This window comes from Planococcus sp. CP5-4_YE (assembly GCF_019042655.1).
Classification (GTDB): Bacteria; Bacillota; Bacilli; order Bacillales_A; family Planococcaceae; genus Planococcus.
The window spans coordinates 1-227,154 of record NZ_JAHPZO010000001.1; the positions used below are offsets into that span (position 1 = coordinate 1).

General features: G+C 47.6%; 235 protein-coding genes, 1 other RNA gene, 4 pseudogenes and 3 riboswitches (1 of these 243 only partly in view). Of the genes and pseudogenes, 56 read left to right on the forward strand and 184 right to left on the reverse strand.

Annotated features, from left to right (window positions below):
- Nucleotides 1-21: 21 nt before the first annotated feature.
- Nucleotides 22-150, forward strand: a pseudogene (locus tag KTG14_RS00005) (transposase); the annotation flags it as partial.
- Nucleotides 151-288: 138 nt separating this feature from the next.
- Here KTG14_RS00005 and KTG14_RS00010 read toward each other — a convergent pair.
- Nucleotides 289-945 (reverse strand): potassium channel family protein, encoded by a 657-nt coding sequence (locus tag KTG14_RS00010; protein WP_216968222.1) that lies wholly within the window; start codon nucleotides 943-945, stop codon nucleotides 289-291.
- Between the two features lie 769 nt (nucleotides 946-1,714).
- Nucleotides 1,715-2,566: a mechanosensitive ion channel family protein gene (locus tag KTG14_RS00015; protein WP_216968224.1), complete on the reverse strand. Its 852-nt coding sequence runs from the start codon at nucleotides 2,564-2,566 to the stop codon at nucleotides 1,715-1,717.
- Between the two features lie 254 nt (nucleotides 2,567-2,820).
- Between KTG14_RS00015 and KTG14_RS00020 the strand changes: the two genes are divergently transcribed.
- Entirely contained in the window at nucleotides 2,821-3,714 is an 894-nt protein-coding gene (locus tag KTG14_RS00020) for an SDR family oxidoreductase (RefSeq protein ID WP_216968226.1), read from the forward strand.
- Between the two features lie 78 nt (nucleotides 3,715-3,792).
- Here the strand turns inward: KTG14_RS00020 and KTG14_RS00025 are convergent, their stop codons facing one another.
- From KTG14_RS00025 to KTG14_RS00040, 4 genes are read right to left on the reverse strand one after another with little or no spacing between them, the layout of a single operon-like run.
- Complete coding sequence (locus tag KTG14_RS00025; RefSeq protein WP_216968228.1) at nucleotides 3,793-4,551, reverse strand: (2Fe-2S)-binding protein; 759 nt, start codon at nucleotides 4,549-4,551, stop codon at nucleotides 3,793-3,795.
- A complete protein-coding gene (locus tag KTG14_RS00030) occupies nucleotides 4,529-5,356 on the reverse strand; it encodes an ABC transporter ATP-binding protein (protein ID WP_216968230.1) in 828 nt (275 codons plus the stop codon). Before KTG14_RS00030 ends, KTG14_RS00025 begins: the two co-directional genes overlap by 23 nt.
- A gap of 42 nt (nucleotides 5,357-5,398) precedes the next feature.
- A complete protein-coding gene (locus KTG14_RS00035; protein ID WP_216968232.1) occupies nucleotides 5,399-6,451 on the reverse strand; it encodes a FecCD family ABC transporter permease in 1,053 nt (350 codons plus the stop codon).
- Nucleotides 6,448-7,446, reverse strand: a complete 999-nt coding sequence (locus KTG14_RS00040; RefSeq protein WP_216968234.1) for a FecCD family ABC transporter permease — start codon at nucleotides 7,444-7,446, stop codon at nucleotides 6,448-6,450. Before KTG14_RS00040 ends, KTG14_RS00035 begins: the two co-directional genes overlap by 4 nt.
- A 214-nt stretch (nucleotides 7,447-7,660) precedes the next feature.
- Between KTG14_RS00040 and KTG14_RS00045 the strand changes: the two genes are divergently transcribed.
- Entirely contained in the window at nucleotides 7,661-8,623 is a 963-nt protein-coding gene (locus KTG14_RS00045) for an ABC transporter substrate-binding protein (RefSeq protein ID WP_216968236.1), read from the forward strand.
- Between the two features lie 120 nt (nucleotides 8,624-8,743).
- Here the strand turns inward: KTG14_RS00045 and KTG14_RS00050 are convergent, their stop codons facing one another.
- The 7 genes from KTG14_RS00050 to KTG14_RS00080 all read right to left on the reverse strand — a co-directional run bounded on the left by KTG14_RS00050 (nucleotide 8,744) and on the right by KTG14_RS00080 (nucleotide 14,071).
- The gene (locus KTG14_RS00050; RefSeq protein ID WP_216968238.1) at nucleotides 8,744-9,019 is read right to left on the reverse strand and encodes a hypothetical protein; all 276 of its coding nucleotides are present in this window, start codon (nucleotides 9,017-9,019) and stop codon (nucleotides 8,744-8,746) included.
- Nucleotides 9,020-9,058: 39 nt separating this feature from the next.
- Nucleotides 9,059-9,292 (reverse strand): hypothetical protein, encoded by a 234-nt coding sequence (locus KTG14_RS00055; RefSeq protein ID WP_216968240.1) that lies wholly within the window; start codon nucleotides 9,290-9,292, stop codon nucleotides 9,059-9,061.
- 264 nt (nucleotides 9,293-9,556) lie between these two features.
- Nucleotides 9,557-10,066 (reverse strand): hypothetical protein, encoded by a 510-nt coding sequence (locus KTG14_RS00060; RefSeq protein ID WP_216968242.1) that lies wholly within the window; start codon nucleotides 10,064-10,066, stop codon nucleotides 9,557-9,559.
- Between the two features lie 53 nt (nucleotides 10,067-10,119).
- Nucleotides 10,120-10,419 carry a TIGR04104 family putative zinc finger protein gene (locus tag KTG14_RS00065; protein ID WP_216968244.1) on the reverse strand — a complete coding sequence of 100 codons (300 nt, stop codon included), beginning with the start codon at nucleotides 10,417-10,419 and terminating at the stop codon, nucleotides 10,120-10,122.
- A gap of 198 nt (nucleotides 10,420-10,617) precedes the next feature.
- The gene (locus KTG14_RS00070; RefSeq protein ID WP_216969061.1) at nucleotides 10,618-12,549 is read right to left on the reverse strand and encodes a fructose-1,6-bisphosphatase; all 1,932 of its coding nucleotides are present in this window, start codon (nucleotides 12,547-12,549) and stop codon (nucleotides 10,618-10,620) included.
- Nucleotides 12,550-12,787: 238 nt separating this feature from the next.
- Nucleotides 12,788-13,558 (reverse strand): VLRF1 family aeRF1-type release factor, encoded by a 771-nt coding sequence (locus KTG14_RS00075; protein ID WP_216968246.1) that lies wholly within the window; start codon nucleotides 13,556-13,558, stop codon nucleotides 12,788-12,790.
- Between the two features lie 39 nt (nucleotides 13,559-13,597).
- Nucleotides 13,598-14,071, reverse strand: coding sequence for a hypothetical protein (locus KTG14_RS00080; RefSeq protein WP_216968248.1), 474 nt, complete (start codon nucleotides 14,069-14,071; stop codon nucleotides 13,598-13,600).
- A gap of 610 nt (nucleotides 14,072-14,681) precedes the next feature.
- Between KTG14_RS00080 and KTG14_RS00085 the strand changes: the two genes are divergently transcribed.
- The 6 genes from KTG14_RS00085 (at nucleotide 14,682) to KTG14_RS00110 (ending at nucleotide 20,914) form a co-directional block, all read left to right on the forward strand.
- Nucleotides 14,682-14,882, forward strand: coding sequence for a hypothetical protein (locus KTG14_RS00085; protein WP_216968250.1), 201 nt, complete (start codon nucleotides 14,682-14,684; stop codon nucleotides 14,880-14,882).
- A 300-nt stretch (nucleotides 14,883-15,182) separates the two neighbouring features.
- Nucleotides 15,183-15,274: riboswitch (cyclic di-GMP riboswitch) on the forward strand.
- A gap of 44 nt (nucleotides 15,275-15,318) precedes the next feature.
- Entirely contained in the window at nucleotides 15,319-16,200 is an 882-nt protein-coding gene (locus tag KTG14_RS00090) for an amidase (protein WP_254177900.1), read from the forward strand.
- Between the two features lie 277 nt (nucleotides 16,201-16,477).
- The gene (locus tag KTG14_RS00095; RefSeq protein WP_216968252.1) at nucleotides 16,478-18,094 is read left to right on the forward strand and encodes a GGDEF domain-containing response regulator; all 1,617 of its coding nucleotides are present in this window, start codon (nucleotides 16,478-16,480) and stop codon (nucleotides 18,092-18,094) included.
- The gene (locus tag KTG14_RS00100; RefSeq protein WP_216968254.1) at nucleotides 18,091-19,143 is read left to right on the forward strand and encodes a HEAT repeat domain-containing protein; all 1,053 of its coding nucleotides are present in this window, start codon (nucleotides 18,091-18,093) and stop codon (nucleotides 19,141-19,143) included. The genes KTG14_RS00095 and KTG14_RS00100 overlap by 4 nt, the downstream gene beginning before the upstream one ends.
- Nucleotides 19,143-20,540, forward strand: coding sequence for a glycosyltransferase family 2 protein (locus KTG14_RS00105; protein ID WP_216968256.1), 1,398 nt, complete (start codon nucleotides 19,143-19,145; stop codon nucleotides 20,538-20,540). Before KTG14_RS00100 ends, KTG14_RS00105 begins: the two co-directional genes overlap by 1 nt.
- Before the next feature lie 17 nt (nucleotides 20,541-20,557).
- Nucleotides 20,558-20,914 (forward strand): response regulator transcription factor, encoded by a 357-nt coding sequence (locus tag KTG14_RS00110; RefSeq protein WP_112229757.1) that lies wholly within the window; start codon nucleotides 20,558-20,560, stop codon nucleotides 20,912-20,914.
- 162 nt (nucleotides 20,915-21,076) lie between these two features.
- On the opposite strand, the gene KTG14_RS00115 is transcribed toward KTG14_RS00110, so the two are convergent.
- From KTG14_RS00115 to KTG14_RS00130, 4 genes are all read right to left on the reverse strand, one after another.
- A complete protein-coding gene (locus KTG14_RS00115) occupies nucleotides 21,077-23,692 on the reverse strand; it encodes an ATP-binding protein (RefSeq protein ID WP_254177901.1) in 2,616 nt (871 codons plus the stop codon).
- A 475-nt stretch (nucleotides 23,693-24,167) separates the two neighbouring features.
- The gene (gene cls / locus KTG14_RS00120) at nucleotides 24,168-25,628 is read right to left on the reverse strand and encodes a cardiolipin synthase (RefSeq protein ID WP_308461994.1); all 1,461 of its coding nucleotides are present in this window, start codon (nucleotides 25,626-25,628) and stop codon (nucleotides 24,168-24,170) included.
- A 324-nt stretch (nucleotides 25,629-25,952) separates the two neighbouring features.
- On the reverse strand, nucleotides 25,953-26,828 hold the full coding sequence (locus KTG14_RS00125) for a GAF domain-containing protein (RefSeq protein ID WP_216968260.1): 876 nt from the start codon (nucleotides 26,826-26,828) through the stop codon (nucleotides 25,953-25,955).
- 599 nt (nucleotides 26,829-27,427) lie between these two features.
- Complete coding sequence (locus tag KTG14_RS00130; RefSeq protein WP_216968261.1) at nucleotides 27,428-28,765, reverse strand: hypothetical protein; 1,338 nt, start codon at nucleotides 28,763-28,765, stop codon at nucleotides 27,428-27,430.
- Nucleotides 28,766-29,005: 240 nt separating this feature from the next.
- Between KTG14_RS00130 and KTG14_RS00135 the strand changes: the two genes are divergently transcribed.
- The gene (locus KTG14_RS00135) at nucleotides 29,006-29,836 is read left to right on the forward strand and encodes an SDR family oxidoreductase (RefSeq protein WP_216968263.1); all 831 of its coding nucleotides are present in this window, start codon (nucleotides 29,006-29,008) and stop codon (nucleotides 29,834-29,836) included.
- Between the two features lie 61 nt (nucleotides 29,837-29,897).
- Here the strand turns inward: KTG14_RS00135 and KTG14_RS00140 are convergent, their stop codons facing one another.
- Both KTG14_RS00140 and KTG14_RS00145 read right to left on the reverse strand, forming a co-directional pair.
- Nucleotides 29,898-30,290, reverse strand: a complete 393-nt coding sequence (locus KTG14_RS00140) for a potassium channel family protein (protein ID WP_216968265.1) — start codon at nucleotides 30,288-30,290, stop codon at nucleotides 29,898-29,900.
- Nucleotides 30,291-30,311: 21 nt separating this feature from the next.
- Nucleotides 30,312-30,782 carry a peptide-methionine (S)-S-oxide reductase gene (locus KTG14_RS00145; protein ID WP_216968267.1) on the reverse strand — a complete coding sequence of 157 codons (471 nt, stop codon included), beginning with the start codon at nucleotides 30,780-30,782 and terminating at the stop codon, nucleotides 30,312-30,314.
- A gap of 391 nt (nucleotides 30,783-31,173) precedes the next feature.
- Here KTG14_RS00145 and KTG14_RS00150 point away from each other — a divergent pair, with 391 nt between their 5' ends.
- Entirely contained in the window at nucleotides 31,174-32,832 is a 1,659-nt protein-coding gene (locus KTG14_RS00150) for a M4 family metallopeptidase (RefSeq protein WP_216968269.1), read from the forward strand.
- A 468-nt stretch (nucleotides 32,833-33,300) separates the two neighbouring features.
- Nucleotides 33,301-35,379: a GAF domain-containing sensor histidine kinase gene (locus tag KTG14_RS00155; RefSeq protein WP_216968271.1), complete on the forward strand. Its 2,079-nt coding sequence runs from the start codon at nucleotides 33,301-33,303 to the stop codon at nucleotides 35,377-35,379.
- Between the two features lie 145 nt (nucleotides 35,380-35,524).
- On the opposite strand, the gene KTG14_RS00160 is transcribed toward KTG14_RS00155, so the two are convergent.
- Together KTG14_RS00160 and KTG14_RS17775 are read right to left on the reverse strand one after the other, a co-directional pair.
- A complete protein-coding gene (locus tag KTG14_RS00160; protein ID WP_216968273.1) occupies nucleotides 35,525-36,175 on the reverse strand; it encodes a class D sortase in 651 nt (216 codons plus the stop codon).
- An 81-nt stretch (nucleotides 36,176-36,256) separates the two neighbouring features.
- A complete protein-coding gene (locus KTG14_RS17775) occupies nucleotides 36,257-37,189 on the reverse strand; it encodes a DUF6612 family protein (RefSeq protein ID WP_254177903.1) in 933 nt (310 codons plus the stop codon).
- A gap of 318 nt (nucleotides 37,190-37,507) precedes the next feature.
- Here KTG14_RS17775 and KTG14_RS00170 point away from each other — a divergent pair, with 318 nt between their 5' ends.
- Nucleotides 37,508-38,026 carry a cysteine hydrolase family protein gene (locus KTG14_RS00170; protein ID WP_216968275.1) on the forward strand — a complete coding sequence of 173 codons (519 nt, stop codon included), beginning with the start codon at nucleotides 37,508-37,510 and terminating at the stop codon, nucleotides 38,024-38,026.
- Nucleotides 38,027-38,686: 660 nt separating this feature from the next.
- Here KTG14_RS00170 and KTG14_RS00175 read toward each other — a convergent pair.
- The 4 genes from KTG14_RS00175 to KTG14_RS00190 form a co-directional block, all read right to left on the reverse strand.
- A complete protein-coding gene (locus KTG14_RS00175) occupies nucleotides 38,687-39,076 on the reverse strand; it encodes a DUF5348 domain-containing protein (RefSeq protein WP_308461995.1) in 390 nt (129 codons plus the stop codon).
- Nucleotides 39,077-39,144: 68 nt separating this feature from the next.
- On the reverse strand, nucleotides 39,145-39,450 hold the full coding sequence (locus tag KTG14_RS00180) for an RNA polymerase sigma factor (RefSeq protein ID WP_216968279.1): 306 nt from the start codon (nucleotides 39,448-39,450) through the stop codon (nucleotides 39,145-39,147).
- 520 nt (nucleotides 39,451-39,970) lie between these two features.
- On the reverse strand, nucleotides 39,971-40,759 hold the full coding sequence (locus KTG14_RS00185; protein ID WP_216968281.1) for a GNAT family N-acetyltransferase: 789 nt from the start codon (nucleotides 40,757-40,759) through the stop codon (nucleotides 39,971-39,973).
- Between the two features lie 508 nt (nucleotides 40,760-41,267).
- On the reverse strand, nucleotides 41,268-42,017 hold the full coding sequence (locus KTG14_RS00190; RefSeq protein ID WP_216968283.1) for an SDR family NAD(P)-dependent oxidoreductase: 750 nt from the start codon (nucleotides 42,015-42,017) through the stop codon (nucleotides 41,268-41,270).
- Nucleotides 42,018-42,133: 116 nt separating this feature from the next.
- Between KTG14_RS00190 and KTG14_RS00195 the strand changes: the two genes are divergently transcribed.
- Nucleotides 42,134-42,766, forward strand: a complete 633-nt coding sequence (locus KTG14_RS00195; RefSeq protein WP_216968285.1) for a TetR/AcrR family transcriptional regulator — start codon at nucleotides 42,134-42,136, stop codon at nucleotides 42,764-42,766.
- Between the two features lie 479 nt (nucleotides 42,767-43,245).
- Here the strand turns inward: KTG14_RS00195 and KTG14_RS00200 are convergent, their stop codons facing one another.
- From KTG14_RS00200 to yfcC, 4 genes are all read right to left on the reverse strand, one after another.
- Complete coding sequence (locus tag KTG14_RS00200; protein WP_216968287.1) at nucleotides 43,246-43,662, reverse strand: GNAT family N-acetyltransferase; 417 nt, start codon at nucleotides 43,660-43,662, stop codon at nucleotides 43,246-43,248.
- Nucleotides 43,663-43,721: 59 nt separating this feature from the next.
- Nucleotides 43,722-44,099: a DALR anticodon-binding domain-containing protein gene (locus tag KTG14_RS00205; RefSeq protein WP_216968288.1), complete on the reverse strand. Its 378-nt coding sequence runs from the start codon at nucleotides 44,097-44,099 to the stop codon at nucleotides 43,722-43,724.
- Between the two features lie 668 nt (nucleotides 44,100-44,767).
- The gene (gene iadA, locus KTG14_RS00210; RefSeq protein ID WP_216968290.1) at nucleotides 44,768-45,940 is read right to left on the reverse strand and encodes a beta-aspartyl-peptidase; all 1,173 of its coding nucleotides are present in this window, start codon (nucleotides 45,938-45,940) and stop codon (nucleotides 44,768-44,770) included.
- 49 nt (nucleotides 45,941-45,989) lie between these two features.
- On the reverse strand, nucleotides 45,990-47,504 hold the full coding sequence (yfcC, locus tag KTG14_RS00215) for a putative basic amino acid antiporter YfcC (protein ID WP_216968292.1): 1,515 nt from the start codon (nucleotides 47,502-47,504) through the stop codon (nucleotides 45,990-45,992).
- Nucleotides 47,505-48,672: 1,168 nt separating this feature from the next.
- Here yfcC and KTG14_RS00220 point away from each other — a divergent pair.
- Nucleotides 48,673-49,773 carry a diguanylate cyclase gene (locus tag KTG14_RS00220; protein ID WP_254177904.1) on the forward strand — a complete coding sequence of 367 codons (1,101 nt, stop codon included), beginning with the start codon at nucleotides 48,673-48,675 and terminating at the stop codon, nucleotides 49,771-49,773.
- Nucleotides 49,774-49,933: 160 nt separating this feature from the next.
- On the opposite strand, the gene KTG14_RS00225 is transcribed toward KTG14_RS00220, so the two are convergent.
- Together KTG14_RS00225 and KTG14_RS00230 are read right to left on the reverse strand one after the other, a co-directional pair.
- Entirely contained in the window at nucleotides 49,934-52,255 is a 2,322-nt protein-coding gene (locus KTG14_RS00225) for an MMPL family transporter (protein WP_216968294.1), read from the reverse strand.
- A gap of 25 nt (nucleotides 52,256-52,280) precedes the next feature.
- The gene (locus KTG14_RS00230) at nucleotides 52,281-52,892 is read right to left on the reverse strand and encodes a TetR/AcrR family transcriptional regulator (protein ID WP_216968296.1); all 612 of its coding nucleotides are present in this window, start codon (nucleotides 52,890-52,892) and stop codon (nucleotides 52,281-52,283) included.
- A 139-nt stretch (nucleotides 52,893-53,031) separates the two neighbouring features.
- Between KTG14_RS00230 and KTG14_RS00235 the strand changes: the two genes are divergently transcribed.
- Entirely contained in the window at nucleotides 53,032-53,688 is a 657-nt protein-coding gene (locus tag KTG14_RS00235; RefSeq protein WP_216968298.1) for a Type 1 glutamine amidotransferase-like domain-containing protein, read from the forward strand.
- Between the two features lie 82 nt (nucleotides 53,689-53,770).
- Here KTG14_RS00235 and KTG14_RS00240 read toward each other — a convergent pair whose 3' ends face one another.
- A complete protein-coding gene (locus tag KTG14_RS00240; RefSeq protein ID WP_216968300.1) occupies nucleotides 53,771-54,766 on the reverse strand; it encodes a YhdH/YhfP family quinone oxidoreductase in 996 nt (331 codons plus the stop codon).
- Between the two features lie 166 nt (nucleotides 54,767-54,932).
- On the opposite strand from KTG14_RS00240, the gene KTG14_RS00245 reads away from it, so the two are divergent.
- The 3 genes from KTG14_RS00245 (at nucleotide 54,933) to tyrS (ending at nucleotide 58,665) form a co-directional block, all read left to right on the forward strand.
- Nucleotides 54,933-55,508: a TetR/AcrR family transcriptional regulator gene (locus KTG14_RS00245; RefSeq protein WP_216968301.1), complete on the forward strand. Its 576-nt coding sequence runs from the start codon at nucleotides 54,933-54,935 to the stop codon at nucleotides 55,506-55,508.
- Nucleotides 55,509-55,540: 32 nt separating this feature from the next.
- Nucleotides 55,541-57,007 carry a DHA2 family efflux MFS transporter permease subunit gene (locus tag KTG14_RS00250; protein WP_216968303.1) on the forward strand — a complete coding sequence of 489 codons (1,467 nt, stop codon included), beginning with the start codon at nucleotides 55,541-55,543 and terminating at the stop codon, nucleotides 57,005-57,007.
- Nucleotides 57,008-57,450: 443 nt separating this feature from the next.
- Nucleotides 57,451-58,665: a tyrosine--tRNA ligase gene (tyrS, locus tag KTG14_RS00255; RefSeq protein ID WP_216968305.1), complete on the forward strand. Its 1,215-nt coding sequence runs from the start codon at nucleotides 57,451-57,453 to the stop codon at nucleotides 58,663-58,665.
- 384 nt (nucleotides 58,666-59,049) lie between these two features.
- Here the strand turns inward: tyrS and aldA are convergent, their stop codons facing one another.
- Both aldA and KTG14_RS00265 read right to left on the reverse strand, forming a co-directional pair.
- A complete protein-coding gene (gene aldA / locus KTG14_RS00260) occupies nucleotides 59,050-60,492 on the reverse strand; it encodes an aldehyde dehydrogenase (protein ID WP_216968307.1) in 1,443 nt (480 codons plus the stop codon).
- Nucleotides 60,493-60,590: 98 nt separating this feature from the next.
- Nucleotides 60,591-61,289, reverse strand: coding sequence for a Type 1 glutamine amidotransferase-like domain-containing protein (locus KTG14_RS00265; RefSeq protein ID WP_216968309.1), 699 nt, complete (start codon nucleotides 61,287-61,289; stop codon nucleotides 60,591-60,593).
- A gap of 323 nt (nucleotides 61,290-61,612) precedes the next feature.
- On the opposite strand from KTG14_RS00265, the gene KTG14_RS00270 reads away from it, so the two are divergent.
- The 6 genes from KTG14_RS00270 to KTG14_RS00295 are packed head-to-tail and all read left to right on the forward strand — an operon-like array spanning nucleotide 61,613 to nucleotide 66,202.
- Nucleotides 61,613-62,122 (forward strand): DUF4178 domain-containing protein, encoded by a 510-nt coding sequence (locus KTG14_RS00270; RefSeq protein ID WP_216968311.1) that lies wholly within the window; start codon nucleotides 61,613-61,615, stop codon nucleotides 62,120-62,122.
- Nucleotides 62,123-62,140: 18 nt separating this feature from the next.
- Nucleotides 62,141-62,812 (forward strand): PspA/IM30 family protein, encoded by a 672-nt coding sequence (locus tag KTG14_RS00275; protein ID WP_216968313.1) that lies wholly within the window; start codon nucleotides 62,141-62,143, stop codon nucleotides 62,810-62,812.
- Between the two features lie 57 nt (nucleotides 62,813-62,869).
- Nucleotides 62,870-63,412, forward strand: coding sequence for a DUF4247 domain-containing protein (locus tag KTG14_RS00280; protein ID WP_216968315.1), 543 nt, complete (start codon nucleotides 62,870-62,872; stop codon nucleotides 63,410-63,412).
- A gap of 24 nt (nucleotides 63,413-63,436) precedes the next feature.
- Nucleotides 63,437-63,829, forward strand: a complete 393-nt coding sequence (locus KTG14_RS00285) for a DUF350 domain-containing protein (protein ID WP_216968317.1) — start codon at nucleotides 63,437-63,439, stop codon at nucleotides 63,827-63,829.
- 12 nt (nucleotides 63,830-63,841) lie between these two features.
- A complete protein-coding gene (locus KTG14_RS00290; protein ID WP_216968319.1) occupies nucleotides 63,842-65,398 on the forward strand; it encodes a polyamine aminopropyltransferase in 1,557 nt (518 codons plus the stop codon).
- 27 nt (nucleotides 65,399-65,425) lie between these two features.
- Complete coding sequence (locus tag KTG14_RS00295; protein WP_216968321.1) at nucleotides 65,426-66,202, forward strand: potassium channel family protein; 777 nt, start codon at nucleotides 65,426-65,428, stop codon at nucleotides 66,200-66,202.
- Nucleotides 66,203-66,291: 89 nt separating this feature from the next.
- On the opposite strand, the gene KTG14_RS00300 is transcribed toward KTG14_RS00295, so the two are convergent.
- The 7 genes from KTG14_RS00300 to KTG14_RS00330 all read right to left on the reverse strand — a co-directional run bounded on the left by KTG14_RS00300 (nucleotide 66,292) and on the right by KTG14_RS00330 (nucleotide 69,300).
- Nucleotides 66,292-66,684 (reverse strand): NUDIX hydrolase, encoded by a 393-nt coding sequence (locus KTG14_RS00300; protein WP_216968323.1) that lies wholly within the window; start codon nucleotides 66,682-66,684, stop codon nucleotides 66,292-66,294.
- Nucleotides 66,674-66,916 carry a hypothetical protein gene (locus tag KTG14_RS00305; RefSeq protein ID WP_216968325.1) on the reverse strand — a complete coding sequence of 81 codons (243 nt, stop codon included), beginning with the start codon at nucleotides 66,914-66,916 and terminating at the stop codon, nucleotides 66,674-66,676. Before KTG14_RS00305 ends, KTG14_RS00300 begins: the two co-directional genes overlap by 11 nt.
- A 46-nt stretch (nucleotides 66,917-66,962) precedes the next feature.
- Nucleotides 66,963-67,205: a hypothetical protein gene (locus KTG14_RS00310; RefSeq protein ID WP_216968327.1), complete on the reverse strand. Its 243-nt coding sequence runs from the start codon at nucleotides 67,203-67,205 to the stop codon at nucleotides 66,963-66,965.
- 127 nt (nucleotides 67,206-67,332) lie between these two features.
- Entirely contained in the window at nucleotides 67,333-67,686 is a 354-nt protein-coding gene (locus KTG14_RS00315; protein WP_216968329.1) for a hypothetical protein, read from the reverse strand.
- Between the two features lie 22 nt (nucleotides 67,687-67,708).
- Nucleotides 67,709-67,978 (reverse strand): 30S ribosomal protein S14, encoded by a 270-nt coding sequence (gene rpsN, locus KTG14_RS00320; RefSeq protein WP_216968331.1) that lies wholly within the window; start codon nucleotides 67,976-67,978, stop codon nucleotides 67,709-67,711.
- Nucleotides 67,979-68,017: 39 nt separating this feature from the next.
- Entirely contained in the window at nucleotides 68,018-68,167 is a 150-nt protein-coding gene (rpmG, locus tag KTG14_RS00325; protein ID WP_058382433.1) for a 50S ribosomal protein L33, read from the reverse strand.
- 14 nt (nucleotides 68,168-68,181) lie between these two features.
- Nucleotides 68,182-69,300, reverse strand: coding sequence for a GTP-binding protein (locus KTG14_RS00330; RefSeq protein WP_216968333.1), 1,119 nt, complete (start codon nucleotides 69,298-69,300; stop codon nucleotides 68,182-68,184).
- Nucleotides 69,301-69,581: 281 nt separating this feature from the next.
- Here KTG14_RS00330 and KTG14_RS00335 point away from each other — a divergent pair, with 281 nt between their 5' ends.
- On the forward strand, nucleotides 69,582-70,856 hold the full coding sequence (locus tag KTG14_RS00335) for an FAD-dependent oxidoreductase (protein WP_216968335.1): 1,275 nt from the start codon (nucleotides 69,582-69,584) through the stop codon (nucleotides 70,854-70,856).
- 198 nt (nucleotides 70,857-71,054) lie between these two features.
- Here the strand turns inward: KTG14_RS00335 and KTG14_RS00340 are convergent, their stop codons facing one another.
- On the reverse strand, nucleotides 71,055-72,311 hold the full coding sequence (locus KTG14_RS00340; RefSeq protein ID WP_216968337.1) for a Y-family DNA polymerase: 1,257 nt from the start codon (nucleotides 72,309-72,311) through the stop codon (nucleotides 71,055-71,057).
- Nucleotides 72,312-72,483: 172 nt separating this feature from the next.
- Between KTG14_RS00340 and KTG14_RS00345 the strand changes: the two genes are divergently transcribed.
- Entirely contained in the window at nucleotides 72,484-73,233 is a 750-nt protein-coding gene (locus tag KTG14_RS00345) for an SDR family NAD(P)-dependent oxidoreductase (protein WP_216968339.1), read from the forward strand.
- Between the two features lie 42 nt (nucleotides 73,234-73,275).
- On the opposite strand, the gene KTG14_RS00350 is transcribed toward KTG14_RS00345, so the two are convergent.
- The 6 genes from KTG14_RS00350 to KTG14_RS00375 all read right to left on the reverse strand — a co-directional run bounded on the left by KTG14_RS00350 (nucleotide 73,276) and on the right by KTG14_RS00375 (nucleotide 78,048).
- The gene (locus KTG14_RS00350) at nucleotides 73,276-74,166 is read right to left on the reverse strand and encodes a fumarylacetoacetate hydrolase family protein (protein ID WP_216968340.1); all 891 of its coding nucleotides are present in this window, start codon (nucleotides 74,164-74,166) and stop codon (nucleotides 73,276-73,278) included.
- Between the two features lie 103 nt (nucleotides 74,167-74,269).
- Complete coding sequence (locus KTG14_RS00355; RefSeq protein ID WP_216968342.1) at nucleotides 74,270-74,557, reverse strand: hypothetical protein; 288 nt, start codon at nucleotides 74,555-74,557, stop codon at nucleotides 74,270-74,272.
- A gap of 12 nt (nucleotides 74,558-74,569) precedes the next feature.
- Nucleotides 74,570-75,250 carry a FusB/FusC family EF-G-binding protein gene (locus tag KTG14_RS00360; protein WP_216968344.1) on the reverse strand — a complete coding sequence of 227 codons (681 nt, stop codon included), beginning with the start codon at nucleotides 75,248-75,250 and terminating at the stop codon, nucleotides 74,570-74,572.
- Nucleotides 75,251-75,344: 94 nt separating this feature from the next.
- Nucleotides 75,345-75,884, reverse strand: coding sequence for a chromate transporter (locus KTG14_RS00365; RefSeq protein WP_216968346.1), 540 nt, complete (start codon nucleotides 75,882-75,884; stop codon nucleotides 75,345-75,347).
- A complete protein-coding gene (locus KTG14_RS00370; RefSeq protein WP_216969071.1) occupies nucleotides 75,881-76,411 on the reverse strand; it encodes a chromate transporter in 531 nt (176 codons plus the stop codon). Before KTG14_RS00370 ends, KTG14_RS00365 begins: the two co-directional genes overlap by 4 nt.
- Before the next feature lie 32 nt (nucleotides 76,412-76,443).
- Entirely contained in the window at nucleotides 76,444-78,048 is a 1,605-nt protein-coding gene (locus KTG14_RS00375; RefSeq protein WP_216968348.1) for a gamma-glutamyltransferase family protein, read from the reverse strand.
- A 150-nt stretch (nucleotides 78,049-78,198) separates the two neighbouring features.
- Here KTG14_RS00375 and KTG14_RS00380 point away from each other — a divergent pair, with 150 nt between their 5' ends.
- Nucleotides 78,199-79,128 (forward strand): LysR family transcriptional regulator, encoded by a 930-nt coding sequence (locus KTG14_RS00380; RefSeq protein ID WP_216968350.1) that lies wholly within the window; start codon nucleotides 78,199-78,201, stop codon nucleotides 79,126-79,128.
- An 82-nt stretch (nucleotides 79,129-79,210) separates the two neighbouring features.
- Here the strand turns inward: KTG14_RS00380 and KTG14_RS00385 are convergent, their stop codons facing one another.
- Nucleotides 79,211-80,704: an amidase gene (locus KTG14_RS00385; RefSeq protein WP_216968352.1), complete on the reverse strand. Its 1,494-nt coding sequence runs from the start codon at nucleotides 80,702-80,704 to the stop codon at nucleotides 79,211-79,213.
- Nucleotides 80,705-80,979: 275 nt separating this feature from the next.
- Here KTG14_RS00385 and KTG14_RS00390 point away from each other — a divergent pair, with 275 nt between their 5' ends.
- The 4 genes from KTG14_RS00390 to KTG14_RS00405 all read left to right on the forward strand — a co-directional run bounded on the left by KTG14_RS00390 (nucleotide 80,980) and on the right by KTG14_RS00405 (nucleotide 84,944).
- Nucleotides 80,980-82,044: a Fe(3+) ABC transporter substrate-binding protein gene (locus tag KTG14_RS00390; protein ID WP_216968354.1), complete on the forward strand. Its 1,065-nt coding sequence runs from the start codon at nucleotides 80,980-80,982 to the stop codon at nucleotides 82,042-82,044.
- A 75-nt stretch (nucleotides 82,045-82,119) separates the two neighbouring features.
- Entirely contained in the window at nucleotides 82,120-83,751 is a 1,632-nt protein-coding gene (locus KTG14_RS00395) for an ABC transporter permease (protein ID WP_216968356.1), read from the forward strand.
- Nucleotide 83,752: 1 nt separating this feature from the next.
- Nucleotides 83,753-84,499, forward strand: a complete 747-nt coding sequence (locus KTG14_RS00400) for an ABC transporter ATP-binding protein (RefSeq protein WP_216968357.1) — start codon at nucleotides 83,753-83,755, stop codon at nucleotides 84,497-84,499.
- A 139-nt stretch (nucleotides 84,500-84,638) separates the two neighbouring features.
- Complete coding sequence (locus KTG14_RS00405; protein ID WP_216968359.1) at nucleotides 84,639-84,944, forward strand: inner-membrane translocator; 306 nt, start codon at nucleotides 84,639-84,641, stop codon at nucleotides 84,942-84,944.
- A gap of 101 nt (nucleotides 84,945-85,045) precedes the next feature.
- Here the strand turns inward: KTG14_RS00405 and pabB are convergent, their stop codons facing one another.
- Both pabB and KTG14_RS00415 read right to left on the reverse strand, forming a co-directional pair.
- The gene (gene pabB, locus KTG14_RS00410) at nucleotides 85,046-86,791 is read right to left on the reverse strand and encodes an aminodeoxychorismate synthase component I (protein ID WP_216968361.1); all 1,746 of its coding nucleotides are present in this window, start codon (nucleotides 86,789-86,791) and stop codon (nucleotides 85,046-85,048) included.
- A complete protein-coding gene (locus KTG14_RS00415) occupies nucleotides 86,766-87,389 on the reverse strand; it encodes an anthranilate synthase component II (RefSeq protein WP_216968363.1) in 624 nt (207 codons plus the stop codon). Before KTG14_RS00415 ends, pabB begins: the two co-directional genes overlap by 26 nt.
- Before the next feature lie 208 nt (nucleotides 87,390-87,597).
- Between KTG14_RS00415 and KTG14_RS00420 the strand changes: the two genes are divergently transcribed.
- Nucleotides 87,598-87,747: a hypothetical protein gene (locus KTG14_RS00420; RefSeq protein ID WP_216968365.1), complete on the forward strand. Its 150-nt coding sequence runs from the start codon at nucleotides 87,598-87,600 to the stop codon at nucleotides 87,745-87,747.
- A 364-nt stretch (nucleotides 87,748-88,111) separates the two neighbouring features.
- Here KTG14_RS00420 and KTG14_RS00425 read toward each other — a convergent pair whose 3' ends face one another.
- The 17 genes and pseudogenes from KTG14_RS00425 to KTG14_RS00505 all read right to left on the reverse strand — a co-directional run bounded on the left by KTG14_RS00425 (nucleotide 88,112) and on the right by KTG14_RS00505 (nucleotide 102,554).
- Complete coding sequence (locus KTG14_RS00425) at nucleotides 88,112-88,510, reverse strand: DUF1259 domain-containing protein (RefSeq protein ID WP_216968367.1); 399 nt, start codon at nucleotides 88,508-88,510, stop codon at nucleotides 88,112-88,114.
- 239 nt (nucleotides 88,511-88,749) lie between these two features.
- Nucleotides 88,750-88,932, reverse strand: coding sequence for a hypothetical protein (locus tag KTG14_RS00430; protein WP_216968369.1), 183 nt, complete (start codon nucleotides 88,930-88,932; stop codon nucleotides 88,750-88,752).
- A 73-nt stretch (nucleotides 88,933-89,005) separates the two neighbouring features.
- Nucleotides 89,006-89,485: a flavodoxin domain-containing protein gene (locus KTG14_RS00435; RefSeq protein ID WP_254177905.1), complete on the reverse strand. Its 480-nt coding sequence runs from the start codon at nucleotides 89,483-89,485 to the stop codon at nucleotides 89,006-89,008.
- Nucleotides 89,472-90,518: a ribonucleotide-diphosphate reductase subunit beta gene (locus KTG14_RS00440; protein ID WP_216968371.1), complete on the reverse strand. Its 1,047-nt coding sequence runs from the start codon at nucleotides 90,516-90,518 to the stop codon at nucleotides 89,472-89,474. Before KTG14_RS00440 ends, KTG14_RS00435 begins: the two co-directional genes overlap by 14 nt.
- Before the next feature lie 7 nt (nucleotides 90,519-90,525).
- A pseudogene (locus tag KTG14_RS00445) lies at nucleotides 90,526-91,188 on the reverse strand (ribonucleoside-diphosphate reductase subunit alpha); the annotation flags it as partial.
- 186 nt (nucleotides 91,189-91,374) lie between these two features.
- A complete protein-coding gene (locus KTG14_RS00450; protein WP_216968374.1) occupies nucleotides 91,375-92,112 on the reverse strand; it encodes an NUMOD3 domain-containing DNA-binding protein in 738 nt (245 codons plus the stop codon).
- Between the two features lie 123 nt (nucleotides 92,113-92,235).
- Nucleotides 92,236-93,750, reverse strand: a pseudogene (locus KTG14_RS00455) (ribonucleotide reductase N-terminal alpha domain-containing protein); the annotation flags it as partial.
- Between the two features lies 1 nt (nucleotide 93,751).
- A complete protein-coding gene (locus KTG14_RS00460) occupies nucleotides 93,752-94,240 on the reverse strand; it encodes an acyl-CoA thioesterase (protein ID WP_216968376.1) in 489 nt (162 codons plus the stop codon).
- A gap of 136 nt (nucleotides 94,241-94,376) precedes the next feature.
- A riboswitch (cobalamin riboswitch) is annotated at nucleotides 94,377-94,555 on the reverse strand.
- Between the two features lie 849 nt (nucleotides 94,556-95,404).
- Entirely contained in the window at nucleotides 95,405-95,593 is a 189-nt protein-coding gene (locus KTG14_RS00465; protein ID WP_216968378.1) for a DUF3934 domain-containing protein, read from the reverse strand.
- 72 nt (nucleotides 95,594-95,665) lie between these two features.
- Nucleotides 95,666-96,142 (reverse strand): glutathione peroxidase, encoded by a 477-nt coding sequence (locus tag KTG14_RS00470; RefSeq protein ID WP_216969075.1) that lies wholly within the window; start codon nucleotides 96,140-96,142, stop codon nucleotides 95,666-95,668.
- 26 nt (nucleotides 96,143-96,168) lie between these two features.
- Complete coding sequence (locus KTG14_RS00475; RefSeq protein ID WP_216968380.1) at nucleotides 96,169-96,606, reverse strand: MarR family winged helix-turn-helix transcriptional regulator; 438 nt, start codon at nucleotides 96,604-96,606, stop codon at nucleotides 96,169-96,171.
- 20 nt (nucleotides 96,607-96,626) lie between these two features.
- Complete coding sequence (locus tag KTG14_RS00480) at nucleotides 96,627-97,046, reverse strand: organic hydroperoxide resistance protein (RefSeq protein WP_058382397.1); 420 nt, start codon at nucleotides 97,044-97,046, stop codon at nucleotides 96,627-96,629.
- 487 nt (nucleotides 97,047-97,533) lie between these two features.
- Nucleotides 97,534-98,088, reverse strand: coding sequence for a methyltransferase family protein (locus KTG14_RS00485; RefSeq protein WP_216968382.1), 555 nt, complete (start codon nucleotides 98,086-98,088; stop codon nucleotides 97,534-97,536).
- A gap of 431 nt (nucleotides 98,089-98,519) precedes the next feature.
- Entirely contained in the window at nucleotides 98,520-100,172 is a 1,653-nt protein-coding gene (locus KTG14_RS00490) for a b(o/a)3-type cytochrome-c oxidase subunit 1 (protein ID WP_216968384.1), read from the reverse strand.
- 1 nt (nucleotide 100,173) lies between these two features.
- Complete coding sequence (locus KTG14_RS00495) at nucleotides 100,174-100,641, reverse strand: cytochrome c oxidase subunit II (protein WP_216968386.1); 468 nt, start codon at nucleotides 100,639-100,641, stop codon at nucleotides 100,174-100,176.
- Nucleotides 100,642-100,659: 18 nt separating this feature from the next.
- Nucleotides 100,660-100,782 carry a cytochrome C oxidase subunit II gene (locus KTG14_RS00500; protein WP_216968388.1) on the reverse strand — a complete coding sequence of 41 codons (123 nt, stop codon included), beginning with the start codon at nucleotides 100,780-100,782 and terminating at the stop codon, nucleotides 100,660-100,662.
- Nucleotides 100,783-101,858: 1,076 nt separating this feature from the next.
- Nucleotides 101,859-102,554 carry a Crp/Fnr family transcriptional regulator gene (locus KTG14_RS00505; protein ID WP_254177906.1) on the reverse strand — a complete coding sequence of 232 codons (696 nt, stop codon included), beginning with the start codon at nucleotides 102,552-102,554 and terminating at the stop codon, nucleotides 101,859-101,861.
- Nucleotides 102,555-102,726: 172 nt separating this feature from the next.
- Between KTG14_RS00505 and KTG14_RS00510 the strand changes: the two genes are divergently transcribed.
- The 8 genes from KTG14_RS00510 to KTG14_RS00545 all read left to right on the forward strand — a co-directional run bounded on the left by KTG14_RS00510 (nucleotide 102,727) and on the right by KTG14_RS00545 (nucleotide 107,630).
- On the forward strand, nucleotides 102,727-103,191 hold the full coding sequence (locus KTG14_RS00510) for a universal stress protein (RefSeq protein WP_216968390.1): 465 nt from the start codon (nucleotides 102,727-102,729) through the stop codon (nucleotides 103,189-103,191).
- A 577-nt stretch (nucleotides 103,192-103,768) separates the two neighbouring features.
- Complete coding sequence (locus tag KTG14_RS00515; RefSeq protein WP_216968392.1) at nucleotides 103,769-105,088, forward strand: murein hydrolase activator EnvC family protein; 1,320 nt, start codon at nucleotides 103,769-103,771, stop codon at nucleotides 105,086-105,088.
- A gap of 202 nt (nucleotides 105,089-105,290) precedes the next feature.
- Entirely contained in the window at nucleotides 105,291-105,500 is a 210-nt protein-coding gene (locus tag KTG14_RS00520; protein WP_216968393.1) for a hypothetical protein, read from the forward strand.
- Between the two features lie 39 nt (nucleotides 105,501-105,539).
- Complete coding sequence (locus tag KTG14_RS00525) at nucleotides 105,540-105,839, forward strand: hypothetical protein (protein WP_216968394.1); 300 nt, start codon at nucleotides 105,540-105,542, stop codon at nucleotides 105,837-105,839.
- A gap of 114 nt (nucleotides 105,840-105,953) precedes the next feature.
- Nucleotides 105,954-106,166: a hypothetical protein gene (locus KTG14_RS00530; protein WP_216968396.1), complete on the forward strand. Its 213-nt coding sequence runs from the start codon at nucleotides 105,954-105,956 to the stop codon at nucleotides 106,164-106,166.
- Nucleotides 106,167-106,198: 32 nt separating this feature from the next.
- The gene (locus KTG14_RS00535; RefSeq protein WP_254177907.1) at nucleotides 106,199-106,501 is read left to right on the forward strand and encodes a hypothetical protein; all 303 of its coding nucleotides are present in this window, start codon (nucleotides 106,199-106,201) and stop codon (nucleotides 106,499-106,501) included.
- A gap of 15 nt (nucleotides 106,502-106,516) precedes the next feature.
- Nucleotides 106,517-106,684 (forward strand): hypothetical protein, encoded by a 168-nt coding sequence (locus KTG14_RS00540; protein WP_216968400.1) that lies wholly within the window; start codon nucleotides 106,517-106,519, stop codon nucleotides 106,682-106,684.
- Nucleotides 106,685-106,865: 181 nt separating this feature from the next.
- Nucleotides 106,866-107,630: a hypothetical protein gene (locus KTG14_RS00545; protein WP_216968402.1), complete on the forward strand. Its 765-nt coding sequence runs from the start codon at nucleotides 106,866-106,868 to the stop codon at nucleotides 107,628-107,630.
- A 65-nt stretch (nucleotides 107,631-107,695) separates the two neighbouring features.
- Here the strand turns inward: KTG14_RS00545 and panB are convergent, their stop codons facing one another.
- From panB to KTG14_RS00585, 9 genes and pseudogenes are all read right to left on the reverse strand, one after another.
- Nucleotides 107,696-108,529: a 3-methyl-2-oxobutanoate hydroxymethyltransferase gene (gene panB, locus KTG14_RS00550; RefSeq protein WP_216968404.1), complete on the reverse strand. Its 834-nt coding sequence runs from the start codon at nucleotides 108,527-108,529 to the stop codon at nucleotides 107,696-107,698.
- A 204-nt stretch (nucleotides 108,530-108,733) separates the two neighbouring features.
- Nucleotides 108,734-108,907 (reverse strand): GNAT family N-acetyltransferase, encoded by a 174-nt coding sequence (locus KTG14_RS17780; RefSeq protein WP_254177908.1) that lies wholly within the window; start codon nucleotides 108,905-108,907, stop codon nucleotides 108,734-108,736.
- Nucleotides 108,888-109,205: a hypothetical protein gene (locus tag KTG14_RS17785; protein WP_254177909.1), complete on the reverse strand. Its 318-nt coding sequence runs from the start codon at nucleotides 109,203-109,205 to the stop codon at nucleotides 108,888-108,890. The genes KTG14_RS17780 and KTG14_RS17785 overlap by 20 nt, the downstream gene beginning before the upstream one ends.
- The gene (locus tag KTG14_RS00560; protein WP_216969079.1) at nucleotides 109,202-109,582 is read right to left on the reverse strand and encodes an HIT family protein; all 381 of its coding nucleotides are present in this window, start codon (nucleotides 109,580-109,582) and stop codon (nucleotides 109,202-109,204) included. The genes KTG14_RS17785 and KTG14_RS00560 overlap by 4 nt, the downstream gene beginning before the upstream one ends.
- Nucleotides 109,583-109,729: 147 nt before the next feature.
- Nucleotides 109,730-110,227, reverse strand: a pseudogene (locus KTG14_RS00565) (class I SAM-dependent methyltransferase); the annotation flags it as partial.
- A gap of 15 nt (nucleotides 110,228-110,242) precedes the next feature.
- Entirely contained in the window at nucleotides 110,243-110,806 is a 564-nt protein-coding gene (locus tag KTG14_RS00570; protein WP_216968407.1) for a GNAT family N-acetyltransferase, read from the reverse strand.
- Nucleotides 110,787-111,320 (reverse strand): GNAT family N-acetyltransferase, encoded by a 534-nt coding sequence (locus KTG14_RS00575; protein WP_216968409.1) that lies wholly within the window; start codon nucleotides 111,318-111,320, stop codon nucleotides 110,787-110,789. The genes KTG14_RS00570 and KTG14_RS00575 overlap by 20 nt, the downstream gene beginning before the upstream one ends.
- A gap of 53 nt (nucleotides 111,321-111,373) precedes the next feature.
- Entirely contained in the window at nucleotides 111,374-111,826 is a 453-nt protein-coding gene (locus KTG14_RS00580; protein ID WP_216968411.1) for a hypothetical protein, read from the reverse strand.
- Nucleotides 111,827-111,852: 26 nt separating this feature from the next.
- Nucleotides 111,853-112,347, reverse strand: a complete 495-nt coding sequence (locus tag KTG14_RS00585) for a DUF4181 domain-containing protein (RefSeq protein WP_216968414.1) — start codon at nucleotides 112,345-112,347, stop codon at nucleotides 111,853-111,855.
- A 264-nt stretch (nucleotides 112,348-112,611) separates the two neighbouring features.
- Here KTG14_RS00585 and KTG14_RS00590 point away from each other — a divergent pair, with 264 nt between their 5' ends.
- The gene (locus tag KTG14_RS00590) at nucleotides 112,612-113,841 is read left to right on the forward strand and encodes a dicarboxylate/amino acid:cation symporter (RefSeq protein ID WP_216968416.1); all 1,230 of its coding nucleotides are present in this window, start codon (nucleotides 112,612-112,614) and stop codon (nucleotides 113,839-113,841) included.
- 83 nt (nucleotides 113,842-113,924) lie between these two features.
- Complete coding sequence (locus KTG14_RS00595) at nucleotides 113,925-114,257, forward strand: heme oxygenase (protein WP_216968418.1); 333 nt, start codon at nucleotides 113,925-113,927, stop codon at nucleotides 114,255-114,257.
- Between the two features lie 334 nt (nucleotides 114,258-114,591).
- Here KTG14_RS00595 and KTG14_RS00600 read toward each other — a convergent pair.
- From KTG14_RS00600 to KTG14_RS00620, 5 genes are all read right to left on the reverse strand, one after another.
- A protein-coding gene (locus KTG14_RS00600; protein ID WP_374939895.1) for an IS1182 family transposase occupies nucleotides 114,592-115,955 on the reverse strand; the annotation gives its coding sequence in 2 pieces (ribosomal slippage) (nucleotides 114,592-115,388 and nucleotides 115,388-115,955; 1,365 coding nt in all).
- Nucleotides 115,956-116,210: 255 nt separating this feature from the next.
- Nucleotides 116,211-116,468: a hypothetical protein gene (locus KTG14_RS00605; protein ID WP_216968422.1), complete on the reverse strand. Its 258-nt coding sequence runs from the start codon at nucleotides 116,466-116,468 to the stop codon at nucleotides 116,211-116,213.
- Nucleotides 116,469-116,611: 143 nt separating this feature from the next.
- The gene (locus KTG14_RS00610) at nucleotides 116,612-116,812 is read right to left on the reverse strand and encodes a hypothetical protein (protein WP_254177910.1); all 201 of its coding nucleotides are present in this window, start codon (nucleotides 116,810-116,812) and stop codon (nucleotides 116,612-116,614) included.
- A 17-nt stretch (nucleotides 116,813-116,829) separates the two neighbouring features.
- Entirely contained in the window at nucleotides 116,830-117,549 is a 720-nt protein-coding gene (locus tag KTG14_RS00615) for an SDR family NAD(P)-dependent oxidoreductase (protein WP_254177911.1), read from the reverse strand.
- Between the two features lie 2 nt (nucleotides 117,550-117,551).
- Nucleotides 117,552-119,132 carry an amidohydrolase gene (locus KTG14_RS00620; protein ID WP_216968426.1) on the reverse strand — a complete coding sequence of 527 codons (1,581 nt, stop codon included), beginning with the start codon at nucleotides 119,130-119,132 and terminating at the stop codon, nucleotides 117,552-117,554.
- A gap of 167 nt (nucleotides 119,133-119,299) precedes the next feature.
- Here KTG14_RS00620 and KTG14_RS00625 point away from each other — a divergent pair, with 167 nt between their 5' ends.
- The gene (locus KTG14_RS00625) at nucleotides 119,300-120,613 is read left to right on the forward strand and encodes a hemolysin family protein (RefSeq protein WP_254177912.1); all 1,314 of its coding nucleotides are present in this window, start codon (nucleotides 119,300-119,302) and stop codon (nucleotides 120,611-120,613) included.
- A gap of 379 nt (nucleotides 120,614-120,992) precedes the next feature.
- On the opposite strand, the gene KTG14_RS00630 is transcribed toward KTG14_RS00625, so the two are convergent.
- The 11 genes from KTG14_RS00630 to KTG14_RS00680 form a co-directional block, all read right to left on the reverse strand.
- Nucleotides 120,993-121,925, reverse strand: a complete 933-nt coding sequence (locus tag KTG14_RS00630; protein WP_216968428.1) for a sulfurtransferase — start codon at nucleotides 121,923-121,925, stop codon at nucleotides 120,993-120,995.
- A 1-nt stretch (nucleotide 121,926) separates the two neighbouring features.
- Nucleotides 121,927-125,508, reverse strand: coding sequence for a dynamin family protein (locus KTG14_RS00635; protein ID WP_216968430.1), 3,582 nt, complete (start codon nucleotides 125,506-125,508; stop codon nucleotides 121,927-121,929).
- Between the two features lie 91 nt (nucleotides 125,509-125,599).
- Entirely contained in the window at nucleotides 125,600-126,358 is a 759-nt protein-coding gene (locus KTG14_RS00640; RefSeq protein WP_254177913.1) for an SDR family NAD(P)-dependent oxidoreductase, read from the reverse strand.
- A 40-nt stretch (nucleotides 126,359-126,398) separates the two neighbouring features.
- A complete protein-coding gene (locus KTG14_RS00645; protein ID WP_216968434.1) occupies nucleotides 126,399-127,892 on the reverse strand; it encodes a carboxypeptidase M32 in 1,494 nt (497 codons plus the stop codon).
- 162 nt (nucleotides 127,893-128,054) lie between these two features.
- Nucleotides 128,055-129,962 carry an ATP-dependent DNA helicase gene (locus KTG14_RS00650; protein ID WP_216968435.1) on the reverse strand — a complete coding sequence of 636 codons (1,908 nt, stop codon included), beginning with the start codon at nucleotides 129,960-129,962 and terminating at the stop codon, nucleotides 128,055-128,057.
- Between the two features lie 49 nt (nucleotides 129,963-130,011).
- A complete protein-coding gene (locus KTG14_RS00655) occupies nucleotides 130,012-131,148 on the reverse strand; it encodes a THUMP domain-containing class I SAM-dependent RNA methyltransferase (RefSeq protein WP_216968438.1) in 1,137 nt (378 codons plus the stop codon).
- Between the two features lie 190 nt (nucleotides 131,149-131,338).
- Nucleotides 131,339-131,717, reverse strand: an RNA gene (gene rnpB, locus KTG14_RS00660) — RNase P RNA component class B.
- A gap of 48 nt (nucleotides 131,718-131,765) precedes the next feature.
- Nucleotides 131,766-132,059, reverse strand: coding sequence for a cell division regulator GpsB (gpsB, locus tag KTG14_RS00665; protein ID WP_216968439.1), 294 nt, complete (start codon nucleotides 132,057-132,059; stop codon nucleotides 131,766-131,768).
- 75 nt (nucleotides 132,060-132,134) lie between these two features.
- Nucleotides 132,135-133,391, reverse strand: a complete 1,257-nt coding sequence (locus tag KTG14_RS00670; RefSeq protein ID WP_216968442.1) for a ribonuclease H-like domain-containing protein — start codon at nucleotides 133,389-133,391, stop codon at nucleotides 132,135-132,137.
- 4 nt (nucleotides 133,392-133,395) lie between these two features.
- Nucleotides 133,396-135,666, reverse strand: a complete 2,271-nt coding sequence (locus KTG14_RS00675) for a DEAD/DEAH box helicase (RefSeq protein WP_216968444.1) — start codon at nucleotides 135,664-135,666, stop codon at nucleotides 133,396-133,398.
- Nucleotides 135,663-136,031, reverse strand: coding sequence for a YppE family protein (locus KTG14_RS00680; protein ID WP_216968446.1), 369 nt, complete (start codon nucleotides 136,029-136,031; stop codon nucleotides 135,663-135,665). Before KTG14_RS00680 ends, KTG14_RS00675 begins: the two co-directional genes overlap by 4 nt.
- A 190-nt stretch (nucleotides 136,032-136,221) precedes the next feature.
- On the opposite strand from KTG14_RS00680, the gene recU reads away from it, so the two are divergent.
- The gene (gene recU, locus KTG14_RS00685; protein ID WP_216968448.1) at nucleotides 136,222-136,824 is read left to right on the forward strand and encodes a Holliday junction resolvase RecU; all 603 of its coding nucleotides are present in this window, start codon (nucleotides 136,222-136,224) and stop codon (nucleotides 136,822-136,824) included.
- A 27-nt stretch (nucleotides 136,825-136,851) separates the two neighbouring features.
- Nucleotides 136,852-139,569 carry a penicillin-binding protein 1A gene (locus KTG14_RS00690; protein WP_216968451.1) on the forward strand — a complete coding sequence of 906 codons (2,718 nt, stop codon included), beginning with the start codon at nucleotides 136,852-136,854 and terminating at the stop codon, nucleotides 139,567-139,569.
- Nucleotides 139,570-139,666: 97 nt separating this feature from the next.
- Here the strand turns inward: KTG14_RS00690 and KTG14_RS00695 are convergent, their stop codons facing one another.
- From KTG14_RS00695 to KTG14_RS00770, 16 genes are all read right to left on the reverse strand, one after another.
- The gene (locus KTG14_RS00695) at nucleotides 139,667-139,999 is read right to left on the reverse strand and encodes a YpoC family protein (RefSeq protein WP_216968453.1); all 333 of its coding nucleotides are present in this window, start codon (nucleotides 139,997-139,999) and stop codon (nucleotides 139,667-139,669) included.
- A complete protein-coding gene (gene nth / locus KTG14_RS00700) occupies nucleotides 139,974-140,654 on the reverse strand; it encodes an endonuclease III (protein ID WP_216968454.1) in 681 nt (226 codons plus the stop codon). Before nth ends, KTG14_RS00695 begins: the two co-directional genes overlap by 26 nt.
- An 11-nt stretch (nucleotides 140,655-140,665) precedes the next feature.
- A complete protein-coding gene (locus KTG14_RS00705; protein WP_211654330.1) occupies nucleotides 140,666-141,367 on the reverse strand; it encodes a DnaD domain-containing protein in 702 nt (233 codons plus the stop codon).
- Nucleotides 141,368-141,495: 128 nt separating this feature from the next.
- Nucleotides 141,496-142,791 (reverse strand): asparagine--tRNA ligase, encoded by a 1,296-nt coding sequence (gene asnS / locus KTG14_RS00710; RefSeq protein ID WP_216968456.1) that lies wholly within the window; start codon nucleotides 142,789-142,791, stop codon nucleotides 141,496-141,498.
- A 29-nt stretch (nucleotides 142,792-142,820) separates the two neighbouring features.
- Entirely contained in the window at nucleotides 142,821-144,011 is a 1,191-nt protein-coding gene (locus tag KTG14_RS00715) for a pyridoxal phosphate-dependent aminotransferase (protein ID WP_374939890.1), read from the reverse strand.
- 14 nt (nucleotides 144,012-144,025) lie between these two features.
- On the reverse strand, nucleotides 144,026-144,499 hold the full coding sequence (locus KTG14_RS00720) for a cell wall elongation regulator TseB-like domain-containing protein (RefSeq protein ID WP_216968457.1): 474 nt from the start codon (nucleotides 144,497-144,499) through the stop codon (nucleotides 144,026-144,028).
- Between the two features lie 8 nt (nucleotides 144,500-144,507).
- On the reverse strand, nucleotides 144,508-144,678 hold the full coding sequence (locus tag KTG14_RS00725; protein ID WP_211654333.1) for a YpmA family protein: 171 nt from the start codon (nucleotides 144,676-144,678) through the stop codon (nucleotides 144,508-144,510).
- A 43-nt stretch (nucleotides 144,679-144,721) separates the two neighbouring features.
- Nucleotides 144,722-147,484 (reverse strand): ATP-dependent DNA helicase DinG, encoded by a 2,763-nt coding sequence (gene dinG, locus KTG14_RS00730; RefSeq protein ID WP_216968459.1) that lies wholly within the window; start codon nucleotides 147,482-147,484, stop codon nucleotides 144,722-144,724.
- Nucleotides 147,485-147,624: 140 nt separating this feature from the next.
- Nucleotides 147,625-148,008, reverse strand: a complete 384-nt coding sequence (gene panD / locus KTG14_RS00735) for an aspartate 1-decarboxylase (RefSeq protein WP_216968460.1) — start codon at nucleotides 148,006-148,008, stop codon at nucleotides 147,625-147,627.
- Between the two features lie 3 nt (nucleotides 148,009-148,011).
- A complete protein-coding gene (gene panC / locus KTG14_RS00740; protein WP_216968462.1) occupies nucleotides 148,012-148,848 on the reverse strand; it encodes a pantoate--beta-alanine ligase in 837 nt (278 codons plus the stop codon).
- 221 nt (nucleotides 148,849-149,069) lie between these two features.
- On the reverse strand, nucleotides 149,070-150,050 hold the full coding sequence (locus tag KTG14_RS00745; RefSeq protein ID WP_216968464.1) for a biotin--[acetyl-CoA-carboxylase] ligase: 981 nt from the start codon (nucleotides 150,048-150,050) through the stop codon (nucleotides 149,070-149,072).
- Nucleotides 150,028-151,161, reverse strand: coding sequence for a CCA tRNA nucleotidyltransferase (locus KTG14_RS00750; protein ID WP_216968466.1), 1,134 nt, complete (start codon nucleotides 151,159-151,161; stop codon nucleotides 150,028-150,030). The genes KTG14_RS00745 and KTG14_RS00750 overlap by 23 nt, the downstream gene beginning before the upstream one ends.
- Nucleotides 151,158-152,291, reverse strand: a complete 1,134-nt coding sequence (gene bshA, locus KTG14_RS00755; protein WP_216969087.1) for an N-acetyl-alpha-D-glucosaminyl L-malate synthase BshA — start codon at nucleotides 152,289-152,291, stop codon at nucleotides 151,158-151,160. Before bshA ends, KTG14_RS00750 begins: the two co-directional genes overlap by 4 nt.
- 21 nt (nucleotides 152,292-152,312) lie before the next feature.
- On the reverse strand, nucleotides 152,313-152,717 hold the full coding sequence (mgsA, locus tag KTG14_RS00760) for a methylglyoxal synthase (protein WP_216968468.1): 405 nt from the start codon (nucleotides 152,715-152,717) through the stop codon (nucleotides 152,313-152,315).
- An 18-nt stretch (nucleotides 152,718-152,735) separates the two neighbouring features.
- Nucleotides 152,736-153,536 carry a 4-hydroxy-tetrahydrodipicolinate reductase gene (dapB, locus tag KTG14_RS00765; RefSeq protein WP_216968470.1) on the reverse strand — a complete coding sequence of 267 codons (801 nt, stop codon included), beginning with the start codon at nucleotides 153,534-153,536 and terminating at the stop codon, nucleotides 152,736-152,738.
- Nucleotides 153,536-153,877 (reverse strand): nucleotide pyrophosphohydrolase, encoded by a 342-nt coding sequence (locus tag KTG14_RS00770; protein ID WP_216968472.1) that lies wholly within the window; start codon nucleotides 153,875-153,877, stop codon nucleotides 153,536-153,538. The genes dapB and KTG14_RS00770 overlap by 1 nt, the downstream gene beginning before the upstream one ends.
- Nucleotides 153,878-153,979: 102 nt before the next feature.
- On the opposite strand from KTG14_RS00770, the gene KTG14_RS00775 reads away from it, so the two are divergent.
- Complete coding sequence (locus KTG14_RS00775) at nucleotides 153,980-154,843, forward strand: YitT family protein (RefSeq protein WP_216968474.1); 864 nt, start codon at nucleotides 153,980-153,982, stop codon at nucleotides 154,841-154,843.
- A 64-nt stretch (nucleotides 154,844-154,907) separates the two neighbouring features.
- Here the strand turns inward: KTG14_RS00775 and KTG14_RS00780 are convergent, their stop codons facing one another.
- From KTG14_RS00780 to KTG14_RS00955, 36 genes are all read right to left on the reverse strand, one after another.
- A complete protein-coding gene (locus tag KTG14_RS00780) occupies nucleotides 154,908-155,591 on the reverse strand; it encodes a zinc metallopeptidase (protein ID WP_216969089.1) in 684 nt (227 codons plus the stop codon).
- 63 nt (nucleotides 155,592-155,654) lie between these two features.
- The gene (lhaT, locus tag KTG14_RS00785; protein ID WP_216968475.1) at nucleotides 155,655-156,263 is read right to left on the reverse strand and encodes a lipoprotein heptaprenylglyceryl N-acetyltransferase LhaT; all 609 of its coding nucleotides are present in this window, start codon (nucleotides 156,261-156,263) and stop codon (nucleotides 155,655-155,657) included.
- A gap of 60 nt (nucleotides 156,264-156,323) precedes the next feature.
- Nucleotides 156,324-157,106, reverse strand: a complete 783-nt coding sequence (locus KTG14_RS00790; RefSeq protein WP_216968477.1) for a menaquinol-cytochrome c reductase cytochrome b/c subunit — start codon at nucleotides 157,104-157,106, stop codon at nucleotides 156,324-156,326.
- A gap of 36 nt (nucleotides 157,107-157,142) precedes the next feature.
- Nucleotides 157,143-157,817: a menaquinol-cytochrome c reductase cytochrome b subunit gene (gene qcrB / locus KTG14_RS00795; RefSeq protein WP_211654343.1), complete on the reverse strand. Its 675-nt coding sequence runs from the start codon at nucleotides 157,815-157,817 to the stop codon at nucleotides 157,143-157,145.
- Nucleotides 157,818-157,838: 21 nt separating this feature from the next.
- The gene (locus tag KTG14_RS00800; protein WP_216968480.1) at nucleotides 157,839-158,342 is read right to left on the reverse strand and encodes a QcrA and Rieske domain-containing protein; all 504 of its coding nucleotides are present in this window, start codon (nucleotides 158,340-158,342) and stop codon (nucleotides 157,839-157,841) included.
- Between the two features lie 140 nt (nucleotides 158,343-158,482).
- Nucleotides 158,483-158,935 carry a DUF2487 family protein gene (locus KTG14_RS00805; RefSeq protein WP_216968482.1) on the reverse strand — a complete coding sequence of 151 codons (453 nt, stop codon included), beginning with the start codon at nucleotides 158,933-158,935 and terminating at the stop codon, nucleotides 158,483-158,485.
- A 4-nt stretch (nucleotides 158,936-158,939) separates the two neighbouring features.
- Nucleotides 158,940-159,503, reverse strand: coding sequence for a ReoY family proteolytic degradation factor (locus tag KTG14_RS00810; RefSeq protein WP_216968484.1), 564 nt, complete (start codon nucleotides 159,501-159,503; stop codon nucleotides 158,940-158,942).
- Between the two features lie 14 nt (nucleotides 159,504-159,517).
- The gene (locus KTG14_RS00815; protein ID WP_216968486.1) at nucleotides 159,518-160,771 is read right to left on the reverse strand and encodes a tetratricopeptide repeat protein; all 1,254 of its coding nucleotides are present in this window, start codon (nucleotides 160,769-160,771) and stop codon (nucleotides 159,518-159,520) included.
- A gap of 84 nt (nucleotides 160,772-160,855) precedes the next feature.
- Complete coding sequence (gene aroA / locus KTG14_RS00820) at nucleotides 160,856-162,139, reverse strand: 3-phosphoshikimate 1-carboxyvinyltransferase (RefSeq protein WP_216968488.1); 1,284 nt, start codon at nucleotides 162,137-162,139, stop codon at nucleotides 160,856-160,858.
- A 14-nt stretch (nucleotides 162,140-162,153) separates the two neighbouring features.
- Nucleotides 162,154-163,242, reverse strand: a complete 1,089-nt coding sequence (locus KTG14_RS00825) for a prephenate dehydrogenase (protein ID WP_216968490.1) — start codon at nucleotides 163,240-163,242, stop codon at nucleotides 162,154-162,156.
- Complete coding sequence (gene aroH / locus KTG14_RS00830; RefSeq protein WP_211654349.1) at nucleotides 163,239-163,622, reverse strand: chorismate mutase; 384 nt, start codon at nucleotides 163,620-163,622, stop codon at nucleotides 163,239-163,241. The genes KTG14_RS00825 and aroH overlap by 4 nt, the downstream gene beginning before the upstream one ends.
- Nucleotides 163,622-164,695 carry a 3-dehydroquinate synthase gene (gene aroB, locus KTG14_RS00835; RefSeq protein WP_216968491.1) on the reverse strand — a complete coding sequence of 358 codons (1,074 nt, stop codon included), beginning with the start codon at nucleotides 164,693-164,695 and terminating at the stop codon, nucleotides 163,622-163,624. Before aroB ends, aroH begins: the two co-directional genes overlap by 1 nt.
- 3 nt (nucleotides 164,696-164,698) lie before the next feature.
- A complete protein-coding gene (gene aroC, locus KTG14_RS00840; protein ID WP_216968493.1) occupies nucleotides 164,699-165,871 on the reverse strand; it encodes a chorismate synthase in 1,173 nt (390 codons plus the stop codon).
- A 235-nt stretch (nucleotides 165,872-166,106) separates the two neighbouring features.
- Nucleotides 166,107-166,553, reverse strand: a complete 447-nt coding sequence (gene ndk / locus KTG14_RS00845) for a nucleoside-diphosphate kinase (protein ID WP_058380561.1) — start codon at nucleotides 166,551-166,553, stop codon at nucleotides 166,107-166,109.
- An 86-nt stretch (nucleotides 166,554-166,639) separates the two neighbouring features.
- On the reverse strand, nucleotides 166,640-167,614 hold the full coding sequence (gene hepT / locus KTG14_RS00850; RefSeq protein WP_216968495.1) for a heptaprenyl diphosphate synthase component II: 975 nt from the start codon (nucleotides 167,612-167,614) through the stop codon (nucleotides 166,640-166,642).
- Between the two features lie 22 nt (nucleotides 167,615-167,636).
- Nucleotides 167,637-168,335 carry a demethylmenaquinone methyltransferase gene (locus tag KTG14_RS00855; protein ID WP_216969092.1) on the reverse strand — a complete coding sequence of 233 codons (699 nt, stop codon included), beginning with the start codon at nucleotides 168,333-168,335 and terminating at the stop codon, nucleotides 167,637-167,639.
- A 5-nt stretch (nucleotides 168,336-168,340) separates the two neighbouring features.
- Nucleotides 168,341-169,117, reverse strand: coding sequence for a heptaprenyl diphosphate synthase component 1 (locus KTG14_RS00860; protein ID WP_216968496.1), 777 nt, complete (start codon nucleotides 169,115-169,117; stop codon nucleotides 168,341-168,343).
- A gap of 75 nt (nucleotides 169,118-169,192) precedes the next feature.
- Complete coding sequence (gene mtrB / locus KTG14_RS00865) at nucleotides 169,193-169,414, reverse strand: trp RNA-binding attenuation protein MtrB (protein WP_211654355.1); 222 nt, start codon at nucleotides 169,412-169,414, stop codon at nucleotides 169,193-169,195.
- Between the two features lie 25 nt (nucleotides 169,415-169,439).
- Nucleotides 169,440-170,015 carry a GTP cyclohydrolase I FolE gene (gene folE / locus KTG14_RS00870; RefSeq protein WP_216969094.1) on the reverse strand — a complete coding sequence of 192 codons (576 nt, stop codon included), beginning with the start codon at nucleotides 170,013-170,015 and terminating at the stop codon, nucleotides 169,440-169,442.
- A 237-nt stretch (nucleotides 170,016-170,252) separates the two neighbouring features.
- Complete coding sequence (locus tag KTG14_RS00875; protein WP_052651392.1) at nucleotides 170,253-170,525, reverse strand: HU family DNA-binding protein; 273 nt, start codon at nucleotides 170,523-170,525, stop codon at nucleotides 170,253-170,255.
- A 164-nt stretch (nucleotides 170,526-170,689) separates the two neighbouring features.
- Entirely contained in the window at nucleotides 170,690-171,409 is a 720-nt protein-coding gene (locus KTG14_RS00880; RefSeq protein ID WP_216968499.1) for a hypothetical protein, read from the reverse strand.
- Between the two features lie 13 nt (nucleotides 171,410-171,422).
- A complete protein-coding gene (locus KTG14_RS00885; protein WP_211654357.1) occupies nucleotides 171,423-171,626 on the reverse strand; it encodes a DUF2768 domain-containing protein in 204 nt (67 codons plus the stop codon).
- An 88-nt stretch (nucleotides 171,627-171,714) separates the two neighbouring features.
- On the reverse strand, nucleotides 171,715-172,734 hold the full coding sequence (locus KTG14_RS00890; RefSeq protein ID WP_216968501.1) for an NAD(P)H-dependent glycerol-3-phosphate dehydrogenase: 1,020 nt from the start codon (nucleotides 172,732-172,734) through the stop codon (nucleotides 171,715-171,717).
- A gap of 133 nt (nucleotides 172,735-172,867) precedes the next feature.
- Nucleotides 172,868-174,178, reverse strand: coding sequence for a ribosome biogenesis GTPase Der (gene der, locus KTG14_RS00895; protein ID WP_216968503.1), 1,311 nt, complete (start codon nucleotides 174,176-174,178; stop codon nucleotides 172,868-172,870).
- Nucleotides 174,179-174,279: 101 nt separating this feature from the next.
- Complete coding sequence (fni, locus tag KTG14_RS00900) at nucleotides 174,280-175,326, reverse strand: type 2 isopentenyl-diphosphate Delta-isomerase (RefSeq protein ID WP_216968505.1); 1,047 nt, start codon at nucleotides 175,324-175,326, stop codon at nucleotides 174,280-174,282.
- On the reverse strand, nucleotides 175,327-176,472 hold the full coding sequence (rpsA, locus tag KTG14_RS00905; protein ID WP_058380553.1) for a 30S ribosomal protein S1: 1,146 nt from the start codon (nucleotides 176,470-176,472) through the stop codon (nucleotides 175,327-175,329).
- A gap of 68 nt (nucleotides 176,473-176,540) precedes the next feature.
- On the reverse strand, nucleotides 176,541-177,131 hold the full coding sequence (locus KTG14_RS00910; protein WP_216968507.1) for a lysophospholipid acyltransferase family protein: 591 nt from the start codon (nucleotides 177,129-177,131) through the stop codon (nucleotides 176,541-176,543).
- Entirely contained in the window at nucleotides 177,128-177,808 is a 681-nt protein-coding gene (gene cmk, locus KTG14_RS00915) for a (d)CMP kinase (RefSeq protein WP_216968508.1), read from the reverse strand. The genes KTG14_RS00910 and cmk overlap by 4 nt, the downstream gene beginning before the upstream one ends.
- A gap of 143 nt (nucleotides 177,809-177,951) precedes the next feature.
- Entirely contained in the window at nucleotides 177,952-178,626 is a 675-nt protein-coding gene (gene prsW, locus KTG14_RS00920; protein ID WP_216968509.1) for a glutamic-type intramembrane protease PrsW, read from the reverse strand.
- A gap of 34 nt (nucleotides 178,627-178,660) precedes the next feature.
- The gene (locus tag KTG14_RS00925; protein WP_216968513.1) at nucleotides 178,661-179,632 is read right to left on the reverse strand and encodes an asparaginase; all 972 of its coding nucleotides are present in this window, start codon (nucleotides 179,630-179,632) and stop codon (nucleotides 178,661-178,663) included.
- A gap of 21 nt (nucleotides 179,633-179,653) precedes the next feature.
- On the reverse strand, nucleotides 179,654-180,634 hold the full coding sequence (locus KTG14_RS00930; RefSeq protein ID WP_216968515.1) for a YpdA family putative bacillithiol disulfide reductase: 981 nt from the start codon (nucleotides 180,632-180,634) through the stop codon (nucleotides 179,654-179,656).
- 34 nt (nucleotides 180,635-180,668) lie between these two features.
- The gene (locus tag KTG14_RS00935) at nucleotides 180,669-181,454 is read right to left on the reverse strand and encodes a metallophosphoesterase (RefSeq protein WP_216968516.1); all 786 of its coding nucleotides are present in this window, start codon (nucleotides 181,452-181,454) and stop codon (nucleotides 180,669-180,671) included.
- Nucleotides 181,455-181,523: 69 nt separating this feature from the next.
- On the reverse strand, nucleotides 181,524-182,153 hold the full coding sequence (locus tag KTG14_RS00940) for a CBS domain-containing protein (RefSeq protein ID WP_216968519.1): 630 nt from the start codon (nucleotides 182,151-182,153) through the stop codon (nucleotides 181,524-181,526).
- A 61-nt stretch (nucleotides 182,154-182,214) separates the two neighbouring features.
- The gene (locus tag KTG14_RS00945; RefSeq protein ID WP_216968522.1) at nucleotides 182,215-182,991 is read right to left on the reverse strand and encodes a LysM peptidoglycan-binding domain-containing protein; all 777 of its coding nucleotides are present in this window, start codon (nucleotides 182,989-182,991) and stop codon (nucleotides 182,215-182,217) included.
- Between the two features lie 81 nt (nucleotides 182,992-183,072).
- Nucleotides 183,073-184,500 (reverse strand): RecQ family ATP-dependent DNA helicase, encoded by a 1,428-nt coding sequence (locus KTG14_RS00950; protein ID WP_216968524.1) that lies wholly within the window; start codon nucleotides 184,498-184,500, stop codon nucleotides 183,073-183,075.
- Nucleotides 184,497-185,522: a YpbB family protein gene (locus KTG14_RS00955; RefSeq protein WP_216968526.1), complete on the reverse strand. Its 1,026-nt coding sequence runs from the start codon at nucleotides 185,520-185,522 to the stop codon at nucleotides 184,497-184,499. The genes KTG14_RS00950 and KTG14_RS00955 overlap by 4 nt, the downstream gene beginning before the upstream one ends.
- A 106-nt stretch (nucleotides 185,523-185,628) precedes the next feature.
- Here KTG14_RS00955 and KTG14_RS00960 point away from each other — a divergent pair, with 106 nt between their 5' ends.
- The gene (locus KTG14_RS00960) at nucleotides 185,629-185,880 is read left to right on the forward strand and encodes a ferredoxin (RefSeq protein ID WP_068869317.1); all 252 of its coding nucleotides are present in this window, start codon (nucleotides 185,629-185,631) and stop codon (nucleotides 185,878-185,880) included.
- Between the two features lie 57 nt (nucleotides 185,881-185,937).
- On the opposite strand, the gene KTG14_RS00965 is transcribed toward KTG14_RS00960, so the two are convergent.
- The 11 genes from KTG14_RS00965 to KTG14_RS01015 all read right to left on the reverse strand — a co-directional run bounded on the left by KTG14_RS00965 (nucleotide 185,938) and on the right by KTG14_RS01015 (nucleotide 196,924).
- Nucleotides 185,938-186,519, reverse strand: a complete 582-nt coding sequence (locus tag KTG14_RS00965; RefSeq protein WP_216968528.1) for an ECF transporter S component — start codon at nucleotides 186,517-186,519, stop codon at nucleotides 185,938-185,940.
- 145 nt (nucleotides 186,520-186,664) lie between these two features.
- Nucleotides 186,665-186,800: riboswitch (FMN riboswitch) on the reverse strand.
- Between the two features lie 77 nt (nucleotides 186,801-186,877).
- Nucleotides 186,878-188,047, reverse strand: a complete 1,170-nt coding sequence (locus KTG14_RS00970; protein ID WP_216968530.1) for a hypothetical protein — start codon at nucleotides 188,045-188,047, stop codon at nucleotides 186,878-186,880.
- Nucleotides 188,037-188,570 (reverse strand): RNA polymerase sigma factor SigX, encoded by a 534-nt coding sequence (sigX, locus tag KTG14_RS00975; RefSeq protein ID WP_374939886.1) that lies wholly within the window; start codon nucleotides 188,568-188,570, stop codon nucleotides 188,037-188,039. Before sigX ends, KTG14_RS00970 begins: the two co-directional genes overlap by 11 nt.
- Before the next feature lie 46 nt (nucleotides 188,571-188,616).
- Nucleotides 188,617-190,395, reverse strand: a complete 1,779-nt coding sequence (locus KTG14_RS00980; RefSeq protein ID WP_216968535.1) for an ATP-binding protein — start codon at nucleotides 190,393-190,395, stop codon at nucleotides 188,617-188,619.
- Nucleotides 190,388-191,104 (reverse strand): response regulator transcription factor, encoded by a 717-nt coding sequence (locus tag KTG14_RS00985; RefSeq protein WP_068485838.1) that lies wholly within the window; start codon nucleotides 191,102-191,104, stop codon nucleotides 190,388-190,390. Before KTG14_RS00985 ends, KTG14_RS00980 begins: the two co-directional genes overlap by 8 nt.
- A 103-nt stretch (nucleotides 191,105-191,207) precedes the next feature.
- On the reverse strand, nucleotides 191,208-192,392 hold the full coding sequence (ccsB, locus tag KTG14_RS00990; RefSeq protein WP_216968537.1) for a c-type cytochrome biogenesis protein CcsB: 1,185 nt from the start codon (nucleotides 192,390-192,392) through the stop codon (nucleotides 191,208-191,210).
- A complete protein-coding gene (locus tag KTG14_RS00995; protein WP_216968539.1) occupies nucleotides 192,389-194,041 on the reverse strand; it encodes a cytochrome c biogenesis ResB family protein in 1,653 nt (550 codons plus the stop codon). Before KTG14_RS00995 ends, ccsB begins: the two co-directional genes overlap by 4 nt.
- Nucleotides 194,042-194,054: 13 nt before the next feature.
- Nucleotides 194,055-194,606: a thiol-disulfide oxidoreductase ResA gene (gene resA / locus KTG14_RS01000; RefSeq protein ID WP_216968541.1), complete on the reverse strand. Its 552-nt coding sequence runs from the start codon at nucleotides 194,604-194,606 to the stop codon at nucleotides 194,055-194,057.
- An 89-nt stretch (nucleotides 194,607-194,695) separates the two neighbouring features.
- Nucleotides 194,696-195,427: a pseudouridine synthase gene (locus KTG14_RS01005; protein WP_211654380.1), complete on the reverse strand. Its 732-nt coding sequence runs from the start codon at nucleotides 195,425-195,427 to the stop codon at nucleotides 194,696-194,698.
- A gap of 164 nt (nucleotides 195,428-195,591) precedes the next feature.
- Nucleotides 195,592-196,182 carry an SMC-Scp complex subunit ScpB gene (gene scpB, locus KTG14_RS01010; RefSeq protein WP_216968543.1) on the reverse strand — a complete coding sequence of 197 codons (591 nt, stop codon included), beginning with the start codon at nucleotides 196,180-196,182 and terminating at the stop codon, nucleotides 195,592-195,594.
- On the reverse strand, nucleotides 196,154-196,924 hold the full coding sequence (locus tag KTG14_RS01015) for a segregation/condensation protein A (protein WP_216968545.1): 771 nt from the start codon (nucleotides 196,922-196,924) through the stop codon (nucleotides 196,154-196,156). Before KTG14_RS01015 ends, scpB begins: the two co-directional genes overlap by 29 nt.
- Before the next feature lie 62 nt (nucleotides 196,925-196,986).
- Between KTG14_RS01015 and KTG14_RS01020 the strand changes: the two genes are divergently transcribed.
- Nucleotides 196,987-197,487: a DUF309 domain-containing protein gene (locus tag KTG14_RS01020; protein ID WP_216968548.1), complete on the forward strand. Its 501-nt coding sequence runs from the start codon at nucleotides 196,987-196,989 to the stop codon at nucleotides 197,485-197,487.
- Between the two features lie 3 nt (nucleotides 197,488-197,490).
- Here KTG14_RS01020 and KTG14_RS01025 read toward each other — a convergent pair whose 3' ends face one another.
- The 7 genes from KTG14_RS01025 to KTG14_RS01055 all read right to left on the reverse strand — a co-directional run bounded on the left by KTG14_RS01025 (nucleotide 197,491) and on the right by KTG14_RS01055 (nucleotide 204,092).
- Entirely contained in the window at nucleotides 197,491-197,850 is a 360-nt protein-coding gene (locus KTG14_RS01025) for a GNAT family N-acetyltransferase (protein ID WP_058380529.1), read from the reverse strand.
- Between the two features lie 181 nt (nucleotides 197,851-198,031).
- Nucleotides 198,032-199,354, reverse strand: a complete 1,323-nt coding sequence (lysA, locus tag KTG14_RS01030) for a diaminopimelate decarboxylase (RefSeq protein ID WP_216968550.1) — start codon at nucleotides 199,352-199,354, stop codon at nucleotides 198,032-198,034.
- A gap of 67 nt (nucleotides 199,355-199,421) precedes the next feature.
- On the reverse strand, nucleotides 199,422-200,726 hold the full coding sequence (locus KTG14_RS01035) for a pyrimidine-nucleoside phosphorylase (RefSeq protein WP_216968571.1): 1,305 nt from the start codon (nucleotides 200,724-200,726) through the stop codon (nucleotides 199,422-199,424).
- Nucleotides 200,727-200,743: 17 nt separating this feature from the next.
- Entirely contained in the window at nucleotides 200,744-201,928 is a 1,185-nt protein-coding gene (gene deoB, locus KTG14_RS01040; RefSeq protein WP_216968573.1) for a phosphopentomutase, read from the reverse strand.
- Nucleotides 201,929-201,996: 68 nt separating this feature from the next.
- Nucleotides 201,997-202,899 carry a site-specific tyrosine recombinase XerD gene (xerD, locus tag KTG14_RS01045; protein WP_216968575.1) on the reverse strand — a complete coding sequence of 301 codons (903 nt, stop codon included), beginning with the start codon at nucleotides 202,897-202,899 and terminating at the stop codon, nucleotides 201,997-201,999.
- A 69-nt stretch (nucleotides 202,900-202,968) separates the two neighbouring features.
- A complete protein-coding gene (gene fur, locus KTG14_RS01050; RefSeq protein ID WP_101805095.1) occupies nucleotides 202,969-203,436 on the reverse strand; it encodes a ferric iron uptake transcriptional regulator in 468 nt (155 codons plus the stop codon).
- 104 nt (nucleotides 203,437-203,540) lie between these two features.
- Complete coding sequence (locus KTG14_RS01055; RefSeq protein ID WP_216968577.1) at nucleotides 203,541-204,092, reverse strand: NUDIX hydrolase; 552 nt, start codon at nucleotides 204,090-204,092, stop codon at nucleotides 203,541-203,543.
- 80 nt (nucleotides 204,093-204,172) lie between these two features.
- On the opposite strand from KTG14_RS01055, the gene KTG14_RS01060 reads away from it, so the two are divergent.
- Nucleotides 204,173-205,075, forward strand: coding sequence for an aldo/keto reductase (locus tag KTG14_RS01060; protein ID WP_216968579.1), 903 nt, complete (start codon nucleotides 204,173-204,175; stop codon nucleotides 205,073-205,075).
- A gap of 348 nt (nucleotides 205,076-205,423) precedes the next feature.
- On the forward strand, nucleotides 205,424-205,843 hold the full coding sequence (locus tag KTG14_RS01065; protein WP_216968581.1) for a hypothetical protein: 420 nt from the start codon (nucleotides 205,424-205,426) through the stop codon (nucleotides 205,841-205,843).
- Nucleotides 205,844-205,909: 66 nt separating this feature from the next.
- Here KTG14_RS01065 and KTG14_RS01070 read toward each other — a convergent pair whose 3' ends face one another.
- Nucleotides 205,910-207,397, reverse strand: coding sequence for a flotillin family protein (locus KTG14_RS01070; protein WP_216968583.1), 1,488 nt, complete (start codon nucleotides 207,395-207,397; stop codon nucleotides 205,910-205,912).
- A 109-nt stretch (nucleotides 207,398-207,506) separates the two neighbouring features.
- Nucleotides 207,507-207,677, reverse strand: a complete 171-nt coding sequence (locus KTG14_RS01075; protein WP_216968585.1) for a hypothetical protein — start codon at nucleotides 207,675-207,677, stop codon at nucleotides 207,507-207,509.
- A gap of 241 nt (nucleotides 207,678-207,918) precedes the next feature.
- Between KTG14_RS01075 and KTG14_RS01080 the strand changes: the two genes are divergently transcribed.
- Complete coding sequence (locus KTG14_RS01080) at nucleotides 207,919-208,062, forward strand: hypothetical protein (RefSeq protein WP_216968587.1); 144 nt, start codon at nucleotides 207,919-207,921, stop codon at nucleotides 208,060-208,062.
- Between the two features lie 42 nt (nucleotides 208,063-208,104).
- Here the strand turns inward: KTG14_RS01080 and KTG14_RS01085 are convergent, their stop codons facing one another.
- Together KTG14_RS01085 and KTG14_RS01090 are read right to left on the reverse strand one after the other, a co-directional pair.
- Entirely contained in the window at nucleotides 208,105-208,314 is a 210-nt protein-coding gene (locus KTG14_RS01085; protein ID WP_216968589.1) for a YqkE family protein, read from the reverse strand.
- 12 nt (nucleotides 208,315-208,326) lie between these two features.
- Nucleotides 208,327-209,511, reverse strand: coding sequence for an acetyl-CoA C-acetyltransferase (locus KTG14_RS01090; RefSeq protein WP_216968591.1), 1,185 nt, complete (start codon nucleotides 209,509-209,511; stop codon nucleotides 208,327-208,329).
- A gap of 74 nt (nucleotides 209,512-209,585) precedes the next feature.
- Between KTG14_RS01090 and KTG14_RS01095 the strand changes: the two genes are divergently transcribed.
- Nucleotides 209,586-210,485, forward strand: a complete 900-nt coding sequence (locus tag KTG14_RS01095; protein ID WP_216968592.1) for a hydroxymethylglutaryl-CoA lyase — start codon at nucleotides 209,586-209,588, stop codon at nucleotides 210,483-210,485.
- A gap of 12 nt (nucleotides 210,486-210,497) precedes the next feature.
- Entirely contained in the window at nucleotides 210,498-211,457 is a 960-nt protein-coding gene (locus KTG14_RS01100) for an alpha/beta hydrolase (protein ID WP_216968600.1), read from the forward strand.
- 87 nt (nucleotides 211,458-211,544) lie between these two features.
- Here KTG14_RS01100 and KTG14_RS01105 read toward each other — a convergent pair whose 3' ends face one another.
- The 6 genes from KTG14_RS01105 to yneA all read right to left on the reverse strand — a co-directional run bounded on the left by KTG14_RS01105 (nucleotide 211,545) and on the right by yneA (nucleotide 216,586).
- Complete coding sequence (locus KTG14_RS01105) at nucleotides 211,545-211,778, reverse strand: YneF family protein (RefSeq protein ID WP_058380516.1); 234 nt, start codon at nucleotides 211,776-211,778, stop codon at nucleotides 211,545-211,547.
- Nucleotides 211,779-211,924: 146 nt separating this feature from the next.
- Nucleotides 211,925-213,082 (reverse strand): PstS family phosphate ABC transporter substrate-binding protein, encoded by a 1,158-nt coding sequence (locus KTG14_RS01110; protein WP_216968602.1) that lies wholly within the window; start codon nucleotides 213,080-213,082, stop codon nucleotides 211,925-211,927.
- A 158-nt stretch (nucleotides 213,083-213,240) separates the two neighbouring features.
- Nucleotides 213,241-215,241 (reverse strand): transketolase, encoded by a 2,001-nt coding sequence (tkt, locus tag KTG14_RS01115; protein WP_216968604.1) that lies wholly within the window; start codon nucleotides 215,239-215,241, stop codon nucleotides 213,241-213,243.
- Nucleotides 215,242-215,326: 85 nt separating this feature from the next.
- On the reverse strand, nucleotides 215,327-215,560 hold the full coding sequence (locus KTG14_RS01120; protein WP_216968612.1) for a DUF896 domain-containing protein: 234 nt from the start codon (nucleotides 215,558-215,560) through the stop codon (nucleotides 215,327-215,329).
- A 58-nt stretch (nucleotides 215,561-215,618) separates the two neighbouring features.
- Nucleotides 215,619-216,272, reverse strand: coding sequence for a YneB family resolvase-like protein (locus KTG14_RS01125; protein ID WP_101190489.1), 654 nt, complete (start codon nucleotides 216,270-216,272; stop codon nucleotides 215,619-215,621).
- Nucleotides 216,269-216,586 (reverse strand): cell division suppressor protein YneA, encoded by a 318-nt coding sequence (yneA, locus tag KTG14_RS01130; protein ID WP_211654400.1) that lies wholly within the window; start codon nucleotides 216,584-216,586, stop codon nucleotides 216,269-216,271. The genes KTG14_RS01125 and yneA overlap by 4 nt, the downstream gene beginning before the upstream one ends.
- Nucleotides 216,587-216,753: 167 nt before the next feature.
- Here yneA and lexA point away from each other — a divergent pair, with 167 nt between their 5' ends.
- Entirely contained in the window at nucleotides 216,754-217,374 is a 621-nt protein-coding gene (gene lexA, locus KTG14_RS01135; protein WP_058380510.1) for a transcriptional repressor LexA, read from the forward strand.
- Between the two features lie 163 nt (nucleotides 217,375-217,537).
- On the opposite strand, the gene KTG14_RS01140 is transcribed toward lexA, so the two are convergent.
- The 5 genes from KTG14_RS01140 to KTG14_RS01160 all read right to left on the reverse strand — a co-directional run bounded on the left by KTG14_RS01140 (nucleotide 217,538) and on the right by KTG14_RS01160 (nucleotide 221,954).
- A complete protein-coding gene (locus KTG14_RS01140) occupies nucleotides 217,538-217,732 on the reverse strand; it encodes a hypothetical protein (protein WP_216968613.1) in 195 nt (64 codons plus the stop codon).
- 60 nt (nucleotides 217,733-217,792) lie between these two features.
- The gene (locus KTG14_RS01145) at nucleotides 217,793-218,323 is read right to left on the reverse strand and encodes a hypothetical protein (RefSeq protein WP_216968616.1); all 531 of its coding nucleotides are present in this window, start codon (nucleotides 218,321-218,323) and stop codon (nucleotides 217,793-217,795) included.
- Nucleotides 218,324-218,846: 523 nt separating this feature from the next.
- Complete coding sequence (gene glnA / locus KTG14_RS01150) at nucleotides 218,847-220,181, reverse strand: type I glutamate--ammonia ligase (RefSeq protein ID WP_216968618.1); 1,335 nt, start codon at nucleotides 220,179-220,181, stop codon at nucleotides 218,847-218,849.
- Nucleotides 220,182-220,219: 38 nt separating this feature from the next.
- Nucleotides 220,220-220,606 (reverse strand): MerR family transcriptional regulator, encoded by a 387-nt coding sequence (locus KTG14_RS01155; RefSeq protein WP_211654403.1) that lies wholly within the window; start codon nucleotides 220,604-220,606, stop codon nucleotides 220,220-220,222.
- Nucleotides 220,607-220,721: 115 nt separating this feature from the next.
- The gene (locus tag KTG14_RS01160) at nucleotides 220,722-221,954 is read right to left on the reverse strand and encodes a methionine gamma-lyase family protein (protein ID WP_216968620.1); all 1,233 of its coding nucleotides are present in this window, start codon (nucleotides 221,952-221,954) and stop codon (nucleotides 220,722-220,724) included.
- A 109-nt stretch (nucleotides 221,955-222,063) separates the two neighbouring features.
- On the opposite strand from KTG14_RS01160, the gene KTG14_RS01165 reads away from it, so the two are divergent.
- The gene (locus KTG14_RS01165; protein WP_216968622.1) at nucleotides 222,064-222,669 is read left to right on the forward strand and encodes a trimeric intracellular cation channel family protein; all 606 of its coding nucleotides are present in this window, start codon (nucleotides 222,064-222,066) and stop codon (nucleotides 222,667-222,669) included.
- Nucleotides 222,670-222,704: 35 nt separating this feature from the next.
- On the opposite strand, the gene KTG14_RS01170 is transcribed toward KTG14_RS01165, so the two are convergent.
- From KTG14_RS01170 to mutS, 6 genes are all read right to left on the reverse strand, one after another.
- The gene (locus tag KTG14_RS01170) at nucleotides 222,705-223,007 is read right to left on the reverse strand and encodes a rhodanese-like domain-containing protein (protein WP_216968624.1); all 303 of its coding nucleotides are present in this window, start codon (nucleotides 223,005-223,007) and stop codon (nucleotides 222,705-222,707) included.
- Between the two features lie 36 nt (nucleotides 223,008-223,043).
- Nucleotides 223,044-223,268: an RNA chaperone Hfq gene (gene hfq, locus KTG14_RS01175; protein WP_058380502.1), complete on the reverse strand. Its 225-nt coding sequence runs from the start codon at nucleotides 223,266-223,268 to the stop codon at nucleotides 223,044-223,046.
- 18 nt (nucleotides 223,269-223,286) lie between these two features.
- Nucleotides 223,287-224,231: a tRNA (adenosine(37)-N6)-dimethylallyltransferase MiaA gene (gene miaA / locus KTG14_RS01180; RefSeq protein ID WP_216968626.1), complete on the reverse strand. Its 945-nt coding sequence runs from the start codon at nucleotides 224,229-224,231 to the stop codon at nucleotides 223,287-223,289.
- Entirely contained in the window at nucleotides 224,224-225,144 is a 921-nt protein-coding gene (locus KTG14_RS01185) for an alpha/beta fold hydrolase (RefSeq protein ID WP_216968628.1), read from the reverse strand. The genes miaA and KTG14_RS01185 overlap by 8 nt, the downstream gene beginning before the upstream one ends.
- A gap of 79 nt (nucleotides 225,145-225,223) precedes the next feature.
- A complete protein-coding gene (gene mutL / locus KTG14_RS01190) occupies nucleotides 225,224-227,068 on the reverse strand; it encodes a DNA mismatch repair endonuclease MutL (protein WP_216968630.1) in 1,845 nt (614 codons plus the stop codon).
- Nucleotides 227,069-227,072: 4 nt separating this feature from the next.
- Nucleotides 227,073-227,154 carry the 3' portion of a DNA mismatch repair protein MutS gene (mutS, locus tag KTG14_RS01195; RefSeq protein ID WP_216968632.1) on the reverse strand. The gene runs 2,444 nt beyond the window's last position, so 82 of the gene's 2,526 nt are visible here — the last part of the coding sequence; the start codon falls outside the window, past its right edge; the stop codon is at nucleotides 227,073-227,075.

Genomic DNA, 227,154 nt, shown 5'->3' on the forward strand with positions numbered 1-227,154 from the left:
TCCTGAAAGTAGCCAGCCGTAGAAAGTGTGTTCGGTCATATCAAGGGCAATCGGTCGTTCCGCCGATTTCTCCTCCGGGGCTTAGAAAAAGTGCATACAGAGTTCGGGATTGTGGCATTGGCCCACAACCTCCTGAAAGTAGCCAGCATGCGCCGGCTACTTTCAGTGTCTTCACCAACAAATGAAAAACAGACGGAGAAAAAGAATTTCTTTTTCTCCGTCTGTTTTATTTTAGGGGCTTATGGGACAGCCCCTTTTTCCGGGACTTGCCCAAATCCAATATCTATACTAAACTCCCTTTTCCTCAAACCGCTTCAAATCATTGCGATGTCCCATTGCAACCAGCACATCGTCCAATTTCACTTGATCATCAGGCATCGGCGCCACGTTCACTTCGTCGCCACGCTTGATAGCGAGAATCGTACATTGGTATCGCGCCCGGATATCCAGCTCCAACAAACTTTGGTCCATGAGTTTTTCCGAAGCTACCAATTCGATAATGCTATAGTCTTCCGATAAATCGATATAATCCACGACCTTTTCCGAATCCATATGATGGGCGATGCGGATGCCCATCTCTTTTTCCGGCTGGATGACCCGGTCAGCCCCTACTTTCTCAAGGATCATCTGGTGCTGCAGGTCTTTCGCTTTGACCCATACGAGCGGAACGCCGATTTCCTTGAGCATCAATGTGCACAACACGCTCGTCTGCATATTCTCGCCGATTGCCACGACCGCGTGTTCAAAATTCCGCACGCCAAGTTCCCTCAAGCTCGCTTCATCTGTTGCATTCGCCACGGCGGCATGGGAAGAAAAATTTCTCATCATGTCGACACGCTCCGGCGATGAATCGATTGCCATGACATCATGTCCAAGATTGAACAGCTCTTTGCAGATGCTGCTGCCGAACCTCCCAAGGCCGATTACAATAAATTGTTTTTTCAAGTTATTTCCTCATTTCTATAATCCATAAAAATTATATTCAAGCTGATGGTGCTGCTCAATGTCGATTTCAGCTCTTTAAAGCCTCTAAATCGTTATGTTCAATTGACTAAAATCTACATCTGTTGAGTAATATTGTCAATATTAACAATAGGAAGTTATCTCGTTCAGATCCAAAATAAACCTGCAAGAAAAGACACCATTTTCCCTACTCAAAATAATAGGAATGGTGTCTTCTATCGACGGTTAATATATTATCTACTTAAAAGTGTCAGGCAATATAATCATACTGACTTTTCATATAAATTTGGATTTCAATGGCTATTCAGCTGCACGACTTTTCGCTCTGTGATTGGCATCGTTGTTGTCGTTGCATACGTGCTATTTTGCCATTCAAACATTCAATCAAATAAAACATCAGTCGTTTGTTCCCACTAAACTGTTGCGGATATTTCCATAACTGCTGGAAAACTTCTGTAAGGACAAGCTCACATTCCCCTTGGGTGTTGAATTTCCGGTAACAGACTTTCCAAAGTAACAAATAGTATTCATCATATATCAATTCCAAGGCGGCTTTGTCTCTAAACTTCAGTCTTTCCAACAATTGTCCATCCGTAGTCATTTAGCACCTCTCTCTTCTTATTCAAAATACCCATAAAAAGAGAAATAAAACCCTATATTCATTATAATATTAGGATAATTAATTGTGCTTCAATAACAAAAAGGATCGGCACCATTCAACAGTGCCGATCCTTTGCTCTCCATTATTCGTTTATGGCTGGACAGGATTCTCCAAACCTTTGTGAATCGTGACTTGATGTGGAAAAGGAATTTCGATATTGTGAGCATCCAGTGCTTCCTTGATGGATTTGCGCAGCTCGCGTTCCACTCCCCATTGCTCTCCGCTTTTCGCTTTGGCAATAATACGCAACGTGACATCCGATGCGCCGAACGCCTGGACGCCGATGACATCTGGTCCTTCGACGATGGCGGTGTTGTCTTTCTTCACTTTTTCGCAGACCGTTTTTAGTACAGCCATTGCTTCGTCTATGTTTTCGTCATACGACACGCCAATATCTACGAGTGCACGCATATTTCCGCGCGAATGATTGCTGACAGTCGTAATATCGCGGTTTGGGATGAAATTCAAGGTGCCATCGAAACTGCGGATTTGCGTCGTCCGCAACCCGACAGATTCGACTACGCCGTCAATGGCGCCGACCGTTACATAATCGTTGACGTCAATTTGTTTCTCCAGCAATAGGAAGAAGCCGGTGACCACGTCGCTGACAAGCCCTTGAGCCCCGAAACCGATTGCGAGGCCGACGATCCCCGCGCCCGCGATGAGGCTGGCGACCGAAAGCCCGAAGATACTAAACAAAGTCGCGACCAAAACAAAAACCAAAGCATACGAGAACACATTTTCTGCCAGTGCCTGGAGTGTCAAAGCACGGCCATTCGTAATGTCCCCTTTCTTTGTCAACCGATCAAACGAACGGTTGATCAACTTTCTCCCGATTGCCCGGACAATCGCAAACGCAATCAAAATCCCTACAACTTGAGCGGCGATAATTCCCGCCTCAACTAATAGATTTCCCCAGTCAATATCAATGAAATCAAACAAACAATCATTCCTTTCACGTTCTTGCGCAACTTTATTTAAAACTTGAGTTGTGCAGCATCTATGTATTTGCCTGTTTCTTTATAACATATATGAGGGTCTCATTTCATTTCTCCACCCCGAAGTTACTCTGTTTTCATAGTCACTTTTTATTTTTCCACATTGGAACGCTTACATTTCCACAAGAGGTTTCACTCTAGTTTCAGGTGGTAGATAAAGGTAGAAACTAACTATTCCCAAACTGAGGAGAGATAAAAATGGCGAATATCCAAAATCCTAGAACGCAATATACAACGGAAGATTTTCCGAAACAATATCAGGAAGCCCCTGGAGTCCAAAACCAAATGACTCCTGTGCCGGATTGCGGCGAGAAGACGTATAAAGGCTCTGGCAAGCTTGAGGGCCGCAAAGCTTTAGTAACCGGCGGTGATTCCGGAATCGGGCGTGCTGCAGCTATCGCTTACGCAAGAGAAGGCGCAGACGTGGCGATCAACTATTTGCCGGCGGAGCAATCCGATGCGGATGAAGTGAAACAATTGATCGAAGCAGAAGGGCGTAAAGCTGTGTTGATTCCCGGCGACTTGAGCAACGAAGCGTTCAACAAGGAAATGGTTGAAAAAGCGAACACTGAACTTGGCGGGTTGGACATTTTGGCATTGGTTGCCGGCAAGCAGCAAGCTGTCAAAGACATTGCCGACCTGGCGACAGAACAGCTTGAAAAAACATTCCAAGTCAACGTTTATTCCATGTACTGGACAGTGAAAGCGGCGCTTCCATACCTTCCAGAAGGCGCGTCGATCGTCACGACGAGCTCAGTTGAAGGCTTTGACCCGAGCCCGATGCTGTTGGATTATTCAGCAACGAAATTTGCAATCATCGGCTTCACGAAATCCTTGTCCAAACAACTGGCGGACAAAGGCATCCGTGTCAACTCCGTCGCACCAGGCCCAATCTGGACAGCGCTACAAATTTCCGGCGGACAGCCTCAGGAAAACATTCCGGAATTCGGTAAAGGTACACCGGAGACGCCAATCGGCCGCGCAGGCCAACCGGCAGAACTTGCTTCTGTTTACGTATTCCTGGCTTCCATCGAATCCAGCTATGTTACGGGACAAATCTACAGCATCACAGGCGGCATGACAACCGCTTAAATTTCTATCATCTATAGCATCCAAAAAAGCTTACGCCATCGATTGTTCTCGGTAGCGTAAGCTTTTCTATGCCAATATTTATGGACGGAATTTCTTCGGGCACGTTTTGCAGTACGCTTTTCCGCCGCCAGTTTCATAGGCAAAGCAGCATGTCTGCCGGGGCCGTACTGCCTCCCCACTTTCAGGATCGATCTTTTTGGGATGATGGAACTTCTGAAGTTGATTCACTTTTTCATGGAACACTCCAGCCGGCAAATCCTGAAGAAGAAATTCAAAATCGCTCTGTGCCTGCAGGCGGACATTTTCATCCTCCTCCAGCATTAGCCGATTTTCATAGAGCCAATAAACATAGATGGACGTGTTCTCCCATAAGATGCTTTTCGGGACGGGCGTGTGCCTTGAGATTATATGGATTATTTTTGATAACTCCTGAAACAACTTCTCTACAAACGCTTCAAATTCAATGAGCCGCGACTCATCCGATAGCTTAACGGCAGAAAGGTCTCCCCAAAATAAATGGGGGATCCAAAGGTTTTCTTGCCGCCGGTCCACGAGATAAGCTTTTGAAAAGTCCAGGTTCAGCAATTTATTGTACGCCGCCGCCGTGTAGAGAGACGGGACAATCATCAAATAACCCAAACGTTTTATGAGCTGGGATGCGGCTGCAATCCTGCTCTCGGTTTCCAGCTCTTGTTGAAGCCGAGTCAAATAACTTTGAAGGAATATAGGATCTTTGAGTTGACTCAGCAGAATCTTCTCTTCGTTCTCCACTCTTTCCAGCAGCCGGAAATGCTCACTTAAATAAGCGCTCTCCTCAGCTGCTAATCGGCACAACATTTTCCGCTCCGCCTTTTAAGTGTTTTCCTTTGCTGAATGGGATGCATAAGGGCGTGCCGCAAATCGGATCGCATGTCACTTGGCATTGCAGCCCGAAGACCGAGCGCATCAAATCCGGTGTGATGATATCGTTCGGCGCTCCTTGCTTGAACACTTTCTTGTCATGAATGGCTACGATGTGATCCGCATAACGGCAGGCAAGATTCAAATCGTGAAGAACCATGACGATCGTACGGTTTTGAGTTTGGTTCAATTCATATAACAAATCGAGGATATCGATCTGATGGGTCAAATCGAGGTAAGTGGTTGGCTCATCCAGCAGGATAATGTCCGTTTCCTGAGCCAGTGTCATGGCAATCCACGCCCGCTGCCGCTGACCGCCCGACAAGGAATCCACTTTACGTTCTGCGAATTCCACCAGTCCCGTTGCTTCAAGTGCTGTGAACACGGCTTCTTCGTCTTTCTCCGACCATTGCTTGATCCAGCTTTGATGCGGATAGCGGCCTTGCTTAACCAGCTGTAATACAGTAAGCCCTTCCGGTGCGATAGAGGTCTGCGGCAAAATAGCCAATTGCTTAGCGATTTTTTTGGTCGACATGTTGGAAATCTGTTGGCCATCTAAAATCACCGCACCTTCTTTCGGCTTCAATAAACGCGCGAGCGAACGCAAAAGCGTCGACTTGCCGCAGCCATTGCTACCGATCAGCACCGTGATTTCCCCTTTCGGGATGGACAAATCCAATTCACTGATGATGTCGGTTTCCCCGTATCCGAGCGTCAACCCTCTGGTAGATAATGCATCCATTACATCTTCCTCCTTTTTCAGCTAGCTAAATGTTCTTTCACGTTATCGATTCCGATTCTGATACAGCAGATAAATGAAATACGGCGCCCCGATAGCAGAAGTGAAGACGCCGGCAGGTATCTCCAATGGAGCAAATGCGGTACGGGCAATCAAATCCGCGATAAGGACAATCAGCCCCCCAATAAGAGCCGAAGCAGGCAACAAAGCGCCGAAAGCTGAACCGACCAATTTTCTGGCAATATGCGGCGCCATTAGCCCGACAAACCCAATACCTCCAGCGAAGGCTACAGCACCACCGGCGAGCGCACTGCTAAGAAACAGCAAGGCGAGACGATCCCGTTGAACCAGACTTCCGGCATTGACAGTCAGTTCATCTCCGAGTTCCTGAATATTCAAGCGCCTTGCATAAAAGAACAGAATCGCAGTCAACAGGAAAATCCATGGAATGATGGTCAGCACTTCCGTCCAATTGGTACCGTTGACACTTCCAGTGATCCATATATTTGCTCTCGAGGCTGTAAAGATAGGCCCGAGAATCATCATCATTGTCGTCAGTGCTTGTGCTGCAGCTGACAGCCCGATACCAATCAACACCAAACGGATCGGTGCCACTTGCCCGTATTTTTGGGACAATAAGTATACAAGGAAGCCCATGCCTACAGCTCCGGCGAATGATGCGAGCGGAAGCCAATGGATACTGACCGAAAGCGTATTGCTGCGGTCGCTATAGAAGGCTAAAAATGCCACCGTTGTAAACGAAGCTCCGGCTGTGATTCCGATAATGTCCGGTGAAGCCAATGGATTGCGGATAATTCCCTGCAAAATTGCTCCTGACATCGCCAGCCCCGCTCCAGCGAAAACCGCAAGCAGAATTCTCGGCATCCTGAACGATTGAACGACCAAGTTGTGCATGTCCGTGCCCACTCCGAAAATCGCCTTTACCACGTCTAATGGATAAATGACCAATTGGCCGATCCCTAAACTCAATACGATGGAGCCAAGCATTAAACTTGTGAGCACAATCAAAATAAAGAGGGATTTTTTTTCGATTAAAAATGACGCTTTCCCTAGACGAAAGCTTCGGTAATTCTTCATTCGCTTATCCCCCTCCTTGCGATATAGACAAAGAAAGGAGCACCCACGATGACAGTCATCACTCCGACCGGTACTTCAGAAGGCATCAGGATATACCTTGCCCCGATATCAGCTGCCAGAAGAAGGACCGCTCCGAGCACTGCGCTATATGGGATCACCCACCGGTAATCGATGCCGACTAACCATCTCGCAAAATGGGGAATGATGATTCCCACAAAACCGATTGGCCCAGCTACTGCTACCGAACCGCCCGCCAATAAGACGACGATTAATGCGCCCATCATTTTAACGAGCATGGTTTTTTGCCCTAAGCCCTTCGCGAGATCTTCTCCCATCGCGAGAACATTCATTTGCCGGCCAATCAGCAGTGACGAGAGCAGGCCGGCTATCAAATAAGGCAATACAGCAACCAGGATGTCCAAATCCCGTCCTTGGATGGAACCTGCGAGCCAAAACAGCACTTGATCCAATGCCTGCTCATTCAAGGTCAGCATCCCTTGCGTCATAGACGAAAACATTGCAGCGATCGCCGCTCCGGCCAAAGTGATTTTGATGGGGGTCATTCCTTCACTTCCCATCGATCCGAAAACGTATACGACTACAGCCGCCACGGCCGCTCCCAAAAAAGCCAGCCAAGTAAACGCTGTTAACGAAGACAAGCCCATAAAGCTGAGGCCGAATACGACAAAAAAACTGGCACCCGCGTTGATCCCCAAAATTCCTGGCGAAGCGAGTGGATTATTGGTGAGCCCTTGCATGATCGTACCAGAGATGGCAAGGCTAGCTCCGACTGCAGCTGCAATGAATGCCCGTGGTATTCTCGTGTCCTGAATGATGATATGTTCATTTGAACCGTCGAAACGATAGATGGCATCCATCAGCATTCCGGTCGTCACTTTTGTCAGTCCCAAAATGATGCTGAGCCAAATAAGGATGAGGACGATGATAATTCCTATTATCAATCCAATGGTTCTTGTCCGATTATTAGTGATCATAACTATTTAACCTTCTCCCAAATTCCCCAAAAGCTATATATTTGCCGACTTTTAAAAATTTATTTTAATAATTTCTTCCTCTAAGAGTATAAATGTGATTGATAATCATTGTCAATTAATCTTGGAAAACACCTTGACAGCTTTCGCTTCACCTTTTAAGATAAAAAAGGAAATGAAAATCGTTATCAATTAGAACTTAGTAGGAGGAACATAGATGTCTAAGAAATTTTATTCAACTACCATTTTATTGATGGCACTGGTTTTATTGCTCGCAGCTTGCGGAAGTGAAGAACCGGAAACACAAACTGAAAATAACGGTGACACTGCCAATGCCGAAAGCTACACCGTAGAACATGCCATGGGCAGCACTGAAATCACAAGCGAGCCCGAACGCATTGTGGTACTGACAAACCACGGAACGGAAGCCTTGTTGTCAATGGGAGTAACACCGGTTGGAGCCGTCCAGTCATGGACAGGAGACCCTTGGTACGAGCATATCTCTGAAGATATGGAAGGCGTCGAAGTGGTCGGAACAGAAAGCGAACTCAACCTCGAAGCGATTGCCGCTTTGGAACCTGACCTGATTATCGGAAACAAAATGCGCCAGGAAGAACAATATCAAGCATTGAACGCAATCGCTCCTACTGTGTTCGAAGAGACATTGCGCGGCGACTGGAAGATCAACTTTGAATTGATCGCTGAAACTATCAATAAAGAAGAACAAGGCCAAGAAGTACTGGATGACTATAATACACGCGTCGCTGAACTGAGCGAAAATTTGGGTGATAAACTTGATACCGAAGTGTCGATGGTGCGCTTTATGCCGGATGATGTCCGTATCTACCATAAAGACTCTTTCTCAGGAATCATTCTCCAAGAAATCGGCTTGGCGCGTCCCGAATCCCAAGATGTAGATGATTTCGCTGCCATGGGCGTGACGAAAGAACGCATTGAAGAGATGGACGGAGACGTTATTTTCTACTTCACTTACATGAACGATCAAGAAGAAGGCCAGCAAGCTGAAGATGCATGGGTGGAAGACCCAATCTGGAACAACTTGGAAGCAGTCCAAGCAGGAAACGCATACGAAGTCAGCGATACAATCTGGAATACAGCTGGCGGCGTCAAAGCAGCAAATCTCATGCTCGATGATTTGGAAGAAAAATTGCTTCAATAACAGGAAGCCCCTTCACTTTGCTGAAGGGGCTTTTTTTCTTTCCTATATAATGATTTGTTAGGACAGGACATAGATTCCGCTTGCCCGATTCCACTCATCACTCATAGTTTGAGTAGCGACTTAAAGAATATTTTTCAGCCACGTCATTAGGCGCAAAATCTCGAATGGCTCGGCCCAAGTGATAACAAAAAGGATGACGAAGAAAATAGAGAGCGACCAAACCTTCAGTTGGCCCGGCTCTTTTTTAAACGCAGCAATGAACACGGCGGCCGCGCTTGCAAATAACAGCAGCAAACCAGCGAGCGCAAGCGGCTCGGAATACCCGGACATCACCCGGTTGAGCATGAGCAGCAAGCTCCCCAAAATGATGAGTCCAATTGAATATTTACTGAACATCCCTTCTCCTCCTTGTTCAAGAAAGCCCGCTGTTAATCATCACGGCGCAAAGCCGTAGTAGAACAGGATATGTGCATAAAAACCGACGAATGCGACTAGCAAGGTCATCAGAACAAATAAAACCATCATGATAATTTTGGAAACTTTGCCTACGTCCAGCCGCCAAATTCCTTTATAGACCTGCACCCATAGCGCAACGACGAATGGAACAACCATTAATGGATAGAAAATAGCGAGGCCATTTCCAAAGATATCGAAATAATCCCGGTTCACACTGTCGCTGGTCCTGAAATAACGGCTCATTCCAAAAAAGAACGCCAGAAACGATAGTTGAACCACGACACCATAGATGAATAGTGGAATCCTGAATTTCCCTAAGTTTCGCAACATCCACAAGACAAAGCAGTAAATGATGGCGACTATAATGGCTATGTAAAAACTGAATGGATAGAAAATAAGCGCGCCCCCTTTTTTGATTATTATTGATTCAGCAAAAACCTTCTGTGTAAAAGCTTGCCGGAATAAGACTTGATTCGATTAATTGCCTTCTGTACTGAATTTCTTGTAGCCGTCCCAATCGTAAATGGCTTCATGCTCCTCCCCGTTCACTGTGTAATTGATCTTGGCAGCGCGATCGGGATCCTCAAATACTTCGCCGAGGCTCAATTCGAGAACGATGCGGCCTGTTCCGTCGACTTCGTATCCATTTATATCTTCAACCGCCCCAATCTCATGTCCTTCTTCGTAAACTCCGACTTGCTTCAGCGGATCGGCTCCATGCGCCTCATAGGCAATGCCGTCCTCCTCAAATGAAACCGGTTCGCCCTGTTCTTTCACTAAGTCAAAAGAATTAATGATAGCAGGCGTTTCCCCTGTCCATTCTATTTCATGAATCATGGAATACGTGGTATCCGCTTCAATAGAATCTACGTATATATTGTCCAATAGAAATTCTCCGCTTTCTTCCTGGGCGTCTTGTTCCGAATCGCTGCAGGCAGTCAATGAAAGAATTAGTACTGAGGCGAATAAGGCTGTGGATTTTCCCATGGCACTCATCTCCTTAATTTAAAGGTTTAAATGGCTAATCCAAAAAACGTAAGCTACCAAAGCGGCTCTTCTTCATCAGTCAATTCGACTAAAACTGGATAACTAGCAATAATCACAAAGAAACTGACAGCCAATAGAATTAATATAGTACTTAACGAAAGATCAAATAAAATCCCGAAAAGCATAACCAGTGGCGTTAGAAAATTTAAAAGGCCGGCTCTTTTTTTCGACCGCGTAGTAAGAAATTGCTTTTTTCCACAGTACGGGCAAATCATTCCCGTATCCAATGTAAACATCTTTTTGACCGTCTGCTTCCAGCCCCATTGTTGATGGCAATTTTGACAAATCGGCATGGACTCCCTCCAGTCAGCTTTTTGTTGAATTTATACTCTTTAAGACCTTGTCCTTATTAGACTAACAGAGATAACCAAAAATTCCCACAATACAAATTCCAATTAACTGGATTTCACTTTTACAGTTAATTACTCTTCCCAATTTATCTTCACTAAAAAAGAGCAAGAACTGATATTCAGTTCTTGCTCTTAAAGCTCTTAATTCATATAACGATGCTTTCTCAACCTGTTCAAATTGGAGATTTCCTGCAGGAGATCTTCCCCAATATTCGTCTCCCGTACCTTTTTGCGCTCGAGTTCTTCGTCGACCAATCGTTTGATCGACAAGACGTCGGTCCCATTTTGCAAGACTTCTTCCTTGGAATTGAAGCGCTGGTGAGCGACAAGTTGCATGCCATAGGAATTATACAACAGCGTATAACCGGCAATTCCGGTCGTCGATTGATAGGCTTTCGAAAACCCGCCGTCGATGACGATCATTTTGCCGTTCGCTTTGATCGGGTCTTCGCCGTCCCGTTCCTTGACCGGCGTATGGCCGTTGATGATGCGGCCGTGGTCGGGATTTAAATCGAATTCCGCGAGCATTTTGCGGCACATGTCTTCATCTTCACGCAAATGGTAATATGGGTTTTTCCTTTCTTTATGGGTTTCTTTGTCTTTGATGAAATAGCGTTCGAACGTTGTCATTTCGCGTTTGCCAAACAGCGAGGAATTCTCGCCTGTCCATTGGTACCACACCATGTCAGTCGCGAAATCGTCGCATTCTTCCGGATGCGCGAAGGCATAGCGGGTATATTCTTCGAACACATCGAGCAGTTCCCGTCCGGCGTAGCTTTCGCCTTCGATATTCATTTTTTTCATGTCGCCGTTCTCCTCGAGTGGGATACAGCCGTGGATCAGCAAATTGCCATTATATTGAAGATACAGTTTGCCCTTTTTCATGAGGAAATTCATATGGCGCGACAGTTTCTCGGAATGTTGGATGGAAAATAGCAATTTGTCGATTACTTGTTGCTCTTCTTCGAGCAAGCGGTCGGGATGTTGCGGGTCGATTGTGGCAAAGCAGGTGTTCTCAAGCGGATAGGTTTTGCCGTGGATCGTCGCTTCGTTCTTGTCATAATCGACTTTCTCCAAGAGCAAGCGGTCTTCCATGGCGAAGCAGGAGCGCCGTTTGATGATCGGGCTTTCCAATTTAAACTGGATAATCGAGATCGCCTGGTGGATTTTCGTGATTTGCGATTGTTCCTGCTCCGTTAATTGTTCGCCTGAAATGCGTTTCGGATGGAAGGCCGGATTGTCTTCGTAATATTTCTCCGCCAAATTCAACAATGGGCGCAAATTGATGCCATAGACATCCTCGATGATGTCCAGGTTATTATAGCGCGCACAAATGCGGATGATATTTGCAAGACATACTTTGGAGCCGGAATAGGCGCCGATCCACAAAACATCGTGGTTGCCCCATTGGATATCGACGGAATGGTAGTCGATGAGCGTATCCATGATCTTATGCGGATCCGGTCCCCGGTCGTAAATATCACCGACGACGTGCAAATGGTCGACTGTCAGGCGCTGCATCGTATAGGCTAGGCTGACAATCAGCTTGTCCACTTGCCCCAAGGCAATGATCTGCTCGAGCATTTTCGCGTAGTAATCTTTCTTGTTGGTGAATTCATCCGTCTTGTATAAGAGTTCTTCGATGATGTAGACGAATTGCTTCGGCAAAGCTTTGCGCAATTTGGAGCGCGTGTATTTAGACGATGCGTAAGACACCAGCTTGAGCAGCCGCTCAATCGTTTCGATATACCAGTCCTTCAGCTCTTGCTTGCTGCTGAAATGGCTCTTGATCAGGCTCAATTTTTCTTCCGGATAATAGACGAGCGTCGCGAATTCATTGAGCTCTTCTTCTCCCATCTCCCCCTCGAACAAATCCCTGATTTTCACTTTGACGTTGCCGGAGCCGTTGCGCAACACGTGCTGGAATGCCTGGTATTCGCCGTGGAGGTCACTGACGAAATGCTCTGTCCCTTTCGGCAAATTCAAGATGGCTTCCAGGTTGATGATCTCTGTCGCCACTTTTTCTTCGCTATCGTATTTTTCTGCTAGTAGATCCAAGTATTTTGAACTGATCATACGGCACCCTCCTTCAAGTAATCTGTCTTAATCGAATTCAATGGAAAGCAAATTCCCGTAAAGCGGACTTATCAAACAGGCTTACGGAAGGAATTTCTCTATATTTCCAGTCTATAGCAGTTTTAGCGAAGGCTCTAGTATTAATTGAAGGACAGCAGAAAATTGGAAGACAAGAAAAAAGCTGCGCTTTGCACATTTCGAGTGCAAGGCGCAGCTTTTAGATAGTCATCCCTTCTTATTCGAATGCGGCTTGAAGCACTTTTTGGTGTTCTGCCCCTCCTAAATTCTTATTTACTACCCGGTCCGCTTTCATGTCCAATTCATCTTCGAGCAAATTGACCGGCCGTTGATGCCCGATTAACACCAGTTCGGACCAGTCGTATTCTTTGCGCAATTTTGCGAGTTCGGCGGAAAGCTCCCGGTAAAATCTGCGGATCTGTTTTTCTTTTCGGCTGTCGAATTGGTCGACTTGGCTGCTCGATGAAGCCTGGCCTTTAGCGCTTCTTCCCTGGTGTCTACGCCAGTCATCAGTATCCAAATCCAATTCGAATACCCAGCTATCGTCAATTTCTCCCAAGCTGGAATTGTGTACCGTAACGGTTTCCGTTTGCGCAACGACGATGCCGGTCTGCGGAAATTTGCGGTCCAGAGCTTCCAGTTGGGAGGTGCTGGCAGAGTCGCCGTAAACAAATTCGTTGTCGACATCCAATTGCAGGAAATGCACTTCAAAAAGCCCGTCGCTGCCTTCCGCAAAAACGATGAGGCTGCGCAGCATACGCGGTTCGCTATGTTTCAGCTCCTGTTCGACTTTACCCTTTAGCTCTTGAAAGGCCTTGTGTTTTTCAGCATTCCCTTCGACTTGCTGTTCAAGTTGCTTGAATCCGTTTTTCAGATGGGTTTTCCATTGGCTTCGCTCTTCCGGCTTGGTGCTTAAATAAATCGACAAGACGCCAGCTTCGGAATTTTCAAGGTTTTTCAGCTGGTTGATTTCTGTAGATAGCCCCACTTGAATCCCTCCTTCATGATGTCCCGAACTTCGCCTGGATTACAGTTCTTCATCGGTTCTCGTCACTTTGCCGCCCAGTTCGTCCACCAATCCATCCAGCACGGATTCTTCGTATTCTTTTCCGATGGCAATGATGCCCGTTGTCCCAAGTTCAATATTGCCAATGGTCTTTTTAAACAATTCTTCAGTGGATTTCATTCTTTTTAATTCCTTGCTGGTTCCGATCATGCCGCCCGTCAACGTTCCGAAAAGCACGCCAAAGGGGCCGCCCAAAATTCCAACAGCCATCCCGATCAATGCGCCTTTGGTGGCTTTGTTCGATCTGGATAAATCGGCCGCATCTTTAAAAGCGAACGACCCGTTTTCTTCCCGCTCGATCACGACAATCTGCTGCAGCTCGAGTTGGCCTTCCACATGATATTGCTTGAGCTGGCTGAATAATTGATACGCCTTCAAATTGTCTTCAAATGACAAGGTGATAATGTGATAATGCTCGGACTTCTTTCTGGCCATCGATATCTCCTCCATCTTTTATTTTTCTGCGGCAGCAGTGGCTCAATTAGTAGATAAATGACGCCAATATTCCAGTAAGAAATACAGAAGTGATCGTTACGGTCAAGAAGCACACTTGTCCTTCCTGTTCATGGTGCCGCTATTCAATTTTTTAGGAAAACGGGTGGCCATGTTGGGGGGGCTGCTTATTGACTGGGGACAGCGCTAAAATTTCACGTACGGTTTATACATGCAAAAATACGTCCATGTACTATAGGGCCGTATTTTTTATTTTGGGCTATGATGGCTATAGAAAGTTTGGCTAGAGAATTATGTATTTATTTTGATGCACTAAGCTATGGTCTATAGGAATTGAAGTGAAGCGAAGGGTGGTCGTTGAGGGGACATATATTTATAGAAAAAGATTTTTTTGCAGATTCGGCTAAAATACAACTGAATGTAAAAAAATTGAACAAAAACGAATCCAATTATTCGTATCAACTTATGCAAAACAGGATTTATCTAATAAAATAGAACTAGAAAAAATAATATATCTTTAGTTACCCGATTTTTCAGAAAGATAATCTGATTTTTGTCTGTAAAGAATTTTTTATGATGGAAAGGAATTGTTATGACACAACCTCTTATCAGCTTGCTCATTCTTGGTTTTATTGTGATGACCCATATTATGGTTTGGAAATGGGCCGCCTATCTTCAAGAAAAATATGCCGACGATGCCAGTAAAAGGCGCATTGCTGCGGGCATCCTTTTTATGTCTATTGCTGCATTGTTCGGTTTAACCGCTTTCTTTTTAATGCAATCTTCTATTTAAACTCACCAACTCCAGAAAGGATATGATATAACACAGCTTTTCATTTCACGCAGGTTTTTTAGGGTTTATTATTATCCCCCCTTCTAGTCAGCTACTGGGCTCGACATTTTCACGAGCAATACGGAAACGACCCGCAGCAAACACGAAAAGGCATTTTGATGATTACGATCCCCCTCATAGCCATTTTCCTGATAGCGGCTTTGTTTTTGTTTCAAACTTCTCAATAAACGTCACGTAGAAGCTTTAATAGGTATATAGTTACTATTTTAATGCAACATACTGGAATTATAATAAGGAAAAAACTGAAAAAGGCAAACTTACCTGAAAAGGAAGGACGCAAAGCCATGAGCCTACCCGCTACTTTTGCAGCGCACGGTCGTCAGGTTGCCAGGCATCCATTCTGTGGGCCTTGGCTAACAGAATGGAGGAACAGAATATGTTGAAGAAAGCGGCGATTTTGATGTTCGCAATGTCTCTTATGCTGGCGTTCAGCCATGCAGAAAACGCACAGGCAAGTGGCGATGCGCCTGATACCCGTGCCACTTGGCTATGGAATCCATGGATGTTCGCGGAAGATGAAGGAGCAGTGCTCGCTTTTCTCGAAAATAAAAACGTCAATAAAGTCTATGTCCAGATCGACCGCGACATTCCCAAAAATACGTACCGTAGCTTTATCACGCAAGCGCATGCACACGGCATAGCCGTATTTGCATTAGACGGAGCACCGGCTTGGGTTGCGCCAAAAGGCTATACGAACCAGAACATGTTGATGAACTGGCTAGGCAATTACCAAAGCGGATCGTCGGAGCAGGCAAGTTTTGATGGTATCCATTTGGACGTGGAGCCTTATCTATATAGCGGCTGGAATTCGAATCGCGCTGCTACAGTGAAGTCCTATCAATCGCTTCTGCAAAGGGCCGTCGTGAGTTCGTCTCAACTGAACTTGCCGCTTGAAGCCGACATGCCTTTTTGGTTCGACGAGATTCCTTACAAAAACACCTTCGGCAGCGGATTGTTGGCTGAATGGGTCATTGCGAACACTGATGGAGTGACCTTGATGGCTTACCGGGATTCAGCCCCGATGATCATTGAGATTGTCAAAAACGAAATCGCCATGGCCGAAAAATATGGAAAAAATGTAGTAGTGGGAGTGGAAACAGGCGTTACTGATGAAGGCAGCATCATCACCTTTGCCGAAGAAGGCGAAGCGTTTATGAATGTTCAGCTTGCTGAAGTGGCCGCTCATTATTCCGGACACTCTGCCTACGAAGGAAACGCCATTCATCATGTTGGCAGCTGGATGACTCTCAAGCCTTGAAAAGAACGGACACTTCTCCTGATCTTTGGAAGTGTCTTTTTATTTTTTTTAGTCTTGGCACTCCATTTTTCAGAGAAACGCGGAAATTTCACTGCAAAGTCACGTTTCAAAGGATAAAGCACTTACGTGGAAGCTGATTGATGTTATTCTATAAGTGGAAAATATTATCTAATTAACTATTCAAATTACACATAACAGAAGACACTTTTCAAGATTAAAAATACGCATATCGTCCCGCATCAAATTTGGGACATTCTTTGAAGGATGGTGAAAGAACTTGGCCCAAACAGATTATAAAGCTTTACTTGCCAATCGAATGGAACGAGACTTTTCAAAATGGGCTGCTCAGGGCGAAATTCAAGAACGTGAAGTCTATCGGTTTTTGCACACAATGAAAGGCACTGCAGGAACAATCGGATTAATGGGACTATCCGATTTCTGTACAAGCCAGTTAGATTCGTTTTCAGAAAACAGCACTGTCTTGCTTCCAGTGAATTCACTGGAAGGCTTCATGTCCTCATTCAGAAGATATTTCACAGATGAAGAGCTTGAACCGGAAAAAGAATCGATGCCTGAAGCTGCTAAAAATTACAGGACTAACGTTGACGAAGCACTCGTGCTAATTATCGATGCGGATGCAGAAGCAGCTGCACACCTCAAGGAGAAATTAGAACTCAAAGGTATTACTGTCGTGATTGCCCTTGATGCGCAAAAGGGCACGGAGTTGTTCTATACCTTGCACCCGCAAATGGTCCTGCTGGAAACAAAGCTCCCGGACATAGACGGCTTTGCACTAGGCGAAAGAATAGTTGAAGCCGGCAGAAACCGATACCTCACTGTGGCTCTCATGAGTGAAGATGATGATGTTGCCAACCACATCCGTGCGATGGAAATCGGGGCTACAGACTTTCTCTCCAAACCCTTAACAATCCCCTACCTGATTCCTTATATGAAAAATCGCCTGCGAAACCAGGAAATCATTCTGCAAGGCACGCGGTTCGACGATCTGACTGGAGCGGGCAATCGCAAAGGGTTTGAGGAAGTGTTGCAGCAAATGATTAATTTAGCAGAAAGAACCGGTAAAACTTTTACTCTCGTGCTGCTCGATTTGGATTACTTTAAGAAAATCAATGACAATTATGGCCATCCTGCCGGCGATAAAGTACTGCGCATGTTCAGTCAACTCGTGCTGAAACTGAAGCGCAATGCGGATCAGTTTTTTCGCTACGGTGGAGAGGAATTCGCTCTGATTCTCCCTGAAACAAAAGCAAAAGAAGCTATCCTGTTAATTGAACGCCTGCGTACAGCACTTGCCGAAACTGTTTTCGAGATCGATGGCCACCAACCTTTTTCCGTAACATTCTCCGCTGGAATCAGCGAGTACCGGATGAAACAACAAAGTTTGGTGAACAAGGCAGACCAAGCGCTCTATCAAGCCAAACGAAATGGGCGCGACCAGACAAATGTGTACGAATCGGAGCAATATGAATTGAAACGCAAACTGAACGTCCTCATCGTGGACGATGACTCACTCGTGCGTAAATTGGTATCCAAACAGTTTTCTAACTGGAAATCGGAGGATTTCGATATCCAGATCGAAGAACATTCAGACGGTCTTGCACTCGTCGATTCCGATTGGTACCGTCCGGATGAAAATTACATGATTTTGCTGGACGGCGTCATGCCAAAGATGGACGGGCTGGAAGTGCTGAGCCACGTGCGCTCGCAATATCCTCATGATAATATCGTCGTATCCATGCTCACTTCCCGCAACAACGAATCCGATATCGTATTGGCCTTAAAGAGCGGAGCCGATGATTACATCGTCAAACCGTTTTATGCACAGGAAGTCGTGGCCCGCGTCCAGCGGCTCACGAAGAGGATGTTCCAGTGAACTTGTCGCATTTCTGGATCCTCATCGTCTCCCTGTTCCTTGGCCAATTGCTTCTCTTATTGATTTTGGCTTGGCGCAAGCAGCAATCGAATAAACGAGAAACAGCCATCAACGGCCAATACAATGCCTTAACTGATTCATTCAGCTCTCATATGATGGACCCCTCAGACGAACGGTTCATCACGGAACTGAAAGCCTCCCCTTATCAATTGGTCGTGCTTGAACGCTTATTGAATCATTACGTATCCGTCACCAAGGCGGGTGCTGATTCGCCTGCTGTCTCACGCCTGTCGGAAGAGTTCCTTTCCAAGCGCTATATGAAATTGCTGAAGCGTGGAAACTGGGCAATGCGAATGAATACTTTATATTTCATTGAAGATTTCCGGATGGCGTCGCTGATTCCACAGCTAAAGGAAAAATTAGCGAAAAGTTCCCGTCTCGACCAAGAAACGCAGCAATTGATCCGCACGCTCGCTTCTTTAAACGAGACGGTGGCCATTGACGCGCTTGCAAAATACCCCGACGCCCCGGCCCGCTTGTATATCGATGTTTTCAAACGGCTGGACGAACTGACGAAACTAGATGAATTGGATGCCGCTTTAAAGGATGAAGTTAACAACCAGATGCTGAAACATTCTGCCGTTTCCTATATTGGCCTGGCCGGCATGACACTGTTTCTTCCACGCGTTGAAGAAGAATTGCAACACCCAGATATGGAAATGCGCATCCAGGCATTGAAAGCGATACTTCATCTGCAGTACATGAATTCTCCAAGCGCCCTTGCACCGTTTTTCCAGTCAACCGCTTGGCCGGAGCGCATGTTCGCCGCCCAGATTGCTGGCAAGCTGCAATTGTCGCGTTATAAAGAAACGCTCAGTGAACTGCTAGGTGATCCGGTGTGGTGGGTCCGCTACTCTTCAGCCGAAGCCTTAACACAGTTTTCTGAAGGGGATATCGTGCTGACCCATCTCGCAGAAAGCCACCCCGACCGCTATGCGCGCGACATGGCGAATCAATGGAAAACCTCCCTTTTAGGAAGTGAACAATAATGCAGGAAACAGCGCTGATTTTATCCTATATCGTCATCGCCTATATGCTTTTTTCAAGCCTGAGCTATCTCGGGCTCTTTGCGCTTGCCTATGGGAAAGTAAAAAAAGAAAACAAGCTCGATAAACGCGAGTCCACAGAGGATTTCTTAAGAAACCAATCCACGTACCCGGTGTCGATACTGGTGCCGGCCTACAACGAAGAAGTTGGCGTTGTCAGCACAGTGCGCTCGCTATTGGCACTGGAATATCCTGAAAAAGAAATTATCGTTATTGATGACGGATCGAAAGACAGCACATCAATGCGCATGATCGAAGAATTCAAAATGAAAAAAATCCCTTTCGCTGTCCGCATGCACATCGAAACTGCAGAAATCGAAGCCATTTACCAATCTTCGATCTTTCCTTATATCCGCCTTATCAAAAAAGCAAACGGCGGCAAGGCGGACGCATTGAATGCCGGAGTCAACCTCTCTTCTTTTCCGTACTTCTGTGCGATTGATGGAGATTCCATCTTGGAAAACGACGGCCTATTAAAATGCATGAAACCTATTATCGAATCAGACGGCCAAATCATCGTCACCGGTGGATCTGTCCGGATCGCCAATGGCTCGACCATTTCAAGGAGCAAAGTGGAATTGATTGGCCTGCCGAAAAGCCCGATCGTCATCATGCAGATCGTCGAGTATTTCCGTGCCTTCTTGATCGGCCGGCTTGCTTTGAGCCATTTGAATATTTTACTGATTGTTTCTGGAGCGTTCGGCGTCTTCAATAAGGAACGCGTGATCCAAGCGGGCGGATACAATAAGAACACGGTCGGCGAAGATATGGAATTGGTCGTCCGGCTGCACCGTTTGCTGCGGGAAGAAAAATCCAAACAACGCATCGAATACATCCCCGATCCCGTCTGCTGGACGGAAGCCCCTGAATCACTAGAAGTGCTCAGGTCCCAGCGGATCCGCTGGCAGCGTGGGCTGCTTGAAACTTTATGGAATCACAGAAAAATGATGCTCAATCCGAAATACGGCTCGATCGGTTTGTTTTCCATGCCTTATTTCTTATTTGTCGAACTGCTCGGCGCCGTATTCGAATTCATTGGCTATTTCATCATTTTCGGCGGCTTTTTCTTCTCATTGGTCGATCCGCAAGTCGCCGGTGTTATGTTCTTGGTGACGGTGTTCTACGGGTCGCTCATTTCAGCACTCGCCGTATTGTTGGAAGAATTGACGCTGCACAAATACCCGAAAGTCTCCCATTTGATGCGCCTGTATTTCTGGGCGCTGACTGAGGCCTTTTGGTACCGCCCGCTTATGGTGTTGTGGCGAGTCAAAGGAATTTTCGCCACTTTCCAAAAGAAAGCACATTGGGGCGATATGAAACGCAAAGGAATTTCGACTTAATTGCAAGGAGGATATTTATGAAAAAAATATTGGTCGCAGATGATGAAGACATTTTGCGCATTCTGATCGCGGATACATTAGAAGACGATTTCCTGATCGAAGAAGCCGAAGACGGCAAAGAAGCCCTGGAAAAAATCCGGGCCAATGACTACGATTTGGTCGTGCTGGATTATATGATGCCTTACCTGACCGGCATGGAAGTGCTTGAAGAAGTCAGAAAAGACCAGAACGACACGAAAGTGCTAATGCTGACCGCGAAAGCACAGGACGCAGACCGTGAGAAAGCCATCTTGAATGGGGCGGATTATTTTATGTCTAAGCCGTTCAGCCCGATGGAATTGTTGGCGCTTGTGGAAGATATTTTGGTGTCCTGATAAGCTGTGTTCTCCGAAGCTTGGATAGCCCACTGCTTCATTGAGATGAGAAGAGCTTTCGCACCCTATGTCTACGTAAAATTTAAAAATAGTTAACACTACAAAAAACGACCACCCCCTATCTTGGGAACTGGTCGTTTTTTTCATTTCGTTTACTATTTATCAACTCTCCGGCTCGTCGTCTAATCCGTATGTGGCGTAGAAGATGACACCATTTTGCTCTTGGCCGTTTTGGAGGTTCTTCATCACTTTCGACAAATTCACCGGCGCATACGGTTTGGTCAGGTAATGGTTGATCTTGCTGATTTTACTGGCATCAGCCGATGGATCTAGTGCGGAAGAAATAACGATCGGAATGTTCTGTGTAACCGGGTCCACCTTCATCATATCGACCAAATCCCAGCCGCTCAATTCCTCACCGAGCATGATGTCTACGACAGCGCCGACCAAAGGCGTGCGTTTCGCTTCTTTGAAGGCTTCCCCTGGCGAAGTGTGGTAGATCACTTTAAAGCCATTGAGTTTCAGCTCTTCTGACAATAGCAGGGCAAGGCTCATATCGTCTTCCACAATCATCACAGGCGGATTCTCTTCTACGCCTTCCTGTGCAGTATATTCCTGGATTCCAGATATGAGCGACAACTCAAAGTGGATGGTCGTGCCTTTTCCTTCCTCTGACTCAATCCAAATCTTGCCGTCGTGCTTGGCGATGATTTCCTGGCAAATCGCAAGGCCCAGTCCGGTTCCGCCAATTTTCCGTCGCGAACTATTGTCGATGCGCTGGAATTTAGAGAACAGCTTAGGAATATCTTCAGTTGGAATCCCGATTCCTTCGTCTTGGATAGAGACACGAAGGTTATTGAAATTGTTTTTCATGCAGATCGTCACATTGCCGCCTTCAGGAGAAAACTTGATGGCATTGCCGATCAAATTCATCAATACTTGCGTCAGGCGCTCACGATCGCCTTCCACTTTAACGTCTGAAGCATCATCGATTAAGACAATGGAATGGGTCGATTGCGTTCTGAATTTCTCTGCCGCTTCGATGACCAGCTCATTCATCGACAGCTTATCCATCCGGTACACCTGGTCTCCTGATTCCATGCGCTGCAAATCCAAGAAATCGTTGATCAAATTGGTCAGGCGCATCGCTTCTTTATAAATCGTCTTCAAATAACGCACTTGCTTGTCCGGTTTCAATTCCTTATTGAGCAGCAGCTCTGTAAAGCCAAGTACGCTCGAAAGCGGCGTCCGCAACTCATGGCTGACGGTACTGACCAATTCGGATTTCATCTTGTCGACTTCATGCTCTCTCGTGATATCGCGGTGCACAAAGATTGTCCCTGTGCGCTCCCCATCGACGATGACCGGGGTGCTATAGACATCGATCACTCGTTCATAAGGAGCTTTGACGGTATATTGGAAGGTCTTTGCTTCACTCTCTTTATTGCGGATGCACATGTTGAGGAAGTCAATCATCGCCTCTGAAGTGGTCGTTTGTTCGGCCATCTTGTGGACCCATACCTCTTGTGGAATGACCGCATCCAGCGGCGCATTCCCGCAACTCAGCATCGTGCACATCGTTTCATTGCGCTGCACCATGCTGCCATTTTTCGCAATGAACTGAATGCCTTCATTGATATTATTGACGATGCGTTCATTCAATGTTCGTTCATGGATCGCCGCATCATACAATTGGATCCGGTCGATTGCCAAATGGATGCGTTTCAGCAATCCATCAATATCGGCTTCTTCTTCTTCTGAAAAAGCTCTTCCGACACGCGACAAGCCGATTAGCGCAATGCCTTCGTTTTGTTCATTTTTCACAGAAGCGTACAAATCATGGACATAGACAGGACCATCCACAAAGCCTTTTTGCTCCAGCGCTTCCCTTGTGACTGTAAAGGATGCATCTTCTTGCAGGCGGGCTGTTAAATAAGGAATTTGCTGTTCTTGGAATTGCTCAAACATATCCTTCGTGAACCCTTTTAACGCATATTCACCAGAGCCCGGCAGCCATAAAACACCTGTATCGATGTCGTAAGTGTCGGTGAAGTACTTGAGTGTAGCATTGATCAATTTCTGTTTATCCAAAGTGAATGACAGGATATGGTTCAAGTCGTTGAAGCGGATTAACCGATCCTTCGTTTGTCCGGTTTCCTCCAAGGCCACTTGCAGTTCTGCCTGCTTTTCCTGCAGTTGGTCTTTGTTTAAAAGCAAGGCTTGGTTTTGGGAAGTCAGGTCTTCCTGGTTTTTGCGGATGGTGTTCATCATTCTATGGAAGGTCATGGACAATAAGCCAATTTCATCCGCTCGTTCCAACGGCTTGTAAGAAATCTGCTTGCCTTTTCCGAATCCTTCGATGGATTCACGCATTCCTTCCAAAGGCTTTACGATATCGTTCATCGCTCTATAAATAATCAGGGCTGTAATAATAAATAGCAGGATAAACAACGAAATCAACGCGAACGAAAAATTCTCCGACTGCCTGATCATGTCTTCGTTCAATTGCTCCAATTCTGCTTCGGATGTGGTTTTGTATTCATCGGCGAAAGCGACAAATTCATTCACAGCAGCATTGGTGCCTGCATTAGAAAGATTCCTCAACGCTTGATAATCGTCATTTTCCACCGCTTCAATCGCATCTGGAAATACTTGGCCTTCAAATGTCGCGATAAATGTAGACAAATCCGCAATTTCTTTTTGTTCTTCATTATTAATCGACAAACTTTCCAATCTTTCAATTGCACTCTTCAAAATCTCCAGCTCTACATATGCCAACCTTAGCTCTTCCTGATTTTGAAAAGCATAATATCCTCTAGTGCGGAAAAAAAGCTGATTTAAGGCTTCGGAAAGCCCTTGCAAGGTTTCCTGCTTCTGGGCAAGCTGATCGTATTCTTCCAGTTTATCCTCTTGCAGCTTGTTCATATAAAAATAAATGCCGGCAATCAAAAAGGAACAAATAAGTAAAGAAGATAATGTTATTCGAAGATATTTATGCCTGATGCCTTTTTCCGATGATTTATACATGATGCCGCGCCCCCAGCTCTTCGTTGTTTTTATACAGGAAAAAAATTTCAAAATTTATCCTTCAATGTAAAATTACTTCTCTTGTCATAGTATACGATTTCTCGTGTTTATAGAATCTTTTTTTTACGCTGTTCTTCTTCTATAAATGACACCAATACAATTAAAAAAGCTTGAGGCAATGAAAGCCTCAAGCTTTTGTGTCTTTCCGGGAAAATGATCACGGACTTTAAAGGATCGGTGATACCAGTTTCGCAATATCCTGTTTGGCTTTATCCATCCAGTGCTGTTTCTTGAAGTCTGCTTCTATTAATTCGACAGAGAGCTTGCGGTCCTGTCGGAAGATATCCGCCAATTCCAGTGCAGAATCGGCATCGTAGACAAAAGCATTCAATTCGAAATTCAAGGCAAAGCTGCGGACGTCCATATTAGCCGACCCCACCGAATAAGCCTGTCCATCGATTACCAGCATTTTGGCATGCAGGAAGCCGTTCTGATAGCTAAAAACTTTGACGCCGTCTTCGAGCAGCTCGCGGGCAAAAGATAATGTCGCCGAATGGACGAAAAGGTGATCTGCCAAATGCGGGATCATTAGCTGCACATCAACCCCGCCAAGCGCCGCAGTCCTTAGTGCATCCATGATGGATTTATCAGGAATGAAATAGGGTGTCTGCAAGTAAATCGATTCTCGTGCATGATGGATCAGCTTCAAGTAGCCATTCTTGATGTCTTCATGCGTTTCCAAAGGCCCGCTTGCCACCATTTGCATCGGAATGCCAGGCGAGTGGTCCATTTTGGGAAAATAGGTTTCTGCATACTTCATCGGGTATTTTTCAGCTGCCTGGTTCCAATCAATGAAAAAGCGGTTCTGCAAGGAATGCACCGCCTGGCCTTCAATACGCAGATGCGTATCGCGCCAATAGCCGAATTCTTTTTTCTGGCCGATGTATTCATCGCCGACATTAAATCCCCCGGTATAGCCGACCTGCCCGTCGATCACAACCAATTTCCGGTGGTTTCGGTGATTAAGCCGAGGATTGATGCTCGTCAGCATGGCCGGCAAAAACGCAGCCGACTTGCCCCCTGCTTGATGGAACGCATCGAAGAAATGCTTCGGCAGGCTGCTTGATCCCAAATCATCATAGAGGAACAACACCTTGACGCCTTGCTGTGCTTTTTCAGTCAGCAGCGACAGGAGGCTGTTTCCGAGATCATCATTGTTGAGGATAAAATACTGGAGATGGATATGCTTCGAGGCAGCACGGATATCGTCAAACAAGGCATCGAATTTCCGCTTGCCATCATTAAAGATTTGAATATCCGAAGCTGTCGACAAAGGCGCGTCGGTCCGCGCAGCATTCATTTGAACAATGTCCATCCATTTCCCTTTGAGTGCAACTGGCGGCTGGAAGCTTCTTGACTTCATTTCCGCGAGCTGGCGATCCTGCAGATCCGTGAAGTCACGGTTCTCATAAGCAACCGGCCGATTCAGCCGGTTGCGCCTCAACGGTTTTCCGAACAGTAAATACAGCACAAAGCCCAGAATTGGGATAAAGAACAGGATTAAGATCCATGCCCATGCTGAAGAAGCCGTTTTCCGCTCGAAAAATAAAATGAAAAATGCCAACACAATATTTACAATTATAAAAAGGTTACTGATAGCACTGAACCACTCGAATGAAATCTTAATCCCTCCTTACTCTATGGCTTGATTACGCAGTTTGTATTTGAAGAGCCACTTAGCAGCATTTGTGAAACATCTGGCGATAAAGACATTCCAAAAGCTGTGTTTGGATTGAACCGCTCGAAAACCCTCCTTTTACTTTTAACTTTGACACCATTTTCTTGTGCTAACACTTTACCCTTTATGACAGCGGTCAACACATTGAACCGGCTTTCGATTTACGGTTACTATGTATAGCTTCCTTCTGCTTACACTCTGATAAAGCAACAAAACAGCCCCAGCTAAGGATGCTTAGAAGCACCTCCAGCCAGGGCCAGGATTTCTATGAATTTATTTCCGACGGGAGTCAGCGAATTCATTTTTCTTTGTTAATTCAAAACCAAGCTGCTCGATAGCAATCTTCAAAGTCGCTTCCATCTTTTCCCCTTTCAAGGAATGGGCGAAATGCGGTACTTGCATCGCCATCGTCGGCAAAATGCCCGTAATAATCGGACAAATTCCCATGATTTTCAGTGCTTTAATCAAATCCAACAAAGGCTCTTCGATACGCGGATCGATTTGTGTAATTCCTGAAAAATCCAAAATGAGAAAATCGATGCCTTCGCTTGCTTTCATCACTACGTCATCAATCAATTGATAAGCGCGTTCGAGCGTAATGTGGCCGATGATCGGCAGGATCGAAATCTCATCCGACAAAGGCACGAGCGGCGATGATAAGGTCTGAATTTCTTTTTGGGCTTTGTCGAGCTCCAGGATATAGCTCAGCAAAGAAGACATCATCTCAAACATCTCTTGCTGTTCCTCCGTGAAAGAAACCGGGTGTTTGTCCAAGCCGCAAATGGTGCCGTAGACTTCGCCGTTTTCATAATAGATCGGGATGCCGATAAATGCTCCGTTGCCGAATTGGGAGGCGATGGGCAAGGTGCCGGCATTTTCATCCTTTGATATATCTTCGATCAATAGCGGTTCTTTTCCATAATTGATCGCTAAGCTGCAGAAAGTCTGGTCAAGCGGCGACTGGCTGTCTTCGACTACCAATTGTTCCTTTCTATTGAACGCTTTTTTGATGGTATTGGTCTTTCCGTCGTTTTCAGCAATGAAAAGCGTATTGATGTCCATTTGCCTGCTCAGCATATTTAAGATCTGATTGGCTGCATCATTGAAATTCTGAAATTTTCTGGAAGGACTGATTGTCTGGTACTGCATATGATCCCTCCTCTATGGGGAGTGTCCAAGGAAAAATTGGCGCACTTTTCCTAAAGATACTATAAGCGGTTCTTCGATTGCAATGTGCAGGCTTTCTGACACCGACATAATAAACCGATCTGATGCTGCATGAAGTTTCGGGATACATGAAAAAATCGGATTAAGCCTGGTTCGGAACTGATTGGGACTGCGGCGAAGCAATCAATTCATCTTCTGACAAGATATGAGGATGGGTTTTCATCAAACTTTCCCTTAAATGAAGAGGCATCTTCTTTTTTTCATAAGCGCAAACGAGTGGAAAGTCAAACTCGTTCACAGCGCGATCCGCAATTTTTTCGAAGTCTTCAATAAGGAACAGCGGCTCTTTTCATTTAAAGAAGAAGTTTCATGCCCGACAAACTGGAGAATCGAGAAAAACAGCTTTCTTTCTATCAAATTATACCATTGCCCTGTACTTTTCTGCTGTTATTATTTCCAAAGTTCTTTAGCCTGGCTGATAAGCACTATTTATAGGGGTTCACAGCTTATACATTAGAATTGAATGAAGAACCAATCATAAAAAAAGGAAGGGCCAGTGCCCTTCCTTTTTCAATCATTTATTACTGCTTTTTAGTTTGACGATACGTTAGTGTTCCAGCTGCCATGAAGATCAATGCGCTAAGTGCTACCCACAAGATCATCGTATTGGATTGGCCGGACATGCCGCCGAATCCAGTTGAAGGCATCTTGTCAGGAGCTGCTGTGTTCTCAAAGTTCTCTGGGAATTGGTCGACGATGGCGCCGCTCAATCCTTTCCCGATATCGAACATGATCGCATAGCCTGCACGGTAGGAGTCATATGAAGCGGCATAGTCGCCGTTCACGTATTGCTGGAATGTATCTACAACCGATTGTTCGTGTGCTTCCACACCGGCAATCGTTTCATCCAATGGCATACGGTCTTCTGTTGCTGTGTTCAAGAATGTGCCAAGGTCTGTTGCGAATGTGCTAGTCAACGTCGAAACAGCTTGCTCTTTCGCTTGCTCATCTTCTGAAGCTGTCGCATTTGCCAAGTCACCTTGGACAGCGATGTGTTCGTTATTCCATAGTTCTACAAACTGGTTGCTCGCTTCTTCACCATAGACTGAAGCTAGCGCCGAACGGAACTCTTCTGTGTTTTGGTCTTGAGCCCAGTTAACGAAATCGAAGTCAGCTGAACCGTTATAGCCTTTTGCCATGCTCAATTGCGCAAGGGCGAAATGTTCTGCTGCAATGCGGTTCACTGTTGAACGGAAGTCGCCAGCTGGTGTGTTCGGGTCAGAAAACTGATCCGGGAACTGAGCTGAAATCGCTCCACTGATGGCGCTGCCTGCACCGAAGATTTGTGTGAAGCCTTCCATGTACATCGTATAAGCAGCTTCGTAATCGCCTTCTACATAGAGGTCAAACGTGCCTTGTACATAATCTTCATGTTCACGAAGTGCGGCTGTCGCACCATCTTCCGGAAGGTTGCCTTCCGTTGCCGTGCCGAGGAATTCGCCCATTTCATCGACGAATGATTGGATTTGGTCCAATGCTTCTTGTTGCATCGCTGCGTCATCCGCTTTCACGGCCGCTGCGTAGTCATCTGTCCCCATATTGTGCTTATCGAAGATCTCAACGAAAGCCGCTCCGCCATCTTCCCCGTAAACGGAAGCAATGACCGGTTCCATATCGGCTGCGTTTTCATCAAGTGCCGCCATGGCTTCTTCTGCTGCTTCGTCGCCATCGTAAATTTTCATCATGGAATCCACTGCGAGCGCATAATGCTCGGACAATAGCGAATCCAACGTTGCGCGAAGTTCCACGCCTGTTGTTTCTGTCGGCGGCGCTTCTTCAGCTGCCAATACGGTTGAACCGATTCCCGGAACTAACAGGGATGCCCCTACTACTGGTAATAAAAGCTTTTTCATTTTCATCTAACCACTCCTCTTTTTTGTTTTCTTATAAGCTCAACGGGGCGGGTTTGGATTTAGATCACATTTTTTTATAAAAAGTTTTAAACTGTTAAGCGGTTACATTGGAAAAGCCGGTTTAATGCATATTTAAGGTGGTATTTTAAATAAAGTATTGTCAATTAAAAGAAGACTCCGCCACCAGCTATGGACGGTTTGATAGTTAGATTTTCAAGAACATACTATATAGAGGAGGAATAGCACATGGGTAAACTACAAGATAAAGTAACCGTTATTACAGGTGCAGCAACTGGCATCGGGAAAGCGACAGCAGAAGTATTTGCACAAGAAGGCGCCATCGTCTTGCTCGCTGATATTAAAGAAGAAGCGTTGCAGGAAACGGTCGACAAAATCAATGAAAGCGGCGGCACAGCGAAAAGCTTCCAAGTGAATATTGCCAAGGAAGAGGACGTCACTTCTTTCGCCAATCAAGTAAAAGAACAATACGGAACAGTTTACGCTTTGTTCAATAACGCCGGCATCGACCAAGAAGGCGGCAAAGTGCATGAGTACCCTGTTGATTTGTTCGATGACATCACGGCTACTGACTTGCGCGGCACTTTCTTGATGAGCAAGTATTTCATTCCGCTTATGATGGACAATGGCGGCGCGATCGTCAACAACGCTTCCATGTCCGGCAGCTTTGCTGATTTGGATCGCTCCGGTTATAACGCAGCGAAAGGCGGCATCATCAATTTCACGAAATCCATCGCCATCGAATACGGAAGATCCGGGATTCGCGCAAATTCCGTATCCCCTGGCACAATCGAAACACCGCTGATCGATGAACTCGCTGGTTCGAAAGAGGAAGAAGCGGGACGTGAATTCAGAGAAAGCAATAGATGGCTCGCTCCTTTAGGTCGCCTTGGCCTACCGAAGGAAATCGCTACGACGGTATTGTTCCTCGTCTCAAGCGACAGTTCTTATCTGACAGGCCAGGATATTGTGGTGGACGGCGGCCTCACCGCTTACACATGGCCAGGCAAAATGGTTATGGACGACAGCTGGAAAAAAACAACGACAAAAGAACAATAAGAGTACAAAAAGAACCCCGGACGGCAGCCGCTTTCAACAGCAGCCCGTTTGGGGTTCTTTCTTATTTCGATTTAGTTTTTTGTTTCGGTGTAGACTTTGCTTGGCTTGCCTTCACGTCCAATTGCTCAGGCCGTTCGAGCTTCACTACCGCATATGCGAGCCTCATCAACACCATAACCATCACGCCGACGCCGACTGCCAGATAAATCATCGTAAAGCTTCGGCTCAAGTTGCCGCTGGGCACGAGACCCGTATCGACTCCACTCGGAATCAGACTGACGAAAGCGAAATAAAAGGCATCAAAAAAAGTCCATCCTTCTATTTGATAATAGAATAATGTCCCCGACAGCACGATGAATGCCAAAGTCAGCAACAAGGTCCTGAACAAAGGCTCTTTCCCGATGCGGTAAATGGCGGACAGCAAACGCCTCAAAGTCAGTACAAGTGAAATCATTCGTTGCTCACGCCCTTTTCTCTACGCATACTTGGTCAATAAGGCTATTGGGATATGGCAATAATCATCCGGGCATCTGTCCAGACGGTCCTGATGCTCCGCTGCGCTGGCTATATAATTCTCAAGCGGTAAGACTTCTACTGCAATGCGTGCCGCATCTGTTCGTTCATTAATAAAGGCTTTTGCCACCTTTGCGTGTTCAGGCTTCTCGCTGTAAACACCGGTCCTGTATTTCTTACCCACGTCCTCGCCTTGTTTATTGACGCTATATGGATCGATGATTTCAAAGAAATAGCCCATCAATTCCTGGACCGACACACGTGAAGGATCGAACGTGGTTTTGACGCATTCCGCATAACCGTCGTAATCGCCTTCAAGCGATTGCGTCTCGCCGTTCGCCCGTCCCGCTTCGGTCGACTCAACACCCGACAAGGTTTTGATGAACGCCTGCACGCCCCATAAGCACCCGCCTGCAAAATATATAGTCTCCATATCGACACTCCCCTATTGGCTCTTGCCATACGAGCCAAGCTGTTTCATTCAGTATAGCATCTCAAGGAATCCAGCATGAACCTGCGTTATTTCCTCGATGTCATCTTTAGGCTAATATAAAATTTAATTGTTTCAATAAAATGTTTTTTTAGAATTATTGACCTCTAGGATCTTCAGCGTCTTTTCTACATAGAGAAATGGCTCCACTGTTGAATCCGATATACCTATCAAATAGACAAAAGTAGTTTTTAAGCGTTTTACCAGAAGTGCAATCATCACTTTTGGGTGCTCATGAAAACACATACTCTACCCTATATATTCAGAATAATTAAATAGTTATGATGTTTTTACCGAGTTGCAATACCGGTAAGACGAGAAGGAGTGACTTTTGATGAGCAAAAAGAAATTACTGACTTTAAGTTTGGCAGCTTCACTCGCATTATCCGCGACAGCGGTTTCCGCCGACACCCTATCTAAACAGGAAACAGAAAAAGTCCATGTCAATAAAGACACCCAGACGCCCGATTTCATTTCCGGGACATTGACTGAACCATCCGATCAAGATGCAAAAGAAATTGTCTTTACATATTTGGAAGAAAACGAAGACACATACAAAATCGATAAAAAAGAACTTTCCAGCTTCAAAGTGATCAGCCAGGAAACAGATGATCTCGGCTTCACCAAAGTGAAGCTTCAGCAGAAATTTAAAGGCGTGCCTGTGTTCGGTTCCATGATCAACGCCCACGTCGACCAAGACGGTGTGCTTACTTCTATCTCCGGGAATCTGGCGCCGGAATTATACGATAAGAAATCCTTGAAAAAAGGCGCCACTTTGAAAGCCGGGGCTGCAGTCGAAAAAGCAGCGGCCGATTTGAAAGAAAAAATCGGCAGTTCCCCGGAGCTTGAAGCGGAAGTGACACCGGAATTAGTCATCTATTCCAAAGACGGGCAAGCGCATTTTGCCTACAGCGCTGAATTCGAATTCCTCTATCCGGAACCGGGAAATTATCAATACTTTGTAGATGCTAAGACCGGCGATATCCTCGATTCCTATAACCAGATCCATGAAGCTAAGCCATCAGGCGGCGGCGCCAGCTTGGCAGGCAATGATTCGACAGCGACCGGCAAAGGTGTATTGGGGGATACGAAAACATTCAATACTTTGGTAAACAACAACGGCTCTTACCTGGTCGACCGCACTCGAGGCAGCGGCATTTTCACCTACGATGCCAAAAACCGTACACGCACACCGGGCACTTTGTGGCTTGATAGCGATAATGTCTACAACGCCGCTTATGACGGCGCAGCGGTCGATGCCCATACTTACGCTGGCCAGACCTACGATTACTTCCAAGACGTCCATAGCCGCAACAGCTACGACGGCAACGGCGCGGAACTGATCTCCACTGTCCATTACGGCCGCAGCTATAACAACGCGTTCTGGAGCGGTTCGCAAATGGTCTACGGAGACGGTGACGGCACTACGTTCGTACCGCTGTCAGGCGCACTGGATGTCATCGCGCATGAATTGACGCACGCCGTGACGGATACTTCTGCCGACTTGATCTATCAGAATGAGTCAGGGGCGATCAACGAGTCGATGTCCGATATCTTCGGAACGCTCGTCGAACATCATTTCAACAACAAGCCAGACTGGCAAGTAGGGGAAGACATCTATACGCCAAACGTCGCAGGCGATGCACTGCGCTCGATGGAAGACCCGACTTTGAGCGGAGACCCGGATCATTATTCGAAACGCTATACAGGAACGGGTGATTACGGCGGCGTCCACATCAACTCCGGCATCAGCAATAAAGCCGCGTTCCTGCTCGCCAATGGCGGCTCGCATTACGGCGTGACAGTCGCTGGCATCGGCAACGAGAAAGCAGGCGATATCTACTACCGCACACTCACGCAATACTTGACGCCGAACTCCAACTACAGCCATTTCCGCGTTTCCACCATCCAAGCGGCAACGGATCTGTATGGCGCATCGAGCGCTGAAGTCGCAAGCGTCAAAGCAGCGTTCTCAGCTGTCGGGGTTAATTAAAGACTTCCAATCAATCATATGAATTAAGATTTAGACAGGCGTTTGCAAATTGATAGCAACAGTCATTAAATGCCGATGGAGAAACCTTAGTGCAAGGGCCTCCATCGGTATTTTTTTCAGAAAAGTTGGAGACAAATGAAGTTTGGTTTCTAAGCTCCGACATTAAAGTACTGGAAGAAAAAGAAGCGTGCAATTGTCCAAAATCGTCGGCAGTGACGCCTCAGATACTGTCCTGACCTAACTCAAAAACCTCAAGCAAATCAAAGCTTGAGGTTTTTGAGATTGCTGGGAATCCAGTCGCGATTCAAAAGGAATTTTTTTCAGATAAACATTTATTAACAAATAAAAGGATTGTAACTGTATGGATATAGTAATATTGTAGACAGATGAACAAAGTGATTCGAAAAGAAATTTCAAAGGTGCTTGCAGATGATAGCAACGATCAGTTGACGAGAATGGGGATATGGTATGGTGAATGATCAATCGCGGTATTCGAGGCTTGCGAACATCACACGCATTGTCAATACGAAGCTAGATTTGCACGAAGTGCTGCAGCAGGTCACGACGGCGATTTCCGAGGAAATTGTCCGATGCGACTCTGTCGGAATCTTTTTGCCGGAAGACGATGGCACGTACCGCGGATTTGCGGGAAAGCCGGAAATGATGAGCGGCGTAACGCTGCAATCGCAAATTATCGATCCCGCAACAGATAATCTGGCAGCGGAATTAATAGCGACACGAAAAACCATTTATATAGCGGATACCTCAACAGATAACCGGCCGGACTTGAAGCCGGTGGGAGCTTTTCAAATCAACTCCCTATTGGCGCTGCCGATTTCCTACGAAACGGACTTTATGGGAATGGTGTTCCTGTTCGATTACGGCACACCGATGAATTTGACGCAATCAGAAATTGAAAGTGTCGAAGCATACGTAAACATGGCTGCTGTCGCGATTCAAAACGCAAAGACCCTCGACCAAAAGGACAAATTATTGAAGGAAAAGCAATTATTGCTCGACCTTGCGCGTGAGCTGTCTTTCTGCTCAACACTCCGAGAAAGCTTGAACGTTTGCTTGGCCTATTTAAAACAGGCGTTTGGAGACGGGAATTTTGCCGCACACATCATAAAACCATCGAGTGCTAAAAGCGGCACGCCGATCCAATTTTACGAAGCCAGCGGGATGCCCGAACGGGATTGGCAGAATCACCTAGCTACAATGGGCTTAACCGAAAGTTATTCGGAGCTGGTCAAGCGTGCCATATCACAAAAAGAGCCGATCCATGCTGACTTGGGAGCTCATCAAGAGTTGTTGCTGCTTCCGATGATTTCTATGGGCAAAGTCCACGGTGTTGTTTCTGCGGCATGCAGCTTTGTAGCAGCTCGACATACGGCCGATTCACAGATTCCTTTCGCCCAATCCATTATCGAAGCCACCGCTCCGGTTTTTTCGAATTTATTGTACATGGATCAGTTGGAGAGTATGGTCGAAGATCGAACAAGTGCGTTGTATGCTGCGAATAAGCGGGTCAATAGCGTCATTGAAAGTATCACGGACGGATTTTTTGTGCTAAATAAAAACTGGGAATATACTTATATCAACCAGCATCATTTTCTGCCGAAAGGCAAAAAAGCGGATGAAGTGCTCGGTAAGAAAGTTTGGGATGTGTTTCCTGAAACTGTCGATACTCTCACTTACACCGAGTTCCATCGAGCCATGAACGAGCGGGTGACGGTTCGCTTTGAGACGCAATCCGATGAGGAAGATTTTTGGTTTGAAGTTACCGCCTATCCATTTGACGACGGCATCTGCTGCATGTTGAAAAACATCAAAGAAAAGAAAAAATACGAGAAAGAACTGAAAAGGCTCGCCAATTTGGATTTGATTGGCCAGATGGCGGCAGGGATCAGCCACGAGATTCGCAATCCGATGACGACGGTGCGCGGTTTTCTACAATTGATGGTAATGAACGAACAACTAGAGCCGCATGCTGCGCATTTCAACTTGATGATCGGTGAATTGGACCGGGCGAATGCCATCATCACTGAATTCCTGTCCGTTGGCAATACACGGACCTCGGATATGAAAATGATGAGCTTAAACACCATCCTTGACGATATTTCACCATTGATTAAAATCGATACAGCCAACCAAAACAAACAAATCCACATTTATACGCAGGAAGTACCGGAGCTATTGTTGAATCATAACGAAATTCGGCAGTTGATCATCAATCTATACCGCAATGGACTGGAAGCGATGGATGAAGGCCAGACATTGACCATCGGGACCTATCTGGAAAACGAAAATTGCGTGGTGCTGGCCGTGCAGGATCAGGGCAGCGGCATTGATCCCGCCATTATCGATAAAATCGGCACACCTTTCTATACGACAAAAGATGAAGGCACAGGCCTCGGCCTGGGCATCTGTTACGCCGTGGCGGCACGCCATAATGCCACAATCACTATTGAAACAGGACCTGAAGGCACGATTTTTTTCGCGAAGTTTCCGGTTGAACCAAAATCAGACGAAGAGCATGATAAATAAGCTTTCAGTTTCTCGGTAAAATTCAAAAAACCATCAAGCTAATCAAAGCTTGATGGTTTTTGTTCTATTTACAGAGCTTTATTGGCGGGGCAGCTTCTTATTATTAGAAATCCACTTTCTCTTCTTTTGTGCCTCGCTACCTTACTCATTGCATTTCTTGAATCTCCACAAGTGTGCCTTGAATGATGTAACGTTCGGGGGCATAGCCAATATAATCAAAAGGATAACAAGTGGTTAAGGTTAACGTCGCTTCGTTTTTATCCACTATAACCGTTCGATCCTCAGCATCCGTTATCCAGATTTTCTCAACTGCGTACTCATAACGCTGCCCTTCGTACTCCAAAAAGACAGAATCGCCTTTTTCCATTTCATCCAGTCCCGTGAAAACGGTATCCCGGTGGCCACTCAGAACCGTATGCCTCTGCTGGTCGGGCGTTGTAGTCCATTCGCTCACATACATGCCGACTCCTTGGTCAAGCGTTGCTTCATCCGCTCCCCAATAAGTGGCATAGCCCGTTTCAATAGCCGGAATCACTAACCGGCCGACTTCTTCGCCTTGCTCATAATCATTCATGTCATTGCTCATTATAGGCGGTGGTTCTTGAACTGTAGTAAGAGAACTTTCAGAGGCCGGCTCATTAGACGGCTCCATGCTGCTTGACGCTATATGATTCCATCCTTCGATTTCTTCCAGCGACACCGTTTCAGCGGCCTGCGAACTCTGCCACCACTGGAAGCCAAAATACCCTGACATCAATAGACCTGCGACAATAATGATTGTATACACTTTGTTCATGGAGCCGGCTTGCACCTCCCTCTTTATTGAAATAACTTATTACAAGACAAAAAACCGTATACAACGATACGGTTTTGTTTTTTATTGAGCAGCAGTGCGTCTTCTGAACAACAGCAGTCCAGCACCTAGAGTTGCCAAGCCCAGTCCTGTGAACGCATATAATGGGTTGTTGCTAGCAGTGTCCGGCAATTCGCCACCTTCTTCAATGACGCCTTCCAACGGAACCGCATTATCCAATACATCTTGTGGCACCATGATTGGTTCTACACCGTTGAAGTTGCTGATCGTCATGTCCGTGCTTTGAACCATGTTCAAGCTTTCGCCAGCAGCTGAAATATCCATATCTACGTACATGGACATGTCCGTCAAATAAAACGTATCTTTCGCAATGGTCATTTCGTAGCTGAGCTCATTGAAATTGATTTCTTCCATCATGCCTTCCATGGACATATCCGCGTCTTCTTCACCCATCATGGACTCGAACGAAGCCATAACTGCTTCCATCAATGCTTCTCCGTCGCCTTCATAGGTCAACTGGTAGGCATCTCCCGTGTCTTCCACCGACATATCTTCCCCTAGCGCTTCAGCCTGGGCCACTTGATCGCCGGCAGTCGTCATCGCCATCAGTTCATCCAAGCCCTCAGAAAGTTCACTCGGCAATTTCACCCAACCTTGCATCGGGTCTTCCTGGTAAAATCCATCTTCTGTCCAGTAGGTCTCCAAGGTCTCTTCTTCTCCATTAGGGCCGGAAGTCGTGACCGTCTGATGCATCGCAAACGGATTGAACGTCACATCTTCTTCCGTATGAATCGGAATCGTCGTCGTTTCTCCAGTGGCAATATCAGGCATGGTGATTTCCATAGTGGTCTTGCTGGAGTAACTATCAAGCGATGACATCGCCTCGTTGGACTTTTGCAGTACGTCGACTGCACTCATTTCCTCGGCTAAAGCCGGAGTGGCACTCCCTACCGCAAGCACCGTCACAAAGGAGGCAGGTATCATTTTTTTCAACATGTAAACACGTCCTATTCCATAGTATTAAGAAGCCGGGATGAAATCTCATATATGTATGTACTTACCAATTAAGCCTCTTATAGTTCCTACTTCCCTATATTTTTTGGATAAAACATTATTATAGTCCCCAGTTTTTGAAAATTCGGTTTTACTGAGTTTCGATTCACTTTAATTGCTCTTTTCACTTTTAAAAAAAGATGTTTACTAGCTATTCCATATTTTCCCCTGCAGAAAGCCATTCTTCACGCCGGCTGATATACAAGCAATCACAAGCTCTATAAAATAAAGGAAAACAATAACTGAAGAGGAGAATGTCCGATGCCGAAGACAGTTTTATTAATCATTGATGCCCAAAATGAGATGTTCGACCCAGCCAATCCCGTCCATCAAAGCGAACAATTGCTCGAGAATTTGCAGTCATTGATCAAAAAAGCACGTTCAGCCGATGTTTCCATCATTTATGTGCAGCATAACGACGCAGGCCTCGTAGAAGGTACCGACTTTTGGCAAATCCATCCGTCCATCACTCCTCAAGAAGGGGATGCCGTCATCCAAAAATGGACGCCGGATTCCTTCCATGAAAATGAATTGCTGGAGATATTGCAAAAAAATGGAGTACACAACCTTGTTATTGCGGGCAACCAGACTGAGCATTGCATTAACGCGACCACCCGCAGCGCCAGCCAGTTGGGATTTGAAGTGACACTCGCTAAAGACGCACACGGCACCTGGGATTCGAAAACGATGAGCGCACAGGAAATTATCGACCACCAAAATGGCCTATTAAGCGGTTTTGTTACATTGCAGGAGACGAAAGATATCGAGTTTACGGGATAAGCTCAAATAAACCACTTATTCTAATAGTAAAAGTTTCAGCACCTATCCCCGTGTTTATTCTAGGAGGAGTTTTTCTTCGAAATGAGAAGATAAGAACTGGCTTAATCAGAAATATATTGAATGTTATGATGAATGCCAGCCGCATTTCATGTTAAATTAGGATACTTTCCAATAATCCTGCATATAATGCTTAATGACCAAATCGTCATCAAATCAATCAGGATTCGCCGCTTTCCAATTATATAGTCGCTACTTTTCGGGGGACTTGTTTTTCAAATCCAAATGAAAAATGACCCAGAAATGTCTGGAGTGATATTGAAATAATAAAAGCACCGCGAATTGTAAATTGCGGTGCTTTTTGACGCCTTAATTGGCTTAGAACATAAGCATAATCCATATATTATCTTCATGCATCAAACCTTCTGAATACGAAGGTTCGTCCACCCTCTTTAACGGCGTATTCAAGAATAACGCGTCGATGGGTTGCAGAAGATGACTTTCTTTCATTTCGAAGGTGATCGTTCAATTGAACTCTCCTGCAGGAAAGAAGTAATTCAATTAAATCCAGCAAATCACTTGTCCTGAATTTCTCAGACTAGCTATAGACGAAAATTAGACGCTTGCAGTATTGTTGCTCTTATTGCAACAATAACCACTATCTCATCGACATCTTGCTTGAAGACCTGCCAAAGGCTGCTTTATCCCCACGGCAAAATAATCAGTCCCGTCGTGCTCAATTCTTGTTCGCTCGTATATTTCTTCAGATTCTTTCCAAATCTCAATCGGGCTGCCAGATATAAAGAATTCTTCAGTCTGTTCAATCTCGTAGCGCCCATCTGGCCGTTTCACAATCTTTCCTGAAAATCGAATTGGCTTTTGAAGATACTCAATGGAATATATCAACCCATATAAATGGTCCGCTATTTTTCGAATTTCTCGCTCTTCGAAGCGCTGTTCCGGATCTTCTAAATCATGCTCAAATTTTTCTTCCTTGGCTACTCCTTTTAAACCCGGCAGTGTAGCCGACAGCTTTCTCTTGGCCTCTTCCACTCTCAAGTAAATGCCTCCTCAGTTTTCATCACTGTTTCTTGAAAGAATAGGTTCTTTATGAATGACACTCACTTTTGGGATGAATCACTTTCATCTTTTGAAAAGTGATTTTTTGTTTCATTTCCTAATTCCGCTATTTTTTCTTTACAACATAAAATCAGCAACAGCAAAAGCTTCTTTTCTCCTGTGAATTTTTCAGGATTCTGCCAGAGTTGCTGGAAAACCTCGGTAACTAGACGTTCAGACACAAGGGGGTCATTCTGAGATTTTTGGCAAATTTTCCACAGCAATAGGCAATGTTTATCTACCACTAACTCCAGGACTTGTTTATCCCTAGATTTGATGCTTTTTAGTATCTGTTCTTCACTAGCCATAGAAATCCCCCCTTAAATCCAAATACCCATCAGAAAACAAGGTAAACTCCTAGTATTTATTAATTTTTTCACTAAAATGATATTTTACTTGAATGATCCATTTTTTTCTGTCTAAATTAACCTGTCTCACATGACTTAATATTCGTTTCATCGCTCTCCTTGTCTCCTTGATTGAAACACCTGTCTCTCGCATTTAACACATGGCTTCAGCTAAGCAACATGTTTTCTCTTTAATGGGAGGAAAGCCAAGCTTATAAAGCAAAAAGAACGATTGCCATGTTTAAGACATGACAACCGTTCTTTCTGCTTTTTTGAAACGGGCAAATGAAGTAGAGAACAATACGACATTTTCTTCGTGCCACCCTTTGAAAAAGATGTGAATGTTTCTGAGGTGTCAGAGTACTTACGTTCTACTTTCACCTACCTCGCTTTAATTTTCTGTGTAATGAGGCGGTGAAAAATCGAACTTACACCACTCCTGTTGTTCGATACTACAAGTCACCTTGTATTCTTCTCATCATTAAATGAAGACCTTGCCCATATATACTTCGTTTTGAAGCTCATCTTGCAGGAAAACCGAGCTTTTTCGAATTCCCTCCACCTCATACGCATTTTGTTCAAAAAGCTTACGAGCCTGGAGGTTTTCTTCTAGCATCGTAATTTCAAAACGTTTGATGCCTTTTTGCTGTGCCCACTCCTCAGATTTTTGAATAAGGGCTGTGAGGATATCAATATCATGCTTATCGGCTTGTACCACAAGCTCGACTTCAGCCCGATGAGCAGCCCGCTCCGATTCATCTCCTAAAATGTTCATGTATCCGACATGCTCGCCGTTCAAAATGGCCAGTAAAATGACTGAGCGGCCACTTTGATTCCATTCAATAATTTGCTGCCTAATTCTTTTAAGTGAGATTTCCTGCTGTTCCTGCCCGTAGACTAAAAACTCTGATTCCATTTTCGCTCCTTTATGCAATTCTGAAAGAAACCGGGCATCTCCGTGTAAGGCAGGGCGGATGATCAAAACATCCTTATGCCCCTCATTTTCCAGCACAAAATCCTTTTTCTCGAACACGACATACTGATTAGGCTGCACATATTTCACAGTATACCCTGCAGCTGTCCATGCCTGGTAATGTCTCGCAGGGGCTTTCGTTTTTTTCCACCAACTGTAATTTAGATAAGCACTGCTAGGAAGACTGTATCCCATAATCTTTTCAATTTCTGAGAACTTCAATGTAATAATCTGGTTAGTCGATTCTGAAAAATACATAGCCAGAGAGCGATATTTCTTTTCCAATGCCATTTCCATTAAATTACTCCCTTTCGAAAATCGTCGTTTTATAGCCTCTAATTAGCGGCCTTAGAAAAAACGCCGCAAAGAATCCCTAGATTCTTTGCGGCTTTGCTTATAGCGCTATAGTCTAAAGCATTTGACCTGTTTAAATTATTAAATTGAGGCAATAACTTTCTGTTTTAAAAATCCTTATAAAAACCAAAGAAATCATCAAAAAAGAGTTACCTAGCTCGATCTGTCTTTTTTATCTACGAGCTATTTTCTTTAAGCAGTTTACAGAGGGTAGTCATTTAGTATCCTTCTATAAACCTATATACCCAACCGATTATAGAAATAAACTTTTTAAAATTAAAACAGGATAGGAAAGTAACAGTATAAATGAAAATATAAGCAATTAAAATAGGTTTTTCCAATATCGAAGACCTGCCTTGCTATATTTCACATAGGAAACGATTCGCCATTAACTCACATATGAAAAAAAAGACACAGCCAAGGCTGTATCTTCCATCTTTTTCACTCTTATTCATTTTGCGGTGACGCCGCCGTCTACCGGAAGCTCGATGCCCGTGATGTGGCTTGCTTCATCTGAGGCGAGGAACAACATTGCATTGGCGACTTCGACTGCATTGCCGAGTTCAGGAAGCGCAATCTGTGCGAGGAAATGGGGGCGGAATTTGTCGCTTTCCATATACTCTGCACTCATCGGCGTCACGATATAGCCGGGATGCACCGAGTTGACACGGATGTTCTGTTTGCCGTAATCGACAGCTGCCGCTTTAGTGATCGATCGCACCGCGCCTTTTGACGCCGTATAAACGCCGGCTCCTGACATGCCGGTCAACGCTGCAATCGATGACACATTGACAATCGACCCACCGCCGTTTTCAATCATATGCGGAATGGCCAGCTGCATGCCGTACATGACGCTGTTTGTATTGATCGCAAAGCCCTTCGCAAAATCTTCTTCGGTTTGATCCAGGAAATCTTTAGCGACGGAAATGCCTGCGTTATTGACGAGAACATCGAGTTTGCCGAACGTTTCAATAGTCTGGCTGATGACTTCTTGCCAATCCGATTTGTCCGCCACATTTTGCTTCATGGCCACGGCTTCAAAACCCGCTGCTCTTACCTCTTGCGCTACCTTTTCGGCTGCTCCCAAATTAATGTCGGTGGCAACGACTTTTGCTCCTTCTTTTGCAAACAAGCGCACAGCCGCTTCTCCCATGCCAGACCCGCCCCCAGTAATGATGGCTACTTTGTTTTCTAATCTCATTGCGATCACCTCGAATTAAATTTTGATAGTTCGACTATCAATTTATTCCAAGTATACTCCCACCCCGTCATTACTTCAATTAAAGCGCTATACTAAAAGCAAGGAGTGAAACTGTCATGCCATCAAAACGACAAGAAAACAAACAACTGCAAACCGATAAAATCGTCGAAGCCGCTAAAGAACTCTTCACAGAACGCGGGCTGAACGATGTGCAAATGAAAGACGTCGCCGAACGCGCCGGTGCTGGCGTGGCGACCGTCTTCCGCTATTTCCCCAAAAAAGACGAATTGATCGTAGAAGTCGCCATCCGTTCACTAGATGCCGTGGAAACCGAATTCAAGCGCATCATCTCCAAGAAATCAAGCGTCTTCGAACGGCTGGAACAATTGCTCGACACCTTGCTTGATGCACAAAAAGCCGAACATTATAAATCCGCCCGCTTCCGGGAAGCATTCGAAAGTTATGCCTCGTTCCGCACCGAACCACTTCCTGAGATTGAACGCTACCTGGCAAGACAACGCCAGATCATGGATTTGCTTGAACCACTCATCCAAGACGGGCAACAAGACGGCTCGATCACTAGTTCAATTCCCGCTAAACAACTTATTGTCACTATCATCAACAGCTACTCAAGTTTCACGAACAACGTCGCCCTGAAATCGTCCATTTCCTATCTGGACCAAGACATCCAACCCGAAATTCAGCAACAAGTATTGAAGAAAATCTTGCTCGATTATTGCAGGGCCTAACAAAGCTAAATTAATTTTCTCTCGCCTTGTAGTTTAGCCATCTAAATAATTTTTCGAATCCTGAACCATTCATCACTCGACGTTATACTCAAAAAATGAGGGATCGTTGAGACTGTGAAGAGGCATGGAAGTGAGCGGTTGCTTACCGGCTGTCTTCCTAAAGAAAAGCTGTTTGATTTTGCGTTGACTTACCATCATCAAATCTTTTGATTGAAAATATCCTCACAACAAAAACGCCTATAAAGTATTTTATAGGCGCAAGGTTCAAGACAAGGATAGCGCAACAACAAATTTCACTTTTCTAGAATCAGTAAATATTTTTGATATTATGGTCTCAGGTAAAGTAAAGACTATTCAGCAAATCTTGGCTGTAGAGGACGCAATTGAGCCGATAACTTTGCTGCTCCTCAAACTTGTTTTGATAATTTTGAATAAATCAGTTGAAACAACGAGACGCATCCTTTATCTAATTTTCTAACTTAAAGCTCTTTGTACATATAGTAATGCGTGAAACCTTTCGGGAAATCTTCCAATTGCCCAAAAACCTTGAATCCCAATTTCTTATAAAAATCTGGCGCTTGGAAGCTGAAGGTTTCCAGCCTCATCAACCGGCATTCCTGTTCGCGTGCATAGGCTTCAGCCGTCTCCAGTAATTCCTGGCCTTTTCCCATACCGCGCAAGGAATCGCCCACCCACAGGAGATCCACGAAAAAGCATTCCCAGTCCGTATGACCGACCAGCCCTCCGACGATATCGCCTTTTTCATCCTTCAACACAAAGCTCATTTTCTCTTCTTCGGTATAAGCGACTTTCGATTTGTTATGCCTGACCAAATTGTATCGTATAAATCCTGCTTCCTCTTCATTATATCCTTCATGCATGCGGATGTTCGCCATCATCATCTCTCCTTTCCTAGTCCATTACCAGCCGTCAGTGTACTGCTCAAAGTGGCAACTTATATTTCAACAGGTGCCTGGATTCCCAGCAATCGAAAGCTTCCCTTTGAAACGACTGTGACAGCGAAAACCATCGACAAACGCCCCTCTTTCTTTTCACCATCTACCAGAATTTTGATATGGATGTAGTATTTGTTAAAATTCCGCACCAGGCTGACCGCATATTTCGCAATGGCAAATGGTTCGCAAAGTGTGTGGCTTTTGAGAATTGTCTTCCAAAATTCCATCAATTGTTTTATGGTTTCCCAACTGTAGGAATCATCCAGACCCGCCGGTGCCAAATGTTCGGGTGTTGCTCCGGACTTTCTCAAAATCGAGCAGGCTCTCGCATGCGTATATTGGACATAAGACCCTGGAGCCCCTTCAAAGCGCAGCATATCCTCCAGTAAAAATTCCACATTGTTTTGGTGTTCGTTTCATAAATTATGGAAAATCGCGGCGAATGCGTCGGTTCCACAAAGAAACAATAGAGGGCATCCACTTTGATATCCAGCTCATCCAGTTGCTCCTTCAGCCGGAAAGCCGCAGTGCTGTAACTAAGGAACAAATGCTTTGAGTTTTCATCATCGACAAAATAAGCCATCAGGTTCTCTTTTTTCTGTTGGCGGCTCTCTAAGCTGCCATAGCTCCTCAGCTCCCTGCATTTCCTCTTTCGTTACTCCCAGTTGCCCGATATCCGAAGTTTTCGTGTGACTCGAATTCAGCCAGAACACCGGCCGAAAACCCATTACGTCGGATAATAAAGGGGATTTCTTACCATTCCTTGAGTTGCTATTGCGTAACTGCCATTGGAACCATCCTTTCTGATGAGTGACTGGCTTCTCTCCACATCATACTTGATAAAGTCGTTGATTTCAGTTATCAATATAGGGGATTAAGTTCTTTGTCTGACTAAAGAAAGTTCGTTGATCTTTACACAACAACACTGAATAATTTCCCGAAAAACAAAAAACACCTACGAATGTCGAATCTTCAAACATCCATAGGTGAATCCTGGCAGAGCTATGTGTTCTTTACCAAAAGTGTTTCGTCCTGTGCGGTCTGCTTATTCAAATGTCCCTTTGATGACAGCCTTGCCTTCCTGGACCATTATTTTTCCTGACGCTATAACTGTATCAATTTTAAAGTCCTCCTGGTTTATCAGGACCAAATCGGCATCTCTGCCTTTTTCAATGACGCCTTTGGACTTCATTTTCAGAATTGATGCTGGATTCGCCGTGATCGTTCGCAAAGCATCCGGTAACGATATTCCTTCTTCGAGAATCGCTTCCCGTACCGCTTTGAAAAGGGAGTCAACTTTTCCGAGCTGGAGACCTCTGAATTCGCCTTCAGGACCGAAGTCCGGCAAACTTGCCTGCCCATCGGAAGTAAATGTTATCAGATTCGGGTCCACGCCAGCCTCAAGGACTCTTCTCAAGGCAGTACTTGCCTTCACTTCACCCTCTTCCAGAAATTTAGGAATCGTACTTGTGGTGAAATCTATATAGCCGCCTTTTTTGGCATAAACAATACCCGCTTCAAAAAGATATGGGTTACGGTTAATATGGGTCGGATAAAACTGCTTAATCGGAATGTCCGTCGTCTCGATTACTTTTTCAATAAGTGACAATACATCAGGACTATCACCGACATGGACATTTACAATTCCAGCTTTTCCGGAGAGCATTCCACCGATTCGGGCAGCGGAAGCGATTTTTGCCAGTTCCTCAACTGTCGGCTGAGATGAACGATGATCTGCAATCGCGATTTCACCAGCCCCAATCACCTCTTCAATTAATATCAGATCATCTTCCAGTGTTCCTGTCAGTGTTTTGATCGGTACCTGGTAAGATCCCGTATGTACATAGCACGAAAGGCCTTCTTCTTTCAGCCCTTTCGCTTTTGCTATCAAAGCGGACATGGTCCGGGTCGTACCATCTGTTCCTATTACACCGACAAGTGTCGTGACGCCGGCCAGTGTCGCATCGGTCAGCCCAAGCTCAGGGGTGCGTGTTCGATATCCGCCTTCTCCGCCGCCACCCATGATGTGGACATGGGCATCAATGAACCCCGGAGCAACTATTTTGCCTGCCGCTTCGATCACGTGAACTTGAACAGGAAGGGAAGGAACTGCTATCTCTTCAGCAATCAGCCCTATTTCTCCCCCAATCAGCAGAATATCTTTTTTCCCGATCGATTCGGGGGTATAAACCTCGCCGTTCTTTATAAGCGTCAGCATCTCTTCAGTCTCCTTTCTTTCCATTTAAAAAGTTTTTATACCGAACAAATCAAATACCGATATATACGGCGATTACAATGAACACGCATGATAACACCAAAAGGAACAAAAGAAATTTAAAGATGAATTTTGCCCATACTCCCCATTCAATCCGCGCGACGCCGAGCGTTCCCAGCAGTGCTGCAGACGTTGGAACAAAGATGTTTGCCAATCCGTCACCCAGCTGAAACGCCAATACGGCCACTTGCCGTGAAACACCTGAAATGTCTGCAAGCGGAGCCATCAGAGGCATTGTAAGAGCAGCCTGTCCCGATCCGGAAACGACGAAGAAATTGAAAATGGTTTGAAATCCGAACATGAATAATGCGGAAAGCACAGCAGGAAAATCGCCAATCAGCTGTCCTGCCCCGTAAAGCATGGTATTAAGAATGGACGGCATATCCGGACTGTCACCGCCAAGAATGATCACAATGCCCTTCGCCATCCCGACAATGAGTGCAGCCGGAAGCAGATCTTTCGCGCCTTCGATAAAACTGTCTGCGATATCATCGACCCGCATGGAATTCAGCTTGAAAATAACGCCGATAATGCCGGCAATCAAGCCAATTGTGAAGAACTGGGTGGCGATTTCCGGGATGTAATAAGCATGCTCGATTACTCCCCAAATAATCCATCCGATACCGACAACGAGAGTTCCGATAACCAGTGCGTGACCCAAAGTAAAGTTGGATGCCACACCTGCAAACTTCTCTGCTTCTTTCCGGAAAAAAGCATCCGTTTTATAGGAAAGTGAACGCTGCGGATCCTTTTTAATGCGTGATGCATACTTCCACGTATATATTATTCCAATAGTTGTAAACACAGCCCACATTACGATACGGAACGGTGCTTCCGACAGAACTGGAATATCGGCAATGCCCTGTGCGATTGCCACGCTGAAAGGGTTCATCCATGAGGTCGCAAATCCGATTTGGGTCGCGACATATGTAATAAGTACGCCTGTAATCGCATCATAGCCGAGCCGAATCATAATCGGAACAAGAATGATGGCAAAAGCAATTGCTTCTTCCCCCATTCCGAATACTGCGCCGCCGAGTGAAAAGAGAAAGAACATGACAGGAATAATCAGCACTTCCCGGCCCTGTGTTTTATCGATGACTTTTAAGATTCCTTCTTCAACAGCACGTGTCCGGAGAATGATCCCAAACGCGCCCCCGATGATGAGGATAAAAGCAACAACGCCAACCGCTGAACCCCATTTATCTCCTGAAACTAAGCCCTCGAACACATAGTTCAAGAACCCTGCTCCACCGCCAGCTTCAAAAAGGGCAGTGCCAAGATAGACGAATTCTCCTTCATCGTCTGTTACAAATGAAAAACTTTCCGGAATCAGAACGGTACGTGTAGACTCTTCTCCGGCTTCGCCATACGTGACTTCTTCCGTTTCAAACTGACCGACCGGCACGAAATAAGTTGAAATCGCTGCTAGGGCTACAATGAAAAATACGATGACAAATGTATGTGGAACTTTCCATTCCTTCTGTTGCTTTTTCTCTTCTTTCATCCTCTTAACCCCTTTATTAAAATTTTCTGCTTACTTAGTATACCCGGAGTCATACTGTTCACTCAACCCGCCTGTCATTTTCATGACATTAAACCGATTGCCTTTATTCAACGGGCATGTATAAAAAATCATTCCAATAGAATAAATCCAATATACCCTCATAACCCTTCCTGTATATTTATGTGAAGCAACCACGAAGGACTCAGGCAATATTTTTCTTAATTTTGTGAATGCACATCGATCGCTTAACCATTATATTGTTGTCGGTTCCCGAGCGAGAACGTTGTATATACTGAAAAAATGCATAAAAAGGAACTGGGCTATGCATCCCCCAGTTCCCGGCCCTATGTTATCCATTGGTATGAAAACAATTTAGACCACATCTTAAAACATGCCACTTTGATGATTATTCTGTCCTGCCTGATGTTTGGCGTCTGCTTCAGCCAAATATTTCAGCCAACACCTTTTGTTCATTATAGTTACTATACATCCCATTGTGGCAATAAGTTTAAATATGGTCGAGAAGGTTTTACCCTCAAACCCAAATTATCGAAAACAGCTGTTGGTTTGATGGGCGTTTAAGGAGTGTTTATAACGACATTTCTAGTCCTCATTAATTAGAATGATTACTCAAGTGCGGCGTGATTGTAAAATAAATGCTTTAAAAAAGGAGTTGCTTTGGCTACTCCTTTTGCTTTTGCCTTTATTCGGGCTTAGGATGGGGCAGATTTAAAGGAAAAGCTTCTTATGAAGCAAGTAAAATCGCACGATATTTTTTGCGAAATGAGAACAATATTGACAGGCCTCTATTCTCAAAATCAACTGTATAAGTATTGAATACTAAACAGTTCATTGAAGTTACCTCCTGCTAGTCCATTTCATTTTAAAAATTAAATATTATCCAATATTTTTTAAAAAAAGTGTATTATTAGAAAGTAAAATGGGTTTGTTACTACACTTCGGTTCAAGCCTCTATTCGAAATCCATTAATATGCCTGCTTAAGAAGAGGATGAGATAGATGAACTTCTATTTCTTTGTTTCGAACCGTGTATCTCCATACGAATCACTTTTTAGAAAACCTATCTGCTTAATAGCGATATATTTTTCTTCCCTATTTATATCCCAACAACCCATTCAACATCTGGAATACCGGAAGGAGCGTCAGCGTTGTTATCCTTAGTCGACGACTTATTTATTAATTTATGTGTGTTGATTTCATTAATTTTTCTCTATATGCAATTAAGATTGAAACTTGGTTTAGAAAAAAAATCACCTCTTCAAGCTATTCTAACGGATGGCCTTGCGGGTGGGCTTTTGGGAACAGTGCTTATGTATTTCTCCATTCAAGTCACCCCTGAAACTATCGTAGATTTGCGGTTTGTGCCTGTTATGTTGCTTATTATTTTCTTAGGTGTACCACAGGCTATCATCAGTGCGGCAGTCATTATAGGAGGCCGGTTTGTCTTTGGCTTTAATATGTCTTCCTTAGCTGCAATGATCTTAATGGTTATCTTAATCAGCGGTTTTATCGCTATTCATCGATTTCTAAACAAGAAAGAGAATAGTCCACCCTCATACAAGTTAGGTATAGCCATGGTCGTTTTCTCAAATATTGTCTTCAGCGTCATCATCACATTATTGATCAGAGATGGCGAGATCTTGAAAAATTTGATTCCTTCTTACTGGGTTATTTCATTATTCGGAGGATGCACGGCTATCTTCGTGACGGAATACATCCGAAAAACGCAATATCTGTTACTGAAATATGAAGAAGAGTCGACGACTGACTTTTTAACTGGATTAAATAATGTTCGCCAGTTCGATGCCGTTTGGAACACATTGATTACGAATGCGATAGAGAAAAAGGAAAGATTATCTTTACTGATTATCGACATTGATCACTTTAAAGACGTCAATGATACCTATGGCCACCCTGTCGGCGACAAAGTGTTAAAAGAGCTCGGCAAGATCTTAAAGGATGTTAGCCGTTCATTTGATATCGTTTCAAGAAATGGCGGCGAAGAATTCTCTGTTATCTTGCCTGACTGTCCACATGATCAGGCATTACAAGTGGCAGAGCGTATCCGGGCAAAAGTAGCAGCACATCCTTTTCCGGTTTCTGCTACAGAGAATATTCGCCTTACCATCTCCATAGGGGTAGCTACCTATCCAGAAAACATACCTGATGCTTCTCAAGTGTTTAGCATTGCAGATGACTGCTTATACAAAGCCAAGCGAACAGGGCGCAATCGGGTCTGTGCTAGCTAACGAAGAACGGTAAGCTGTTAGTTTATGAACATTCACGAATTCGCGCATACTTTTGCGAACTCTTATAGCTGCCGCCAGAAAGATGCTCAGCGCAAAATATTCGTAAGGAACTTTTACTCAAAAAAACTGCCGGGAAGCTTCCCGGCAGTTTTAGCTATCTTTAGATGGAGTTTTCTCCAGTATTCGTGCGTATCGCTTTATCTTTATCTTTTTCATTCAGTTCATGAAGCAGTTTCTCGCCTTCAATATCCAAATCAGGGAGACTCTTGTCGAGCCATTTCGGCAGCCACCAGATTTTGTCGCCGAACATCGACATGACGGCCGGCACGAAGATCATGCGAATGAGGAAGGCATCGACGAGAATACCGAACGCTAAAGCAAAACCGATCTGCTTGATCATGATGTCATCGGTGAAGATAAAGCCAGAGAATACAGATACCATGATCAATGCGGCGGCGACAACCACTTTACTGGCCGTCTTGTAGCCGCTGACGATGGCGCGGTCGCCTTTTTCACCGTGGATATAAGCTTCGCGCATTGACGACACAAGAAATACTTGGTAATCCATGGCGAGCCCGTACAAGATCCCGGTGACCATGATTGGGATAAAGCTCAGCAATGGTCCGCCGGTGTCGATTCCGAAAAGCGATCCGAGCCAGCCCCACTGGAAGACGGCGGTTGTGGCGCCGAATGTTGCCATGATGCTCAACAGGAAGCCAGCCGTTGCTTTGATCGGGATGAGGATTGAACGGAACACGACTAACAGGATAAGCAGTGACAACACGACGATAATGGCGATATAGATCGGGAACACTTCAGCCAACTTCTCCGAAATGTCGATATTGATTGCCGTCAAACCGGTCACGCCGATTTCTGCGTTGGTGTTTTCAGTGGCAGCGGCATCTGTCCGCAAACTTTCCACCAATTGTTTCGTCGCTTCATCGGTCGGCCCGTTTTCCGGAATGATGCTGATGATGGCGATTGTTCCGTCTTCATTGAAGCCACCTGGAGATACTTCCGCTACGCCGTCGAGCTGTGAGATATTGCTGAGCAGCTGGAAATATTCCTGCGGACCTACTGCAGCTGCGTCCTGGTCTTTGGCCACGACGAGCAGCGGGCCGTTGAAGCCTTCCCCGAAGCTGTCGGAAATGACGTCATAGCTCTGCCTAACAGCAGTGTCTTGATTGGCGCTTTCGCCGGATGGCATGCCGAGGTTCATTTGCGCGACCGGCACTGCGAGTGTACCGAGAACGATAATGACCAGCAAAATGGCGACCCATTTCATTTTCAATAAGCTTGTGATCCAAGCTCCGGAAAAACCTTGTTTGGAACCCTTGCTTGTTTGTGCTTTATTTCTTGCTTTAGTCGAGACAATCCGCTCGCCGAGCAACCCGAGCAATGCCGGGAGAAGCGTAAGCGCGACCAGTACATCGATCAGCACCGTCAATGCGGCGACGATTGCCATGCTGCTAAGGAACGAAATGCCGATTACCAGCAAACCGCTGAGTGCGATGATAACGGTCAAGCCGGCAAAAAAGACTGCGCTGCCTGCTGTGCCGACTGCACGGGCAGCCGCTTCTTTCGCGGTCAATTGTTGTTCGGTGATCAGTTTGCGCTGTCTGTTAACAATGAACAAGGCATAATCGATTCCGACAGCAAGGCCGATCATCAAAGCGAGAACCGGAGTCAGGCTGTTAATCTCGAACATGCTCGACAAGGCGAATGTCCCGCCGACGCCCACACCGACGCCGATCAATGCTACGACCAGCGGCAAGCCGGCGGCGATGAGCGAGCCGAGCGTGACGACCAGGATGACCGCTGCGATCGCGAGCCCGATGATTTCATGCGTGCCCCCGATCGGAATATCGACGCCTTGCAGCGCGCCCGTCGGAATGACCGTAATGGAAGAGTTGTCTTGCGCGATATTCGCAGCATCTGCGAGCTCTTCGCGTTCCGCTTCACTCAAGTCTTCCGCTGTTTTGGTTAGTTGGAACTGGAATAATGCGACCGTTCCGTCTTCTGAAATCTGGATCCCTGGGACCGGCATCTCTTGGACGATGAACGGCCGGTGATTGACTTCAGACGCCGGAAGCTGGCTCAACATGCTTTGCATTTCCTGCATCTGGGCCATTGCTTCTTCGTCTTGCAGCATATCCATCGGATTGACAACATGTTCCAAACTGTAAATTTCATTTGCTGCCATCGCTAAAGCTTGGGCATTGGCGGGATTGTCAACAGCTTCCCCTTCCGGCACTTCGAACAAATAACTGCCTTGCCCGCCGGATGCTGCCGGGTATTCTTCCGCCAATTCATCCAGTACGTCCTGTGCGGCGGTACCGTCAATTCTTGTTTCACTGCTTGTATTCACGCCATTTGTGACAATGGCTGTGATGATGACGCCTAAAATGAGCAGCCAGCTGGCAATGAAAATCCAAGGCTTGCTATAGGCGGTTTTTCCGATACTATAAAAAAATCTCGACACTTGTGCAACTCCGTTCTCTAATTTGTTAGTTAAAACCTTTTCGTAAATGGGCAAAGACGATATCGATGTATTGGTTAAATTCGTTATCTGTCTCGCCCTGTTCCCCGTCTTCCGGTAATTTAACAGCGATGCTTTCATCCAGAACCGGCAAAATCGCACCGAATACGGCGCCGATCAGAATAGGGTAATACTCTTCCGGATAGTCGCTGCCGAACTCTTCACTGATGCCGCGTTTCGTAAAATTTTGCACTTCCATCAATGCGCCGGTTACATACAGCTTGAGCGTCGGATGGTTTCTTGATAACGAAACGAGCTGATTAAGCCGGCGTAGTTTATTGATCGTGAAACTTCCCCGGATGTATAACTCGATGGTATCCAAAGGCGTATAATTTTCCGTGGAAAATGCGAATGTGCCGTCGCGCTCCAAATAATCATTCATCGTCAAGGCGTTGGCGATCGCTTCTTCCTTGCATGAGAAGTAATTGGCAAATGTCCTGCGCGAGTAGCCCGCAGTCTGGACGATATCTTCCACGACAAACCCGTCCACACCCCGCTCGATTGCCAAATTGAAAGCCGCTTCAGCCAAGGCCTGGCGGGTCGCTATTTTTTTCTGATCCCGCAAACCGCTGTCAGTCATTCCATCACCTCATTTTTCAATTCTTACATGTTATACCACAAAAATTGCCCAATGTGCAATTTTTCCCTTTGGGCAATTATAAAAAGACGAACCGATTAACTGTATAATGGTTATCATCAGCTGCACGAAGGAGGCCCTTATGAAAACCCATTATTATTTAGGTTGGTTTACTGATTTTTTCCCGCAGAACCTAAGCAAAGCTTTAAAGGAAGATCTTCCGGAACGGAAGTCGCTCGTGATGGTCAGCTCGGATCCATCAGACACTGAAGTTGATGGCGCTGTGGAACGTTCCTGGCTCCATCAGGCAGGCATTTCATTCGATGAATATCATCTAATCGATTCGCGTGTAGAGCAGGAAGTGGCCCATGCCTTAATCAGAAATGCCTCAGCCATTTTCCTGTTGGGCGGAGATACGCTTAAGCAAAACCAGTTTTTGAAAGAGTATGAATTGGCGGAGCCGATCAAAACGAGCGCCGCCTTGGTTATGGGGGCCAGTGCCGGAGCAATCAATATGTCCGCTAAATGGAAATGCTCCGAACGTTTTGGATATGCTGTCGGCATGGACACCGTTTGCGACGGCCTCGCACTAGACCCTTTTTCCGTGCTGTCCCATTTCGACCTCGAAAACAATATGGCACTCGTTCAAGAAGAGCTGTCTGCCCTGTCGAATGAAATGAATGTGTACGCGTCGAATAAAGACTGTGCCTTGCGCTCAAAAGGCGGCAGCATCGATATTTTGGGCGATGTCTATGTTATGTCGCACTCAGTAATCCGAAAAATGGAGGAGACTTTTTAGCTTCATTGGCTGCATCAAAGGGCAAAATAAAAAACGTTCAGCAAGCACAGTTTCATGCTTGCCGAACGTTTTTTTGGTGGATTTAAGCATCTTGGCAATTAACGATGGTTCTCCCTAAATGCTTGCCGTTTTTGATCGCCTCGATTGTTTCAGGGACTTTTTCGAGCGAGACTTCATCCGTCAAAGTTGTTTGGGTGATGTTCCAGTCGGCCGCCATCTTGTCCCAAATCGCGCCGCGTTTTTCGATCGGCACGTTGACCGAATCGATGCCAAGCAAATTGACGCCTCTTAAGATGAACGGCAGGACCGTCGCCGATATTTGGAGACCCGCCGCGTTGCCACACATGCTCATGCTGCCGTCGTAGGAAATTTGCGGGATGAGGACCGACGCGACATCGCCTCCGACGGTATCGAGGACATAATCGAATTTCGGTTTATTCAATGGCTTTTTCAGTTCACCGAGGTCATCCGGGAAAATGACTTGTGTCGCGCCAAGCGATTTGGCCACCTCCACTTGATGTTCTTTGCGCACCAAGGCCGTGATATTGGTGTAGCCGATTTTGGAAAGAATCTGCAGCGCGACACTGCCGACTCCGCCAGTCGATCCTGTCACCAATAGCTCCGGATTGTTTTTCGGGTCCATGCCGTTTTGTTCAAGCGCTTGAATGGACAGTGCCGCCGTGAATCCAGCCGTCCCGAACACCATGGCATCTTTCAGGCTCAAGCCGTCCGGCAAAGGAACGACCCACTGTGCCGGCACGCGGGCATATTCGGCGAACCCGCCGGTATGGCTCATTCCCATCTCAAATCCTGTAACGACCACTTCCTGGCCTTCCTGAAATCGCCCCTCCGCTGTATGTACAATCGTTCCGCTGAAGTCGATTCCTGGAATCATCGGGTAATCGCGGATGACCCCGCCTTTTTTCTGCACCGCGAGCATGTCTTTGTAATTGATTGACGAATACGCCACTTTCACCAAGACGTCACCTTGCGATAATTGGTCTTCACTGATTTGTTCCACGCCGTAGGTCACTTCATCTTCTTGTTGTTTAATGACAATCGCTTTAAATAGATCCATGAAAATCCCTCCTTGCTACTGTCTTCCCGAATCAGTATTATAGCATGCATTATTTAGAAAAATTCCCTTTCCCTATTTTGCTTCTGTGAAGGGTTCCATTCTTTGACAAGGATTCATGCAACAATTATATTAGACTGGTCGGTTTAATTATTTAAAGAGGTGAATTATGTCTAAACCCAATACGAAAGTGGCGTTAATCGAGGCTGCTTCCAGATTGTTCCGCCTGCATGGATACGAAGGAATAAGTCTTAATGACATTTTGAAAAACAGCAACATTCCTAAAGGCTCTCTGTACCACTATTTCCCTAATGGAAAAGAAGAGCTGGCTGTCGCAGCCATTCACCACACTAAAGATATCGTGCTGGCATGGATTGAGAAATCGTTCGAGCAAACCAGCAATCCTGTCGAAGCGGTTCAAGACCATATCCATCAGCTAGCCGATCTATTGAATGATGAGACAGAACCGGTCGGGTTTCCGATTGGAACGATTGCAGCTGAAAAATATTCGACCAATGAACCAATCAGGGCCGCGTGCCAGTCGGCATTCGAAGAATGGAGAGAACTATACTCCACCAAGTTTATTGAAGCAGGCTACAGCGAAAAGCTGGCTAAAGATTATGGGGTTTTCATTCTGGCCGCGATCGAGGGAGGCATTCTGCTTTCACTCACTACCAAAAACGTAGAATCGCTTTTAATCATCGCCGATCAAATTCCTTTCATCTTGTCAAAAAGAGAGAATTAGAATCAGGCATTTCAGAGAGGAATGGATAAAATATGACAACTATAGCAGGACAGCAACAAGAAACCATCAAAACGACCCCTATTTTAATTTCATTCTTAATCGCAGGCTTCATTGGATTGTTCAGTGAGACTGCGCTCAATATGGCATTGGGTGATTTAATCCAACAATTCGGTGTGGGATCGTCCACCATCCAATGGCTCACGACCGGATACTTGCTGACACTCGGCATACTGGTCCCTGTGTCTGGCTTATTGCTGCAATGGTTCAGCACAAGACAGCTATTCATTGCCGCCCTGGCCTTTTCAGTGACCGGCACCTTGATCGCTGCACTGGCGCCGAGCTTCAGCATTCTCATGGTGGCCCGTGTCATTCAGGCAATCGGGACCGGCTTGCTTTTGCCGCTCATGTTCAACACCATTCTATTGATCTTCCCTATTCATCGCAGAGGGGCGATTATGGGATTGATGGGCTTGGTCATCATGTTCGCTCCGGCGATTGGGCCAACGATTTCCGGGTTTTTGATTGAAAACTTAAGCTGGCATTGGATTTTCTGGGTGTCTCTTCCGTTTCTAGTATTTGCACTGGTTTTCGGCATCATGTTCATGCAGAACGTCAGCGTGATCACAAAACCTAAGATCGACATCACTTCCATCGTGCTGTCTTCCCTTGGATTCGGCGGCATTGTCTATGGATTCAGCACTGCTGGGGAAAGCGGCTGGGGCAGTTTCATCGTCATCGCATCCATTGCGGTTGGATTTGTCTCATTGTTCTTGTTCTCCATCCGGCAATTTAAAATGGACCAGCCGATGATCAACCTCCGCGTCTTCAAATACCCTATGTTCACACTTGGGCTCGCCGCTGTCTTTATCGCGTTCATGGTCATCCTGTCATCAGCTATTCTACTGCCGCTGTATTTGCAGACAGGGCTTGGCTTGGCGGCTGTAACAGCCGGGCTCATCCTGCTTCCGGGCGGTGTGTTGAACGGCTTAATGTCCCCGATTACCGGGAGGATTTATGATAAATTTGGGCCGAGAGGGTTGGTCATTCCCGGATTTTCGATCATCATCATTACCTTGTGGAATTTGTCAGGCGTCACGACTGCCACCACTGCAGTTGCCATCGTCGTCTTGAATACTCTTTTGATGGTCGGGGTTTCATTGGTGATGATGCCTGCCCAAACTAACGCATTGAACCAATTGCCAAAAGACTTGTATCCGGATGGCACCGCTTTAATGAACACCCTTCAGCAAGTATCAGGCGCCATCGGAACAGCGGTCGCTATCACCATCATGTCTTCGACGCAATCGACCTATATGCAAAATGTATCAGATCCAAACAGCGCTTCCGCTATTCCGGAAGCACTGACGGCTGGCGTGCAAAATGCCTTTACATTCGGTTTGGTACTCGCTGTGGTTGGCTTGGTGATTTCTTTCTTCATCAAATCCGTCCATCTGGTGCCAGAAAAAGCGCCGCAAGGAGAAGTTATCGAAAACACTTAAAAATGAACAATCGATTCAGCCGGTTTCCATTCATTTCATGATTGACTTCTTTTTTAATCCAGTTATAATGAAAAACAATATCTGCATAACGAAGATTTGCCCGAGCATTTCGGAGTATAAGAACAAAAGCGACGATAAGAACGAGTACCTGTGACTGAAGCAGACAGAAAGCGGCCGGTTGATGAGAGGCGCATGCGGTGTCCGGGGAAATACCTCTTTGAGCTGTGTACCGAACCTTCAGTAGGCTACACCGGAGTTGCATCCGTAATCCATGCAGGAGTATCGCTTCGGCCGTACTTTCCAAGGGAAGCTGTGCGAGCAGTTTCCAAACTAAGGTGGTAACACGCATATCCGCGTCCTTTAGGGTTTTTCCCTAGAGGGCGCTTTTTTGTATTCTTATCGATTTTGCGATATGGACTATTCCAAGACAAGGAGATGTTAGCATGCGACTCACACCCACTGAACAATTGAAAATCATCGAAAAAGGAGCCGCCGAAATCATCGACGAGGGCGAATTGCTCCAAAAGCTTGAACGTTCATACAACGAACAGCGTCCACTCACGATCAAACTCGGGCTCGACCCATCCGCACCGGATATCCATCTTGGCCACGCAGTAGTTTTGCGCAAAATCAAGCAATTGCAGGACCTCGGCCACCAAGCGGTCATTTTAATCGGCGACTTTACCGGGCGCATCGGCGACCCTTCCGGCAAGGCTAAAGGACGGACCGCGCTCAGTGACGAAGCGGTCCGGGAGAATGCAGAGACTTACTACGAACAGATTTTCAAAGTACTCGACAAAACGAAAACAACGGTGCGCTTTAATAGCGAATGGCTGTCGAAACTGAATTTCGAAGAGGTCTTGAAGCTTGCCGCAAGCACCTCAGTCGCGCGCATGCTCGAACGCGACGATTTCCAGAATCGCTACCAAAACCAGTCGCCCATCGGCATTCATGAGTTTTTCTATCCGCTCATGCAAGCCTACGATTCCGTTGAAATAGGCGCCGACATCGAAATTGGCGGCACGGACCAGACTTTCAATATTTTAATGGGCCGCACGCTTCAAAAGCATATGGGCCAGGAAAAGCAAGTCGCCATCTTCATGCCAATTATTGAAGGGCTCGACGGCGTGGAAAAGATGAGCAAAAGCCTCGGCAATTACATCGGCGTCAGCGAAGCGCCTGAAATTATGTTCAAGAAAGTCATGGAGATACCGGATCCTTTGGTCTTCAAATACTTTGAACTGACGACAGATGAGCATCCCTTGGCGATTGAATCCCTGCTCGACCGGCTTGAAGACGGTGAAAACCCGCGCAATATCAAATTGGAACTGGCGGAAATCATCACGACGCTCTACCACGGCGAAGACGCGATGAGAGAAGCGAAACACTACTTCGAGACGGCCTTTCAAAAGCGTGAAATTCCGGAAAACATCCCTTCGTTGCTGGTCGAAATCGGCCAAGAACGCATCGAAGAAATCATCCCGCAGTTGGTAGAGTCCGGATTTGTCCGCAGTAAAAGCGAATTTGTGCGGCTCATCGAACAAAACGGCGTATCGTTCAACGGCGATAAGCTGACACGCGAAGAACTCGACACCGTCGTCCATAACGGCGATGTCCTGCAGATCGGCAAAAAACGCTTCGTGCGTTTTGAAAAATAAGTAATGAAAAGGAGAGTAACCGAAAGTAAAGGCTGATGTCCATTGCGACGGACGCTTTCGGGGCCACAGGATGTGGGTCATGCAGCTGGCGCGACAGGACGTCGCGTTGCCAGCTGCCAGGGCACCATGTAATTTCGTTGCTCAACTTTCGCTATGCTCAAGCATCGCAGAAAAGATCTGCTCCCACATCTGCAATGCAGATGCGTCGCAAATAAATGAACTCAGTTCCACTTCGTTCATTTATTCGCCGTCTCCATTTCCATCAGCTGTGATGAAAATAAAAATTATAAAAAAGTCAGACACAATTAAAACAGCCGGAGAAAAAGAATCTCTTTTCTCCGGCTGCTTCATTTTATATACGTATGGGGTAGACCCTTTTTTACTTTATTTTTTATATTGCATATAAACAACTTGCGTCGCAAGGAAGTCTTCCATGCCGTGCTTGCCATCCGCACCACCGAGGCCGGATTGGCGCATGCCGGCGTGATAGCCTTGTACCGCTTCGAAGTTTTCGCGGTTGACGTAAGTCTCGCCAAATTTCATTTCATTGACGACGCGCATCGCTTCGTTAAGATCATCCGTATAAACCGAAGAAGACAATCCGAATACCGTATCGTTGGCCATTTCGATCGCTTCTTCAATAGTGCTGAAAGTGGTCATCGGCAACACCGGCCCGAAGATCTCTTCACGCATAATATCGGAATCGTGGGTAACATTCGTCAAGATGGTCGGCTTGTAGAAGAACCCGGCATTTTGATCCGCGCGTTCTCCGCCTGTCGCAACGGTCGCCCCTTGCGAGACAGCATCTTTAACCATTTCTTCGACAGTCTCCAAACGGTCTTGGCTAATGAGCGGCCCCATTGTTACGTCTTTGCTTTCTCTCGGGTCGCCGAGTTTCGTCGCTTCGAATGCCTGGATAAGTTTTTGGCTGAGCTCTTCCGCAACGCTTTCATGGACATAGAGGCGCTCCGCATTCGTGCACGCCTGCCCTCCGTTTGCAAGTCTCGACGTGGTGATGGCTTTTGCGGCCAGGTCCAAGTCGGCGTGTTGCGTGACAATGGCCGGCGCCTTGCCGCCAAGTTCGAGATTGACCTTGGTGATATTTTGCGCTGCCGCTTCCATCACTTTCGTTCCGGCCGGCAAGCTGCCTGTCATGGTGATCATCTGGACTTTTTTGTGCGAAGCCAGCGCATTGCCGATTTCAGAACCGGTACCGGTTACGACGTTGTAGACGCCTGCTGGGATTTCTTCCATCGCATCGACAAGTTTCGTGAATTCCATTGCAGTATTCGGTGTCTGCTGGCTCGGCTTGATGACGATTGTGCAACCTGTAACAAGTGCCGTCGCGACTTTTCTCGCTAAAATGAATATAGGGAAGTTCCATGGGATAATTCCTGCGACAACGCCGATCGGTTTTTTGTAGACCAGAATGTTCTCGTTTGGTCGGTCGCTCGGCACGATCTCCCCTTCAATCCGTCTCGCCCATTCGGACATATAGCGGAAATAATCAATCGCCAAATCTACCTCGCCGCTTGCCAATTCATAGTCTTTCCCTTGTTCTTCCTGCAATAGGTCGATGAACTTGTCGCGGTTTTCGGCAATTTTATCGCCCAGCTTGCGGACGATTTTCCCGCGTTCGATATTCGGTGTCAGTTCCCATGCCTGTTGTGCCTGGTGCGCCGCTTCTACGGCTTTATCGACATCTTCTTCAGTGCCTTTCGGAATCTTGGAAATCACTTGTTCCGTCGCTGGGTTGATGATGTCGATCCATTCGTCTCCAGTGGATGATACATATTCGCCGTTCACATACATTTGGTGAGTTTGCAAAAGATCTCCTCCTAATTTTTCTATTAGTAGGTTTTTCCCTTTCCACTTATCGGTAAACTTGGCCTTCTGCACTAACCTGCTTAGACAGAACTTAACTTTCACCCAATGTCAGGCTTCCCCAAAAATCGTGTTTCCAGTTTTTGTTCATAGTCCACGCCTACACGGTAAGCCTTGGCCTCAGGACGTGAACTGACAACGCTGTGCAAGTCCTGCCCGCTAAAATGAAACGCCACGCCATCATCTGCGGCGAGTCCCGGCTTGATCTGCCCTTGTTTGAGCAGACGCTGATACGTCGGGCGCCGATGCGCTTCCCCGTCGTAATGTGGACAATTGCTGCCGGGCAAAAAACCTAAGCAGTCCAGCTGATGAAGTTCATCGCCGTAAGAATCGGTGACGCCTTGTTCAAACCAGCAAATCGACCCCGCACTGATTCCTGCCAAGACGATTCCTTGGCTCCAGGCTTTTTCGATAATCAGGTCCAAGCCCCATTCCTTCCATAGCACGAGCAAATTTTTTGTATTGCCCCCGCCGACATACAAAATGTCCTGCGACAACACGAACTGTTCCAGCGCTTGAGCTGGCGGCTTGAATAATGATAAATGTGTAGGCTCGCAGTTTTGCTGTTCGAAGAAATCGTAGAAGCGGGCGATATAGCTGTCGGCGTCCCCGCTCGCTGTTGGGATAAAGCAGATCTTTGGCGTTTCTTTCGCCGATTGTTCCAATATGTATAGATCGAGCAATGGATTTTCAGGCTCCATCGAGAAGCCGCCTCCACCCAGTGCGATAATCTGTTTCATAACCTTCTTCCTTCCGGTTTGGATTTATACCTGGCCGCTGCACTCGCTTTAAAGCGACATACCCTTCTCTTGCACTTTTATTGTTCTCTCTTTAAGGCGGAAATTCCTTCGCAGCGGGGAATAAGCCATTTGCTTTAGCGCCGTTTTCTTCTATATAATGTGACTGTTTCCGAAAATTGAACATCGGAAGCCTTAAACCGCTTAAATGTCTACCATCTTTCAGTTAAGCTGGATGCTTGGCTTCTTTTTATTGCTGTTATCTGCTATATTCAAAAAAATGAAACTTTCGCATACATCGTCCGTATGTTAAGAGAGGTGAAAAAATGGGATTTTTAAATCGTTTATTTGGCGGGACAAACAAAGAAACACCGAAAGCAGAAAAGCGGACTTTGCTGAACCTGCGCGTCGGGGATTTTGTGTCATACGATCTTGCGGATTATGAAGTCGCCGGAAAAATCCATTATAATGACAGCGGTTATACCTGGTCTGCCTATCAGTTGGTTTCTGCCGGCAAAACTCTGTGGCTCAGTGTGGAAATGGATGATGAGTTGGAAGTTGGGATATATGAAACGGCCCACCTCCCAGGACTAGAACCCGGCGCCAAGAAAGTTTCATATGACGGCCGTTCTTATCACCTGGAAGAACGCGGCAAGGCTTTCGTGAAAGCGGAAGGCAGAAGCCAGAACGTTGACGGCAAAACCCTGGACTATTATGATTACTCGGATGAATCGGAAGAGTCATTTTTATCTGTTGAGGTATGGGGCGGCGATGTTGAAGTCAGCCATGGCTATGAAATCGAAGAATACGAAATCACTATTTTAGCGGGAAGCTAAAAGACTGGAGGAAACAATATGTTTCAATTTTTCAAGAGGGTAAAAACTTACGTAGGGTCGGAGTTAAACGCGGCACTCGATAAAGCGGAAGATCCGGTGAAAATGCTTGAACAGTTTATGCGGGAAATGTCGATGGATATCCGCGATGCTGAAACGGCAGTAGCCAAGCAGCTGGCAAACGAAAAAATGCTGAAGAAGAAATACGACGACGCCAATAGCATGGTGGAAAAACGCCAGCAGCAAGCCGTAAAAGCGCTCGAGGCGGAAAACGAGGAATTGGCCCGCCGCGCACTTGAAGACAAGCAAAATCACGCAAAGCAAGCGGATTCCCTGAAACAGGCCCATGAGCAAGCGGCAGCTGATGCCACGGCTCTTCGTGGACAGTTAGCTGAAATGAAGCGCGAGTATGAAGAAATGGAACTCAAGCAGGATTCCTTGAAAGCACGTGCCGAATCTGCCAAAACACGGACCAAGATTAACCGCACAATGTCTTCTGTAGGAGGCGACGAGTCACGGCGCGGTTTTGACCGCATGGAAGAAAAAGTCATGCAATTTGAAGCGGAAGCTGAGACATCTGAAGATTTACGCGCAGGCTCTCGCAGCTTAGACGATGAATTTGCTTCACTCAACAAAAACAGTGCAGTAGATGACGAGTTGGCGGCCCTTAAGAAACAGTACGGAAAAGAATAACGAACCGCGGCCCGCTTTTGCGGTGGGCCGTTTTTGTTCATTTGGAGTGTTTTAATTATGAGAAAAAAAGGATGGTTAACCGGCTTGATCGTTTTAGCCGTTTTTCTGGCAGCCTGTGGAATGGCATCGGCAGAAGACTATATCGATCAAAATTATACCTTTATAAATGCTGTACAGAACAACCAGAACACCAATGACCGTGCCATGCTCTACCGCTCTGATAAAAACATACCAGACACCGCAGCAGAATTAAGCGGGATCCAGGAACCTGAGAGAATCGGCGAAGAAGTGGATGGCCGGCAGGTACTGGTCTATGATGAGGAATTGATCATTTTAACAGAAGATCCGGAAAATGCAGGCGCTACGCTCGTTGAAGTGGCGGAAGACGAATTTGTCCGCTCGCATTACAATCCTGGCTTTTTCTCAGGCATGTTTGTCGGTTCTTTTTTAAGCAATCGATATGGGTCTGGCTGGACACAGACCAATAGATGTGCCGGGGGCGGCTGCTATTCAGGCGGCGGTTCTTATAACACCTTCCCTTCCGGTTCATTCGGGCGGGGATCAGAATTTCGCGGCGGAGGCCCGGGAGTCGGAAAATAAACTTTAGTAAAGGGGCTTAAAGCAGTGAATCCATTCTTATTGACATTTTTATATTTCCTCGCAGCTATTGCTGTTGTAATCGTAGGCTTAGTCGTATTTGAGCTTATGACCAGAAAATACAAAGATTGGGACGAAATGAAAAACGGAAATTCGGCAGTGGCTTTGTCGATAGCAGGAAAAATCATCGGCACGTGCGTCATCATTACCTTTTCCATTTTTCATAATGACACAATTGCAGAAACGGCAATTTGGGGTCTGTACGGCTTAGGGCTTCAGTTAGTCGCTTATTTACTTTTTGAACTTCTCACCCGCTTTTCAGTGGAGGACGAGCTGAAAGCTAACAATACAGCGATTGGGATCATTTCATTTGCCGTTTCAGTCGGGTTGGCGTTCGTGATTGGCGCTTCCATTACATAAGGCGGTGTTTGAATGATAGAATCAGAATCCGTCCGGCAAAGCCGGGCGATTTATTATGCATCGGGCATTGTGTCCATTTGCGGCATTATTTTCGAAGTGCTGTTCGGGGCGCTCGGTTCATACATTTTAGGAGATGGAGTGAAGCAGTATACACTTATCATCTCTCTTTTTTTAACCGGAATGGGAATCGGGGCTTTTATCAGTGAAAAAGTGACCAAGCATTTGGTCGCTTCATTTATTTGGATCGAGTACGGCATTGGGATTACGGGCGGATTTGCCGCCATGCTGCTGTTTGGTGTTACCGCTTATTTGCCGGACGGCACCGATTCGCTGTTTTTGTACAGCGTCACGCTGCTTGTCGGGACTTTAACCGGAGTCGAATTGCCGGTGTTGATCCGAAAAGCAAATGAGATCGGGGTTTCACTCCAGAAAAGCGCTGCGAAAGTGCTGTTTTTCGATTACGCTGGCGGCCTGATAGGCGGGCTGCTTTTCCTATTTCTGTTGCGCCCTTATTTCGGCCTCGTCAAAACGTCCTTTCTCGTCGGCCTCATTAACGTAGCTGTTGCCTTGTGGATCGTTTTTCGCTTTAAAGGTGAATTAAAACGGTTCCGCATGCACGCTTCATTCGGCTTTTTATTTCTAGCCATTCTAATTGCCGGCGCATTGTTTGGAGAAGAAGCCGCTTTTCATTTTGAACAACGGCTGTATAAAGATCCAGTCGTATTTTCCGAACAGACTTCCTACCAGCAAATCATTTTGACGAAAGAACAGGGAGATACGCGACTCTATTTGGATGGCCAGCTTCAATTCAGTTCGTTCGATGAACACCGCTACCATGAGATCCTTGTCCATACGCCAATGGCAGCGGCTAGCCGCCATGACCGCGCACTGGTCCTTGGGGGCGGCGATGGGCTGGCGGTCCGCGAATTGCTGAAATACGACGAGTTGAGAAAGATCGATTTGGTTGACCTTGACCCTAAAATGACAGCTCTCGCGCAGCAAAATCATTTGTTGACCGAACTGAACGAAAATTCGTTGGATCATGAGAAAGTGAATGTTTTGAACGGCGATGCGTTTCGCTTTTTAGAGCAAGCGGAGGGGTTTTATGATGTCATCATTATCGACTTGCCGGATCCGAACAACGAATCGCTCAACAAATTGTACACACAGGAATTCTATTCACTTGCCCGTAACCATTTGTCTCCGGATGGCGCCATGATGGTCCAGGCAACCAGCCCGGTATTTGCCCCGGAAGTCTACTGGACAATCGACAAAACTATTGATGCCACCGGTTTGCAGACTGAAAACCTGCACGCTGACATTCCAAGTTTCGGCGGCTGGGGCTATGTGCTTGCTTCCCGAAACGGCATCAATATCGAGGAACTTGAAATACTCGAAGATACCCAATACTTAACCGAAGATTTGCTGCCGGCGTTGACTGTATTCGGCAAAGATGAAGATGCCGCGATCGAAGACAGCAATGGCCAGAACATCACACTCGAACCTAATACATTGATCCGGCCTGAGTTGATCGAGATCTACGAAAAGGCATGGAACAATTACGATTAGATCACCTTTAAGAAGGAGGGAAAATAAGTGATTATTCTTCGCCGTCTTTACCTCCAGGCGACGAGCTTGTCCTGGCTTATACTCACGGTCAGCACCATTATCCTGATTGTTTTCAGCACATTCACATTGCCTGTGATCGAGCCGTCGACGTTCACCAGCTATGCCGATTCTTTATGGTTCACGATGACGACCATATTGACTGTCGGTTACGGTGATTTGTATCCTACAACTACCGATGGAAGAATATTTACAGTGGTCTTTCTTTACATCATCGGGATCGGGTTGTTTGCATCCTTTATCGGAAAAGCGATTGAAAGCCTGACCTTGCATAGAAGACGAAAAGAAAGAGGTGAGCTGATGTATAAAGGGCGAAATCACATCGTCATTATTGATTGGTCATATAAAGCAGAAAATGCTATTGCAGAAATCCTGAAACAAGACGAACAAACTGAAATAGTCGTCATTGATCGGATGGAGAAAGCAAAAGAAATCAATACAAGAATCCACTATGTCAGAGGAAACGCCACGCATGAAAACATACTGCGCCAGGCAAATGTAGAACAAGCGAAAGCGGTCCTCATTTTTGCCGATGACCGCATCGAAGACCAGATGCTCACAGACGGAAAATCCCTTCTGGTGGCTACAGCTGTTGAGAGAATGTCACCCGGCGTCTATACGACTGTGGAAGTGGAACGGGAAGAACATCTCCCGAATTTCTCGCATATTAAGGTCGATAAATTCATCATGTCGAACGGCACAATCGCTAAAATGGCGATTAACTCCATTTTTTCTGAAGCCCAATAAGATGAAAGAAACCGGAAAGCAGGGACTGCCTGCTTTCCGGTTTTTTTGATTGTATATCCTGCTCCGCATACAGTGCTCGCAATTTCCCTTTAGAAAGCTTCTTTTATTTTTACAGCCACTTCGCTCGGCTTTACATCAATCCTGTCTATTACATCCAGCCCGATCCACACCGCTAGATAGGTGCCACGGCCGCGGCTTGAATCGGTGTATTCATCGCCAAGTCCAGTGCCGAAAGTGCCTCCGATTTTCTTCGCCATAAAAAAATACTGATCGCCTTCATAGTCTGTTGTTGTGAAAAGCCCTTCGATTTCCACTTGCACGCCGAGTTCCTCGAACGCTTCCCTTTTCGCTGCCGCTTCCGGCGTTTCATGCTGTTGAATACCGCCGCCCGGAAACACATAATACACAGAACCGTCGCGTGTTCGTTCGATCAGTGCTACGCGACTTTCTTCAATGAGTACGACCGATCCTCTATTCGCCATACAGCTCTTTGTCTTTTCGGTTGCTTAAACGGATATAATATGGAAACAGTACGATAAGCAACAGGCCGATCGTTCCGCTCACATACCCGAGCCCCATCAAAAACCCGCCATTCTTAAATGATACATATTGTCGCTCGTCACAAGATGGGCAGTTCTTGCCGTCTTTTGCCATGCCCAGCTTCCAGATGTCTTTCGCTTTCCATTGCACTCCGCAATTTGTGCAATGTGCCATGCTTATCACCCTTTTCTATCTTATTTTCTTCTATGTACACAGAGTGTCAGCGTTTCTTCAATTGCGTTTCCTCATTGTCACTGCTCAGCTTCATAAACAGATGGTCTTTTATATCCCATACCAACTCCCACCAAGTTGCCCAAAACAACATGTCCCGAAATGTGTGATTTTCTACTTTCATGTACTGGATGATACCGCAGTTCGGGCATGGGCAACCATCCTCCAATTCATAAAGCCAATGCTTTTCTTTAGACTTCCAGCGGTATTTGCAGCTCGTGCAGCGCGTCATCGTCCTCGACTCCTTTTGTTATGTTACGCTCACTTTTTTTAAAGGTTTCACAATCACTGAAAATCTTTTTTCACTAAAAAACCACCAGAGAATTCACTCTGGTGGTTTTTGCGTATGCTGATGAAATTCATTCACTGATGAACAGGAAAACTTGCTTATTTTCCTGCCCTGCTGCACTGGCGAAATGGTCTGTATAGTCGAGCCATTTGGCGCGTTCTTGGCGGGCTTCGATTTTGTCGCCGAGTTCCGCTTCGATCGCTTGCATCATGGCGGCGACTTCCTTGAATGAGCGGTTGAAGCGGTAAGCCGCCTGCTCGAAAGGCGAATGCAATACCAGCAAACGGCGAAACTCCTCCACTGTCTCCGCTTGTTCAGCCAGCGCATCTTCCAGCTCTACGATAAAGCGGTACAGTTGCCGCTGCTCCTCACCCAGTTTCGCCACTTCGCTTTTCAGCAAATAGGCAATCATGCCATCGTTCATTGCCCCCGCCTCCTTTATGGTCTTACCAGCTTGATTTTTTGACGCCGGGGATTTGCCCTTTATGTGCAAGGTCGCGGAATGCGATGCGGGACATGCCGAATTTGCGCATGAAGCCGCGCGGGCGTCCCGTCACTTCGCAACGATTCTTCAAACGGGTCGGCGACGAGTCTTTCGGCAGTTTTGCCAATGCTTCGTAATCGCCTTGCGCTTTCAGTTCTTTGCGGAGTTCCGCATAGCGCGCCACCATTTCACGTTGTTTTTTATCGCGTGCTACTTTTGATTTCTTGGCCATCGATAAGCTCCTCTCTATTATGCAATAATTTTCGCTAGATTACTTTGTTTCGCGGTGCAAAGTCACTTTTTTCAAGCGCGGGCAGTATTTCTTCAATTCGATACGCTCCGGGTTGTTGCGCTTGTTTTTGGTCGTCGAGTAATTGCGGTCGCCCGTTTCTGTGCAGGCCAGTGTAATATTCACTCTCATACTAATTCCTCCTTTTAATGGGTCATGGCTGTTTGCGGCAGCGGATCGTTAAACCCGCTCCAATCTTCCGCCATTTCTTGTTGTGTCAGCAAGCAGTTATCCAAAGATTGAATGATATCTTGTTGGTCCATTTTGATGCCGATCAGCACCAACTCGGTCATTTTCACGCCGTATGCCTCGTCCCAAGCGCCTGCTGTCTCAAGGCTTGCAGACGGCCCTGCCTGGGACAATAAAGTTGCAAACGAATCGCGCGTGGCGATATGCAAAAATCCTTTGGCACGGACAATTTCCACCGGCCAGTCCATGATCCATTCAAACAAGCGCTCCGGATGGAACGGGGTTTCACTTCGGTAAACGAATGAAGCGATGCCGTATTCCTCTGTTTCTGGCACATGCTCTTCGTTGAGCTCTTTGATCCAACCGGCGCCTTGGCTCGCTTTGTCCAAATCAAACCGGCCGGTATCGAGCACTTCGCCGAGTGCCACTTGCGAGCGCTCGGTGCGAAGAATGTTCGCAGACGGATTCAAGGCACGCAGAACACCGTGTAGTTCGTCTGCTTTATCATTTGTGAGCTGGTCAGTTTTGTTCAACAGAATGACATCCGCAAACTCGATCTGGTCGATGAGCAAATCGGAAATTTCCCGTTCATCGGATTCCGTCGCCCCTTCTTTTCGGTCGAGCAAAGTTTCGCCGGAAGCGAAATCACGCCAGAAGCCGTGGCCGTCGACGACCGTCACCATCGTGTCGAGACGGCACATGGCGGACAGGTCCACACCGAGCGCATCATCCATATAACTGAAGGTCTGCGCGACCGGAACCGGCTCACTGATTCCGGACGATTCGATGACGATATAATCGATATCCCCCTCGCTCACCAACTTTTCGACTTCTACGATCAGATCTTCGCGCAATGTGCAGCAAATGCAGCCATTTTGCATTTCGACCAGCTTTTCTTCTGTGCGAGAAAAGCCGCCGTTTTGGACAAGTGCGCTGTCGATGTTCACTTCGCTCATGTCGTTGACAATGACTGCGACTTTCAGGCCTTCGCGATTCGTTAAAATATGATTCAATAGCGTCGTCTTGCCCGCGCCCAGGTATCCGCTCAATACGGTAATTGGGATGCGCTTATCCATACTATCTAACTCCTTTATTGTTTCAATCAACAAATCGTAACGATTACGTTTTATATACTAAAGTTCTTTGATCATTTGTGCAAGTATTTTTTCAGCAGAATTTTCATTGTCCTTTTTTATGACTTGTGCCTTCGCTTACCGAAACCCCTTGTCTTTTCCTCTTCCAGCATGTATGCTGTGTAAAATAAATCGTAATTATTACTATTTAAAAGTTGAATGAACTGCTATTTCATGAAATAGCTTTGCTTATTTAATTTTGAACAGTTGGGAGAGAAACGCTCATGCATACATGGATTATTATCGGCGGCGGCATCCAAGGAATGACGCTGGCCACTTTTTTACGGAAGCAAAAAGGCATCACACCTGAAGAGATGGCGATTATCGACCCTCACAAAGAACCGCTATCCGAATGGAAACGCTGCACCGAGGCCATTTCCATGCCTTTTTTGCGATCTCCTTTTGTCCACCATCTCGATGTGGATCCCTTCTCTTTGAATAACCATGCTAAAGACAGCCCCTTTAGCGAAGACGCGTCATTTCTTGGAAGATTCAAGCGGCCGTCTTTGCTGCTGTTCCATGAACATTGCGAGCATTTAATGCGCAAACAAAACATACGTGACAGTTGGATCCAAGGCCGCGTGGAGTCCGTCAATCGCCTGGACACCGGCTGGAAAGTTCAACTAACAAGCGGGAGAGAAGTTTCCGGTATTAATATCGTCCTCGCAATCGGTGCTGGCGAGCAATTGCACTGGCCTGAATGGGCGCAACAATTACGGACGGAATCCCCCGGTTCGGTCTTTCATGTCTTCGACCGGGAACTGCCGGAGTTCGATGCCTCACAAGCGCCATTTACGATTATCGGAGGCGGCATCACCGCGGTTCATTTGACCTTGAAGCTCCATAAGCTATTTCCCGGACAAGTGACACTTTTGAAGCGCCATCCATTCCGCGTCCACGATTTCGACAGCGATCCCGGGTGGCTTGGCCCGAAATGCCAACAGGCTTTCCACAAAACGCGCTCTTATACGCGCCGCCGCGAAATGATTGTGCATGCCCGAAGAAAAGGCTCAATCCCCCGGGACTTGAATGCAAAATTGCGCAAACAGCTCCGGCAGTTTCCAAAACTGGTCGCTGACGGCCATGTCCATAGAGCCGTCTGGCAGCGAGGCATTACTTCGCTAGTCGATGAACAGGGCGGCTTGATTCATCAAACAGGAACTGTCATTCTAGCGACGGGCTTTCAGCCACAGCTGCCGGGGCGTGAATGGCTGTCGCCTGTTATCGAAGAACAGCGCTTAAAATGCGCCGAATGCGGCTATCCAGTCGTCACGCATACTTTGCAATGGGGCCCTGGGCTTTATGTAATGGGGCCACTCGCAGAGCTTGAAGTTGGACCCATCGCACGCAATATTTCCGGCGCACGCGAAGCCGCCTCGCGCATCCTCCAAGCACAGTCAAAAAAATCGCCAGTGAAGCGGAGGCCGGCGACTCCTGCGGGAGCAGTGACTGAGCGACGCAAAGGAGCGACGCGAGCCGAAGACCCTGCAAGCGAATGAGCGAAGTCATTCGTTTGCGAAGCTCGAACTTTGTGAGAGTTGAGCAGGAGGTTTTTAGCGTCAGCGACGAAGCGGCTAAGGCCGTGCCCGCGGAAAGCGTCCGGCTGGAGCGAAACGCAAAAAAAGCTGCCGCGGTTTCTCGACAGCCTGAGTAAAAACCCTGCCGACATGGCAGGGTTTTTACTCTTTTCAAGCAGTTCATTTCTTATGGCCGCCGATAAGCTTCGTGCGGTCAATCGCCGTGCCCGCCTCTGTTCCGGAAACGCCTCGGTAAATTGCGGTCGGCCCGTGCTTGCGCTTGATGGCATCCATTGCCGCGCCAAGACGCCGCCTTTGCCATTTATCCGCTTCGAACAAACTCAGCTGCATCGAAGTCTCGTCTTCCAGATTGGTGACAGACAATGAGATTTGCCGGACAGGCTGGCCGGTGTAGAATTCCCGGAACAGTTCTTTGCACACGGTGTAGATTTTCAAGGTGTCGTTGGTCGCTTCGTCGATCGAACGCGAGCGCGAGAAGCCTCCACCAAATGAGGTTTTACTGTAGCTCATGCCAAGATGGATCGTGCGCCCGGCCATGCGCGCTTCCCGGGTGCGCATGGCGACGTCTTCGCACATCTCCAGCACAATCGTCAAGATGTCTTCACGCGTTTCGTAGTCACGGTAAAGAATCTGGCCTTTCCCGAAGCTTTTCTGCCCTTCGATAAGCAACGAACCGAGTTCTGAATAATCGATGCCGCGGGCGTGCTGGTGCAGTTGATGGCCCATGATGCCAAAGCGGTCTTCCAGCCGTTTGACGTCGGCCTTCGCCAAGTCGCCGACTGTGAATATCCCCATATTATTGAGGTTGCGCTCCATCTTGCTGCCAATGCCCCACATTTTGCTGAGCGGGGAAACCGGCCATAGCTTTCTCGGCACGTCTTTCATGGTCCAATGCGCGAGCCCTTTTTTCTTGCCTTCGAGGTCGAGTGCCAACTTTGCGAGCAGCATATTCGGCCCGATGCCCACTGCAGACGGCAAACCGAACTGGCGCATGATTGAATCCTGCATGTCGACAGCTGCTTTTTCAGGAGTGCCATATAAATGGATAATGCCGGTCAAATCAATGAAGCTCTCATCGACGCTGTAGACATGGATGTCTTCTTTCGGGACATACTGGGCGAATAGCTCGGTAATGGCCATCGAAATCTCCAAGTAAAATTGCATCCTCGGTTCAATCAGCAAAATATCCGGATGATCCGGAATTTCAAACAGCCGTGTGCCGGTCCTGACACCGAAGCGCTTTTTCATTTCCGGAGAGGCCGCCAGCACGACGCTGCCTTTTCGCTCCTGGTTGCCAACGATAGCGATGCACGCTTCCATTGGGTCGAGTCCACGCTCGACCGCTGAACAGCTTGCGTAGAAACTGCGCATATCGATGCAGGCAATGTAACGGGGCTTTCCAGTTTGTTTTCCCATGACGCCACTCCTATATAGAACATTTGTTCTTATTTTAATGGAAAGGATAGAAAGCAGCAAGAGACAAAAGAAAAAAATTCTAAGAAAGACAGAATTTTTTGAAATCCACTTTGATAATCGGTAAACTAAAAGAGCAAAGATGGACAGACCAATTCAAGGGAGGAATGGTACAATGGCAAGATTAGAAGGGAAAGTGGCTGTCATTACCGGAGGCGCTGGCGGCATCGGCAAAGTCACAGCGAAGCGCTTTTTGGAGGAAGGGGCAAAAGTCGTCCTCGTCGATATTTCTGAACAAGCGCTCCAAGAAACGAAGCAAGAACTGGGGGGCAGCTTAGAAGTTGTCCAAGCGGATGTTTCCAAAGAAGCAGACGTCAAAAACTATGTCGACAAAGCGGTCGAAACATTCGGCAAGATCGATGTGTTCTTTAACAACGCAGGCATCGAAGGAAAAGTCGCTCCGCTCATCGAACAAACCGTGGAAGATTTTGACCAAGTCATCGCTATCAATGTACGCGGCGTCTTTCTCGGCATGAAGCATGTATTGCCGGTTATGTATAAACAAGGGTCGGGCAGCGTTATCAATACTTCTTCAGTCGCAGGGCTCGGCGGCTCTCCAAACGTTATTCCGTACATCACTTCGAAGCATGCAGTGGTCGGCTTGACTAAAGCGGCTTCAGTAGAAAGCGCTCAGCATCAAGTACGCGTCAATTCGATCCACCCATCGCCGGTCAATACGCGCATGATGCGCTCGCTTGAGGAAGGGCTCGGCACTAGCGAAGATGCATTGTCGAAAACGATTCCGTTTGGCCGCTACGGCGAATCCGAAGATATCTCCAATCTGGTGCTGTTCCTCGCTTCCGACGAAAGCACGTTCATCTCTGGCGCGCAGTACCGCGTGGATGGCGGCATGGCCGCATTATAGAAAAAGACGGACACCCACGTTTTAGGGATGTCCGTCTTTTATTTATTCACGGCCCGGCAATTTCAAATTTTCTACCGGGTTGTGCAAAGTCTGAAATCCGTCTATTCGGCATTCGACCACATCGCCGTCACGGATGACGACCGCACCCGGCGTTCCGGTTGAGATGATGTCACCAGGCAATAGCGTCATCACTTCCGAATGAAATGCGATGAGATCCCGCGGCCGAAACATCATATTCGAGACGCTGTTTTTTCGGTGGGCCTCCCCGTTCTTAACGGTTTCCACCGTCAATTCAAGCACTGCCTCCACTTCGCCAGGTGTCACGAGTTCCGGCCCGAAACTGAAGAAAGTGTCAAAGCTTTTCGCGCGCGTCAAATAACGCAGGTTTTTCTCCAGAATGTCTTCTGCGGTTATATCGATAATGGTCGTGAAGCCCGCCACTACGTCAAATTCGTCTTCTCTCGAGACGTTTTTGCACTCCGTTCCAATAACGATGCCAAGTTCCGCTTCCGCCATCACTCGGTTAGATTTCTTCGGCAGCTCAATCACATCGCCCGGCCCGATAATCGCCGCATCGGGGTTCATGAAACTTGCCGGTTCGGTGTCGGGCGATACTTCCTTCAAATCGGCTGCATGTTCAGCGTAATTCAGCCCAATGCCCCAGGTTTTTCGCGGATGGCGGTATAGAGGCCCATAATCCGCTTCGGAAAACGGCATAAGCGATTCTTCGAGCGTCCTTTCAGGTATGCGTTCGAATTCTTCTCGTAGCCACCTCTTCAACAGCTCAAGTTCTCCTGTTTCGATCAGCGTAAACAAATCAGTCGGCCAGTTTTCTGCCGTATGTTCGTTGAGTTTGCGCAATGGCAAAAAGCCGTCCTTCATGACCAGCGCCGCTTCTTCTGTGCCGTTCCACTGGATTGTCGCGAGGCGCATGACACCTCCCCCTTTCCTTTCCCTTTATTTCGGTTTCTTCCGGCCGAAACCCTGCCGAAAGACAGAAAAACAGGCCTTCCTTCTAGAGGAAAGCCTACTGGTTTCAATCGTTTTCTTTTAATCCATCGATATACTGCTTCGCTTCGAGGAGCGAATAGCCGAAAGCGACACGCGCCGCTTTAATGGCCCGGACTTCTTGCCCTTCAGCAACCAAACGCCGCAATTCTTCATTAATTGCAGGCTCTTCCAACGTCACTTCCGCTTCCAATTGTTTAATACGTTTTGACATATGCTTCATGCGCACCTCCAATGCCTGGATTTGCTGGCTCAGTAATAAATACACCGCCCCAACAGCCCCTAACGACAATCCGATTAGCCATACCCAATCCATGCCATTCTCCATTTAGCGTTCCAGCCGATCCAGAAATTTCTCGAGACGGTCGACGGTCGTCAAGCGGGCGTTGCAAGCCGCTTCATCTGCACAGATGTACTGGCCATGCTTGACGTAGCTGTCGATGTTCGCCCCTTTAGTCTTAGCCATGAATAAACCGACCGAACTGTGTTTATGGCAAATCATGCAGATACCTTGCTTGCGGCTTGCGCCGAATTGGCCGCTCACGGTTTGCAGGCGGCCGTTCCGTTCGGCCACCAAAAAGCGGTTGGTGTTTTCCTGCCAGGACAAATACGACAAGGCGCGAAAATCCATCGCTGGGAGATTCGGCCCTTTCAGTCTTTTCGCTTTTGGAAACAATCGCTTCAAATTGTCGAGGTTGACCGTTGGAAAGGGAATCAAATAAGGCCGCAGCCCCGACAGAAACTCTTCCGCAGCGTCAGTGTCCTTAACCGCCGTCAGCGGGCGCAATACGTTCTTCTGCTCTTCCGTTAACGCTGGGAACATGGCGAATACTTTTTCATGGCTTAAATGGCGCAGCACACTCAATACTTCAGCATCGTTCGCTGTCGCATGCGCCGTCACAAGCGCCATGGTCTGCTCTTTAATGAAATTATATTGATGGTTGCGGATAAACGCTTCCGGCTGGCCTGAAACATCCGTCCGGTCCGTAGATTCTTTGATGATAGCCATCGCTAGCCTCCTTGAAAGGTATGACTTTCCTGTGATTTTACCATATTTTGTCCGTCATCGCAGAAAAGGCACCCTGAAGCCAGGATGCCTTGCGTCAAGCTATGAAAATTCCCGTAACGGCGCCGTAAAGCAACGCTAAACCGATGACGAACGCGGGATGAAGTTTCCACTTCTCAAGCATCAGATAGCTCGCCACCATCAGGATCGCCGTCTGGATGCCGCCGAGTGATGCTTCCGAGGTCAGGATGAAATCGAGCGTCATAACGCCGATTAATACGGCGATGACCGGCTTGACGACTTTTGAGATGTTTTTCACTTCGCGTGAATCTTTGTATTTAAAGAGGATCGCCATCAGCGCAATCATCAAAATCAACGATGGGGCGACGGCACCGAACAAGCCAACTGCTGCCCCGAGCACGCCTCCTTCAGCGTAGCCAATATAGCCCGCCATTTTCGTCGCAATCGGGCCCGGCAAGGAATTGCCAAGCGCCAACACTTCACTGAACTCTTGCGTATTCATCCAGCCATAGCGGCCGACGACTTCCTTCTCGACAAGTGGAATCGATGCCGGGCCACCGCCATAGCCGAGGATGCCGGGAATGAAAAATGCCAGGAATATCTGCCAGTAGATCATGTTTTCTTCACCGTCCTTTTAATGAAGGGCACAAGGACCATTAGAATCAGACCGGCGATAAGAAAGGCCGGGTGAATGCTAAACACTTCAAGCAAAACGACGGAGATCATAATCAACCCAATGGCCCTGCCCCAGCCAAGCGCCTTCTCGGATTGGCGGACGAAATTCCAGGTCAAGACACCGAGCATGACGGCAACGACCGGAACGACCGCGCTCGACATATTGGCGACCCATGGCACGTCTTTATAGTTTTGCAGGATACCGAGCAGGAGAATCATTAAAACGACAGTCGGGACGATAGAGGCAACAAGCGCGATCAAGCAGCCGCGAAGCCCCGCTACCCGGTAGCCGATATAACCGGCGAGTTTTGTCGCAATCGGTCCGGGCATCGTATTCGATAAGGCGATCGTGTCACCGTATTCCTCGTCCGTCAACCAGTTGTAGCGATCCACGACATCACGCTGCATGATCGGAATGACCGCCGGGCCGCCGCCAAAGCCGAGCATGCCTGCGCGGAAAAACGCCATGGCAAGATCGGTCGATTTAACGCCTTGTTCTGTTACCAAACAGCAATCGTCCCGTCTGTGCGGGATTCCGTGCCGCCTGCAAGCACCCCTGTTTCCGGATTACGCCAAATGATCTGGCCGCGTCCAAAGCTGCCCGGGTCTGCCATTACTTCCACTTGATGCCCTTTGCGCTGCAATTCCTGTGCCAAATAATTCGGGAACTCCGCTTCCACAGTCACTTTCTTGCCGCCCATCCATTGCCAGCGCGGCATGTCGAGCGCCGCTTGCGGATTCAGTAAGTAATCGAGCGTGTTCACGACTACTTGGAAATGGCCTTGCGGCTGCATATAGCCGCCCATGACGCCGAACGGACCGATCGCTTCGCCTGCTTTTGTCAAAAAGCCGGGAATGATCGTATGGAAAGTGCGTTTGCCGGGTTTTAATGCATTCGGATGACTTTCATCCAACGAGAAATCTGCACCGCGGTTTTGCAGGCCGATGCCTGTTCCTGGAATGACGATACCAGAGCCGAAGCCCATGTAATTGCTTTGGATATAGGAAATCATATTGCCTTCTTCGTCGGCCGCGGCCAAATAGACCGTTCCGCCTCTTGGCAGCTCGTACGCCACCGGATCGATCGCTTCTGTGCCGATTTCTTTCGCGCGGCTCGCTGCGTAATCGTCTGATAATAAATGTTCAGCCGTCACCGGCATATCGTCTTGTTCGGTGATAAATGCCTGGCCATCCGTGTAGGCCAGTTTCATCGATTCAATTTGCTGGTGCAGCGTGTTGGCTTGTTGCCATACTGGTGCGTCCAGCTGCTTGAAGATATTGAGCGCCATTTGCGCTACCATGCCTTGGCCGTTTGGCGGGATTTCCCACACTTCATGCCCTTTATAACTGGTTGAAATCGGTTTGACCCATTCAGCTTTGTACGCGGCTAAATCTTGTTTTTTCAAGAAACCGCTGTGTTCGGTCATGAAACTGTCGATTTTCTCTGCCAGCTCGCCTTCGTAAAAAGCTTTGGCATCGGTTTCGCCAATTTTTCGCAGCGTGTCGGCGTGGCCTGGAGACTTCCACATTTCGCCGATTTCCGGTGCACGGCCGTCCGGTGCGAAAGTTTCGAACCACGCTTCAAATTCCTTAGTGGTGAAATTCTTTTTAAAGGTCTCATACGCTTTTTTCCAGTACTTGCCGAGAATCGGCGTCAATGGATAGCCTTCTTCCGCGTAACGGATCGCTGGCTCCAATGTTTCCGCGAGCGACAATTTGCCGAAACGCTTCGACAACTCTGCCCATGCAGAAGGGACGCCAGGCACCGTAATCGGCACCAAACCGTGAGTCGGCATCTTATCATGCCCTTTCGCTTTCACCGCTTCGATTGTCAATTCCTGAGGCGAAGGACCGGATGCATTCAATCCGTGCAGCTCGCCTTTGACCCACACCAGCGCGAACGCATCGCCCCCGATGCCGTTTGAGGTCGGTTCAACAACCGTCAAGGTCGCAGCGGTTGCAATCGCGGCATCAATAGCATTGCCGCCTTTTTTCAAGATCTCAAGCCCTGTCTGTGCAGCAAGCGGCTGCGATGTCGCGACCATGCCTTTTTTTCCAAAGACCGTATGGCGTTTCCCCGGGAAAGGGTGATTCGTGTAATCCATTATGATTCCTCCTATTATGTATTACTCAAGCGATTGAATTCTTGAGCAAAATAAACTTTTCATATTATTCAAATTTTACGGGAGCTGTTCAAATAAGTAAAATTAAATATATTTAATAGTATAATGAGTAAAACTCAACGAGGTGAATGTATGGACCATAAATTGGAGATTTTTGTCACTACTGCCGAGCAGCAAAGCTTCACACGTGCGGCTGAATTGCTTCATATGACTCCGTCGGCGATTTCCTTGAGCATCAAGGCACTCGAGAAGAAACTGGGTGTACGGCTGTTCGATCGAAGCAATAAATATGTTCAATTAACAGAGGCTGGCCAGTTGAGCTATGCTCAGGCAAAAGAGATTCTCTTGAAATACGATCAATTGAAGATTGCCTTAGCAGATCTTGAACCTTCGACCGCTATGTCACTGTCGATCGGTGCTGCTTATACATTCGGAGAATACTTTCTGCCTGGCATCATCTACGCCTTCAGCAAGCGCCATCCGCATATTACACCGAACATTACCATACACAATTCCAAGACCATTATCGAGCAAATTCATAAACAAGAACTCGATATCGGCTTTATCGTCGAGGGGGAAGCGAATGGCTCCGAAGTGGACATGGCACTATTTGCAGAAGAGGCTATGGTAGTCATCGCGCGGCCGAACCATCCGGTCATTCGCAACCCTCACGTCGATTTGGACTTGCTCGAAGCGGAGACGTGGATCATCCGCGAATCCGGCTCCGGAACGCGGGACGTTACCGATAAGCTATTTGCACAGCTCGGCATCGCGCCCAAAAAAGTAATGAGCTTTGGCAGTTCCCAAACCATCAAAGAATCGGTGGCGCTTGGCCTTGGCATTTCCTATCTATCTGAGTCTACCGTTAAAAGCGAAACCAATTTGGGAACAATCGGCGCCATCAGCCTTACCAATTTTCCAAACAAAAGTCGCTTTCATTACATTACCCACCGCTCAAGCTTTCATACACCAGCCGCCCAGCTATTTTTGGATTTTCTATCTTCCTATGTCATGGATGAAAAGATTTCGGCTCATACGAAAAAACGCTTAGCAGGGTTGTAACAAAGTCCGCTTATACGTAAAGCCCAAGAAAGGACTCGCCTTTCTTGGGCTTTTTTTATGTTTCAATTACAAGATGCGTAGTTTATCCGAAATACGGATTGCCTTGCTGGCCAATCCATAAATCGCTTTGTTCGATTTGCTGCGCCAGCTGAAGCAAGCGGTGTTCTTCACCTTTTTGCGCCATCACTTGGACGCCAAGCGGCAAATTCGCTTGCGTTACATGAAGCGGCAAAGACATTGCCGGCTGTCCGGTCAAGTTCGCCAACTGCGTAAACGGCGTATAGCTGAGGCTCGGCAAGAACATCGCGTAAATCAGTTCTTGCTGATCAGTAGTATCACGCGCCATGTCGAGTGCTTGCAATAAGCGCGTACGCGATTCTTTAGAATGGCTCAATTCGCCGATTTCCGGTGCCGCATGGGCTGTTGCAGGTGTGATATAAAAGTCAAAATGCTCGTGAAGCGCGGCCATTTTCGCGGCGGCCGCATCCCAAGCGGAGAGGCTGGCAGAATAATCCGCAGCAGAAACTCTTCTGCCGGCCGTCGCCAATAGCCAAGATTCGATTTCCATATCGTCTTCTGTCAATTGCCGCCCTAGTGATTGTTCGAGGTTTTTCTTTAGCAACGCCATTTCCCCGCTGTTCATCAAATAATACTCGCGCATCAATTGAACGCCGTCGATGTCAGGGGTTTTCTCTTCAACTCGGTGCCCTTGCCCTTCTAACCAGCGTACCGTCTTCAATACCGCTTGTTTGGCGTCTTCTGAGACCAAGGTGCCGACTGGCGACTCTAAAGAGAACGCAATGTTCAAGGGCTTGTCGAACCCGCGGTCCAGCTGCTCTGTGTATTTCCCTGGAAATAACGGTGTCTGAAACGCTGCTTCCGGTTGGACGACTTGCAATTCATCCAATAACGCCGCACTGTCACGTACCGTACGGCTTAGCGCGAAGTCGATCGACGCCCCTTGCCACTGTCGTCCAGCTCCTGGCCCGACAGGCGTTCTTCCACGCGTCGGCTTGAGTCCGAAGAGGCCTGTGAATGACGCGGGAATGCGAATCGAACCTCCCCCGTCGCTTGCACCGGCGATGGGCACGATGCCGGATGCGACAGCTGCCGCTGCCCCGCCGCTTGACCCCCCTGGGGAATGATCCGTATTCCACGGGTTATGCGTCGGGCCAAACAGTTCCGATTCTGAAATGTTCTTCAAACCGAATTCGGGCGTATTCGTGTGGCCGATCGGAATGAGCCCAGCCGCTTTCAAGCGCACAACGAAGGAAGAATCTCGTTCCGGGCGGAAATCGGCAAGCAACTTCGACCCGGCACTTAAGCGCTCACCGGCTAAAGCTTGTGAAATATTTTTCAACGCGACTGGTACGCCGCCAAAAATTCCATTGGCTCCATGTTCTGCATCTCGAAGCGCCTGTTCATGCCGTTCTGCCGTGAAAGCATGCAGCTTCGGTTCGACTTCATCTAAACGCCGGAAACTCAATTCCACCAATTCCCTCGGGCTGACCTCGCCTTTTCTAACCAATTCCGCCATGGCGGTCGCATCAAGCGATAAATATGTTTTCATGTCCATTCCCTATCCCCCGCTTCCAATATTCCATCCATTTCGTTCTCATTCTCAAGTGTAGCATTTCCTGCACACCGCAAATAGCGCACGCTTCGAACACACTCACAACACCTTGATACTAAGCGCTTTCATTCCCTATCTAAAATATAACGAAAATGGACACATTTGCAGCAAGATTTCCATCAAAACCGTTGACTTCTCTGCATAGCTAGCTATACTATTGAGTGAGAATCATTTTCATTTAAATAAGATTCACAAACCATTTCAAAGGAGAGACATCCATGAAGAAATTGCTTTCATTCCTATTGGTGCTCGGTACGCTTGTCGTCCTTGCGGCATGCGGCAACTCGAACACAGAAGAAACGACAGAAACGTCCGGCGACGAAACTGCCGGTAACGAAGTGAACCTATATACAGCACGCCACTACGATGTAGACGATGAGCTCTACAAGAAATTCGAAGAAGAAACCGGCATCAAGGTCAACTTGATCAAAGGCGAAGCCGACGAACTTCTTGAGCGCATCAAGCGCGAAGGCGATGCGACTCAAGCCGACTTGTTTTTAACGGCTGATGCAGGGCGTTTGCACCGCGCGAAAGAAGACGGCATTTTGCAGTCCGTTTCCAGTGACGTGCTAGATGAGCAGGTCCCGGCCAACTTCCAGGATGAAGACCAAATGTGGTATGGCCTGACAAAACGTGCACGTGTCATCATGTACGACAAAGAAAAAGTCGACCCATCCGAATTGTCCACGTATGAAGCCTTGGCAGAAGACGAGTGGGCTGGACGCGTCTTAATCCGCAGCTCCGAAAACATTTACAACCAATCCTTGTTCGCTTCTCTCATTGAATTGAATGGAGAAGAAGAGGCAAAAGAATGGGCAGCTGGCATGGTTGATAACTTTGCACGCGATCCTGAAGGCGGCGACCGTGACCAAGCAAAAGCCATTGCAGCAGGTGTTGGCGATGTAGCCATCATGAACACATACTACTACGGCCAGATGTTGAATTCTGAAGACCCTGAAGAAGTAAAAGTCGCTGAAAGCCTTGGCGTATTCTTCCCGAACCAAGACACAACAGGCACACATGTTAACGTTAGCGGCGCTGGTGTGGTAAAATCATCTAAGAACCAAGAAAATGCGATCAAATTATTGGAGTTTCTCTCCGCACCGGAAGCACAAGAGACATTCGCTTCGGCTAACTATGAATATCCAGTAAACGAATCAGTAGAACCAACTGAATTGCTGCAATCTTGGGGTGATTTCAAAGAGCAGGACATCTCGATGTCGTCACTTGGCGAAAACAACTCCAAAGCGATTCTATTGTTCAACGAAGTCGGCTGGAAATAAACTTACACTGTCCCCCTTGCCGCCTGATATGTGCGGCAGGGGATTTCTTGCGAGTTGGAAAGAGGTGCCTGGATTTTGCAACGCAGATTGGCCAATTTCAATATCTGGACTGTAGGAGCAGTCATCATCATCCTGATGCTGTTCCTTCCGAACTTGACCATTGTCAGCGGGCTTTTCACGCCTTCAAATGACAATTGGGAGCATATGAAAGAGTTCGTATTGCGTCAGTTTGTCATCAACTCACTGATCCTGACGCTCGCAACAGCGTTCTTCACGATTCTCATTGGGCTGAGCCTTGCCTGGCTGATCGCGCAGTACGATTTTCCATTCCGGCGCTTTTTGAAGTGGGCATTGATCCTCCCTCTTTCCATTCCGCCGTTTATCGGTGCTTATACGTACCACGGTATCTTGAATTTCACTGGCGCTGTGCAAACGACGCTGCGCGAGGGATTCGGAATGGAATTGAATCCGGCGTATTTCGATATCATGAATTTGCCCGGGGCGATTTTCATTTATACGATGTTTTTGTACCCGTATGTTTATACGATCACGCAAGTTTATTTGTCTGAACAATCGGCTTCCTTGATTGAAAGCACACGGCTTCTCGGCAAAGGCCCTTGGCGCACGTTTTTCCAAGTGGTGCTGCCGATTTCCCGAATTTCTATTATTGCCGGCGCGAGCCTGGTCGTCTTGGAAGTGCTGAATGATTACGGCGTTGTGAAGTATTACGGTATCCAAACCTTTACGACCGCGATCTTCCAAAGCTGGTTTGGCCTTGGAGATTTGGATACATCGATTAAACTGGCCGCATCACTCATGGGCTTTGTCATCATCATCCTGCTTATTGAGAAACTGCTTCGCGGCAGGCGCCAGTACAGTTATTTCTCGACAAAAGTGCGTCCGCTCCAACTGATCTCACTTAGCGGTTGGAAAGGCTTCGCAGCAGCAGGCTACGGCATGCTGATCTTGAGTCTCGGCTTTTTCATCCCTGTCATTCAGCTGATTGACTGGACCATTTTAACTTTCGGAACGATCCCGATGGAGGAATTCATGCGCTATGTGCAGAATTCGGTGTTTGTCGCCGGACTCAGCGCAACATTGATCGTCATCTTTGCGCTCATCGTCGGGAATTTTGCGCGTATAGTGCAGGGCAAGTATACAAAACTGTTGCCGAAACTGACGGTGCTCGGCTATTCGATTCCGGGAGCGGTCATCGCCGTCGCGGTAGTCACGGCTTTTGTCGCACTCGACGGCTACCTCGCTCCCGTGTATATGGCGATCGGCCTCGAGACGACACTGGTGCTCAGTGTCAGTATCGTTCTGCTGCTTGCTGCTTACATCATCCGGTTCTTTGCCATTGGCTATAATTCGATTGAGACAGGCTATGACAAGATCGGCACGAACTTCCGGGATGCTTCAAGACTCCTCGGTGCCGGCCCGACGAAGACCTTTTTCAAAGTCGATGTTCCGATGATGAAAGGCGCGATTATCAGTGGATTTATCCTGGTCTTCATCGATGTGCTCAAGGAGATTCCCTTGACATTGATCCTCAGACCGTTTAATTTTGATACATTGTCAACAAAAGCTTTCCAGTACGCAAGTGATGAAAAAATCATGGAGGCTTCCCAAGCTTCCCTTCTGATTGTCGGTATTAGTGCCTTGGCCATTGTGATTTTCTATAAGATACTCGAGAAGGAGATGGATTGATATGTTTGTCGCCATTGAAGATGTGAGTTTTTCCTATCCGAATACACAGGCCCCTGCACTGGACCGGTTCACGCTGGATATTAAAAAGGGTGAGGTCATCTCGATCCTTGGCCGTAGCGGTAGCGGAAAAAGCACGATTTTACGTTTGCTGGCAGGGCTTGAGCGGCCAAAAAATGGTCGCCTCGTCATCCAAGATGAAACCTTGTTCGACGACAAGACATTTCTGCAGCCTGAAAAACGCGGCATCGGCATGGTCTTTCAAGACTACGCCTTGTTCCCGCATATGACCGTCGCCGCGAATATCATGTTCGGCTTGTCCGGTATGAAAAAAGCCGACAAGAAAAGACGCATGCATGAAATGCTGGAGTTGGTCGAACTACAGGATTACGAAAAGCGCTATCCTCATCAATTGAGCGGCGGCCAGCAGCAGCGTGTGGCAATTGCCCGCGCGATTGCGCCGAACCCTCATCTGATCCTGTTGGATGAACCGTTCAGTAATTTGGATGCCGAGCTTCAAGGAAAAATTCGCAAAGACCTTCGGGAAATCCTGAAGAAGGCGAACATTACATCCATCTTCGTCACTCACGATGAAAAAGACGCACATATCCTCGCCGACCGCATTGTGAAATTGAAAGACGGCAAAATGGATTTTATCGGGCGCCCGTGTGATATGCTCGATACGTTCCGTCAAGAAGCGATTGCCGAGTCCGAAGAAGTATTGAAATCCCAACCCGTCGTCAATGTATAAGTAAATATTAAAAGCCGGCTCTTCCGTCATAGGGGGCCGGCTTTTTTGATGATCCGCTAAACAAAGAGTTGCCTTAGCATTTTTGAAAAACCTTCCTTTTTAGCGTACATTGAATAGTAAGAATAGACGGGGGGATTGTATGGATGTATTGATGTATTTATTTCTTGCAGCATGGTTGATCCCGGCAAATATATTTATTATAAAATGGCATAGAAGCGGAAGATTTCCGCTCTGGGCTGCGGGCATATTATTGGCTGTTTTCAGCATTGGCCTTGGCTATGCTGCCCGTTTCATCCTGGTTGATATTGGAGCTACCGGCCAAGGAGGTGCCATAATGGCGATGTTCATAGGCCTCGTCGTACTGGCCAATGGCGTGATCCATTTCGTGATAGGGATGGTATTGACTATCGTAAAACTAGTTGCCAACAAGCGTGCGCGAGCATAAGAAACCCCAAACTACGCAGATTCTGAGCGTCGCTTGGGGTTTTTGATGTATACATATCCTATTAAAAAAATTTCACATTGGGTCTTCCCAGCAGTCTGACTTCAGCTATTGATGTCATCGAGTTCCACTTTCATCCACCCGCGGACGCTGTTGATGAACCAGATGGCGTCGAATGTGTTGAGTTCATCTTTTTTCAGCACTTTTGATTCGATACGCCCTTCTTCAATCAGCTGCTCGCGGTAGGTGCCGGCAAGCAGGCCGCTTGAGACGGGCGGCGTGTAGTAACGGCCATCCTTTTCTGCGACCAGGTTGCCGATGGTGAACTCAGTCAATTCTTCACGGTCATTCCATAACAACACGGAAAAAGCGTCAGGTGCGTGCTGTTGATGCTGTTCATAGATGCCGCGGTTAGTCGTTTTGTGGTAGAAAAACGCATTTCGGCTGTCGACCGGCACTTTGGCGAGTGCGCAGCGGATCGGCTGCTCGATCGGGACTGCCGGTTGTGCGATCAGCTCCAACTTGCCATTGCGCTCAAGCGTCAGGCGCACTTTGAAAAGGCCTGTCGCATGCTTTGAAGCAAGCAATTCCAATTGTTTCGCCAAAGTCTCTTCATCCAATGCAAAACGGAAATATGCCGCGCTTTTTTTTAGCCGCGCGAGGTGAAGCGCGACCAGCGGATAGTTTCCGTCTTCCAGCTTAAGCGATTCGAGCAAGGCGAATTCCGGGCGCTGGTCGGTCAGCACGCGGGCTTTCGTCAATAGCTCCTCGTACTCGCCTTCGGAAGTCGAATCCCAGGTGATGCCGCCGCCCACACCGTAGCGCGCAGCCGATTTGTCCTGATCGATGACAACGGTGCGGATCGGTACATTGAAGACGGCGTTTTTTTCAGGCGTGATATAACCGATTGCGCCGCAGTAAACTTCCCGCGGCGTCTGTTCGAGCCCGGCGATATAGCGCATCGTGCTGACTTTTGGCGCGCCGGTGATCGAGCCGCACGGAAACAATGCTTGGAACCAATCGAATATGCTGAGCCCGTCGAGCAATTCACCTTCCACTGTTGACGTGAGCTGATGAACGGTCGGATATTTCTCCGCCTCAAACAATTTCGGCACTTTTACGGTTCCCGGCTTAGCCAGGCGACTCATATCGTTTCGCAATAGATCAACAATCATTAAGTTCTCGGCACGTTCTTTTTCCGATTCAAGCAGCACATCTAATATGGACTCATCTTCCCAATTCGTCCTGCCGCGCGGGGCTGTACCTTTCATCGGCTTTGTGCGGATGCGTGAACCGTCGATGCGAAAGAACAGTTCTGGCGAAGCCGACAGGATCTGATGGCGCCCTATATCTAAGTAAGCGCTGTAATCGGCTTGCTGATTGCGCGCAAGCTGCCGGTAAAATGCTTTCGCATCACCTTTGAATCCCGCGGTGAGACGTTCCGTGTAATTCACTTGATAGGTATTGCCTTCTTCAATTGCTTGGCGGATTCTATGGATGCCTTCTTTGTATTCAGGAATCGAACCTTCAAGCATCCAGTCGGATACTTCATAATGGGCAGCTTGCGCTGGTTTTGGCGCTTGTTTGTCGCTGTAGATACCAAACCATACGAGCGGCATTTCAGCACCTTCATGCACAGCCATTTCCGTATGGAAAGCAGGCGCCGCTTCGTAGGAAACATAGCCCGCCGCATAATAGCCTCGCGACGTGTAACGGTCAACTTGTTCAAAAACGATTGCTACATCCTCAAGCGACTTCGCTTCAAGCACCGCGTAGGGTTCGGAAAAAGCGACCGTTTCCGGCATTCCGTCGTCTTTCACAAAATCAAACTGCAGATAAGGGGCCATCATGTGCGCCTCCTTTCTTTTCACGATTCCATAATTGTGCGTTCTGATAAGCGGTCGCAAGCATCTGAAAACCATCTTTCGTCAAAATCGATTCAGGATGGAACTGGATGCCTTCAACCGGCAATTCTTTATGGCGCACGCCCATGATGCTGCCATCTTCTGCCCTTGCCGTCACTTCAAGAACGTTTGGCAGTGTGGCGCTGTCTGCCACGAGAGAATGATAGCGTACGACCGGCGTCGGTGAAGCGAGCCCTGCAAAAACCCCTTGCCCACCGTGTGCCACTTGTGACACTTTGCCGTGCACGGGTTTTGCGCCTTTATGGACTTTGCCGCCGTAAAACTCGACGATGCTCTGGTGGCCCAGGCACACACCGAGTAACGGCACAGTTCCGCTGAGCTGTTCGAGCGCTTTCGTCCCAACACCTGGTGGCAAAGGCTTGCCCGGCCCTGGCGACAGCACAATCAGTTCCGGAGATAAGGTCTCGATGTCTTGCAGCACGGTCTGGTCATTCTGAAAGACCTCCACACGCGCGCCGAGCCGCTCAAAGTAATGTACGAGATTATATGTAAATGAATCATAATGATCGATTATGGCAATCACAGGAAAAACTCCTCTTCAAATGAAATGTTGCGTATTTACATTATAAAGGGAGGATATGGATTAAGCATAGTTTATGTAATGGCGAGGTTTGATCCCAAGACAAAGTTGTTATATCTACAGTACGTATTAGAAAATATTTCCTTATATGTATTTTCAAACTTTGTCTAAGTTATACTATGATTAGCTTGTAATGAAGGGAGATAGCGTGATGGAAAAGAATTTACTCGTTTATATAGCAGTTGGAGCCCTTCTTGGACTGTTCTACGGCAGCATTTGGCAAGGAATCGCCGCCATGTCATTGGTTTATATTGCACTGCGACTTGACCATTTGATAAAGCTATTGGAGTTTAGAAAGTAAGGCGAGCAATTCAAACCATCTCCACCAAGGAGATTATTGTTGTTTGGCATCTTTCTGTTCTTGCGCTTCTTTTCTTTTCACCCTCTTCTCAAACCAAAATCCGCCGCGTATAAATAGGGTGATGAACAAAGCTTTAAGGATATTCTCCTTCAAATGCCATACCCCTTGCTCCATGTGATCCATCCAACTATTGAACGCCGCAAGCACTAGAAATCCTATGAACTATAGTATATATTCACGCATGTCTCTGCCTCCATCTGAACTCGAAAGTCTCATAATGGCTACGATAACACTTTACCTTTCGTTTTCCAAATAAAGGATGACTGCTAAAACCCGGATCGCCAAGCGTCCGGGTTTTAGCTATTTAATCGATCTGACGCAAGGCAGCAGCGAGGCGTGCGGCGAAATTCTCCGGCGGTTCCTCTGCAGTCAAGCGCAGACACACAATATTTGGGTTTGAGTCGATGCTTTGCTCAAATTCTGTTGGTAAGGCAATCGGGTATTGCTGCAACACTTTCTTAAATAAAGGTACTTCCTCGGGTAGCAGATAAATGTTTGCTTCATTCACGGCAGAGCCATCGGATTTCAGGTTTCGAAACGATATATCGTGTTCGAGTGTGCAATCAAAAGTTTTATCATGCAATTGAATGGTTATCGTCCGATTTTTTTTGATTAGGCATTCCATGTCCGTGGTATCGGTTTCTGCCTCAAGCAAGTTACCGACCTGTTGTGCCAGGTCCATGATGGTATGTTCGATTTTCATATCGTTCCCCTTTCTTAAAGCAAATTGCGCCGAAAAGAAAACGCCGAAAAAAACCCAGGAAAGGGCTTTTTTCGGCGTTGGTTCCAGCGCTATAGTCTGTTCCATTTTACCAAATTGCTTTTGTTTTCACTTGCAAGTGCTGATTCCTAACCGGAAATACTATGGTTTCCCGTTCGAGAATAATATAAGATAAACCACTCAAAAAGTAAAACTATTAGCCTAGAAAATCTTATACAAAATTAATCCTCTTCTTCATTTTCCTCATCATTTTCATTATCTTCCGAATCGCCTTGATCCTCACCTGGCATGACATCCATTTCCTGCTCCATCTCCGGCTCATCTTCCCCGCCGCCGCATCCAACAAGCATTCCCGCAGATAACATTGCCGCTGCACCGACTTTCAGCCATTTCTGCTGTGCCATTGACACTCCTCCTCTGTTTCAGTTCCTTACTAGCTCTATACCCGCTTGCCGGAAGGAGAAACTAAAACAGATTTCAAGTGTTAGCCGCTGACAGAAGGCCTGGTCGCTTGCTGTATTTCATCAGCACGCTTTTCGCAAATGCGTCACAGCGCGGGCGGTCATACGTGGATGGCATTTGTTCGACTTTGAGCGTCGCGGCTAAAATGCTTTTCGCATGAAGCATATCCCGGAACAGATCTACCGCGCCGCAATACGTCGCAAAGCAGCGGTCCCCTGTCCCGAATACACCTGTAATGAGCATCTTGTCCTGTTGTTCCATCGCTTCGAACAGGCCGTGCAGCTGCTTCGGGATTTCTCCGTTCATCCACGTGTAAGTGCCGACCAAAACTATATCGTAACGAGATAGTTTTGCAAGGCCGCATTCTTTCACAGGAAAAACATCCGGTTGAATCCCTTGCCGGACCAGGGCATCCGCTACCATTTGGGAGAGGCTTTCCGTGTGCCCCGTCGCAGAAGCATAGACAATTGCGACGTTCGGTTTATAATTCGTCAAAGCCGTTCGACTCCGATACTTTCGTATAGGCGCGTGATTTCTGTTCGAAGAAATCCGACTTCGTGCTGTTCATCATGTCGTCGCCGAAGACGCGGATCCACGGCATCGGGTTGTCGCGCGTTTCATAGAGGTTGCCGAGGCCGATTTGGCGCAGCCGCTTGTTTGCCAAATACTCAACGTATTCGTTGAACTCATCAAGATCAAGCCCCTCAATCTCCCCGAGGATATGCTGGGCCCATTCTTTTTCAAGTTCGACGGCATGCGCCACTTCCTCTCGAATCCAATTGTTCATGTCATCTGTCGCGAGCTCTGGGTTTTCCGCAATCAAGATGCGGATAAATTGGGAAACGAAATAAGCGTGCTGCATTTCGTCGCGCTGGATATAGCTGATCATCGTGCTAGTCTTGAGCATTTTCTGTTGGCGCGCGAGATGGTAGAAAAACGCAAAACCCGCATAGAAATAAATGCCTTCCAAATTGATCGAATTGACCGCAAGCTTCAATAAGTTCTCTAAATTAGGCTCGGTGCGGAACGCTTCGTACGCAGACAAGATGCGTGCGTTGCGCTTTCTGACGAGCGGGTCGTTCTTCGCTTCATCAAAACGGCGATTTTGTTCATCGAGCGGCACGAGCGAGCTGAGAACGTAGGAATACGATTCGGTGTGGACCGCTTCCTGTTGCGCAATGACAGCAAAAATCGATTTGAAGCTGGAATCGCTGACATAATCCATAACTTGAGTCATCGTCGGCGTCTGCAGGCTGTCGAGTGACGCCAGCTGCGTGTTGATGCGCAAAAAGACGTCTTTCTCAGTATCTGTTAGCGAATCCCAGTTTTTGATGTCATCCTGCATATTGATTTCCTGCGCTTTCCAGAAGTTCGCGAGTAGCGCTTGATACAAGTCATACATATGCGGATGGGCAATATCGTTCCAATTGAGCAAACCGGAGCTCGCCCCGCCAACAATGGCGGTCGAGCGATTCGGTGCCTCTGGGTCCATCAATGGCTGTTTCGTTAAAGTTTCCATACTCCTCATCCTTTCCTTAGCTTTCACATGCCTCGCATGCTTCGATTTCTTCTTGCGACGTGCTGCGCACATAATAGCTCGTCTTTAAGCCACATTTCCACGCTTCGAGGTGCAATTCCAATAACTCCTTGGCGCGGATCGTGTGCGGCACATACAAATTAAAGCTGATCGACTGGTCGATATGGCGCTGTCTCGCCGCATTTTGGCGGATGCTCCATTTTTGGTCCAATACGTGGCGCGCGCGGCGGTAATAATCATATGTCCGGTGGTTGAGGTCCGGTGCCGTCACGTTAAAACGGAAGTTCTTTTTCTCTTCTGCGTATTCGACGGCATACAAAGGATCGATGCCGTCTGTCGAGCCGCCGATTTTCGCGGTCGACGAGTTCGGCGCGACGGCCATCATCCAGCCATTGCGGACGCCGGATGTTGCGACTTTACGGCGTAGTGCATCCCAACGCTCTCCGGTATAACTGCGGCGTTCGAAATACTCGCCCGTATGCCATTCAGAACCTGTGAATTCACTGAAGACACCTTTTTCCTCCGCCAGCCCTGCGGATGCGCGAATAGCGTGCCAGGCGATTTCTTCGTAAAGTGTGTCGGCATAGTCAACTGCTTCTTGGGTTTCCCAATGGATGCCGCGAAGCGCCAGCAAATGGTGCCAACCAAATGTTCCTAATCCTCATTTATATTCAATAAAGGTCGTAAGCCTTTACCCGTTCTCTTATGAACTGCTGCATGTCACCATGCAGATTAGACTATATCACGTTCCTTTTTCAGGAACCCCTGCGTTTCCACTATCATAAACTTATAGTGTACTCTACTCCCTTACCTCTTCTAAAGAGTGGTTTCGATAGTCGTTAGGCTTTTATATCTCAACTTTTTTATATAAGTAATTAGGGAAATTATCATTTTTAAGTCTAGCTCGTACAGTCGTCCGCTTAACTCCGATTAATAGTGCACATTCAGATATACTCAAGTAGCAGATTCCATCGACTATGATTTCTGTTCTGTGAGGCATATTCTTTTTCATGCGTTCTACAGCTAACTTGGGTTTAGCAACTCCTTTATTACTTGAAATCCATCCACTCATGGCTTTCTCTTGGTACAACTGTCTTCTTATTTCTTTCCAATCACTTACATGGCTTTTTCCATAGAACGGATTCTTTTCTCCAGTTTTTAAAGATGCTTTTTCTGAAAGTATTTTTTTAACATCTTCAGAATGATGTTTTCCATAAAAGGGGTTGCCATTTCCTTTCATCTTTTCGGATCGGATTTTCCGTTCTATCTCAGAATAGATGCGTCCTTTTGTTCCAGTTCCACCCAAAGTTAAATTATATCCTTGAACAAAACTATTATATTTTGTTACATAATATGCTTCTAGAACGTAAAGTTCCTCTTGAGTAAAGTTTTTATTTTCTTCTATCACTGTAAAAGTAAAAGCCTCTTCTCCATACTTGTTGAAACTTTTTTGAAGGTGATCATTTCTATGTCTATTATTTCTCAAGTCAGAAAAATGACAAATTTTTCGTTTGTTTAAGTTTACAGTTTCACCAATATAATATTTTCCGGTTATGTTATTAAAAATTGAATAAATCCCTTTCATTACTTTTCCTCCTTTCTTTTAGATTAAGTTGAGATAATTTAGCACGGGATTGTCTCGTTTTGAGAGTTTCCCCGTTTAACAGGGTTTTCTTAAAGGGTTACCCCCTTAAGCCACTGGATACTCAATGGCGCGGTATTTCTCATTCGTCACTTCTGCCTGGCCGACAGAAATGGTATTCAAATCGATAACATTATCAAGCATGCGCAATTGAATCGGGATGAGGCGGGACAAGACGTCCGCCTGCACCGCTCTTGGCAAATTGATCGAAGACAAATTGCAGACGACGAAATCGCCCGGTTTTTTCACAGTAACAAGATTGCCTTCTTCGTCTTTGTATTCTTTGATGATTTCAGTCGGCGACATGTTTTGTGCGATTTCACTGCATAGATTGCTGCAGTAAATCGATGTTTTGCCGATGCCACGCAAGTGCTTGTTCGGGTTCCCGCGGTTCACTTCGTCGCGGTAGAACATATATGGTGTGCCGGTCTCGAGCTGTGAGACCATGATGCGCGCCATAACGTCCATCGCCCGGAACGACTTTCTTGCCAACAACGGATGATTGACCGCTTCTTCGTATTTTTCGGTGAAATATTTGCGGTCGATCTCGTCGTAAAAATCTTCCAAGCCGAGCAAATTGCCCTGATCGTCTTTCCAGCCCATCACTTGCTTGACTTCATGAGGGCAGAATGTATGCCATTCGCCGACACTGCGCCCATTTTCATCTGTTTCCTGCAATTTTTGCATAAACAAATCCGGAATCGATACGCCGGTGAAAATATCGTGTGCTTTGCGGCGCTCATCGCCGTTATTCGTTTTCAAATCCAGGAAACCGTTCATGATGTCTTTATGGAACACATCCAAATAGACCGCCACTGCGCCTTGGCGCTGGCCGAGCTGGTCGACGCTGACGGCTGTGTCATTGAGCAGGCGAATCCACGGAATCACACCCGATGAATTGCCTTTAAATTTACGGATGTCGGAACCAAGTGCGCGCACTTTTCCGTAGTAAACACCTAAGCCGCCGCCGTCTTTGCTGAGGCGCGCGACGTCCCAATTGTTTTGGTAGATGCCGTCAAGTGAATCCGCTACGGTGTCAATAAAGCATGAAGACATTTGCCCGAAGCTTTTCCCAGCATTCGATAAAGTCGGTGTTGCCACTGTCATATATAAATTGCTCATCGCCCAATACGCTTCCTTAACGAGTTCCAGGCGTCGCACTTTCGGTTCTTTCTGCATCAAGGTCATCGCGATAATTAAAAAGCGCTCTTGCGGCAATTCCCACACATGCCCGTCATAGTCTTTTGCCAAATAACGATCCGCCAATAAGAACAATCCTATGTAATTGAACAATTCATCGCGCTCTGGTGCAATTTCTCGTCCCAATAGGCGGATTTCATCCTCCGAATAGGCTGCCAGCAAATCCTTTGAATAAATGCCAACTCGGCTAAGCCCGTAAATCAATCCGTAAAAATCATCGTATTTGTTCGCTGCGCTGTAGCCGCGCGTTTGTGCCGCTTGCTCGTATAATTTCTCCAAATATAATCCTGCCGCCTCGAACGTCCAATGAGGTTCGTCCATCGACACCCGGTCTAGTGCATCTTGAATTTTTCTATCGCGTTCTACTGCCCCTAAAGTCATTTCAACACAGCTCCTTTGCGTATTCGTTTGCGATCATTCGGCGTTCTTTTCGTTCCTGTGCGTTCTCAAATAATCGTTTTTCATTTTCTGTTTCCGGCATTACGCTCGCGACCGGCGTCGGACGGCCTTCTGCGTCCACTGCGACCATTGTTAAAATCGATGTGGTTGTTAAACTGCGCGTGCCGCTTTCGATGTGCTGGCATTCTGCTTTGACGTATACTTCCATCGAAGTCCGTCCTGTCGAAATGACGACGCCTTCCAAGATCAAGATATCGCCGACTTTTGCCGATGATAGGAAATTGACGTTGTCGATTGATGCGGTGACGACTGCGCGCCGGCTATGTTTCATTGCCGCGATAGCCGCGATTTCATCGATATACGCGAGGACGGTGCCTCCGAAAATCGTGCCCATATGGTTGGTATCCGGCGGCAACACGAGCCGGGACTGGATGGTCCTGGATACACCTGCCGGAAGTTGTTCTCTATGCATATTGATTTCCTCCTTTTGACAACACAAAAGCCCCCACTCTCCGGAGAGAATGGGGGCATAAACGCAAGTTAATGAAGTGGGCACACTTGGGCCGCACAAACCAAACCTTTGTCATCCTTCCCAATTCCCGGAGAAGTGCAAAACGACAACAAAGGCAGGTCTCCTGGCTCGCGCGTCACTCTCCCCATGCCCTTCCCGTCCATTGGACAGTGGGATTTCATGGTTCGTCTGCGCTTACAGTTGCGGGAACAGCTCCGGGATTTTACCGGATTCCCTATTCAGCCCGTAGTGGGCACCTTTGTTGCGGTATCACTATATATGGTGTTGGTTTTTTACACCATCACCAAATCTTGTAGTTTCACTATAGACCAGTTCGAATTTCGCCGCAAGGATTTTCTTGTACTTCCTGTAGAAAGTGAAAAAGGTTCTAGTTGCTGTTATATTTTTCGTACAAACCTTTCAATTTGTAGTTATTTTTTGATACGAGGTGGTTCGCACTTTCTGATTCTGTGAAGACAGCGAGAGTTTGCTTGTAGAATGCATATGGTGTTGTGATTGTGCGTCATCTTGGTAGTCGCCCGCCTGCTTTGGGTTGGCCTTTCGCAATAAGCCAGGAAGAACGTCTGTCTTATTGCTTCGGCTCACCCTTTTGCGCTCGGCGGCTTAGAGATTTCATTGATTCGGGTATGTTTAAAAAGATCTGCTCCTTTAGATAGTTGCCGGCTATTGGGGGAATCGCTTCCCGGGACAGGGTTCAGTGGAGACAGCGTGAGCTTTCTTGTAGAACAGTTTCGGTGATTGGCTTGTTCATCTTGTTGGTAGCCGCGGCCGGGCTTTGGGTTGGCCTTTCGCAATAAGCCAGGAAGAACGTCTGTCTTATTGCGTCGGCTCACCCTTTTGCGCTCGGCGGCTTAGAGATTTCATTGATCCACGTGTGTTTAAATAGTTCTGCTTCTTTAGTTAGTTGCCGGCTAGTGGGGAAATCGCTTCCTAAGGCGTGAATCGGTAAGATAGATAGTGTTTAGTTCGGGAGCTCGTTTGTGCTTCATGTTGGTTTTCAATACCTTGCTTTGGGCAGCCCGCACCAAAATCCTCGCCGCTTTCCACCACCATTTCTATTTCCCGGGAAATAAAAAGGCCGCGCAATTGCCTGCGCGGCTTTGATTATCCATCGATCCATTCAGATTCAGCTTGTGGCTGTTTACCTTTTTGGTTCGTGGCTTCTTTATTGTCTTTGCTTGTATACGGCTTGAAGCTCTTGGCTTTGTTTTTGCCTTTTTCCCAACGGTTCCAGCCTTTTTTGCCGGTTCCTTGGCCTACGCCGCTTTTTGATTTCGCTTTCGCTTTGCCCATTTCTTTCACTCCCGTTCACTCATCGTGACGTTCAGCTTACCACATCCCGCCGCTTTCGTGAACAGTTCGTGTTTAGGCCTCGAGCACTTTCTGGATGTCTTTGTGCATCGAATCGGGCGTATCTTTCGGCGCGAACCTCGCCACGACTTTTCCGTTCGGGTCGACAAGGAACTTTGTGAAATTCCATTTGATGCCGCTCGACAGGAAGCCTTTCGTGTTCGATGTCAAATGATCGAACAACGGATGTGCTTCTTTTCCGTTCACTTTGATAATGTCATGCATCGGGAACGTGACGCCGTACGTCATGCGGCACGACGATTCGGCATCTGCCGCTTCGCCGAGTTCCTGGCCGAATTGATCGGACGGAAAGCCAAGTACGACAAGGCCTTCATCTTTGTAGCGCTGGTAAATCTTTTCGAGGCCGTCAAACTGGCCGCGCAGGCCGCATTTGGTTGCCGTGTTGACGATGACCATCGGCTGCCCTTTGTAGCGTTCGAGCTTGTACTCTTCTCCACTTGCATCGGTGACTTTAATATCATAGATTCCCATCATTCACCACTCCGTTCCCTTGATTTTCACAAATCCATTTCCCCGAAAAATGCATTTAAATCTTTCAAATTCTTCATCAGTTCGATGGCGTTGACATCGAGGTAATTGCAGCTGGTGATCTTATCATGAATGGCTTCGCCGATCGGTTTTTCATCTACACGCGATTGTTCGGTCAAGGAGATCCGGAAAGCACGGCGGTCTTCAGCCGATTGTTCTTTCACGATGCGGCCATTTTGAATCATCCGATTGATGATTGGGTTGAGCGTACCGGTACCGAGGCCGAGTTGCCCGCCGATCTCTTTCATCGTCAAGCCGTCTTCCTCCCACAGCACGAGCAACACCAAGTACTGCGTAAAGGTCAGGCCGAACGGTTCTAAGGTCTTGGCATAAAGTTTCGAGAAATTGCTCGAAGCTTTATACACTTCAAAGCATAATTGCTGTTCCAGTTTGGTTGGTTTGTCCATGTCATCACCTGTTTTTCTGCTTATCGAACGACAATCTCCACATCCACTGAATCTTTGATCGCTTTGGAATATGGGCAATACGCGTGGGCTTTGTCGACATATTCCTGTTTCTTGCCATCTTCCAGGCCGTCGATATCCACTTCAAGGCGTACTGCAAGTTTCACGCCGCCGTCCGTTTTATCGCCTAGCAAGGAAACCGTCGCTGTGACTTCGCTGTTCGTTACTTTCACTTTATCACGTTCCAGCACGAAGTCCAATGCACTGTTGAAGCAAGAGCTATAGCCTGCCGCAAACAATTGCTCAGGGTTTGTCGCCGTGTTTGGCTGGCCGCCGAGCGCGACTGGTTTTGCCACATCGAGGTTGAAAATATTATCCGGTGAGTAAACCGTGCCTTCACGTCCGCCGCTGTTGATCATTGTCGTTTCAAATATTGGTTTCATTTTTATATCCCTCCAAGAATTATATCTTACACGATCTACATTAATTTAAATCGTACACGATGTAAAATGAAACGCTTTGATTTTTGCCAAAAGAAAAATCCCGGATGCAAGATTCGGGATTTCCCAGTGTGTTGAAGAAGGCTATTAATCCATTACGAAGTAGAATGGATTTTTTTCTACATTCAAAAATCAATGATCTTTCTAAGTATTTGGAGAAGCGTTCGCTCGTAACCCCTTCTGCTCAATAATGCTGCGCATTACTTTCGCAAAGATAATGTCTCCCGTAGGTCGACCTTATCTTTCCAGTGGATCAGCGAGACGACCGAGACCCCGCAAGGCGCAAAGCGACTGAGGAGGCTTGGGCGCGAGCCCACGGAAAGCGAGCGATAAGCTTTGGAAAATACGATTTCTTACCTTTCTCGACAAACTGAAAAATCCCGGATGCAAAATCCGGGCTTTCCACTTCTTTATTCGCGATAGCTGAGCTTCAATAAATATAAGGAATCAAGCGCGCGCGGTGCTTCATCCATTCCTTGTATTCGGGTCCGAACTTTTCAACGAGCAAGGCTTCTTCGTGCTGCATGCGTTTATTGAGTGCAAAAGCGAGCAACAAGCCGCCGGCAATCGCCGCAATGGGGCTCGTAAAGAACAGCGCCATGCCGATGCCGATCAAAAACAAGCCGGTATAAAGCGGATGGCGCAGCTTGCGGTAAGGGCCGCTACTGACGATCATATCGCCTTCACGCACCGTCACATGGCGAGTAAACTGCGATTTCAAATGGATAATTCCCCAAAATCGCAAAAAGACACCGATGATAAGCAGCATGAGCCCAATCGGCCTGAGCACCGAGGCAATTTCTGTTCCCGCCAGTTCCTGGAGCCCAAAACCAACCGCGATGGTGGCGATCAGCGACAACAGAATCCCAAAGAACGTTCTTTTTTCGACCGGGTCGCCTTGCCCGGTCTCACGGTTTTTAAATACGATGAATTCGACCAGCCAAATAACGCTCACGGCGGTGAAAACCCAGTCCATCCACCCCATCACATCCACCTCTTTCTTCTTCCTAAAATACTATAGAAAATGCCGCTCAAATACAATTTCCAACTGGTTGCGCATAGTTAAAAGATTCCAGTGAGCGGAAGCCGGTGACTCCTGCGGAAGTAGTGACGGAGCAAAGCGAAGGAACGACACGAGCCGAAGACCCTGCAAGCGAATGAGCGAAGTCATTCGTTTGCGAAGCTCGAACTTTGTGAGAGTTGAGCAGGAGGTTTTTAGCGCAAGCGACGAAGCGGCTGAGGCCGTGCCCGCGGAAAGCGTCCGGCTGGAGCGAGACACAAAAAGCTGCCCCGGCACGTTGCCGGAACAGCTCTTCTTTAGTCTTCGTCCGTCACCGACAACTCAACGAGCATCGCGGTGAAAACGATGAAAATGACCATTAATGCGATTACCATCGTGAACATTGTCCTCAACTCCTACCATGTAATAAATCCTTTCGAGCCAGGTGGTGCGTGTTGGATCATGTGGGTCAGTGGAATCGCGTATGCAATGATGATCAACGCGGCGGCGATACTGATCCAAATCCACCAGTTCTCCAGCCATTTCGGCGTATTCGACATATCGCTTTCGGCCAGCGGAAATTCCACCATCTGTTCAGGCGTTTCCGCTTTTGGCAAAACGAACATCGTCATGATGACGATATACATCAAAATCATGGCAGACAGGAATAAAATCGTCCCGCCGATCGCCATCGTCACATGGTTAGAGATGATGCCGTCAAACCATTCCATCGCCGACGGATGATCGTTATAGCCACTGTAAGCTGTGCGGCGCGGAGCCCCCATCAAGCCTAATACGTGCTGAGCAGTCGACATGAGCAGCATGCCGATCGACCAAGTGATAATCTGGACAAAGCCGAGACGCTGCATGCGCTTCGTGAAACGGCGCCCCGTTAAGTACGGGATGAGCCAAAAGGTCAATCCCATAAACGTCATCGCAACAGGCGTCCCGACGGTAATATGGAAATGCCCGACAATCCATAAGGTATTGTGGACGACTTCATTCAATTGGAAACTGGCATTGATGATTCCGCCAGCGCCGCCGGGAATGAAGAACGCCATGGCGATGAAAATCGACGTGAAACGGACATCTCGCCACGGCAGTTTCTTAAACCAGCCAAAGAGGCCCGTGCCGCCTTTTTTGCGCCCTGAAATTTCAAAGGTCGCAAACATCGAGAACGCCGTCATGAGTGACGGCACGATGACCATAAACGTCAAGACCACTTGCAGGAACTTCCAGAAGTTCGAAATGCCCGGCTCGGTCAATTGGTGGTGGAAGCCGACCGGGATTGAGAACAGGATAAACAAGACAAACGCGAGACGCGCCAAGGAATCACTGAACACTTTCACGCCGAGCAATTTCGGAACGATTGTGTACCAAGCAATATACGCCGGCAGCAGCCAAAAATACACGAGCGGGTGGCCGAAATACCAGAACAAGGAGCGGCTCAGTTCCACATTGATCGTATCTGTCCAGCCGAATGCCCACGGAATGTATTGAAACAACACTGTTGCGACCACGCCGAGACAGGCGATGATCCATAACACGATGGTCGTAATGGTCATGAAGGCGAACAAAGGACTCAACTGCCCTTTATTTTTGCGGCGCCATACGATGTAATGGCCGACCAACGCGAAACTCGAAACCCACGTGCCGATAATGACCAAAGCCAAGCCGACGTAATAAAAGCCATTTGCTTTCAGCGGGGCATAAAAGGTATAAAGCACCGAAGCTTCCCCAGCAATGATCATCACTGTAGCCATGACCGTACCGAGTAGCGTCACCCACAGACCGATCCATGAAAACAAACGGACTTTCGGGCCGAAACTGCCAAGGCTTTTGCTCATGCCGGTGATAAAGAAGGCGAAAATGAAAAAAGTCGTATAAATAAGGGCAAGCAATACGCCGTGCGCGGTCAGAATTTGGTAATAATCGAGCCAAGCTGGGAGCTGGAGTGCGTCGTTGCGGATAAAGACCTGCAAGACGCCCATGAGCGTGCCGATCAAAAATGCAGTATAAGCGACACCTAGATGCCATAAAGCGATTTTGCGTTCTGGTTGGGCAATCATGTCAGTACACCTCAATTTCCGTAGACATCATATGATGCCCGGTTCCACAGTATTCGTTGCATAGAATCAAATACTTGCCCGGTTCTTCAAATGTGTAGGATTTGGTCGTGATCCGTCCGGGAACGACCATCATATTGACTTTCGTATCATCGATCGTAAAGCTATGTACCACGTCTGTGCTGGTGACTTTGAAAATGATTTCTTTGCCGGCCGGCACCCGCAAGTCCGGTGCGTTGTAGCCAAAAGCCAGTGCGACAATCGCCACTTGGTACGTGTCTTCGTCCAATTGCGTGACGCCCGGGTTATCGAATGGGGCGGTTTCGTTCACCTTCTCCGGGTCGATGGTGTCCATCCCCCCGGACGGCGTGTGGTTTTGTGAAAACGCGCTGACGCCGACGACGCTCAAGAAGACGATGAGCGAGACGATGCCGAAACTGAGCCAAATCTTCTCGTATTTGTGGAAATGCATGATGGATCTCTCCTTTTTTTATCTCGCTACGTACATCAAATACACGGCAACCCACATGGCAACGATGACGATGCCGACGAAGAATACACTGACGAGTGTCCCTTTCAAATTCACTTCATGATTCGATTGCTTCTTATCCATTGCTTTCACCTCATCACTTGTTTACTGTTTCCTTTAGCATAGGACTTAAGTTTCGGTTTAGCTGTGACATAAATCACACCTGGCCGCATTTATTTTCAGCTGTCCATATTTTCGCCAAAAAAAGAAAGCCTGCGGATGGGCAGGCTTTTGGGTGGTTACTATTTGTTGGAATGAAAAATGGAGATAGCTAGAGATAGCGTGTGGCGTTGTTTCGCTGTTCTATTTTTCTTCTTGGTAATATTCGCTGCCTTGCTTTGGGTTAGCCTTTGGCAATAAGCCAAGAAAAACACCTGTCTTACTGCGTCGGCTCACCCTAGGCGCCGGCAGCTGAGAGATTTCATTGAGTCGGATGTGTTTAATCTGATTTGCTTCTTTACGTGTTACCGGCTAGCGGGGGAATCGCTTCCCGGATCAGGGTGATTGAAGATAGTTAGGGTCTGCGAGTGGTGTTGTTGTCGTGTTCTATTGGTGCTTCATGTTAGTCGCCGCCGGGCTTTGGGTTGGCCTTTGGCAATAAGCCAGAAAGAGCGCCTGTCTTACGGCATCGGCTCACCCTTTTACGCTCGGCGGCTGAGAGGTTTCATTGTGTCGGGTGTGTTTAATGAGATCTGCTTCTTTATTCAGTGGCCGGCTAGTGGGGGAATCGCTTCCTGAGATGGCGCATCTGAAAAGCCGCTGATTGAGTAAGTTAAGTTTATGGGTTTGTTTGGTAGATATAGACATGTGACCCTTCATTCTTCTACCTGTTTGAAGCAAGCTATGGAATGATATGAATTTACACATTTCATTTTAAACAAGCTGAAGAAACGACTTTCCACTCTAAGACTAGAGACGGAGTGGAAGGGGCCGACGCCTGAGGGACTGCGCGGGCTGGCGAGACAAATGAGCTGCGATCTTTGCAGCTCATTGGCTCAACACCCGCCCCTCGGCAAGCGTGCCCCTGAAACGCAGTCGAAAAGCGGAAGCTTTTCCTTTCATGGCTCTTTTTGTTTCAGTTGCATCTTCCCACTCTTAAGGAGTAAAAGCTGATATTACCAGAGCACACAAAAATCCTAACGTTACGGCAGTCTTTACAACTAGTCGATTTTGCAGAGGTAGATTGGGCATTCTTCGCAATTGATGTCGAATTTTAGTTTGGGGATATTGTATAGTACGATTTTGCCGTCCTTCATGCCGACGGTTCCTTGTTTACGCAAGTCGCTGAGCATCCGGTTGACCATTTCCCGGCTCATGCCGCAAAAATTCGCCAGCTCCTGGTTCGTCAGCAAAATATCAATCAGTAAACCACCTTCAGCTTCTACACCGTAGCTATTGCCAAGGCGGATCAAAGTAGAATACAAAGCCCCTTTTTTGCCATGGAGCATCAAGTCTCGGAAACGGGTTTGCGTTTTCTGCTGGTCGATACCCATCCATTTCATAAACGCCATCGCAAGCGAAGGGTCTTTTTCGAGTGATTGTTCCAACTCTTCGACGGGAATTTTCAAACAACTAGTTTGGGTCAGCGCCCGGGCCTCCAGCAAATACGTGGCGCCTTGTGCGAACACCGTAATTTCGCCGACCATTTGCCCGGTGCCGCAAATCTTCAATGCCAGCTCACGGCCGTCCGGTGTTACTTTTCCGATCTGCACTTTTCCGGAACGGAGAATGTAAAGGCCTTTCACCGCCTCCCCTTCCCGGAAAAGATAATCGCCTTTTTGATATTCTTTGACTTGGTGGCTGATTGTCAATAGCTTCTCAAGCTCTGGCGTCAAGGTGCCGATTTCTGATTCCAAAGGGTTCTTGCTCCTTTCTGGTGCTCCTGCTTTTTTTCAAGCGTATCATATCTTCCGTAAAATTTGGATGCGTCTTCACAATTACGCAAGAGCTTCGATGAAATTTTCTGAAAAAAGAAGGAAGTCTCCAATGATGTATCGAAAGGTAGCAGTATAGAAGGAGGAATGAACAATGACTTTGAAATATTCTCGAATTATGGTGGCAGTGGATGGTTCGAAAGAAGCGGAATGGGCATTCAAGAAAGCCGCTGCAGCAGCTTCGCGAAATCATGCTGACCTCTACCTCGTGCATGTCATCGATAATCGCTCATTCGGCTCCATTGAAGCATACGACCGTACGATTGCAGACCGCACGCTTAAAAGTGGGGAAGAATTGCTTGCCCGCTACAAGCAAGAAGCAACTTCACACGGCGCTACAAATGTCCATACGATGATTGAGTACGGTTCGCCGAAAACCGTCATTCCGAAGAAACTGGCGAACGAACTAAAAGTGGACGTCATCGTTTGCGGCGCTACTGGTTTGAATACTGCAGAACGCTTAATCATGGGAAGCGTCTCCGAACGCATCGTGCGTACAGCCAAATGCGACGTACTTGTAGTCCGTAGAAACCAGGAAGACATCGACACAGACGAATAACAAGATCCAAAATAAGAAAAGCCTTTCCCGGTCAAAGCGGGAAAGGCTTTTCTTCGTCTCATTCCGTTTCGCGGGACTGCTGGAATGCCAGCCTATCCCATGACGTAGAGCACATATCCGGCGGCAACTCGCTTACGACTGATTATTTTAACGGTATTTATATTAGTGATTTCACCGATCCATCTCCCCTTCGTATATTGCCATCCCCTCCTTCCCATTTTTCCAACTTCTCTTGTTGCCGAAATTGCACACCCAATTTTTTAGCGATAGGAAAACAACAGCCTTTTGTAGACATATTCTTGTCTGAAATAATAGAAAACATGAATTATTCCGCAAAAACATTACTTTCTTCTTATGAAAAATTACATTTTCTCCGCTTATATGTCGCTTATGACAGAATATACCTAGATTTGATAAGAAACTGTAATAATAAACAGGTTTATGCGGTGGTACAATGGATCTGCCGGAATTTTTGACGGCTTTTTTTCATGGCCTTAGCCATCATTTAATACTTCAGAAAAGAATTCTTATATAGAGAAAAAGAATAATTAAGGGAATACGAAAGGAGCACAACACATTGAACACATGGTCCAAATGGTTCGTCGCGGCATTATCCGCTGTTCTGGCGTTATCAATTTTCTTGCCGACAGCAAGTGCTGATAAATTGTCCGACCTCGAAAAAGAAAAGCAACAGGTCGAGCAAGAAAAGAACAACTTGAATTCCGAAATCCAGTCAAAAAACAATGCAATTGTCGAAAATCAGACAGAGCTCGAAAAAATCATGAACAAAATTCAGGAATTGAACGGCGAGATCGAGGAAACACAAGGCAAAATCGACGCCGTTCAAGCACAGATCGATCAAACGAAAGTCGAAATCGAGGAATTGAAAGAATCGATTGAAGAACTGGAACGCAAAATCGCAGAACGCGAAGAACTATTGAAAGAACGGGCACGCGCTATCCAATTGAGCGGCGGTTCCGTTGACTATATCGATGTGTTGCTTGGGGCGAACAGCTTTGTCGACTTTATCGACCGCGCTTCTGCTGTTAATACCTTAATCGAAGCAGATCGTGAAATCATGCGCGAACAAGCAGCAGATAAAGAGCTTTTGGCTGAACAAAAAGCGGAAGTTGAAGAAAAACTTGCGAAACAAGAGAGCCAAAAAGCAGAACTTGTGGACTTGAAAGATTCATTGGACGCACAAAAGAAAAAGCAAGACGATTTGCAAGATGATTTGAAAGCAGAACAGAAACGCCTGGCAAAAGAGAAATCAAAACTTGAAGAAGACCATGCAAAAGCCATGAACATCAGTTCTTCACTCGAAAAGAAAATTGGCAAAGAACAAAAACGTTTAGCGGAAATCGCACGTAAAGCGGAAGAAGAACGTAAAGCGAAAGAAGCCGCAGCCCGTAAAGCGGCAGCGAAAAAAGCCGCACAATCTAACGCTTCTTCAGCCACTGTCACACAAGCGGCAGCGCCTAAATCAAGCGCTGGGTTTATCCGCCCGGCAGCTGGACGCTACACTTCAGGTTTCGGCGGCCGTGACATCGGAGCTGGAGCCGAGTCTCACCTTGGCATGGACATCGCCAATAGCCCAGGAACGCCAATCCATGCAGCAGCAAGCGGTTATGTATCGCACGCTGGTTCAATGGGCGGTTACGGCAATGTCATCATCATTACCCACGTCATCAACGGACAAAATTATGCAACGGCGTATGCACACTTGAATTCCATCAATGTTTCTGTGGGCCAAGCTGTCTCTCAAGGACAGAATATTGGCGGCATGGGCAACACTGGACGTTCAACTGGCCCGCACTTGCACTTTGAAATCCATATCGGCAGCTGGAACGGTGCCCGCTCGAACGCAGTGGACCCAGTCAGCTACGTTGGTGGTTGATCAACATCCATTATAAATAAAAGGCAGTACCCGAAATTCTCGGGTACTGCCTTTTTTGTATCTCCTGAATTCTGCCAAGGAGTTAAATTCTTCCTTTTGTATGTTAGACTGAAGGAAATAAACAGATTTCTTTCTATATATTACTCATTGCATAAGATCCACTATCATTTAAGGAGTCGGTTCATTGTGGAGGAAAATCAATATGGGAATGGCGATTGCAGCAGTGCTTTTACTAGCCCTCTTATTGACCGGGAATGAATTTAAGCCCTTCCCTAATTTCATCTTCGCTTTTTTAGCATTGATGTCTTTATTGCAGAGCATCGAAAGCTTCGGCGAGAAAAAAAGATGGGAAGGCTCGCTCCAAGGATTTGTTTGGTTGGTTTCTCTTTTGGTCGTTGCCACCAGCTTTTAAGCAATCGAACACACCCCCATACGGAAAGGAGATAGCCACATGAAGACACTTCTCGAACTGATTCGCGTGTTTGCCATTTTAGCGATCCTGGGAATGGGCGGCGGATTGATTTTGACAGGTTTTTACTCAGGCAGCCCTGACACCGAGCCGTATCGTTGGCTCGGCGGCGTAGCGGTGCTATTGCTGATTTTTGTGCTGTATCGCAACAAGCTGCAATTTTCTGGCTGGTATCAAGGTACTGGACGCAACAAACTTCGGCGGCCTACTACGATTTTATTGGTATCCGCTTCTGTTTTGCTGATGATTTCACCGTTTGTTTTAGGAGCCTTTTCGGCTTAAGCAGCTGATTTAAACAAATTTCAATAAAGAGGTGAAGCAAAGGATTCCAATTCAGAAAGGAACGAGAAGAAGATACACAATCCATACTTTTCTTTAAGTATCGGCGCTGTAGGAATGTTGCTCCTGACTTTTGGCATCTTTGAATTGGTGATCGGCAATATGGGCATGAATCCCGCTGAGTTTCTTCTGCCGTGTGCTGGATTGATCATCTTGGTGCACTATATCTATTACTTAGAAAGGAAAGCAGGCATCAGCAATAAGTTGATCTGGATCCGAGCATTGGCGCTTATGACAGTCTTGGCGGTGGGGGCATATATTGCTTATTGAGCTGTTTATCCTGATAAATGAGAGGTGCTATTTTGGAGACGAAGACGCAAGGAACTTTTACTGAAGCAAAACCGATTGTACTGACTTTGTTATTGGTCCTTGCAGCTATTGTAGTGCTAGTGACTGGTTGGGTACTTCCCAATATAAATTTCTGGGTTTATTTCTTCTTATATGGCTTCATCGACTTTGGATTCATACTGGCCATGGTTTTAGGGATACGCACCAAAAACAAGCCGGTTATGGTTTTCAGCGTCATTGCAAACAGCATCTTTTTTGCAGCACTTTCCAGCTTTATCTTCCTGCTGTTGCTGGGGCACGGCATATCCGAACCGTAAATTAGGAGGGCTTCAATGAAACAGCAATTGCTGTCCATCTTTTCGTACTTGTTATTTCTCGCGCTGCTCATCCCTTTCGCTTATTCTGCCAGTCGTTTAGGGATGCTGTTATTCGAAGGACTATTTGCGCTCGGTTTCTACTCGCCGCTCGTGCTGGCCGTTATCGGATTTGTGGCGGCTTGATTTGGGGTCCGGACTGTTTACCGAATGCTGCTCACCAGCGGACATGCATTTCTTTTTGTGCTGTATGCAGTCTTGCTTTTGGTTGCGGTATTCGGTTTTCAGGAACCGTAGTCGCAAGCTCCCTTCTCTCTCACCCATTTACAGCCACTCCAGTAATTAAACAGAAGTGAGGGTTATGCTCATGTTTATTCAAGAAGAAGTCCTTTTTAAAAGCGAGAAAAAGATTCTCGATGCGGACTGCAAGAGAAATTCCATTATCGTATTGTTGAAAGGCAAAGGTGAATCCATTGTTCAATTGGATGGCAAAATCATTCTATTGGCATCTCCCCACCAGTATAATATCCGGTTTACCGCCAGCCATTTTTGCCTGTTGGATCGTTTAGAAGCAAAATTGTCATTTTATACACTCACAGGAGATTTTGTTTCGGAACATGATACCGGTCATGACGTATATGAATTATTTCCTTATAAAGGCGGGGTTCTATGCAGTTATGGCGATGAGGGGGCGTTTGGGGAAGACTTGGGAAAGAATATGCTGAATTATTTTGCTCCCTTGCGAGAACCTGAATCCTTTATTAAAAGGGCGATCGAAAACAACTTGCTATACGATCCATTAATTGTTCGACACAAACCATTCGCTTGCATCAGTTGGCAAAACAATGAATTGATTTTCTTGAACGGCGAGCTGCAACAGCAAAAGGCAATGGAACTTCCGATTTTACCGATGCATCTGATCGCTTTTGCTTTAACGTATGAATACGCGGTTTTTATCGAAAACAATAAAATATGGCTGTGGAAATTTGAGGGGTCTGCAGATATTACGGAATATCCTGCTGAGTATTCCTATAAGACGAGGGCTATTTATCATCGTCACAAGTATCTATTCTTAACGGTTTCTGACCATGAAGTGCGGGCTTTCAAGCCGGTCATGAGCGAAATCAAATAACTGCAGCCATCAAAAAAACAGAGAATCCCATAAACAAAGGATTCTCTGTTTTTGCGTGTATTTAATTATTTCGACCCGTACAGCTGCTCGAGTTCTTCTTCTTTCATCGTGAAGCGATGCTGTTCTTTCGGGAACTCCCCGCTCTTCACTTCATCGACGTACTGGGCGAGCCCTTGTTGCATCGTCTCGCCTGCTTCTGCGTAGGACTGGACGAATTTCGGCAAATGGTGCGAGCCGTATTTCACCGTGTCGTGGTAGACAAGCACTTGCCCGTCGGTTTCGCTGCCGGCGCCGATGCCGATAACCGGGATCGTCAGTTCTTTCGTGACTTGTGCGGCCAATTGATGCGGAATGCATTCGAGTACGAGCATGCAGGCTCCTGCCGCTTCGCACGCTTTGGCGTCTTCGATCAATTGCTTGGCGGCGCTGGCGGTTTTGCCTTGCACTTTATAGCCGCCGAGCACAGCCGCTGACTGCGGCAACAAGCCGAGATGGGCGACGATTGGAATGCCGGCCCCGACGAGCTTGCGTGTCACATCGAGTACTTCTCCTGCGCCTTCGAGTTTCAAGGCTTGTGCGCTTGTTTGCTGGAAGATGCGCATGGCGTTTTCCAGTGTGCGGTCCCAGCTGCTGTGGAACGAACCGAACGGCATATCGACGACGAGGAACGTATCTTGTGCCCCTCTTCTTGCCGCTTTCCCGTGATGGATCATGTCCTCGATGGTCACTTTGACGGTCGAATCATAGCCGAGTACGACCATGCCGAGCGAATCGCCGACCAGCAGCACATTCATCCCCGCTGCTTCCGCGATTTTGGCAGACGGGTAATCGTAGGCCGTCAGCATCGCGATCTTGTTGCCCTGCTGTTTCATCTTCATCAATGAAGCTGTATTTTCCATTGTTCTCTCCTTCCGGGAAGGAAACCTTTGAAAAAAGCCCGCCGCAACAGAGCGGACGGACAGAATTTGATTGCGTCGGTTTCTCCGTCCCTGTCATTTTCAGATCAAGGCAGATCTATTGGGTTGTTAAGCTTTTGTACAGGTGCAGTTCCGGACAGATACCGCCCTGTTTTTACTATAGCAGATGCTTACGCCGGCTGAAAGTCACTCATCCTTGAGCATCACTTGAAACGCGGCATAGTCATTTTTAAACTCTCCGCTCTTCACAAATCCTGCCCTTTCATACAAACGGATCGCGCGTGCATTGAACTGAGCGACGGTGAGGCGCAGTGCTTGTTCGGGATGGCTCTTGTTGATTTCACTGAGCAGAAAATCCACAAACGCAGCTCCTCGCCCCGCTCCGGTTTTTTTCCGGTTTCATGCCGAGCCCGATATCGACGGGGCCGTCTGGATAAGCGTTTGATTCATGGCCCACCGGCACTTGCGCCCCCTTGCCCGTGCAATAAAAACCGAATAACTCCCCGCGCTCCGTCACCACACGGTAGCTACCGTTCATCAACTCCTGCAAACTTTCAGCCGTAGCTTCCCCGTTATAAAATTCATAAGGATACGGATAGCGCCAGGCGAGGATGTCCCTTGCGCCTTCTTCTGTCATCGCCTGTTCTTTAAATTTCACCGTTCATCGCCGCCTTGGCCAGGACGCCGATTCTCTGGTTTTTTTAACCAGTGGCGCAAGCCTTTTCCGGCATACGGTTCGTCATTGAAACGCGGGATGACATGGAGATGGCTATGGCCGATCGTTTGATTCGACGCTTCGCCGACATTCCAGCCGAGCGTATAGCCATCCGGCGCTATCTTCTCGAGAAAAGGTTTCACCAGCCCAAGCAGTTCCTGCGTCTCCTGCCATTCTTGCGGCGCCAGTTCGAACGGCGAAGAGCGATGCTGTTTCGGGACAATGACACCCGATCCTTCGAGCACGCCTTGCGCTTTCTCGTGCTGTAAAAACCAGCAATTGGCAGTTTCAAAAACGATGCGCTGTTCCGTATCGTACATCGGATGGCAAAACGGGCATTCCGGTCGCAATTGGATGACCGCGCCGCAATGGGAATGCGCTTTGAATTCACATATTGCGATATTGGACAAAGCCGCTTTGAGCTCGTCAAAAACGACATAAGCTTCGTCACCGTCCCAGACGTTTTCGTATTCATTCCGGCAAGCTTGACGGTCTTCCATCGTTCGAAAAGCGATATCGCCGATCAATAATGTGCCTCCTGGCGCCAGCCTTTTCAACAATTGCTTGAGGAAACTCCATTTATCAGCGTCTTCCAAGTGATGAAGCGCGTATGTACTGACGATGCAATCAAAAAACAGCCCATTAAAAGCAGGCGGCAAACCGTCGGCCATGTCCCATTCCACTAGCTGCGCTTCCGGCATTTTCTTCTCGGCACGCTCAATCATTTCAGAAGAAAAATCAATTCCGAAAATACGATGCCCTTTGGCGTATAAAGCAGACGCCAATGCCCCGGTCCCAAAGCCGATATCCAAAATCGACGCCTGTTGTTTCTCGTCAATTGCCTCAAAAATTTCTGTCAGTACATCGCTGTACCCCGCAAACGGATACGTTTCTTGGCGCTCGCTTTCGCGCACCGTGTCGTCGTATCCCGCTGCCCATTCGTTGAATCCTTGTTTTCCTAACATCCTGTCACTTCCCTTCTACTTATCAATTCTCTCATGCTGTAATTTCCACTCTGGGGCCAACAGCGAAAAAACCAGTGCGTCGTGTGACTCCCCGCGTTGATACAAATAGCCACGGAGCTGCCCTTCTTCCGTAAAGCCTAATTTTTTCAACAGCCGGTTCGACCCGGTATTGGCCGGATAAGTTGTGGCACCTACACGATACAAGCCCAGCTCCTCGAAACAATACGTGAGTACCGCAGAAAGCGCTTCTTCCATCAGCCCTTTACGCCAATAATCCGGATGCAATTCATAGCCGACTTCAGTCTTTTTCGAACGCAGCTGAAGCTGGTTCAAGCCAATCGTCCCGATCAACTCTTCTTCCCCGCGCAAGCGAATGCCCCAGCGCATGCCGCGCATGAATTCGAACACGACGCGAAAAGCGCGGATCATCTCGAGCGCTTCCTCTCTCGCCATCAGCCGGTCCATACCGTAATAATACGTTACGTCTTCACGCTGCAAGAGCGCGAAAAAACGGTCCGTGTCCTGCTCTCTAATTTCCGTCAGCAATAACCTCTCCGTTTCAAGTGTGGGAAACTGCATGCCATCGCTCCTTTTGTACCCGGTAAACGAGTACGGATTGTCCGTTGCGTAAAACCGGTTCACCGCATTCCATGCCAAGTGCTTTTGCTACTTTCTGCGAAGCTTGGTTGTCCGGTTGAATGAGTGAAACGAGTGCGCTTTGCCCGTGCAGTGTGAAGCCTCTTTGGCACAACAGCCCTGCAGCTTCACGGGCATAGCCAAAGCCCCAGAATTCCGGTGCAAGCCAGTAGCCGACTTCAAATTCCGTCTGCCCATTTACGGATTGCGGCACCAGCCCGGCATGGCCGATCCGCTTGCCGTCTTCTTTTCGCACCAGTAAAAACAAACCGTGCTCCGGATGTTCCCTGTACATGCGGTAAATCCAGTACAGAAATTCCAAAGCTTGCTGGCGGCTCTTCACTTTGCCGTCTCCGATATGCTGCATGACTTCCGGCTGTTTCAACAAGGAATACAAGAATTCAAAGTCCTCATCGCGGTAACGGCGCAGCAGCAAGCGCCCGCTCTCCAACTCCATATCGACTTGCCCCTTTCACCGTTTCACGTGAAACATTTTTCAGAAATCTTCTACTAAGGAAGCCTCTTATTGCCAAGCTTTTCGATGGTTTGGTAATCTTTGGACTTCCGGAGCTCCAAATCGTTGCGCTTAGCAAATTGCGATAAATCCTCAAATAATCCGTCGCCGAATAAAGCGAAGCGCAAATCGATGCCCTTTTTCACACGGACCAGAGCTACTTTCGACGCCCAATTGCTGCGCTTGAACTCAATGCGGCGTATTTCCTCTGTATATATCGTTTTATAATAAAGCGGCAAGCCCCATAATTCGACACGGTAAATAATATTGCTGTCACGCACTTTGACACGCGCTTTGATGAAAAAAGCCAGTACAATCAATGCCGTAACGAATAATTGAAAGTACAATGCAAATCCGTTTGCAAACGAACTCAAGAGCAGCGGTGGCAAGTTGACAGCTAATAACATGATGACGAGCAGCCAGCGCTGCACTTTTCCTTGATGAACCACTCCGCACTCCTCCATATTTTCCTTATCTAATTAACAAGACCGGCTAGTAGACGGATATCATCAAGCATGACTTCGGCAAAATCTGGAAAAAAGGCAACCATGCACGTACCAACAATTACTGTACCGGTCACAAATTGAAGAAAGCTGTATTTATAATCATTCGGATTGTCGGCATAAGTTCTTTCCATATACATTGTATAGGCTCCTTGGATGCCACTGATGACAAACAACGCAATGACCGGAAGAAAGGATCTGTGCTCTTGAAAAGCAAAGAGAGCTCCGATGGAAACGGCTGCCCCTCCCCAACGGAAATAGGCATCCACTTTTTCGTGGCGCTTATTGACGAAATTCGATGAATTGGAGAAGAACTTCTTGCGCTCGACCCTTAAAATTTTGCGCAAGATCCAGTTCACGCCCATGATTGCCAAGACTGTGACCGCAATAAAGCCAATCAGCGGCCACACCCAGTCGTATTGCGCTTCGTAATACCCCATTCCGCCTGTTTCACCGACTCCATTCATTTTATCGCCTCACCTTTCTGCTCAACACCGAAATACATTATGCTACTAGCTTTATCGTATCACGAGATTTTGGGAAATTATAGAATATTTTTAAGTTTTCTGATAACCATCGACTCGTTCATCATTTTTTCGACTTTTGCGCCTCGTTCTCCTGCCGAGTTCGCTTCTTTGACAAAACAAAGGGCATACGCTATCGTAATTAAGTCAAATCCGACTAAGTTGATATGGTTTTTAAAAAATAAAAGAAAAATAAAGGAGGCGCTTATGAAAGCTCTTTGGAAATCCTATGCAAATGTATCGCTTATCTTAAAAATCACCGTAGCACTTATCCTCGGTGTTATCGTTGGCTTGATCTTCGGGCCAGATACGGCCGTCTTGGCACCGCTTGGCGATTTGCTCTTGCGGCTCTTGACCTTCTTGATTGTGCCGCTCATCTTCTTCACCTTGATCGTCGGGATCAACCAATCGAAAATCGGCGACCTTGGCCGAATGGGCGGAAAAGTCTTCCTGTTCTATACACTCAGTTCGGCATTCGCCATCATGGTCGGCTTAACGGTCGCAAGCATTTTCCAGCCGGGGTCGGGCATGCAGCTCGACGGGTCGGAAACCTTTGATGTTCCGGACAACCCAGGCTTTGCGAGTGTCCTGTTGAACATCGTGCCGTCCAATATCATCGCAGCATTCAGTGAAATGAACTTGCTTGGGATCATCTTCACGGCGTTCGCATTCGGCATTGCCATTTCCTATATGAGAAGCTCTTCGGAATTCGGCGAACTTGGCAATCACTTGATGAAAACCATCAATGCATTGAATGAAGCGACCTTGCTCGTCTTGAAAGCCATCCTTCAATACGTGCCGATCGGTATTTTTGCCATCATGGCGCAGACAGTCGGTTCCCAAGGATTGAACACGCTACAAGAGTTGCTCGGTATGGTCGGCGTCTTGTACATTGCCATTGCGGTCCAGATTGGAATCTACACTGCGGCGATGCTGTTGTTCAAAGTCAATCCGCTGCATTTCTTCAAGCAAGCCCGGACACCGATGCTGACGGCGTTTGTTACGCAAAGCAGCTCCGGCACCTTGCCTTTGACATTAGAGGCGGCACGCGGGCTCAAGATTCCGAAAAGCCTGTATGGCTTCAGCCTGCCGCTCGGCGCGACGATCAATATGGACGGGGCAGCCATCCGCATTGCCGTTTCGGCCATATTTGCCGCCAATATCATTGGCGATCCCTTAAGCTTATCTGAAATGTTCCTGGTTGTATTGATTGGGACGCTTGCTACCATCGGAACCGCCGGCATTCCAGGCGCTGGTATCGTCATGATCGCCACCGTCTTCGTCCAGCTAGGTTTGCCTATGGAGGCCGTCGCGCTCCTCACCGCGATCGATGCACTTGTCGGCATGGGCGCTACGATGCTCAATGTGACAGGTGACTTGGCGGGCTCGAAATTGATCGATCAAAGTGAGAAAAGACGCGGCACAGCCAAGGCTTAACAAGACTCGTTGCGGACAAATCATCGAGCTCTGTGATACAGTGGGAGTATCTCGTATCCCACTGAAAAAGGAGACATGCAGTTATGTATATCGTGACCAACCGTATCAAAATGAAACCGGGATTTGCTGAAAAAATGGCACCCAACTTCACCCGCCCAGGCGCATTGCAGGAAATGGAAGGCTTCCATAAAGTCGAAGTTACTGTTACTCAGGATCTGGAAGAATACGATGAACTGAACGTCAATATGTACTGGGAATCCTTAGAGAATTACGAAGCCTGGAAATCCAGCGATGTTTTCAAGCAAGCCCATAAACGTCCTGAACCAGCGGAAGGCGAAGAGAAAAAAGAATCGCCAATGCTTGGGAGCCAACTTGTCATCACGAAAGTTGCTTCGGTTATCGAAGCAGCGAAATAAAGAAAGGCAAGAAGTCGTATTTTCCGAAGCTTATCGCTCGCTTTCCGCGGGCTCGCGCCCAAGCCTCCTCAGCCGCTTCGCTGCTTGCGGGGTCTCGATCGTCTCGCTGATCTACCGGAGTCGAGCGAACGCTTCTCCAAATACTTATACAGTCCACTAGTTTTTAGGTTGTAAAAAACATCTACTTTTCGTGGTTTTTAGTGGATACTATACTTATTCAACATTCTGAGAAACAGGCAGCTTTTGCTGCCTGTTTCTTCAGCTTGTTGAGAAACTCATTTTGTATGTGACTGGCTATTGGCGAGTCAGAAATACATGGGTTTCCAGTTGATTTTTAGGCCCTCTTGCTAAGCAAGAGGGCCATTTTCTTGATGTTTTGCGTCGCGGCGGTCAGATATGCTTGTTCTTGGACAGACTGGTGCCCGCGTCGCCTTGCGTATCGAAAACCATGAAGTTCTTTCGCATCGGCGAAACTCCGTTCAATCGTCTGGCTGCGCAGGCGGTACAGTTTTTTTCCACTGACCGTGTTGGTGTTGATCCGAACTTGTTTCTTATAAGACTCCCAAACATGTCGCGTGATCGTCCGCTGTGTCGCGTTCGCAGAAAAACAGTCGGAACGCAATGGACAATTGGCACAGTCTTGCCTTCGGCTTTTATAGTGGCGATAGCCAGACCGATCCGTCGTGGCGTACGCGAGTTTACATCCCATTGGACACGCATAGGCATCCATCGATTCCACATACGTAAATCGACTTTTAGGGAGCCTCGTATTTTGGTTCTTGAAACGGCGATAGCCCATTGCGACGAAGATGCCGGCCTTCTGAAGACTCATGCAAATATGCCCTGTGAAATACCCGGCATCGAGTGCAACGGCTTCGACAGGAAAGCTGAATTTCTTTGTTTGGTGTTCCAATCGCTCGAGATAAGGATCCGTATCGTGGACGTTGCCCGGCGTGATAAAGGTGTCGGTGATGAAATTGTACTTGGCATCCACCGTCCGGTGGTCGAGGTAGAAGAAACCTTGTGGCTTGTGGTCCCGCATCAAGAAACCGCTGTCGGGATCCGTTTGACTGACCCGCGTCAACGACGCTTTTTTGTGCAAAGTCGGACGGATAGATTTCGGCTTTAAGGCTTTTTTCCATGGGCCGCCCGGTCTTGTTGGACCGCTTGTTCCAGTTCCCCGAGATAGCGAACGGCCTTTTCGGTCTTCGCTACGCGCAAAAACTTATTTTTATTGGCGTTTGCTTTTACGTGTGTCGAGTCGGATAACAGGACACGTCCACTCACAAACCCTTCAGCTTGGGCCTGGCGAACGGTCTCGTCAAAGATTTCCTCAAAGACTGAGGTGTCTTGAAAGCGACCTTTGCGATTAAAGCTGATCGTCGAATGATCCGGCACACGGTCCACCAACGAGTAGCCCAAGAACCACCGGTAGGCGATGTTCGCTTGAATTTCTTTTTCCAATTGGCGCTCTGACCGAATGCCGTAGAGGTAGCCGAGAAATAACATTTTGAACAGCGTCACCGGGGCAATGGACGGGCGTCCATTATCGGTACAGTAATAGGGCGTCGTAATCCGTTCAATGAAGGAGAAATCGATTAACTCGTCAACGGTCCGAAGGAAGTGATCCCGTGGCACTAGCTCATCAATGGACACCGTGGTTTGGTCATGACGATGATTTTGAACAGAACCCAACATGGTTCGCTCACTCCTTTTCTTTTTGTCAGTATACGCCGGTTCGCTGGAATTGAGTAGTCAAAAAAACCGACAGTGAAGCGGAAGCCGGCGACTCCTGCGGGAACAGCGCGAGCCGAAGACCCTGCAGGAGCGCCAGCGACGAAGCGGCTGAGGCCGTGCCCGCGGAAAGCGTCCGGCTGGAGCGAAACGCAAAAAAGCTGCCGAGGTTTCTCGACAGCCTGAAGCAGGTGAAGAATTTCTCTTCACCTGCTTTTTTCATGCTTTTGTATAATTATGGCCTTTCCAATTGCGGTAGCCGATCACCACTTGAAAAAAGAATGCGATCGAACAGACCACAATCGCGATATAGCCGAGCATCGTAATCGGCTGCATCAAAATCGACTGAACGACCAGCAGCATCATCAAAGCCGCGATGCCAAAATTGACGATATAGGGCTTATCGTAGAATTTCTTCGAGGCGATCCCGACAAAAACCGCCACCCCGATAATTGCGATAAATAACAACATGTCCATTGAATTCCATCCTTTTTTGAAAGATTAACTCATTTCCTAACATCAACTATAGCATAATTCCAATCCTGAAAGCGTCTGGCTTTCAGCTGAATCGACACATAATAAACCCCCAATCCACAAATAGCGGATTGGGGGTTTTTGGCTTAATGTGCTTTCAATTCCGCAACAAGCTTGCGGTAAGTATCAAAATCGAATTCGACGCTTCCTTTTTTATAAAACCACAACACAGCATCTTTATCGCCGCGTGCGAGCATATGCGTGATGACGGCTTTCGGGCTCGACACATCGACGCCTGCTTGGTCCGCTTCACGCAATTTTTCCATTTTTTCCCGCTTCGTAGCCAATTGGGCTTCCCCCTTTTTCATTTCGGCAGCTCCCTTAAATCAAGCAACACCGGCAGTTCATTGAAATCAGGGCGTTGCATCAACTGGATCAAGCCTGATGCTGTGTCTTCCGGGGTGCTGAGTTTGCCGCTGCGCTTATAATCGCGGAAATGCTCAATCTGCGGAAAATCCTCTTCCCCGCTTTCCCGGATTTTTTCTTGCATGCCGGTATCGATAATCCCCGGTGCGACCGAAACCGCTTTAAGATTTTCATATTCAGCATCCAAACAGGTCGTGTAATGGTCGAGGCCTGCTTTGCCGGCGCAATAGGCGCTCCAGCCTTTGACCTGTTTTCTGCCGGCACCTGACGAGATATTGACGATGCGGCGCGCCTTTAAGGACGCTGTCCCGCCCAAGAAAGCGGAAGACAAAGCCATCGGCGCGGTCAAGTTCAAGGTGATGCTCTTCGCGATGTCCTGTCCGTCGTTCGCGGCGGCAAAGCCGATCGGTTCGACCGTTCCGGCATTATTGACCAAAGTGACCGCTTCGGCTTCAGCTGAAATTTCTTTTGCCGCTCGCGACATGACTTCGGAAATCCCAGCGATATCAGTCAAATCATGGGTGATGAACAGTGCACCCGTCCAGTCTTCAGGCTTTGTGCGGGCGATGCCGATGACTTGATGGCCGGAATCCGCCAATTGCTTGCTGAGTGCAAGGCCGATGCCTTTCGAAGCACCGGTAATGATAAATGTTTCCATCTTCACACCTCCACCCCGTTTTTCTCATACATGACTTCGCCTGCAACGAGCGTCATTTCCACTTCGGCGTGCAGCAATTGCTCCTCAGGCCCTTCAAACAAATCACTGTCGAACACGGTGAAATCTGCATCGAATCCTTCTTTGATCAAGCCGCGGCGATGCTCCATGCAAATGGCTTGCGCACTGCCGTAGGTATACAGGCGGATCGCTTCGAAGCGGCTGAGCTTTTGTTCTGGCAAATAGCCTTCGTGCGTCTCTTCGGGTTTTCTGCGTGCGACAGCCGCAAACAAGCCTTGACGGGGGTCGACTTCCTCAATCGGCGCATCGGAGCCGCCTGCACAGATGATGCCCTCATCCAATAGCGTCTTCCAGGCATACGATAACGCGAGACGGTCATCGCCGAGCCGCTCCACTACCCACGGGAAATCCGAAGGCACAAAACTTGGCTGCAAATCAAGCGCCACATCAAGGCGCTTCAAACGTTCAAGCAAGTCTTCTCTCAGCACCATCGCGTGGATGAGCCGGTCTCGCTTGCCTTCAGGTGTTGGATGGGCTTCAATCGCATCGAGCGCTTTTTCCATCGCGAAATCCCCGATGACGTGGATCGCAACCGCTTCCCCGTGTTTTCTTGCGACGGACACGAGGCGTTTCAATTCTTCGTCGGAATGAATCGCCACGCCGCTAGTCGATGGGTCGTCTGTGTAAGGGCGGCTAAGCAATGCCGTCCTGCCGCCAATCGAACCGTCAGCGAATAATTTCATCGGGCCCGGATCGATAAACGGTTCCAAATACTCGGCGTCTTCCATCATTTCCTCAAAAGCACTATGGGCGCGCAACAAATGGGCACGGAATTTCGTTTCCTTGCCGATTACGTTTCGGAAAGCTTGCAGCGGCCGTGAATAATGGCCGTAATACCCCATATCTTCTGTATGGCCTCCTGTAAGCCCAAGCTTGAGCAAATCGTCGACTGAAGTTTTCAGCGCTTTCGTCAAATAATCGACGCTCACTTCAGGCACAACATTCGCAACGAGATCCTGGGCTGCATCGAGCAAATATCCTGTCGGTTCTCCGTTCGTATCGCGTACAATGACGCCGCCTTCTGGATCTTCGGTTTCTTTCGTAATGCCTGCTAGTTCAAGCGCGCGTGAATTGGCAAGCACCGCATGGCGGCATACACGTTTTAGCATCATCGGCGATTCGCAAATGGCGTCCAATTCAATGCGGTGGAAAATTTTGCGGTCTGGGAAGTTGTTTTCATTCCATCCTTCACCGATAAACCATTCATCGCCCGTATGTCCTTCGGTCGAGTGGATCAATTGCTGTTTCATGCCGTCTGAACTGTCGATTTTCGACAAATCGACGCGCATCAATTTTTCTCCATGCTGAATCAGATGCAGGTGACTGTCGACTAGCCCCGGGTACATGGTACGGCCGGCCAAATCGATTTCCTTATCGGCTAGTTGACGCAGTTCTTCATAAGACCCTGTTTTTTCTATGCGGTCGTCAGAGACAAGCACCGCTTCTACGGTCTCGCCTTCTGTTTCCATCGTATAAATCTGTCCCCCGTAAATAAGCACCTTCATCAAAAACCACTCCTTTTCTCTTTGTTCATCATAAATATATTTTTCTGTGCATTCAATAAGTTTGGCTGGAAACGGCTAAATTTTTCTGCGCCTGCCCGCAGATACACGCTTCGCCCATTTATGATATACTATGCACAACTTTAGAAAGCTGAGGTGAGCTCCCGGACATGGGGGACGAATTGGACAGTATATTTTATCTTTATATCGCAACCGCAAGTATTCTTTTATTTTTTACCGCTTTTTTTGTAGGAGCGGAATTCTCCATCATCCGGGTGCGCTTGTCGCGCATCGAACAAGCCTTGTCGGAAGGGCGCAAAAATGCCAATTGGCTAGAAAAAATCAGCAATAATTTAGACTATTATCTATCCGTTTCACGCTTTGGTATTGCAGTGACGGCAATCGGCCTTGGCTGGCTGTCAAAAAACATTGCCGAGTTGCCTTCTGTACAAGCATTGGCCGATAATGCCGGATCAAATGCGGCAGGGCCAATCGCGTATATCACAGTGCTCTTGCTGGTCTTTTTCATCCGGGCCATCATCGGGGAACTGGCGCCGAAAGCCTTGGCAGCCCAGTATGCAGAACGCGCAGCTTTCCGCCTCGCCCCTGCACTGAGTCTTGCCGGCAGTATATTCGCCCCCATACTTTGGCTGCTCAATGCAGCGGCACGGCTCTTGTTGCGGCCACTCGGCATCAGGACTTTACAGCCGGAATACGGCCATTCCGAGGAAGACTTGAAGCATTTGATGCACGAGAGTTACCAGAGCGGCGAGATTAACCAGAATGAATTGGCGTATATGCAAAACATCTTTTCGTTTGATGAACGGCTGGCGAAAGACATCATGCTGCCGCGAACGCAAATGATTACCATTTCGCTGGAAATGGATCATGATGAATTAATGGAAATTATTGAAGAACATCAATATACACGCTACCCCGTAACCGAAGACGGCGATAAAGACGCCATTATCGGCTTTGTTAATATCAAGGAATTATTGACGAGCTACACGACGGCTAGAGATCTTTCGAAAAGCTTGACGATCCATGACTTGCCGTTCGTTCATGATCAGGCGCCAATCCAAGATGTGCTTTTGCGTATGCAAAGCCAGCACGTCCACATGGCGATCGTTGTCGATGAATACGGCGGGACGGCGGGGGTCATCACAATGGAAGACATCCTTGAAGAAATTGTCGGCGAAATCCGCGACGAGTTCGACCACGATGAAACCGATGACATCAAACGATTGGATCACCATAATTTCCTTGTCAATGGCCGGGTACTGCTATCAGAACTCGAAGCCCGCTTCCCGATTGAATTTGAGGAAAGTGAAGACATCGACACTGTCGGGGGCTGGGTCCAGATGATGGACACCGACATTTCAGAAGGCGGCGTCATCGATCTGACCGACTTCCGCTTTATCGTGCGCGAGATGGAGAACCACCAAATCATCACTGTCCAATTGAACAAGAAAAACAAATCATAGAAAAACGGCATTGCTTAAATAGCAATGTCTTTTTTCAGAGTGTTGAAGAAGTCCATAAATCCATTACGAATTAAATGGAGTGGTATTTCTACATTCAATAATCAATGATCTTTCGAAGTATTTGGAGAAGCGTTCGCTCGACTCCTACGGGATCAGCGGGTTTGAGAGACCCCGCAGGCAATGAATGAGCGAAGCTGTGCTGAGCACATTCATTTGCGATGCTCGAGCGTAGTGAGAGTTGAGCAACGCTTTAGTGACGAGGAGGCTCGATTCCCGCCCCGAGGAAAGCGAGCGATAAGCTTCGGAAAATACGATTTCTTATCTTTCTCGACAAATTGAAAAAACCGGCATTGCTTAAATAGCAATGCCGGTTTTTTATTTACTTTTTATCATTCAATAGCGATTTCTCGTATTCGAATTTCTTCATCAGCATCTCGCCGGTGTAGCCTTCTTCGATCAGTTTCGCCAATACCGCTTTGGTCTGGTCATCGGCTGCTTCTGGATGCTCATTGCGGTCAATTTCAACGACACTGTCCTCATCGGAGATCCAGTCAGAATAACTGCCGACATACAGCTTCAGGCCTTCATGCTGCTTTTCCACAAGCATGGCATACAGTGCAGCCGCAGTAACGCCGCTGCCGCAGTAAACGACAGCTGGTTCTTTCGGCTGCAGCAAGCCGCCGAACTCTTCGTCGATTCGGAATGCCCCATTCGACACCAATTGCGACCAATCGTAATTGCGCGCCCCCGGTATCCGCCCGGCGACAGCGTCGATCGGTTCGTTGATGCCGGCATAGCGCTCCGCAGAACGGGCATCGATCAAGACGCCCAATTCTTTGCCGTCGACGATTTGCTGGACGTCTTTACGCGTCGCAAGCAAATGATCGTGAAATTCCGGCGCCACCGCTGATGCCGGATATGAAGGGGATTCATTCGAAATCGCAATGCCTTGCTGCTTCAGTTCTTCAAAACCGATGCGGCTAATATACGCGTGTTCGAATCCGGCATAAGCCAGCAGCCACCATGCCCGCGCAGCATAAGGAGAGCCGCCCTGATCATAGACGACGATCGAATCCGTCAATTCCAATCCTGCTTGTTGGAATAATTGCGTCAGCTGTTCTTTGCTTGGCATCGGATGGCGGCCATTTGCAGACGCCATATCGGATAAATCGTTTTCCAAGTCCCAGTGGATCGCTCCTTCCACATGTTCCGCCGCAAAGCTTTCGCTTCCCCATGCGGAATCCTTCAAGTCAAAACGCGCATCGATCCAACGGTAATTCTCTGTATCTATCGTTTCAATAAAAACAGTCATATTATCCCCTGCCTTCCATCAATTTTTCATGCAATTGCTTCCACTGCGCCAAGATTTCGCTTTGCTGCAGCAAGCTGCGCTCGGATTCGATCTGCTCGATCGCCTGGCGCAGCAAATGCTGACGCAGCCCTTCCGCTTCCTGTTCAATCCAGAACACTGCCCACTCGTTAAGCGCGGCTTTTTCTTTCTCCAGATAAGCCGATGCGTCCGGTTCCATCATTCCTTGCAAAGCGTCGCGCATCGCTTCTTTTTCGTTTTTCTCGAAAAAGCTCTTATTGTTTTTGTAATACGATTTAGCCGTTGAATAATCGGCACCGTCAAACGGTTGTCCCGCTTCCAGCAGTTGAGCTTCTTTCACTTCATATGGAAGGAATGAAAACTCTAAATTCCAATCCTTCAATTTGGCAGCATCATCTTTGAAGCGTTCCGTCAATTTCTTCTCGACGAATCGTGCAAGCCGCAGATTGGTCACCCTCATCTCCTGCTGGAAATCAAAGGCCGTCATTTCCCGCAAATCGCGCAATGCCGTATCGAGCGCTTGCTTCGAGGATTCCCTTGCGAACAGCGAGGGATTGAAGGCTTCCTTGAAGAAATCATTGAATCGGTAGAACACACGCTGCTTCACATAATACAGCAACTCGCCAAGTTCTTGGCTCGCCTCTTGTTCCAATACCGGTGCCATCGTTTCGCTATAGCGTTTACGGACTTTCTGCTCCAATTGCTTTAATTCTTCCAGGCGCTCGTCTTTACGTTCCAAGTTCTTTTCGGTCGACTGAATCAAATTGCGGAAACGGTCCACTGTCTTCTGTTCTTCTTCCGACAGCGACTGGACCGCCATCCCTTTCAACTCTTCTTTCAGGAAATGCTGGAAGTTTTCTTCGAATTCCGGCATGCCGGAAATGTCGCGATCTTTCAAGGCTTGCAGGCTCGAAACGCCGAACAAGCGCGGGAAGCGGATGCCGAAGCTCTGTAATTCATTGCCGACATAATCGATGACCGCCTGTTTTTCCTCTTCATTATTCGCCAAATCGATAGCATTGACGACAAAGAACATCTTATCCATTTCGAATGCGTCTTTCACGCGGCCGAGCTGGATCAAAAATTCACGGTCCGCGCGGGCAAACGCGTGGTTGTAATACGTGATGAACAAGACAGCATCTGCATTGCGGATGTACTCAAACGCGACATTCGTGTGACGCGCATTGATGGAATCCGCGCCTGGCGTGTCCACTAGGGTAACACCGTTTCTAGTCAGCTCGCAATCAAAATAAAAGTCGATTTCCTCAACAAAACAACTGCGTTCTTCTTTAGCGACATACAAGCTGAATTCTTCGCGATTTACTCGCAAAGTTTCGCCAAGGTTTCCGGAAAATGCTTCATAGCCACCTTTAAAGGCCAGCAGGAACGATTTGTGGATTTGCTGCTCAGTTGTTGCTTCATCCGGCAGCGAATCGGTTTTTGCATATGCCTGTTCCAGCGTCTCAATGTTCACGCCGAAAACGGCAAATGAGTTTTTCACATCTTCCGTCATCGCCGAAACGGCTTTCAAGCGCACATCAGCGGTTTCATGCGGATGGGCGTCGGTCACCGGGCGGATGCGGTTGATGGTCGCGGTCGTCGGATTCGGGGATACCGGCAGCACCGTCTCGCCCATTAATGCATTCGAGAACGAGGATTTCCCGGCACTGAATGCGCCAAACAAGGCGATGGTAAATTCCTGGCCTTCCAAACGCTTCGCTTTCCGTTTCAAATAGGCTACCGTTTCCGAAAACCCGCGCACCGGTTCTAAAATATCGGCCGTTTGTTTCACACGCGACAGCACTTGCTGTTCGTCAAAAGAGGCCAGTTCGTGTGTCGGGGCGCTGTCGCCATTATTCCATTGCTGCTGTTCTTCCTGTTCGAGCATCGATGGTGTAAATTCCACCATGTCTTCAGCCGACAAATGAAACGCATCCTGCCAGTCGGTCACTTGTTTTTCTGCCGCATCCATCTGCTTCGGCAAAATGGCAGTGAAGGATTTTTTCACTTTATCAATCGCTTCGTCCATTTCCTCGAGCGTGCGGATCGCCAGCACCTTTTGTTCAAGTGACTCGGATTTCATGTCGATCTCCGTTCCCGCATCGTCCGGAAGTCCTTCGAAGCCCTCCTGTTGGCGGGCTTTCCATGGATCGGTTTCCTGTATGAGCCAGCGCTGTACTTGGGAAGTCAGGCTCTTGCTGACATTAAGTACGGTATCCGCCGTCATCGTTGCCGTTTCGGGAACATTCTCCTCAACGACTGAAAACGGCAAGTCAAATTTCATTTTGTCGATTTCAAGCGACTCGGTATCTGTCAATAAGCCCGCTTCTCGCAGCGATGTTTTCATCAACTTTTTCAAATGGCCTGACATTTGTGAGTCGATCGTTTTCAACAGCTTGTCTTGAAGGTCTTTTTTGCGGTTTTCCCGCTCTTCTTCGGTTTTCTTGCCGCTGAACAATAAGCCCACTTTAAATCCGGGTTGGCGCGCTTCTATATAAGGACTCAGCGAATCCCTCACTTCATAAGGCATGATATTGGCGTTTTCGAGCAGCTCTTTGCGCTTTTTCTCGAAATTCGATCGCCAATTGTCGTAATCTTGGACAGAACTGCGGCGCTTGATCAGTTCATGTTCTTTTTTTAGGTCTTCGCGCGCAGCCCATTCTTCCTCAGACAACACATTCGCGAAGGCTTCCAGCCGCTCCGCTTTTTCATCTTCCAAAAACCCGATGTGCTCATCTTTTAATTGACGAAGTGCAGATGCCGAAGCTTCCCCGAGGTGCCCTTGCCAATTGTCCATGACGGAGGAGACGAGCTGTTTCACTTCGGAGAATTCATTGCCTGGGAATTCGTGGACTTTTAATGAAGTAAAAAAGATGCCTTTCGGTTCGACGCCCCAAGCGGCAAAACTATCCGCAACCGATTGCTGGAATTCCGCAAATGATATCTCGCTTTCTTGATGCTTATCGATCTGGTTGACGATTAAATAAAGATCCGTGTATTTCTGCAATTCCTTTGTGAAATTGAAATTGAGCTCGGATTGCACATGGTTGTAATCCATGACATAAAACACCATATCGGCCACATGCAAAGCCGATTCAGTCGACATTCTGTGGGCATCATCCGTTGAGTCGACACCCGGCGTATCCATGACGGTGATGCCTTCTGGCAACACGGAAGTCGAATGTCCGATGTCGATTTGCGTGACGTCGCCGCTCTTGCAGAAATCCTTGACCGCCTGGAAATCATAGTTTTCAGGGAAATACACAGGACGGTCTCCCCTGCGGTTGACAGTGGCATAGTCTTTTTCAGCCTTATGGACATTGACGATGTTTGCGCTTGTCGGAATCGGGCTCGATGGCAATAGCGTCTCGCCCGTCAAAGCGTTGATCATCGACGATTTTCCGGAGGAGAAGTGGCCGGCAAACCCGATAATGAATTGGTCTTTCAAAATTTTACGCGCAAATAATTCCGCTTTTTCTTCACGTTCTGTGTCGTCATTATCTTTGAAAATTCGGTAAAGATGCGCTGTTTCGATTAATTCCTGTTTATGGTCTGTCGCTGTCATATGTATATCTCCTTCACCGTTACTTCTATTCATCATATCATTTTTTCCAGCAGAACGAAAAACATCCTTCCATCTCTGGAAGGATGTATCCTCAGGAAAATCCGTGAATCGACATGCCGCCGTCGATGAACAAAGTCTGCCCGGTGATATAACCCGCTGCATCCGATGCAAGGAACACAACAGGAGAAGCTACTTCTGGCAATTCGCCGACGCGTTTGAGCGGTGTCACTGCAAGGATTGAATCCAAGTATTCATGGTCTGAAAGCAAATTTTCCGTAAGCGGCGTACGGAAATACCAAGGGCCGATCGCATTAACGCGGATGCCTCTATCGCCCCATTCCATCGCCATCACTTTAGTCATTTGAATAATCGCTGCTTTAGAAGCCGCATAGACTACGCCTGTTTTCAGGGCACGGTCGCCGCCGACGGAACTGACGTTGATGATCGAAGCCCCTTTAGTCATGTGTTTCGCCGCTTCCTGGGAAAACATGAATACGCTTTGCGCGTTGGTATCCATGATTTTATGCCACTCACTATCGGTCGCATCATCCAGTTTCGAACGAATATTCATCCCAGCATTATTGACTAGGATGTCGACCTTGCCGAACCGCTCAACCGCCGCTTCGACTGCCGTTTGAATTTCATTGCGGTCAGTCACATCCGCAACTGCATAAGCTGTGCGATCGTTAGCCATTTCCTGCATCACTTGCTTCAGGTCACTTTCGGTCCTTGCGACCAGCAGGACATTGGCCCCTGCTTCACCGAGTGCTAACGCAATCGCACGCCCGATGCCTTTTCCGGCTCCGGTAACGATTGCGGTCTTGCCTTCTAAACGAAAAGATGCCAACAAAAAAATCCCCCCTTTAGTCATTTCTATTCATTTTATTGCTTTAATCTAATCGATAAATTTTGGCGTATTTCGCTTCCAAGTATTCGGCCAGATGATTTCCATTCAAGCTTTCACCCGTCGCTTCTTCTAAAAGCTCAAGCGGCTTCTTGACAGCTCCGTGACGGTGAACTTTATCAGTCAGCCAATCAGTGATCGGGCCGATTTCTCCGGTTGCCAGCAATTCATCATAATTCGGGATGTCTTTTTGCATGGCATTTTTGAACTGTGCTGCATATAACAGACCCAGTGCATAGGAAGGGAAATAGCCAAAGCTGCCGCCTGCCCAGTGGACATCTTGAAGCACGCCTTCACCGTCATGTTCTGGTCGGATGCCTAAGTATTCTTCGTATTTATCGTTCCATAAAGCCGGGAGGTCCTTGACTTCATAGTCACCGTCAAACAAGCCTTTTTCCAATTCATAACGAATCATGATATGAAGTGCATAAGTTAATTCATCGGCTTCGATGCGGATCAATGAAGCTTTGGATTCATTGATGGCTTTGAGGAATTCATCAAGACTTGCCTGCTGGAACGAATCCGGTGCATAAGATAGGAATTTTTCGTAATTATGGCGCCAGAATGACTCGTTGCGCCCGACAAAATTCTCAAAGAACAAGGACTGTGATTCATGGATGCCCATCGAGGAGCCCCCGTCCACCGGCAATCCGCTCAAATTACTGCTGATGTTTTGTTCGTACAAAGCATGGCCTGCCTCGTGAATCGTGCCAAAAACGGCCGTACGGAAATCGCGTTCATCGTATTTTGTCGTCACCCTGACATCGCCGCGGTTCACTGCGATCATAAACGGATGGACCGTTTCGTCAAGTCTTCCCGCTTCGAAATCATAGCCCAATTGGTTCAACACATCCAAGCTGAAATCCTGCTGGGCTTGTTTCGGGAAATGCCCATACAAAAATTCTGTGTTCGGCTGATTTTCAGACTCTTGGATTTGTTTGACGAGCGGCACGATGCGGTTTCTCAACTGCCCAAATACCTGATCCAGTTGCTCAGTCGTGACGCCTGGCTCATACTGGTCCAGCAAAGTGTTATAGACGCTGCCGTTTTTCATGCCCCAGTAGCCGACAAAGCGCCGTGTCGTTTCCACGAGCTCTTCAAGGTAGGGTTGGAACATGGCGAAATCCGCCTGCTCTTTCGCCTCTTCCCAAACGGATTCCGCTTTGCTTGTCAAGACAACGAACTTACGGTATTCCTCCGGTGGAATTTTGGCGTTCAATTGGTATTCACGATCAGCTTCTTCCACCGAACGCTGCATCGCGGTTGATAAGCCGTCCTGCTTTTTCAGTTCAGCGATCAGCTTGCCATATTCTTCGGAAGTCGACATCGCAAAAAGTTCTGAAGACAAGGTCCCGATCGTCTCTGAACGCAAGTCTTGGCCTTTCTTCGGTGCGCCTGTCCGCATATCCCAATACAGCAAGGAGATGGCTTCGTTGTAACTTGTCATTTTCTGGTGTAGTTCCCTGAATTGTTGTTCCATTTACACAATATTCCTCCTTCTTTTCCGGTCTATTGTATCATATGGAAGCTTTTGTCCGCCCCCACAGCTTTCAAGAATTTCATTTCTATAGGCGGTGAAGCGGAAATGATATAAAAAAATCAGCGGGGAGCTTTCCCCGCTGATCTATCACTTCTAATTTATTCATCGATGTTTCGCCGGCACCGGCAAAACATTCTGCCAAAGATGTTCAATGCGCAATTCCTCTTCGGTCAATAGCAAATGGATTTGGCCATGGTCAGATGAAGAGCGGATCAACCGCCCGACGCCTTGCTGCAAGCGCAGCTGCATGAACGGCAAGTCGATCTCTTCCAGCGGATGCTCGCTGAATTTGCGTTTGGCATCGAATACCGGGTCGTTCGGCGGCATCGGCAAATCGACAATGATAACCTTAGTCAAGGCGTCTCCCGGCAAGTCCATTCCTTCCCATAGATGATGGGAGCAAAGCACTTGGAATTTGCCATCCTGGAAATCGCGCACGACAGACGATAGCTCACGGTCGCCTTCAAACTCGATGGCAAGCGGAGAATCTGTCGGCACTGCTCGTTTGAAAGATTGCATGGCGGCTTTTGATTTGAACAATACCAAAGTCTGTCCGCCTTCCGCTGCCAGTTCCAGTACTTTTTGCGCTTTTGCCTCCTGTGCGACAGGATGCTTGAAGATCTCCATCACTTCTTCGTATTCAAACGGAGACGGCACCGAGAACGATTCGAAATTGTCGATCCCTAAGGTATCCGCTAAATAAGTGAAATCCTTCGCGACAGACAATGTGGCGGAAGAAAAGACGATCGGCAGTTTGCCATCGAATAATTTCTCATCGAGAATATCCGTCACAAGGCGTGGCATGATGACCAAAGTTTCAATTTCATCTTTTTCTTCAAGCCAGCTGATCGCGTCGCCATTTTCGACAAATAAGCCCATTGAGAAGTTATACTGCTCAAAATACTCCTCAGCCAGATTCAGTTCGTATTCCGGAATGCTGAACAATTCCCCTTCGAAGACGAATTCTTCCAACAAGTTATCGACGGTACGGATCAATTCCGTCCCGATTCGTTTCAATAGCGGGTCTTCTTGTATCGCTTTGCGGTCTTCTTCGCTAGGGATTAAGTTACTGCGCAGCACACGGAAAAACTCAGTATGCAAATCGATGGTCCGTTCAATGAGCCCGAGCGTCTTTTCGCGGACCCCATCGACCATAACTTTTTCCGTCACGTCATAAAGCGAGCTTTCCTGCACTTCATAAGTAAGTGCGCGCTGTGCCGCGAATTCCAGTAAGTGGCCTTCATCGAGCACGATTTGGGAAACTTCCGGAAGCAATGGGGCTTGGCCTTCGTGCTTGCGGTTTTCTTTTGTCCAAATGTGCTCCATCAGGAAATCATGGGAACAGATGACCAGGTCGGTCGCTTCCCGGTAATGGTTGCGGTGCAAGGTCAATCCGCATTTATTGCGCATATCGCAAGCGTTGCAGTTTTGGATCGGATGGTAATTGACTTGTTGCCACTGATCATCCGTGAGTTCCGGATAACTTGAGCGTTCGCCATATGGATACATTTGCTGCATCGAATAAGTTTTGTTGACGAATTCGGGAAGCGTATCTTCGATATGGTCGAGGAAATCCGCTTCGCTGCGTTTTTTTGCCCCTTCGAAGCGTTGCAAACATAAATACTGGTCGCGTGATTTCGCCAGGCGGACGTCCAGGTTCAAATTGAACAATTCATCCAAACGGTCGATATCCCCGCCTTTTTTCACCAATTGTTCGATCAATGCCTCATCTGCACAAGAAATGAGGGCAGGCTTGCCTGTGTAGCGGGCATATGCAATCGCTGGCAATAAATAGGCCATCGTCTTGCCTGTGCCGACGCCAGCTTCTGCAAATAGCACTTGTCGTTCTTTCAGCGCTTTTTCCAATTGAAACGACATGAAAATCTGTTCATCGCGAAGTTCATACCCTTTTTCAGGCAGAATATCGTAGAAGATATCCCCGATCCAGTCGTTCAATGAGTCAAAGAACGTTTTATCTTTGGATAACGGAAATGGCAATGCTTGTCTCATATAAAACCCCTCACAGAGAAACGGAAGGGCACACGCCCTTCCGTTTTCCTCATTTATTTTTTGGACGTTCTCCCCAGAATTGGAACAGGTCCGTGCGGATAAAACCATTATATAATTTGCGTTTTTTCGTCGCTTTTTGGCCGTAGAGTTTTTCAAAGCCTTCCATCGAAGACAGCATATAAACAGACCATGTCGGGTATTTCGAGAACATTTGTCCCATATCCCCAATCATTTCTTCGATCACTTCCACTTCACCGATCCGCTCGCCGTACGGCGGGTTCCCGATGACAACACCGTTCTCTTCGGTTGTCGTGAAATCTGTCACTTGGCGCTGCTGCAAACGGACAATTCCTGCAAATCCAGCTTCGATGACGTTTTCTTCGGCGATCTGGATCATCCGGTGGTCGATATCCGTGCCGAGAATATTAAGCGGCTGGTCGTAATCCGCTTGTTCTTCCGCTTCTGCACGAACTTCATCCCAGATCTTCGAGCCGATCCATGGCCATTGTTCGCTATCGAATTCCCGGTTGTAGCCCGGGGCGATGTTCTGGCCGATCATTGCTGCTTCGATGACGATTGTCCCTGAACCGCAGAACGGATCGACAAATGGCCGATCTGGGCTCCAGCGCGACAATTTGATAAGCGCTGCCGCCAAAGTTTCCTTTAGTGGTGCTTCGCCTTGCCCGACGCGGTAGCCGCGTTTATGAAGTCCCGCTCCGCTTGTATCGATTGATAATTGGACTTTATCTTTCAGGATCGATACTTCGATTTTGAAACGCGGCCCCGATTCATCCAAGAAGGCATTGCGGTGATAGGCTTTTTTCATGCGTTCGACAATTGCTTTTTTGACGATTGACTGGCAGGTCGGCACACTGTGAAGCTTTGACTTGACCGATTTTCCTTGAACCGGGAATTCGGCATCGACTGGCAAGTATTTTTCCCATTCAATCGCTTTTGTCTGTTCAAACAGCTCATCAAAAGTGGTCGCTTCGAATTCGCCGGCAATCAATTTCACGCGGTCAGCGGTGCGCAGCCAAAGGTTCGTTTTCGCAATGTCACGGGCAGTGCCTTCAAAAAACACTTTTCCGTTGTCTGTTGTCGTTTCGTATCCAAGTTCTTTTACTTCGTTTGCCACGATGGATTCCAGACCCATTGCCGCAGTGGCCAGTAATTTATAACTAGTCATAACAACTTCCTTTCCGTCTTCCTAATACCTGTTTTAGTCATATAGCAGCTACTGCTGACACTACCGGATATCGATAGGCGGCAGCTTGAACCATATATAATTTTTCACTTCAATTTTTTCTTCATTCATATGAAGAAAGGCTCCCCAGCAGGAGAGCCTTTCAAAGATAATAAGTTAAGACCATTCAAAATTCTATAAGCCATGTTTTGTCTCCACGTACTCAAACAGCCAAAGCCTCGTACTAGCGGATGGCAATCATCTATCTGCGGATTCACTCCGCCTCTTCCGTCGGTTCATTTCCCTTGGAAAAGTGCCCCTACCATAATTTGGGTTTCTCACTCGCGGGGTTTACCTCGTTCCACCTGCATAGTTTCCTAGACAGCTCCGTCACTGTGGCACCTTCAGGGTATTTCGGCCATATCCGAAGACTTAGGCGTTCTACCCGCCGTCAGCATAAATGCTGCCCCAGCTTATTGTTTCGCTGGGCGCGATCACTACGGTCATCGCAGATCCGTGTGAGCATGGACTTTCCTCTCCCGCATCAAGTGCGGGAGCGATTGCCAGAATTTCAAATGGCTAACTAAGTATACGCTATTCGGCGACTGTTGACAAGCTTGTTATCTATTGTCGAGCTTATTGCCGAATACATGATTTTCTAAATGGGACAATCTGCGCAGAATGTCAAAATTGGTCGTTCCAGGCGCGGGAGTTGCTTGCTTTTGTGGCGATTCCTCCAGCTCCGTGCGCAATCGGCGGTTTTCATTTTGCAGTTGTTCGATTTTTTTGTTGTACAATTCATAGTCCTGAATGATTTCATCCAGGAAATGATCTACTTCATCCTGGTTGTAGCCGCGCATGGCTGTTTTAAAGTCTTTTTCTAAAATGTCTTTTGCTGCATATTTAATATCCATTCGAATCGTCCTTCCATTAAAAGAAACTTCGTGAAATATGTCTATTCCTTACGGTTAGTATAGCATAAGCGATATTTATCGTGTTCTGTGAACCGTAGATTCGGCGGCTTTTTTTCGCTTTTTCTCCTCGAGCCGCAATTCACGCTTGACCAAGTCGTCTACTATCGACTTCCTGACTTTCGTATGGCTGGCTGCTTCTTTTGCAAAGCCGGTCATGACGAGTGCCTGCGTTGGATCTTTGAATTGATGTTCGTGAAGTTTCGCCAAATGCACCCATGCCTCCACTTCTACCGGGCCGCGCAGATGGGGCGCTGCTTCTTTAAACAATTGAAGCGCTTCCGCAAATTCGCCTTTGCGCTTTTTTTGCACTGCCAGCAAAAAGCGGGCAAGCGCCCCGGCATCTCCGCGCTCAAGTGTGACATGTTCGAGGTAAGCGGCGCTTTGGTCGAATTGCTTCAAGTCCGCATACCATTTGCCAATATTCGTATAAGCGCCGCTCGATTCACTCGAGAGATCCTCCATCAACAAATCAGATGAACGGATATAAAGCGATACGAGCGATAGGATATCCAATTCATTATGGTACAGCACTTTCGCCAAACCTTCCGGAAATCCGCTTTTAACTGCATCGAGATAAATTGCGGGGATTAAATACCCCGGCACGTCCCCACTGCGGGCAAAGCCGAGCTTTTCTTCTTCGATGACGCTGAGCTTGAGCCGCTGCAATTCGTTTTTCCAGATCCGTTTCGTGCCGTGGAATAAATCAATCTGCTGCGGGTCCGGCAGTTTCGGCAAGGCCCCGCGGTGCATCGTCCAGCGCGAATGGAGCTGCGGCCAGTCGAAGCTTTTGCCATTATAGGAGAAAATGACCGAGTCCTGTGCCTGCCACAAATTCGATTCATAGAGAAAAGCCGCTTCTTGCGAAGGATCCGGCATGATCCATTGAGTCATTTCAAAACGGCCTGGTTTTCGTTCCAATACGCCGAGCAGGAAAATATATGCCCCCGTCCCGCCGAGCCCTGTCGTTTCTGTATCAAAAAACAACAAAGGGGCTTCTTCTGAGAGTTTGAATGGGTGTTCGTAATCAGTACTCTGCCATGCATCAAGCACACGGTCGAGTTCGCCCAGCACGACATTGCCGTGGCGGTAATCAAGTGGATACTCGATTTTTTTCTCAAACACAAAACCGAATTTATTTTCCTTTAAGGTCAAGCCAATTTCTTTCCATTGCATTTCATGAGACGGCCGTGCAGGAGTCGTTTGCGCTTTTCGGGTTGCCGGTTTTTTATTCAGCATGCCTTTCATTTGCATCAGCTTATTTTCAAAAGACATACGCTCACCCCTCTTTCTCCAATTCCACGAGCAATTCGATGACGCGCCCTTTCATATCCATCGCCGCATCCTGAGCGCCGATGCACGACGGGCACCCGTCGAAGCATGGGCATTCCGTGACGTGCTGGCGCGCTTTTTCAAGCAGCGGCTGCCATAACTCATAGATGCGCTCGCTGATGCCGATGCCCCCTGGATAAGAATCGTGAATGAAAAATGAGGGCTGGTCGTTGTGTGGTGATTTCACTTGCGGTACGACGTGGACATCGCGCCGGTCGCATTGTACGAATATCGGGATAAAACTTTCGATTGCATAAGCCGCGCCAGTCATCATATCCGATAAATCCGAATCGCTGAATTCGGCGGGCTTATCAAAACTGAGCCAAGTCGAAGACGTATGCAATTCTTCGGCTGGCAATGATATCGGCCCTGAGCCGATATTATCATGCGTATCAAAACGGATTTTCTTGAAGATTGTCGGCATAGCTAGCACTGCCACATCTCCGTAAAATACATTGGACTGGTGGAGCTTGCGGTGTTTGTCTTCGCTGATCACTTTCAGTTCGATCGCCAAGTTCGCGTCGGTGAAATAATCGACGTCCACCTCGCGCACATAGGCTTTTTTCTCTTCCCAATCCAAAATTTCCACTTGGAACTGCGTGCCTTGATGAAGGTAGATCGCTTCTTCGTGCAACAGCGTCATGGCACTGAAACGGTCCATCTCACCGATGACTTTCGTATCGGCTGGTACCGATTGGTCGACGATGACGACATTTTCCTGCGTGGCCGAGCGCAAGGAAATATCGTGAGCCGGAAAACGGTCGCTCATCCAATGCCAACGGTCTGACGTGCGGACGAGAACCCCTTCTTCCTGAAGATATTCAAGCAAGGACTGGACATCGAATTCCCCGTACATATCATCTGTCGAAAACGGCAGTTCAAACGACGCACATTTCAGGTGATCCATCAGGATGATGATATTCTCCGGATGGATGCGCGCTTCTTCCGGGGATTGGTCAAGAAGATATTCCGGATGGTTGATAATGTATTGGTCGAGTGCTGTCGACTGGGCGACATAGACGACGAGCGATTCGTCTTGGCGCCTGCCCGCACGACCCGCCTGCTGCCAGGCGCTCGCGATATTGCCGGGATAGCCGGTCATAATGCACGCCTGCAATTGGCCTATATCAACGCCGAGTTCCAGTGCATTGGTCGATACGACGCATTGAATCGAACCATCGCGCAAGCCTTTTTCGATGGCGCGCCGCTCGGACGGCAAATAGCCGCCCCGATAGCCTTTAATCGATTCGTCCTGCAACTTATATTTAGTAATTTCGTTTAAATAAGTTACCAGCATTTCCACGCGTACGCGGCTTTTGGCAAAAACGATTGTCTGGACGCCTTGCTTGACAAGATAGGTCGCCAGATCACGCACTTCGAGCACCGCACTGCGCCGGACGCCGAATGTCGGATGGACGATCGGCGGATTATAGAACAAAATATGCTTTTTGCCCGCCGGCGCGCCGTTTTCGTCAATCAATTCATGATCGCTATTGGTCAGGCTTTCAGCCAGCTGCTTCGGATTGGCGATAGTCGCTGACGTACAGATAAAGACCGGATTGCTGCCGTAAAAGTTGCAGATGCGCTTCAAGCGGCGGATGACATGCGCCACATGGGTGCCAAATACCCCTTTATAGGTATGCAGTTCATCGATCACTATATAATGAAGGTTCTCAAAAAGAGACACCCATTTTGTATGGTGCGGCAAAATTCCTGAGTGGAGCATGTCGGGATTGGTCATGACGATTTGCCCGGCTTTCCTTACTTTCGTCCGGATCGACGGGGACGTGTCGCCGTCATAGGTATAGGACAAGATCGACTGCTCGGTCTTTTCAATCAAATCGTGCAAATCACTTTTTTGGTCTTGCGCCAAAGCTTTTGTCGGAAACAAGTACAATGCCCGCGCATTCGGGTCATTCAATATTTTATGCAGCACCGGCAAATGATAGCAATACGATTTACCGGATGCAGTCGGCGTTACGGCCGTAAACGAATTGCCCGCTTGCGCCAAGTCGAACGCCTGCCTTTGATGGGTATACAATTGTTCGATGCCTTTTTTGCGTAAAGCTTGTTTCAGGCTATCGTGCATCGCTTCCGGGAAATCGGCATAGCTTGCCGGTTTCTCAGGCTTCGTATGCCAATGGTAAATGCGCTCCATCATCTCCGGCTCCACTTTCCACTCTTTAAGGATTTCCGGTATTGTCTTTTTGATTCTCATTGTTTCTCATCGCCCTTTTCATCTATCGCTGTAAGCAAGGTCTGTATCGTGTACTGAGCCGCTTGGATCGTCTGGACAAAACGTTTTTTGCTCGTATCTTTATAGAAACTTTGGACGAATACTTGTCCCATGCCTTCTGCCGCATTGTCGATTTGCAGCTTATGGACGTATTTCGGCCGTTCGTTCCGTATAAACATTAGTGAAGCCTCTTTCCATTCATCTATGGCAGCATGCCATTCATCGGCATACGGTTTTACATCTTGAAAAAAATCAGGATCTGCGTCCAGTTCACGCATTTTCTTAAAACGTGAAAGACACATATCGCATTCTTCGTATAGATTGGTTGATAATTGCTTGAGGTCCATTTTCTTCCCCCTCCATAGCCCTTAGTTTATCACAATCCGGCAAGCCATATATAGTTTGCCGAACAGGCATTCTTTTCAGTTGGAGATGGCCGCGAAATCCGCTATTATTAGGAATAAAGTTCGGAAACCTTTCATCATATTCGTCGTCTATGTGCGTGTGATATGATAAAGTAAGCGAGGTGTATCACAAATGGCAATCAATTATCCAAACGGCAAGAAGTTTTCTCCACCGAAGGATCAGCCGGTGCAGAAAAAGAAGAAAGATGTTTCCTTCAGCAATCGCGGAAAAACGCTAGAGGATGAACTGAACGAAACAAATATTTTTTATTTACAGCGCGGGCTTGCCGTCATCCATAAAAAGCCCGTGCCGGTTCAAATCGTGCGTGTCGAATATCCGTCACGAAGCGCTGCGGTCATTCGGGAAGCATATTTCCAAGCCCCGTCGACGACTGATTACAACGGCATTTGGCAAGGCCGCTACGTCGATTTCGAAGCGAAAGAAACCGAAATCCGCACCTCTTTTCCGCTGAAGAACATCCACGAACACCAAGTGCATCATATGGCAGACATCATCCGCCACGGGGGCCTAGCCTTTTTGATCATCCGATTCTCTTCACTCGACCGCTATTTCGTCTTGCCATTCGAAATATTGGAAACCTATTGGAAGCGAATGGCCGCCGGCGGCAGAAAATCGATGACTTTAGCAGAAGTGGAAGAAGCCTCGGTTGAAGTAAAACCTGGCGCTTTTCCGAGAATTGATTATTTATCCGTGCTCCATCAGCTATTGAAATAGCATATACATGAAAGTGAGGAAGCGCTTGTGAGTGATAAGAAAATATCGCGTGAAGAACGCAGAAAATCAATTGAACGGCAACGGAAAAACTCGAATAAACAAAAGAAACCCGGTGCAAAGACATGGATCAAGAGAGGATTCCTGGCCATCGCCGCATTAGCGGTCGCTAGCTTTCTGTTCGGGGTTGTCTTGTTCGCTGTTTATGCGTCCAGTGCGCCTGAGCTCGACGAAGAACTGCTCCGAGATCCGATCAGCCCGGTATTCCTGGCAAATGACGGCGAAACCGAAATCCCATATTTCACCGCTCAAAACCGTGAATACGTAGAATATGACGACATCCCACAAGTGATGGAAGACGCGATTCTCGCAACTGAAGACAACCGTTTCTATGACCACTCCGGAATTGATTTCATCCGTCTTGGCGGTGCAGTCATCGCTAACGTCACCGGCGGCTTCGGTTCTCAGGGAGCCAGTACCATCACCCAGCAAGTTATCAAGAACTCTTTCCTGTCCAACGAAAAAACATTAAAACGTAAAGCACAGGAAGCTTACTTGGCTTTCAAGCTTGAACAGGAATATTCCAAAGAAGAAATTTTTGAGATGTATTTCAACAAGATCCTGATGTCAGGCAATACTTACGGCTTTGGTACTGCTGCAGAGCAGTTCTTTGGAAAACCGGCAGCTGAACTGGAACTTCACGAAGCCGCCCTTCTTGCCGGCATGCCGCAAAGCCCGAACCGTTACAATCCATTCAAGAATCCGCAAGCTGCTGAAGAGCGCCGCGATGTCGTCTTGAATTTGATGGAACAGCACGGGAAAATCGATGCAGCACAAAAAGAAGAAGCGTGGAACACACCAGTTGAATCGACTCTCCTGCCGGAAGATCAGCGCACTACCCCGGAAGAAAGTACGGAATATACGGCATTCATGGAAATGGTCGTCGATGAGCTTGAAGCGCTAGAAGGCGATTATTCGCTCGATGAAGGCTTGACGATTTACACGACGCTAGAACCGTATGTACAAGAACGCGTCAATGAGACGATGGCTTCAGACCTTTTCTTCGATGACGAAGTCGAGTCTGCCATGACAGTCGTCGATACGCAAACTGGCGGTATCAGCGCAGTGGGGGCAGCCCGTGAGTACGAAGGCGATGTGCGCAGAAACTTTGCGACGGCCAGAGACCGCGTCATCGGCTCAACAATCAAGCCACTTGTCAGTTATGGACCTGCCATCGAGTATTTGGATTGGTCGACTGGACAGACATTGGTCGATGAAGAATATTCCTATAGCAGCGGCCAGGAAATCCGTAATATTGACGGTGAATTCCTTGGGCCAATGACAGCGCGTGAAGCCTTGTATCGCTCACGCAATATTCCTGCAGTTAAAGCGTTAGCTGAAGTAGGATCTGATAACGCAAAAGACTTTGTACAAAAAGTTGGATTGGATTTGGAAAATGTATATGAATCCACAGCACTCGGTGCAGACAATATTTCCACTGTCGAACTGGCCGGCGCTTTTGCGGCTTTCGGCAACAACGGTGTCTTCACTGAACCGCACACTATCAAGAAAATCGTCTTCCGCGACGGTTCGACAGAAGCAGTCGTCTCGCCTGAACCAGTGACGGCGATGAAAGACAGCACTGCTTATATGGTGACAGATATACTGCGTGACGTCGTTGATACAAGCATCTCAGGAGCCACCGGTAAAGAAGCCGCCATCAGCGGACTCGATATGGCCGGTAAAACCGGTACATCTAACTATTCTGAAGAAAAACTTCAAGAATATAATTTAGATGCAAGCTCCGCACGGGATGTTTGGTTTGCCGGATACACAACTGACTATTCCATCTCAGTTTGGAGCGGCTATCCTAATGTTGAAACACCGATCGACACCGCTTCAAACGAACGCTTGCTTGCACAGCGTTTGTACAAGCAAGTGATGAGCCAGATCTCATCACCGGAAACGGCAAGTTTCCAACAACCGGATTCAGTGACACAGGAAGTTATTGAAGTCGGCACTGAGCCACTTCGCCTGGCTAGCCCTTTTACACCGTGGAGCATGCGCAGTGAAGAATTATTTGCAAGGGGGACGCAGCCCAGTACAATATCAGAGCGATTTGTGGCAGACCCTGACCGACCTTCTGGATTAAGAGCAGATGTCAGCAGCTCAACAGCTAACTTAAGCTGGAGCCACGGTTCGGATGATGTATCATTCGAAGTGTCCGTTAACGGTGAAGTGCTGACAACGACAAATAACACCAGCTATTCCTATAATGGGTTAGAAGAAGGCGTCACTTATACATTCCGCATCGTCGCTACTCAAAATGGCAGACGCAGTGACCCTGCTTCCACGACCATCGAAATTACGCCTCCCCCTGAAGAGGAGCCTGAGGAAGAGCCAGAAGAAGAACCAGCTGAAGAAGAGCCGGTGGAAGAAGAACCGGCTGAAGAAGAGCCTGCTGAAGAAGAGCCAGCCGAAGAACAGCCTGCTGAAGAAGAACCGGCCGAAGAAGAGCCTGCCGAAGAAGAGCCTGCTGAAGAAGAACCGGCTGAGGAAGAACTTGAAGAAGATTCGGTTCAGACTCCAGACGAGCCCATAGACACTCCTGAACAACCGGAAGAGCCTGAGGAAGGCGATGAAGCAGAATCAGGAGGCAATGCCACATCCAATGGCAATGACGGCAATGGGAATGGAAACGATAACGGCAACAACTCAAACCGCAACGAAGACGATGAAGAGGAGTAGTAATCTTCCGTTTCAATTTTAAAAAGCCTGCCCTAAATTTAGGGCAGGCTTTTTTTTTTGCGCAAAAACCCCTGGCAACAGCCAGGGGTTCGGTGACTTATTCGGCTGGGTAGCCGACCTTTATACGTGCTATTTTTTTCTTGAGCTCCCCAAACAATTGCTCCAATTGCCTTGAAGCTGCATGTGTGCTCCTTGAGTTTTTTACAAACTCAAGCCGCTCACTTTCATTCAACGGGGACGGTGCGGAACTTCCAAACAAACCAATCAAGGTTTCTTGCAATTCTTCGTAAACTTCACAGCCTCGGACAATAAGTTGGTAGCAGTCACTTGCCTCTTGTCCAATGCAAAATTTCAGCTCGACAGATAAAACGACCCAGTCATTATAAAACGGTGAGATCGCCTGATCAATTGACTTCCGTGACAGCGTCATGTTTCACAAGCCCTTTTTTATCGCGTTTTTTTCCTTCACGGCAACGGTCGAATAACGGACACACATGACAGCCGGGATTTTGCGCTTTGCAGTGATAGCGGCCGAAGAAAATGATTTGATGATGGGTTTTTGACCAATCCTCTGCAGGGGTTTTTTTCATGATGGTCTCTTCGACTTGCAAGGGAGAATCTTTCCAGCGGCATAAGCCGAGCCGTTTTGAGACGCGTTCGACATGGGTATCGACAGCCAGCGCCGGCTTATTGAATGCGACCGAAACAACCACATTGGCGGTCTTTCTCCCGACACCTGGCAAGCTCATCAATAAATCGCGATCTTCCGGCACACGCCCGCCGTACTGATCGATCAGTATGCGGCTAAGCGCTTGGATGTTCTTCGCTTTATTGCGGAACAAGCCAATCGACCGGATGTCCTGTTGCAATTCTTCTAAAGGAACCGAAAGATAATCTTCCGGTGTATGGTATTTTTCGAAAAGATCCGCCGTCACTTTATTGACGAGCTTGTCGGTGCATTGTGCAGACAATAATACCGCAATGACCAAGTCGAACGGGTTGCGGTGGATCAATTCACAATGGGCATCCGGAAACATATGGTCCATTTCCTCCAGGCAAGCGAGCCATTCCTTTTTCGTCATCATCCTATCACCTGCTAATTCCGCTCTTCCAGCCAATTATAGAATTGCACTTTTTTCGCGGTGCTTTCCTGCGGCTGGATGCGGATGTTTTTTTCCCGGAACGAATTCGCATGCCGCGATACTTGGCTCGACGTCCGGATATTCTTTTTCTTCCATTCGAATAAAATGCGATCGACGTAGCGCAAGCTGATTTTCTGCGCGATGACAGCTTCCTTCAAAGCCATGCGGATGACTTCCGGCGTATGGCCGTCCTGGTCCATCCACATGGAAATTGTTTCAATCTCCATCGGCGATAGAAAACGCCCGAACTCTTGTTCAAATAGTTGGAAGATCTCGCCTTCCTGTTCTTTTTGCGTATGCTCTTTTTCGGTTTGCGCTTGAACTTCCAGGCAATCTACGAGCTTGTCCCATAAAGGCTGGAGCGAAATCGTCTCTGTCAACATGCCATCTGCCGTTTCCTGGCGTATCGACAAATAGCCTTGCTGCATCAATTTCTGCAGCATTGTCGTCACGCTGTTCTGGCTGGCGGACATCCGGGAGGCGATTTCATCCGGTGTCGGAAACACGTTTCCTGCCTGTTGGAAGGAATGAATCTGCAATAGCATGATTGCTTCCTCGTCACTGATCTTCAAGCGTCGGTAAAACTGAAAAAAAAGCTGGGAAATGGTCACATTTCCCTGCTCAATCCATTGCTGCAATCGGTCAGACTGTTTCATATCCCAACCACCTTTCTGTATGCAAATTTCTAGCTGTCTAAATCTATTAGGATATTTCATCTACTGCGGCAGAAAACCTGTTGAAGGGATCTCTGCCGGGTAGCTTCTTATTGTATTGCTTAACTTTTTTAAGGGTAGAGACGGTTCAACAAACGCGGGAATGGAATCGATTCGCGGACATGTTCCGCCCCGCTGATCCAAGCAACAGTGCGCTCAAGTCCAAGGCCGAATCCTGAATGCGGGACTGCCCCGTATTTACTGAGGTCCAAATACCATTCATAAGCGGCTTCATCCAGGTTGTGCTCTTGGATGCGTTGTTTCATCAACTCGTAATCGTGGATCCGTTCAGACCCGCCGATGATTTCCCCGTAGCCTTCCGGCGCGATCATGTCAGCACATAGAACAACGTCGTCACGCTCTGGATGCGGCTGCATATAGAACGGTTTGATGCCGATCGGGTAATGTGTGATGAAGATCGGCATATCGTAGCTTTCAGCCAAAGCGGTCTCATGAGGCGCCCCAAAATCTTCGCCCCATTGAATATCGTCAAAGCCGTTGTCGTTCAACCATTTAATTGCTTCGTCATATGTGACACGCGGGAACGGTGCTTGGATTTTCTCCAACTTCGATGTATCGCGGCCTAGGCGCTCGAGTTCTAGCTTACAATTCTTCAAGACCGATTGCACGATATGTGCCACGTATTGCTCTTGGACTTCCAAGCTCTCAGCATGTTCCACAAAGGCCATCTCCGGCTCGATCATCCAGAATTCAATTAAGTGGCGGCGGGTTTTCGATTTTTCGGCACGGAAAGTCGGGCCGAATGAGAACACTTTACCTAATGCCATCGCAGCCGCTTCCATATAAAGCTGGCCGGATTGTGATAGATACGCATCTTCATCGAAGTATTTCGTCGCAAATAATTCCGATGTGCCTTCCGGCGAAGATCCCGTCAGAATCGGCGGGTCCACTTTGACGAATCCGTTGTCATTGAAGAATTCGTAAGTGGCACGGATGATTTCGTTGCGGATTTTCATGATGGCGTGCTGTTTTCTTGAACGCAGCCATAGGTGGCGGTTGTCCATCAGGAATTCAGTGCCGTGCTCTTTTGGGGTGATCGGGAAATCTTTTGCTTCCTGGATCACTTCGATCTCTGAAATGGCTAGCTCGTAGCCGAACGCAGAGCGTTCATCTTCTTTCACTTCACCAGTCACATACAATGAAGTTTCTTGCGTCAATGCTTTTGCTTTGGCAAAGATTTCTTCGCCTACTTCCGCTTTAACGACGACGCCTTGCACGAAGCCGGATCCATCACGCAATTGAAGAAAGGCGATTTTTCCGCTGGAGCGTTTATTGGCGACCCATGCGCCGAGCTTAATGGTTTGTCCGTTATATTTTGCCATTTCGGCGATAGTGATTTTTTTCATCTATTCAATAGCCTCCAAATGTATAGTGCTTATTCTTTCCAATTCTTGTGGACGAATTGGCTGATGCGTTCTACTGCCTCTTCCAGTAGCTCGAGTGATGTGGCATAGGATAAACGGATCGTCGAATGCGCGCCAAAGCCAGATCCTGGAATTACTGCCACGTTTGCTTCTTCGAGCAATGCTTTTGCAAAATCATCTACTGAAGAAAAGCCGGTTTTCGCTGCAGCTTCTGAAACGTCCGGCAGCAAATAGAATGCCCCTTGAGGACGCAAAACGGTGAATCCTGGAATTTCTTCCACTTTAGGGAAAATAGCTTCCAGGCGGCTTTCAAATGCCTGGCGCATTTCTTCCACTGCATCTTGAGGCCCGTTATAGGCTTCGATTGCAGCATATTGTGATGTAGTCGTCGGGTTCGAAGTCGAATGGCTCGCAAGGTCAGTCATTGCTTTGATCAATTCTTTATCGCCGGCTGCATAGCCAATGCGCCAACCGGTCATTGAATGCGATTTTGACACGCCATTAATGATGACTGTGCGGTTTTTAGCATCTTCTGACAGCTCTGCTACGGAAATATGGGTAGCATCCCCGTAAATCAATTTTTCGTAAATTTCATCTGAAACGATGAGAATATCCGCTTCGCGGCATACTTCAGCAAGTGCTTCAAGCTCTTCTTTCGAGTACAGCATGCCTGTTGGATTGCTTGGCGAGTTGATGATAACGGCTTTTGTGCGGTCTGTAATCGCTTCGCGCAATTGTTGGGGAGTGATTTTATACGATTGCCCGGCTGTTGCTTCTATGTAAACCGGCACGCCTCCAGCCAATTTCACCTGTTCCGGATAGCTGACCCAATAAGGGATCGGGATAATGACTTCATCGCCTTCATTCAACAATACTTGGAATAGCGTATAAAGTACATGTTTTGCCCCGACGCCGACCAGGATTTCATTTTTTTCGTAGCTTAGTCCCTGGTCGCGCTGCAATTTGTCCTGGATCGCTTGCTTTAGCGCCGGCAACCCGCCAGCAGGCGTATATTTCGTCTTGCCTTCTTCCATGGAGCGCTCGGCTGCATCGAGAATGTTTTGAGGCGTGTTGTAATCCGGCTCTCCTGCACCGAGCCCGATGACGTCGACGCCTTGTGCTTTTAGTTCATTCGCTTTTGCCGTAATCGCCAATGTTGTAGATGGCGTCAAGGTTTGTACGCGGTTTGCTAATTTCAACAAATTGATCAACCCTTTCACAAATTCAATATACGTTTCCACCAAGTGCCGTCTTCTGCTAAGAGATAGACGTAGTTCAAGCGCCCAGCTTCGTTCAAAAAGGCGATTTCCCATACAGCTCCGGCCTCTTCCATGCCGAGCTTCGTATGGAGGATTTTTTCGACTTCCATATCTTCTTGAACGATTTCACGCGCTTGTTGGGCGGTCAGTTGGTCTTCAAGCATCAATGCTTGTATGTCCCCTTCTTCAGGAACGAAGGCGGCTTTTATCTGTCCTTCATCGTCCGTTCCGAGAACCGTCACGGATTGGGTCGAGCTGGAATAGACGTATGCCCGCTCCACTTCGTCGAGCAGCCCTTCTGCCTCCACTTTTTCAACGGCCGCTTGTTCCGCTTCCGAAAACGGTTTATTGCCGAGGAATAAAATGACCAGCACAATGGCTACAGCCAGAAAAGACAGAAAAACGACGATGAATTTCATCCATTCTTTCATATGATCACCTAGGTTTTATAAATTGTGAAAACCGCTTTTGACTGGTCGTCTTTATCGAGCGCCAGGCCAAACATCAAATCGCGGTCTTTCAATGTCCGGTTCAATGCATCGACCACTTTGTACAGGTCGGATTGATAATCGACTTGCACCGTATTTAATACTTCGATCTTGGATTCCATTGTTCGGCACTTCCTTTCGATTGGGGGAACCGTTCTTCCCTCTTTATCCTTGCTTATTATACCAATGTTCAATATCGGTTACCATCTTTTCCAAAGACACTTTGGCGACCGGTACGTCGGGCAGGGCATGCAGGAATTCCTCGCCGTATGATTTCGTTTCAATGCGGCGGTCCAGCACGATAAACAATCCTTTATCCTTTTTAGAGCGGATCAGACGGCCAAACCCTTGGCGCAAACGCAACACCGCTTCCGGCAGCGCATAATGCATGAACGGATTGATGCCTTCTTTGGAGATAATCCGTGATTTCGCTTTGAATATAGGCTCTTCAGGTGATGTGAAGGGCAACCTCACGACAACAACAGCGCGCAGCGCATCGCCCGGCACATCGACGCCTTCCCAGAAACTATTCGTCCCGAACAACACCGATTTCTGGAATCGCTGGAACGACTTCAATAATTTCATGCGGCTGCCTGAAGACATGCCTTGCGCAAACAGCATATAATCATCGAGCAACTGGGAATCCTGGATCAAATCGACTGTTTTCCTGAGCATGTCCTGTGAAGTGAACAACACGAAACAGCGCCCTTCGGTGACGAGCACCGTCTGGGTGACTGCATCCGCTACGGATTCGATGTATTCCTGCTGAGATACTTGCTGGATATCCGGCATGTCCTCGACGATATAGACTTTTGCACCGCTGTAGAATTGATCGGCAGGTTCGAACTTTTCGATTGGCACATGAGTTGGTATGCCTAGCTGATTAACGATAAAACGTTCGTTCGACGGGACACTCATCGTGCCCGACAGCCAAATGACCGCTTTCTCGCCTCTTGCCTGGCCGATGATTTTATCGACAAGTGACGCCACTTCATATGGCCGCTTGTACAGCGACAAGCTTGTGGGCATACTGCGCAAATCACCTTCAACCCACGAAACTTCATCTTCCTTAGGGAACAGGAAAATTTCACTGAACTCCACCGACTTCAGCATCAATTCTTCTGTCCAATAACGGAAATCCGCGAGCACGAGCCGTTCATTCATCGTCAGTTCCGTAAAGCGTTCTGCTTTTTGCAGAATGGCCTGGGCGATGTCGATCCAACTGTTCAAGAATCTCAGGAAATTCATGAAACTTTCCCGTTCAAAATCCAATTCATCCAATAAAGATGCACATTTCCTTGTGCGGCTATTATGGAATTTGTTCTGGAAGGCCTGTGCAAGATAAAGGGTCACATCATCGAATAAACTGGTGTATTTCAAATACAAAGATTCCATTTGCAATAGGTCAGGCACTCTGGCAAAGTTGTGTGACTCAGCAACGCGGTAGAATTTCGCAAACAGCTGGTTTTCATCAAAGCTCCCCAATTGGCCGAACACATAGCGCCATTGCGTATAAACGAAGGTTTTCTCTTTATGGGCAACTGCCGCCTGCACGACTTGATGCGCTTCATCCCATATATAGGCCTCCACGTTTTTCAATATTTCCCGCTTTTGGTTATGGGAATTCAATAAGAATGCATGGTTGGTCACAATGACATGAGCATTTTCAGCTTCTGTCAGTGCATGTTCGTAGAAATCAATGGGTTTTTCAAACTTCGTCAATTTCCTTAAATGCGAACGGCGCACTTTGTCGACCAGCAACTGCCCACCGCTCGACACGTTCAATTCGTTTAAATCGCCAGTCTTGGTCGAAGTCAGCCAAACCATGATCTGCATGATTGTAAATGTTTCATCGTAGGACTCATCTTCCCCGTGGAGCAACTCGAAAAATCGGCCCAAGTCGATATAATGCGACAGCCCTTTAATGAGCGCCACATGGATTTTTGCGCCAAGAAATTCTTCTGCAAGCTTGACTTCCTTAGAGACGAGTTGGTCCTGCAGGTGGGTCGTATATGTACTGATGACCACTTGCTTGCTCGATTCTTTGGCATAGGCGGCTGCCGGCAAGAGGTAGCCGAGCGTCTTCCCCATGCCGGTCGATGCTTCAATCACCAATTCACTTCGCTCATGGATGGCCCGCTCCACCGCTTGCATCATCGCGACTTGGCTCGGCCGCTGTTCGTACTCTGGTTTAATCGTCTCGAGTCCATCTCGCCAAGAGGACTGCTGCGGTGAATCATCCACTACGCGCGTACGCTCTGCTTTCGGGACAATCGGGATGCCACGGAAACGGCCAAATCTATCGGCTTGCCCATTGCGTTTTTGCTGTGTAATTTCAAACAGCAAACGCGACAAGTCCGATTTCAATTGGAAAGACCGCTTATGCAAAAGGACCAGCGTATCGTACGGAAGTTCAGACAGCTCCTGTTTTGCTTGCAGGAATAATTTAGCCGTTGCCAAGGCGTCATCATCGGCACGGTGCGCATTCGTTAAGGTAATGCCTTGTTCGGATGCAATGTCCTGTAATTTATAACTGAAGGCAGTCGGGTAGACCAGACGTGAAAGTTCCACTGTATCCATGGCCAGTCCCTGCCATTTCGGCATACCTGCACGGCTTAGTTCCGCTTGCAAAAACGGCAAGTCAAAATGGATATTGTGGGCAATGAAAATGGCGCCTTCTAATTGGCTGTAGATTTCCTCGGCGTAGGCTTCAAAAGGCTCTGCGCCTTCCACGTCCCGCTCTGTAATATTGGTCAAATCCTGTATAAACGCCGGAATTTTCCGCTGCGGATTGATGAATTTCGTATATGTATCAACGATTTCTCCTTGTTCGATCGCCACCATCGCCAATTGGATGATCCGGTCACCTTTTGCAGGGGAATGGCCCGTTGTTTCGATATCGACAACGACATATTTTTGGGAATTCATGATAACCCCTCTTTCTCAGGTGATTCTCTCAGGAAAAATTGTAACATATTCGCCCGTTGTTCGCCGGCAGGAACACGGCAAAATAAGAAACACTCCAAAAGGGAAAGTCTTTCCCTTTTGGAGTGTTCACGAATCGTTCCTTACATGACTGTTGCTTCTGGTTCATAATGGATGATTTCCCTAATGGAATTGTCCGCATCCATGATTGCCACAGTCGGTTTATGGCTGCGCGCATCTTTGTCCATAACATAGCCATAAGACAAGATGATGACGATGTCTCCTCGCTGGACGAGACGCGCTGCTGCCCCGTTGACGCAGATAACACCGCTTCCGCGTTCCCCTGCGATGATATAAGTCTCGAAGCGGGCGCCGTTATTATTATTGACGATATGGACTTTCTCATTCGGCAGCATGCCGACTGCATCCAATAGATCCTGGTCAATCGTGATGCTGCCGACATAATTCAAATCGGCTTCAGTTACCGTCGCACGGTGGATTTTGGAATTGAGCATCATTCTAAGCATAGGTCAGTTCTCCTTTAAATTGAAAATAATATTGTCGATAAGTCGGGCTTTTTGGAATTGGACGGCGAGCGCGAGGATCGCTTGCCCGTTCGGCGCTTCCGTCAAGTCCGGATAAGACAGCAGCTCGATGTAATCGATTGTACCGGAAGTTTCCGACTGGATGAACCGGGTCATCTCCGGAATTGGGTCTTTGCCGTTGCAAGCAATCGTCACTCCCCGTTGCAAGGCTTGATAAAGTTTTGGCGCTTCTGCGCGTTCTGTTTCGCTCAGATAGACATTGCGTGAACTTTTGGCAAGCCCGTCCGGTTCACGGACTGTTGCGATGCGGCGGATGTCCAACGGGAAATCGAAATCCCGCACAAGCGACTCAATGATCGCCAGTTGCTGTGCATCTTTCTGGCCAAAATAGGCCATATCGGGTTGAACGAGATGGAATAATTTCGTCACTACTTTCAGCACGCCATCAAAATGTCCCGGTCGGCTTTTTCCGCACAAGACATCTGCAAGTGTTCCCGCTCCCATCGTGATTTGCGATTCACGCGGATACATTTCTTCTACTGACGGGGCAAAAATCACGTCGACACCCGCTTTTTCAGCGAGCGTGCTGTCGCGGTCGAAATCGCGTGGATAGCGGTCAAAATCTTCATTCGGGCCGAATTGTGCAGGGTTGACGAAAATGCTCATAACCACCAAGTCGTTCTCCGATTTTGCGGACTCGACAAGCGCCAGATGCCCTTCGTGCAAGAAGCCCATCGTCGGCACCAACCCGATTGACTGCCCGCTTTCTTTTGTGCTCAGAACCCAATTTCTTAAAGCCTTCACTGTGTTTACGACTTGCATGTTTCCCTCTCCTTTTGAGGAGAAAACCATATAAAAAGCCTTCTGTCAGAAGACAGAAGGACAGAAAATTCCAATTCGGTTTCCTCCGTCCCTGTCACGTAATGATCAAGGCAGAATCATATTCATTTATTGCTTGCTGTTACGTGCCACGGTGCAGTTCGCTATCGGATACTGCCCGTCATTTTCACTATAGCAGAATTTCTGGAAAATGCCTATATCCTTTACTTCAGCTCGATATCCGCTGAATAAATGCCATGAAGCTTACCGTCAGCAGTACGCAGCTGCAAGACCCCATCTTCTGTAATGCCTTCGGCTACACCTTCTAAGGTTTCACGCGACATGCGGGCGCGAACGGCTTTGCCGATTGTCGCGGAATGCCCTTCCCACAATATTTTTAACGGGGCAAATCCTTTTTCAATATACAGCTCTGTATAGACTTCAAGAAAGCGCAGGATTTCCTGCACTAATTTGCTGCGGTTTACCGGCTGGCCGGACTCGAGGCGTAAGGAAGTCGCGATGTCCTGGACGTCAGCATCGAAATCTTCCCGTTCTTGATTGACGTTGACACCGATGCCGATGATCAAAGCTTGGATCCCGTCAGCGTCCGACTGCAGCTCTGTCAAGATGCCTGTCGCTTTTTTCGTGCCAAATAAGATATCATTCGGCCATTTGATCGATGCTTCTAGACCAGTCACTGTTTGAATCGCCCGGACGATCGCTACCGCAGCGACCAATGTGAACTGGGGCGCTTTATGGGGCGGGACGTCCGGACGCAAGATAACGCTCATCCAGATGCCTTGGCCTTTCGCCGAATCCCATTTTCTCATCAAACGGCCTCTGCCTTCAGTCTGAAGCTCCGCAATGACCACCGTTCCATCCGGCGCACCTTCTTGTGCCAGTTGGTGCGCAATGATTTGAGTCGAGGTACATTGTTCCAGATACTCGATCCGCTTGCCGATTTTTTCTGTCTTGAGCCCGGCTTGGACAAGAAAAGCTTCCAGGCTGTCTGGGCTGTTTTGGATACGGTAGCCTTTTTTGCGCACCGATTCGATTTCATAGCCCATTTCCTCGAGTTCTTTCATATGTTTCCAAATCGCCGTTCTCGAAACCCCGAACTCGTCTGCCAATTGCTGGCCGGACACCGGTTCCGCCCCTGCTTCTAATAGCCGTGTCGCCAATTTATGTGTGACGGTGATATTCATCTTTAAACCAGTCCTTTATGCGTTCTTTATCATTGGCCAAGCGGCGTTCGACCACTGCTTTTTCGATATGCAAGGTCCACTCTTTCAGCCAAGGCCCCGCTTTTTTTCCCGTCCATTCCATCAAATCGCGCCCATTGGCCGCAAGTTCTGATTTCGAGTGGATCGGCAACGCCTGTTGACGCTCTCTCACCGCTTCTGTTTTATGTGACGCCGCCTGCGCAATCATCAATTGACGTTCTGTGAAGCTGTAATAAGCCCAATCGTCCCAAAGTGGCAGATGACTCGCTTCAAGTGCATATTGAAGGTCTTTTTTATCCTGGTTGGAGAAACGGTATTCCCGTATTGCACCGAAAGCCTCATTATTTTGATGCAATAGGTAAAACCAGCCAGACAATGGATCTTTGTCGGCTATGTAGCCAGACCAATCCAGCTCAAATAATCTGCCTGAGGGCAAAAACTCGTGCAGGCGGGTTTCGATCAAATAACGCATGCTGATGCGCGGGGCTGCAGAAACCATGACTTTGTCCAATTCCGCCTTGATGCGCTCCATCGCGACAGATTGTATCCTCCCAGCATGCTCAATGATGGCTTTTTTAGTCGCTGGATCGATGTGGAAATTCAGCTGGCCCGAAAATCGGATCGCCCGCAACATGCGCAGCGCATCTTCTGCGAAACGCTCTTCTGGAATACCGACCGCACGGATAATGCCTGCACTTAAATCATCTCTGCCGCCGAAAGGGTCGATAATGTCCATCTGTTCCGTCATCGCCATTGAATTGATGGTGAAATCACGGCGTTTTAAATCTTCATGCAATGAATTGACGAATTCCACTTTATCCGGCCTTCGATTATCCGAATAGCCGCTTTCTGTGCGGAATGTGGTGACTTCGGTTCCCTGTCCCTCGATGAGGATCATGACGGTCCCATGTTCGATCCCGGTGTCAATCGACCGTTCGAATAAGGCTTTCACTTGCTCAGGGGCTGCGGAAGTCGCTACGTCGATATCATGAGGCACGGTTCCGCGCAAATAGTCCCGTACAGCTCCTCCGACCATATAAGCTTCAAACCCCGCTTCTTTTAAGCGCTCGATGATGTGCTTGGCCTGTTTCATTGCTTATCGGCCTGTTTCAACAACCGCGCATAAAGCGTTTCGTATTCGGCAAGAATTTTCTCTGAACTGAAGCGTTTGGTCACGGTTTCTAAAGCCGCCCCCGACATTTTTTCATGGAGCATATCGTCGGTCAATATGCGGATTGCCGCATTTGCCGCAGCGTCGATATCGCCGAGTTCCACCAAAAAGCCGTTTTCACCCGGTTCGATGATTTCGGGGATGCCGCCGATTTGCGTACCGATTGCCGGAACGCCGCAAGCCATCGCCTCAAGCAAGACCAGGCCGAACGCTTCTTTTTCAGACATCAGCAGTTTTACATCGCTCATGCTGTAAAGTTCCGATAAATTGTCACGCTTGCCGAGGAACAAGACTTGCTGTTCGATATGGAGGTCTTTCACTTGCTGGTGGATGCGGCTCATTTCAGGGCCATCACCGACCAGCAATAATTTGGCGTCGATGTTTTTTTGTACTTTCGCAAAAGTGGAGACGACATCTTCCACGCGCTTAACCTTGCGGAAATTCGACACATGGATCAAGACTTTTTCGTGCGCTTCAATACCCAGCTCTTCTTTCAATTTGGCTGAATCGTGTTGATAATATTCGCGTTCGTCGACGAAGTTATGGACGGTCTCAATCTGTTTATCCGGCGCGATCATGTCATAGGTCTGCTGTTTCAATGAATCCGACACTGCTGTCACGATATCGGATTTCTCGATGCCATAGCGGATCGCGTCTTTCAACGAACTGTCCGTGCCGAGAACGGTAATATCGGTGCCGTGCAAAGTCGTGACGATGCCAATATCAGACCCTGCCATATCACGTCCCAATATCGCACAGACCGCATGTGGGATAGCATAATGCACATGCAAAAGGTCCAATTTCTCGTTTTTGATCACTTCTGCAATCTTGGTCGCCAAAGCGATGTCATACGGTGCATATTGAAACACTGAATAGCTGTTGACATCCACTTGGTGGCTGAATATATTGGCATAAAGCCGGTTCAGCCGAAACGGCGTACTCGAGGTGATGAAATGAATTTCATGGCCTTTTTCAGCCAGCATTTTCCCCAGTTCAGTCGCCACAACGCCAGATCCGCCGACTGTCGGGTAACATGTAATTCCGATTTTCATTTTTCGCAAAAATCTCTCCTCCTATTTCCGGCGGTCACTCAGGAGCCGCCAATCGACCAATCCATTTTCTAGGCCTTTCAGAAGGACTTCAGCTGTTCCCATATTCGTCGCAAGGGGTATTTGATAAACATCACATAGCCGGATCAATGCTGTGACGTCAGGCTCATGGGGCTGTGCAGTCAATGGATCGCGGAAAAAGAGGATCATGTCCATTTCATTTTGTGCGATCATTGCCCCGATTTGCTGATCGCCGCCAAGCGGCCCCGACTGGAAACGGTGAACAGGCAAGCCAGTCCCTTCTACTAACCGGGAACCGGTTGTGCCTGTAGCGAACAAATTATGTTTCGCTAAAATAGTCTTATAAGCAATGGCAAATTGTATCAAGTCATCTTTTTTTCGATCATGTGCAATCAATGCGATGTTCATCCAATCGCCTCCATTATTTTAGCTAATGATATGTTCCAGGCCATAAATTAATTCCTTGCGCTCCATCACTTCGCGAATCGACAAACTGACCCCTGACATAAAGGAACCGCGGTTGAACGAATCGTGGCGCAAGGTCAAAAGCTGTCCTTCGCCGCCAAGCAGTACTTGCTGATGTGCCACTAACCCGGGCAAACGAACACTGTGGATGCGCATGCCATCGTAGTCTGCACCGCGAGCGCCTTGCAAAGTTTCTTTTTCATCTACATGGCCTTGCTGATGTACCGGCCGCGTTTCACTCATCATATGCGCTGTCTTCATTGCAGTGCCTGACGGGGCATCAAGTTTTTGGTCATGATGCATCTCAATGATCTCAACGTCTGGCAAATATTTCGCTGCCTGTTCTGCAAATTTCATCATCAATACTGCCCCGACTGCAAAATTCGGCGCGATGATGCCGCCAAGCTCTGAGGTTTTGGCGAGTTCTGTCAATTCTTCTAATTCCTCATTGGAAAATCCTGTTGTCCCGACGACTGGGCGAATGCCGAGCTGCAGCGCTTTTTTGGTATGGCCATAAACGTGCTCAGGCGTCGTCAAGTCGACGAGGACATCAGGTGCATGCTCACCGTGAAGCGCTTTGAGATCAGTAAAGACCGGCACTTGAAAGCTCTCAGGAAACAAACCCGTTTCGGCTAATGTTGCGCCAATGTCTTTATAATCCAATGCTGCAACTAATTCCATATCGGCATTTTCCATTACAGTATGTACAGCTTCTTTGCCCATTTTGCCTCGGGCTCCGGCAATCGCTACTTTTATCGTCATCATTGTTCTTCCTTTCTCGTCCAGCGGTCTTTATCACGTATCCGGAATTTTTCCATGACCCCGTCGTGGGCTTCCTGTAAATCGATATTCATGGAGTTGGCCATGCAAATCAAAACGAAAAGCACATCGCCCATTTCCTCTTCGATCAGTTTCTCAGCTTCCGAATCTTTTTTCTTTTTCGGCCCGTACACATGATTGACTTCGCGCGCCAGTTCCCCGAGTTCCTCAGTCATCCGCGCAAGCATCTCCATCGGGGCAAAATATCCTTCTTTAAACTGCCCGATGTGGCGGTCCACCTCTTGCTGTAATTGCCTCATGCTTTTATCTGCGTTCACTATCATCACACTCCCATTCAATCGTAAAGAAAACGGGGGGTGTTGTCAAAAACGGCATCATGGCAGATAATACAGAAGTTAATGACAAAAAAGGGAGGCAGCTTTTTTATGAAAGATCTTCAATTGAAAAACATCTTTTTCATCCTTCTCGGCTCAGCAATCTATAGTTTCGGCTTTGTTCATTTCAATATCCAAAATGAGCTCGGAGAAGGCGGATTCGCGGGGATCACGTTGATTCTTTATTTCCTTTGGAACTGGGATCCGGCTTTAATGAACCTGGTATTGAATATCCCCTTATTCTTTATCGGCTGGAAACTTCTTGGGCGCAAGGTGTTTCTTTATACAATCATTGGCACAGTCGCAGTTTCTGCTTTCTTGAAAATCTTCCTTGTCTACGAAGTCCAAATTCCTTTGCGCGATGACTTATTTCTCGCCGCTTTATTTGCCGGCGTCTTTGTCGGGATGGGGCTGGGCATCATCTTCCGCTACGGGGGAACGACCGGCGGGGTAGATATCATTGCGAGACTGGTGCAGAAATACGTCGGCTGGAGCATGGGTAAGACGATGTTCCTATTCGATGCATTGGTCATCATGCTATCGTGGTTGACCTTCCTTGACTACCGCTCCATGATGTATACGCTCGTCGCAGTCTTTGTCGGCGCCCGTGTCATCGACTTCGTCCAAGAAGGGGCTTACTCTGGACGCGGCGCGCTGATTATCTCTAATTCACAAGAAGAAATTGCGAGCCGCATCGCCATTGAAATGGATCGCGGCATCACCATTCTCCGAGGCTATGGCCATTTCACCAAAGAAGAGCGCGAAGTGTTGTATTGCGTCGTAGCGCGCAACGAGCTCGTGCGGCTGAAAAACATCGTCAATTCCGTCGATCCCCACGCATTCGTCTCATTAATCGAAGTGCATGATGTGATGGGTGAAGGGTTTACGCTCGACGAACAGAAACAGCCTCTTTAATGCAAGTATGCCACATAAAAAACGGGCGGGAAAAGCAAATGCTTTTCCCGCCCGTTTCGTTTTATTATGAACGATCCATGCTTGTGTAGATCAAGATCAGACGAGCAAGTTCGATCACTGCAACTGCAGTAGCTGCTACATAAGTCATAGCTGCTGCGTTCAATACTTTTTTCGCGTGTCTTTCTTCATCATTGCGGATGACGTTATGAGACAACAGCTGGTCCATCGCGCGATTCGAAGCGTTGAATTCGACCGGCAAAGTGACCAATTGGAACAATACACCGACTGCTAGAAGCACGATACCGATCAACATGGCTCCGCTAATGTTTGCGAATATACCAATCATGATGAATACCCACGACATATTCGATGAAATATTGACCATCGGCACAAGGCGGTGGCGGAAACGCAGGAATGAATAATCCGTTGCATCCTGGATGGCGTGCCCCACTTCGTGCGCTGCGACAGCAGTGCCGGCTACCGATGGCTCATGGTAGTTATGGCTGCTAAGCGCAACTGTTTTGGTCATCGGGTTGTAGTGGTCGCTGAGCATGCCGCGGCTTTCAACGACTTTGACATTGCTCAAGCCGTTTTGGTCAAGAATGATACGAGCCACTTCGGCCCCTGTATGGCCGGAAGTCGACCGGACTTTGGAATATTTTTTATATGTGCTTTTCAGTTTCATTTGAGCCCAAATCGGCACAATTAACAAGACGATAAAATAAATTATATAGCCGCCCAATCCCATTTTATTGATCAACCTCTCTTTTTGTTTCTATATCCCTATTTTACTTGTTTTTCTGACTTTCGGTCAACTGATACGCCGCGGTTCTAGATGGCGGTTCTGTGACGCTGTGAACCAAGCGAAGGCGATACAGGCAATTGACAGCCAAAACGTGAAATAACCGATTTGTGCACTAAATTCGCTTAGACTCGAATAAATTGGCATCTGCCCAAAGACATAATCGATGACGTCGTTATGTAAAGTCCAAATAGCGGTGAGTGCAACCGATAAATAGCCGAAGCGATAATGCTCGAAATACAGCACAGCTTGCAGCGCCATGGCGAAATGAGAGGCAACAAGCATCCAGCCGAGCCAACCGATTGAGCCGGTTTGCAATAGTGTCAATAAATTCATGACAACCGCCCACAAACCATACTTGATCAAGGTAACAAAAGCGAGTGCTTCGATCAGCGGGCTGTGCTTGCCGATAATCCATAAGCCGATCACTATCGTGAAAAATAGGCTGGCCGTTGGGCTGTCCGGCACAAAAATAAGGAAAATTGGTTCGGTGATACGCAATTGCCAGCCGTACCAAATGTAACCGTAAATTGTGCCCCCTAAATTGACGAAGAACAGCAATATTAAAAATGGCCGGAACATCAGCCAAGCAGAAATTTTTGCTGTGAATTCTACCATCCAACCTTCCTTTCTTGTGCAGAAAAAAAGAGCCGGTTTCCCGGCTCTTTTTCTGTAAGTTTATTCAGCTTCAAGTCCAGCAATGAACTCTGTCATGACTTGAAGATCTTCGTCAGTTCCGTCCCAAGAAGGCGGCATGGATTGCACTCCGCCAGCTTCGATACCATTCACGGCAATTTCAGCGATTTCTTCTGCTGTCAAGCCAGTTCCGATCAAGCTCGGCCCGACTGCCCCTTCCAAGTTATCGCCGTGGCAACTGATACAAGCTGCTGCTGAATAAATTTCATATCCAGGATCCGCTGTATCGATTTCCACTTCTTCCGTGATTTCCCCTTGACGAGCCGCTGCTTCCCAGTCGTGGTTAGCTACGGATTCCCAAGTGAGGAAAATGATGGACGCGATTGCCAAAAGCATGAAGCCAGTCGGCAATGGGCGTTTTGATGGGCGGCGTTCCGGTCCCCGGTCAAGGAACGGTGCAAGCATCAAAGCACCGAACGCAAGGCCCGGAATGATGATTGCGCCGACCACGTTGAACGGTCCGGACGCGAATTCATATTTCAATAATTGGTATAAGAACAAGAAATACCAGTCTGGCAATGGAATATATGCTGTGTCTGTCGGATCAGCCTGGCCTTCAAGAGGCGAAGGATGGGCGACAGTCAAAAGCAAATAACCAATTAGGAAGACAGAACCGATCATCCATTCTTTTAGAAGGAAGTTCGGCCAAAAGGCTTCTGTTTTGCCAGGATATTCGGAGTAATCTTTCGGGATATTCGGTTTCCTGAACTCTTTGCTCGGAACACGTGAATCCCCTACAAATTTCATCCCTTTTCCGCGATGCATAGTGTCCCCTCCTTAAAATCCTTGGTTAAGGATGAATTACAATGGTCCTGAAATACCTTGTCTTCTGATCATGATAAAGTGTGCTGCGAGCAACCCAAGCAAAGCAGCAGGCAAGAAGAAGACGTGGATCGCAAAGAAGCGCGTCAAAGTTTGTGCTCCGAGAATTGTTGAATCCCCTGCAAGCAAAATTTTGATCGTATCGCCGATCACCGGTACAGAAGCTGCAATTTCAATCCCAACTTTTGTTGCGAACAATGCTTTCATATCCCATGGAAGCAAATAACCTGTGAAAGATAGGCCGAGGATTACGCCGAATAGCAATACGCCGACGACCCAGTTCAATTCACGAGGTTTTTTATAAGAGCCTGTGAAGAATACACGCAGCGTATGAAGGAAAATCATAACAACTACTAAAGAAGCTCCCCAGTGGTGCATCCCACGCACGATTTCCCCAAAAGCGACTTCATTCTGGAGATAATAAACCGACTGCCAAGCATTTTCAATATCCGGCACGTAATACATGGTAAGGAACATGCCAGATAGGATCTGGATGACTGTAATAAAGAATGTCAGCCCTCCGAAACAATAAACAAATGCTGAAAAGTGGTGTGCGGGGTTAACGTGTTCCGGTACTTCATGGTCTGCAATATCGCGCCAGATCGGCGTGATGTCCAATCGCTCATCTACCCAATCATATAACTTGTTTAGCACTGGTGTCGTACCCCCTAACTATTAAACTAAAGTGTTTTCTCTTACTGCTCCGATGGCTACAAAACCATCCTGTTCTTGAACTTGATACTCATCAAGAGGTCCGAGCGGCGGTGTCCCTGCGATGTTCTGTCCATTCTTCTCATAGCGGCCAGCGTGGCAAGGGCAGAAGAACTGTGTCGGGTTTTCTGGATCCCCGCCCCAGTTCACTGTACATCCTAAGTGTTTGCAGACAGGTGAAAGTGCGATTAGTTTATCGCCTTCTTTGTAAACCCATGCAGAATTCGTGACTTCAGATGTATACCATGCATCTACTTGTTCGTAAGTAAAGTCGACGCGTACTGGTTCTTCAGTAATGTCGGCTACTGCTTTGTCAGTCAAAACATAATCTCCAGCGTCATGTTGCTGTAGAATTGGGTCGACTGCAAAACGCACCATCGGCATTAGCATCCCTGCTGCCATGAAACCACCCACACCAGTCAGTGTGTAACCTAAAAATTGGCGTCGTGATACACGATTATTACTCATTCTTTTCCCCCCTCTAACATTCAAGGTCAGTCCAAAGGACATAGTCATTCAAATATAATTACTAGGACAACCTAATGATATATCAATCAAAACTTAAGGTCAATATTGCATTCCGTCTATTGAGACAGTTTGTGAACATTTCATGAATGATGTGTCCATTCTTTAGTAAACAGCGGAAGCACTTGCCGCAGCTGGTCTTCCATGACCGATTTCTTGAAAGATTGGTCCATATCCCCTGTCGGAATAGCCGGCAGCCATAAAACATTGTCAAGTTCTTCGACAGCGCGCCATTTCGGATCGGTCGTCAAGTAGAAAACGTGCTTGAATGCGGTTTCCGACAGCTCTTTCTTTAATTGTTGCCCAAGCTGTGAGCGGTCTGCGGCACGAGCATAAGAAATAGGCGGAAGCAATAGTATCCGCCCTTTGAATTGCTTTTCCAATATAACAGTTAAAGATTGTAAATATTCAGATGCCCCTGCGCTCGCTTTCATGCCAGTGTCGGTTAGGTCCAATTCGATCAGCGGAACGACCGCTGTGTCAACATAATCTTTTTGTCCTGCGTATAAATCGATGTCTTTGCTATTAAAATGCATGTATTCAGTCACTCTCCATTTTTTTCGCCGATTTCACAACAGACAGTAAGGCAGACAATTCAAAGAATCGTTCCTTATCTCCTGCATCCAATGCTTCGTCGATTTTTTTGAGGATCGTTTCTTCCTGGTAAGACGATAAACTTTCATTCAATACTTGTTCTGCCAACAGACGGTCCTGTTCGCTGACCGAAGCCCCTTTCGGCATATGCGGGTTTTCTTCCAGTACCGCCAGATAAAGCGGCGCGGGCGGAATGCTTGGAAAATTCAATTGTACATATAAAGGCTCATCAGGATGGAGCCTGAGGTCGTGGAAAGATTTTTCAGCATCTGAGGTCATTAGCTTGCCTTTATAAAACTGGAATGGGATTTCCTTCGATTCAGTTGTCGACATGACCATTGCCCGGGGACAATAATGCGCTTCTTCGACAAAATGCGTTTTCTCCAACAATTCATCATTGCTCAGCAGATAATTGAGGATCCAAATGCATTCACGCCTTTTCATCTTATAAGACCCGAGGAACCAGCGGACAAATTGTTTTTTCTCGCCCACAGAAACGGATGCAGTCATATCGTCTCCCCCTTTCATTCAAACGATTGCAGCCAATCGAACCATTGTGGATTTTCCGGCTCCAGCGCTTGAAGCTGTTTGATTATTTCGAGAGCGCGATCACGTTTCCCTTCCTCCACTAAAAATAAGGCGTAGGATTCCAGAAATTCAGGATCGTCTGAAAAGGCCGGATAGGCTTTTTCGTAATACTCCTGCGCTTTGCCGAATTGTTCTGTCCGATCGTATGCTTTAGCAATCATCGGATAAAGGGCATGCCAGTCATTGCCGCTTTCTATAGCCATCGAGGCAAGTTCAAGCAATTCTTCGTCCCGCTCTTCTGTATGGAAATAAGATATCAACGCATACAGGGCTTCCATGTATTCGGGATCGAGTGCTATCGCCTGTCGCAGCATTTCGACGCCTTCTTCGCCTTTACCCAGCTTCAGCGCGAGTTTCCCAGCAAATAAATACAATTCCTTGTCGAATTCATCGCGCACAAGCCCTTCTTTGATGGCATCGTAAGCACGTTTATAGTCTTCCATCATATTGAAGCATTGCGCTTTCAATAAATAAGCAGAGAAGTAATCAGGATCGGCATCCAAAAGTTCATCCAGACGCTTCACGGATAATTCATATTGTTTCGCTTGGAAAGCGGCAAATGCTGCGCCGAATAATACGTCGGGCTGCGCTTCATCTTCCAGTGCACGCTCATAATAAGGCAAGGCTTCCTCGTAAGCTGCCCCGGCACTATAGACTTCCGCCAGACGTTCACTGAGGTTAACGCCTTCGATTTTGACATTGCGGCTTTCCAGTTCCTGATAGATCCGTGCAGATTCCAGGTAGCGCCCGGAGTCGAGCAACAGTTCCGCTTTTGCCTGTTGCAAGAGCGGCTCATCAGGCATCAGGCCGATTGCTTCATCCAGCCGCAATTCGGCTGCCTCAAGAAGGCCTTGAAGCTGAAATAGGTCTGCTAGTGTGACGAGCGCCTGGGGGTATAATTCATCGTCTTTTGGAATCGCCATTAACTCATTGAGCGCCTCATCTTCACGGTCGGCATCAATCAGCAATTTCGAACGGTCGACGCGCAATTGCGCCTCTTCTGGAAACATATACTGAAGATGCTCCACCACGCGGAGTGCTTCTTCGATAAAGCCGATCTCCTGCAGCCATTCCATGACCGCATATTGTTCATCGGGATCGCCTTTCAACAAATATTGTTCGAGCAATCGATCAAGCGCAGCCGTGTCTCCGGCCTGCACCGCTTCTTGGATATTTTGTAAAGTTGCCATTTGCATCACCTATTCCTTGCTGTTATATAGTTATCGTACACGAAACCATCATCCTAGCATAATAAAAACTCCCCCGAAGGAGAGTTATTGTGCCAGCTTATCCAGATGTTCAAAAAAGTTCGGGTAGGAGATCGAAATGCACCCCGGGTCGTCAATCGTTACAGGACCGTCTGCGATAAGTGCAGCGACCGCCGCCATCATGCCGAGGCGATGATCGCCATAGCTATTCATCGCTGCGCCAGTTAATGGAGTCGGACCTTGTATGACCATTCCGTCTTCTGTCGCTTCGATATCGGCACCGAGTTTTGTCAGCTCGGTGACAACTGCCTGTATGCGGTCGGTTTCCTTGACGCGCAATTCTTCCGCATCGCGGATGACGGTCTTCCCTTGCGCTTGGGTCGCCACAAGTGCAATTAATGGGATTTCGTCGATCAGCCTCGGAATCAGGTCCCCTCCGATTTCCGTCCCTGTCAAAGAAGTGCTGCAGACCGTCAAATCAGCAACTTGCTCCCCTTCGGAATTATGGCCAGTTGCTTGAATGTCCGCACCCATGGCTTCTAACACATCAAGCAAGCCTGTACGTGTCGGGTTGATGCCGACATTTTTCAATTGGATTTCACTGCCTTCAGCAATGAGCGCTGCGCCGATCATAAAAGCAGCGGATGAAATATCGCCTGGCACTTGAACATGTGCAGCACGCAGCTGCTGTCCGCCAGTCAATGAAATGATATCGCCCTCTCGTGAAATGTCCGCGCCAAAATGCTTGAGCATGATTTCCGTATGGTCGCGAGACGGCACCGGTTCATGGACGGTTGTGGTCCCTTGCGCCGATAATCCTGCGAGCAGTACTGCCGACTTCACTTGTGCACTTGCAACGGGCATTGTATAGTCGATTGCCTGAAGAGCTGTCCCTTGAACGGCAAGCGGCGTGAAATGGCCATTGGCGCGCCCGCGGATATCCGCCCCCATCAAGCGCAGTGGTTCAACGATACGCTTCATTGGACGGCGCGCGATGGATTCATCCCCTGCCATGACCGAGTGGAAATCAGTGCCTGCAAGCAAGCCGAGCATCAAGCGTGTCGTCGTGCCCGAATTTCCGGTATCCAATACGGCATCCGGCTCTTTCCAGGCTTTTCTGCCGCCGCTTTTCACCGTCACATGCTCGCCGTCTATTTGGATATCGATTCCGAGCGACCGAAAACAGCGGATGGTGCTCAGACAGTCATCCCCCATCAGGAAGCCTTCGATGGTCGTCGTTCCTTGTGCCAGCGCACCGAACATGACAGCTCGGTGTGAGATGGACTTATCCCCGGGCACTTGAACGCTGCCCGTTAACGCAGGTTGTGCGTAGCTGATCGTTTTGGACATGAATTTCATTCCTTTCAGGAGATATATGAATCATAAGAGGTGCATTCGGAAAAAACACGCTGCGCATTTTTACGATCTTCCGCTGTCTGGAAACTAATGACGAGAATCCCGAAGACATCTTCACGCGTCTCCAAGATCCTCAAATTAACGATGCTGATGCCGGCTTCCGCCAGATAGCCTGTCATTTCCGAGATGATTCCCGGAACATCCGGGATATCGATATACAAATCAAATACAGAATACATGGCACCGTGCCCTGCAACCGGCAGTTCATCACGTGTTTGCTTCGCTTTCGCGAAAAAGCGGTGAATCGGCTCGGGCTCGTTGTTCTGCAGGATATCGCGCAAATGTGTCATCTGGTCCATCCAATGGTCCAGCTGCTCGACAATCATTTCATTGTTTTGCGTGGTAATATCGCGCCACATGTCCGGATTCGCAGAAGCGATGCGCGTCGTGTCGCGAAAACCGCCCGCTGCAAGCTGCCGCGCAAAGGGGAATTGCTCTTCCCGATCCAGTTGATGGACAAGAGCAGCTGCAATCAAATGCGGAAAATGGCTGACAATCGCTGTCATATGATCGTGTTCTTTTGCTTCTAGCACTTTAATCTTCGCTTTGGTGACAGATAATAACCCCAGCAATTTCTCTACGTCTTCCTTAGCCGCCTGCTTGCCTGGCGTTAAAATATAGAAGGCGTTTTCAAAGAGCACCTCTTTGGCGGCTTCGACCCCACTTTTATGGGAACCAGCCATTGGATGCCCGCCGATAAAGGTACGGGTCAACTTTGCTGAAGCTTCCATAATTTGGACTTTCGTACTGCCGGTATCTGTCAAAATGACATTTTCCTTTAAATTCCAGTATTTGCTCTGTTCCATTAATTTGATGGTTGCCCCGACAGGTGTGGCAAAAACGATGACATCAGCCGCGGCGGCTGCCTGCTCAAGAGCAGGCGGCGAGCTTTGGATGATGCCCATTTTGAACGCTTTTCTGGCAGTCAATGCATCCGCATCATAGCCAGATATATGAACATCTTCGTTACGCTGCAATGCTTTTGCTAATGATCCGCCGATCAATCCAAGGCCGATTATAAGGACTTCTGTTTTCACGCTTGGCTCACCTGGCTTTTCTGGGATAAGTCGGGACGCAGTTTCACAGCATCATTCATATAAATATGATGGATTTTATCCTGTGCCAGTTTTGTATTGACGTGCATCATGACGCGAATGCATAAGGGCATGCTGCCAGGTACATCCATTTCATGTGTACACATAACCGGAACGTATGTCCAGCCCTCGATGGTGCGTACGGCTTTTGCAGGAAAAGCTGCAGAAATATCCGTTGTCGTCGATACGATGACTGAAGCCACTTCATCCGGTTCGATGCCATTTTCTTTAGCCATTTCCAAAACCAGGCGGCGCGTTTGCTCCAAAATTTCAGGCGCTTCATCTTTTGTAATGGTGATGGCGCCTCTGACTCCTCGAATCATCAGATCATCTCCTTGATCGTTTTTCTCAGCTTATCGTAAGCTGCTTGCGCGTGTTGTTCTGGAATGGTTTCGATATATGGCCTGCCCACTGCGCCAAGTAACACAAAATTCAGTGCGGCAGCCGTCGATTTCTTGTCTTTTTTCATATAAGGTAAGAGTTCTCCAAACGACATATCCATCAATAGCCCGAGTGGGTAAGAATTTACCTTCGCCCAGTCCAGAAATCGCTGCAACTCAGGGCTTTCGGACAGTTCGAGCGCATAGGCCATACCGAGCACGACAGCTTCTCCGTGCGTCAGTTTGCCATAGCCTAAATGCGCTTCGATGGCGTGCGCCAATGTATGGCCGAAATTAAGGAATTTGCGGACTCCTCCTTCGAACTCGTCTTCTTCGACAATCGCCGATTTGACGGCAATTCCTTTTTCCAGGTGCCCTTCGAGTTCCTGCCCGGATACCGCGCCAAAATCTTGATACGCCATCAGTTCATCCAGCCAGCCTTCGTTTGAAATAAACGCATGCTTGATCACTTCAGCCATTCCCGAGCGGATTTCGTTTTCAGGCAGCGTCTCCAGAAAGTCGCTATCGTATACGACCGTTCGTGGCTGATAGAAAGTTCCAATCATGTTCTTGCCAAGCGGATGGTTGATGGCGGTTTTACCGCCTACAGCGCTGTCATGGGCCAAAATCGTTGTCGGCACTTGGATAAAAGGCACTCCGCGCATGAAAGTCGATGCGACAAAGCCTGCCAGGTCCCCAACTGCCCCTCCACCGAAAGCAAGGATGACGGTGTTTCGCGAGCAACTTTCCGAAAGCAGGAAACTATGGCAATCCATAAAGCTTTCAGCCGATTTTGCCTTTTCGCCTGCTGGCACCCGGAGAACTTTCGGATGGAATCCCTCCAGCGCATCGAACAGCTTATCTAGGTGCAGCTCTGCCACCTGGCTGTCTGCAATCACGACGATGCGATCAGCTGCTACAAGCAACTCGCTATAGCGTTCCGCCAATAGCTTGACTGCCCCTTGGCCAATATGCACCATATATGGATGTTCAGTCTCGACACGCAGCTCCCTCATGGATTAAAACTCCTTTGTATAGGCTTTGTAGCTTTCGATATTTTCTTTCAGCCTCGGCAATTGATCCGCGTCGAATTGTTCTAGCAAGGCGTTGGCCGCTTCAAAGGCGACAACGTGTTCCGCCACGATCGAGGCTGCCGGAACCGCACAGCTGTCTGAACGTTCGATGCTTGCCTGAAATGGCTCTTTCGTTTCAATGTCCACACTCTTCAAAGGCTTATAAAGCGTCGGGATCGGCTTCATCACGCCGCGTACGATAATGGGCATGCCTGTTGTCATCCCGCCTTCAAAGCCGCCGAGGTTGTTCGTGCTGCGGATGTAGCCCGCTTCTTCATCCCAAATGATTTCATCATGGACTTCACTGCCTGGCCGACGCGCCATTTCGAATCCAAGGCCGAACTCCACTCCTTTGAATGCATTGATGCTCATGACCGAAGCAGCGATTTTCGCATCCAGTTTGCGGTCGTAATGCACATAGCTGCCTATTCCGGCTGGCATGCCTTCTACAATGACTTCTACTGTCCCGCCGATTGAGTCACCATTCTTTTTAGTAGCATCTATCAAATCGGTCATTTCTTTTGTTTTTGACGAGTCTGCGCAATAGACGGAATCCTGTTCGACGATGTCACGGATTTCATCTGCGGATTTTCCGATATAACTTGTCGGGTCGACTTTAATGCCGCCGATTTCTGTCACATGTGACACAATCTTCACGCCGAGTTCAGCGAGAAGCTGCTTGGCCACTGCGCCTACAGCCACACGTACGGTCGTTTCACGTGCAGAAGAACGCTCCAATACGTTTCGCAGGTCACGGTGGCCATATTTCATTCCACCGTTCAAATCAGCGTGTCCCGGGCGTGGCCGTGTCAATTGCCGTTTCACTTCATCGGTTTCTTCGATCGGTTCGATACCCATGACATTCGTCCAATGCTTCCAGTCATCGTTTTTAACGACTAATGCGACCGGTGAACCCAAAGTCTTTCCGTGGCGGACGCCTGAAACGATTTCCACTGTGTCTGTCTCGATTTGCATGCGGCGGCCGCGGCCATGGCCTCCTTGGCGCCGTTTCAACTCTTTATTGATCATTTCCGCCGTCAAAGGCAATTGCGCTGGCAACCCTTCAATAATGGCGGTCAATTGTGGACCGTGAGATTCTCCTGCTGTTAAGTAACGCATGTACACTTTCTCCCTTCAACGTGCTAAAGTATTTAAGTTTCACTATACCACATGGCATTTGTTCAATTCTATCCTAAATATGAAGAAAACTAAACATTCGAATAGCAACAAACCCGCGCCAATAAAAGAAATCGCTTTCATATTTCATTTCACTCACTCGCTCTCCGTTGCTCTAGTTGCTCCGTAAAATAAAAAAACTGCGGCCAATTGCGCGGCCGCAGTTTCAATAGTTGGATTAGTTAACCCAGCTGTTCATTGTTTTTTCGTAAGATACTAATTCTTCTTCTTTGAAGAACAAGCCGATTTCGCGCTCAGCGCTTTCAGCTGAATCAGATCCGTGGATCATGTTTTTGCCGACAGTAACTGCGAAGTCGCCGCGGATTGTTCCTGGAGCTGCATCTTTCGGGTTAGTAGCTCCCATCATTTGACGCGCTGTCAAGATGACGTTTTCGCCTTCCCAAACCATTGCGAAAACTGGCCCAGAAGTGATGAAGTCTACAAGTTCGCCGAAGAACGGGCGCTCTTTGTGCTCGCCGTAATGCTGTTCAGCAAGTTCAGTTGGGATTTGCATCAATTTAGCGCCTGCCAAATGATAGCCTTTTTTCTCGAAACGAGAAACGATTTCACCGATAACATTGCGTTGTACACCATCAGGTTTTACCATCAAAAATGTTTTTTCCATTTTAGAACACTCCTCTGTTAAAAAGCTCGGGCACTTTGCCCACCTTAAAAAATACTATCATTGTCCAATCATTTGTCAACCGGAAACTAAAACTTTCGCTTGCCGATGAAGAAGGCGATTTTGCGCATCGTTTTCATCGCGGGGCCTTTCGGCAAATAGTCCAGTTCTTTCAGTGCCTTTTCCAAATAACGTTCACTCATCCGCTTCGCTTCATCGACCGCGTTGCTTGTGCGGATCGTGCGAACAATTTCCAGGCGTTTCTCATCGGAAATGTCCTGGTTCAAATTATCCCGCAGCATCTGATAGATCTTGGGATCCCGGCGCGCGTATAAAATCGGCAAGGTGATATTGCCTTGAATAAAATCGCTGCCGGCCGGTTTGCCCAATTCCTGGTCGCTTGCTGTAAAATCGAGGATATCATCGATAATCTGGAACGACATGCCGATGAAATAACCGAAACGGCGCAAATGCGCTGCAGTTTTCTCATCGGTCCCCGATACCAATGCACCCAATTCACAGCTGGAAGAGATCAATAAAGCAGTTTTGCGTTTAATGCGCCGCAAATAATCCCGCAAGCTTTGGTCTAGCCTGTATTTGTCTTCAATCTGGATAATTTCCCCACGGCACACTTCGATTAAGGTCTTCGATAGTATATCATGGATTCTTGGCGATTCAATTTCCGTAATCCGCTCCAGCGCCCTGGCCAAAATAAAATCGCCCGTATACATTGCCACACTATTATTCCATTCCGATTTAACAGTCGGGCGCCCTCTACGAATTTCGGAGTCATCTATGACATCATCATGGACCAAAGACGCCATATGTATAAGCTCTAACGGCACAGCGACACGCTTCAGCAATTCGATATCATAATCCCCGAATTTTCCGGCAAGCAAAACAAAAACAGGACGGATCCGTTTTCCTCCGGCCTGCAATAAATGAAGAGAAGCATCATTTAATAGAAGGGATTCGGAATCCACTGCCTGTTCCAGTTCTTTTTCGATCAGTTCCAGCTCCGGTTTCAGGTCGGAATAGAGCAATTTCAACTTCATCTTTTCCACTTAATAACCTTCTCCCGCTTGTTTACTTTTTCAATCCCATATGCAGGGCAGCAGCCCCTCCTGAATATGGTTTATATTTCACTTTATCAAATCCGACTTTGCTGAACAGTTTCGCAAGCTCTTTCATGCCCGGGAATGTTTTAGCTGACTCCTGAAGCCACGAATACTCTTTATAGCTTTTCGCGAACATCTTGCCGAATACTGGCATGATAAAACGGAAATACATCCGGAAAAATGGCTTGAACACTAGGCTTTCAGGCTGCGAAGTTTCTAGGCAGGCAATCATCCCACCAGGTTTCAAGACTCGATGCATTTCAGATAACACTTGTTCATAATCCGGCACATTACGCAACCCAAAGCCGATTGTCGCAAAGTCGAAGGAATTATCCGGGTATGGCAAAGACATTGCATTTCCTTGCACCAACTCGATTTGGGGCATATGGTCTGTTTTTTGATGCCCAACATTCAACATGTTCTGGCTGAAGTCCAATCCGACCACGTGCCCTGTAGGCCCTGCAGCTTCTCCAAGCGCAATCGTCCAGTCTGCGGTGCCGCAGCAGACATCAATGCATTCTGCGCCTTTCGCTACTTGCATTTTATGCATCGTATCGTTGCGCCATTTATTGTGTTGCTGAAAGCTGATGACCGAATTCATCTGGTCATAGTTTTCGGATATTTTTTCAAACACTTCGTGAACTCGTTGTTCTTTCGTTTTCTGCATCATCGTCATCCTTCTCGCGTCAGCGGTTCAGCACTAAGCCGATGCGGAATAATTTGGTGGAGCAATACATTTTTGAGTTCAAAATCCAACTCACAATCATTAATGGACGCCACTATTTCATTGCCCAAAATTTCCAGGCGGCCAGTAAGCCAGCGCTCAATGAATGTCGACTGAATCAAAGTCTCGCTGAGCAAGCGCAGGATATAACTGAATTCGCCGTTCTTCATTGCTTCCAGCTCTTCTGTATAGCGTATATAGAGCAGGGATTGCTCCATCAGCTGCTTGTAATGGGTGAATCCATTTTCCTCGTAGAACGCATTCAGCAAAGCTGTCTCGATCACTGTCGCCGTCTCTTCCACTTGCTCCGGCTGTTGGAGCGTACGTTCATGAAAAGAGGCTTTCTTCTCGCTTACCTGTATGATGGCTGTCGCGAGCTTTTGGACCATCTCGATATTTTTGCCTTCAGCCAGCAATTGATAATAGATGCCGCTGTAGAAGTCTCCGGCTAACACTGTCAATTGCTGTTCTTTGCTGATGGGCATTTCTTCTTTCACTCGGTCGTGCGAGTGCAGCGCAGCGTAAACGATCGCGACAGTGCGTGCGCTTGACTCCATTTTATCCGACCATTGCTCTCCGTTAAAAAACGGCAGCAGCAAGAAAAACAGGCGAGCCTCTTTGACAAAAGGCCCTTCCGTCAACTGGTCTAGCGTTCGTTGGCGGACTGCTTTTAGTACGTCGATTTCCATGGAGATGATTTTGGATTGTATTTGTTGTCCGTTCATACTGCCTGCTCCATTCATAGGTTAGCCATAGCTCATATTATAGCATAACGCCCTTATGGCCTTCACCATTAACGCTTATTTTTTCGCGTCGCTTTCGATGATGCCGTGTGCGGAATGGATTTCCGCCTTGCCGCGAATTTTCATCGCTGATGTATGTTCGGTGAATTGGGCGATCATCACTTCGCCGCGGTCGAGCTTTTCTGTATGATGGAATTTTGTATCATTGCCGCGCGTCAGCCCGATGACATTGACGCCATCCTCCTGTGCACGGATAATCACATATTCAGTTTGTGCCATTGCTTACACCTGCTTTTTCATAGTTTTAGTTCATATTGATGTAGGTAATAACTTCCGAGCGTTTGATGTCATCTGTCTCCAATACGCCTCTTGACACTGCCGTGACTGTCTTCGAACCTGGCTTCTTGATGCCGCGCATGGTCATGCACATATGCTCGGCTTCGACCATGACATACACGCCGTGGGGGTTCAAAGTTTCCATCATCGAATCGGCAATGGTGGAAGTGATTCTTTCCTGCAATTGAGGGCGTTTTGAGATCGTTTCAACTGCTCTCGCCAATTTACTGAGGCCGGTAACCACCCCATCACGCGGGATATAGGCGATATGCGCTTTTCCGAAAAATGGCACCAAATGATGCTCACACATCGAATAGAAGGGAATGTCCTTGACCAATACGAGTTCTTCATGATTTTCATGAAACACTGTGCGGAAATATTCTTTCGGGTCTTCTTTCAATCCCGCAAAAACTTCCGCATACATCTTCGCGACGCGTTTCGGGGTATCCTGCAGCCCTTCACGGCCCACATCTTCTCCGACTGCCTCCAAAATCATCCCGACAGCTTGCTCTATTTTTTCCATATCTACGTTATGGCTTTTCATATCTATCACATTGTTTCCTCCTGTAGAAAAATCACTCTATTTGGGGCAGCGGTTGAAAACAGCCATCGATCGTTGCAGTTTCACGCGCCTATTTCTGTTGAGCCAAGAAACAACTCCGCTTTTCTCACCTGAATTGTAGCATTTACGGGGGGTATTGGCAAAAACGGGGCCGAAAAAAAGAATGGCCTTTGCAAGATTAGATCTCGCAAAAGCCATTCTATGTACAGTAGTCGAAGCTTATTTCACTGCGTCTTTAAGTGCTTTACCTGGCTTAAAGGCAGGAACCTTGCTTGCGGCGATCTCGATTTCAGCACCTGTTTGTGGGTTACGTCCTTTACGGGCCGCACGCTCACGAACTTCAAAGTTACCGAATCCGATCAATTGTACTTTGTCACCTTTAGTTAGAGCATCTTGAATCGCTTCAAATGCAGCGTCAACTGCTTTCGCAGCATCTTTACGAGAAAGTTCAGCCGCTTCTGCAACAGAGTTCACTAATTCTGTTTTGTTCATGCTATTCACCTCCTCTCAAAGGGGATGCTTGCCATCAATCCTGTAAAAAGAGTATCACAACGAAAATCGCATAGCAACAACAAATAGGCCGCATTTAAAAGAAAACCACCAAATACTCCCAATATTTTCAAAAACATGTGGATTTCGAGCAAATCCGTGCTGTATCAGGCTTTTTCATCCGTTAGAAAAATAGGTTCACCATTTTCATCAATAGTGTACGGAAGCGAATAAGCAGGCACGATTGGGCTGTTTTCGTAAAGGATAAAACGGATATCCTGCCCTTGTTCGAGTTCACCTTCGTAGCTTTGGATTGCCTCATACAAATCGATGGAATAATCGATGTAGACATCGCCCTGTCCAGTAATGACCATGGGCAGCATTTTACTGCTGTACGGGCTTTGCACCATTGGTTCTTCACTGAAACCCATTGCTTCATGATTGAATTTATACACATTGTCGGCAATGATCTCAGAAATCGGGGCTCTGCCGCCATTCGCGCTCTTTCTTACGTTGACTGAACGGATGCCTTCTGCCACCCGAAGGTCAACGAGCTTGACGGTAGGATTTTCCTCTACGTCCATCAACACGTATTGGTAGATTCCGCCGACTTCAAACGCGTTGCTCGGAATCTCGGCTGTAAATTCCGGCACAACTTTCGAAAAGTCGACTGGATACTTGATGAATTGATCGACGTCCATATCCCGTGTCTTAATCGGCAATAAGCCACCATTTGCCTCTTGGTAGCGTTCAACCGCTTGTTGTGCAGTGGCTAGCTGATCTTCATAGGGAATCTGATTTTCCGCCCGTTCGCTGCCGGGGTACCCACAAGCCGTTAGAAAACTAGTCACCAACAGGACGAGCAGCAATGCTGTTGTTTTTTTCATTATGTCCATCCCCTCAGGCGCCACCGGTCGGTCCGCTGAATACAGTGAAAACCATAATAAAGAAGCCCAGGATCAGCAGAACGTACGCGATCAGCGCAAATAGAAATTTCAGGATGCCGTTTTGCAATTTGTATCGGCTCAAATAGATCAATCCCATGGAAATGATCAAAAAAGCGATGCCTGCAAACGATACCCACATTTTATCCAAAGAACTCATGAATAAGCCGCCTTTCGTGGAGTTTCAGTCCATAGTATAGCATAAAAAAAGAAGGGACAGCAGCAAGCAGCCCCTCCGTTTGTGACAATTACAGCAAGTCGATCAAATCTTCCATTTCATTTTTCTTCATGCGGCCCATCAGCTCTTCTACAGCGTTCTCCGGCTTGACGCCTTCAAACAATACCGCATACAAAGCTTCCGTTATCGGCATAGGCACTTTGAATTCAGCGGCCAATTGGTGGGCAGCTTTTGTAGTCCGGATTCCTTCGACAACCATGCCCATTTCAGCCAGCACTTCTTCGACGCTCTTGCCTTTGCCAAGCATGTTGCCTGCCCGCCAGTTGCGCGAGTGGACGCTCGTGCAGGTAACGATCAAGTCGCCAACACCCGATAAGCCAGAAAAGGTCAGAGGCGTTGCACCCATTTTCACGCCAAGGCGGGCAATTTCAGCCAGGCCTCGAGTCATGATCGCCGCTTTCGCATTATCCCCATAACCGAGGCCATCAGTAATCCCGACTGCTAAGGCGATGATATTCTTCAAAGCCCCTCCGATTTCCACCCCGATAACATCGGTATTCGTGTAAACACGGAAATAGGAATTCATGAACAAATCCTGAACACGATTCGCCGCTTGTGTATTTTCACACGCGGCCGTAACGGTTGTCGGATGCTCCTGCACAACTTCCTCTGCATGGCTTGGCCCGGATAGGATAACAACTTCTTCGATCAAATCAGCCGGGATTTCTTCACGGATCATCTCACTGATCCGTTTAAGCGAATCCGGTTCAATGCCTTTTGAAACATGGACAAACAAGCCTTTTTTCGTCATGCGTCCACGGATATCCTGCGACACTTCACGAATGGCTTTAGTAGGAACAGCCAACACGAAAATATCCGCGTGCGCCACCGCATCATCAAGGTTCGCTGTCGCTTTTAAAGACTCTGGTAAAATGGTTTCTTTTAAATAGCGCTTGTTCGTATGTTGATTGATCTCATTCGCTTGGTCTTGGCGGTGGGTCCATAATAGAAGATCATGGCCATTTTGCGCCAGTACATAACTGAGCGCTGTTCCCCAGCTGCCTGCACCAAATACAGTGACTTTTTCCATCTTTATCTCTCCTTTATCCTGCTTTAGCAGAAAACCAAACTCCCACCTATTCAAGTGGGAGCCTAGACGTTCCGTAAAGTCCGATTGGATCAATTAATATCAGCAGGAAAGTGAAAACACCCGCCGATTGAAGTTAAGTACGTGCGCGCGTAATCAAATGCAGCGGCGTGCCTTCGAAATCGAAGCTGTCCCGGATGCGGTTCTGCAAGAAGCGCTCATAGCTGAAATGCATCATTTCCGGCTCGTTAACGAATACAACGAAAGTCGGCGGCTTAACAGCCACTTGCGTGACATAATAAAGACGCAGCCGGCGTCCTTTATCGGACGGTGCCGGGTTCATAGCTACAGCATCTTCGATTACTTCATTGAGAATGCTCGACTGGATACGGCGTGAATGGTTGTCATTGACGCGATTGATGATTTCAAGGATATTGTGCACACGCTGCCCGCTGATTGCAGAAACGAAAATAATCGGGGCATAATCCAGGAACAAGAAATGCTCGCGGATCTGCTGCGTGAATTTATTCATGGTTTTGTCATCTTTTTTCAAGGCATCCCATTTATTGACGACGATAACGATTGCTTTTCCTGCCTCATGGGCATAACCGGCAATTTTCTTGTCTTGTTCCTGGATGCCTTCTTCGGCATTCAGGACGACCAAAACAACATCAGATCGTTCAATCGCGCGCAATGCGCGCAGCACGCTGTATTTTTCGGTACTTTCATATACTTTCCCTTTTTTGCGCATACCGGCTGTATCGATAATGACATATGGTTGCTCGTCGTATTCATACTGTGTATCGACAGCATCCCGTGTCGTTCCTGCCACTTCGCTGACGATGACGCGGTCTTCGCCAAGGAATGAGTTGACCAATGAAGATTTTCCGACGTTCGGGCGCCCGATCAATGAAAACTTGATGACATTGTCCGGATATTCCTCTTCGTCCTCTTTCGGGAAGTGGTTAGCCACTTCATCTAAAAGATCCCCTAAGCCAAGCCCGTGCGATCCGGAAACCGGGTAAGGTTCGCCGATTCCAAGGGAATAGAAATCATAGATCATATGGCGCATATCGGGATTGTCAATTTTATTGACAGCCAACACTACAGGTTTTTTTGTGCGGTACAGGATTTTCGCTACTTGCTCGTCCTGTTCTGTGACTCCGTCCCGCCCGTTGACAAGAAAGATAATGACATCCGCTTCATCCATCGCCACTTCTGCCTGGCTGCGGATTTGTTCGAGGAACGGCTCGTCGCTAAGGTCGATGCCGCCTGTATCGATGATATTGAATTCATGCGTTAGCCAATCTGCCGAACTGTAGATGCGGTCACGCGTAACACCTGGAATATCTTCCACGATGGAAACGCGTTCTCCTACCACGCGATTAAAAATCGTGGACTTCCCTACATTCGGCCGGCCAACAATTGCTACTACCGGTTTTGACATAATTAATTCATCCTTCCACTTCTGATAAGCCTATTATACACGAAAAAGAGGATGGCATCTGAATAATGTCCATCCCCTTAAATTGTCCAATATTCAGTTTTTCAAAGGAACTGCAAAATGTTCCGTTCAAAGCCTCGCTGCTGCAAATGGGAAAGCAATTCCCCAGTGATGACAACAGGTGCGGAGCGGATCTCTTCAATTGTACGGGCGCCGAGTGCAGTCATCAGCATACGCAAGTCTTCGTGGAGCCCATCGATCTCTTCGATCAAGCCGGATTCCCCGAGACTGACTGCATGCTTCAGGAAACTGCCTGCAATGCCTGCAGCATCTGCGCCGAGCCGTAATGCCCGGACCACGTCTCCTGCGTCCTGAAGCCCTCCTGAAGCCAACACCGTGCGGTTGAAGCCTTGTCGGCATTCGACAATCGCGGCAGCGGTCGGGATGCCCCAATCTTCGAAATAAGCCAGCTTGCGTTTTCTGCGTTCATTTTCAATGCTCGCAAAATTGGTGCCGCCAAAGCCGCTTGCATCGATGGCCGCCACTTGAGTTTTTTCCAGTGACACTGCAGTTTCTTGTGAAAGGCCAAACCCGGTTTCTTTGACGATGACCGGCACATTCATTGCTTCAGCAATCATGGCAATGCGTTCAAGCGCCCCGTGGAACTGCCGGTCGCCTTCAGGCATCGTCAATTCCTGGACGACATTCAAATGAATCTGCAGCGCATCCGCTTCGATCATCTCGACCGCTTCAAGCGCTTGCTGGACTGTCGCTTCGCTCCCAAGGTTACCAAAGATGATTCCGTCTGGATTTTCTTTCCGCACGATGCGGTAGCTTTCGCGCTCTTGCTTGTCTTTCAGCGCGGCCATTTGTGAACCGACCGCCATTGCGATTCCGGTTTCTTTTGCAGCACGCGCAAGCATGGCATTTAGCTGTAAAGTTTCGGAACCGCCGCCTCCAGTCATGGCATTAATAAAAACAGGTGATTTTAGTTTCAAATCACCTGTTTTGGGTTCCAACGTTACATCAGCGACGCCGATTCCCGGCAGCGCTTGATGGACAAAACGGACGCAGTCGAGCCAAGTAGCCCGGCATTGCCCGGTGGACAGTGCGTAATTAATATGATCCATCTTTCTTTTTGCCCGTGACATTTATTCGGATTTGAACCCTTTTAATTTATCTCCGATGACATCACTAATCGAAAATCCGGATGCTTCTTCCGGCATATCGTATTGTGAGAAATCCTGTTCCGCTTCTTTTTCCTGAAGCTCTTTGATGCTGAGGGACAAGCGCTTGTCTTCTTTGTTGACTTCCAGCACTTTCACTTCAACTTCCTGGCCTTCCTGAAGCACTTCATGAGGCGTCGCGATATGCTTGTGCGCGATTTGTGAGATGTGCACAAGTCCCTCTACTCCCGGAAGCACTTCAACAAACGCTCCGTAGCTGACAAGACGCTTTACTGTTCCTTGGTGGACAGAACCTTTTGGAGCCTTCTCGTCGATGGCATCCCATGGCCCTGGCAATGTGTCCTTGATCGACAGCGAAATGCGTTCAGAGTCACGGTCAACAGAAAGTACTTTGACTTTCACTTCCTGGCCTTCCGTCACAACGTCCGACACTTTGTCGACATGTTCGTGTGATAATTGGGAAATATGCACAAGTCCGTCCACTCCGCCGATATCGACGAATGCACCAAAAGAAGCGATGCGTTGGACTTTGCCGTCAAGCACGTCTCCTGCATTAATCGAATCCATCACTTGTTCTTTCTTGGATTCTTTTTCACCTTCCACGACGGCACGGTGAGAAAGGATTAAGCGGTTGTTCTCTTTTTCCATTTCGACAATTTTAAAGGTCATGACACGGCCTTTGTAATCCTCAAAAGATTCGACGAAATAATCTTCCACGAGTGAAGCCGGCACGAAACCGCGCACGCCCAGGTCAATGACTAGGCCGCCCTTGACGACATCCTTCACTTCCGCTTCGATGATTTCACCGGATTCGAATTTCTTTTCGAGATCGTCCCAAGCGGATTCAGCATCGACTTTGCGTTTCGACAACACAAAGTTCTCGTCTTCCACTTTCGTAATGATCAACTCAAGCTCGTCTCCTTCTTGGACCGAGTCTGAAGCTTTTTCGATATGGAGGCTCGATAACTCGCTGATCGGGATGATCCCGTCGAACGGCGCTCCATCAATCGTCACTGTCACTGCTTTTTCCTCGATTTTGGCGACTATTCCTTTTACGCGATCTCCTGTTTGGAAGTCACGGTTTTCCATCAAATTCATATCCTCTGACATAAGTAGCCCTCCTTCACAAACTATCCATCTTCTATTTTATTCGAATTCTCTAATAAAAACAAAAATAATCACTTATTTTCCATGTTTTCGTCCAGAATTTTTTGAATACTAGCCATGATGGCTTCGGTCACTTCTTCCGCGGAAGCTTTGCGTTCACGATAAGGATCCATCAAAATCGGATCGCCGTAAACCACTTTCACCTTTCCAAACGGTTTATACGGCCCGATAATGGCGCACGGCATAACGTCCGCATTGCCGCGAAGCGCAAAGAATCCCGCGCCGCTCAAGCCTTTTTTTAATACGCCGTCCGTCGAGCGGGTGCCTTCTGGAAACAGCCCGACCACTTCTCCGCCTTTCAGCAATTTCAACGCTGTCCGCAGCGCTTCTCTGTCGCTCATACCGCGTTTCACAGGAAAGGCATTGACCTTCGGCAGAATCGAACCGAGCACCGGCGCTTTAAACAATTCTTCTTTTGCCATGAAATGAACGGTTCTCGGCGCTGTCATGCCGACCACCGGCGGATCAAGCGCATGGATATGATTGCTGCACAGCAGCACACCGCCCGTTTTCGGAAACTTTTCAGTGCCGCTGACCTGGAAGCGGTACAACGGGCTCAGTGCAGTCTTAACGAGCGTTTTTCCTACTGCATACAAATTCATGACGCCATCAGCCTCTCTTCCGCTAATTTCAAAATGGCTTGTGCCGCTTCTGCAATCGTCAAAGGAGTCGTATCCAAAAACACGGCATCCTCCGCTTGCTTCAATGGCGCCACTTCACGTTCAGAATCCATCTTGTCACGCATGGCGATTTCCTCCTGCAGCTCGACAAGCGGCGTCAGGATATCGCGTTTTTTGTTTTCCTCGAAGCGGCGTCTTGCGCGTTCTTCGACAGTGGCGGACATGAATACTTTAAGTGCAGCGCTTGGCAAGACATGTGTGCCGATGTCGCGGCCATCCATGACGACTCCGCGGTCTTCCGCCAGCTTTTGCTGCAGCTCGACCATGCGCTTTCTCACCAATTCATGGGCAGCCATTTCCGATACTGCCTTTGTCACATACTGGGAACGAATCGTTTCCGAAACGTCTTCCCCGTCGAGCAGCACCTTTTGCCCGCCTTCTATAGGAATCAAATCGATTTCAGTCGCCGTGAGCAAAGCCCCGGCTTCTTCATTGCTTGCCAGGTCGATGCCTGCGTTCAATGCCTTCAACGTGATGGCGCGGTACATCGCGCCAGTATCGATATAAACATAGCCTAATTTTTCTGCCACTATTTTAGCGATCGTGCTCTTGCCTGCTGCAGCCGGACCGTCGATCGCGATTTGTATAGCTTTCGTCAAAACTGTCACCTCATCTTATGTAATGATTTCATTTTATCACAATATGCAATAGGTTTCGGACAAAATCAAAGCGTCTGCCGAATAGTTCAGGAGCCAAAGCAACACAAAAAGAAAAAGCCTCCCAGTGGAAGGCTTTTGTCTAATCAATTGGGGGTGTGCTTGTGGTAATGGCTGACCGATAATTGGTGAGCTTGACGGACTTTCCGCAAACCGAACCACCACAAGAACAGCATGAACGGAACTGCGCCATACAATAGATTATCGTAAGCATAAAGCGAAGCGTTATAGGCGATATGCAATAGCGATGCAGCAAATAAAGCTGCCGCCAGCCACCACTTGCTCTCCCTTTTTTCCGTAAATTTCGCTTTTCCGTAGTAAAAGCCCATGACCACACCGAATAAAGCATGGCTCGACACCGGAAGAAATGCACGCAGGAAAGCTGCGCCAAGCCCGAACTCCAGAAGATATAAAATATTTTCGACTGTGGCGAATCCGAGTGATAAACTCGCGCCGTATAATATCCCGTCATACGGATCTTCAAAATCGATATGGCGGAATACTGCTGCAAGCAGGACGATCCACTTAAAGAATTCTTCCAATAAACTCGAAAACAAGACGGATTTCACTAAGACATTCTGAAATACATTCTCGGCTTCAAACACATACTGGATAAAAAGAATTGGGAATGTAAGGAGAGCGCCGTATAGAAAACAATGGAAGATTAGTTTCGACGGTTCTCCTGCAAATTGGTCACGCAAATAAAAATAACTGAACAGGGCGAGCGCGGGCGCAATCGCCACCGTCAACAGATCTAACATAGATGCCCTCCTCCATTCCATTCAGCCAGTGCTGTTAAATTTCAAACGCTTCCTTGTCGATTGCTTCATTGCCCGACAGCAGGATTGCCAATTTGATGCGCGCTTTTTTGCTATCGTAATCGCTGCCTAAAATGACACCTCGCGACAGCAAATCGTGAGCGCTTCCCGGATAGCTGTAAGCTGGATAGGCGTTGCCTTCTTCGGCGCTCGTCGTCAACACGACAGGAATCCCGGAGTTCACAGCGCGTTCGACCGCCTCCACCATATGCGGGGAAATTTGGCCGCGGCCAGCCGCTTCAAGGATAATGCCTTTTGAACCACTTTCAGCCAGCATATCGACAATCGATCCTTCTTGGCCAGAGTAGCATTTGATGATATCGACACGCGGCATGCCACCTGGCACTCGATGCACTTCACGCAGAACCGGCTTTTGGTAAATGCGGACCTTGTCGTTATCGATGATGCCCAAATAGCCATGGCCAAATGAATCGAAGCCTTGCAGGTTGCTGGCATGCACTTTTTTGACATACTTTGCACTGTAAATCCGCTCATTGAAGACAACGACTGTTCCAACGCCTTTGATTACCGGATCGACAGCAACGTAAATCGAGTTGCGTAAATTAGAGTAGACGTCTGTCCCGACTGCTTCTGGCGCACGCTGGCTTCCCGTCACCACTACCGTCCGCTCATCGCCAACAGTCAAGTCGAGGAAATAAGCGGTTTCTTCCAATGTATCGGTGCCATGCGTCACCACGACCCCTGCCACTTCGGGGTCTTCCAATTCTTTCAAAATCGCTTCCTTAACGATGTTCATTTCATCAAAGCCAATATGCATGCTCGGCAGCTGATAGACATCGATGACTTTTACTTCAATCTCAGAAGGCAATTGGCAAAGCTCTGCCAGATCTTTTCCAGAAATGGCGCCAGATTTCAACAAACCGTCGTCAGAAATGGCTTTACTTGCAATGGTGCCTCCTGTCGTAATTAACGATACTTTCTTTTTCATACTGCACCTCTTTGGGATAATCTAATCTGTTAAATTTTTCAGCGTTTGTTTTTCTGCAATCGCCGCTGCGATTTGCTGGCCGTGGAAACGGCCATTTTCGATAAAGATCTCATTAGCGTTGTTTCCGGCAGCGATGACACCTGCGATAAATAAATCCTCAACGTTCGTCTCCATCGTTTCTTCATTGAAAGATGGCCTGCCGCTTGCCGCATCGATGTCAATCCCCATGTGCCGGAGAAAACTGTGATCCGGATGATAGCCAATCATGGCAAAGACAAAATCATTTGCGAAGGTTTCTTTCGTATCGTTGACGGTCAGTTCCACTTCCCCTTCACGGATCTCGTCGACGATGGAATCGAACAACATGGTAATTTCACCTTGGCGCACGAGTCCGTCGAATTCCGGCAAAATCCATGGCTTGACACTTTTCGAATAACTCGTGCCGTGATAGGACACCGTCACGCGGCTGCCGGCTTTATGTAGTTCCAGCGCTGCGTCCACCGCCGAATTCTTACCCCCGATCACCAACACGTCACGGTCAAAATAAGGATGTCCTTCCTTGAAATAATGCATCACTTTCGGCAAATCCGCACCCGGCACTTCAAGCTTGTTCGGATGGTCATAATAGCCTGTTGCGACTACCACATATTTTGCTTTGTATTCATTTTTGGTTGTTTTTACAAAAAAGCCGTCCGATTGTTCAATCGATATAGCTGTTTCGAATGCCCGTACATCTAGTGCGTGCCGCTTCACCACTTCACGGTAATAGACGAGCGCTTGATTGCGCTTCGGCTTGCGGTCTTCGGTAATGAATGGCACATCCCCGATCGACAATTTTTCGCTGCTGCTAAAAAATGTCTGATGCGTCGGATAGTGATAGATGGCGTTGACGATATTTCCTTTTTCGAGAATGATAGGGTGCAAGCCCATTCTCTGTATTTCGATGGCGGCCGATAAACCGCACGGCCCGCCCCCTACGATAATGACATCTGCATGTTCCATTTCAACCACTCCTGTAATAATGTCCATATCCATCTTAGCCGATTGCAGAGCTTTGCGCCAAATACTTGTTGCCCGAGGCAGGATGAATTTCAAGAACATGGTATTGCGCTTTTGCGCCCAGCCTTAACGGCAATGTCGTCGTGCCGAACCCATTGCTGATGAGTTCGGTGATTCCTTGCGCAACAGTCAAAGAGCCCCGGTCGAATATTCCGAACGGCCCCAGCCTGATTTGGCCTCCATGAGTATGGCCTGCAATCATCAGGCTGACTGGATAATGTTGTTTTACATGCTTAAAGACAAAAGGCGTATGGGAGATGAAAATGACGGAATCGCCTTTCTCGACAGTGCGGAAAGCATCTTGCACACTATTTTCCCGAAAAGCGAAATAATCGATTCCTGTCAATTTGAGCTTAGTGTTTCCGAACAATTCAACCGATTCATCATCAAGTATGATGGCACCTTGTTCTTCGAGCAATGCCCTCAACCGTTCTTCGCCGATTTCCCTGTCATTATTTCCGAACACGTAATAAACTGGAGCAAGTTCACTCAAAACCCGCAAGTTTTCACGGATGCGTTGTTCCGGAACCCCCCATTCCACGAAATCCCCGCCGATGACGACAAGATCGACGTTATCAGCGAACATATCGCGCCGCAGCTTGCGCCGGTGAACGTCGGAGATAAAAAGCAGTTTAAACGGAGAAAATTGGGCGTTTCCCGATAAGCGGAGGGCTGCTGTTTCTTTTTTTTCGCTGTGGGCGGCACGGAACATCCACGCCAGTAAAGCCAAGCCCGCAAATCCGATCCGTAAAATCCATTTCATGACGTACATCCTTTCCGAAGCAACAAAAAAACATAAGCTGCGCTTATGTTTTCCTGTTCAAGCCGCTATTCAATCTTCAGTGATATCAAGAATACGGAAGCCGGATTTTTCCAGTTCCTTCGTGAATTTTTCGATATTGTTCTTTTTCTTGACCTTCAAGACAATGCGGCGCACCATTTTGTCTGTTTCATCAAACGTAACAAGTGAAACGACCGATTCCTTGTATTTCTCAATAATTTCCCCGAGCCGGCCGATGCGGCCTTCCGATTCAACGGATGTCACAGTAATGCGCACCCCGGATTGTTGCATACCAAATGCACTTTGCAATTGGTTGACGACATCGAAACGAGTGACGATCCCTAGAAATTTTTCTTCGTCGACAACAGCGATAATTGGGAAATCACGTAATTCGACCAAGGCTTTTTCATACACATCATCGATATTTAAGTAGACATCCTGATTGACCATAACATCTTTTACTTTAGTCGAACGGACAAACTCATCTTTTCTTGCATCTGAATAGAAGAAAGCCCGATACGCATGGTACCAAGTAAAGATTCCTTTGAATTTGTCGCCATCGACGACTGGCAACGCATCAACGGAATGCCGCTCTAGCAACTCCACACCTTTTTCCATCGTGTCTTCTGGATTCACTGTAATACATCTTTCTTTTTTCACTAATGCACTTTTAACAAACATCTGCTCACCTCTTTTTAGATTCTTTCTATCTTTTCCCTAACAGGGAGCATTTAATCTCGCCTTATGGCAAAATCAATGTTTGTCCAGGGCTGATATCGTTAGATGCCAATCCATTGGCCTGTTTAATTTTCTCAACAGCAGCGGCTGCACCACTTGCACCGTAGTTATTGACTGCAATGCGGTACAGCGTTTCACTCGATTGGACGGTTACTGTCTTGCCGCCAGCAGTCGGGGGTTCCACCTGCTCTTGTTGCTGCTCTTTTTCTTTTTCTTCAGCTTGTGTACGCTGTTCGGCTTCAGCTTTTGCCTTTTCTTCGGCTTCGGCATTAGCTTTAGCTTCGGCTTCTTCACGCGCTTGTTGTTCTGCCAGCGCTGTTTCCTTGGCTTTTTCCGCTGCTTGTTGTTCCGCAGCCGCCTGCTCTTTCTCTTTCGCTTTGACAGCTGCCTTTTCTTCACGCTCACGCGCTTTTTCTTTCAGCTCTTTTTGTTCTTGCGCTTCTTTTGCTTTGGCATTTTTCTTTTCTTCTTCGTCTTTCTCCTGGTCGTCTGCAGCGGCAAGTACCGTGCTGTCAGAAGGCGGCTGGGAGTTCAGTTCGAAGCTTACTTCATTTTCGTTTGTTTTGGCAGTTAGCGTGTCATCCGGTTCAAAGTAAAACGCAACATAGATCAGCAAAGTGACCGGAATCAAGATAAAGATGAAAAACAAGGAAGGTAATAATAAACCCCTGCTTTTTGGCTTGGGCATTTGGCGTGCGCGCCTCGTCAATTCTGCCATTCGTTCCTGTGACAATTCCTGGCGATTCTTTTCCATTGATTCATGATAATTATCGTTTCCCATTTTCACGACTACCCCTATCTGTACTAATATATCTATTATGACGAAAAAAGGCTTATTTGTAAATAATAGAAATATAGATTTTCATATAGGAAGAAGGACCTCCAATCGCTCTTTCCAAGACCCTTTTGGCGAAGCTTTCAGTTCACTTTGAAGGTCTTTGAAGAGACTGTAGTCGATCCCGTGAAAACTGCAGCAATTAGGCGGTATTTCAAGGTTTTCCTGGTCGAAGCTCCTGCTGATGTGTTGCCGTATGCAGCCGCTTGTGTGGACTAGCCTGCGGATTGAGTCAGCTTGCCGTTGTTTTTCTTTTTTCAATTGTTCGATCTGGTTCAATGTGCCTTCTAGCGGAAGGCGTTCACGCCAATAGGAAATGATGCGATACGCCGTTTCTCTGATCATCCCCTGCTCAACCAATTGTTTTGCTTCTTCGCCCCGCTCATAAATCAGTTCAATTTCATGTTTCTCAGGCAAATCATCCATGATTAGACTCTCTACGAGTCGCTCGTCCCCTACGGCATACAATAAAGTCGCGAGCGAAGGCAAAGAATCCCGGCCGGCACGCCCGACTTCCTGAACATATCCTTCTATAGAAGAAGGCAATTGGAAATGGATAACGTGGCGGATATCGGGAATATGGACCCCCATGCCGAACGCATTGGTTGCACATACCCACTCCAGCTCCTTGTGGGCAAATTGCTGCTGGACAAAAATGCGGTCCTGCTGTTCCATCCCACCGTGATAAAATGCCGCCCGTATGCCGAGAGCGAGAATTCGCTCCGCCAATTCCTGCGATTTGCGCCGCGTTCCGGCATAAATGATCCCTGGCCCTCCATATGTCGTCACTACGTTTAATAGTTCTTCCAATTTGTCGCTGTCATTATCGAATTTGCGGATATCGTAGCTGATGTTCTTTCGGTCCATCGGATGTGAATAGACGAATGGGTCAACCAATTTTAAATAACGCTTGATTTCATCTGTTACTTTGTCGGTCGCCGTTGCGGTCAGCGCCAAGGTTTGTGGATTTCCAAGCTTGGGCAGGACTTCCGCAATGCGCAAATAGTCCGGCCGGAAATCGAAGCCCCATTGAGAAATGCAATGTGCTTCGTCCGCAACAAGCAGTGAGATGCCGAGTGCTTTCAATTTACCGAGCGCATACGGCTGTACAAGCATTTCAGGAGCGATAAAGATGAATTTATAAGTACCAAGCGTGTTCCAAACCCTTTCGCGATCTTCCGGTTTCATAAAGGAATTGATGGCAATGACCGATTTTTCTCCCATCTTCTTTAATTGGGCAACTTGGTCTTGCATCAGCGATAAAAGCGGCGAGACGATAACGATGGCGCCTGGCAAGATTTTCCCGGGCAGCTGATAACACAGCGATTTCCCCATTCCGGTTGGCAACAGCGCCAGTACGTCACGCCCTGCCAGCACTTGCTCGATTACTTGTTTTTGGCCAGGGCGGAACTCTGTGTAGCCATACGTGTCATATAAAAGCTTTTCAAGATTCATGTGAAGCCGCCTCTCATAGCTAATGCCAGCCGGATTTGAAAATAACTGGCTTCTGGCAAACGCTCTTTGATATCCCGCAAGCGCATTGTCTTCAACTCCTTGCTGATATGATGGATGGATTGAAATAACTGCTCGTCCATAAACGGTGCAGAGCTGAACGCTGGATCGTTCATTGCCATTTCCACGAAATGATCCTCGATTGTACTTGTTTTCAGTTGCCGGAGCTCAGCAATCTGCTGAAGTGAAAATCCGCGTTCGGACAAGTTTTGCGTTCGTTTCGCTGATTCCGTCAAAGCGGATTGTTGGATGATGCCTTCAAGCATACCCGCGAGCAAGGGATATTCCATCCCTTCAAGGACGTCCAGCCATGCATGCAATGCTTCGACAGCCGCAATTTTCACATCTATCGGCAAGAGGCCATGCTCCATGGCCAATTGATCCCAAGTGAGCCCGCCGACACCACACCCCGACAACCGCTCCATTAGGATAGCTTTATGGACTTCGCTTGTTTTTGCTAATGCTAAGCTGTTTTCAAGTTGGTTTTTGAACGCTTTTTGAACAGCGGATGAACGAAAGTCGATACGCTTCAAATAAGCTTTGGCCCATGCCTGTACCGTTTCATCGGTGACGACTGGATCAAAACGCTTTTGCCCTTGCATGAAATTGGACATCGTCTGGACCACCAACGATAGTCGCGAAAAAAACCTATTTTCATTGCCCCTGTACTTCCAGCCGTTCAAGGGAGCAGGCGGAATTTCCAGAGCGAATGCAGAGCCATGGAGCTGGACCTTGTTGTCATTCGGAATCAAGAAGCCTTGCGCCTGCAACCTGTCAATGGACGCTAGATAGTCTTGCTTGTCCAGCTTCGGGAGCACTGCAAAATAAGGATGCAGCTTAAAATAGCCAATATCCTGAATCGTTTGCCCTGATTTCTTTCCTTTAATTAAATGATAAGGGGAAGAAACGGTCCGTTGACCGTCTACCGCTTTCATAATCGCTAAAACGACTTCATCGAATCGCACTGAATTACCCTCCTGGCGGTTTTGGGTTGAAAAAATCACGAAATATCTATAGAATAAACACGATAGTATAACTGAACTTGTTCGGAGATAAAGGAGAGGAACTGGAATGGCTAAATATACCATTGTTGATAAAGATACGTGTATCGCATGCGGAGCTTGCGGAGCGGCAGCACCAGACATTTACGATTATGATGATGAGGGCATCGCCTTTGTTATTCTTGATGATAACACGGGGACTGAACAAGTGCCAGATGAGCTGATGGAGGATATGGAAGACGCATTTGAAGGATGCCCGACCGATTCCATTAAAGTTGCAGACGAGCCATTTGAAGGAGATCCACTTAAATACGAAGACTGATCAAAACATAGTCAATAGAAAAAGCGGCCGGAAGAATTATCTTCCAGCCGCTTCTTTTTATGATAAGTAATAGGAACGTTGTTTTTCTATCCATGTATGCATGCTGCCAAAGATCAACAAGACGACGGTCGTAAGTGCCAGGCCTTTGATCAAGTTGAATGGCAAGATTCCGAGAACAATGGTCGTGTACAATGCGTTTCCGGTCTGTTCAGGCATATTCAGGAAATACGTATACATCGGTAAGAACACGAAATAATTCAGCAAACTCATGCCAATTGCCATCGTCAATGTACCGATGATTAACCCGAATGCGATTCCTTTTTTTGTGGAAACTTTACGGTAAATGGCATAGACCGGCAAAATGAACAATAGGCTCGTCGCAAAATTCGCCATATGCCCTACAGGCACGCCAGTCGGGCTCCCTGAAAAAATCCAGTCCAATACGTTTTTAAAGAATGCTACTAAGGCGCCTGCCACTGGCCCCATCGTGATCGCAGCGATCAACGCTGGCACGTCACTAAAATCCACTTTCAAAAATGCTGGCAACGCCGGCAGCGGAAAATTGAATAGCATCAACACAAATGAGATGCTGCTCAGCATACCGATAACGATCATCGATTGCAATTTCTTGTTCTTCATGTTCCTCTCTCCTTGTCGTGATTCACCAGAAGAAAGGTTCGGAGCGCATGCTGCCCTAAAAAATCCCTTAAGCAAGAGTCGCTTAAGGGAGAGTCAGGCACACTGAATAAACGGTCCGTTGTTAAAAAACGGCATGCGTCCGCACCTTCACCTTCTCCCATCCAGACTATACTGTCGGCTTTGGAATCTCACCAAATCCTGCTTTTTACGGCTCGCGGGCTGATGGACCATGATGTCCAATTACCGCCGGTAGGGAATTGCACCCTGCCCCGAAGATGAATCGATATTTTTTTATACAAGTTAATCTTATAAAAAAAAGACCGCAATGTAAACCATACTGCTTACATTGCGGTCTTTTTTATTTTTCTGGCCAGTCAATGCGGTTGGGCGAAACTGGCAGTTCCAGTTCTTTAGAGAAATCGAAGCCTGCCCATTCCGATTGGATAGTATTGGATATCATCAGCGATGAACCATAGGATTTCGCCGTGAGCGCCATGCTTTCGATCATCTGCATCGCCGCCGCTTTATCCAGTGTCTCCAAATCCAATTGCTCTTCAAATATCAAGTCGGCGTTTGCCCCATCCACTTCGACGCGATAGCTGACTCCTTCAGGAACCGGCGAACGGTAATCGTCATTCGGTGATTGCTGAAGCGCCAGTAGCGCATCTTTTACATTACCAGGCGACATGCCGTAAGCCGGCGCCAAATAAGCTTCACCTGCAGACGATTCTAGCAAATAAAAACTTTGCCCCTGTTCGCCCGGAACGAGTGGTTCCACCGTGCCCATATGGGATAATTGCGCCGCCTCGCCATCTTCATTCAAGACACGGATTTCCTGTTGATCCATGAACGTTTCCTCTAGACTGGAAAGATACAGCAAGGTAGAAGCCGAACCTTGATCGTAGGTGTGGCTATCCGGAAGGAAATGGCTGATGGTCGACCCGTTTTGCTGGAGCTCGCCTTCATATGGATGATAGTCATCAAAACCCAATTCGGATTCATCAATTTGCCCGGAGAAAGTTTCATATAACTCGAGCGCAGTTGGCTCTGCCATATCGGCCAGTTGTGTTGGAATGACGAAACTGACCGGCACAACATATCCGTGATAAGCAAGCCCAATGCGCAACATATATGCATCTTCCAGGTCGCTTTCATAAACTGCGCTCCGCTGTACTTGCGGGTCTTCCGTAGCCAAACTCGCTGCCCTGTCGGACTCTTCTATGTTTCCGTCAGCTTGTTCCGTCTGAGTCTCGTCTGTCGCCATCGTCGACTCCGCGTCGCTGCTTTCAGTCTCGCCGCTGCTAGAGTCGGTGCCATTCTGCTGCAGCAATGAGGCTACAAGTACCGAGATGCTCAGGAATGCCACGATAGCAACCAGCAGAGGCAGCCAGCGCTTCGGCGACCTCTGAGTTTGCTCTTTGTGGGAAAGCTTTTTATACACTTCGGCTTTTGGCCGTCTGTCATGTATTTTGGGAAAATCCCGCAACAAATTTTCGATTTCTTCATCGCTCCAATTGTCATTCGGCATATTCTCCTCCCCCTTCTGCTTCTAGTAATTTTTGGCGGAGGGACCGAATCGCCCGGTGCTGTGTCGTTTTGACTTTGCCTTCCGACCACTCCAGGACTTCAGCAGTTTCCGCAATGGAGAGATCTTGGAAATAACGCATGATGATGACGAGCTTTTGGTCACCTGTACATAGATCGAGCATTTGATACAAGCGGACCTTGTCTTCATTTAGCAGCGAAACCTCTTCCGGTATTTTTTCCGTTGAAACCAATTGCTGGGTTTCCCAGTCGAAAAAATCCATCGAATGCTTTTTCCTTACTGCGGTCTTGCGGAAATGGTCGATGGCGACATTTTTGGCGATCGAAAAGAGCCAAGTCTTTTCCGAACTCTTTCCTTGGAACCGGTCATAAGCACGCAACACCCTCACATAAACTTCATGCATCAGATCTTCTGCCACATGCCGGTCCTTCACTAAATACACCAAAAACTGAAAGACATCTTGATGATATTGATCGTACAGCCGATGAAACACGGAGTCATTCACGCAACTCCCCCCGTTCCTTGGATTAGTCGTCACGACAACAGAAAAGTTACATTTCCTTCAGCGGCAATGTAAAGATGAACGAAGTCCCTTCACCGAATTTGCTTTCAGCGCGAATTTCTCCCGAATGCGCTTTGATGATATTGCTGGCAATCGCGAGGCCAAGCCCTGTGCCGCCTTTGCCGAGCGTTCTTGCCTTATCGGCTTTATAGAAGCGCTCAAAAACGAACTCCAGGTCCTTCTCTGTAATTCCCGCCCCGGTATCGTTGATCGAAACTTTTGCGTAGTCTCCCATGTTTTCGACATTCACTTGCACTTGCCCTCCCTGCGGAGTGTGGCGAAGTGCATTATCGATCAAATTCGTCATGACCTGTTCGATGCGGTCTTCATCCAGTTCAGCTGCCGCCCATTCGTCGAGTTCTGTCGTGAAGCTCAGTTCGATGCCTTTCTCTTTTGCAGCTTGGCTAAATTTCAAACTCATCCGTTCGATGGCATTATTGAACTGTACCAATTCTTTGTAGAGGCGCATATGTCCTGATTCCAATCTCGCCAAGTTCAATAGATCCGTGACGAGACGTCCCATGCGCTGTGATTCTTCATAGATGATCTTGGTCATTTCATTGCGTTCTTCTTCGCTAGCTCCGACGTCATCGAGCAAGGCCTCGCTATAGCCCTGGAGCATGGCGATCGGCGTCCGCAGTTCGTGGGATACATTAGCGATAAAATCTTCGCGCAGCTTCTCAAGGCGGTGCTGCTCTGTCATGTTGTGGAGCACAGCCACCGCGCCGCGTACGCTCTCGCCACTGTAAAGCGGGCTGAAATTGATTGCATAATAAGCGCCTTCGATTTCAAGCTCTTCCTCGATTTCCTCCTGGAATGTCAAAACATGGTCGAGCATATGGAGCATTTCCGACGGCAACGCATTGGCATCGGTCGTGCCATCTTTGAAGAGCCATTGCTGCAGCAGCTTCTCCGCCGGTGGATTGCTCAACAGGATCGTCTTGTCCTGATTGAATGTGATGACGGCATCCGCCATCGAAGTCAAGATGCTCGATAATTGCTCTTTTTCCTGATTGATGACTTCGAGATGATGCTTTAATTGGCGTCCCATCTGGTTAAAGGCAATCGCCAATTGGCCGATTTCATCTCCAGAAGATACTTTTACTTTTGTGTCGAAATTCCCTTTCGCCAACTCAAATGCCCCTTCGCGCATATTGCGCAGCGGGGAAGTAATTCGGGTTGATAGGAAAAATGCGAAAAATGTCGTCAACAATAGCGCGATAAACGCTGAGAGGAAAACGATATTGGTCGTTCTTTCGGCCGTGCGGCCCATAACTTCCAATGATTGGTAAATAAAAACAGTCCCGTGAAGCTCATCGCTTGTTTGGAGAGGTGAAGCCATGACGATATACGATTCCATGCGGTCTGCTTCAGATAAAGAGGGCAATAGCATTTCTTTCGTCACGGTTTCATCGCTTTCGAACACTTTTTGAAATTCGTTTTCGCTGACGATTTTTTCCCTGATTTCCTCGCCATTCAAGCCGTCATGCAGATAATAGGAGATTTTCCCCGGTTCTTCTGCGATGACCGCATTAGTTTCAGGACCCAACACTTCGTCGACAATAGACAAATTGTCTTCATTGCCATGATCATTGAAAATCCTCGCGATCATATTGGCTTCGTTATGAAGGGATTCCTCTACCGTCTCGCTATGAAAGTTTCCGAGAAACTCCAACAGCAGCACCGTCACGATAAACAGGACAAAGGAAACGAGAAGCAAAATGGTTACCCACAGCTTCCCGACGATGCTATTCCATATTCTATTCATTGCCGACCTCAAATTTGTATCCGACACCCCAAACCGTGACAATCATCTTAGCGGCGGATTCCGATACGCGGTTCAATTTTTCACGCAAGCGTTTGACATGGGTGTCCACGGTACGCAAATCGCCGAAAAAGTCATAATGCCATACTTCTTTGAGTAAATGCTCCCGGTCGAACACTTTATCCGGCGATTTTGCCAAGAAATATAAAAGTTCATACTCTTTTGGTGTCAAATTAACTTCAACTCCGTCCGCTGTGACGCGGTGTGCATCGTGATCGATCGTCAGATGCGGGAAGACGACCAAATCCTTTGAGACAGTCGAACTCGTAGAAGGCGAATAAGCCGACGACCGGCGCAAAATCGCTTTCACGCGCAGCACGACTTCCCGTGGGCTGAACGGCTTGACGATATAATCATCCGCTCCGGATTCAAACCCTTCTACGCGGTTTGCTTCCTCCCCTTTGGCCGTCAGCATGATGATCGGCGTCATTTTCGTCTCTCGAAGTTCGGTTGCCACTTCGATGCCATCTTTTTCCGGCATCATGAGGTCTAGCAGGATGCAATGGTAATCTGTCTCCATCGCTTTTTCCAATGCTTCCACGCCGTTTTCGGCTTCTTCCACCATATATCCTTCACGTTCGAGATACATTTTCAACAGGCGGCGGATTCTCTCTTCATCATCCACTACAAGAATTGTAATTTCCTCAGACATCCTAATCCCTCCAACTTTCATCTCTATAACTTTCATTGTACCGATAAGGGTCCCAAAAATAAACGAAAAGCCTTTTCCCATGGAAGGAAAAGGCTTTTCGTCGTCAAGCGTATGAATGCAGTCCGGCAATAATCAAGTTGACTGCCACCAAGTTGAACATGATGATGACAAAACCGATTACAGCGAGCCAAGCAGACTTTTCGCCTGCCCAGCCTCTGCCAAGCCGCAAGTGCAAATACGCTGCGTAGAACAAGAATGTAACGAGTGCCCACACTTCTTTCGGGTCCCAACCCCAGAAGCGCGACCAGGCGATTTGCGCCCAGATCATGGCAAAGATCAATGCCCCGAGTGAAAAAATCGGGAAGCCGATGATGATCGAACGGTAATTGATCTCATCCATCAGCTGCAGATTGACGTTCTTCGTAAACGGCTGCAGCATTTCGGAAATGCGTTTGCGGAAGATGAGCCGGATCAATGCGTATAGCACCGTCCCGACTAAGACCGACCAAAGTACAGTCGTCAATTTCCCGGCATGGACAATCGGCGGCATTTCCAATAACGGCGTAAACGCGCCGTCTGTCAATGGCTCAAATTCGTTCATCCCGAAAATCGCCGGCATATTGTAAGTAATTTCCGACGGCTGCCCGTCTTTATTGACATAAGCGAAATCTGCTTCATAATTCGTCAAGGTAAAGAATGTGCTGGTCACAACAAAGCCCAGGACCAAGACCAGTGAATACATGATGGCCTCAAGCCAAAAGCGCTGCTTCGACTTTTTCTTTTGGTCAATGACTTTGAGCAAATAAATCAAGCCAGCTGCCGCACTGATCGCAAGAATCCCTTCCGCGATGACGACCGTGATCACGTGAATCGCCAGCCAATTTGTCTGCAGAGCCGGGATCAATGGGCTCACTTCACTCGGGAACATGCTTGCGTAAGCGATAATCAATAACGCGATTGGCAAAACAATCATTCCGAGTACTGCTGTTTTATACAACGCATAAAGAATGATGAATCCGCCGACAAGCGTCATTCCGAATGCTGTCGTGAATTCGAACATATTACTGATCGGCGCATGGCCTGTGACCATCCACCGTGTGATGAAATACCCTAATTGCGCAAGGAAGCCGATGACCGTAATGGTGATAGCGACTTTGCCCCAGCGCTGTTCAGATCTGTATGTGCCTTTTTTATTGCCTTTTACAGCCCCGCCGAATACGAATGTTGCGATCAGGTAGGCGATGAAGGCTACGAATAATAGATTGGAACTGATGTCGGCTAATGTCATGTCAATTGTTCACCTTCCCTTTTCTCCTGTGCTTCCATGTCTTCCTGTTGGTCGCGATATGCCGGAAGAGAAGCGTGTTCAGTCACCTGGTCCAGATCTTTTTTCAGCCCGAACCAGTTTTTGTTCGTATGGCCCGCAAGTAAAATGCTGCCATCTGCCTGCTGCTGGATCCAGAAGCGGCGGTGGTTGAAGTACATACCTTGTGCGACACCGATCATGAAGATCAAGCCGCCGAGCCCGAGAATCGGCAGGGTGCGGTCTTTACGCACCGTCAAGCCGGATGCATCCCGCGTCTCGACTCCTTGGAAGGCAAGTTTATAGTCGTTATCGCCCAGTGGTTCAACTGTGTTCTGAATAGTGATAAAACTAGTTTCACCGTCTGGTGTGTCAGGCGTCGTCATTTTGACGAGGAAGCCCGGATTTTTCGGCAGCGGTGTAGCAGTTTGCGGTTCACCGTTTTCAAAACCGGAGAAGTCGGGATAATAACCGAGCAATTCCACAACAGAGCCATCTTCAAGCTCATAATTGGTTTCAGGATTCACCAAATCGATTGTTAAATCTCCGCGGCTTTCACCAGTTTCCTTGTTCTGAAGCGCGAAGCTCATCGTTTTCAGCTCATCTTGTTGAAAATCCATCTGATACAAGGCGTAGCCATCGAATTTAAATGGCTGGTTGACGCGGATGGCGTGTTCTTCCACCATTTCCATATCGGCTGTATCACCCGGCAATGCACCTTCAGGGATTTTATAAAGAACAACATCCGTTTGGTAATTTTTCGCTACGGTTCCGACGCGGTCGATCGCTTCGCCGAACTTTTCTTCTTCGCCTTCGCCTGTATAAGTTTCCAAAGTAAAACCTTTGCTCTCAAGCACATAGCCTGGCGCATCCGGAATGGCACGTGTTTCGCCTTCGCGGATCCACAAAGTTTCATCTACATAGAAACCAGGCATCATGCGCAGCATGACACCGAATAAAAAGATGATCAATCCGATGTGATTGACATACGGGCCCCAGCGCGAAAAACGGCCTTTTTCAGCAAGCAAGCCATTTTTATCGGTCGACACCTTATATTTCAAATCGGCCAGTTTTTCTTCAGCTTTTTTTAGCGTATCCGTATCTCCCGGCCCTTCCGCCAAAATGCGCTGTTTGCGCATGAAGCTGGAATGACGCAGCACGCGCTGGTTCTTCAAGGATCTATAGAGCGGCACAAACCGGTCTAGGCTCGCAATGATCAACGAGATCGCAAGCATGCCGACCAACCCGATAAACCAGAAGGAATTGTATAAATCATGGAAGCCAAGCGCATGATACACAGTCCCGACACTTCCATAGATATCAGTGTAATAAGCTTCGATATCCGCTTCTGTCGTTGCCGGCACGTATTGTTTCTGAGGCAGGATCGTGCCGAGGGCAGCAGCGATCAATAAGACGATGATGATTCCGACGCCAACTTTAACACTGGAAAAGAAATTCCAAATTTTGTCGATGATCGATTTGTTATAGGTTTGGGAACGTCTCGCCGTTCCTTCATAGCGCATATCCGCTAATTGTTTGTTTTGTTCCTGTTCATTGAGCGGCCGGCCGCACGATTCACAGAGAACCGTTCCTGGCGGGTTTTCATGGCCGCATTTGCAAATCAATTTGTCCATCCGAAAAATCTCCTTATTCAGGTTTGATTTCTTCCATAAAACCTGCGATATCCTGCTCTGTCATTTCACCGGTTACGATGCGCTGGATTTCGCCTTGCGGATTCACCAGCATGGTCGTTGGAAGCGGGCGGATGTTATATGCAGTCATGACGCTTTTATCACGGTCGATGGCAATCGGAAAGTTAAGTCCGTATTGACGGGCAAACGTTTCTACTTCAAAATTCGATTGCGCAATATTCACCGCAAGGACTTGGACGCCTTGATCTTCATATACTTCGTACTGGTTGGCCATCGCGGGCATTTCCTTGATGCACGGTTCACACCATGTGCCCCAGAAATTGAGGAACACGCCCTGCCCTTTATAATCGGACAGCTTATGGGTTTCACCGTCGAGATCCGTCAGCGTAAAATCCGGGGCTGGATCTCCCACTTTCAGCACTTCCACTTCATCGGCCGTCACACTATTGTAGATCGTATAACCAATGGCCGCGACCAATAATAGCAAAATAACGGAGCGCATGATCGTCCGGTTTTTCTTTTTGTTTCTTTTTTTCTCCGTACTCATAAAGATCCTCCTTCGAAGGATTGGATGCACATCAATTATAGCAAAGTTTCAATGGGCGCCTGCCCACAGTTTTGAAGGGTTTGTGAACGTTAGCGGCGTTTGCCGGTATCCGCAAGCACACGCAGCTGTTTCACTTCATGGGGACTGAGCTCTCTCGATTCGCCAGCGTTCAAGCTATGCAATGTCAAAAATGCGAATTGCTCACGGCTTAGCTTCTGTACCGGGAAGCCGATCGCCTCGAACATGCGGCGGACTTGGCGGTTGCGCCCTTCATGGATGGTAATTTGGACAATCGCTTTTGCCGCTTTCGTGTCGGCTGACAATAATTTCACTTTTGCCGGCGCTGTCATGCCGTCTTCCAGCTTGATGCCTCGTTCGAGTTTCTGGAGGTCTTCCTTGGTCGGGATGCCTTTTAAACGCGCGACATAGGTCTTATCGATCTCGAATTTCGGATGTGTCAGGCTATTGGCGAATTCTCCATCATTCGTCAATAGCAATAACCCTGAGGTGTCGTAATCGAGACGGCCGACAGGATAGATGCGTTCCTCAACGTTCGGGAAGAAATCCGTTACGACTTTGCGGTTCTTGTCATCGGACACTGCCGATATGACACCGCGCGGCTTATAAAGTAAAAAGTAAACTTTGCGTTCTTTTTCCATTTGGACGCCTTCGACTTCGATTTTATCGGACGGTGTCACTTTGACACCCAATTCCTTGACAGTTTTTCCATTAACTTTTACTTTACCATCTAAAATCATTTGTTCTGCTTTGCGCCTAGATGCAATTCCTGCATGCGCCATCACTTTTTGCAATCTTTCCATTTCCAGTTCACCCCATCTAATTAAATACCGGCTGCATAGGCAGCCGATTCACGTTCTTCGCGGTCTTTCTAACCGGAATTATGGCATAATTCCAGCCAAAGAGAAAGCGCATCGCTCAAAAGAAAAGAAGACTGTTAATGCGCCCCAGTCTTCCCAGTAAGCTCCTATGCATTTACTTCTTCTTTGAATGCTTCTTGAAATTTTGTCATGAAGAGATCGGTGTCTTCTTCCGGTTCTTGCACCAGCTCTTCAGGCAACGGAGGCAATTCCTCCAAATTCTTCAAGCCGAAATAATTGAGAAATTCGTCGGTTGTGCCATACAAGATGGCACGGCCTGTTCCTTCAGCACGCCCGCATTCGTGAATCAGGCCCTTGGCTGCGAGAGTCGCCAGCGCTTTTTCGCTCTTCACGCCACGCAAATCCTCAAGTTCCACCCGAGTGATCGGCTGTTTGTACGCCACAATCGCCAGCACTTCAAGCGAAGCCTGTGAGAGTGATTGGGGAGTCGGGTTTTCCACCAGCTTCTGGATGGTTTCCGCCATTTCCGGCTTGGTAACCAATTGATACACGCCTGCCAGTTCTTTTAGCATCATACCGAAATTTTCTCCGTCATAGCGGCTCTTTAACTCCGAGAGCGCCTGCTCCACTTGTTCTGCATCAGCTTCTGTCAAAAACTGCAATTGGCTCAAACTCAAACCATCGTCTCCTGTGACAAAAAGCAATGCTTCAATTTGGCCTAAAAGGTTCTTCTTCATCTTGCCACGTTTCCTTTCTCAGTTCCACCGACAATTCGGTGAAATTCTTTTGCTGTTCGACCGCAATTACTTGCCGCTTCATCAACTCAAGCAAGGACAAAAATGATACGACGAGCACCGCCTGGTCATCAGACGGGAAAAGTTCGGAAAAATTAGCCCGCCCTTTAAATGACTTCAGCCGTTCGACCATCGAGCCCATCTGTTCTTTGATGGATACTTCCTGGCGTGCGACACGAGTCGAAAGCGGCGCCCTCAATTGCTTTCGGCGCAGCATCTTCTGGAATGCCCCTAGCATGTCATAGGCATTGGCATCATACTCCATGGCATCGGGCTGCTGAAGTTCTGACAAATCCGCAGGCGCTTTCGAATAAAGCACTGCCCGTTCGTTCTCCAGTTTCTTCAGTTCACCGGCCGCTTCTTTGTATTTTTTGTACTCAATCAGCCGCGACACCAATTCGTCGCGGGGATCTTCTTCATCGAATTCATAATCGACTTCATCGATTTCGCCTTCATGCACCGGCAGCAGCGTCTTGCTCTTAATCGCTAGCAAAGTCGCCGCCATCACCAAGTATTCGCTCGCCTCATTAAGTTCGAGCACTTGCATTGCACGAATATGCTCCATATACTGTGTAGTGATTTGAGAAACGGGTATATCGTAAATATCGATTTCCAAACGATGAATTAAATGCAATAATAAATCAAGCGGGCCTTCAAAGGCGTCCACTTTCACTTTATAAGACATGTGACTACCACCTGACTGTTCATATTCCTACTATACTTGATTATAGAAGAAAGGAGATTGAAATGCATCCGCTTAACCATCCCTTATTCCTTCAGTACATCATCCATTTCAATGATGAAAAAGATTATTTTGAATGCCACGAAGTTGGGGAAGAGTATTGGAAACAAATCGCCCCGAAAGATAAAGCGCATCCACTGACCGGATGGATCCAATTGGCGGTCGGTATGTACCATTGGCGCCGCAGCAATTATCCCGGAGCACTCCGCTCGCTTATAAGGGCCAAACCGAAACTCGCTGAAGCAGGCATTTGGACCGAAGGCTTCGACCAGCAGCAATTGACACGGCTCCTTACCGAATCGATACAAGGAGTCACAGACCGCGCACCGTTCGAACACCGCGACCTGCCCCTTGTGCCTGGCGAGCTCGTTCAAGCAATCGAAGAAAGGAAGCACCAATACTTAGCCCCTGAGCACGATGAGCATTATTTGATGCACAAGCACCGGTTGCGTGACCGGTCGGAAATCATTGCGCTCCGGCAACAGAAAAAAAGGCGGAACCTTTAAGAATTAAAGGCCGCCTTTTTTTACTGGGCATTTATTCAGGAAAGCTTCGGTTTCATCTGTAGCGCGCATTTCCCGGTGCTGCATCATGTCTTGAATCTTGTCAATCATCTGATGGCCGATCCCGTCGCCCCGATGGGATGGGTTCACCGACACGTGATGGATGGTGTAATGATCATCTGCGACTTCCACACCTAACAACCCGACAAAATCGTCCTCTTTTTTCCATAGGAACAATTGCCATTCCGGGTTTTCTTCATAGATGTGCATGGTCTGCTGCAGCTTTTTCAGTTCGCGTTCTTTGGGCATGAACGACAATAAGCCCATGGCGATCTTTTCAAATGATTTTTTGTATCTGTATAACATAATTGATCCCTCATTTTCATCTTAAAAGCAGCTTTACCTATACTACTATAAACTCCCCAATAACTCAAGTTTACGCAGGATTAGCCACCTGTGACATTGTCCGCAAAGAAAAGCCAGTAGGCAATGCCCCAAGCGACTGCCATTAACAGGACGAACAGGAACAGCATGATGTTCTGTTTTCTCATCGCTTAGCCTCCTCTTGCATATAACCCACTTCATTCTTCACCAAGTCTTCAAAACTTTCCCGCCGAATGACGAGCTGATGCTTGCCGCCTTCTGCAAAAACGACTGCCGGTCGGGTGATCCGGTTATAATTGCTCGCCATGGAATAGCCATATGCACCAGTACAGAAGACAGCCAGAATATCGCCGGCTGAAACTTCCGGCAATTGGGCTTCTTCGATGAGCTTATCACCGGATTCACAGCATTTTCCTGCGATCGTGTAAACTTGCCCTGCCTGTTCTTGCGCGCGGTTGGCGAGCAAGGAACTGTATTTTGCACCGTACAGTGCAGGGCGGATATTGTCGGACATGCCGCCGTCGACCGCTGCATAGCGGCGTGTGTCGGGCACGTCTTTTGTCGAACCAATCGTATAGAGCGTCGTGCCCGCGTCGCCGATCAATGAACGGCCTGGCTCAATCCAAATTTCTGGCACCGGGAACCCAGCCTCTTCGGATGCGGCTTTGACTGTGCGGATCATGTCTTTCACATACACGGCAGGCTCAAGCGGAGCATCTTCTTCCGTATAGCGGATGCCGAAGCCGCCGCCTAGATTCAATACGCTGCATGTGTAGGAATGGTCTTGTTTCCATGTCGCCATTTTCAATAGCAATTTTTCAGAAGCCATCTGGAATGCTGCTGTTTCGAAAATTTGCGACCCGATATGGCAATGGAGGCCGATCAACTCGAGATGTCCGTGCCCATAGGTTTCTTCGAAAGCGCGGTCTGCCTGGCCATTGTTCAAATCAAACCCGAATTTCGAGTCTTCCTGGCCGGTCGTGATGTAATCATGCGTATGGGCTTCAATGCCCGGCGTGACACGCAGCAAGATGTTCATCTTCTGTTGGCGCCGTTCCGCTGTTTTTTTCAGCAGCTCGATTTCGTGGGAATTATCGACGACGATGCAGCCGATTTCTTCATCAAAAGCCATATCAATCTCCGCTTGGCTCTTGTTGTTGCCATGAAAATGGATTTTCTCTTTGGGGAATCCACTTTGGATCGCCGTGTAGAGTTCACCGCCGGACACAACATCGAGCGACAGCCCTTCTTGTGCAGCGACTTGGTAAATGGCGATGCCCGAGAATGCTTTACTGGCGTAAGCGACTTGGTAGCCGACCTGTTCGTTTTCGAATGTTTGTTGGAACGCTTGTGCACGTTCGCGGAAAAGTTGGATGTCGTAAACAAAAAGCGGTGTGCTGTATTGTGCGGCGAGGTCAACCGCATCTACTCCCCCAATTGTCAAATGGCCTTGTTGATTGATTGATTGTGTCCCGTATAGATGCATGTCGACTCCTCCTGAATGGGCTATGTATAGTAAAAATCTTGCTGAGCCTAGACCCAGCAAGATTCGTTTAATCGGTGATCAAAGCTGAGACAAGTTGAATCGCTTCAACCGGCTCGTTCGAATACTCGATACTATTGTATAACATTTCCTGGCATTCCGCGAGGTCTTGTGTGTTGGAATAAATGGTAGCCAGTGACTCGCCTTGTTTGACAAAATCGCCGACTTTCTTGTTGAGCACTAAGCCGACCGATAAATCGATGACCGAATCTTTCGTCGCGCGTCCGGCGCCGAGTACCATCGCCGCTGTTCCGATTTCGTCTGCCTCCATATAGGAAACATAGCCGTCTTGTTTTGCTGGCAGTTCCGTGACGAATTTTGCTTGCGGCAACAAACTAAGATCGTCCACGACAGCCGGATTGCCGCCTTGGTCTTTGATCAATTGGCGGAACGCTTCAAGTGCAGAGCCGTCTTTGATGACGCCTTCTAGCATGGCACGCGCCTCTTCCAAAGTGTCTGCCTTGCCGCCGACGACGACCATTTGGCTGCCGAGCACGAGACAAAGTTCCGTAAGGTCTGCTGGGCCTTTGCCTTGTAGCGTTTCAATCGCTTCTTTCACTTCCAACGCATTGCCAATCGCAAATCCAAGCGGCTGGCTCATATCAGAGATGATCGCCATTGTCTTACGTCCTGTCGCGTTGCCGATGCCAACCATGGCATGCGCCAGTCGTTTGGCATCTTCTTCTGTTTTCATGAATGCGCCTTCGCCTGTTTTTACGTCTAGGACGATCGCATCGGCCCCAGCTGCGATTTTTTTGCTCATGATCGAGCTTGCGATAAGCGGGATGCTGTTAACAGTCGCCGTTACATCACGCAAGGCGTACATTTTTTTATCAGCAGGCGTTAAATTGCCGCTTTGGCCGATGACAGCCAGTTTGTGTTCATTTACTTGACGTAAAAAATCTTGTGTAGACAGCTCTACGTGGAATCCGTCAATTGCTTCGAGTTTGTCGATAGTCCCGCCGGTATGGCCAAGCCCTCGTCCACTCATTTTCGCAACCGGCACGCCACAAGCTGCAACGAGCGGCCCGAGCACGAGCGTTGTCGTATCGCCGACGCCTCCTGTGGAGTGCTTATCTACTTTAATGCCTTCGATAGCTGACAAATCAATTTGATCGCCTGATTCTGCCATCGCCATCGTCAAGTCGGCGCGTTCACGCTCACTCATATCTTGGAAAAATACCGCCATCAAAAATGAGCTCAATTGATAATCGGCGATTTCACCATTTGTATAGCCTGAAATAATAAAACGGATTTCTTCTGTGGACAGCTCATGGCCGTCGCGTTTCTTTTCGATTAAGTCCACCATTCTCATCGGTCTTTACCACCTTTTCATTTTAGTTTAGAGAGAAAACTTGTGCCGAATTTCGGCAATTCACAAGCGAAGTTCTCGGCAATCGTCGCGCCGATATCTGCAAATGTTGATCCAGTGCCAAGTGCCCCTCCGCCATTGAAGCGTGGCGAAAAAGCAAGAATCGGCACATATTCACGTGTATGGTCCGTGCCAGGGAATGTCGGATCGTTTCCGTGGTCTGCTGTGATGAGCAGCAAATCATCTTCCTGCATGCCTTCCAAAACTTCCGGAAGGCGCACATCGAATTCTTCTAAGGCTTGTGCATACCCTTTTGGGTCTCTGCGGTGGCCGTATAGCGCATCAAAATCAACGAGGTTCAAAAAGCTCAAGCCATTGAAATCTTTGCCGACCACTTGCACGAGCTTATCCATTCCGTCCGCATTATCAGTGGTTCTGACAGCCTCTGTCACACCAGCGCCATTGTAGATGTCGTTGATCTTGCCGATAGCAATAACGTCTTTGCCCGCATCCTGAAGTTCGTTCATGACGGTACGGTCAAATGGAGCCAGGGCATAATCGTGTCGGTTAGAGGTGCGTTTAAAGGCACCAGGTTCACCTATAAATGGACGCGCAATCACGCGGCCGACTAGATATTCTGGGTCCAAAGTCAGTTCGCGAGCCGTTTCGCAAATCCGGTACAGTTCATCCAGCGGGATCACTTCTTCATGTGCTGCAATTTGCAGAACCGGATCAGCAGACGTATAGACAATCAATGCCCCAGTTTCCATATGTTCTTGCCCGAGTTCATCCAGGATTTCAGTGCCACTTGCCGGTTTATTGCCGATGACTTTTCTGCCTGTCGCCTGTTCAAGCTTGTCGATCAGTTCTTTAGGGAAGCCATCTGGATACACTTTAAATGGTGTATCGATATTGAGCCCCATGATTTCCCAGTGTCCCGTCATTGTATCTTTCCCGACGGATGCCTCTTCAAGGCGGCCAAAGTGGGCAGCAGGTGTTTCTTGAGCATCAAGCCCTTTTACTGGAACGATATTGGCAAGGCCCAGCTTTTCCATATTTGGCATGGACAGTCCGCCGACAGACTGGGCGATATGTCCAAGCGTATCCGCTCCTTTGTCTCCGAAAGCTTCAGCATCCGGCGCTTCGCCGATACCGACAGAATCCAGTACGATTAAATGTACGCGAGTAAACGGTTTCATTGTCATATTAGTTCCTCCTTATTTACCTTTTTATTCTATCACAGGAATAGCCCTCGTCGGAAGTCAGACCTCTATCATGCTCGAGGATGAAATTGCGAGTAGACGTCTTTCAACCGTGTCTTGCTAACGTGAGTATAAATTTGGGTCGTTGAAATATCGGCATGCCCCAGCATTTCCTGTACAGCGCGCAGGTCTGCCCCATTTTCGATTAAATGGGTGGCGAATGAATGGCGCAAGGTATGCGGAGTCAATTCTTTCTGGATACCCGCTTTCTGGGCGTGCTGCTTCAATAATTTCCAGAAGCCTTGCCGTGTCAATCGCTTCCCTCGTTGGTTGATGAACAAGGCATCGGTTTTCTCAGATGGATTTCTTAGAGCGAGACGTCCCGATTCGATGTAGTGCTGGTTTGCCTCAAGTGCAGCCCTGCCAAGCGGGATGATCCGCTCTTTGCCGCCTTTTCCAGTGCAGCGCACGAATCCCATCGTCAAATGGACATCTTCCATATCCAGATTGATGCATTCACTGACGCGCATGCCGCTCGCATAAAGTAATTCCAACATGGCGCGGTCGCGCAGCCCGCTGGCTTTTGACGTGTCTGGCGAATTTAATAACGCATCGATTTCTTCTATAGATAGGATGTTCGGCAGCTTCTTGTCCATTTGAGGCATTTCCAAATGAACAGTCGGATCCGAATCGCTGCGTTTTTCACGGATCAAGAATTGATGGAAACTACGGATCGAAGAAATATGCCTTGCCACTGTGCGCGAAGTCTTCGCCATTTCCTGCAAATGTCGCAGGTGGTTCAAAATGTGAATCCGCTCGATTTTGCCAAGCCGTTCCAATTGTTCAACTTCACTCATATATTGTATGTAGCCTTTCAAGTCGCGTTCGTATGAAGTCAGCGTGTTATCAGCCAACTGTCTCTCCACGCGGAGAAAATGCAAATAATCATCCAGTGCATCTTTCGCATCGTTCATCGGGATTCCTCCTTTCCTGCTGTTTAATTATTGAAGATGAAAAAAAGGCGGCCTTCGACAGGCCGCCTTTTAAGCGTCTTTTTCCGGCTTATCAGCACCCGAATCATGGCAGCGCCAGCAAATGCCATGAAAAGTCAGACGGTGGTCTTTAATCTGGAAGTTCCAGCGCTTTTCCACGACTGCTTCGACATCTTCAAGCAAATCTTCTTGTATTTCATCCACAGCCCCGCACTCTAAGCAGACCAGGTGATGATGGAAGTGTGCTGCGCCTTCCTGACGCAAATCATAACGGGAAACGCCATCCCCAAAATTTATTTTGTCGACAATTTTCAATTCGGTCAGAAGTTCCAATGTACGGTATACCGTAGCCAAGCCGATTTCTGGTGCGATGTCCTTGACCAAAAGATAGACATCCTCAGCACTTAGATGGTCTTCTTCATGATCCAGTAAAATTCGTACCGTTGCTTCACGCTGTGGCGTCAGCTTATAACTCGCAGCGTGTAATTGCTTTTTTATACGATCTATCCTTGTTTCCATGCGACGCCCTCCCTCAAACTGTATTCATTATATCAAAAGGGCGTTCTCGATTACAACAATCGATGCCGTTTATTATTTAGAATCATTCTTAATTAGTAATTGGATTAATTCTTATCTGATAAGTAGTTTTTAACCCATTGCACAGCGTAAGCCGTTTTCGCATCGTAAATCCGCTCGTTATCAATCAAGCCTTGCGCTTCTTCCACCGTCATTTCGAGCAATTCCACGAATTCATCATCATCTGTCACTGCGCCGTTTGCCGCACGATGCAAGCCGCTTGCAAAGAAAACATGCACCACTTCATCGGCAAATCCAGGAGATGTCGAGAAACTGATCACTTTTTCGAGCTTGTCTGCTGAGTAGCCTGTCTCTTCTTCCAGCTCACGCATGGCTGTGTACTCTGGAGCTTCGCCAGGTTCCAATTTCCCGGCTGGAATTTCGACGAGTGAGCGTTCAAGGGCTTTGCGGTATTGTTCGACCATGATAATTTTCTTTTCACTCGTCAATGCTATGACCGCTACCGCTCCTGGGTGTTCAATCACCTCTCGCTTCGACTGTTTGCCATTTGGCAGCGTCACATCGTCAACTTTTAAGTTAATGACCTTGCCTTCATACAAACGTTCACTATGAATTGTTTTTTCTTCAAATTTCTTCATGCTGGCCCTCATTTCATTTGTAGTTTCAATACCGCAAAGTATACCATAGAGGAAACAAATATTTACAATGAGGTGAGAAGATGAAATACAATACACTGGGAACCAACGGATTTGAGGTCAGCGAAATCGCACTCGGCTGCATGTCACTGCCGGAAGATCCGAAACAAGCAGGAGCCATTATCGATGAAGCGATGGATAATGGGGTCACTTATTTTGACACAGCCGATTTTTACGACAAAGGAAAGAATGAGGAAATCGTTGGGGGCGCACTGGGCAAACGGCGCAAAGACATCATCCTTGCCAGCAAAGTGGGCAATGAATGGTCCGAGGAGTCGGATGAAGTAAAATGGAATCCGACGAAAGCTTATATCAAAGAACAAATCCATAACTCGCTGCGCCGTCTCCAAACCGATTATCTGGATTTATACCAGCTACACGGAGGAATGATTACCGATAACTCGGAAGAAACGATTCAAGCGTTTGAGGAATTGAAAAAAGAGGGCTTGATCCGCTCTTACGGAATTTCATCCATCCGCCCGAATGTCATCCGGCGCTATTTGAATAATAGTGAGATTGCTTCCATCATGATGCAGTACAGCCTGCTCGATCGGCGCCCGGAAGAATTCCTCACAGAAATTGGTCAATCCGGCCGCTCTGTCGTGGCACGCGGCAGCCTAGCAAAAGGCTTGCTGACAGCTGAAGGACTCACACGCGCCGAAAAGATGGGCGACTACTTGCAGTATGGAACGGGCCAGTTAAAGGCTACTTTGAAGAAGCTCTCCGCCACCCATGACAATATCCATGCACTCGCCTTGCATTCAGTGCTGTCAGACAGCACTGTAGCAGCGGCAGTCACCGGCGCGAGCAGCCCCAAACAATTGCGGGAAACGCTGCAGGCTTATCAACAACCTGTCAGCCGGCAGCAGATTGAAGAGGCAAAAAAAGCGACTCGGCTGGATCGATATGAACAACATCGCGATTAACCTCTTGCTTTAAAATGAACGGCGTCCCGCCTGCTGCGGGACGCTTTTTTACCCTTGCATCGTTTGTTAAAAAATCATTTCATATCCATTAAGGACGTTTGTACCTTTTTTCATAAGAAAGGCTTATACAGACAAAAAGTATAGTTTGGCTGTTTTCGGTTGGCTCCTTCTGTATAGCGGGTGTGATTGTTTTTGAGCCGTACTTTTTAAGAAACACTGATTTTATACCCAGAGGTTTTTATTTATCGAAAAGGACTTTTGGAGGTTTGAAAGAATACTTAGAAGTGAATATACTATTTACGACTGAAATTTTCGAACCTTACTTTCAAGAAATCGGGGGCGTGCAAAATGATGAATTTTTATTTGACCCAATCCAAAAAGTCTTATCAGTCAGCAGACGGAGATGCCATTTCGATGCATTCATACCTCGTTGTTGAATCTGTGACAAGATCCCTTGGACAGGAGTTTAAAAATCATAAGCTTGCTTGGGAAGCGGAAGACCGCTGGCTGCTTGCAGACGCCCCGGAGAAAATTATCCATATGCCAAATGGCTATCAGCGTTTTGAACTTTCTGAGCCGGTTTTCGCCTCATTGCGCTTGCTTGCCGAAACCCAGCCAAAAGAGCTTCATACTTTGACGCCTTTTTCCAGAAAACGCACTTCCGAAACATTCATCGAACAGCAGCAAGCGGAGGCGCGGAGAGACTTTCACCTTAACGACGTAGCCAAGAGCTTAAAGCAGATGTTTAAGGACATCATGACAGTCTAAAACCTCTGCATATAAAAAAAGACGGAGAACATAATCTGTTCTCCGTCTTTTTGTGTTTGCTTCGCTTTAAATTTGTTCTGGATCTTCTTTTGCAGCTTCATCTACAGGCTGATCATTCACTGGTTGGTCGACCGGTTGGCTAACCGGTTGTATAGCCTGAGTATTTCTGGATGTGTATGTCTTCAGCATGTCAGCAATGTCAATGCCCGTCATTTCTTTCAACGGCTCTTGCATGTCCACCATTGTGCGCGTCACGCTTCTGCCGAATGACGGAACGCCTTGGCCGTTTCCGGAATCGATGATTTTTACGGAATCGATATTGTTCAGCGGCTGTGCCACTTTTTCAGCGAATACCGGCAGCATATCGATCAGCTTCTCCGCAATGATAACATCGCCATGTTCTTCCATAGCTTCAGCAAGCAATTTACGGGACTCCGCTTCCGCTTTACCGCGTTCACGGATGACTTCCGCTTCGGCAGCCCCTTCATCGCGCTTGATCTTCGCTTTCGCTTCCCCGTCAATGACAGAACGTCTCGCTTCCGCTTCTGCCGTACGCGTCGTTTCGTAATAGCTGGCATCCGCTTTTGTTTTGCGGACTTTGCTTTCTTCTTCTTCGAGACGGACCGCACGTTCACGCTCCATGAATTGCATATTCAATTCTTCTTCTTGGATTTCCATCGCGAGTTTCGCTTTCTCCAGTTCATACGACTGCTCGGACTTGGCGCGGGCACGTTCAGTTTCTTCCTTGAATGCCGCATCTTTCAAGTCTTTTGATTTACGGGATTCAGCAATGGAAATTTGGCGCTTGTACTCTTCTTCTTTCGCTTCCTGGTCGGTCTGGGCACGGTGAATGCGTGTTTCCCGTTCCGTGTTCGCTTCCGCAATTTCCGCTTGCTTGCGGACTTCAGCGATGCGCGGGCGACCCAGGTTCTCAAGATAGCCGTTGTCTTCATCAGCATCACGAAGATCGGTCAACCCGAGTGATGTAATTTTAAAGCCCATTAAATCAAGTTGTTTTTGTGCGATTTCCTGGACATCCGTATTGAATTTTTCCCGGTCGCTATTGATGTCTTCAACAGTCATCTTCGACAAGATGGCACGCAAATTACTGCCAAGGACTTCGATGATCTCAACTTCAATTTCCTCTTGCTTTTTCCCAAGGAATTGCTCGGCGTAATTAGCAATGCCGTTCAAGGTATCTGCAACTTTGACCATCGCGACAGCATCCGCTACGATTGGGACACCCGCATTCGTGTAAACGCGCGGCGTCGATAACTTCAACTGAAATGACGTTAGATTGACTGGCGTTGAAGTTTGGAAGCGCCGCAGCAAATAACCGCCGCCGCGGATGATCTTCATGGAGCGCCCTTCATCGTCCGTAAAGATGTTCGTGTCTTTTTTCGGATCCCCAAGTTTCGGCCCTGTAATGATCAAGGCTTCGTTCGATTTGGCGGTACGGTAGCGGATTTTCATCCAAAAGAAATAGCCGGCGCCGGCTATTGCCGCCAAAATGAGAACCACAATTAAAATTGAAATAATTCCGATTGACTCCATCTTATCCCATCCTTTTCAATAAGCTGATTTTCTCCTACCTTATTCTATACGATTGAGCCAGTAAGATGTTTCAAAAAAAGGAAAAGAATAGCCATTCTTTTTTTACAAATTAATCCGCCATCACTTTGATCAACGAAAAAGCGACAGATAATATCGTTAATACAAACACAAAATAACCGAAATGGATCCATGGTTTCGTATACGGCTGAATCAGCCTGGGTTCTCTTTGTTCTTGGTCTTCCTCCACACTTGGGCTTGGCGGAATCTCTTCATCCCTCATCTTCTTATCCTCCTGCAATCGAGTTTTTCCCTTATTTAATTTCCAAAGTTTCGTTGACAATCTAGATAGTTAAGTGCACTCCTTTCATTATATCAATTGTCGGTAATTGGAATATAAAAATATTTTGGAAATCATTAACTAATTCAAAATTATGAAGCCTGGGAACTGATTATTTGATAAGATAGAAAAAATGCTGCATGTCAAAAGATGGTTATTCTCTTAGAAATGGGGTGGGCTGTCCATGAAACTTATCGATGATTTGGCAGGTGCGATTTACGATGTTTTGAGTTGGGTTTTATGGGGATTTTCTTATTTTGCCGCTGGGGTGATTATTGTAGGCGCCCCGTTGTATTTAATCAGTTTTCTGTTCGAATGGTTAAGTTGAACGAAGAACCCCTTGTCACCAACTGTGACAGGGGGTTCTCGGTTAATATTTAGTTCCTGAATCTCCGTGGCGTTCAAGCAATTCTTCAAACGATAGGTTCTTTTCGCGCTCTTTGCGTTCAAACTGGCGCTGCGCTTCTTTTTCTTCCTCGAGCTTCTGCTGGTCTTTCACTAACTCTTTTTTCGCGGCTTTCAGCTTCAACAGCTGGTCTTCCGAAAAAAGACCGTTATCATTGTGTTTTTCTTTCGCCATCTTATTCTCTCCTTATGGACGTTTTACAATCGTTGCAACGCCTTGTCCGCCGCCGATGCAAAGTGTCGCAAGGCCCGTCTTGGCGTCGCGCTTTTTCATCTCGTGGAGAAGTGTCACGAAAATACGGGTACCGCTCGCGCCGATCGGATGGCCGATCGCAATGGCTCCTCCATTGACATTGAGTTTTTCGTGATCAAATTGCAATTCACGGTCGACCGCGATCGATTGTGCCGCAAACGCTTCGTTCGCTTCAATCAAATCAATGTCTCCCAGTGTCATTCCCGCTTTTTTCAAAGCATTTTTCACCGCTTGTACTGGACCGATGCCCATGACTGCTGGGTCGACTCCCGCATTGCCGTTTGCAGAAATGACTGCAAGCGGTGTGATGCCAAGCTCGTCGGCTTTTTCTTTAGTCATGACGACGACTGCTGCCGCACCGTCATTGATACCTGATGCGTTGCCGGCTGTGACTGAGCCATCTTTCTTGAACGCTGGACGCAATTTCGCAAGTTTTTCTTCAGTTGAAGAAGCCTTTACGTATTCGTCTGTCTTAAAGACGACCGGCTCTCCTTTACGCTGCGGGATTTCTACCGCTACGATCTCCTCATCGAAACGTCCGCCTTCGATGGCCGCTGAAGCCCGGGCCTGCGAACGTGCTGCAAAGCGGTCCTGATCTTCTCGTGAAATTTCATACCGGTCACAAAGGTTCTCAGCTGTTACACCCATATGGTAATTATTAAAAGCACACGTCAAGCCGTCGTGAACCATGCTATCGACCACTTTCTGGTCCCCCATGCGGTAGCCGTCTCTTGCACCTTCTAAAAGATACGGGGCACGGCTCATATTTTCCATGCCGCCTGCTACGATGATATCAGCATCACCCGCAAAAATTGCCTGATAAGCCAAGTGGATCGATTTCAAACCAGATCCGCATACTTTATTGATGGTCATCGACGGCACCGTCTCAGGAAGACCTGCTTTGATGGAAGCCTGGCGCGCCGGGTTTTGCCCGAGCCCTGATTGTAAGACATTGCCCATGATGACTTCCGATACTTGATCGCCCGCCACCCCTGCGCGCGATAAGGCTTCTTTGATAACGATGGCTCCAAGATCTGTTGCCGGCACATCTTTCAGCGCCCCCTGGAACGATCCAACTGCCGTTCTGACAGCGCTTGCAATTACGATTTCTTGTGACATTTCTATTTTCCCCCTTGTCTGCTTCTTGCTCTTTTATCCCCCCTATCGCTACAATAAAGCTAAGGGGGGATAGTATGTTTAGTTTACCAAAAACAGCTACGATTATCGAGGTTGGGCCGCGTGATGGCCTGCAAAATGAAGCTAGGACTGTCAATACCGAGGACAAACTGGATTTTATCAAGGCCTTGCAGGAAGCAGGATTACAGGAAATGGAGCTAACCTCATTCGTGTCACCGAAATGGGTGCCGCAAATGGCCGATGCACGGGATATCGTTGCCGGCGCAAAAAAGACCGGCCGCCAGTTGGTGCTGACGCCAAATGAGCGCGGCATCGCGTCGGCCTTGGAAGCCGGTGCCGATGCAATCGCCGTCTTTGTCGGGGTTTCCAATTCATTCAATGAAAAAAATATTAATAAGACGACAGCTGAGTCCATGGAAACATTAAAACCATTGATCGAAAAGGCAAAACAGGGCGGCACCTTCGTCCGCGCCTGCATTTCAACAGCGTTTTACTGCCCATTTGAAGGAGCAGTAGATCCACAACGAACGATCGATTTATGCCAGCAATTTGTCGATTGGGGAGTCGATGAATTGAGCGTCGCCGATACGATCGGCCTGGCGAACCCGCAAGAAAGCCATGAGTTGTTCAGCCGTTTGAAAGAACAATTTCCAGATGTTTTGATCGCTGCGCATTTCCATGACACGAGACGCATGGCGCTCGCCAATGCCTATGCAGCACTTGTTGCTGGAGTCGACCGGTTCGATTCTTCCGCTGGCGGGCTCGGCGGCTGCCCATTTGCGCCAGGGGCTACTGGCAATGTCGCGACCGAAGACTTAGTCCATATGTTCCATCGTATGGGCGTCGATACCGGGGTCGACCTCGAGAAACTTTACGAAGCAATTTCGCTCATAGAACCTCATGTATCGAATCCGTTGCAAACAGGCATGTATACATTATACAAAAACAGAAAATGAGGTGTGTGCGCCGTGAAAAAGCGATTATTGATGACAACAGCCATCGTCTCGAGCACATTGACTGCATCTTTTGCCGCATTGGGTTTTGCCACAAGCAACCGTCTCATGTATGTAAAGAATAAAGACGCATCCTTGATTTTGGAAAGGGAAACGAACGCCAAACGCTACGATGAAACTTGGTATGCCAACGTCAAGAAAAGCGAACAATGGATTGAATCCGCCAATGGCTATCCGATCAAAGCGATTTTCCTGGAGCCACACACCACAAACCGTTACGTCATCATTTGCCATGGCGTTACCGAAAGCAAAATGAATTCGTTTAAATATGCGCGCATGTTCGAACGCCTCGGGTTCAACTCTGTCGTCTATGACCACCGCCGGCACGGCGAATCCGGTGGCAAGACAACGAGCTTCGGCCATTACGAGAAGCTGGATTTGCAGGCAGTCGTGAAAGCCTTGAAACTCCATGTCGGCCCATCTCTGTTCTTCGGAATTCACGGGGAATCGATGGGCGCCGCGACGACGCTATTATATGCTGGAATGGAAGACTCAGCGGATTTCTATATCTCCGACTGTGCTTATTCCGATATCAGCGAACAAATTTTGCACGTCATGCGCACGACGACGCCGATGCGCACTTCTTTGGCGCTTCGCCTTGCCAATGTATTTCTGAAACTGCGCGACGGCTATTCCATCACGACCGTATCGCCTAGGGAAGTCGTCAAAAAGATTGCAAAGCCTGTGCTGTTCATCCACAGCCTGCCAGATGAATTCGTCTTGCCGAAAATGACGAAGGAATTATTCGAATTGAAACAAGGCCCCAAAGAGCTGAAATTATTCGAACAGGGTGAACATGCCCAATCATTCAATAAAAATCCCGACGAATATGAAGGAATGGTTGCAGAGTTCTTGACGGCCCACGACCTGTCGATACCTAAACCTGCTGTGGGCGTTTCACAGATTTCCAGCTGACTTAAAGACAAAAAAGAACCACCGTTCAGAAGCGAACGGTGGTTCTTTTTGTATTCATCACCTATGGGCGAATAATTGCATAAGCGTTTATTTTTTGCCCGGTTTTGTCGAGGCTTTGTTCATTTGAGCCATCATTTGGTTGATTTTCTTTTGAGATGGTTTTTGACCCATTTGCATCATCATAATCCGCAGCATCTCTTCGTTGATCGGTGGGTTGTCCTGCAAATATTTCATCATGTATCGGCGAGCGATAAAGAATCCAAGTGCAACACCTGCGAGTAAAGCCACAATAACGATAACAATCCAGATCCATGTATCCATACAAATTACCTCCTTCGTGTTGCCAATTAAATCATGCACCAAAAAGGATTATACTATAAATTTCAGGACGTGACTATATGAACGGCATTAAAATTGCGGAGAAACAAAGACTGCCTCCCATCACACCCTGAGCAGCGACGGTACGCTCACTCATCGGACGAATTCAAGGGCACATATCCCGTTTTTTCAACTAAGCGCTGCCCTTGACCGGAAGTGAACCATTGTGCCAGTTCCAAGGCTTCCGGACTGCTATGCTGCGTGGTGACGATATAAAACTCCGAAGTTAGGGGATATTCATCATTTCGAATGGCGCCAACTGACGGAATAACGCCATCGATAGCCAAATATTGAATCACTTTATTGCCGGCCATTTCCTCCCCGTAGAAACGGAATGTAAAACCGAGCGCATTTTTGTGATTTTTATATTCTGCCACCTGATCGATGATGCCGCCCATGCCTTCTTCTATGTTTTCACGGGGAGCCTCCATCACCGGCACCTCGCTCATGAACTGAAGCAGTGCTGTTTGGCTGCCGCTGTCTTCAGGCCGCTGGAAAGCCCTGATCTCTTCAACCTCTCCGCCAACTGAAGACCAATCGGTGATTTCGCCGCTATAGATCATGCGAAGATCTTCAGAACTCAATGACTCGACCGGGTTGTCTGCATGGACGAAAAAGACGAACGCCTCTTTCCCGATCGGCGTCAGTGTAAGCTCGAGCCCCTTGGCATCTGCTGTTTTCAACTGCCCCTGTGATGGCGCAGCGGCAAAAATTGCATCCACCTCTCCTTCAAACAAATTGGAATAAGCAAAAGGCGTGGTATTGACCATCACTTCGCTGTCGGATGGTTCATACCAATCTTCCGGATAGAGCATTTCTGCTGCGGCTGCATATAATGGGTAAAGTGCCGTCGCCCCGTCCAGCCGTGGCAATTTCTCTTCAAATTGGAGTTCTGGCTCCTCGTTTAGCACAATGAGCTTGGAGTCTTCTTGAAACGGCATATAGGAATAGACGTCCACTTCAGCCGAAACCCCCGGGATGGAATCCAAATATGCTTGGTAAAGCGGCCAAACGGCCAACATGATGGCAAGAACAACGAACACTATCGCTGACTGTTTCCACCTTTTTACGTCGCCAATTCTCTTGGATAACAAAAAAATGAAAAACAAAAACAGCAGGACAAAGAAAAACAGCGGCAGCCACGCCCTTTCCCCCGAGAGCAATAACACAATGCCTCCAAAAAAGCCGACAATGCTTATAGCTATGAAAATACCAAATGCTGGTATTAAACTCCATAATTTCTTCATAATCCCACCTCTTAAAATGATTATAATCGGCTAGGCCGATAAAAAGATCGAACAAAAAATTTTTTGCACAAGAAAAAACCGCCAGAATTAATTTCTGACGGCTTCACCTCTTTTAAAACTTTCATTGCGTTCTCAAAAACCGAGAACTAAACCGGTATTCACCCGTTGATTAATTGCTTCACTTTGGATGCAACATTTTCAGGCGTGAAACCGAATTCTTCCATAATTTTCTCACCAGGAGCGCTTGCACCGAAGTGATCGATCGCGAGAATATCGCCTTCAAATCCAGTGTAGCGATCCCAACCGAATGATGAGCCCATTTCAATGGCGAGGCGTTTTGTGATATTTTTCGGCAAGACGGATTCTTTGTACTCTTTGTCCTGCTTTTCGAAACGATCCCATGATGGCATCGACACAACAGACACCGAGATGCCTTGTTCTTTCAATTGTTTCTGTGCTTCTACAGCTAGGCTGACTTCTGATCCAGTCGCTAGAAGCAAAGCTTGTGCATCATCAGCTGGAGACACAACGTAAGCGCCTTTTTCGACGCCTTCTTCTGCTTTTTCACCAGTCGTTTCGAGAACCGGCAAGTTTTGGCGGGACAATACGAGCAAGGTCGGCTTGTCTTTAGACGTGAGCGCCAAGCGCCATGCTGCTTTTGTTTCGTTCGCGTCGGCTGGGCGGATAATGCCCAAGTTCGGCATTGCGCGAAGTGATGCAAGCTGTTCGATCGGTTCATGCGTCGGCCCGTCTTCTCCGACTGCTACGCTATCGTGAGTGAACACATACGTGACCGGAAGGCCCATCAAAGCGCCTAGGCGGATCGCTGGACGGACATAGTCACTGAACACGAAGAACGTGCCACCGAATACATGCAAGCCACCGTGGAGCGCCATGCCGTTAAGTGCAGCGCCCATTGCGAATTCACGCACGCCGAACCAGATATTGCGGGCTTCTGGATGCTCAGCGTCGAAGTCGCCGCCATCTTTGATGTTAGTTTTGTTCGAACCGGCAAGATCGGCGCTGCCACCGAAGAACGAAGGAACCGTCTTAGCGATGGCATTGACCATATCGCCGGATGATGCACGTGTCGCTTGCTTTTTGCCGACTTCGTATTGCGGGAACTGTGAGTCGAAATCAGCCGGCAAATCGCCGCGGATGGCTGATTGCAACTGTGAAGCAAGTTCAGGATGCTGCTCTTCGTATTGCGTGTACAACTCGTTCCAAGCTGATTCCGCTTTCGCGCCTAGTGAATCTGTCGCTTCTTTAAATGTTTCATAGACTTCTTCCGGAACGTGGAAATCTTGATCGAACGTCCATTTATAGTATTCTTTCGTCAATTTCATTTCATCTTCGCCGAGTGGTGCACCGTGCGAATCCGCTTTACCAGATTTGTTCGGGGAACCATAGCCGATAACCGTCTTGACTTCCACCAATGTCGGTTTGTCAGTAGATTTTTTCGCTTCAGCGATTTTTGCAGAAAGATCGTTCATGTCGTTGCCGTCATCCACGCGGAGATAGTTCCAGCCGTATGACTCGAAACGCTTCTGGATGTTCTCTGAGAAACTCATCGACAAATCGCCGTCGAGTGAAATGTCGTTGCTGTCATACAACACGACTAATTTGTCCAATTTTAGGTGTCCTGCAAGAGAAATCGCTTCCCCAGCAACCCCTTCCATCAAATCACCGTCTCCGCATAGAGCGAACGTGTGGTGGTCAATGATGTCTAGGCCTTCTTTATTGTATGTAGCTGCCAAATGGCGTTCTGCCATTGCCATGCCGACAGCCATGCCGATTCCTTGGCCAAGCGGTCCAGTTGTCGCTTCGACTCCAACTGTATGCTTGTATTCAGGATGCCCTGGCGTCTTCGAATCCCATTGGCGGAAGTTTTTGATTTCCTCCATCGGTAATCCGTATCCGCTTAAATGAAGCAGGCTGTAAAGAAGCATGGAGCCGTGTCCTGCTGACAGGACGAAACGGTCGCGGTTGAACCAGTCTGGGTTGTTCGGGTTGTGGTTCATGTGTTTTGTCCAGAGTGTATACGCCATTGGAGCGGCGCCCATTGGAAGTCCCGGGTGTCCGGAATTGGCTTTTTCAATCGCATCGATGGAAAGTGTTCGAATGGTATTTACTGCAAGTTGATCTGCATGGTTTGACATAGTGACATCCTCTCTGAAACTAAATTTAATCCTATTCTAGTTTAGTCAACTCTAGGAAAGAATACAACGAAAAAGAGAATAAGTATTAATTCAAATACTTATTCTCCCGTTTATTTTTGATTTTGTCTGGCGTTACGTCTTTTCCTTCTGGATCGAAGACGGTAACGTTTTCAATTGTCCCGCGCATCGACTTGCGGAAACTTTGCAAGTATTCCTGGCGCAGCGCCGATTGTTCTTTTGCTTCTTCTTGCGTCAGTCCGTCACGCTTGGACTTTTTCGATAGTTCATTGATGCGGCCGATCTTATCTGGAGATAGCATGTAAAGTCCACCTTTCTACTGCTCCATGTTACAAAAAAAGGCGGGACAGTGCAAGATTTCAGCTTTCTTTCATTTGCTGGTATTCGCGAAAACGTCTGTGCACCGTCGCTTTGCTTGCTTGGTAGCCGAAGCCTTGCAGCGTGACGGCGATTTCATGAAAGGTTAAGCCGCTCGCTTTTAAGCTGACAATCTGGTCTACCGGAAGATCCAGCCGCTCGCGGCCGTCCGGGTTGCCTTTTCCTTTTAAATTGCGTTCCGGCTTATAGCCATTCTCCACCGCACGCTTCATGCCCCGTTTGATCTTGGCGTTGTGGATTTTACGCTGGTATTCTTCCACGATCGCCAAGATTTCAAGGACCATGTCATCCATATCGTTCAAAGCGATCGGGCCATGGTCAGACAATGTATAGACATCCACCTCATGTTTTTTCATGACATGCAGTAAAGCGATACGTGCATGTCCTCTGCCAAGACGCGTCTCATCTTGAATGAAGACGGCATCGACCTTTTCGCTCTTCACTTGATTGAGCATCTCGAGAAGCCCTTCACGATCCATTTCATAGCCGCTGTGCTGGTCACTATAAACGTCTTCCACTAGATAACCTTGCTCGAATGCAAACGACAGCAGTTCTTCTTCCTGCCGTTCGAGTGAAGTTTCCTGCTCGTCCTTAGTGGTACTGACACGGCAGTAAACTAGAGCTTTTTTCTTCATTCTGCATCACCTGCATAGTATTTAGTTTCATCCGGCGAGAAGTTCAGCTGTTCTGCCGGAATCTTCAATGATTGCCCTGCTACGATTTTCGTCGTCTTCAAATTATTCACTTCCATGATCTCTTCTATCCATTCATGATGGGGAGTTTCGCCGCTGAACGATTCAGCCAGCTCCCATAGCGTATCACCTTTTTCAATTTGCAGCTCGCCCAATTGCTGCTTTTCGGCATTATGGCTGATCACCGCGTAAAATGTAAACACTACTATGAGTGAGAAAAAGAAAACCAAATATGAGTTCCGTCGAAAGAATGTCATTCAAGCCGCCTCCTTTAGAATATTTGTTCGGAATGTATGTTCTCATATTAAAGCGAACGGGCGTTTCTTGTCAAGATTAAATTCGAACCTATGTTTGCATTTCAATGCCCGAGTTGCTATACTATAGATAGTTAATCTTAAATAAATCCTATAAAGAGGTGAAACTGGTGAAAAAAGTATCTAAGCGTCAGGAAGACATCCTGAATTTCATAAAAGATGAAGTCCGTGCAAAAGGCTATCCACCTTCAGTCCGGGAGATTGGCGAAGCGGTAGGCCTTGCATCCAGTTCAACTGTCCACGGCCATCTAGCGAGACTCGAAAGTAAAGGGTTGATCCGCCGCGATCCGACCAAACCAAGAGCCATCGAAATCATCGGTTCGGAAGAAGCGCTCATCGACAAGAGCCCTGTCCTCCATGTGCCGCTTATCGGTAAAGTTACGGCCGGGATGCCGATCACTGCGATCGAAAACGTCGAAGAATATTTTCCGCTGCCTCAAACCTACGGTACGGAGGAAGATCATATTTTCATGTTGGAGATTATGGGTGAAAGCATGATCGAAGCCGGCATTCTAAATGGCGATTATGTTGTCGTCAAACAACAGCAGACTGCGGATAATGGAGACATCGTTGTTGCCATGACCGAGGAAAATGAAGCGACCGTCAAACGGTTCTTCCGTGAGGACAATTACTTCCGCCTGCAGCCCGAAAATTCATCAATGGATCCGATTATCGTCGATCAGGTGAGCATTTTAGGGAAAGTTGTCGGTGTCTACCGCCAAATCCATTAAGTACCTTGCTTTAATTCAAGAAGCCATAGAAAAAAGGAGGAAACATGACTTCCTCCTTTTTTCTATGGCTTTTTTCTCTATAATTATCTTATGTAACCTTAGTAACTGAAAAGCAGCCAGAGATATTCACCCCTGGCTGCTTTTATTGTTTTATTTAATTTTCTTAAGTTTCTGTCACGACGATGTATTTGACCAAGTTGATGGTGATGCGGTATATCTTGCCATTCGCTTCGTCCGTCAATTCATAAGTGCCATTAGATGGCACTTGGCTTATGGCGGATTCTTTGTCTATCGCTTTCATTGTATGCACGATGGTATTTCCTTGATCAAAGAAAAATTCTACTTGAAACGTTTTCATCGAGATTCCTCCCTTCAAAATGAATGGAAGTGCTTGTATTAGTGTAGCATAAACTGCCGCTTAGTTTCGGTTTTGCCATTCCTTAAATATCATCACTTTCAAAGCCAGCATCTCTTCCTCGTTCAAATCATTATCGAGTTCATTCATGACTTGTTCGGCTGTCATGGTATCGTTTTCAACTGCATTTTTCATTTTGAGCAAATTGCGGAAGCCGACTTTTTCGATCATAACGCTAGCCGCATCCTCTTTGGTTTCAAAAGCCAATTCCTGGTCTTCTGGCACTAGTGTTGAGTCGACTTCTATAGAGTTGTCTTCATTGGTAGTTTCTTCTTCAAGCGGCTCTTCCATGCCGTTGTCTTGCTCTTCTTCCGGAATCTCTTGCTGCGACTGCCATTCTTCCATATAACGGCTGACTTGTGGATCAGCTTCGATTTGTTGGACCATTTCCTCCATCTTGCCGCTTTGCTCGAGTTCTTCAAATGCTTTTTGCGCTACTGCCTCCGACGATAAGTTCGGGCCCACTGCATATAAGACGATTCCCGCAAACGAAAAAGCAATGAGAAATACGATGATGACATTCATAAACCTCATTTTATCCCTCCAGATATTAAAAGTTCTTTCATATAAGTAAAATCTTACCACGTTTTCCCCACTCAGCGTATGTGTGAAAGGGCACAATCTTAAAACAGTTTTCCTTGAGTTTACCTTACCCTTTTACCGTATGGCCTAAATTACTTTCAATCATAAAAAAACCGGAGCAGTGGGCTCCGGTTTTTGCAGAGTGTTGAAGAAGTCCATAAATCCATTACGAATTAAATCGAGTGGTATTTCTACATTCAATAACCAATGATCTTTCGAAGTATTTGGAGAAGCGTTCGCTCGACTCCTACGGGATCAGCGGGTTTGAGAGACCCCGCAGGCAATGAATGAGCGAAGCTGTGCTGAGCACATTCATTTGCGATGCTCGAGCGTAGTGAGAGTTGATCAACGCTTTAGTGACGAGGAGGCTCGATCCCCGCCCCGAGGAAAGCGAGCGATAAGCTTCGGAAAATACGATTTCTTATCTTTCTCGACAAACTGAAAAAACCGGAGCACTGGGCTCCGGTTTTTGATATTAATACATTTTCAAATATTGCTCTCGCTCCCAAGGATGGACGCTAGTTCTGAACATATCCCATTCGATTTCCTTCGCTTCCACGAAGTTATTCAAAATGTGTGAACCGAGCGCTTTTGTCATGACTTCATCGTTTTGCAACTCATCAAGCGCTGCATACAATGTGCCTGGCAAATCTTCAATGCCGACTTCTTTGCGTTCTTTGCGGTTCATTGCATAGATGTTGCGGTCAACAGCTTTTGGCGGAGTCAAGTCACGCTTGATGCCGTCAAGGCCAGCTCCAAGAAGTACAGCCATCGCCAAGTAAGGATTCGCAGCAGGGTCAACTGAACGCACTTCTACGCGAGTGGATAAGCCACGGGAAGCCGGAATGCGGATTAATGGGCTACGGTTCTGGCCAGACCAAGCAATATAGCAAGGTGCTTCATAGCCTGGTACAAGGCGTTTGTACGAGTTGACTGTCGGGTTTGTAACAGCCGTGAATGCTTTCGCATGCTCGATGATGCCTGCCATGAACTGGTAAGCCGTTTTGCTTAACTTCAAATCGCCATCTTCATCCAGGAAAGCATTTTCGTTGCCTTTGAACAAGGAAACGTTCATGTGCATGCCTGAACCGTTGACGCCGAACAATGGTTTCGGCATGAATGTTGCGTGAAGGCCGTGTTTACGGGCAATCGTTTTGACCACAAGTTTAAAGGTTTGGATATCATCGCAAGCTTTGATGGCATCTGCGTATTTAAAGTCAATTTCATGTTGTCCTGGTGCCACTTCGTGGTGGGAAGCTTCGATTTCAAAGCCCATTTCCTCCAGCTCAAGCACGATGTCGCGTCGGCAGTTTTCGCCAAGGTCCATCGGTGCCAAGTCAAAATAACCGCCATGGTCATTCAACTCAAGAGACGGTTCGCCTCTTTCATCAAGTTTGAACAGGAAGAATTCTGGCTCTGGCCCTAGGTTAAAGTGAGTGAATCCAAGTTCTTCCATCTCTTTCAAAACACGCTTCAAGTTTGTACGTGGATCTCCAGCAAATGGCGTGCCGTCTGCATTGTAAATATCGCAGATCAAACGCGCAACTTTCCCTTTCCCAGTAATCCATGGGAATACTACCCACGTGTCAAGGTCTGGGAACAGGTACATATCGGACTCTTCGATGCGGACGAAGCCGTCGATTGAAGAGCCGTCAAACATCATTTTATTGTCGAGTGCTTTTTCAAGCTGTGATGTTGGGATTTCTACGTTTTTGATAACGCCGAGAATGTCGGTGAATTGCAGGCGGATAAAATTGACGTCTTCTTCTTTTACCAATCGAATAATGTCTTCTTTTGAATACTTGCTCATGTACTGTTCACTCTCCTAGGTTATATTATGTAGCCCGCTTATTTAAAGAAACGGGATAAATCACCGTGTCGTTGGGATGCCTGGCTAAACGGCCGTGCTTGATGCTTCATCTCCTCACGCAATAAGCTGCGGAGTTCTGCATCACTCAATGTCTTCGGCTCGGCTTGATCGTTTTGCGGCATCTCTTTGGTTTCGTACAGTTTTCTGATGCCCGCGACATTAAGGCCCTGCTCCAGATAATCCTTAATCTCGAGCAGTGCATCGACATCATTTAATGAAAACATGCGCTTATTGCCTTCTGTCCTGGCCGGACTGATCAGCTTCTGCTCTTCGTAATAGCGTATTTGCCGCGCTGTCAAATCCGTCAGTTGCATTACGATGCTGATCGGGAGAATGGGCATGGTGCGGCGAACCCGATTTGTCATAAGTTTCACCCATTTCACTAATTACTACATTTTCAGTTTATTACATGTCAGGTTATTTGTCAAACAGATGTTAGATTTTCTGACATGACTTTTTACAGACTGTTTTAACAATCACTTACAGTAATTGTTCTTTCTCCAAAACGTGCAATGCGTTGACGACCGCCAGCTTCACATGTTCATAAGTCAATCCACCTTGGACAAATGCAGTAAATGGTGCACGAATCGGCCCGTCAGCGGTCAATTCGATGCTCGCGCCCTGCACAAAGGTGCCGGCCGCCATGATGACATCATCTTCGTAGCCTGGCATATAGGCAGGCTCAGGCAGAAACTGTGCATTGACCGGGGAATTCGCTTGGATCGCACGGCAAAACGCCACCATCTGTTCAGCCGTCTGGAATGAGACCGATTGGATCAGGTCTGTCCGTGCCGCGCTGTAATGAGGGCTGGTTTTCATGCCGGCAGTCTCCAATAAAGCTGCGGTGAAGACCGCTCCTTTCAAGGCTTGGGACACGATATGCGGGGCCATGAAAAATCCTTGATACATGTCAGCGAGTGCATTGAGGGAAGCTCCAGCCTCCCCTCCTATACCCGGAGAGGTCATGCGGTAAGCGCATTTTTCAATAAATTTGCGTTTACCTGCGATGTATCCGCCAATTTTGGCAAGGCCGCCCCCCGGATTCTTGATTAACGAGCCGGCTATGAGATCTGCACCCGCTTCAATTGGCTCTTCGGTTTCTACGAACTCGCCGTAGCAATTATCGACGAATATGACAGCATCCGGATTGATTTTCCGGATTTTTTCGACCATGCCCTTGATTTCGCTGATGGTGAAAGAAGGCCGGTTATCATAGCCTCTTGAACGCTGAATCGCGATCATTTTGGTATTGTTTGTGATGGCTTGTTCAACGGATGGCCAATCCACTTGATGCTGTTCGTCCAGGTCCACGTGCCGGTAAGAGATACCGAAATCCTTGAGGGAACCCGTATCTTCCTCTCCACCCGAGACGATCGAAGCGAGCGTGTCATAGGGTTGGCCTGTAATATAGAGCAGTTCATCGCCTGGCCGCAAGATGCCGAACAAGGAAATCGTGATGGCGTGTGTGCCTGAAATGATCTGCGGGCGGACAAGCGCCGCTTCTGCTTTAAAGACGTCGGCATAGACCCGCTCCAATGTATCTCTGCCTTCGTCATCATATCCATAGCCTGTAGACGGGTGGAAGTGATGATCGCTGACTTTCTGGCGATGGAAGGCTGCAAGCACTTTCTGCTGGTTGTGCAATGAGACGTCATCTGCAGCTTCTAACTGCGGTCGAATCATATCTTCTGTTTTTTTGATTAGATTATACATAGGAATCTCCATTTCTCTTCGGTGGTTGATTGCTCATTAGGCTATTTGAAAATGACTCCAATTCTGCTACAATTCATAGAGTTGTTTAAGTTAAGGAGGGCGTCGAATAATGGCTTGGGAAGTACTAAGCGCCATCGGGACCATTGCATTTGCGGTATCCGGGGCGATCATCGCCATGGAAGAAGAATACGATATTTTCGGCGTCTATTTGCTTGGCGTTGTGACTGCATTCGGCGGCGGGGCCATCCGCAACCTATTGATTGGGGTCCCAGTATCCGCTTTATGGGAACAGGAATTCATGTTCCAATTGGCGCTCATCTCCATCACCATCGTGTTCTTGTTCCCACATAAGACACTTGGCCACTGGAATCGCTGGGGCCATTTTTTCGATGCCATCGGCTTGTCTGCGTTCGCTGTGCAAGGGGCATTGTTTGCAGTGGACTTGGGCTTGCCGGTCTATGCCGCGGTGGTAGCTGCTGTTTTGACGGGATCCGGCGGCGGCATGGTGCGAGACCTTCTCGCCGGTAGAAAGCCTTTGGTATTGAAAGCTGAAATATACGCTGTCTGGGCGGCGATTGCGGGATTATTGATCAGTATTGATGTAATCCGGACTGATGTCATGCTTTATGCGTTAGCTTTAGCCATTACCTTGCTAAGAATCCTATCCTATACGTATAAGTGGAGATTGCCGACACGCAAAATTCTCACGACATGATAAAAGCCGATCGGCATTTGCCGATCGGCTTTTTCTCATCCGTAAATTGTGATGCCGCGCCAAGACGTCATGCCGCCGTCGACATTGACCGGTTGGAATCCATTCGACTCCAAGTAATCTGCAGCTTTGGCACTGCGGCCACCTGCCTGGCAAACAATATAATACTGGTTCGAGGAATCCAGTTCCCCGGTGCGCTCTGGCAATTCACCGAGTGGGATATGACGGGATCCTGGAATCATGCCATTCGCTACTTCCTCTTTCTCACGAACGTCGATAATGTGGAGTTCGTCTCCAGCGTCCACTTTCTGGTTCAGTTCATCTGTACTGATTGATTTCATCCGTTATCCCTCCTATCTTACTGGTCGATTGCCTGTTTACTCCTGGTGTTCAATCGACACGGGCTTTGCCGGTGAAAAAGTCGAAATGGCGTGCTTGTAGATCAATTGTTGCTTGCCTTCCGTCTCTACCAGCACCGTGAAATTATCGTAAGATTTAATGGTGCCTTTCAATTGAAAGCCGTTCAGTAAAAATACTGTAACGAAAATATTGTTTTTGCGCAGCTGGTTTAAATACACATCTTGGATATTAACCGGTTTCATGGAACTCCCCCTGTTTCTCTAGCGTATAGTTTTAGCCATTTGTTCAATTCGACGGTTGCGGTCGTTTTCCTGCCAAAAGCGCATAATTTCTTCCACATTGTTTTCCTTATCTGCTGTTGCATCCAGCCAAAGAATCGGCATTTTATTGCGGAAATAGGTAAATTGACGCTTGGCGTATTTTCTCGAATTGCGTTTCAGTTTCACAACCGCCTCTTCCAATGGATACAAGCCATCAAAATATCCATACAATTCCTTATAGCCGATCGCCTTGATGGATTGAACATCCCGCAGTCCGCCATCATACAAATGCCGGACTTCATCCAACAAGCCAGCGCCTATCATTTGATCGACGCGGCTGTCGATGCGCTCATACAATTTGGCCCTTGGCACATCGAGGCCGATGATCAACTCATCGTACATTGGTGCCTGAGCTAGACTGCCGTCTTCTTTCTCCTCGCCACTCAATAAAATCTCCAAGGCACGCAGAACGCGCCGCGTATTGTTCGGGTGGATGTCAATGCCCGGATTTAGCTCCATTAACTTGCTATGCATCGCCAACGGTCCTAAGCGTTCGAGTTCGGAATGCAGTGTTTGCCTGAGTTCTTCGTCGACTTGCTGCTTAGAAAAGCGGTAATCGAACAGCACCGATTGGACGTATAACCCCGTTCCGCCGACAATAATCGGAAGCTTGCCGCGCTGTTGGATTTCGACGATTTTTCGTCGTACCAACTCTTGGTATTCAGCCACCGAAAACGATTCTTCTGGATTGCGGATGTCGAGTAAATGATGTGGGATGCCAGCCATTTCCTCCGGACGGATTTTAGCCGTCCCAATATCCATTCCCCGATAAACCTGCATTGAATCCCCATTGATGACCTCGCCGCCCAAACGCTCGGCGAGTTCGATGCTAAGCGCGGTTTTCCCTGAAGCTGTCGGGCCGACGATGGCAATTACTTCAACCATAATCGTTCATCCAGTCGAGAATGGTTTGCTGATACGTATTTGCCTTCACTTCATGTATCACTTCATGACGCCCATCTTCTGCCATATAAACTTTTACTTTGTCGATGCCTGCTTTATTAAATTGCGCCGCGACTTCAAATACGCCACTCCCTTTTCTGCCGACCGGATCCATCGTTCCACTGATAAAGAGGACCGGCAGGCTTTTCGGGATGCGTTCAACCTCTTCCATCCGGTGAATGATGTCGAGACCTTCGAACAAGTCGACATAGAACTGGTTGGCCATCTCAAATCCACACCATGGATCCGCTTCGAATTGCTCAACCGCTTGACGTTTGCTGCTCAACCAAGAAAATTTAGATTTCTCATCAAGAAAATCTTTGTTATAGCTACCGAAGATCAAGTTACCGAGAACCGGATTACTAGCAGTTTTTCCTTCCAGCTTGCTGAAACTTTTAGCGGCTGCAATACCCGCCGATAAGGAAAATCCAGGATGTCCGCCGGTGCCAGACAGCACAGCACAGTCAACGTTTTGCCCATGCAACTGCAAGTATCGCCTCGCGACAAATGAACCCATTGAATGCCCCATCAGGATAAAAGGCAGCTTGCCGATTTCCTGTTGTGTATGGCGAATGACTTCTTGCACGTCTTCTACTACCCTTGAGAAGCCATCAGACTCTGCAAAATACCCTCTTACCCCGTTGCGTTCTGCCGTTTTTCCATGTCCTCTTTGATCGTGCGCTGACACGGTAAACCCTTGTTGATTCAGAGATCCAATAAACTCCTTATAACGGCCGCTATGCTCAGCCATTCCATGAATAATGTGCACATGGCCTTTCGGGTTGTCCGTTCTATACAGGCTGCAGTATATTTCTTGGCCATCTGAAACCCGTATGTATGAATTTGTCATATCCATTGATCTACACCCCTTCTAAAATTTTGTGATGAACATCTTTTTTCTCTTGTTCTAAATACACGCAACTAAGCACTGTTACTCAATTCATTACGCGTTTGAACATTTTTTCGATATCGTAGGTTTTAAAATGGATAATGACCGGCCGTCCGTGAGGGCAAGTGAACGGTTGTTGTGCTTTTTTCAAATCGGCCAATAAACGCTCCATATCGTGTTTTTGCAAAAAGTGATTCGCTTTGATCGAGCGTTTGCAACTCATCATGATGGCCGCATCTTCGCGCAGCTTCTTGATATCGACTTTGCGCTCCGCCAATACCTGTTCAATCAAATCCTCGATAACTTCCTGTTCAAAGCCCTTCGGGAACCAGGTCGGATATTCTCGGACAATGAACGTCGTCTCACCAAATTCCTCAAGGAACACGCCACTTTCTTCCAAGACATTTAATTGCTCTTTTAAATGCATCGCTTCATCCCGGCTGTAATGGAAGGTTAATGGCAAAAGCAGCGACTGGCGTTCATTCGAGTCGGTATCTCCGACTTTTTCGCGAAAAAACTCATACTTGATGCGTTCTTGTGCAGCGTGCTGGTCAATCAAATAAAAGCCATCCGAACTTTGCGCCACAATATAGGTGCCATGGATCTGGCCGACCACTTCGAGTTCCGGAAATTGCGGGCTATTGTCAATCCCTTGCAAGTTTTCGGGCTCATCAAAAGGCCCCTGCACAGCTTCTACTGGTTCATGAGATGGTTCAATGACCGTTTCAAGTCTTGGCTCCAGCTGAAAATCTTCAGCACGTTCATTCAATTTGTCCTGTTTCCAATCCATCGATGCTGGAATCTCCGGTTGACGGCGCACTGTTTCTTCAGCCGGCCGCTTCCACAAATCCAGTTGACGGCTCGGCGCCTGCTTAGCCGGCTTCGGCTTTTCGATAACTGGTGCACGTACGGCGGTCTGGATGGCTCGGCGAATCGTATCGTGGACCAGTTCGAGCAATTCCTTTTCTTTGCTGAGACGGATCTGCTGTTTCGATGGGTGTACGTTGACATCGGTTAAATACGGATCCCCTTTGATGTTCAACACGACAATTGGCTGGCGTTCAAGCGGCAAAAACGTATGATAGGCCTTGTGCACCGTATTGGCGATGGCATAATGCTTGACCCACCGGCCATTGACGAACAGCGAGATGTAATTTTTATTGGCGCGTGTAATTTCAGGCAGTGAGGCAAAGCCTTCGATTTGGTAATCAGCTGATTCGCCTTCAAACGCGACCATTTTCTTGGCGATGGCCACACCGTAAATATCCGCCAGCACACGGCGGATTTCACCGCTGCCCGCTGTCTGGAGCAATTGCTTGCCGTCATGGACTAAGCGGAATGAAACCTCCGGATAACTGAGCGCAAAGCGGTTCATCAAATCAATCGTATGCCCGAGTTCCGTCTGCAAGGTTTTCATGTACTTCAATCTTGCTGGCGTATTGAAAAACAATTGGCCGATGCGGATATCCGTCCCTTGCCGCAATGCCCCCGCACGCTGTTCAGTTAGCCGCCCGCCTTCAATTTCCAAATGCGTCCCGGCCGTTCCGTCCGAAGTATTCAGCACCACTTTCGAGACGGAGGCGACACTCGCAAGCGCCTCCCCGCGAAAGCCAAGCGTGCGGATGCGGAACAGGTCGTGTTCATTTTCGATTTTGCTAGTGGCATGTCTTGAAAAAGACAATAACGCGTCTTCTTCGTCCATCCCCGAACCATTATCGATAATTTGTATCGATGTCAGTCCTGCTTCCTCTAGCAGCACTTCAATAGCCGTGCTGCCGGCATCGATCGCATTTTCCACCAATTCCTTGACGACAGAAGTCGGCCGTTCGACGACTTCCCCTGCCGCGATTTTATTGGACAGCGGTTCGTCCATCAACCGGATTTTGCCCATGGTATCAGCCTCCTCCGCTTATTTTCTCCTGCAAATCGTTGATCAGCTGCAACGCTTCGAGCGGCGTCATGCGCGAAATCGACGCA

What these genes read in the sequence shown, in the direction of transcription:
- dinG (WP_216968459.1), bottom strand. Translation starts at nt 147,484, where the DNA reads ATGAATTCCCAAAAATATGTCGTTGTCGATATCGAAACAACGGGCCAT.
- KTG14_RS00405 (WP_216968359.1), top strand. Translation starts at nt 84,639, where the DNA reads ATGGATGTATTGATGTATTTATTTCTTGCAGCATGGTTGATCCCGGCA.
- recU (WP_216968448.1), top strand. Translation starts at nt 136,222, where the DNA reads ATGGCAATCAATTATCCAAACGGCAAGAAGTTTTCTCCACCGAAGGAT.
- aroH (WP_211654349.1), bottom strand. Translation starts at nt 163,622, where the DNA reads ATGATTCGAGGAGTCAGAGGCGCCATCACCATTACAAAAGATGAAGCG.
- KTG14_RS00545 (WP_216968402.1), top strand. Translation starts at nt 106,866, where the DNA reads ATGTTTATTCAAGAAGAAGTCCTTTTTAAAAGCGAGAAAAAGATTCTC.
- KTG14_RS00635 (WP_216968430.1), bottom strand. Translation starts at nt 125,508, where the DNA reads ATGACAGCGACAGACCATAAACAGGAATTAATCGAAACAGCGCATCTT.
- KTG14_RS01085 (WP_216968589.1), bottom strand. Translation starts at nt 208,314, where the DNA reads ATGGCGAAAGAAAAACACAATGATAACGGTCTTTTTTCGGAAGACCAG.
- dapB (WP_216968470.1), bottom strand. Translation starts at nt 153,536, where the DNA reads ATGACGATAAAAGTAGCGATTGCCGGAGCCCGAGGCAAAATGGGCAAA.
- KTG14_RS00605 (WP_216968422.1), bottom strand. Translation starts at nt 116,468, where the DNA reads ATGGACATGTTGTTATTTATCGCAATTATCGGGGTGGCGGTTTTTGTC.
- KTG14_RS01035 (WP_216968571.1), bottom strand. Translation starts at nt 200,726, where the DNA reads ATGAGAATGGTGGACTTAATCGAAAAGAAACGCGACGGCCATGAGCTG.
- panB (WP_216968404.1), bottom strand. Translation starts at nt 108,529, where the DNA reads ATGGAAAATACAGCTTCATTGATGAAGATGAAACAGCAGGGCAACAAG.
- KTG14_RS00590 (WP_216968416.1), top strand. Translation starts at nt 112,612, where the DNA reads ATGAAAGCTCTTTGGAAATCCTATGCAAATGTATCGCTTATCTTAAAA.
- KTG14_RS00385 (WP_216968352.1), bottom strand. Translation starts at nt 80,704, where the DNA reads ATGGACATGAAAACATATTTATCGCTTGATGCGACCGCCATGGCGGAA.
- KTG14_RS00085 (WP_216968250.1), top strand. Translation starts at nt 14,682, where the DNA reads ATGACACAACCTCTTATCAGCTTGCTCATTCTTGGTTTTATTGTGATG.
- KTG14_RS00650 (WP_216968435.1), bottom strand. Translation starts at nt 129,962, where the DNA reads ATGAGACAAGCATTGCCATTTCCGTTATCCAAAGATAAAACGTTCTTT.
- KTG14_RS00680 (WP_216968446.1), bottom strand. Translation starts at nt 136,031, where the DNA reads ATGGACCTCAAGCAATTATCAACCAATCTATACGAAGAATGCGATATG.
- KTG14_RS00925 (WP_216968513.1), bottom strand. Translation starts at nt 179,632, where the DNA reads ATGAAAAAGAAAGTATCGTTAATTACGACAGGAGGCACCATTGCAAGT.
- KTG14_RS00790 (WP_216968477.1), bottom strand. Translation starts at nt 157,106, where the DNA reads ATGCATCGCGGAAAAGGGATGAAATTTGTAGGGGATTCACGTGTTCCG.
- KTG14_RS00135 (WP_216968263.1), top strand. Translation starts at nt 29,006, where the DNA reads ATGGGTAAACTACAAGATAAAGTAACCGTTATTACAGGTGCAGCAACT.
- gpsB (WP_216968439.1), bottom strand. Translation starts at nt 132,059, where the DNA reads ATGGATATTAAATATGCAGCAAAAGACATTTTAGAAAAAGACTTTAAA.
- KTG14_RS00940 (WP_216968519.1), bottom strand. Translation starts at nt 182,153, where the DNA reads ATGTTTGTTAAAAGTGCATTAGTGAAAAAAGAAAGATGTATTACAGTG.
- KTG14_RS00300 (WP_216968323.1), bottom strand. Translation starts at nt 66,684, where the DNA reads ATGGCGAATAGAGGATCGGTCGTACTCATTGAAGAAAGTCGCGTAGCA.
- KTG14_RS00655 (WP_216968438.1), bottom strand. Translation starts at nt 131,148, where the DNA reads ATGACTAGTTATAAATTACTGGCCACTGCGGCAATGGGTCTGGAATCC.
- ndk (WP_058380561.1), bottom strand. Translation starts at nt 166,553, where the DNA reads ATGGAAAAAACATTTTTGATGGTAAAACCTGATGGTGTACAACGCAAT.
- KTG14_RS00815 (WP_216968486.1), bottom strand. Translation starts at nt 160,771, where the DNA reads ATGGCAACTTTACAAAATATCCAAGAAGCGGTGCAGGCCGGAGACACG.
- KTG14_RS00440 (WP_216968371.1), bottom strand. Translation starts at nt 90,518, where the DNA reads ATGAGGAGTATGGAAACTTTAACGAAACAGCCATTGATGGACCCAGAG.
- KTG14_RS00750 (WP_216968466.1), bottom strand. Translation starts at nt 151,161, where the DNA reads ATGAAACAGGCCAAGCACATCATCGAGCGCTTAAAAGAAGCGGGGTTT.
- KTG14_RS01110 (WP_216968602.1), bottom strand. Translation starts at nt 213,082, where the DNA reads ATGAAGAAATTATGGAGTTTAATACCAGCATTTGGTATTTTCATAGCT.
- rpsA (WP_058380553.1), bottom strand. Translation starts at nt 176,472, where the DNA reads ATGTCAGAGGATATGAATTTGATGGAAAACCGTGACTTCCAAACAGGA.
- KTG14_RS00745 (WP_216968464.1), bottom strand. Translation starts at nt 150,050, where the DNA reads ATGAATATCACCGTCACACATAAATTGGCGACACGGCTATTAGAAGCA.
- KTG14_RS00885 (WP_211654357.1), bottom strand. Translation starts at nt 171,626, where the DNA reads ATGAGTTCTTTGGATAAAATGTGGGTATCGTTTGCAGGCATCGCTTTT.
- KTG14_RS00270 (WP_216968311.1), top strand. Translation starts at nt 61,613, where the DNA reads ATGGGATTTTTAAATCGTTTATTTGGCGGGACAAACAAAGAAACACCG.
- hfq (WP_058380502.1), bottom strand. Translation starts at nt 223,268, where the DNA reads ATGAAACCGGTTAATATCCAAGATGTGTATTTAAACCAGCTGCGCAAA.
- rpmG (WP_058382433.1), bottom strand. Translation starts at nt 68,167, where the DNA reads ATGAGAGTGAATATTACACTGGCCTGCACAGAAACGGGCGACCGCAAT.
- KTG14_RS00265 (WP_216968309.1), bottom strand. Translation starts at nt 61,289, where the DNA reads ATGAAACAGATTATCGCACTGGGTGGAGGCGGCTTCTCGATGGAGCCT.
- ccsB (WP_216968537.1), bottom strand. Translation starts at nt 192,392, where the DNA reads ATGACATTAGCCGACATCAGTTCCAATCTATTATTCGTAGCCTTCATC.
- KTG14_RS00645 (WP_216968434.1), bottom strand. Translation starts at nt 127,892, where the DNA reads ATGGAACAACAATTCAGGGAACTACACCAGAAAATGACAAGTTACAAC.
- KTG14_RS00560 (WP_216969079.1), bottom strand. Translation starts at nt 109,582, where the DNA reads ATGTACGATACGGAACAGCGCATCGTTTTTGAAACTGCCAATTGCTGG.
- KTG14_RS00155 (WP_216968271.1), top strand. Translation starts at nt 33,301, where the DNA reads ATGGTGAATGATCAATCGCGGTATTCGAGGCTTGCGAACATCACACGC.
- KTG14_RS01185 (WP_216968628.1), bottom strand. Translation starts at nt 225,144, where the DNA reads ATGGATATGACAAATTCATACATACGGGTTTCAGATGGCCAAGAAATA.
- KTG14_RS00235 (WP_216968298.1), top strand. Translation starts at nt 53,032, where the DNA reads ATGAAAACCCATTATTATTTAGGTTGGTTTACTGATTTTTTCCCGCAG.
- KTG14_RS00855 (WP_216969092.1), bottom strand. Translation starts at nt 168,335, where the DNA reads ATGCAGAAAACGAAAGAACAACGAGTTCACGAAGTGTTTGAAAAAATA.
- KTG14_RS00065 (WP_216968244.1), bottom strand. Translation starts at nt 10,419, where the DNA reads ATGCCGATTTGTCAAAATTGCCATCAACAATGGGGCTGGAAGCAGACG.
- KTG14_RS00980 (WP_216968535.1), bottom strand. Translation starts at nt 190,395, where the DNA reads ATGAATAGAATATGGAATAGCATCGTCGGGAAGCTGTGGGTAACCATT.
- KTG14_RS00090 (WP_254177900.1), top strand. Translation starts at nt 15,319, where the DNA reads ATGTTGAAGAAAGCGGCGATTTTGATGTTCGCAATGTCTCTTATGCTG.
- KTG14_RS00195 (WP_216968285.1), top strand. Translation starts at nt 42,134, where the DNA reads ATGCCATCAAAACGACAAGAAAACAAACAACTGCAAACCGATAAAATC.
- KTG14_RS00995 (WP_216968539.1), bottom strand. Translation starts at nt 194,041, where the DNA reads ATGGACAAATTGATTTGCAAATGCGGCCATGAAAACCCGCCAGGAACG.
- KTG14_RS00105 (WP_216968256.1), top strand. Translation starts at nt 19,143, where the DNA reads ATGCAGGAAACAGCGCTGATTTTATCCTATATCGTCATCGCCTATATG.
- KTG14_RS00040 (WP_216968234.1), bottom strand. Translation starts at nt 7,446, where the DNA reads ATGATCACTAATAATCGGACAAGAACCATTGGATTGATAATAGGAATT.
- fur (WP_101805095.1), bottom strand. Translation starts at nt 203,436, where the DNA reads ATGGAAACAAGGATAGATCGTATAAAAAAGCAATTACACGCTGCGAGT.
- mgsA (WP_216968468.1), bottom strand. Translation starts at nt 152,717, where the DNA reads ATGAACATCGCATTGATTGCACATGATCGAAAAAAAGATGACTTGATA.
- KTG14_RS00585 (WP_216968414.1), bottom strand. Translation starts at nt 112,347, where the DNA reads ATGAATGGAGTCGGTGAAACAGGCGGAATGGGGTATTACGAAGCGCAA.
- iadA (WP_216968290.1), bottom strand. Translation starts at nt 45,940, where the DNA reads ATGCTGACGCTTATAAAGAACGGCGAGGTTTATACCCCCGAATCGATC.
- aroB (WP_216968491.1), bottom strand. Translation starts at nt 164,695, where the DNA reads ATGAGGGAGCTGCGTGTCGAGACTGAACATCCATATATGGTGCATATT.
- KTG14_RS00465 (WP_216968378.1), bottom strand. Translation starts at nt 95,593, where the DNA reads ATGGGCAAAGCGAAAGCGAAATCAAAAAGCGGCGTAGGCCAAGGAACC.
- KTG14_RS01105 (WP_058380516.1), bottom strand. Translation starts at nt 211,778, where the DNA reads ATGGATACATGGATCTGGATTGTTATCGTTATTGTGGCTTTACTCGCA.
- KTG14_RS00615 (WP_254177911.1), bottom strand. Translation starts at nt 117,549, where the DNA reads ATGGAAACATTTATCATTACCGGTGCTTCGAAAGGCATCGGCCTTGCA.
- KTG14_RS00050 (WP_216968238.1), bottom strand. Translation starts at nt 9,019, where the DNA reads ATGTTCAGTAAATATTCAATTGGACTCATCATTTTGGGGAGCTTGCTG.
- KTG14_RS00860 (WP_216968496.1), bottom strand. Translation starts at nt 169,117, where the DNA reads ATGAACGGACAACAAATACAATCCAAAATCATCTCCATGGAAATCGAC.
- KTG14_RS00370 (WP_216969071.1), bottom strand. Translation starts at nt 76,411, where the DNA reads ATGGCGTTTTTCCGCGCAGGCATGCTCGGCTTTGGCGGCGGCCCGGCG.
- KTG14_RS00425 (WP_216968367.1), bottom strand. Translation starts at nt 88,510, where the DNA reads ATGAAAATCGAACATACCATCATGGACCTGGCACAACAGGTCGGTAAC.
- KTG14_RS00180 (WP_216968279.1), bottom strand. Translation starts at nt 39,450, where the DNA reads ATGGCTAGTGAAGAACAGATACTAAAAAGCATCAAATCTAGGGATAAA.
- bshA (WP_216969087.1), bottom strand. Translation starts at nt 152,291, where the DNA reads ATGAAAATCGGAATTACATGTTACCCGACAGTCGGCGGATCTGGCGTT.
- KTG14_RS00970 (WP_216968530.1), bottom strand. Translation starts at nt 188,047, where the DNA reads ATGCCGAATGACAATTGGAGCGATGAAGAAATCGAAAATTTGTTGCGG.
- KTG14_RS00875 (WP_052651392.1), bottom strand. Translation starts at nt 170,525, where the DNA reads ATGAACAAAACAGAATTAGTGAACTCTGTTGCAGAAGCGGCTGAACTT.
- KTG14_RS00380 (WP_216968350.1), top strand. Translation starts at nt 78,199, where the DNA reads ATGGACCATAAATTGGAGATTTTTGTCACTACTGCCGAGCAGCAAAGC.
- KTG14_RS01065 (WP_216968581.1), top strand. Translation starts at nt 205,424, where the DNA reads ATGATGAATTTTTATTTGACCCAATCCAAAAAGTCTTATCAGTCAGCA.
- KTG14_RS00620 (WP_216968426.1), bottom strand. Translation starts at nt 119,132, where the DNA reads ATGAAGGTGCTTATTTACGGGGGACAGATTTATACGATGGAAACAGAA.
- KTG14_RS00130 (WP_216968261.1), bottom strand. Translation starts at nt 28,765, where the DNA reads ATGAAAATGAAAAAGCTTTTATTACCAGTAGTAGGGGCATCCCTGTTA.
- aroC (WP_216968493.1), bottom strand. Translation starts at nt 165,871, where the DNA reads ATGCGTTACTTAACAGCAGGAGAATCTCACGGTCCACAATTGACCGCC.
- der (WP_216968503.1), bottom strand. Translation starts at nt 174,178, where the DNA reads ATGTCAAAACCGGTAGTAGCAATTGTTGGCCGGCCGAATGTAGGGAAG.
- KTG14_RS00880 (WP_216968499.1), bottom strand. Translation starts at nt 171,409, where the DNA reads ATGAAAAAAACAACAGCATTGCTGCTCGTCCTGTTGGTGACTAGTTTT.
- resA (WP_216968541.1), bottom strand. Translation starts at nt 194,606, where the DNA reads ATGAGTACGGAGAAAAAAAGAAACAAAAAGAAAAACCGGACGATCATG.
- KTG14_RS00315 (WP_216968329.1), bottom strand. Translation starts at nt 67,686, where the DNA reads ATGAACGATGGCATGATTGCCTATTTGCTGAAAAGCGAAGTGGCGAAA.
- asnS (WP_216968456.1), bottom strand. Translation starts at nt 142,791, where the DNA reads ATGAAAAAAATCACTATCGCCGAAATGGCAAAATATAACGGACAAACC.
- KTG14_RS00140 (WP_216968265.1), bottom strand. Translation starts at nt 30,290, where the DNA reads ATGATTTCACTTGTACTGACTTTGAGGCGTTTGCTGTCCGCCATTTAC.
- KTG14_RS00230 (WP_216968296.1), bottom strand. Translation starts at nt 52,892, where the DNA reads ATGACTGACAGCGGTTTGCGGGATCAGAAAAAAATAGCGACCCGCCAG.
- KTG14_RS00375 (WP_216968348.1), bottom strand. Translation starts at nt 78,048, where the DNA reads ATGGATTACACGAATCACCCTTTCCCGGGGAAACGCCATACGGTCTTT.
- KTG14_RS00020 (WP_216968226.1), top strand. Translation starts at nt 2,821, where the DNA reads ATGGCGAATATCCAAAATCCTAGAACGCAATATACAACGGAAGATTTT.
- KTG14_RS01020 (WP_216968548.1), top strand. Translation starts at nt 196,987, where the DNA reads ATGCATCCGCTTAACCATCCCTTATTCCTTCAGTACATCATCCATTTC.
- KTG14_RS01155 (WP_211654403.1), bottom strand. Translation starts at nt 220,606, where the DNA reads ATGACAAATCGGGTTCGCCGCACCATGCCCATTCTCCCGATCAGCATC.
- KTG14_RS00340 (WP_216968337.1), bottom strand. Translation starts at nt 72,311, where the DNA reads ATGGGAAAACAAACTGGAAAGCCCCGTTACATTGCCTGCATCGATATG.
- fni (WP_216968505.1), bottom strand. Translation starts at nt 175,326, where the DNA reads ATGTCACGGGCAAAAAGAAAGATGGATCATATTAATTACGCACTGTCC.
- KTG14_RS00985 (WP_068485838.1), bottom strand. Translation starts at nt 191,104, where the DNA reads ATGTCTGAGGAAATTACAATTCTTGTAGTGGATGATGAAGAGAGAATC.
- mutL (WP_216968630.1), bottom strand. Translation starts at nt 227,068, where the DNA reads ATGGGCAAAATCCGGTTGATGGACGAACCGCTGTCCAATAAAATCGCG.
- KTG14_RS00725 (WP_211654333.1), bottom strand. Translation starts at nt 144,678, where the DNA reads ATGGAATCCAAGATCGAAGTATTAAATACGGTGCAAGTCGATTATCAA.
- KTG14_RS01080 (WP_216968587.1), top strand. Translation starts at nt 207,919, where the DNA reads ATGAAACTTATCGATGATTTGGCAGGTGCGATTTACGATGTTTTGAGT.
- KTG14_RS00390 (WP_216968354.1), top strand. Translation starts at nt 80,980, where the DNA reads ATGAAGAAATTGCTTTCATTCCTATTGGTGCTCGGTACGCTTGTCGTC.
- KTG14_RS00335 (WP_216968335.1), top strand. Translation starts at nt 69,582, where the DNA reads ATGCATACATGGATTATTATCGGCGGCGGCATCCAAGGAATGACGCTG.
- KTG14_RS00185 (WP_216968281.1), bottom strand. Translation starts at nt 40,759, where the DNA reads ATGGAAATGGCATTGGAAAAGAAATATCGCTCTCTGGCTATGTATTTT.
- KTG14_RS00275 (WP_216968313.1), top strand. Translation starts at nt 62,141, where the DNA reads ATGTTTCAATTTTTCAAGAGGGTAAAAACTTACGTAGGGTCGGAGTTA.
- KTG14_RS00520 (WP_216968393.1), top strand. Translation starts at nt 105,291, where the DNA reads ATGGGAATGGCGATTGCAGCAGTGCTTTTACTAGCCCTCTTATTGACC.
- KTG14_RS00420 (WP_216968365.1), top strand. Translation starts at nt 87,598, where the DNA reads ATGGAAAAGAATTTACTCGTTTATATAGCAGTTGGAGCCCTTCTTGGA.
- KTG14_RS00060 (WP_216968242.1), bottom strand. Translation starts at nt 10,066, where the DNA reads ATGGGAAAATCCACAGCCTTATTCGCCTCAGTACTAATTCTTTCATTG.
- lysA (WP_216968550.1), bottom strand. Translation starts at nt 199,354, where the DNA reads ATGCATCTATACGGGACACAATCAATCAATCAACAAGGCCATTTGACA.
- KTG14_RS00025 (WP_216968228.1), bottom strand. Translation starts at nt 4,551, where the DNA reads ATGTTGTGCCGATTAGCAGCTGAGGAGAGCGCTTATTTAAGTGAGCAT.
- yfcC (WP_216968292.1), bottom strand. Translation starts at nt 47,504, where the DNA reads ATGAAAGAAGAGAAAAAGCAACAGAAGGAATGGAAAGTTCCACATACA.
- miaA (WP_216968626.1), bottom strand. Translation starts at nt 224,231, where the DNA reads ATGGTTGAAGTAATTGCCATCGTCGGCCCGACAGCTTCAGGGAAAACC.
- KTG14_RS00205 (WP_216968288.1), bottom strand. Translation starts at nt 44,099, where the DNA reads ATGCTGCGCTTTGAAGGGGCTCCAGGGTCTTATGTCCAATATACGCAT.
- KTG14_RS00330 (WP_216968333.1), bottom strand. Translation starts at nt 69,300, where the DNA reads ATGGATAAGCGCATCCCAATTACCGTATTGAGCGGATACCTGGGCGCG.
- KTG14_RS00170 (WP_216968275.1), top strand. Translation starts at nt 37,508, where the DNA reads ATGCCGAAGACAGTTTTATTAATCATTGATGCCCAAAATGAGATGTTC.
- KTG14_RS00670 (WP_216968442.1), bottom strand. Translation starts at nt 133,391, where the DNA reads ATGTCTTTTGAAAATAAGCTGATGCAAATGAAAGGCATGCTGAATAAA.
- KTG14_RS00365 (WP_216968346.1), bottom strand. Translation starts at nt 75,884, where the DNA reads ATGATCTACTGGCAGATATTCCTGGCATTTTTCATTCCCGGCATCCTC.
- KTG14_RS00540 (WP_216968400.1), top strand. Translation starts at nt 106,517, where the DNA reads ATGAAACAGCAATTGCTGTCCATCTTTTCGTACTTGTTATTTCTCGCG.
- KTG14_RS01120 (WP_216968612.1), bottom strand. Translation starts at nt 215,560, where the DNA reads ATGCTATCTCCAGATAAGATCGGCCGCATCAATGAACTATCGAAAAAG.
- KTG14_RS01055 (WP_216968577.1), bottom strand. Translation starts at nt 204,092, where the DNA reads ATGAAGAAATTTGAAGAAAAAACAATTCATAGTGAACGTTTGTATGAA.
- KTG14_RS00475 (WP_216968380.1), bottom strand. Translation starts at nt 96,606, where the DNA reads ATGGACAAACCAACCAAACTGGAACAGCAATTATGCTTTGAAGTGTAT.
- aroA (WP_216968488.1), bottom strand. Translation starts at nt 162,139, where the DNA reads ATGTCCAAAACGATCAGCTACGCACAACCTGCGTTAACGGGCAGCGTT.
- KTG14_RS00145 (WP_216968267.1), bottom strand. Translation starts at nt 30,782, where the DNA reads ATGGAGACTATATATTTTGCAGGCGGGTGCTTATGGGGCGTGCAGGCG.
- KTG14_RS01165 (WP_216968622.1), top strand. Translation starts at nt 222,064, where the DNA reads ATGGCTTGGGAAGTACTAAGCGCCATCGGGACCATTGCATTTGCGGTA.
- KTG14_RS00935 (WP_216968516.1), bottom strand. Translation starts at nt 181,454, where the DNA reads ATGAAATGGATTTTACGGATCGGATTTGCGGGCTTGGCTTTACTGGCG.
- KTG14_RS00960 (WP_068869317.1), top strand. Translation starts at nt 185,629, where the DNA reads ATGGCTAAATATACCATTGTTGATAAAGATACGTGTATCGCATGCGGA.
- KTG14_RS00810 (WP_216968484.1), bottom strand. Translation starts at nt 159,503, where the DNA reads ATGACTGCATCCGTTTCTGTGGGCGAGAAAAAACAATTTGTCCGCTGG.
- KTG14_RS01170 (WP_216968624.1), bottom strand. Translation starts at nt 223,007, where the DNA reads ATGAAATCAATCAGTACAGATGAACTGAACCAGAAAGTGGACGCTGGA.
- KTG14_RS00350 (WP_216968340.1), bottom strand. Translation starts at nt 74,166, where the DNA reads ATGCGCCTCGCGACAATCCAGTGGAACGGCACAGAAGAAGCGGCGCTG.
- deoB (WP_216968573.1), bottom strand. Translation starts at nt 201,928, where the DNA reads ATGACAATGAAACCGTTTACTCGCGTACATTTAATCGTACTGGATTCT.
- KTG14_RS01025 (WP_058380529.1), bottom strand. Translation starts at nt 197,850, where the DNA reads ATGTTATACAGATACAAAAAATCATTTGAAAAGATCGCCATGGGCTTA.
- pabB (WP_216968361.1), bottom strand. Translation starts at nt 86,791, where the DNA reads ATGATGGCCCCTTATCTGCAGTTTGATTTTGTGAAAGACGACGGAATG.
- KTG14_RS00250 (WP_216968303.1), top strand. Translation starts at nt 55,541, where the DNA reads ATGACAACTATAGCAGGACAGCAACAAGAAACCATCAAAACGACCCCT.
- KTG14_RS00240 (WP_216968300.1), bottom strand. Translation starts at nt 54,766, where the DNA reads ATGGATCTATTTAAAGCGATTGTCATTAAACAACAAGAAGATGAAGTG.
- KTG14_RS01075 (WP_216968585.1), bottom strand. Translation starts at nt 207,677, where the DNA reads ATGAGGGATGAAGAGATTCCGCCAAGCCCAAGTGTGGAGGAAGACCAA.
- KTG14_RS17775 (WP_254177903.1), bottom strand. Translation starts at nt 37,189, where the DNA reads ATGTTGAAAAAAATGATACCTGCCTCCTTTGTGACGGTGCTTGCGGTA.
- KTG14_RS00360 (WP_216968344.1), bottom strand. Translation starts at nt 75,250, where the DNA reads ATGGCTATCATCAAAGAATCTACGGACCGGACGGATGTTTCAGGCCAG.
- KTG14_RS00430 (WP_216968369.1), bottom strand. Translation starts at nt 88,932, where the DNA reads ATGGCACAGCAGAAATGGCTGAAAGTCGGTGCAGCGGCAATGTTATCT.
- KTG14_RS00495 (WP_216968386.1), bottom strand. Translation starts at nt 100,641, where the DNA reads ATGCATTTCCACAAATACGAGAAGATTTGGCTCAGTTTCGGCATCGTC.
- KTG14_RS00490 (WP_216968384.1), bottom strand. Translation starts at nt 100,172, where the DNA reads ATGATTGCCCAACCAGAACGCAAAATCGCTTTATGGCATCTAGGTGTC.
- KTG14_RS00695 (WP_216968453.1), bottom strand. Translation starts at nt 139,999, where the DNA reads ATGACGCTGTCACGGAAGTCAATTGATCAGGCGATCTCACCGTTTTAT.
- scpB (WP_216968543.1), bottom strand. Translation starts at nt 196,182, where the DNA reads ATGAAGAAGAACCTTTTAGGCCAAATTGAAGCATTGCTTTTTGTCACA.
- KTG14_RS01125 (WP_101190489.1), bottom strand. Translation starts at nt 216,272, where the DNA reads ATGAAGAAAAAAGCTCTAGTTTACTGCCGTGTCAGTACCACTAAGGAC.
- rpsN (WP_216968331.1), bottom strand. Translation starts at nt 67,978, where the DNA reads ATGGCCAAGAAATCAAAAGTAGCACGCGATAAAAAACAACGTGAAATG.
- KTG14_RS00525 (WP_216968394.1), top strand. Translation starts at nt 105,540, where the DNA reads ATGAAGACACTTCTCGAACTGATTCGCGTGTTTGCCATTTTAGCGATC.
- folE (WP_216969094.1), bottom strand. Translation starts at nt 170,015, where the DNA reads ATGAAAAGCCATAACGTAGATATGGAAAAAATAGAGCAAGCTGTCGGG.
- KTG14_RS00355 (WP_216968342.1), bottom strand. Translation starts at nt 74,557, where the DNA reads ATGGATTGGGTATGGCTAATCGGATTGTCGTTAGGGGCTGTTGGGGCG.
- KTG14_RS00030 (WP_216968230.1), bottom strand. Translation starts at nt 5,356, where the DNA reads ATGGATGCATTATCTACCAGAGGGTTGACGCTCGGATACGGGGAAACC.
- KTG14_RS00945 (WP_216968522.1), bottom strand. Translation starts at nt 182,991, where the DNA reads ATGGGAAACGATAATTATCATGAATCAATGGAAAAGAATCGCCAGGAA.
- KTG14_RS01005 (WP_211654380.1), bottom strand. Translation starts at nt 195,427, where the DNA reads ATGGAAAGATTGCAAAAAGTGATGGCGCATGCAGGAATTGCATCTAGG.
- KTG14_RS01090 (WP_216968591.1), bottom strand. Translation starts at nt 209,511, where the DNA reads ATGTCACAAGAAATCGTAATTGCAAGCGCTGTCAGAACGGCAGTTGGA.
- nth (WP_216968454.1), bottom strand. Translation starts at nt 140,654, where the DNA reads ATGATGACGAAAAAGGAATGGCTCGCTTGCCTGGAGGAAATGGACCAT.
- KTG14_RS00345 (WP_216968339.1), top strand. Translation starts at nt 72,484, where the DNA reads ATGGCAAGATTAGAAGGGAAAGTGGCTGTCATTACCGGAGGCGCTGGC.
- KTG14_RS00150 (WP_216968269.1), top strand. Translation starts at nt 31,174, where the DNA reads ATGAGCAAAAAGAAATTACTGACTTTAAGTTTGGCAGCTTCACTCGCA.
- KTG14_RS00910 (WP_216968507.1), bottom strand. Translation starts at nt 177,131, where the DNA reads ATGAATTTGTATGCAGTAGGAAAAACGCTCGTTAAGACTGCACTGAGC.
- KTG14_RS00080 (WP_216968248.1), bottom strand. Translation starts at nt 14,071, where the DNA reads ATGGCCAGAAAGAAGTCCGAGCATTATCACATTATCACCTTGTCATTT.
- KTG14_RS01070 (WP_216968583.1), bottom strand. Translation starts at nt 207,397, where the DNA reads ATGGAGTCAATCGGAATTATTTCAATTTTAATTGTGGTTCTCATTTTG.
- xerD (WP_216968575.1), bottom strand. Translation starts at nt 202,899, where the DNA reads ATGAACGATGCGAAAGATGCACTGGATGATTATTTGCATTTTCTCCGC.
- KTG14_RS01015 (WP_216968545.1), bottom strand. Translation starts at nt 196,924, where the DNA reads ATGTCTTATAAAGTGAAAGTGGACGCCTTTGAAGGCCCGCTTGATTTA.
- KTG14_RS00595 (WP_216968418.1), top strand. Translation starts at nt 113,925, where the DNA reads ATGTATATCGTGACCAACCGTATCAAAATGAAACCGGGATTTGCTGAA.
- tkt (WP_216968604.1), bottom strand. Translation starts at nt 215,241, where the DNA reads ATGTCAAACCATGCAGATCAACTTGCAGTAAATACCATTCGAACACTT.
- KTG14_RS00450 (WP_216968374.1), bottom strand. Translation starts at nt 92,112, where the DNA reads ATGAAAGGGATTTATTCAATTTTTAATAACATAACCGGAAAATATTAT.
- KTG14_RS00950 (WP_216968524.1), bottom strand. Translation starts at nt 184,500, where the DNA reads ATGAATCTTGAAAAGCTTTTATATGACACGTATGGCTACACAGAGTTC.
- KTG14_RS00500 (WP_216968388.1), bottom strand. Translation starts at nt 100,782, where the DNA reads ATGGATAAGAAGCAATCGAATCATGAAGTGAATTTGAAAGGGACACTC.
- KTG14_RS00805 (WP_216968482.1), bottom strand. Translation starts at nt 158,935, where the DNA reads ATGCATTTTAATAGCAAAGACATCGATTTATACGCAGGACAAAAAGAT.
- KTG14_RS01140 (WP_216968613.1), bottom strand. Translation starts at nt 217,732, where the DNA reads ATGAAAACGTTTCAAGTAGAATTTTTCTTTGATCAAGGAAATACCATC.
- KTG14_RS00480 (WP_058382397.1), bottom strand. Translation starts at nt 97,046, where the DNA reads ATGAAACCAATATTTGAAACGACAATGATCAACAGCGGCGGACGTGAA.
- yneA (WP_211654400.1), bottom strand. Translation starts at nt 216,586, where the DNA reads ATGACATTCTTTCGACGGAACTCATATTTGGTTTTCTTTTTCTCACTC.
- KTG14_RS00570 (WP_216968407.1), bottom strand. Translation starts at nt 110,806, where the DNA reads ATGCAGTTTCCCACACTTGAAACGGAGAGGTTATTGCTGACGGAAATT.
- KTG14_RS00035 (WP_216968232.1), bottom strand. Translation starts at nt 6,451, where the DNA reads ATGAAGAATTACCGAAGCTTTCGTCTAGGGAAAGCGTCATTTTTAATC.
- KTG14_RS00720 (WP_216968457.1), bottom strand. Translation starts at nt 144,499, where the DNA reads ATGAAAGAATGGATGAAATTCATCGTCGTTTTTCTGTCTTTTCTGGCT.
- KTG14_RS00290 (WP_216968319.1), top strand. Translation starts at nt 63,842, where the DNA reads ATGATAGAATCAGAATCCGTCCGGCAAAGCCGGGCGATTTATTATGCA.
- KTG14_RS00775 (WP_216968474.1), top strand. Translation starts at nt 153,980, where the DNA reads ATGAAAGATCTTCAATTGAAAAACATCTTTTTCATCCTTCTCGGCTCA.
- panD (WP_216968460.1), bottom strand. Translation starts at nt 148,008, where the DNA reads ATGCTTAGAATGATGCTCAATTCCAAAATCCACCGTGCGACGGTAACT.
- KTG14_RS01160 (WP_216968620.1), bottom strand. Translation starts at nt 221,954, where the DNA reads ATGTATAATCTAATCAAAAAAACAGAAGATATGATTCGACCGCAGTTA.
- KTG14_RS00160 (WP_216968273.1), bottom strand. Translation starts at nt 36,175, where the DNA reads ATGAACAAAGTGTATACAATCATTATTGTCGCAGGTCTATTGATGTCA.
- KTG14_RS00625 (WP_254177912.1), top strand. Translation starts at nt 119,300, where the DNA reads ATGGGGGACGAATTGGACAGTATATTTTATCTTTATATCGCAACCGCA.
- KTG14_RS00575 (WP_216968409.1), bottom strand. Translation starts at nt 111,320, where the DNA reads ATGGAGTTGGAGAGCGGGCGCTTGCTGCTGCGCCGTTACCGCGATGAG.
- KTG14_RS00190 (WP_216968283.1), bottom strand. Translation starts at nt 42,017, where the DNA reads ATGAGATTAGAAAACAAAGTAGCCATCATTACTGGGGGCGGGTCTGGC.
- KTG14_RS00460 (WP_216968376.1), bottom strand. Translation starts at nt 94,240, where the DNA reads ATGCATAGAGAACAACTTCCGGCAGGTGTATCCAGGACCATCCAGTCC.
- KTG14_RS00305 (WP_216968325.1), bottom strand. Translation starts at nt 66,916, where the DNA reads ATGGCACATTGCACAAATTGCGGAGTGCAATGGAAAGCGAAAGACATC.
- panC (WP_216968462.1), bottom strand. Translation starts at nt 148,848, where the DNA reads ATGCAAGTCGTAAACACAGTGAAGGCTTTAAGAAATTGGGTTCTGAGC.
- KTG14_RS00930 (WP_216968515.1), bottom strand. Translation starts at nt 180,634, where the DNA reads ATGGAACATGCAGATGTCATTATCGTAGGGGGCGGGCCGTGCGGTTTA.
- KTG14_RS00470 (WP_216969075.1), bottom strand. Translation starts at nt 96,142, where the DNA reads ATGGGAATCTATGATATTAAAGTCACCGATGCAAGTGGAGAAGAGTAC.
- KTG14_RS00705 (WP_211654330.1), bottom strand. Translation starts at nt 141,367, where the DNA reads ATGAAACAGTCTGACCGATTGCAGCAATGGATTGAGCAGGGAAATGTG.
- KTG14_RS00965 (WP_216968528.1), bottom strand. Translation starts at nt 186,519, where the DNA reads ATGAAGAACAAGAAATTGCAATCGATGATCGTTATCGGTATGCTGAGC.
- KTG14_RS01145 (WP_216968616.1), bottom strand. Translation starts at nt 218,323, where the DNA reads ATGAGGTTTATGAATGTCATCATCGTATTTCTCATTGCTTTTTCGTTT.
- prsW (WP_216968509.1), bottom strand. Translation starts at nt 178,626, where the DNA reads ATGTTAGATCTGTTGACGGTGGCGATTGCGCCCGCGCTCGCCCTGTTC.
- KTG14_RS00110 (WP_112229757.1), top strand. Translation starts at nt 20,558, where the DNA reads ATGAAAAAAATATTGGTCGCAGATGATGAAGACATTTTGCGCATTCTG.
- KTG14_RS00485 (WP_216968382.1), bottom strand. Translation starts at nt 98,088, where the DNA reads ATGGGGTGGATGGACTGGGTTTTCACCGCCGTGAGCGTTATTTGGCTG.
- mtrB (WP_211654355.1), bottom strand. Translation starts at nt 169,414, where the DNA reads ATGGCACAAACTGAATATGTGATTATCCGTGCACAGGAGGATGGCGTC.
- KTG14_RS00770 (WP_216968472.1), bottom strand. Translation starts at nt 153,877, where the DNA reads ATGATAGTGAACGCAGATAAAAGCATGAGGCAATTACAGCAAGAGGTG.
- lhaT (WP_216968475.1), bottom strand. Translation starts at nt 156,263, where the DNA reads ATGGTAGAATTCACAGCAAAAATTTCTGCTTGGCTGATGTTCCGGCCA.
- KTG14_RS00200 (WP_216968287.1), bottom strand. Translation starts at nt 43,662, where the DNA reads ATGGCGAACATCCGCATGCATGAAGGATATAATGAAGAGGAAGCAGGA.
- KTG14_RS00125 (WP_216968260.1), bottom strand. Translation starts at nt 26,828, where the DNA reads ATGCAGTACCAGACAATCAGTCCTTCCAGAAAATTTCAGAATTTCAAT.
- KTG14_RS01060 (WP_216968579.1), top strand. Translation starts at nt 204,173, where the DNA reads ATGAAATACAATACACTGGGAACCAACGGATTTGAGGTCAGCGAAATC.
- KTG14_RS00630 (WP_216968428.1), bottom strand. Translation starts at nt 121,925, where the DNA reads ATGACTGTTTTTATTGAAACGATAGATACAGAGAATTACCGTTGGATC.
- KTG14_RS00890 (WP_216968501.1), bottom strand. Translation starts at nt 172,734, where the DNA reads ATGGAAAAAGTCACTGTATTTGGTGCAGGCAGCTGGGGAACAGCGCTC.
- KTG14_RS00530 (WP_216968396.1), top strand. Translation starts at nt 105,954, where the DNA reads ATGTTGCTCCTGACTTTTGGCATCTTTGAATTGGTGATCGGCAATATG.
- KTG14_RS00675 (WP_216968444.1), bottom strand. Translation starts at nt 135,666, where the DNA reads ATGAGAATCAAAAAGACAATACCGGAAATCCTTAAAGAGTGGAAAGTG.
- KTG14_RS00245 (WP_216968301.1), top strand. Translation starts at nt 54,933, where the DNA reads ATGTCTAAACCCAATACGAAAGTGGCGTTAATCGAGGCTGCTTCCAGA.
- KTG14_RS00800 (WP_216968480.1), bottom strand. Translation starts at nt 158,342, where the DNA reads ATGAGTAATAATCGTGTATCACGACGCCAATTTTTAGGTTACACACTG.
- KTG14_RS00280 (WP_216968315.1), top strand. Translation starts at nt 62,870, where the DNA reads ATGAGAAAAAAAGGATGGTTAACCGGCTTGATCGTTTTAGCCGTTTTT.
- glnA (WP_216968618.1), bottom strand. Translation starts at nt 220,181, where the DNA reads ATGAGCAAGTATTCAAAAGAAGACATTATTCGATTGGTAAAAGAAGAA.
- KTG14_RS00510 (WP_216968390.1), top strand. Translation starts at nt 102,727, where the DNA reads ATGACTTTGAAATATTCTCGAATTATGGTGGCAGTGGATGGTTCGAAA.
- tyrS (WP_216968305.1), top strand. Translation starts at nt 57,451, where the DNA reads ATGCGACTCACACCCACTGAACAATTGAAAATCATCGAAAAAGGAGCC.
- KTG14_RS00045 (WP_216968236.1), top strand. Translation starts at nt 7,661, where the DNA reads ATGTCTAAGAAATTTTATTCAACTACCATTTTATTGATGGCACTGGTT.
- KTG14_RS01095 (WP_216968592.1), top strand. Translation starts at nt 209,586, where the DNA reads ATGTTTAGTTTACCAAAAACAGCTACGATTATCGAGGTTGGGCCGCGT.
- KTG14_RS00400 (WP_216968357.1), top strand. Translation starts at nt 83,753, where the DNA reads ATGTTTGTCGCCATTGAAGATGTGAGTTTTTCCTATCCGAATACACAG.
- KTG14_RS00310 (WP_216968327.1), bottom strand. Translation starts at nt 67,205, where the DNA reads ATGACGCGCTGCACGAGCTGCAAATACCGCTGGAAGTCTAAAGAAAAG.
- KTG14_RS00780 (WP_216969089.1), bottom strand. Translation starts at nt 155,591, where the DNA reads ATGGGATTGGGCGGCTATATAATTTATTTTATCGTCTTGTTAATTGTG.